The organism is Aquabacterium humicola (assembly GCF_030167915.1).
GTDB lineage: Bacteria > Pseudomonadota > Gammaproteobacteria > Burkholderiales > Burkholderiaceae_C > Pseudaquabacterium > Pseudaquabacterium humicola.
Genome location: NZ_JARGNB010000005.1, coordinates 281865 through 453674, shown reverse-complemented (window position 1 = coordinate 453674; position 171810 = coordinate 281865). Strand labels below are relative to the sequence as shown.

Here is a 171810-nt window from a genome sequence, read left to right as displayed (position 1 = left end):
TCGACAACTGACTCGCCGGCGCTGTGCGCAGTGAGCGAAGCGAACGAAGCTAAATGGACGGCGCGGCCCCGGGCTGAGGACCGCAACGGAGTCGGCCCCCCAGGGGCCGACCGCCGGACTCGGCCCGACGTGCCCGCAGCCCAAGCCGCTCGGACGCTCTTTGCCACGAACGCCGGTCTTGAATCGGGAAACAAGCGAACGACCGCAACGGGCCGCCAGCCGGCCTAGAGTTCTCTCAGCCGTCGTTGCGCCAGCGCAGCTTGCGGTAGATGGTGTTGCGGCTGATGCCCAGGCGCTTCGAGGCCACCGAGATGTTGCCGCCGCACTCGTCGAGGATGCGGCGGATGGTCTGCAGCTCGAGCGCCTCGAGCGTCGAAGCGCCGTCGGGTGGCGCGGCTTCGGGCGTGGCCGTCGCCGCCGGCGCGGCAACGCCCGCCGCTGTCGCGGCCGCCACCGGCGCAGCGCTGGCCGCGGCCAGCGTCGCGTCCTCGATGAAGTCGTCCGACAGGTGCGCGCGGGTGATCACCGCGTCCGGCCCCGCCATCACCGCGGCCGTGCGCAGCACGTTGGCCAGCTGGCGGATGTTGCCCGGCCAGTGGTAGCCGCGCAGCAACGCCATCACGTCCTCCGACAGCGCGGGCAGCCGGCCGCCGCATTCGGCGCGCAGCAGCTTCTGCACGATGGCGTCGAGGTCGCTGCGGTCGCGCAGCGGCGGCAGCTTCACGACCAGGCCGTTGATGCGGTAGTAGAGGTCCTCGCGGAAGGTCTGCGCGGCGATCATCTCGCGCAGCGGCCGGTGCGTCGCGGCGACCAGCATGATGTCCACCGGCACCGCCTTGCCGCCGCCCAGAGGCGTGACCTGGCGCTCCTGCAGCACGCGCAGCAGCCGCGCCTGCAGCGACAGCGGCATGTCGCCGATCTCGTCGAGGAACAGCGTGCCGCCATGGGCCTGCACGATCTTGCCGACCGCGCCCTTGCGCCGCGCGCCGGTGAAGGCGCCTTCTTCATAGCCGAAGAGCTCGCTCTCGATCAGCGTCTCGGGGATCGACGCGCAGTTGACCGCGACGAAGGGCTGGCGTGCGCGCGCCGAGTCCTGGTGGATCGCGCGCGCGAGCAGTTCCTTGCCGGTGCCGGTCTCGCCGAGCACGAGGATCGGGATGTCGCGGTCCAGCACGCGCCGCACCTTGGCCGTCACCGCCTCCATCTGCGGATCGCCGTTGTGCAGGTAGCGCAGGCCGGTGACGGGCGCCGCGGCCTGGCCGATGGTGGGCGCCGTCGTCGGCTGCGGGCGCGGTGTCTCGACCAGCGCGGTGGCCGGCACGTCCTCGGCGTCGTCGGTCGTGCCCAGCGCATGCCAGGTCGGCCAGTTGAAGCGCGCATGCACGTGCACCTGACGGCCATCCGGCAGGTGCAGCGCCAGCGGCGCGGCCAGCGGCTGGCGGAAGTGGTCGATCAGCACGGCCAGCGGCACGCCGAGCAGGCTGGTGACGCTGGTCATGCGCAGCGCCGCGCCGCTGATGCCGAGCTGATCGAGCGCGCAGCGGTTCGCGCCGAGGAAGCGGCCGTCGCGGCCGAGCGCGAGGATGCCTTCCATCAGCGTGCCGATGAACTCGGGCCGGGCGTGGAAGTGCAGGCGCAGCGCGTGGCGGAAATGATCGCTCAGCCAGTGGTTCTCGATCATGCGCGCCGACATCTTCACCAGCCCCATCGTGTGGTGGTGGTAGGAGCGCTGGTCCCCCGAGACGTCGAGCACGCCCAGCATGTTGCCGCGCGGGTCGAAGATCGGCGATGCGGAACAGGTCAGGAAGCCGTTCTCGCGCATGAAGTGTTCGTCGGCATGCACGAGCGTCGGCTGTTCGGTGACCAGCGCGGTGCCGATCGCGTTGGTGCCCTTGCTGGCCTCGGCCCAGTTCGCGCCGGGCGCCAGCGCCACCTTCGAGGCGCGGCGCAGGAAGTCGTCGTGGCCGACCGAATGCAGCACCGTTCCCTGCGTATCGGTCAGCACGATCATGCTTTCGGTGGCGATGATCTGCTCCAGCAGCATCTCCATCACCGGCGCGGCATGTTCGTAGAGGCGGCGGTTGCGCTCGCGCGCGACGCCGAGGTCGGCGCGGATCACGCGGGCATGGTCGGCGCGGTCGATGCGCGACAGGCCGAAGGCCGTGCAGCGCTCGTGCGACTGCACGATGGCCTCGAGGTGGCTGCCGCCGGCGGGCGACACGATGGCGGCGGCAAGAGGCTGGGCAGAGGCCATCGCGAGACTTCCTTTCGCGGAACTGACAGTAGCACGTCGTTCGGGCAGGCCGGACGACGCGATCGAATGCTATGCGCGACGACGGAACACGACCATTGCGGATTACCTGCGCGAGTTGACCATTCGCAAGCGCGGCGTGTCACGTTCTGGAGCAACGGCTCCAGCCCAACCCTCGGAAGCGCGCATCGAACGGCGTCGGCACAGCCTCCACCGGCCGCTGGCACATCGATTGCGCGAGGCAGCGGGCCCCTTCCCCCCTTCCGATGGAGACACCCATGGCCCGACCTCACTCCCCCACCGCGGCACGCGCCGCCATGTTGAGCGCGCTGCTCGCCGCCGCCCTCGGCTTCAGCAGTGCCGTCCGCGCTCACGGCGACGTCACGCCGCAGGCCGTCGACACCAAGGAGCTGCCGACGCTGGGCGATGCCTGGCGCCCGGAGAACCCGTACCGCAACCATGCGGTCGCGGCGCGCATCGGCGGCTCGGCCTACAACCAGAACTGCGCGCGCTGCCACGGGCTCGAGGCGATCTCCGGCGGCATCGCGCCCGACCTGCGCAAGCTGGACAACGAGTGCGCGACCCTGAAGGACGCGGTGAAGAAGAGCCGCTGCGTGAAGGAGGTCGATGACTACTTCAGCGGCACGGTGCGCAAGGGCCGCGTGCGCAACGGCGCGGTCTACATGCCGCCCTTCGACGGCACCTTGAACCAGGAGGCGGTATGGGCCATCAAGAGCTACCTCGAAACCCGGCGCGAGAAGCCGCTGTGATGCGGCGCCGCCGGTTCTGCTCGGGCCTGCTGGCCACGCTCGCCGGTCCGGTCCTCGCGGCCGCGCTCGCCGACCCGGCACTGGCGGCCGACGAGACGCCGCTCGAGCGCATCCGCCGCCGCGGCAGCCTGGTGGTCGGCGTCTACCAGGACATGCCGCCCTTCCATGTCGGCGGCGCCGGCATCGACGTGGAGCTCGCCCGCGCGCTCGCGGCGGCGCTGGGCGTGCAGCTGTCGCTGCTGCCCTTCCATGCCGGCGAGAACATGGATGACGACCTGCGCAGCGTCGTCTGGCGCGGCCACTACCTCGGCTGGGGGCCGGCCGACGTGCTGCTGCACGTGCCGGTGGAGCCGGCACTGATGGCCGCGAACCCGCGCGTGCAGGTGCTGGCGCCCTACTACCGCGAGCGCGTCGCGATCGCCCGGCGGCGCGATGCGCTGCCGGCGCTGGACGACCTGTCGATGCTGCGCGGCCGACCCGTCGCAGTGGCCGGCCAGTCCTTGCCCGGCTGGCTGCTGATCGGTGCCGATGGCGGCGCGCTGCGCGAGACCTTGCAGACGCGCTGGCCCGACGGCTCCGCCGCCGCGGTCGCGTTGCGCGACGGCCTGGTCGTTGCCGCCGCGGGGCTGCAGTCCGAGCTCGAATCGACCTTGCGCGACGACCCGCGCTTCGCGATCACCCCACTGCCCGCGCCTCGTGCGCCGCGCGATGGCTGGGCGATCGGTTGCGCGGTGCGCAAGGAGGCGTCGGACCTCGGGCAGGCCTTGCAGCAGGCGATGCGCGTGCTGCAGGGCGACGGTTCGCTCGGCCGCTTCTTCGCCGCCGCCGGCGTGACCTGGCGGCTGTAGTTCCTCGGGTGGCCACAGCAGCAAGGCCGCGCCCCTGACGGGACGCGGCCTTCGCATTTGCAGGCGCAGGAACCGGCGCGGCCGCGGCCGCGCCTCCTGGACGTCAGAAGAAGCCGAGCGGCGCCTCGCTGTAGCTGACCAGCAGGTTCTTGGTCTGCTGGTAGTGCTCGAGCATCATCTTGTGCGTCTCGCGCCCGATGCCCGACTGCTTGTAGCCGCCGAAGGCCGCGTGCGCCGGGTAGGCGTGGTAGCAGTTGGTCCACACGCGGCCGGCCTGGATGCCGCGTCCCATGCGGAAGGCGGTGTTCATGTCGCGGCTCCACACGCCGGCGCCCAGGCCGTACAGCGTGTCGTTGGCGATGGCCAGCGCTTCTTCCTCGTCCTTGAACGTCGTCACGGAGACGACGGGGCCGAAGATCTCCTCCTGGAAGATGCGCATCTTGTTGTGGCCCTTGAACACGGTCGGCTTCACGTAGTAGCCGCCGGCCAGGTCACCCGCCAGCACGTTGCGCTCGCCGCCGATCAGGCACTCGGCGCCTTCCTGCCGGCCGATCTGCAGGTAGCCGAGGATCTTCTCGAGCTGCTCGTTCGAGGCCTGCGCACCCAGCATCGTCGACTTGTCGAGCGGGTTGCCCTGCTTGATGGCGGCCACGCGCTTGAGCGCCCGCTCGATGAAACGGTCGTAGATCTTCTCGTGCACCAGCGCGCGCGACGGGCAGGTGCAGACCTCGCCCTGGTTCAGCGCGAACAGCACGAAGCCCTCGATCGCCTTGTCGAGGAAGCCGTCGTCCTTGGCCATCACGTCTTCGAAGAAGATGTTCGGGCTCTTGCCGCCGAGCTCCAGCGTCACCGGGATCAGGTTCTGGCTGGCGTACTGCATGATCAGGCGGCCGGTGCCGGTCTCGCCGGTGAAGGCGATCTTCGCGATGCGCGGGCTCGACGCCAGCGGCTTGCCGGCCTCGATGCCGAAGCCGTTGACCACGTTGATCACGCCCGGCGGCAGCAGGTCGCCGATCAGTTCCATCAGCACCAGGATCGACACCGGCGTCTGCTCGGCGGGCTTCAGCACCACGCAGTTGCCGGCGGCCAGCGCCGGCGCCAGCTTCCACACCGCCATCAGCAGCGGGAAGTTCCACGGGATGATCTGGCCGACGACGCCCAGCGGCTCGTGCAGGTGGTAGGCGAAGGTGTCGTGGTCGACCTCGCCGATCGAGCCCTCCTGCGCCCGCACGCAGCCGGCGAAATAACGGAAATGGTCGATGGCCAGCGGCAGGTCGGCGGCCAGCGTCTCGCGGATCGGCTTGCCGTTGTCCCAGGTCTCGGCGGTGGCCAGCATCTCGAGGTTGGCTTCCATGCGGTCGGCGATGCGGTTCAGCACCGCGGCGCGCGCGGCCGGCGAGGTCCTGCCCCAGGCCGCCTTCGCGGCGTGCGCGGCATCGAGCGCACGCTCGACGTCCTCGGCGGTCGACCGCGGGATCTCGCAGAACGGCTTGCCGGTGACCGGCGTCACGTTCTCGAAGTAGGCGCCGTTCGCCGGCGCGACCCACTGGCCGCCGATGTAGTTGCCGTAGCGCTTCTTGAAGTCCACCGCGAAACCGAAGCGGCCGGGCTCGAGCATGTCCATGCGTATCTCCTGACGTGTGCCCCGCAGCGAAGGCGAATGAAGGGCTGCTGGACAGGCCAGGGTGCGAGCGCCGTGCCAGGCATGCGGGCCGTGGCGGGGAGCGTCGAATGGCGCGTCGGAGCGCGGGCTATCCCGCGGCAGCGGGTGGCGGCGGCTGTGCCATCGAACGCTCCACCGCGCCGCGGCTGTTGCGTTGTGGAGCAGTGCGCCGCGTCCGCCTCACGACGCGGGAAGGCTTGTGCCGTCTCAGGAAGGCTTGTGCCGTCTCAGGAAGGCTTGTGCCAGAAGCGGCTGCCCTCGCGGTAGTTGACGATCACGCGGTCGACGCGGCCGTAGACCTCGCGCTCGGGCACGAAGCCCCAGGCGCGCGAGTCTTCGGAGTTGTCGCGGTTGTCGCCCAGGGCCAGCAGGTGCCCGGCCGGCACCATGCAGTCCCACGCGCCGGACCGCTCGCTGCGGCAGTGCGGCGCGCCGATGTTCATCGGCAGGCGGCCGAGCACGAAGGGGTTGAGCTTGATCGTGCGCTCGCGCCCGTCGCTGGCCTCGCGCACCAGGCGCTGGCCGACATCGGCCGGATGGTCGCTCCAGCCCAGGTCCGTCAGGCGCAGCGGTTCCCCGTTGACGGCGACGCCTCCATCGCGGAACTGCACGCGATCGCCGCCCAGCGCGACGATGCGCTTGACGTAGAACTGCGATACGTCCGGCGGGTAGCGGAAGACGACGATGTCGCCGCGCCGCGGCTCGCCCATCGGCAACGCGGTGTTGGTGAACGGCAGCCGCGGCCCGTAGGCCAGGTGGTTGATCAGCAGCAGGTCGCCGACGCGCAGGTTCGGCTCCATCGAACCGGTGGGCACGCGCTGCCAGTCGGCCAGCGCGACCCGGCACCCGAAGATCAGCGCGATCACCGCGAAGAAATCGGCACCCCAGTGCACCCACCACGGCTTGTCGCGGCGGCCGCGGCGGCGCAGGCGCCACCACGCCAGGCTCAGCAGCCCGGTCGCCAGCGCCAGCAGCGCAAGCACTTCGTTGAGGGCGAATCCGATCTTCATCCTGGAGAACCTCTGGGGCGGCAAGGGGCGATGCAGTGCATTCTCGGCGCGCTGCGTGGCCGTTCATGTCGGCCGATCGGCCATTCGACGCGTGTTTCCGCCGGGACAGCCAGAGTAGACTGACTGCAAGCTTCGAATCGTTTCGAGACGAAGCCGGCATGTCGCGTCGCGGCATGCGCGCCGGGGAGGACCAGGGTGATCGTCGCGTCCGTTGTCCGCAGTCGGAGGGCCGGCACTGCCGTCTCGTTCGCCCTCGCCTGCGTGGGTGCCGCCTGGGGCGCGCCACCGGCCGCCCGAGCCGTCGCCACGTTGCCTGCGGCGTCGCCGAATGACCTGCAGTTGCAGGTCGCGCGCGGCGACACGCTGATCGGCCTGGCCCATCGCCACCTCGCCCCGGGCACCGGCTGGCGCGCCCTGCAGCGCCTGAACCGCGTCGCCGAGCCGCGCCGGCTGCCGGAGGGCAGTACGCTGCGCGTGCCGGCCGCGTGGCTGAAGGCGCAGGAGGTCGTGGCCGAGGTGGTGCACGTGCGCGGCGAGGTGAACGTGCAGCGCGACGGCGCCAGCGAGGCCGCGCAGCTCGGCGCGCCGCTGCGCCGCGGTGACCGCCTGCGCGTGGGGCCCGAGTCTTCGCTGACCCTGCGTTTTGCCGACGGTTCGCGCCTCCTGCTGCGGCCCGACAGCGAGCTGCTGCTGACGCGCCTGCTGCAGCGCACCGGCGGCACCGCCACCGACACCGGCCTGCGGCTCGAGCGCGGCAGCGCCGATTCGCGGGTGATGCCGCTGCAGCCGGCCGGGCGCTACGAGCTGGTCACGCCGGCGGTGCATGTCGGCGTGCGCGGCACGGAGTTCCGCACGCAGGTCGAGGCCGGCTCCGCGGTGACCCGGGTCGAGGTGCTCGAAGGCAGCGTCGCCGCCGGCCGCACCGAGACCCGCCGGGAAGCGCCGAACGCACGCGCGTCGCAGCGCGTGGACGCCGGTGAAGCGGTGCTGGCCACGCCCTCCGCCGCACCGCTGAGCACCGCGCGCCTGGCTTCGCCGCCCGACCTGTCCGCGCTGGCGCCGCGGGTCGAACGTGTGCCGCTGCGGCTGGCCTGGGCTGCGCAGCCGGGCATCGGCGCCTGGCGCGCGCAGGTGACCGCCGAGAACAACCCCGACGCGCTGTTGCTCGACGGGCGCTTCACCGAACCGTCCGCGCGCTGGGTCGACCTGCCCGACGGCCGCTACGAGCTGCGCGTGCGCGCGATCGACGGCCGCGGCTTCGAAGGCTTCGACGCGCGGCGAAGCTTCGTGCTGAAGGCGCGCCCGCTGCCGCCCTTCACCAGCCAGCCGCGCGCCGACGCACAGCTCAGCGGCGAACGCGTGCAGTTCGGCTGGACCCAGGCCGAGCAGGCGGCGAGTTATCGCTTCCAGTTGGCCGCCGACGCCGACTTCGCCGCGCCGCTGGTCGACGTGCCCGGCCTGGCCCGGCCGGCCCACGAGCTCACGCTGCCGCCGGGCCGCTACTTCTGGCGCCTGGCCAGCGTGCGCGCCGACGGCGACGCCGGCCCCTTTGGCGATGCGCAGGCCTTCACCCTGAAGCCGCCGCCGCCGGCCCCGCCGCTGGCACCACCGCAGGTCGACGGCGAGCAACTCGTGCTGCGCTGGCCGGCCGGCGATCCCAGCCTCGGCGCCCTGCGCTACGAGCTGCAGCTGGCACGCGACCGCGAGTTCCGCGAGGTGGTGCACGGCGTGCAGACCGCCGAGCCCGAGGCCGTGCTGCCGCGGCCCGACGCCGGCCTGTACTACGCGCGCGTGCGCGCCGTCGATGCCCAGGGCACGACGGGCCCGTACGGCGGCGTGCAGCAGATCGAGATTCCGCGCTCGCGCTGGTGGCTGCTGATTCCCGCGGGCCTGCTGTTGCTGCTGGCGCTGTAGCCCTCGCGGCGGCGGGTCCAGCCTGACGAACGCATGCAAGACCGCCGATGGCGACGGATGCAGGCCCGGCTGGGCCGCCTGGCGGTGCCGCTGGGCGCGTTGCTGCTCGCGCTGCTGCTGCAGGCCGGCCCCTGGCAGGCGCGCTGGCAGACCGCGCTCGATGACGCGCTGCTGCAGCAGGCGGGCCGGCCGGTGGCGCTGGACGAGGTGCTGGTGCTCGACATCGACGAGGACGCGGTGCGGCGCCTGCAGCCGCAGCTCGGCGACTGGCCCTATCGGCGCGATGCCTACGCGCTGCTGATCGGTTATCTGCGCGAGGCCGGCGTGCGCGCGGTGGCGATCGACCTGGTGCTGGCCGATGCCCGAGACGGCGACGATGCGCTGCGCCGCAGCCTGCACGAGCCCGGCGCGCCGGTGGTGCTGGCCGCGGCGGCCTGGCAGCGGCCGGCGGAGGTCGATCGCGGCGGGGCCGCGCCGACGCCGTCGCCCCCGACGCCGTCGCCCCTGCCGGCCGACGCACCCGCCACCGTGTGGCCCGCGCTGCTGTCGCCGGCGGCCACGCTGCAGGCGCGCCACGTCGGCCTGGTGACGCTGCCGCTCGACGCCGACGGCCGCCTGCGCCGGCTGCCGCTGCTGCACGACGCCGCCGGCATCCGCCTGCCCGCGCTGCCGGTGGTGCTGCTGCAGGCGCGCGCCGGCGGCGCCGCGCTGGGCTACGACAACCAGGCGCGGCAGTTCCGGCTGCAGGCGCCGGAGGCCCCGGCCTGGCTGGTCGATCGCACCGGGCGCGCGCGCCTGCCGCCGGTGCCGACCGACGTGCCGCACCTGCCCTTCCATGCGGTGGCCGCCGCCGCGCTCGGCCTGGGCGAAGCGCCGGGCCTGCGCCAGCGCCTCGCCGGCCGCACGGTCTTCATCGGCGGCAGCGTGGCGCTGGGCAACCCGGTGCCGACGCCCGCCGGCCCGCGCGCCGGCACCGACTGGCTGGCCGCCAGCCATGCCGCGCTGGCCCAGGGCCGGGTGCTGGCCGCCACGCCGCCGGCCAGCCTGCTGCCGATGCTGCTGCTGGCGATGGTGCCCGGCCTGCTCGCCGCGCGCGGCCGCAAGCCGCCGTGGCGCGAAGCGCTGCTGGGCGGCGCGCTTGCGGCCGCGCTGCTCGGCGCCGCGGCTTGGGGCCTGCACGCACACGACCGGCTGCTGCCCGTGCTGCTGCCGCTCGAAGTGCTCGTGCTCGGCCTGCTGCTCGGGCTGCTGGCGCAGCAGGCACGGCTGCGCAAGGCGAATCGACGGCTGCAGCTGCAGCGGGCCGTGGCCGAAGCAGCCAGCGCGGCGAAGGGCGAGTTCCTCGCCAGCATGAGCCACGAGCTGCGCACGCCGCTGAACGGCGTGATCGGCGCCGCGCAGCTGATGCGCGACCACGGCGACGACCCGCAGCGCCGCGAGGAGCTGGCCGAGATCATCCGGTCCAGCGGCAGCCACCTGCTGAGCCTGGTCGACGGCGTGCTGCAGCTCGCCCGCATCGAGGCCGGTGCCCTGGAGCTGGTGCGCGAGTCCTTCAACCTGGTCGACTGCGTCGACGCCGTGATGGCCACCGCCGCGGTGCCGGCGCGCAGCAAGGGGCTGCAGATCGCTGCGGTGATCGAACCATCGCTCGCGGCGTGGCGCATCGGCGACCCGATGCGGCTGCGCCAGGTGCTGGTGAACCTGATCGGCAACGCCGTGAAGTTCACGCACCGCGGCGAGGTGGTGCTGCGCATCGAGCCGGGCGCGGGCGACGAGCTGGCGCTGCGCGTGATCGACACCGGCATCGGCCTCGACGCCGCGGCGCAGGCGCGCATCTTCGAGCCCTTCCGCCAGGCCGACCGCTCGACGCCGCAGCGCTTCGGCGGCAGCGGCCTCGGGCTGACGATCTGCCGCCGCCTGGTCGACGCGATGCACGGCACGATCGCCGTCGACAGCACGCCGGGCCGCGGCACGTGCTTCACGGTGTGCCTGCCGCTGCCCGCGGCCGCCGAGCAGCCGTCGGCCGCCGCGCTCGGCTGGCGCGTCGGCTTCGTCGAGCCGCACGAGGCCAGCGCCGAAGGCCTGGCCGCGCTGCTCGGGCGCATGGGCTGCGAGGCGCTGCGCTGCCGCAGCGCGGACGATCTGCAGGCGCTGTTCGCGCGGCCCGATGCCCTGGGCCGAGCACCGTGGCTGCTGGTGGCCACCGACAGCGACGACGCGCTCACGCTGCTCGAATCAGCCGCCGACTGGGTGGCGGCCGACCGCGTGATCGGGATGACGCACCTGCCGTGGTACGCCGCGGAGCAGGCCCGCGAGCGCGGCCGCCTTCCGCGCAGCGTGCTGAAGCCGGTGCTGCGCTCGGCGCTGGTCAGCCGCTTCGGCGCCGGCTCGCGCCGGGTCCGGCCGCCAGCGGCCGGGCAGGACGCCGGTGCCGCCCCGATCGCCGTGCCGCCGGCCATCACCACGCGCGTGCTGATCGTCGAGGACGATCCGGTCAACCAGGCGATCGTCGCGGCGATGCTGGATCAGGCGGGCTTCGAGACCCGCATCGCCGGCGACGGCCGCACCGCATTGCAGCTGTTCGAGCGCCATGCCTTCGACGTGCTGCTGATGGACTGGCAGATGCCGGACATGGATGGCATCGAGGTCACGCGCCGGCTGCGCGCCGGCGAGGCGGGCCCGCTCGGGCGGCGGGTGCCGGTGGTCGCGCTGACGGCCAATGCCTTCGCCGAGGACCGCGCCGCGTGCCTGGCGGCGGGCATGAACGACTTCCTCACCAAGCCGGTGGTGGCCGAGGACCTGGTGACCGCGATCGCGCGCTGGGCGCCGGGCCGGCACTGAGCAGCGGGCGCCGGCTCGGCGTTGACTACCGGACGCCGGCTCGGCGTCGCGGGGCGGGCCTCAGGCCCTCAGGCCCTCAGGCCCTCAGGCCCTCAGGCCGTCAGCTGGCGCCGTGGCACTTCTTGTACTTCTTGCCGCTGCCGCAGGGACAGGGGTCGTTGCGGCCGGGCGTCGCTTCGACGCGCCGCGTCTCGGGCTTGGCGGCATGGTCGAGCCAGTACACGCGCAGGTCCTGCACGCCGAAGCACGCGTCGTCGATCAGCTCGTCGCGGCTGATCGTCTCGCCGGGATAGTGCTCGGCGGTGTAGGCCGCGAGGTCGGCCGGCGCGAGCATCAGCGCCATCACGCGCATCAGGCAGTCGTCGAACCAGGCGTCCTCGGCCTCGTCGTCGCTCGACTCGGGCCAGTCGGCGGCGAAGGCCTCCATCGCGGAACGGAAGCCCTCGGCCCACAGCGCGCCGGTCTGCAGCAGCACCTCGGCGTCCTCGGCCGTCATGTGGCCGGCCTCGACCAGCTCCTTGCGCGCCGCATCGTCGTAGGTGAGCATCAGCGGCGCCAGGCGCAAGGTGTCCGGCTCGTCGAGCAGCCCCTCGGGATCGAGCTGGCCGCGCAGCACGTCGTAGCGGCCCTGCACGGTGGCGGTGGCCTGCGCGGCATCGGCGGGGTCGGCAAAGGCGCGCTCGAAGGCATCGTCGAACATCGCCGGCAGCGCTTCGTCGAGCGGAACGGCGCGGCGGCTGGCGGCCAGCGCCGTCAGGAAGCCGTCGACCCATTCCAGCGACACGTCGGCGCCGAACGCCGCCAGGCGTTCGCACAGCGTCTCCAGCTGCTCGATGGCCGATTCGTCGCTCTGCGGCACCACGGCGCTCATTCCACGCCCTCCCGATTCATCTTGTTCACTGCGGCACTCCGTTGATTGCAGCGCGGATTGTCACCGCGACGCCGCGACGCGTTCACGCAGGAAGCGCAACAGGCGCTCGCGCGAGGCCTCGCGCGCCGCCGGGTCGCCGCCGACGTGAACGCCCTGGCCCGGGTTGACGCCGTTGGGCACGTCGCGCCGCAGGCGCACGGGGGCGTCGCCGTCGAAGCCGTGGTAGGCGCCGGGGTAGGTTTCGTGCTGCACGGCGGCGCCGACGCGCGCGGCCAGCGCCTCGCACGGGGCGCTGGGCGTCCAGTCGTCGGCACCGCCGAGCAGCATCAGCAGCGGCGCGACCGGCTGCCAGCCGCGCCGCTGCGGATCGATGCAACCCGGGTAGAACGCGACGCCGAAGGCCGGCCTGACCGCGGCCGCGTCGACCTCGCGATGGCCGCGCTGCAACGCCGCCAGCACCGTCGAGCCGCCGTTGGACCAGCCGATCAGGCCGAGCCGCGCGCCGTCGACGTCCGGTCGCGCGGCCAGCCACTGCAGCGCGCCCAGCGCATCGCGGCGGCGCTGCGTCATCGTCACCGCGCGCTCGCCGGTGCGCTGCGTGCACAGCTCGGTCTCGCCGCGCGCGCCCAGTGAATCGATCACCAGCACGTGCCAGCCCTCGCGGTTGAGCAGCGCGGCGTAGTCCTGCATGCGTTGCGACAGCCGGCCGCGGCGGTCGTACGGCCCGCCGCAGCCGTGCAGCAGCACCAGCGCCGGTGCCGGCTTCGTCTCACCCTCGCGGGCGAACCAGAAGCCGCGCAGCTTCAGCGGCGCGTCGCCGCGGCGGTCGAGGCTGCTCACCTCGACGTCCTGCGGCTCGGCCACGGCAGGCGGCCCGATCAACGCGGCCAGCAGGCCCAGCGCGCACAGGGCGGCGCGCATCACGCACGCTCCGCCGCGGCCTCGATGCGTGGCGGCGACGGATGCAGGCGCGCCATCGACCAGGTGTCGACATAACACCCGTCGCGCAGTGCGTAACCCCGGTGCACGCCCTCGCGCACGAAGCCGAAGCGCTGGTACAGCCCGATCGCCCGCGCGTTGTCGGCGAACACGCTCAGCTCCAGCCGCAGCACATGGCCCCAGCCATCGGCCCAGTCGCACAAGGCCTTCATCAGCGCGGTGCCGACCCCCTGCCCCTGCGCGTCGCCGCCGACGGCGATGCCGACGCTCATCGCATGGCGCCGCCGCACCGACGGGCCGCACGGGTGCAGCCCGGCATTGCCGACCACCACCGGCGACCCGTCCGGCCCCGGCCGCTCGGCCGCCAGCACGAGGTCCGGCTTGCCCGGCGCCAGCGACTCGGTGAGCTTGGCCTTCCACAGCTCCTCGCTGGTGTAGGGCACCTGCAGCAGCCCGGGCAGCACCTGCAGGTCGCCCATGATGCGGGCGAAGGCGGCGGCGTCGGCCAGCGTAGCGCGGCGCACGGTGATCGGCGGGGCGTCGGTGTTCATCGTCGGTCTCCCTGGTTGCGCGAGTGTGATGGTGGCCTCGAAAAGAAGAAAGGCCCGCTCGGTGGAGCGGGCCTTCTGCGGAGTCTGCCGGCGGTGGTGGATCAGACCCGCTCGGCGACCCATCCCTGAACCGAGGCCAGCGCCTGCGGTAGCTGCGCGGCATTGGTGCCGCCGGCCATCGCCATGTCCGGCTTGCCGCCGCCCTTGCCGCCGACCTGCTGCGCGACGAAGTTGACCAGCTCGCCGGCCTTGACCCTGCCCGTCGCGTCGGCGGTCACGCCGGCGGCCAGCTGCACCTTGTCGCCGTCGACCGCTGCCAGCACGATGGCCGCGCTCTTGAGCTTGTCCTTCAGCTTGTCCATGGTCTCGCGCAGCGTCTTCGCGTCGGCGCCTTCGAGCCGCGCGGCCAGCACCCTGATTTGTGCGCCATCCTTGCACTTGACGTCGACGGCCTGCGCCATCAGCTCGTCGCCCTGCGCGGACGCCAGCTTGCCCTTCAGCGCGGCGATCTCCTTCTCGAGCGCGCGCACCTGGTCGAGCACGCTGCCGATGCGCGCCGGCACCTCGGCCGGCGTGACCTTCAGCGCGCCGGCGACCTCGTCGACGGTGTGTTCCAGCGATTGCAGGTAGTGCAGCGCGTTGGCGCCGGTCACCGCCTCGACGCGGCGGATGCCGGCGGCGATGCCGCCCTCGGCGACGATCTTGAAGAGGCCGATGTCGCCGGTGCGCTGCACGTGCGTGCCGCCGCAGAGTTCCTTGCTGCTGCCGATCGACAGCACGCGCACCTTGTCGCCGTACTTCTCGCCGAACAGCATCATCGCGCCGGACTTCTGCGCGTCCTCCAGCGCCATCACCGACGCGTCGGTGGCCGCGTTGGCCAGGATCTCGGCATTGACGATCTCCTCGACGCGGCGGATCTGCTCGTCGCTCATCGGCGCGTTGTGCGCGAAGTCGAAGCGCGTGCGCTCGGCGTTGACCAGCGAGCCCTTCTGCTGCACGTGCGCGCCCAGCACCTCGCGCAGCGCCTTGTGCATCAGGTGCGTCGCGCTGTGGTTGCGCACGGTCATCGCGCGCTTGTCGGCATCGACACGCGACGCGAACACGTCGCCGATCGCGACCGCGCCCTCGACGATGCGGCCATGGTGGCCGAACACGTCGGCCTGGATCTTCACCGTGTCCTCGACCAGCACGCGGGTCGTGGCATTGCGCAGCTCGCCGGTGTCGCCGACCTGGCCGCCGCTCTCGGCATAGAACGGCGTGTGGTCGAGCACGATCACCACGTCGTCGCCGGCATTGGCACCGGCCACCGGCGTACCGTCGACGTAGATCGCGGTGACCTTCGAGCCTTCGTGCGCCAGGTGCTCGTAGCCGTGGAAGGTGGTCGACTCGCCGCTGTACTCCAGGCCCTGCGCCATCTTGAACTTGCCGGCCTCGCGGGCGCGCTGCTTCTGCTCTTCCAGCAGCACGTTGAAGCGGGCTTCGTCCACCGTCACGCCGCGCTCGCGGCAGACGTCGGCCGTCAGGTCGACCGGGAAGCCGAAGGTGTCGTGCAGCTTGAAGGCCGTGTCGCCGTCGATCTGCTTCGCACCCGAGGCCAGCGCGGTCTCCAGGATCTCCATGCCGTTGGCGATGGTCTTGAAGAAGCGCTCTTCCTCCTGCTGCAGCACCTCGGTGACGCGGCCCTGGGCCTGGCGCAGCTCGGGATAGGCGTCGCCCATCTGCGCCGCGAGCGCCGCGACCAGCTTGTGGAAGAACGGCGTGCGCGCGCCCAGCTTGTAGCCGTGGCGGATCGCGCGGCGCGCGATCCGGCGCAGCACGTAGCCGCGGCCGGCGTTGCCCGGGATCACGCCGTCGACGACGGTGAACGCGCAGGCGCGGATGTGGTCGGCGATGACCTTCAGCGACGGCGAGTCCTTGTCGCAGTCACCACCGCCCGCCGCGTCTACCGCCTGCTTCGCGGCCTTCAGCAGCGCGTCGAACAGGTCGATCTGGTAGTTCGAATGCACGTGCTGCAGCACCGCGGCCAGGCGCTCCAGGCCCATGCCGGTGTCGACGCTGGGCTTGGGCAGCTTGTGCATCGTGCCGTCTTCGGTGCGGTTGAACTGCATGAAGACGTTGTTCCAGATCTCGATGTAGCGGTCGCCGTCCTGCTCGGGCGAGCCCGGCGGGCCGCCGGCCACCTCGGGACCGTGGTCGTAGAAGATCTCGGAGCACGGGCCGCAGGGGCCGGTGTCGCCCATCATCCAGAAGTTGTCGCTCATGTAGCGACCGCCCTTGTTGTCCCCGATGCGCACGATGCGCTCCGCGGGCAGGCCGATCACGTTCTTCCAGATGTCGTAGGCCTCGTCGTCCTCGGCATAGACGGTGGCCCAGAGCTTGTCCTTCGGCAGCTTGAAGTGCACCGTCAGCAGCTCCCACGCGTAGACCAGCGCGTCGTGCTTGAAGTAGTCGCCGAAGCTGAAGTTGCCCAGCATCTCGAAGAAGGTGTGGTGCCGCGCGGTGTAGCCGACGTTGTCCAGGTCGTTGTGCTTGCCGCCGGCGCGGATGCACTTCTGCGAGGTGGCGGCGCGGCTGTAGGGCCGCTTGTCGAAGCCGAGGAAGACGTCCTTGAACTGGTTCATCCCGGCGTTGGTGAACAGCAGCGTCGGGTCGTCCCCGGGCACCACCGGCGACGAGGCGACGATCTGGTGGCCCTTCGATTCGAAGAATTTGAGGAACGTGGAGCGGATGTCGGCGGCTTTCATAGGGCCGCGATTCTATCGGCGAGGGCCCCGGCCACCCGGTCGCGCGGGCCGGGTGCCGGCGCCTGTGCGGCGCCGTGCGCCGCTGCGCGGGCCTATCCGGCGCTGCGCTGGTGGTCGAGGAACTCGAAGACCCGCTCGTCGCCGCAGTAGGCGACGTTGAAACGCATCCACGGCGACGGCCGCATGTCGGCCGAGAACAGGTGCCCGGGCCCGAGCAGGATGTCGGCCTCGGCGGCCTGGTTCGAGGCGAGCGCGGCATCGGCGATCGCCGGGTGCTTCGCCCACAGGAACATGCCGGCCTTCGGTTCGGCGAAGAGCTCGAAGCCCAGGCCATCGAGCCGGCGCGCGACACGTTCGTGCGCGCCGCCGAGCCGCTCGCGCAGCGCCTTCAGGTGCTTGCGCCAGCGGCCTTCGGTCAGCGCGCCGTAGGCCAGGCGCTCGCCGAACTCGCTCGAGGTGAGCCCGGCGATCATCTTCAGCTGCGCGAGGTCCTCCACCAGGTCCGGATGGGCGACGAGGTGGCCGACGCGGATGTTCGGCGACACCGTCTTGGAGTAGCTGCCGACCTGCACGACGCGGTTCAGCTGGTCCAGGCTGGCAAGCGAGGGCCGCGGATCGGGGTCGAGGTCGGCATAGAGGTCGTTCTCGACGATCAGCAGGTCGTGCTTCTCGGCCAGCTGCAGCACGCGGTGCAGGTGCGACAGCTGCGCGACCGAGCCGGTGGGGCTCTGCAGCCGCGGATGGGTGAAGAACACGCGCGGGCGGTTCATCTCGATCGCCCGTTCGAGCGCCGCGAGGTCGTAGCCCTCGGGCTTGCGCGGCACGCCGATCAGCGTCGCGCCGAGAAAGCGCAGGCCGAACAGCAGGTTCGCGTAGCCCGGGTCGTCGACCAGCACCGCGTCGCCCGGCCGCACGAGGCGGCGCGCGGCCAGGTCCAGCGCCTGGCTGCTGCCCTGCGTCAGCAGCACCTGGTCGGGCGTGACCGCGATCTCGTGCTCGGCCAGCGTGTCGCGGATCAGCTGGCGCAGCGGCAGGTAGCCCTTCGGGTCACCGTAACCCGCGAGGTCCAGGTCCTCGCCGGCCAGGTTGCGCAGGCTGCGCTTGAGGCCCTCCTCGAACAGCCAGTCGCGCGGGAACCAGCCGCAGCCCGGCTTCATCGTCAGGTGCCGGTTCTCGAAGATCTTGCGCAGGTACCACATCGCGTCGAAGGCGTTGCCGCCGGTCGCGCTGTTGGCGGCCACGGCCGCCAGCGGCACCGTGCGGCCGGTGCGGCGGCGCACGAAGAAGCCGGAGTTCGGCCGCGACTGCAGCCAGCCCTGCGCGACCAGCCGGTCGTAGGCCTCGACGACCGTGAACACGCTGACGCCGTGGGTCTGCGCGAACTGGCGGATCGACGGCAGCTTGGTGCCCGCGCGCAGGCTGCCGTCGTCGATCATCCGGCTGACGCCATCGACGATCTGGCTGACCAGCGGCACCGGCGACTGCGGTTGGAGCGTGAACATGCGAAAGGGGGACGGCGGAGGTTCGGGCGACGGCGATCTGTACCGGTCCCGGCGCCTGCACAGTGCATCGCGCAAAGACCACGAGGTGTACATGGTACCGACCGGCCCCCGAGGCCTAGAGTCGGCACCCAAGTCATCTCGGGAGACTTTGATGCAACGCGAACAGCACCTGAACAATGCCGCGCTGATGGCGCGCCGCCGCGCCGCGCTGCCGGCCGGCCTGGGCCAGGCCCACGAGATCTTCGTCGACCGCGCCGAGAACGCCGAGATCTGGGATGTCGAGGGCCGCCGCTACATCGACTTCGCCGGCGGCATCGCCGTGCTGAACACCGGCCACCGCCATCCGGGCGTCACGGCCGCGGTCCAGCGCCAGCTCGAACGGGTGACCCACACCTGCTTCCAGGTGCTGGCCTACGAGCCCTATGTCGAGCTCTGCGAGCGCCTCAACGCGATGGCGCCCGGCGCCTTCGCGAAGAAGAGCTTCCTGATGACCACCGGCGCCGAAGCGGTCGAGAACGCGATCAAGATCGCCCGCGCCTACACGAAGCGCTCGGCGGTGATCGCCTTCGGCGGCGGTTTCCACGGCCGCACGATGATGGGCCTGGCGCTGACCGGCAAGGTGCAGCCGTACAAGGCCGGCTTCGGGCCCTTCCCGGCCGAGGTGTTCCACGCGCGCTTTCCGAATGCGCTGCAGGGCGTGAGCGTCGACGATGCGCTGGACTCGGTCGAGGCGATCTTCGCCAACGACGTCGAGCCGTCGCGCGTCGCCGCGATCATCCTCGAGCCGGTGCAGGGCGAAGGCGGCTTCCATGTCGCGCCGCTGGACTTCGTCAGGCGCCTGCGCGCGCTGTGCGACCGCCACGGCATCCTGCTGGTCGCCGACGAGGTACAGACCGGTGCCGGCCGCACCGGCACCTGGCTGGCCTGTGAGCACTGGGACGGCGTGGCGCCGGACATCATCACGATGGCCAAGTCGCTGGCCGGGGGCTATCCGCTGTCGGCCATCATCGGCCGCGCCGAGGTGATGGACGCACCGAGCCCCGGCGGGCTGGGCGGCACCTACGCCGGCAACCCGGTGGCCTGCGCCGCCGCGCTGGCGGTGATCGAGGCCTTCGCGGCCGAACGCCTGCTCGAACGCAGCCGTGCGCTCGGCGAACGCCTGATGGGCGGCCTTCAGGCCATCGCCGCGAAGCACCGCGAGGTCGGCGACGTGCGCGGCATCGGCGCGATGGTGGCCATCGAGCTCTTCGACGACGGCGACCTGCAGCGGCCCGCCGGTGCGCTGACGAAACGCATCGTTCAGGCCGCTGCCCGGGCCGGGCTGATCTTGTTATCGTGCGGCCCCAGCGGCAACGTGATCCGCGTGCTGGTGCCGCTGACGGCCTCGGACGCCCTGGTCGACGAAGGCCTCGGCATCCTGGCGCGCACCATCGAGACCGCACTGGCTTGAGCAAGGCGAGGACCGACGCGATGAGCCTGCCGATGATGACCAAGCGTTCCTCGAGTCCCTTGCGCGTCGTCGCCGAGGGCGGCACGCCGGCCCCGGCCGTCTCGCGCGACACGCTGGTGCAGTTCCGCGGCGTGCAGAAGACCTACGACGGCCAGTCGCTGGTCGTGCGTTCGCTGGACCTGGACATCCGGCGCGGCGAGTTCCTGTCGCTGCTCGGGCCTTCCGGCTCGGGCAAGACCACGTGCCTGATGATGCTGGCCGGCTTCGAGTCGCCCACCGCCGGCGACATCCTGCTGGACGGCCAGCCGATCACCCGCACGCCGCCGCACAAGCGCCACTTCGGCATGGTGTTCCAGAACTACGCGCTGTTCCCGCACATGACGGTGGCCGAGAACGTCGCCTACCCGCTGACGGTGCGCAAGGTGCCGAAGGCCGAGATCGCCACGCGCGTCGCGAAGGCGCTGGCGATGGTGCAGCTGACGGGGCGTGACCAGCGGCACCCGGCGCAGCTGTCCGGCGGCCAGCAGCAGCGCGTCGCGCTGGCGCGGGCGCTGGTCTTCGAGCCGCAGCTGGTGCTGATGGACGAGCCGCTCGGCGCGCTCGACAAGCAGCTGCGCGAGCACATGCAGATCGAGCTGAAGGAGCTGCACCGGCAGCTCGGCGTCACCTTCGTCTACGTCACCCACGACCAGGGCGAGGCGCTGACGATGAGCGACCGTGTCGCGGTGTTCAACGACGGCGAGATCCAGCAGATCGACGTGGTCGACCGGCTGTACGAGACACCTTCGAACCGCTTCGTCGCCGGCTTCGTCGGCGACAGCACGCAGCTGACCGGCACGCTGGGCGCGGCCGAGGGCGGCGCCGGCGGCCCCTGCGAGCTGGTGCTGCCCACCGGCGAACGGCTGTCGGGCCTCAACGTCAACGGCGCACTGCCCGGCGCGTCGGTGCTGGCCTCGGTGCGGCCCGAGCGCATCGCCGCGCACCTCGTCGCGCCGCCGGACAGCACCAACCTGCTGAAGGCCGCGGTCAACGACGTCATCTATTTCGGCGACCACCTGCGGCTGCGCTGCGCGCTGGCCGGCCAGGCGCAGGCCACCGTCAAGCTGCCGCTGTCGGCCGGCGAGCCGCCGGTGCCGGGCCAGACCGTGTGGCTGCAGATCGCGCCGCCGTTCCTGCGCATCTACGCGTGACCCGCCCGAAGGTCGCGTCCTTCCCTCGCTTTCTTTCACCCACCTAGGAGACGTCGATGAGCCCCGTCCGCCCTGCCCTTCGAATGCTTGCCAGCCTCGCTGCCCTCACCGCGCTGCCCGTGCTCGCTCAGTCGCAGCTCACCGTCGTCAACTTCGGCGGCGCCAACGGCGCCGCGCAGAAGAAGGCCTTCGTCGAACCGTTCGAGAAGAGCGCCGGCATGAAGGTCGTGCCGGTCGAGTACAACGGCGAGCAGGCCAAGATCAAGGCGATGGTCGAGTCCAAGAAGGTGACCTGGGACGTCGTCGAGGTCGAGTCGCCCGATGTCGCGCGCGGGTGCGACGAAGGCCTGTTCGAGAAGCTCGACTACACGAAGATCGGCAACCGCGCCGACTTCCTGCGCGCCGGCGTCACCGAGTGCGGCATCGGCGTCTTCGTGTGGTCCACCGTGATGGCCTACAACGGCGACAAGCTCAAGGACGGCCCCAAGACCTGGGCCGATTTCTGGGACACGAAGAAATTCCCCGGCAAGCGCGGCATGCGCAAGGGGGCGCGCTACAACCTGGAATTCGCGCTGATGGCCGACGGCGTGCCGGTGGCCGACGTCTACACCCAGCTGCGCACCAAGGAAGGCGCCGACCGCGCGTTCAAGAAGCTCACCGAGCTGAAGCCGCACATCCAGTGGTGGGAAGCCGGCGCGCAGCCGCCGCAGTACCTGGTGGCCGGCGACGTGGTGATGAGCACGGTCTACAACGGCCGCATCGACGCCGCGAACCGCGAAGGCAAGAACCTGAAGATCAGCTGGACCGGCGGCATCTACGACCTCGACTACTGGGTGATCGTCAAGGGCACGCCGAACAAGGACGCGGCCTACAAGTTCATCGCCTACGCCAGCACCGCCGACGCGCAGGCCGAGTACGCGAAGAACATCGCCTACGGCCCGACCAACCAGAAGGCGCTGGCCAAGCTGGACGCGAAGGTGCTGGCGAACCTGCCGACCTCGCCCGCCAACGTCAAGGACGCGATGCAGTTCGGCATCAAATTCTGGGCCGACCAGGGCGAGGAGCTGGAGAAGCGCTTCGCGTCGTGGGCGGCGCAGTGAGCCGTCTCTAGCATCTTAAGTACGCAGCAGCCGCCAGGTTCGTCGCATGACCACCGCCACCCTCGTCCTCGGCACACCGGAGCTCAGGCGCTCGCTCGCGCGTGTCGAGCAGCGCAAGCGCTGGCTGGCGATCGCGCTGACCTTGCCGCTGCTGCTGTTCCTGCTGGCCACCCTGCTGGTCCCGATCGCCGCGCTGCTGCAGCGTGCCGTCGAGAACCCGGAGATCGCGAAGTCCCTGACCCGCACCGGCGACGCGCTGGCAGGCTGGGACCGCAGGAGCCCGCCGCCCGCTGCCGCGTTCGCCGCGCTGGCGGCGGACCTGGGCGCCATCACCGAAGGCTCCGACGCCGGCGCGGTGGCGCGGCGCCTGAACACCGAAGCATCCGGTGCGCGTTCGCTGATCATGGGCACCTACCGCGCGCTGCCGCTGGGCGAGAACCTGTCGCCCGACCAGGCGCGCGCGAAGATGCTCGAGGTCGACGAACGCTGGAGCGACTTGCGCTACTGGCAGGCGATCGCGAAGAACAGCTCGCGCTGGACGCCCGACTACCTGCTGACCGCAGTGGATCTCAAGCGCCGCGCCGAGGGCGGCATCACCGTCGTCGAACCCGAGCAGCGGGTGTTCTCGCGCATCCTGCTGCGCACCTTCGAGATCAGCCTGGTCGTCACGCTGTGGTGCCTGGTGCTGGCCTACCCGCTGGCCTACTGGCTGTCGACGCTGCCGGCGCGCAAGGCCAACGTGCTGATGATCCTGGTGCTGGTGCCGTTCTGGACCTCGATCCTGGTGCGCGTGGCCGCGTGGATCGTGCTGCTGCAGCGAGAGGGGCTCGTCAACAAGAGCCTGATGGGCCTGTCGATCCTCAACGAGCCGGCGACCTTGCTGTTCAACCGCACCGGCGTCGTCATCGCGATGGTGCACATCCTGCTGCCCTTCATGATCCTGCCGCTGTACAGCGTGATGAAGTCGGTGCCGCCCACCTACCTGCGTGCCGCGATCTCGCTCGGCAGCCCGCCGCTGGCCGCGTTCTTCCGGGTCTATGTGCCCCAGACCTGGCCCGGCATCGGCGCCGGCGGCCTGCTGGTCTTCATCCTGAGCATCGGCTACTACGTGACGCCGGCGCTGCTGGGCGGCGCGGACGACCAGATGCTGAGCTACTACATCGCGCAGTACACCAACGTCGACATCAACTGGGGCATGGCCTGCGCGCTCGGCACGGTGTTGCTGGTGGCCACCTTGCTGCTGTACGGCGTCTACCGGCGCGTCGTGAAGTCCGAACTGAGCCTGGGCTGAGGTGGTGATGAACGCACTGCTGCCGACCTTCCCCGCCTACTACACGCTGTTCGACAAGCTCGGCTGGTGGGCGCTGCGCATCGCCGCGATCGGGCTGCTGGCCTTCCTGCTGCTGCCGATCCTGGTGATCGTGCCGCTGTCGTTCTCGGCCAGCTCCTTCCTCGCCTACCCGATGCCGGGCTGGTCGCTGCAGTGGTACGACAACCTCTTCAGCTCCGGCGAATGGGCGCGCGCGGCGAAGAACAGCTTCATCGTCGCGCCCTCGGCGACGCTGATCGCCACCGTGCTCGGCACGCTGACGGCGGTGGGCCTGGCTCGCGTGCAGTTCCCCGGCAAGGGCCTCTTGATGAGCCTGCTGATCGCGCCGATGGTGGTGCCGATCGTCGTCGTCGGCGTCGCCTGCTACCTGTTCTTCGCGCGCATCGGCCTGGCCGACACCTACCTCGGGCTGATCCTGGTGCATGCCGCGCTCGGCGCGCCCTTCGTCGTCACCACGGTGCTGGCGACCTTGCAGGGCTTCAACCACAACCTGGTGCGCGCGTCGCTGAGCCTGGGCGCGTCGCCGGTGTCCACCTTCTTCCGGGTCACGCTGCCGGTGATCGCGCCGGGCGTGATCTCGGGCGCGCTGTTCGCGTTCGCGACCTCGTTCGATGAAGTGGTGGTGACGCTCTTCATCGCCGGCCCCGATCAGGTCACGCTGCCGCGCCAGATGTTCACCGGCATCCGCGAGAACATCAACCCGACGATCGCCGCCGTCGCCACCTTGCTGACGATTTTCACCACCGGGCTGATGCTGGCGCTGGAATGGATCCGCGGCCGGCGTGCCTGACGCGGGTCACCGGCGCAGCGTTCCCATCACGCAGCGGCGTCGCGCCGGAACAGCGCTCCACCCCCTCGAAGGAGTCCCCGATGCCCGCACAACCCCTGAGCGGCAATGCGATGCCGCGCTTCGGCGGCCCGGCGACGATGATGCGGCTGCCCGCCGCCGAGAAACCCGACGGCCTTCACGCCGCCTTCATCGGCGTTCCGCTGGACATCGGCGCCAGCCACCGCTCCGGCGCGCGCTTCGGTCCGCGCCAGATTCGCGCCGAATCGGCGTTATTGCGGCCCTACAACATGGCCACCGGCGCCGCGCCCTTCGACACGCTGGAGGTTGCCGACCTCGGCGACGTGCCGATCAACACCTACTCGCTCACCAAATCGCTGGACATCATCACCGGCTTCTACACGCGCGTGCTGGCCGCCGGCTGCATCCCGTTGACCATGGGCGGCGACCACACCATCGCGCTGCCGATCCTGCGCGCGGTGGCCGCGAAACACGGACCGGTGGCGCTGGTGCATGTCGACGCCCATGAGGACGTCAACGACGAGATGTTCGGTGAACCGGTGGCGCACGGCACGCCGTTCCGCCGCGCGGTCGAGGAAGGCCTGCTGGTCAACGAGCGCGTCTTCCAGATCGGCCTGCGCGGCACCGGCTACGCGGCCGACGACTTCGACTGGCCGCGCCGCCAGGGCTTCACGATCGTGCCGGCGCACGAGGTCTGGTACCGCTCGCTCGCACCCTTGATGCAGCAGGTGCGCGAGCGCATCGGCGATGCGCCGTGTTATCTCAGTTTCGACATCGACGGCATCGACCCGTCGTACGCCGGCGGCACCGGCACGCCTGAGATCGGCGGCCTGACCGTGCCGCAGGCGCTGGAGATCATCCGCGGCTGCCGCGGCCTGCAGCTGGTGGGCGCCGACCTCGTCGAGGTATCGCCGCCCTACGACCCGAGCGGCAATACCGCGCTGCTCGGCGCGAACCTGCTGTACGAGATGCTTTGTGTTCTGCCGAAAGTGAGCTACCGATGAGCGAAGTAGAGTTGCAGCCAGGCCCCCTGGAGATTGCTGCGATGGACATGAAGACCACGCCACTGGCGACCCTGAACGATCCGAGCCTGCTGAAGACCGATGCGCTGATCGGTGGCGACTGGCTGGCCGGCAATGCCCGCTTCGACGTGCTCGACCCGGCCACCGGCGAGAAGCTCGCGGATGTCGCGAATTGCGGCCCGGTCGACTGCCACAACGCGATCGTTGCCGCTGAACGCGCGTGGCCGACGTGGCGCGCGAAGACCGCGAAGGAACGCGCCGCGATCATGATGAAGTGGTTCGGCCTGCTGCACCAGCATGCCGACGACCTGGCCCGCATCATGACCGCCGAGCAGGGCAAGCCGCTGGCCGAGGCGCGTGGCGAGGTGGGCTACGGCGCGAGCTTCATCGAGTGGTTCGCCGAGGAAGCGCGCCGCATCTACGGCGAGACGATCCCGACCACCGACAACAACAAGCGCTACCTCGTCATCAAGCAGCCGATCGGCGTCTGCGCGGCGATCACGCCGTGGAACTTCCCGATCGCGATGATCACCCGCAAGGTCGCGCCGGCACTCGCCGCGGGCTGCCCGGTGATCATCAAGCCCGCCGAGGCGACGCCGCTGTCGGCACTGGCGGTGGCCGAGCTCGCGCAGCGCGCCGGCATGCCCGCGGGCGTGCTGAACATCGTCACCGCCGATGCCGAGCAGTCGATCGAGGTCGGCAAGGTGCTGTGCTCGAGCGACGTGATCCGCCACCTGTCCTTCACCGGCAGCACGGAAGTCGGCCGCATCCTGATGCGCCAGTGCGCCGGGTCGATCAAGAAGCTGTCGCTCGAGCTCGGCGGCAATGCGCCCTTCATCGTCTTCGACGACGCCGACCTCGAGGCGGCGGTCGACGGCGCGATGGCCAGCAAGTACCGCAATGCGGGCCAGACCTGCGTCTGCGCGAACCGCCTCTACGCGCAGGCGGGCATCTACGACCGCTTCGTCGCTCGCCTGTCGGAGAAGACGCAGACGCTGAAGGTCGGCAACGGCTTCGAGCCCGGCGTCACCACCGGGCCGCTGATCGACGGCGCGGCGATCGAGAAGGTCGAGGCCCACGTCGCCGATGCGGTCGCCAAGGGCGCGCGCATCGTCGTCGGCGGGCAGAAGATCGGCGAGCGCTTCTATGCGCCGACCGTGCTGGCCAACGTCACCGCCGAGATGCTGTGCGCGAAGGAGGAAACCTTCGGCCCGGTGGCGCCGGTGTTCCGCTTCGAGACCGAGGACGAGGCCGTCGCCGCGGCCAACGCCACCGAGTTCGGCCTCGCCAGCTACTTCTACAGCCGCGACATCGGCCGCATCTTCCGCGTCGGCGAGGCGCTGGAGTACGGCATGGTGGGCATCAACACCGGCATCATCTCGACCGCCGAGGTGCCCTTCGGCGGCGTCAAGCAGTCGGGCCTCGGCCGCGAAGGCGGGCGCCAGGGCATCGACGACTATGTCGAGGTCAAGTACCTCTGCCTCGGCGACATCCTGAAGTAGCGCGCCGGCCACTGCCGGCGGCGATCGGCACGCCGGGCGCGGATCAGTCGTCGTTGGCCGCCGGATCGCGGTGCCCGCTGCTGCGCAGGCCGTGCACCGAAGCGCCGACCGCCGCGGCGCCGGACGCCTGTGCCAGCGCACGCCGCAGCAGGCCATCGGCGTCCTTGCCGTGCGACGGGTACTGGCCGATGCCGACGCTGATGCCCAGGGTCAGCTCCTGCCCGGCGACGCTGAAGGGCCGGCGCAGCGCGGTGCCAAGCTTGGCGGCGACGCCGTCCGCGGCGGCCTCGTCGTCGATCCACGCCAGGAGCACGGCGAAGGTGTCGCTGCCGACCGACGCGACGACGTCGCTGGCACGCAGGCCAGAGCGCAGGCGCACGGCGGCCTTTCGGCGCAGCACGTTGGCGGCTTCGGCGCCGAGCCGCGCTTCGGTCGCCCCCAACCCTTCGAGCCGCACCGCCAGCAGCGCCATTGCCGCCGGTTCCCGCTCGCGCAGCGCGAGCAGATGCGTCATGTGCTCCATCAGCTGGGCATGGTTGGGCAGGCCGGTGGCCAGGTCGGTCGCGTAGGCCTTGCGCGCGATGCGTTCGACGCGCTTGCGCTCGACCGCCAGCCGGACGGTGCGGGCCAGCGACTCGGCCGTCGCCTCGCGCGAGGGCAGCACGTCCTGGACCCCGAGGCGCAGCAGGCGCATCGCTTCGGCTGCGTCGGGCTCCGGCGCCACGACCACCACCGCGGCATCGAGCACCGCGCGCGACAACGCGCCCCAGGCCGCCAGTGCCGCCAGCGGGGCATCGCCCTGCAGCACGATCGCGTCGCTGGACTGCTGGCCGAGCGCCTCGCTCAGTGCCTCCAGCGTGGCCACCGGATGCAGCACGAAGGGTCCGTAGGCCGAGGTCCCGAGGTCGGGCGCAGCGGCGCCGAGGTACAGCAACTGGATCGGCTCGTTCATCGCGCGCCGGATCATGCCCCAGCGTTCCGCTTGCCGCCACGCTGGTTATTCCCGCCCTGCACCAAGCTACACTAGCCGGGCGCTGCGGGTGTAGTTCAATGGTAGAACGGCAGCTTCCCAAGCTTCATACGTGGGTTCGATTCCCATCACCCGCTCCACGAATGCACAAGGGCCCCGAGGGGCCCTTTGTCATTGAAGGGCCTGTGGTGGCCCTTGTCGCTGATGAGGCCGGCCACGCCCCTTGCCCGGCGGGTCAGCCGTTGCGCGCGACCCACTCGACCATCGCGTCCAGCGATGGTGTCGCCCGCTGTGCTTCCGGATGGTTCACCAGCGCGGCCAGCGCATAGGTCCGGCCGCTGACAGCCTTCACGTAGCCCGCCAGCGCACGCGTATCGAGCAGCGTGCCGGTCTTCAGGAACGCGGCGCCCGTGGCCTTGCCGCTGGTCATGCGGTGGGCCAGCGTGCCGTCGACGCCGGCGATCGGCAACGAGTCGATGAAGGCCTGGGCCTGGTTCGAGACCCAGGCCTTGCGCAGCAGCTGCACCAGCGCGCGCGGCTTGCCGCGCTCCGCGCGTGACAACCCCGAGCCGTTTTCCAGCGCGATGTCACCGGGCTGCAGGCCCTGGCGCAGCAGCCAGTCGTCGACGCGTTGGCGCGCTTCGGCCAGCGTCGCCGCCCGCATCGGGAAGCCGCGCACCAGCGACAGCATCAGGTTGCGGGCGCCGAGGTTGTCGCTGTTCTTGTTGATCTCGCGGATCACCAGCGGCAGCGGCTCGGACAGGTGCACCGAATGCGGCAGCACGGCTTCGCCGTCCTTGCCCGTCGGCAGCAGCGATGCGCGGTCGGGCAGGCGCTTGTCGATCACACGGCCGCGCAGGCCGCCCCCGGCCTGGCGCCACAGCCCTTCGACGGCGCGCACGGTGAACTCCTCGTGCGGCAGCGGCGCGAGCGTCAGCGCGCGCGCGCCGCAGCCGGCCGACCAGCGGCCGCGCAGCGCCAGCGTCGGCGCCGTGCCGGGTGCCGAGGCGGCCTGGGCCCAGACGCTGCAACCAGCTTCGCCACTCAGTTCGTTGACCAGCTTCAGGCCGGCCAGCGGCGGCGTCAGCTGCACCAGCGGCTTGCCCCGGGCCGCCGCCTGCACGCTGACCTGCAGCACGCCTTCGTCCAGCGTCAGGGCATCGGGCCGCACATGGTGCGGACGGTCGGCCGCCGGCGGCGGGGTGTTCGAGTGGTCGTCCTCGCGCAGCCGGAAGGCGAAGCGATCGAGCACGACATTGCCCCAGACTTCGCGCAGGCCCTCGCGCTGCATGCGTTCGAACCAGGCCAGCAGGTCGGTCGAACGCAGCCGCGAATCGCCGCCGCCGACGATCAGCAGGTCCCCGAGCAGCCGTCCCTGGGTCAGCGGGCCGCCGAGAAAGGCATAGGTGCGCCAGCGGTAGTTCGGACCGAGCAGGTCCAGCGCGGCGAGCGCGGTGACGACCTTCGCGGTCGACGCCAGCTGGTACGGCTCTTCGGAATTCAACGACGCGAGCGGTGCGCCGCGGGTCGTGACCTCCTCGATCTGCACGCCGAAGCTGCCCAGCGGCAGGCCGGCGGCGCCGACGATGGCGCGCAACGCGGGCGGCAAGCCGGCATCGGGTGCGACAGGCTTCTTCGCCGGTGCGGGGGCCGCGTCCGCCAGCAGCGGCACGCCGGCCGTCGCGCAGGCGGCGGCCGCGCGCAGCCAGCGGCGGCGCTCAGGATCGGAAGGGGGGCTCGCGGGACGGAATGACACCCCGCGAGCCTAGGGGCACGGCGCGCGAGCGCTCAATGGAACAAGGCCACGGCGCACCCGCTATTCGCCGCGGCTCCCTAGAACGGGAGCGGCGGCGAAGCCGTTGCGGACGTCAGGCCTGCTTGCGGCGGCGTGCGCCGAGCAGCGCTGCGGCGGCGATGCCGACCAGCGCCATCGAGCCCGGCTCGGGGATGATCTGGATGCGTCCCTCGGTGACCTCTTCGAGGTAGTCGCTGTACGACGCCAGGATGATGCCGCCGCTGAACGAGCCGAAGCCGCCCGGATTGGCGTTGGTGAAGTCGCCGCCGAAGGTGTTCGTGCCGAACAGGTAGTACTCGCCATCCATGAAGACGAAGCTCGGGCCGCCGGAGTCGCCGCCGCCCAGGCCGGCTTCCTTGCCGTTCGGCAGCACCGGCGTGCAGGTGCCGAAGAAGTCGCAGAAGATGTCCTGGCCGTCGCCGTCGAAGTCCGAGTACCAGACTTCCTGCGGGCCGTTCGCGAAGTTCTGCTCGTCATCGAGGTCGAACAGGTCCATCACGTTCTGGCCCAGGCGCTTGACGCGGAAGTTGGGGCCCTGCGTGAAGCCGTCGGGGCCGGTGCCCGTGGTGCCGTAGCCGACGAACTGAACGATGGTGCCGGTGGACACCGTGTCCGGGTTCATCATGCGGTAGATCTTCGCGGTGTCCGGCGCGTCGGTGTTCATGTGGATCACCGCGACGTCGTCGTTGACGCAGAAGCTGTTGACCCCGGGCGGGCAGTTGCCGAAACCCTGGTAGTTCGGGTTCATCGACACCTTGTCGGCGGTGATCACGGCCCGGCCGGGATCGCCCGGATTGGGCTGCGAATTGAACACCACGCGCACGTCGTTGCCCGGCGCGTTGATGTCGATCACCTGGCCATTGCCGTTGCTGTCGACGCAGTGGCCGGCGGTCACGACATCCCGCTTGGACACGAGCGTGCCGGTGCAAATGAACGAGTCGCCGTTGGCATATCGGATGTTGATGCTGACGACACCGGAGAACGGCGAGGTCGGCACGTTCGCATCGACACGCGCGCCCGGAGAGTCCGGCGGCGCACCGGCGACGATCAGCGGCGTATAGGACGCGCCCGGCAGCAGGCCAGCGTGAGCGGTACCGGCGAAGCCGGCTCCGATGGCCAGCGGCAGCAGAGCGGCGGTCAGACGGGTGAAGCGAGTCAGCAGTTTCATGAAGGGATGACCTCAGGAAGGTGTGAACGAGTGCATCTCGTGGCCGCTCACACGCAAATTTCGTTCCCGTGACGCAAGCCATTGATTCTTCAGGCCAATTCTGCTAACCCCGGATGCGGCTGGAGCCCTGGTGTATGCCCGGCCGACATCGGGTTCACACGATATTGACGGAACCTTTTCGCCGTGCGGGCAGAATTGCCGCCCGATGAGTTCAGAGCACAGTCCGCCGCCGCCAGCCGAGCGCCTGCAGCGCCCCATTCGCAGCTTCGTTCTGCGCGGTGGCCGCATGGGCACCGGCCAGCAGCGGGCGCTGCAGGAACTGGGGCCGCGCTTCGTCCTGCCGTTCGAGGCGCGCCCGCTCGACCCCGGCGCCGTGTTCGGGCGCGTTGCGCCGCTGGTGCTGGAAATCGGCTTCGGCATGGGCCAGGCCACCGCGGCGATCGCGGCCGCGCGGCCGGACACCGACTTCCTCGGCGTGGAGGTGCACGAAGCGGGCGTCGGCGCGCTGCTGAAGCTGATCGGCGACCAGGCGCTGGAGAACCTGCGCATCGTGCGGCACGACGCGGTGGAGGTGCTGCAGCAGATGCTCGCCCCCGAATCGCTGGCCGGCGTGCACATCTACTTCCCCGACCCGTGGCACAAGAAGCGCCACCACAAGCGCCGGCTGATCCAGCCGGCCTTCGTCGAACTGCTCGCGTCGCGGCTGGTACCGGGCGGCTACCTGCACTGCGCGACCGACTGGCAGGACTACGCCGAGCAGATGCTCGCCGTGCTGGGCGCGTCGCCTGCGCTGCGAAATACCGCGGCGGGTTACGCGCCTCGCCCCGACTGGCGGCCGCTGACGAAGTTCGAGTCGCGCGGCCAGCGCCTGGGCCACGGCGTCTGGGACCTGGTGTTCACGCGCCGCTGAAGCGCCACCGCCGGCGCGCGGCGGCGCGTCAGTCCGCCCAGTGCACCCAGCCGGCCCACCAGGTCAGCAGCACGATCGCGCCGAAGGCGATTCGGTACCAGGCGAAGGGCACGAAGGTGTGGCTGGAGATGTAGCGCAGCAGCCACCGCACGCAAGCCCAGGCCGACAGGAACGAGACGACGAAGCCGACCGCGAACATCGGCAGGTCGGTCATCGCCAGCGCGTGGCGCTCCTTGTAGAGGCTGTACAGGCCGGCGCCGATCAGCGTCGGGATGGCCAGGAAGAAGCTGAAGTCGGTGGCGGCCTTGCGCGACAGGCCGAGCAGCATGCCGCCGATGATGGTGGCGCCGGAGCGGCTGGTGCCCGGGATCATCGCCAGGCACTGGACCAGCCCCACCTTCAGCGCATCGAGCGGCCGCATGTGATCGGCTTCGGCCAGCCGCGGTGCCGCGGCCGCCGGACGGCGCTCGGCCCACAGGATGACGAAGCCGCCGAGGATGAAGGTGCTGGCGACCACCGGCGCATTGAACAGGTGCGTCTTGATCAGCTTGCCGAACAGCAGCCCCAGCACCACCGCCGGCAGGAAGCCGATCACGACGTTGGCGACGAGGTGGCGCGCCGCTTCGCTCTGCCCCAGTCCGGCCAGCGCGTCGCGCAGGCGCTGCCAGTAGACGATGATGACCGCGACGATCGCACCGGTCTGGATCGCGATGTCGAAGACCTTGGCCTTGGCATCGGCGAAGTCCAGCAGAGACCCGGCGAGGATCAGGTGGCCGGTGGACGAGATCGGCAGGAACTCGGTCAGCCCCTCGACCAGGCCCATGATCGCGGCCTTCAGCAGCAGAACGAGGTCCACCCGGCCCTCCCGGTAGTCGAAAGGCGCGGATGATACCGAGGGCCCGCGACTGATCCAGCGCAAGCGCAGCGGGATTCCCAGGTTGACCGCCCGGGGTCGGTCGAGCTATATTACTGACCAGTCAGTCAGTAATTCATGGACGCCAGCGACATCATCACCCGCCGTCGCCGCAAGGACGCGCGGCCCCAGGAGCTGCTCGATGCAGCGCTCGAGCTCTTCGTCGAGAAGGGCTTCGCCGCCACGAAGGCCGAAGAGGTGGCCACGCGCGCAGGCGTCTCCAAGGGCACGCTGTACCTCTACTACCCCAGCAAGGAAGACCTGCTGAAGGCGGCGATCGCGCAGAACCTGTCCGACCGCATTGCGGCCGGCGCCGCCGAAGCGGCGGCCTTTCCGGGCACGCCCGGCCAGTTGCTGCGCCACATCCTCGTGCGCTGGTGGACGCACGTGTACGAGAGCGCCGCCTCGGCAGTCTTCAAGCTCGTGATCACCGAGGTCCGCAACTTCCCGGACATTGCGCAGCACTACATCGCCGAAGTGGTCGAGCCGGCCGAGGCCCTGCTCGGCGGCATCATCCAGCGCGGCATCGACAGCGGCGAGTTCCGGCCAGTCGACATCGGCGTCGCGGTGCACTCGCTCGTGCTGCCGATGATCATGATCTGCCTGCACAAGCACTCGCTCGGCGCCTGCACGGCGCACCGGCACCAGATCGACGGCCCGGACTTCATCCGCCAGCACGTCGACCTCGTGCTCAACGGCCTGGCGAGGGAACCCGTGCCCGAGATGCCGCTGATGACGCTCAATGACAGCGGCGCCGGCGCACCCGCCATTGCGAAGGCCGCGAAATAGAATCGTCGTCTTTCGTCCCCGCACCCATCGCAAACGCCATGAACGTCGAACAGGCCCGCTTCAACATGATCGAGCAGCAGATCCGTCCGTGGGACGTGCTGGACGCCTCGGTGCTGCAGCTGCTGGCGACGCTCAAGCGCGAGGAATTCGTGCCCGCCGCCTACCGCGCGCTGGCCTTCGTCGACGCCGAGGTGCCGCTGCCCGAGGGCCAGTGCATGCTGGCGCCGAAGATCGAGGCGCGGCTGCTGCAGGAGGCGCACGTACAGCGCCACGAACGCGTGCTCGAGGTCGGTGCAGGGTCCGGCTTCATGGCCGCGCTGCTGGGCCACCGCGCGCAGTCGGTGGTGTCGCTCGAGATCCGGCCGGCGCTGGTGCAGCTGGCGCAGGACAACCTGCGCCGAGCGGCGATCAGCAACGTCAGCGTGCGCCAGGCCGACGGTGCACAGGGACTGGCGGCCGAGGCGCCGTTCGACGTGATCGTGCTGTCCGGCTCGGTGGCCCTGCTGCCGCAGGTGCTGCTGGACCAGCTGCGGATCGGCGGCCGCCTGATCGCGATCGTCGGCAGCGAGCCGGTGATGCAGGCGGTACGTGTCACGCGCGTGTCCGACGCCACGTTCCAGACCGTCGAGCTGTTCGACACCGTCGCACAGCGCCTGCAAGGCTTCGACGCGCCCACGCGCTTCACGTTCTGACCCCGCGCATGGCCTGCGCGGTCCGCCGTTCATGCCGTTCATCCCGCGCCGGGCGCAGCCCGTCGCATCGGCGTTGGCGGCCTGCCCGCCGCTGACCTACAAACGCGCCTCTTCCGAACAACACATTCCCTCCGAGGACTATCGATGCCCAGCCAGCTCCTGCGCCTTTCGCCCCCGCGCCTGCGGACCATCGTCCTGGCCCTCGGCATGCTGGCGGGCGCCGGCGCCCAGGCGCAGAGCCTGAAGGAGCTGTACGACGCGGCGCGCGGTTATGACGCCTCCTACCTGGCCGCCCGCGCGCTGGCCGAATCCGCCGAGTACAAGGCCGCTCAGGCCGAAGCGCTGCGACGCCCCTCGGTCGGTCTCGCGGGCAGTGCCTTCCACAACGAGATCGACCCGGTCACCGGCTCGACCTTCGGCGGCAATACGCAGAAGGTCGAGCTCAGCGCCAAGCATCCGTTGTTCAACCGCGCCAACAGCGCGACGATCGACCAGGCCTACCGCTCGCTGGAGATCGCCAAGGCCGACCTGGAGGTGGCGGAGCAGGACTTGATCGTGCGCGTCGCCCAGCAGTATTTCGACGTGCTGGCGGCGCAGGACGCGCTGGCCACCGCCCGCGCCAACCGCACCGGCATCAGCGAGCAGCTGGCATCGGCCAAGCGCAACTTCGAGGTCGGGACCGCGACGATCACCGACACCCGCGAAGCGCAGGCGCGCTTCGACATCGCCTCGGCACAGGAAATTGCCGCCGAGAACGACCTGCGCACCAAGCGCATCGCGCTGGACCAGTTGGTCGGGCGGCCGGGCGTGCAGCCCAAGCCGCTGGCCGTGCCGGTCGCGCTGCCGTCGGTGGGCACGAACGATCCCGACGAATGGGTGCTTCGCGCCGACGCGCAGCATCCGCAGGTGCGCAAGGCGCGCCTGGGCTACGACATCGCCAAGCTCGAGACCGAGAAGGCCCGTGCGGGCAACCTGCCGACCGTCGACCTGGTCGGCTCGGTCGCCAACACGCATGCCAACGGCCGTGCCGCAACCCTGGCCGGCAACAACGGTCGTTCCGGCTCGGCGTCGATCGGCCTGCAGCTGAACTACACGCTCTACGCCGGCAACTCGATCCAGAACCGCATCAAGGAAACGACGGTGCTGGAGGAGAAGTCGCGCAACGACCTCGAGAACGCGCGCCGCAGCGTCGCGCAGGCCACGCGCCAGGCCTTCTTCGGCGTGCAGTCGCTGCAGGCCCAGGCCAAGGCGCTGGAAGCCGCCGAGTCGTCGAGCAAGCTGGCGCTCGAGGCGACCCAGCTCGGCTATCGCGTCGGCGTGCGCGTGAACCTCGACGTGCTGAACGCACAGACGCAGCTCTTCACGACGCAGCGCGACCTGTCGAAAGCGCGCTACGACACCATCGTCAACAGCCTGAAGCTGCGCCAGGCCGCGGGCCAGCTGAACCCGTCGGACGTGCAGAACGTCGACACGCTGCTCGCGCGCTGACGCGATGAGGCCCGCCGCGTGCGGGCCGGCGTAGCGCTCGCCGCCTGAGGCTCAGCCGGCGGCCTTCGGCTCCGCGGACGTCAGCCGCAGCGCCGGCGTCAGCGGCTCGCCGGTGAGGCCCAGCACCTGCTGCGCCATCCACTGCGCGGCGCCGCGATGCGACGCGGCGAAGGCGAAGGCGCGCTCGACCCACTCGCGCCGCTGCGGGTCGGCGGCCAGCTTCAGCGCCGCGTCGACGCCGGCGGCCAGGTCCGCCACGCGCAGGGCGGCACCGGCGGCGATCGACAGCTCGGCCGCATGCGCGAAGTTGAAGGTATGCGGCCCCATGACCAGCGGGCAGCCGCAGGCCGCCGCCTCGATCAGGTTCTGTCCGCCCAGCGGCGCGAAGCTGCCGCCGAGCAGCGCGACGTCGGCGGCCGCGTAGTACAGCGGCATCTCGCCCAGACTGTCGCCGAGCCACACGTCGGCAGCGGCCGCGTCGGCCGGTGGCGTCTCGGCCCAGGCCGAGCGCCGCGCCAGGCCGAGCCCGGCCGCCTGCACCAGCGCCGCGACCTCGTCGAAGCGCTGCGGGTGGCGCGGCACGATGACCAGCAAGGGACGCGGCAGCGGAACCTCGCGCCAGAGGTCCAGCAGCGGCTGCTCTTCGCCCTCGCGCGTGACGGCCGCCAGCACGACCGGCCGCTCCAGCGCCTGGCGCCACTGCAGGCCCTGCGCCAGCAGCCGCGGCGCCGGCGTCATGTCGTACTTCAGGTTGCCGCCGACCAGCACCTGCGGCGCGCCGGCTGCGGCCAGCCGGCCGCCGTCGTCCGGCGTCTGCGCCAGCACCAGCGTCAGCCGGCGCGCGGCCGGATGCATCAGCGCCGCGAGCCGCCGGCCGCGGCGTGCGCTGCGCTCGGACAGGCGCGCATTGGCCAGCACCATCGGCACGTCGAAACGTTCGGCCTCGCGCATCAGGCTCGGCCACAGCTCGGTTTCCATCAGCACGCCGACGCTGGGCCGGAAGTGGCGCAGGAAGCGCCGCGCGGCGCCCGGCATGTCGTACGGTAGCCAGGCCTGCAGGTCGCCGTCGCGCAGCAGCGCGCGGCCGGCGTTGCGGCCGGTGGCCGTGCCATGCGTCAGCAGCAGGCGCAGTCCCGGCCGCTGCTCGCGCAGCGCTTCGATCAGCGGCATCGCGGCCCGGGTCTCGCCGAGCGACACCGCATGCAGCCACAGCGCGCCCGGTTCGACGCGCCCGCGGTACAGCCCGAGCCGCTCGCCCCAGGCGCGCCGGTACCACGGCTCGCGCGCACCGCGCCGCCACAGCCGCCACAGGTACAGCGGCAGGCCCAGCCGCAGCAGCAGCGCATAGAGCGCCCGGGCCAGCCGGTGCACGAGCGGCGTCATGCCGAGCGCCGGGCGCGCGGTGCCAGCGGTCAATGCGCCGCCGCGGCGACCTGCGCGTCGGGCTTCACCGCGCGCAGCGCGTTCATGAAGTCGTGCTCGATGCGGTTCAGCGCCTCGGGGGTGTGGCCCTCGAAGCGCAGCACCAGCACCGGCGTGGTGTTCGACGCGCGGACCAGCCCGAAGCCGTCGTCGTATTCGACCCGCAGGCCGTCGATCGTGATGATCTCCTTCGCGCCCGGGAACTTCGCGTTGGCCTTCAGCGCCTCGACGACCTTCGGCGGCTCGCCCTCGGCGCAGGGCACGTTGAGCTCCGGCGTATTGAAGGCGGTCGGCAGCGCGTTGAGCATCGCGCTCGGGTCGTCGGTGCGCGACAGGATCTCGAGCACGCGCGCCGCGGTGTACATCGCATCGTCGAAACCGTACCAGCGGTCCTTGATGAACACGTGGCCGCTCATTTCGCCGCCCAGCGGTGCGCCGATCTCGGCCAGCTTGGCCTTCATCAGCGAATGGCCGGTCTTGTACATCAGCGGCACGCCGCCGGCCTCGCGCACCATCGGCGCGACCCGCTGGCTGCACTTCACGTCGTAGAGGATGGTCGCGCCCGGGTGGCGCGACAGCACCTCCTTGGCCAGCAGCATCAGCTGGCGGTCCGGGAAGATGATGTGGCCCTCCTTCGTCACCAGCCCCAAGCGGTCGCCGTCGCCGTCGAAGGCCATGCCGAGCTCGGCATCGGTGGCGTGCACGACCTTGATCAGGTCGGCCAGGTTCTCCGGCTTGCTCGGGTCGGGATGGTGGTTCGGGAAGTCTCCATCGACGCGCGAATAGAGGTCGATCACCTCGCAGCCGAGCGCGCGCAGGATCTTCGGCGCCGACGCGCCCGGGATGCCGTTGCCCGAATCGACAACGATCTTCATCGGCCGCGCCAGCTTGCAGTCGCTGGTGATGCGGTGGCTGTACTCGGCGAAGATGTCCATCGTCGCGCTGCGGCCGCGGCCCTGCACGTAGTCCTCGGCTTCGATGCGGCGCTTCAGCGCCTGGATCGCTTCGCCGTAGATCGCCTGGCCGGCGAGCACCATCTTGAAGCCGTTGTAGTCCTTCGGGTTGTGGCTGCCGGTGACCTGGATGCCGCTGTGGCAGCCGTGCTTCGCGCGCGTGGCAGCGACGTAGTACAGCATCGGCGTCGTCACCGGACCGAGGTCGACCACATCGAGTCCGGTGGACTGCAGCCCGCGGATCAACGCGGCGACGAGCCCGGGCCCGGACAACCGGCCGTCGCGGCCGACGACGACGGCCTTTTCCCCGGCGGCGACCGCCTCGCTGCCGAAGGCGCGGCCGAGGTGCTCGGCGAAGGTCTCGTCGATGCCCTGCCCGACGATGCCGCGGATGTCGTAGGCCTTGAAGGCCGAGGCTTGTACCTGCATGGAAGGCGATCCCTGGATCTGGAGTGGGCGCGATTCTAAGGACGGGGCGCCCCCTCCCGGCGACCCCGCGCCTGCGGCAGGGACAGGTCCGAAAACGGCGAGTCCGATCGTGGCGGGCGCCTACCATCCCTGCATGACCCTGCAAGCCGACGCCGCCTACCGTGCGCTGACGACCCGCGATGCCCGCTTCGACGGCCGGCTCTTCGTCGGCGTGACGTCGACCGGCATCTACTGCCGCCCGGTGTGCCGGGTGCGCACGCCGCGGCGCGAGAACTGCCGCTTCTTCGCCAATGCCGCGCAGGCCGAGGCTGGCGGCTTCCGGCCCTGCCTGCGCTGCCGGCCGGAACTGGCGCCGGGCCTGAGCCTGACCGATTCGTCGCAGGTGCTCGCGCAGCAGGCGGCGCTGATGCTGGAAAACGCGGCGCACGAGGGCCGCGACCCGGCCTTGCCGGAGGTCGCCGCGCGCCTGGGCGTGACCGACCGCCACCTGCGCCGCATCTTCGCGACGGCCCACGGCGTGACGCCGATCGACTACCTGACGACGCAGCGCCTGCTGCTGGCCAAGCGGCTGCTGACCGACACGGCGCTGCCGGTGACGCAGGTGGCGCTGGCCAGCGGCTTCGGCAGCCTGCGGCGCTTCAATGCCGCCTTCGTCGAGCGCTACCGCCTCAGCCCGAGCGCGTTGCGGCGCGACGGCGGCGCGGCGGCCCCGGCCCCGGCGGCCTCCGCCGGGACGACGAGCCTGCGCCTGGCCTACCGGCCGCCGTACGACGTGCCGGGCGTCGTGACCTTCTTCGCCAACCGTGCGCTCGCCGGCGTCGAGGCGGTGGACGGCCTCGCGCTGCGGCGCACGCTGGCTGTCGAGCACCGCGGCGAGGGACTCGCCGGCTGGATCGAGGCCCGCTTCGAGCCGCTGCGGCACGAGGTCCGCTTGTCGCTGGCCCCGTCTCTGCTGCCGGCGCTGGGCACCGTCGTGCAGCGCGTCCGCCAGAGCCTGGACCTCGATGCCGATCCGGCGCAGATCGACCCGGTGCTCGCGCTGGTGCCGGGCGCGCAGCGCGAGGGCGTGCGCCTGCCCGGCGCGATCGACGGCTTCGAGAGCGCGGCGCGCGTGATCCTCGGCCAGCAGGTGACGGTGGCGGCGGCGCGCACGCTGACGCGGCGGCTCGTCGAGCGCTTCGGCGAACCGGTCGAGACGCCGTTCGCCGGCCTAGACCGTTTGTTCCCGTCGGCGCGCACCATCGCCACGGCCGACCCCGAGGTCATCGGCAAGCTCGGCATCGTGCGGCAGCGCGTGCGCGCGCTTCAGGCGCTGGCGCAGGCGATGGCCGAAGGCCGGCTGGCGCTGCATCGCGCGGCGCCGCTGCAGTCGACCCTCGAAGCGCTGCACGAACTGCCGGGCATCGGCGACTGGAGCGCGCAGCTGATCGCGATGCGCGCCCTCGCCTGGCCCGATGCCTGGCCGGCGACCGACATTGGCATCCTCAACGCGCTGGGCACGCGCGACGTGAAGCTGGCCGCGCAGCAGTCCGAGGCCTGGCGGCCCTGGCGGGCCTATGCGGTGATGAAGCTGTGGCTGAACCTGGAGTGAAGCGATGAAGATCCATGCGACGGCGCAGGCGCGGTTGGATACGCCGCTCGGCCCGATGACGGCCGCCGCCAGCGAGCAAGGGCTGGTCGGCCTGTGGTTCGACGGCCAGCGCCACCATCCCGGTCCGCTGGACGCACCGGTGAACGCCCGTCATGCGTGGCTGCGCGCCGCACAACGTGCACTGGACGCGTACTTCGCGGGTCAGGACGTCGATGGCCGGGAACTGCCCTTCGATCTGCAGGGCACCCCGTTCCAGCAGTCGGTGTGGCGCCAGCTGCTGCTGGTCGGGCGCGGCGAGACCTGCAGCTACTCGACGCTCGCGCAGCGCGCCGCCGCCGCGCATGCAGTACGCGCGGTCGGTGCCGCGGTCGGCCGCAATCCGGTGTCGATCCTGGTGCCCTGCCACCGCGTGCTGGGCGCCTCGGGCGCGCTGACCGGCTATGCCGGCGGGCTCGATCGCAAGCGGGCGCTGCTGGCCCTTGAGCGCAACCCGACTGCGCTGGCGATCGCGGAATGAACCGATGCGACGGGCTGCGAGCGGCTTGTTGGGGTGTGCCCGTTCTATGGCCGTTGCAGTCATGCATGCGGGCACCGAGCGCGCCAAGGCCACTGGGTGCCCGGCTCCGCTCATGTCCCCCGGGCCGTGCGCGGCTGATACGCCCCAGGCTGGATCCCGGCCGGCCCTCCTCCTTGACTTCGCTACGCCGGGCACCCAGCGCCCTTGGCTGTGGCGACACCGTGGCGTGCGCTCCCCTGCCAGGGCGGTGCGGATCAGGACGGCGGGGCGCTCTGTGGAGCGAAGTCAAGGAGGAGGGCCGGCCGAGCGCCACCCCGAGCGTCACAGCGCAGCCCGGCCCGGGGGACATGAGCGGAACAGAGCGCCCCGCTGGCCTGATCCTGTGCAGACATAGGCACACCACGTCGACCGTCCGCAACGGGGCCGCAAGCAGGCACTGCGGCTCTTGACCCGCCCGCGTCGGCAACGGTAGGCCGGCGATAATCCGCGGTTGCTTCTTGTCCACCGCGGAGATCCGAGCCTTGGCCGCCACCATCCTTCAGCAGCTTCCCGTCGGCGAACGTGTCGGCATCGCGTTTTCCGGGGGCCTCGACACCAGCGCCGCGGTGCACTGGATCCGCGCCAAGGGCGCCATTCCCTGCGCCTACACGGCCAACCTGGGCCAACCCGACGAGAGCGATTACGACGACATCCCGCGCAAGGCCAAAGCGTACGGCGCGGAGATCGCGCGACTCGTCGACTGCCGCCCGCAGCTGGTCGCCGAAGGCATCGCCGCGATCCAGTCCGGCGCCTTCCACATCTCCACCGGCGGCGCGACCTACTTCAACACCACGCCGCTGGGCCGCGCGGTGACCGGCACCGCGCTGGTGATCGCGATGCGCGACGACGGCGTCAACATCTGGGGCGACGGCAGCACCTACAAGGGCAACGACATCGAGCGCTTCTACCGCTACGGCCTGCTCGCCAACCCGGCGCTGCGCATCTACAAGCCGTGGCTGGACCAGCGCTTCATCGACGAGCTCGGCGGCCGCAAGGAGATGAGCGAATACCTCATCGCCAACGGCTTCGACTACAAGATGAGCGTCGAGAAGGCGTACTCGACCGACTCGAACATGCTGGGCGCGACGCACGAGGCCAAGGACCTCGAGTTCCTGAACAAGGGCATGTCGATCGTCAACCCGATCATGGGCGTCGCCTTCTGGCGCGAGGACGTGGCCGTCAAACCCGAGACCGTCAGCGTGCGCTTCGAGGAAGGCCAGCCGGTCGCGCTGAACGGCCTGACCTTCGCGAATGCGGTGGCGCTGTTCGAGGAAGCCAACCGCATCGGCGGCCGCCACGGCCTGGGCATGTGCGACCAGATCGAGAACCGCATCATCGAGGCCAAGAGCCGCGGCATCTACGAGGCCCCGGGCATGGCGCTGCTGCACATCGCCTACGAGCGCCTGGTCACCGGCATCCACAACGAGGACACGATCGAGCAGTACCGCATCAACGGCCGCCGCCTCGGCCGCCTGCTGTACCAGGGCCGCTGGTTCGACCCGCAATGCATGATGCTGCGCGAGACGGCGCAGCGCTGGGTGGCGCGCGCGATCACCGGCGAGGTGACGCTGGAGCTGCGACGCGGCAACGACTACACGATCGTCGACACGACGAGCCCGAACCTGACCTACGCGCCCGAGCGCCTGTCGATGGAGAAGGTGGAAGGTGCGTTCACACCGGCCGACCGCGTCGGCCAGCTGACGATGCGCAACCTCGACATCGCCGATACCCGCCAGAAGCTCGGCATCTACTCCAAGGTCGGCCTGCTCGGCTCGTCGTCCGACGGCAGCTTCCCGCTGCTGTCGTCGTCGCCCGGGTCCGACGAGTAATCAGGCCGGCGGCGCCAGCTCGAACGCCGCCTGCACGACCGGCCGCGCCCACGCCGGCGTCGCGCGCAGCACCGCCGCGTCGCCAGGCGCCGGGAAGCGCACGCGGCCGCCGACCATCTCGAGCACCAGTTGCGGATCGGGGATGTCCTCGCCCGGCGCGACATCGGTGCTGTTGTCGAAGACCTGCAGCCGCGCCAAGCTAGGCAGCAGTCGCACCAGGTTCGCGCGCGAGCTGAGCCAGCGCTCGCGGATCTTTGCCTCGGGGATGTCGTGCCCGCCCTGCGCGACGCGCTGGCGCACCCGCTGCAAGTGCTGCTCCAGCGAGCCGAGGCCGCAGTACAGCATCACGACATTGTGGCTGCGCGCCGCGCGCTCGAGCATCTCGGGGATCGTGGTGGCGCCGAGCGTGGTCTCGAACGCGTGGTTCAGGCCGCGGGCAATCGCGCCCTCGAGCCGGTCGCGGCCGAACGCCCAGGCGCGCGCGTTGGCCTCCTCGATGTCCAGCCCGTGCGAAGCGACCAGCGTGCGCGCGAAGGTGTCGGGATTGAACCAGGTCAGTCCGTGCTCGGCGAGCAGCGCGCCGCCCAGCGAACTCTTGCCGGCGCCATTGACGCCGGCGAGCACCAGGATGAAGGGCCGCCCGCCGGGCACGCGTCGGACGTGCAGGGGTCAGAAGGTGGCGCCGGCCTTCGGTCGCCGGGTCAGCTGTCCACGCGCGTCGAGCAGCGCATCGAGCTGCTGCGGCGCGGCCGCATCCTGCAGCGTCGCCAGCCGGGCTTCGAAACGCTGCGCCAGCTCGTCCAGCTGCGTCTGCTTCTGCGCCTTCAGCGCCTGCAGGTCGCGCGTGACCTGCTCATAGGTGGCCGCCGGCAGCAGCACCATCTCGACGTTGGCATGGTGGGTGATCGCCACGCTGCCGCTCTGCCGCACCAGGCGCACCACGTCGCCCCAGCGGTTCTTGACCTGCGTGGCGTTCTGGCGCGGCAGGTCGTCCAGGGACCGAAGTTCGATCGTCATCGTCGCCACCACCAGCGCAAGTGCAGAAGAGGCGATTGTAAGAGGCTGTCGCGAATTTTGGCCAGAATGGCCATATTGACCGCATCAGCGGCGCGCAACGGTGTGCGCGTGGCTGCTGCAGGTCGGCAGCGTCAGCAGCTGAGGCGGTTGCGGCCGCCGCGCTTCGCGCGGTAGAGCGCATGGTCGGCGGCATCCAGCAGTTCGCGCGACTCCTGCATCTCGTCGCTCAGCTGGGCGACGCCGAGCGAGACGGTCTGCTTGTGCGTCACCGTGCGCTTGCCGAGCGGGGTCTGGAAGGACAGCACGAAGGCGTGTGCCTCGATCGCCGCGCGCATGCGCTCGGCCAGCTCGGTGGCCGCCTGCAGCGGCGTGTTCGGCAGCACGACGACGAATTCCTCGCCGCCCAGCCGGCCCAGCAGGTCGTCCTTGCGCACGACGGTCTTCACCACCGCGGCGCTCTCCTTGAGCACCTGGTCGCCCGCCGAGTGGCCGTAGTTGTCGTTGACACTCTTGAAGTAGTCGAGGTCGTAGTAGACGAGCGACAGCGGCCGGTTGGTCAGCTTCGCGAGCCGGAACTCGCCCTTCAGGAAATCGACGAGGTACTGGCGGTTGAAGATGTCGGTGCCGGCATCGACCGTCGCCATGCGGTAGATGCGGTCGTGCAGCAGCACGTCGAGGTTTTCCTGCTCGTAGTACTTCAGGAACACCTTGCCCAGCCGGATCAGGTCGCCGTCCTTCAGCGGGCGCGGCGCTTCCAGGCGCACATCGTTGACGTAGGTGCCGTTCGACGAACCGAGGTCGCTGATCAGCATCGCGCCCGCCACCACCTCCAGCTCGGCATGGCGGCGGCTGACGCTGGGATGGTCGATGAACACGCCGACATCGGCCAGCCGCCCGATCACCGTCGCCAGGCCATCGAGCACGAAGCGCTTGCCGGTCTCGGTGCCGCTGTAGACGATCAGGCACGAGCGCCGCTGCTGCGACGGCGCGACGTTCATCACCAGCGAGTGGTCGCCGGTCTTCATGATGACGGTGGTCTCGGAACCCATCGTGCGTCGTGTGGTGGAAGGCGTCCGGTGCGAAGGAAACTGATCAGTCCAGCTGGCGCAGCGCCTGCGCCAGGTCGGCCTGCAGGTCCGCGACGGCTTCGAGCCCGACCGAGAAGCGCACCAGGGTGCCCTGGCGCGCCGCGTCGGCGCCGCGGATCAGGCCGAGATCGTAGGGCACGACGAGGCTGACGGGGCCCGCCCAGGAGTAACCGATGCGAAAGAGCCGCAGCGCGTCGACGAAGGCATCGATGCGCTCCGCCGGCAGCACGGGGTCGAACAGCACCGAGAACAGCCCGGCCGCGGCGCTGCAGGTGGAACGCCAGTGCGCATGGCCCGGCGAACCTTCGAAGGCCGGATGCAGGAGTTGCTTCACCGCCGGCTGCTGCTGCAGGAAGGCGGCCAGCGTGCGCGCCGCCGCGTCCTGCGCGTGGTAGCGCAGCGCGATCGTCGGCAGCGAGCGCAGAACCATTTCCGCATCGTTCGCCGCCACGCCGATGCCCAGCCGCATGTGCGCTTGAAGGATGCGCTGGTGCAGCGCCTCGTCCCGGCTCGTGACCGAGCCCATCAACACGTCGGCGCCGCCGGACGGGTATTTCGTCAGCGCCTGCATCACCAGATCGACGCCCAGCTCGAACGGCCGGAACGCGAGGCCGGCGCCCCAGGTGTTGTCCAGCGCCGTCAGCACGCCGCGCGCCTTCGCCGCGGCGACCAGGCCACGCAGGTCCGGGAACTCCATCGTCACCGAGCCCGGGGCCTCCAGCCACACCAGCTTCGTGCGCTCGCTGATCGCGGCGGCCAGCGACGACGCGTCCAGCGGGTCGTACAGCCGGTGCGTGATGCCCCAGTCGGCCAGCAGCGTGCGCGCCATCTCGCGCGACGGGCCGTAGACATTGGCGGGCAGCAGCAGCTCGTCGCCCTGCTTCAGCAGCGCGATGTTGGTCATCACGATGGCGCCCAGGCCGCTGGGCGCCAGCGCGCAGAAGCGGCCGCCTTCGAGCGCGGCGATGCGCTCTTCCAGCGTGAAGGTGGTCGGCGTGCCGTGAAGCCCGTACGTATAGCCCTGCTTGCTCTTCCAGCTGCGCGCGCGCATCGCCGCGGTGTTCGGGAAGGTCACCGTCGACGCCTTGTGCACCGCCGGCATCACGGCGCCGAAGCCCGCGGGCGGTTCGTACGGATGGTGAACCAGGCCGGTGATCAGGTCTTGCATAGCAGCCATGTTACGCAGCATCGGGAGGCCGGGGAGCCCCGGGCGGAATCGTTCACACCGGCATGCCGATCAGGTCGTGGCCCTCGGTGGCGACGATGCGGGCGCGGGTGAATTCGCCCACCTTCAGGGTCTTCGACGCCTTCTCCGGCGGCAGCAGGCGCACCGTTCCGTCGATCTCCGGCGCGTCGGCATAACTGCGGCCGACGCCGCCCTTGCGGCCCATCGCCGGCGCGCGGTCGACCAGCACCTGCATCGTCGCACCGACGCGGCGCTTCAGGCGTTCGATCGACACGGCTTCGGCCACCGCCATGAAGCGCGCGCGGCGCTCCTCGCGCAGTTCGGCCGGCACCGGGTCGGGCAGCGCGTTGGCCGCCGCGCCATCGACCGGCGAATAGGCGAAGCAGCCGGCGCGGTCGATCTGGGCCTCGCGCACGAAGTCGAGCAGGGTCTGGAACTCCTGTTCCGTCTCGCCGGGGAAGCCGGCGATGAAGGTCGAGCGGATCACCAGCTCCGGGCAGGCCTCGCGCCACTTCAGCAGGCGCTCGAGATTGCGCTCGCCGCTGGCCGGGCGCTTCATGCGCTTGAGCACGTCGGGGTGCGCATGCTGGAACGGCACGTCCAGGTAAGGCAGCACATGGCCAGCGGCCATCAGCGGCAGCACCTCGTCGACATGCGGGTACGGGTAGACGTAGTGCAGCCGCACCCACGCGCCGTGCGCCGCGGCCAGCTCGCCCAGCTGCTGGCACAGCTCGACCATGCGGGTCTTGACCGGCTTGCCGTCGAAGAAGCCGGTGCGGTACTTGACGTCGACGCCGTAGGCGCTGGTGTCCTGGCTGACGACCAGCAGCTCCTTGACGCCGGACTCGAACAGCGCGCGCGCTTCCTTCAGCACGTCGCCGATCGGCCGCGACACCAGGTCGCCGCGCATGCTCGGGATGATGCAGAAGGTGCAGCGGTGGTTGCAGCCTTCGCTGATCTTGAGGTAGGCGTAGTGCTTGGGCGTGAGCTTGATGCCGGCGGCCGGAATGAGGTCGACGAACGGATCGTGCGGCTTCGGCACGTGCAGGTGCACGGCGTCCATCACTTCCTGCGTCGCATGCGGCCCGGTGACGGCGAGCACCTTGGGGTGCACGCTCCTGACCATGTTGCCGCCATCGGCCGCGGCGCGTGCGCCCAGGCAGCCGGTGACGATCACCTTGCCGTTCTCGGCCAGGGCCTCGCCGATGGTGTCCAGGCTCTCCTTGACGGCATCGTCGATGAAGCCGCAGGTATTGACGATCACCAGGTCGGCGCCGGCGAAGGACTTGCTGGTCTCGTAGCCCTCGGCGGAGAGCTGGGTCAGGATCAGTTCGGAATCGGTGAGCGCCTTCGGACAGCCGAGGGAGACGAATCCGACCTTGGGCGGCTTGGCTGCACCGGCCAGCGCCGCGGTCGTGGGGGAGAGGTCTTGCATAGGCCGCGATTGTCTCGCGACCAGGCCGCCGCCGGTGCGCCGGCGGGAATTCGGCGCCGCGGGTTCAGCGCCGCGCGCGGATCAGCGCTTCGGCCCGCCCGGGAAGCCCGGCAGGCCCGGGAAGGCCTTCATCTGCTCCTGCATCTGCTCGAACAGGCTCTTGCTCTGCTCGAGGTAGTTGCCCATCAGCCCCTGCATCATCGGCGCCTGGCCGGTGATGAACTGGGCCCAGGCCTCGGGCGTGAAGTTCTTGCCTTCGTACAGGCCCTTGGTCTGCTCGGCGAAGCGGCCCTGCATGTCGACGAAGGATTGCAGGTTCTTCTCCAGCATCGTGCCCATCAGGCCCTGCATCGCGTGGCCGTAGAAGCGGATGATCTGCGCCAGCATCTGCGTGCTGAACATCGGCACGCCGCCGGTTTCTTCCTCGAGGATGATCTGCAGCAGGATGCTGCGCGTGAGGTCGTCGCCGGTCTTGGCATCGCGCACCTCGAAGGTCTCGCCGTCGAGCACCATGCGCTTGACATCCGCCAAGGTGATGTAGCTGCTGGTGCGGGTGTCGTAGAGGCGACGGTTCGGGTACTTCTTCAGGACACGTGATCCGCTGGGCGCGGCCGCGGCGGCGCCACTGTCGTCGGCACCGCGTCGATGGGCTGGCATCGAGGGGAACTCCTTGCAGGCAATGAAAAAGATTCTAAGGAGCCCCGCCGGGGCGCCCGGCAGGGGCTTACCCGCCCAATTGCCTAGGCAGGCCTAGATCGGTTCCTGAGCGGGGGGCGCCCTCGCACGGGGCCGCCGCGCGCAGACACCCCATCAGCTGCTGCGTTCCGGCGTCGGCGGGGCCGTTTGGCGGGGTGAAGGAATCAGGCTATGGTCGCGAGGGCTCGCGCCACGGGCTCGACGACCCCATGCACTCGAAACAGCTCTGCGAAGGATGCCTCGCGTGACGACGAATGTTTTCAAGGCCGCGCTCGCGCGCGGCGAGCGCCAGATCGGCCTGTGGCTGTCGCTGGCCGATGCCTACCCGGCCGAGGTCTGCGCCAGCGCCGGCTTCCAGTGGCTGCTGATCGACGGCGAGCACGCGCCGAACGACGTGCGCAGCACGCTCGCGCAGCTGCAGGCCGTCGCCGGCTACCCCGGCGTGCAGCCGGTGGTGCGCGCGGTCACCGGCGACACCGCGCTGATCAAGCAACTGCTGGACATCGGCGCGCAGAACCTGCTGGTGCCGATGGTCGACACCGCCGAGCAGGCCGCCGCGCTGGTTGCCGCCACGCGCTACCCGCCGCGCGGTATCCGCGGCGTCGGCGCCGGCGGCGCGCGCGCCTCGCGCTGGGGCGCGCGGCGGGACTACACCGACGTCGCCGACGACGAGGTCTGCCTGATCGTGCAGGCCGAGACGGTGACCTCGCTGAAGAACCTGGAGGCCATCTGCGCCGTCGACGGCGTGCATGGCGTGTTCATCGGCCCGTCCGACCTCGCGGCGTCGATGGGCCACCGCGGCAACCCGGGCCATCCGGACGTGCAGGCGGCGATCGAGGGCGCGGTGAAGACCATCGTCGCCAGCGGCAAGGCGGCCGGCACGATGTCGATCGATGCCGCGCAGTGCCGGCGCTACCTGGACTACGGCGCGCAGTTCGTCGCGGTCGGCATCGACATCACGTTGCTCGCGCAGGGCGCGCGCAAGCTGGCCGGCGACTTCGGCCTTGCGGCGGACAGCCGCGGCCCGTCGGCCTACTGAACTCCACAGGACACACGATGAGCACCCCGTTCAAGATCGCCGCCATCGCCGGCGACGGCATCGGCAAGGAAGTGATGCCCGAGGGCCTGCGCGTGCTCGAGGCCGCCGCGCGCCGCTTCGACATCCCGCTGGCCATCAAGCCCATCGACTGGGCCAGCTGCGACTACTACCAGGCCCACGGCCAGATGATGCCGGACGACTGGAAGGCGCAGCTGTCGGGCATGGACGCGATCTACTTCGGCGCCGTCGGCTGGCCGGCCACGGTGCCGGACCACGTCTCGCTGTGGGGATCGCTCTTGAAGTTCCGCCGCGAGTTCGATCAGTACATCAACCTGCGGCCCGCGCGCCTGTTCGACGGCGTGCCCTGCCCCCTGGCGAACCGAAAGCCCGGCGACATCGATTTCATGATCGTGCGCGAGAACACCGAGGGCGAGTACACCAACCTCGGCGGCGTGATGTACGAGGGCACCGAGCGCGAGCTGGTGATCCAGGAATCGGTGTTCAGCCGCCACGGTGCCGACCGGGTGCTGAAGTACGCCTTCGAGCTGGCGCAGTCGCGCCCGCGCAAGCAACTGACGGTGGCGACGAAGTCCAACGGCATCGCGATCAGCATGCCGTGGTGGGACAAGCGGGCCGACGCGGTCGGCGCCGGGTATCCCGCCGTCAAGGTCGACAAGCAGCACATCGACATCCTGACCGCGCGCTTCGTGCTGCAGCCGCAGCGCTTCGACGTCGTCGTCGCGACCAACCTGTTCGGCGACATCCTGTCGGACCTGGGGCCCGCCTGCACCGGCACGATCGGCCTGGCGCCGTCGGCCAACCTGAACCCCGAGCGCCGGTTCCCGTCGCTGTTCGAGCCGGTGCACGGCTCGGCGCCGGACATCTACGGCAGGAACATCGCGAACCCGGTGGCGATGATCTGGTCGGGCGCGCTGATGCTCGACTTCCTCGGCCGGCGCGACGCCCACGACGCGATCGTGAAGGCCATCGAACGTGTGCTGGTCGAGGGGCCGCGCACGGCCGACCTGGGCGGCCAGGCCTCGACCACGGACATGGGTCGGGCCATCGCCGCATTGGTCTAAGGTCACATCGCGGCCGGGCCGGAGCACGCCGGCGCGACGCCACAATCGCCGGGACTCATCGCCCGGCGCCGTGCCCCACGATTTCGCTCCCTCCGCCCTCGCGCGCGGCATCGCCGCGCTCGTGTCGCTGCTGGCCTTGCTGCCCGTCAAGCCGGCTCTTGCCCAGGCCTTGCCCGAGCCCGAACGCCTGGCGCTGCCGCCGGTGCGCGACGAGGCGGCCGTCGGGCCGGTCGAGGCCATCACCTTCGACGGCGCGACCGTTCTGACCGACGACGAACTGCAGGCGATCGCCCGTCCGTGGCTGCGCCGCCCGCTGACGGCGGCCGACCTCGAGGAACTGCGGCTGGCGGTCACGCGGCGCCTCGTCGAGCGCGGCTACGTCAACTCCGGCGCGCTGATCCCCGATGGCGCCTGGCGCGACGGGCGCCTGCGGCTGGTGATCGTCGAAGGCCGCCTGACCGGCGTGCAGGTCAAGGGCCAGGGCCGGCTGCGCGAGGGCTACATCGCCGAGCGCCTCGGTGCCGGCAGCGGCGATCCGTTCAACGTCCAGGCGCTGCAGGACCGCTTCCAGCGCCTGCTCGCCGATCCGCTGATCGCGCGCATGAATGCGCGCATCGTGCCCGGCGCCGCGCTGGGTGAAGCGACGCTGGACGTCGACGTCACGCGCGCGCAGCCCTACAAGCTGGCGCTGCTGGCCAACAACCACCGCACACCCTCGGTCGGCGAGGCCGGCGGCGGCCTCACCGGCACGGTGTGGAACCTGAGCGGCCTCGGCGACGCGCTGGACGCGACCGTGATCGGCAGCGAAGGCTCCGAGCGCCTGAACATCGGCTGGAGCGTGCCGCTGCCCGCGATCGGCCCGTTCGTCGGCACCGTGTTCACCCTGCGCCACGACCGCGGCGATACCAGCGTGGTCGAGGAGCCGATCGCGAGCATCGACATCGTCAGCCGCGTCAAGAGCCTCGACATCGGCCTCGGCCATGCGCTGATCGACACGCTCGCGCAGCGCGTCGCGCTCGGCCTCACCTGGTCGCAGCGCGAAAGCCGCACCACGCTGCTCGGGGAGCCGTTCTCGTTCACGCCGGGCGAACCCGACGGCCTGTCGCGCCTGCATGCCTGGCGCTTCATGCAGGAGTTCGTGCAGCGCGACGCCACGCAGACGCTGGCGCTGCGCTCGACCTTCAGCTGGGGCCGCAACAACATCATGGACGGGCTCGATCCCGCGCTGGCCGCGCCTTCGAAGCGTTATGCCTTCTGGCTAGGCCAGGCCCAGTTCGCGCGCCGCCTCGCCGACGTGCCGGGCGCCCAGTTGGTGCTGAAGGCCAGCCTGCAGAAGAGTCGCGACCGCCTGCTGCCGCTGGAGCGGCTGGCGGTCGGCGGTGTCGCGACGGTGCGCGGCTACCGCGAGAACCAGCTGGTGCGCGACGAAGGCATCACCGCGTCGGTCGAGCTGCACTGGCCGCTGCTCGACGCGGCCGAATCCGATCGGCGGGTCACGCTGATTCCCTTCGTCGATGCGGGGCGCGCGCGCAACCGCGGCGAGGCATCGGACGACCTCGGCTCGATCGGCCTGGCGCTGGACGCCCGCTTCGGCCCGCTGGGCGTCGAACTGGCCGCGGCGAAGCGCCTGAAGACGCCGGCCGTCGCGACGCGCGGCGCGCTGCAGGACCGCGGCGTGCACCTGCAGCTGCGCTACGAGCTGTTCTGAGGAGCCGACGATGCGCCGCCGCCCTCTCTCCACGATGCTCGCCGTGATGTTCGCCGGTCTGCTCGTCGCGCCGCCCGCCGTGGCGCAGCAGGCCGATGTGAACGCCCAGATCGCGCACGGCACGCAGCTGTGCCACCGGGGCGCGCTGCAGCAGGCCGTCGACCAGCTGCGCGAGGCGCAGGCCCGCGCGAGCACGCCGGCCGAGAAGGCCGACGCCGCCGCGGCGCTGGGCCTGGCGCTGCACCGCATGCGCCGCTTCGCCGACGCCGAGCCGCTGCTGCGCGAGGGCTACACCCACGCGCCGGACGCTGTCACCCGGGCGCTGCGCGCCAACGACCTGGCCAATGCGCTGCTCGGCCTGCGCCGCGACGACGAGGCGCGCGCGCTGTACGTCGAGGCGCAGCGCCTCGCACCCGACGATGCTTCGCTGCAGTCGACGCTGCGGCTGAACCTCGCGCGCCTGACGCCGCCGGCCGAACGCCTCGCCGCCTTGCGCGACGCGGCGACGCGGCTGCCGTCGATCGGGGACACGCGCGACCGCGCGCACCAGGCCGCGAACCTCGGCACGCAGGCGCTGGCACTCGGCGCCGACGGCCGCCGCCTGGCGTTCGACGCGCTCGACCAGGCCCGCGGCCTCGCCACCGCGTCGGCCGATGTCCGCCTGCAGGCCGAGGTGCTGGACGCGCTGGCCCAGCTCTACGAGGCCGAGCGCCGCGCCGACGACGCGCTGCGGCTGACGGACAGCGCCGCGCTGCAGGCCCAGGCCGCGAACGCGCGCGAGCTGCTGTTTCGCATCGAATGGCGCCGCGGCCGGCTGCTGAAGGCCGCCGGCGACAGCGACCGGGCGCTGGCCGCCTACCGGCGTTCGGTCGAGCACATCGAGGCGGTGCGCCAGGACATCCCGATCGAGTACGAGGACGGCCGCTCGTCCTTCCGCGAGACGCTGGAACCGATCTACCTGGCGCTGGCCGAGTTGCTGCTCGCGAAGGCCGACGGCGCCGCGCCCGAGGCGGCCCAGCAGCATATGCGCGAGGCGCGCAACGTCGTCGAACTCGTCAAGCGCAGCGAGCTCGACGACTTCCTCGGCGAGCGTTGCACCGTCGAATCAGCGCGTGCGCAGGAGGCCCGGGCGCTGCCCGCCGGCACCGCGGTGCTGTACCCGATCATCTTCCCGGACCGGCTCGAGCTGCTGGTCGAGACGCCGCAGGGCCTGCAGCGCCGCACGCAGCCGATCGAGTCCGACGACCTGCAGAAGCTGGTGCACGGCTTCGCCGACAGCCTGCGCCGCCAGCGCCCCTTCGAAGGCGCGGCCGCGGTGCTGTACGGCTTGCTGATGCGGCCGCTCGAGCCGACCCTGGACAGCCAGCGCATCCACACGCTGGTGGTGGTGCCCGATGGCGTGCTGCGCCTGCTGCCCTTCGGCGCGCTGCACGACGGCGACCGTTTCGCGATCGAGAAGGTCGCGGTGGTCACCGCGCCGGCGCTGAGCCTGACGCGCGCCGCGGCCGAGCGCCGCGGCCCGGCGCGCCTGCTGCTGGCCGGGCTGTCCGAACCGGGGCCGGTGGTCGAGCGCCTGCCGAAGTGGGTCGTCGATACGCTGGCCGGCTCGCCGACGCGAACGCTGACGCGCGAGCAGACCCGCGAGGCCCTCGCCCTGCCCGGCGTAAAGCAGGAGATCGACCAGCTGCGCACGCGGCTGCCGAGCGACGTGCTGCTGGACGAGGGCTTCACGCTCGAACGCTTCGGCGAGCGTTTCTCGACCGGCCAGTACTCCGTCGTGCACATCGCGTCGCACGGCCTGTTCAGCAGCTCGGCGGCCGAGAGTTTCCTGATGACCTACGACGGCCTGCTGACGATCGACGGCCTGCAGCAGCTGCTGCGTTCGGAGCGCCTGCGCCAGCGGCCGATCGAGCTGCTCGCGCTGTCGGCCTGCCAGACGGCCGAGGGCGACGACCGCGCGCCGCTGGGGCTGTCGGGCGCCGCGCTGAAGGCCCGCGCCGGCGCCGCGCTGGGCACGCTGTGGCCGGTGTCGGACGACGCGGCGATGCAGCTGATGTCGCGCTTCTACGCACGGCTGGCGGCGAGCAACGGCACGCCCGAGACCAAGGCCCGCGCGCTGCAGCAGGTGCAGCGTGCGATGCTGGCCGAACCGTCCTTCCGCCACCCGTTCCACTGGGCGGCCTTCATCCTCGTCGGGAGCTGGCAATGAGCGCCCTGTGCAAGTCCACCTGCCGCCGCCATGCCATCGCCGCCGCCGCGCTGTGCCTGCTGGCCGCCGGCGCGATGCTCGACAGCCGCGCGGCCGCCGTCACGGACACCAGCTGGGGCCGCACGGCGCAGAGTTTCAGCGGCCAGTTCACGATTCCCGAAAGCGTCGGCCGCCGCGCCGGCAACAACCTCTTCCACAGCTTCCAGCTGTTCAGCGTGCAGGCCGGCGAATCGGCCACCTTCACGACCACCACGCCGACGCTGGCCAACGTCATCGCCCGCGTGACGGGCAACGAGGCCTCGCTGATCGACGGTCCGCTGCGCCTGTCGGCCGCGTCGGGCAGCCGGCCCGACTTCTTCCTGATCAACCCCAACGGCGTGACCTTCGGCGCCGGTGCCCGGGTCGACGTGCCGGCGGCCTTCCACGTCAGCACCGCGCACGAGCTGCGCTTCGCCGACGGCAGCACGCTGGCTGCGGGCCGGGGCCCGGACAGCAGCCTGACGGTGGCCGCGCCGGCAGCCTTCGGCTTCCTCGGCGGCCAGGCCGCGGCGCCGGTGATGCTGACGCCCAATGCACGCGTCAATGCCTTCGTCGACGGCCGCGACCTCGACGTCACGGCCGGCTCGATCACGATGGACCGCGCGGCGATGCACACCGAGACCGGCACGCTGCGCCTGGTCGCCACCGGCGCGGAAGCGGTGGCGGTGCCGGTGAACGTGCGGCAGGCGCCGGAGGCCACGCGCCTCGGCGGCGCGATCACGCTGGCCACGTCGCACGCCAGCACCGGCGAAGGCACGGTGGCCGTGCATGCCGGCACGCTGGCGCTGTCGGCCGGCGCCTCGATCAACGCGGTGCCGAGCCTGTTCGCGCCGGGCGCCGTCGACATCACCGTGCGCGACGGCCTGCGCATCAGCGACGCCTTCATCTACTCGCACATGGCCTCCGAAGCCGCGCCGGCCGGCCCGTCGCTGCGCATCCGCAGCCTCGGCACGATCGATCTCTTCGGCGACGGCGGCGGCTTCCAGACGACGACACAGACACGATCCGCCGCCGGCGACATCAGCGTCAGCGCGGCGACGCTCACGATCCGCGGCCAGTCCAACATCGCCAGCTACACCAACGCGCCGGGCAACGCCGGCAACGTGGCGATCGACGTGGCCGGGCCGATGCAGATCCTCGAGAGCGGGGGCGTCTACGCGCAGGCCGTCGCCAGCTTCGATGCGAGCAACGTGGCGACCGTCGGCGCCGGCGGCTCGGTGCGGGTGAACGCCGGCGCGCTGACGATCGACGGCACGAACGCGATCCTCAATCCGCCAGGCATCGCCAGCGACTCGAACTTCGTCGCCACCGCGGCCGGCAGCGTGACGGTGAACGTCGCCGGCGCGCTGGTGCTGCGCAACGGCGGCAACATCACCAGCTCGGCGACCGCGCACCCCGGCTTCGCGCCCTTCGCGACCCAGCGCGCGGGCTCGGTCAGCGTCAAGGCCCAGACGATCCTGATGGAGGCCACGCCCGACGCCTTCTTCAGCACCGGCATCTTCAGCGACTCGCTCGGTTCGCAGGAACCCGGTTCGCTGGCTTTCGGACCGGGCGGTGCGGCCGGCCGGGTCGATGTCGAGGCCCGCGACATCACGATGCGCGGCGGCCCGACCGGCATTTCCGCCGACACCACCGGCCCTGGCGCGGGCGGCACCGTGTCGGTGAAGGCGGAGCGCCTGACGCTGGACGGCCTCGACCAGTACGCGTCGTCGATCTCCAGCACGTCGATCGGCGCCGGCGCCGGCGGCACGGTGCAGGTGCAGGTGTCGGACGTGCTCACGCTGAAGAACGGCGGGCTGATCCAGGCCTTGGCCGGCGGCAGCGGCCGCGGCGGTTCGGTCACCGTGCAGACCCGCGCGTTCATCGCCGAAGGCAGCGGCGATGGCGGCCTCACGACCGGCATCCTCGGCACGTCGGTGGGTTCCGGCGCGGCCGGCGACCTCACCGTCCAGGCCAGCGAGCAGGTCACGCTGCGGCACGGCGCGGTGATCAGTGCCAACGCGAATGCCGAAGGCCGCTCGGGCGCGATCCGCGTCGAGACGCGCGACCTGCTGATCGACGGCCAGGGCGATGCCCGCACCGGCATCCGCAGCCGCGCGGCATTTCCGTCGAGCGGCCAGGTCGGCCGTATCGACGTGGTGGCGACAGGCGACGTGCAGCTGCGCGACGCGCCCGAGGCGCTGACGATCAAGAACGACGCGCTCGAGCCCGACCTGCCGGCGCTGACGCCGCAGGCCATCACGCTGCGCGCACGCAACCTGTCGATGGACGGCGCCGGCCTGGTGGCCTCGTCCAGCGGCGCCGCGCCGGGCAATGCGATCGACGTGCGCGTGGCCGGCGCGCTGACGATGCGCAACGACGCCCGCATCCTGACCTCGGCCCAGGACGGCAACGGCGGCCCGATCCAGGTGGCCGCCGGCCGCTACCTGCGCCTGGTCGACGCGCAGATCGAGAGTTCGGTGCTCGGCGTGCACAACGGCAACGGCGGCAACATCCGCATCGAGGCGCCGGTGCTGGTGCTCGACAATGGCGCGGTGCAGGCGAATACCGCGGCCGTCCGGGCCAGCGGCGGCGACATCGCGATCGATGTGCGTGCGCTGGTGCCCGCCGGCAATGCGCTGCTGGCCGGCGGCAGCGAGCCGATCCCGTTCGAGCCCGGCGTGCGACCCGGCCTCAACGTGATCCAGGCGGCGGCGCCGGAGGGCCTGTCGGGCAACGTGCAGATCACCAGCCCGGCCCTGGACCTCGCCGGCAGCCTGCGTGCGCTCGACGCGCAGGTGCTCGACGTCGGCATCATCGGCCGCGATTTCTGCAACATCGGCGCCGGCAGCTCGCTGGTGCGCGCGGGCCGCGGCGGGCTGCCGCCGACGATCGCCGACGCCTTGCGGCCGCTCCCCGGGCGCTGAGCGGCAGCGCCCGGCCGGGCGGCCAGGCGCCATGCTGGCGGGCGGCCTCTCGCCGCCCAGGCCGGCGCCGAGCCCCTTGACGGCCACCCGGTCGGCCCCAGATGGGGGTCATCGCCGACTCCGTTTCGCGGAAATCTCCCCATGACCCCGACCGGTACCGACTTCACCCAGGAACGCATCGCCGCCGTGATCCGGCTGGCGGCATTGCTCGATCGCTTCGAGAGCGGCCGGCTGCCGCTCAACGCCGACCAGTTCCGGGCCATCGCCCAGCAGCTGGGCGCGGCCATGAAGCGCGACATCGATCCGACCGCGCTGGCCGCCGTGCTCGACACCCACCCGGCCGCCGCCGCGCTGTACGAGAACCAGCATTACGACCGCGCCGGCCTGGCGCGTTCGCCGATCGACCAGTCGGTGGCCGCCGAGCGGCTCGCCGCCCAGGTCATCGCGCGCGCGGCGCGCCGCTGATCGGCTGATCGCCTGCCCGATCGCCCGACGACCGGGCGGGCCCGCGTTCAGTCGAGCTCGAGGCGTTCGCCGTCCTCGGCGACGCGCGCGCGCCAGCCGAAACGCTCCTCGATCGCCAGCCGCAGCGCATCGGCCGCGGTGGCTTCGCCGTGGCCGACCAGCACCTCGCGCGGCGGCGACGGCAGGCGCGCCAGCCAGCGCAGCAGGCCGTCGCGGTCCGCGTGCGCCGAGAGCGACGCCATCGCGACCACCTCGGCGCGCACCGGCACGTACTCGCCGTGGATCTTCAGCGACGTGGCGCCGCCCAGCAGCGCCGCGCCGCGGGTGCCCGGCGCCTGGTAGCCCGGCAGCACGATGGTGTTGCGCGAAGCGCCGGCATAGGCGACGAGGTGATGCAGCACGCGGCCGCCGGTGAGCATGCCGCTGGCCGACACGATGACCGAGGGCCACTTCAGCTGGTTCAGCCGCTTCGAGTCCTCCACCGTCTCGACGATGCGCGTGCCGGCCTCGATGCGCTCGCAATCGGCGTCGGACAGCCGGTGCAGCTCGTTCCAGTGCATGTACAGCCGGGTCGCGCCGGCGGCCATCGGGCTGTTCAGGTAGATGGGCAGGTCGGGGATGCGTTGCGTCGCCTTCAGCTGCTGCAGCATGTGCAGCAGCGTTTGCGCGCGGCCGACGGCGAAGGCCGGGATCACGACGATGCCGCCGCGCGCCGCCGTGCGGCCGATCGCGCTGGCCAGCTCGTCCAACGCATCGACGGCCGGATGCAGCCGGTCGCCGTAGGTCGACTCGATCAGCACCAGGTCGGCGGCCGACGGCGCCGCGGGGGGCTTCATCACCAGGTCGTCATCGCGGCCGAGATCGCCCGAAAAGAGCACGGAACGCCCGCTGGCCTGCAGCCGGGCGCTGGCTGCGCCGAGGATGTGGCCGGCCGGGCGCAGCGTGACCTGCAAGCCCGGCACCGGCTCGAAGGTCTCGTCGAAGTCCTGCGGCTCGAAACGCGCCAGCGTGCGCAAGGCATCGTCACGGGTGAACAGCGGCAGCGCCGGCTGATGGCGTGAGAAGCCGTGCCGGTTCGCGAAGGCCGCCTCTTCCTCGAACAGATGGCCGGCGTCGACCAGCAGCAGCTTGCACAGGTCGAAGCTCGCGCGTGTCGCATGCACGCGCCCGCGGAAACCCAGGTTCACCAGCCGCGGCAGGAAGCCGCTGTGGTCCAGGTGCGCATGCGTCAGCACCACCGCGTCGATCGACGAGGCGGGCACCGGCAGCTCGCGCCAGTTGCGCAGCCGCAGCTGCTTGACGCCCTGGAACAGGCCGCAGTCGACCAGCACACGCCGGCCGGCGTGTTCGACGAGGGTCTTGGAGCCGGTGACGGTGCCGGCCGCACCGAGGAAGTGCAATTGCATGGGGAGCACGCTAAGGCGCCGATCGTGCGGCGGCCTTGCGCTCGCGCAAGTCCGGTGGTGCCCCGGACGGGACCGACGCGGACTGCGGCGCCGGCCGTCAGCGCGCCGTGCTGTCGTGCACCTGCACGCGCACGCCCGGCTGCAGTGCCGGTGGCGGGTAGACGACCACCTGCGCGCCGGCATCGATGCCGCGCTTGATCCAGGCCTCGCCGCCGTTGCGCGCGGCCACCTCGACGCGCTGCAGCTGCGCGCGGCCATCGCGCACGACGAACACCGCCATGCCGCCGCCGCCGTCGTCGGCGACCGGGAACACCGCGCTCACCGGTACCTTCAGCGCGCGCTCCTCGGCCAGCGTGACGATGCGCACGGTCACGCGGAAGCCGTCGCCGAGCGCACGCGCGGGTGCCGGTGCCCGGTCGAGGCCGACCAGGTCGATCAGCACCTTCACCCGCTGCTCCTCGACCCCCAGCGCCGACACCTTGGTGAAGGCCGCCGGCTCGACGCGGCGCACGCGCCCTTCCAGCACGCCGGGTCCGCCCCAGCGCTCGATCACCACGCGGCTGCCGGGCAACGCGCGCAGCGCATCGCCGGTCAGCAGTTCGGCGACGATCTCCAGCGCGCCGAGGTCACCCAGCTCGAGCAGCGGCGTGCCGAGCGCAACGCTGGTCTCGCTGGCCTGCAGCACCCGCAGCACGGTGCCGGCCACCGGCGCCTGCAGCGTGAAGGCGCGGCCCGGCGCCGGCTGCCGCACCGCCTCCAGCGCCGCGCGGGCCTGCGCGACACCATGCGCGGCGACACGCCGATCACTCTCGGCCGCGTCCAGCTCCTTGGTCGCCGCGGCCAGCGCCAGGCGATCGGTGTCCAGCCGCGTCGGTGCGAGGAAGCCCTGCTGCGCCAGCTGCTCGCTGCGCAGCGCCTCGTTGGCCGCCTGCTGCCGCTGCACGCGCGCCTGCTCCCATCGGGCGGCGGCGCGCTGCACCGTCGCCTGCGCGATCTGCAGCTGGGCCTGCTGCTCGCGCAGCGTGCGCTCGTCGACCAGCGGCGACAGCACCGGCTCCAGCGTCGCGACCACCGCGCCGGCTTCGATGCGGTCCCCCTCGCGCAGCACGATGCGCTGCACCCGGCCGGCCAGCGGCGCCGAGACCACGTAGCGATCGCGCAGCCGCGTGCGGCCGTCTTCCTCGATCGACGCCTCGAATCGGCCCTGGGTCGCCACCGCGGTCTCCACCACCAGCGGCCGCGGCGCGAAGGCCCAGGCCAGCAGCAGCGCGGCGGCCAGCGCCGCGCCGATCGAGCCGGCCAACGTCGTCTTCTTCATCATCATTCCCTCGTCTTCAGCACCGCCACCAGGTCGAGGCGGTCGATGCGCCGGCGCACGACCAGCGCGCTGGCGATGCCCGCGGCCAGCACGCACAGTGCGGCCCAGGCGTAGGTGCGCGGCCGGATGGTGGCCGGGAACAGGAACTGGTCGGAGGCCAGCAGCTCGTTGATGCCGTTGACCAGCGCCCAACCCGCGGCCATGCCGAGCGGCAGCGCGATCAGGATCGCCAGCGCCAGCTCGCCCAGCAGCAGCGCCGACACCTCCGCGCGCGTGAAGCCCAGCACGCGCAGCGACGCCAGCTCCCAGCCGCGCTCGGCCAGCGCGATGCGCGCGTTGTTGTAGACGACGCCGATCGAGATCACCGCGGCGAAGGCGGTCAGCACCGTGCTCATGATGCGCACGTTGCGCGCGCTGATCTCCTGCATGTTGCGCAGCATCGTCGCCTTGCTGAAGGCGCCGGCCGCACGCGGCAGCGCCTTCGTCGCCTCGAGCAGCGCCGTCTCGCGACCGGGCTCGACGCCCAGCACCCAGCCGGTGGCGACGTCGCCTTCGCCGAGCGCGCGGTTCAGCGCCGTGCGGTCCATGTAGGCGTTCAGCCCCATCATCTCGCGCACCGTGCCGCCCACGGTCAACTCGAGCGTGCGCGGCGCGCCGATCAGCACCTCGGCCTGCACCGTGTCGCCCACGCGCAAGCCGAGCTTGTGCGCCAGTCGGTCGGTCAGCACCAGCGCGCCGCCGTCGAGCAGGGTGTCGCGCCCGGCCACGTCGATCACGCGGTAGAGGTCGGGCCGCGCTGCATAACCGCGGATCATGCTGCGCTCGCGCCGGTGGCCGTTCACCAGCGTGATCGGCACGAAGCGGGTCGACTCCACCGCCCGCACGCCGGGCAGGCGCGCCAGCTGCAGCCGGGCGGCGTCGTCCAGCGGCTCGGCGGTCCAGACGGTGACATCGCCCCGCAGCCCGAGCTGGAACTGCGTGTGCACGATGGTGTCGATCGCGTCGCGGAAGAAGTTGCCCATGATGGTGATGGCCACCGCCGCGGCGATGCCGCCGATACCGATGGCGGTGCGCAACGGCCGCCGCTCCATGTTGCGCACGATCATGCGCAGCGCCGGCGCCATGCGGTGCACGCCCAGGCGTTCGAGCAGGGTGCGGCGGAAGTGGCCCGGCGCCGGCGGGCGCATCGCCTCGGCCGGCGGCAGGCGCACGGTCGACAGCACCGCGTTCAGCGTGCCCAGCACCGTGGTCGCCAGCGCCACGCCGGCACTGGTGGCGACCAGCCAGGGCGCCATCCGGTGCTCGAAGCGCGGAAACTGGAAGAACTCGGCGTACAGCCCGGTGAACATCTCGCCCAGCTGGCGCCCGAGCAGCAGCCCGATCGCCAGCCCGACGGCGACGATCAGCAGCACGAGCTTGAGGTAGTGCAGCCCGATCGCGGCGTCGGGGTAGCCCAGCGCCTTCAGCGCCGCGATCTGCTCGCGCTGCGTTCCGACCAGGCGCGAGATCACCACGTGCAGCAGGAAGGCCGCGACGCCGAGGAAGATCGCCGGCAGCACGGTGCCGATGACGCGCTGCTCCTTGATCTCGTTGTCCAGCATCTGGTGCGACGGCTGCTCGGCGCGGCCATGCACGTCGCGGCCGCCGTACGGCGCCAGCAGGCGCGACAGCGCATCGATGGTGGCCTGCGCATCGGCCGCGGGCGCCAGCCGGACGGCGACCCGGTTGAACGCGCCCTGCATGTCGTAGGCCGCCGCGAGCACGCGCCGGTCGAGCCAGAACACGCCGTAGCCGCGCATGTCCGGCATGCCCCACAGGCCGGCGAAGACGAACTCCGGCGACAGCGCATGGCCGCTGACGCGCAAGGTGCGCAGCCGCCCGTTGATCTGCGCCTGCAGCTCGTCGCCGGGCTTCAGCCCGCGCGCCTGCGCGAAGCCGCGCGACACCAGCACGGGAATCGCCTGCGTGCCGCTGCCCGCCTCGTCCGGCTGCAGCATGCGGCCCGCCGACACGGCGACCACGTTCAGCCGCTGCGCCCGCTGCAGGTCCAGCCCGATCAGCTGGCCGATGATCGGATCGGCCACGCCGGACAGCGTCACCCGCACCATCGCGTCGAGGCCGGTCTGCACGTCGGCAACGCCGGTCAGCTCGCGCAGGTTCGCTTCCAGCGACGCCGGTGCGCGCTTGAGCGCCGCGAAGACATCGCCGAAGCGCCCGCTGGCGTAGTAGGCGTCGCGTGCGGTGGCCAGCGAGTCGACCGCCGACAGGCTGGTGACGAAGCCGGCGATGCCCGCGCCGACGACCAGCGCGATCGTCAGCGCCTGGCTCCACAGCAGGCGCAAGTCGCGCAGCAGCTTGCGGTCGAGGGCTTTCATCGGCGTCCGATGCAGGCGACGGGGGTGGGCCTGTTCACCATGCCAGCTCGCTGGGCGTGAGTTTGCGCGCCGGCACCTCGATGCGCTGGATGCGGCCGTCGCCGAGGTGGATCACGCGATCGGCCATGCCGGCGATCGCCGCGTTGTGGGTGATGACGATCGCCGTGGTGCCGAGCTCGCGGTTGACGCGCGCGATCACCTCCAGCACCAGCTTGCCGGTCTGGTAGTCGAGCGCGCCGGTCGGCTCGTCGCACAGCAGCACCTCGGGCCGCTTGGCGATCGCGCGCGCAATGGCCACGCGCTGCTGCTCGCCACCGGACAGCTGCGCCGGAAAGTGGTCGCGCCGCGGTGCCAGGCCGACCTGCGCCACCGCCTCGTCCACCGGCATCGGGTCGCGCGCGATGTCGGTCACCAGCGCGACGTTCTCGCGCACGGTCAGGCTGGGGATCAGGTTGTAGAACTGGAAGACGAAGCCGACGTGCTCGCGGCGGAACGATGTCAGCGCGGCCTCGCCGGCGCCGTCGAGCCGCCGGCCGTCGAACTCCAGCGTGCCCTCGCTCGGCACGTCGAGCCCACCGAGGATGTTCAGCAGCGTCGACTTGCCGCTGCCCGAAGGCCCGAGCAGCACGATGAACTCGCCGCGCGCGATGTCCAGGTCCACCTCGCGCAGCGCGCGCACCTCGACCTCCCCGGTCCGGTAGGTCTTCGCGAGGCCGCGAGCGCGGAACAGCGGTGCATCGGCGTCGGGCGTCGGCATGCCCTGTTTGTCCGTCAACGCCCCCCTGCCGCCGTTGACGCGGATCAATTCACGCGGCCGCGGCGCGCACACGCAGCGCCGCGCGCACCGACATCAGCCGCGCAGCGGCCCAGGCCGTCGGCAGCGCCGGCACCAGCGCCCAGGGCGCCAGGCCGGGCGGCAGGCCGAACGGACCGGCGGCCCAGGGCAGCGCGAGCAGCGCGCTGCACACGCCACCCAGCACGACGAGCAGCGAAAGATAAACCGGATTCGACGCGTCATGGTCGCGGGCCGAGCCGCGGAACCAGCGCAGCAGCAGCAGGTTGCCGATCACGATGGCGACCAGCACGGCCAGCCGGAGGTACTCGGCCGTTGCGCCGGCCAGGCTGCCGATTGCATAGACGACGGCGACTCCTCCGAACGCGACGGCGCCGGCGGCCAGTGCACGCAGCGCCGCGTCGAGCGCGAACAGCCGCGCCGAGGCGGGCCGCGGCGGCTGGCGCATCAGGTCGTCCGGCGGCTCCTCGGCCTCGAAGACGAGCGAGCAGGCCGGATCGATGATCAGCTCCAGCAGCACGACGTGCAGCGGCAGCAGCAGCACCGGCCCGCCCGCCAGCAGCGGGATCAGCGACACGCCGACGATCGGCACGTGCACCGCGAACAGGTAGCCCAGCGACTTGCGCAGGTTCTCGAAGATGCGCCGCCCGCCGGCCACGCCCTTCACCATCGCGCTGAAGTCGTCGTCCAGCAGCACCAGCGAGGCCGCCTCGCGCGCGACATCGGTGCCGCGCCGGCCCATCGCGACGCCGACGTCGGCCGCGCGCAGCGCCGGCGCGTCGTTGACGCCGTCGCCGGTCATCGCCACGACGGCGCCCTGCGCCTGCAGCGCGCGCACCAGCCGCAGCTTCTGGGCCGGCGCGATGCGTGCGAAGACGCCGGCATGGCGCAGCCGCGCTGCGAGCGCCGCATCGTCGAGCCGGTCGAGCTCGGCGCCGGTCATCACGGCGCCGGCGTCGCCGTCGACGAGGCCGGCCTGGCGCGCGATCGCCAGCGCCGTGGCCGGCGCATCGCCGGTGATCATCACCACCCGCATGCCGGCGGCGCGGCAGGCGGCGATGGCCGCGGGCACCTCGTCGCGCAGCGGGTCCTCGAAGACCAGCAGGCCAAGCGCCTGCAGTCCGCCCGCCGGCACCTGCAGCGACACATGCGGCACCGCGGCCGCCTCGCGCGAGGCCACCGCCAGCACGCGCTGCCCGGCGGCGCTGAAGGTCTCGGCGGCGGCGCGCAGCGCGGCCAGGCGCGCGGGGTCGTCGTCGCACAGCGCCAGCACCGCTTCCGGCGCCCCTTTCAGCACCACGCGCGCGGACGCCGCCGCGCGCCACCAGTGCACGACGAAGGGCCGGTCGTCGCCGGTGCCGACGTGCGCCGCCATCACCGCGCCATCGCCCACCGCGCGCGCGGTGCCGTGCGCGGCCAGCACCGCGCGGTCCATCGGCTCGATCGGCTGCGGGCTGCAGGCCATCGCGGCCGCATCGAGCAATGCGCGCAACGACGGCGCGAGCGCGGGATCGTCCGGCGGCGCGAACGCCGGATCGTCCGGCGGCGCCTGCGCGGGGGCGCCCGGCGGCGCCGACAGCACGCCGTCGTGCAGGCGGGCGAGCGTCATGCGGTTGTGGGTCAGCGTGCCGGTCTTGTCGACGCACAGCACGCTGACGGTGCCGAGGGCCTCGATCGCCTGAGGCTGGCGCGTCAGCACCCGCACCTGGGCCAGCCGCCACGCGCCCAGCGCCAGCATCACGCTCCAGACCACCGCGAACTCCTCGGGAATCAGCGACATCGCCAGCGTCAGCCCGACCAGCAGGCCGCTGGTCCACGAGCCCTCGCGCCAGGCGTACAGCACGCCGGCGCCGAGGCAGGTGAAGACCGCCAGCACCGCAACGATGCGCACCAGCCGCTTCAGCTCCTGCTGCAGCCGGCTCGGTCGCGGCGCGATCTGGCGCAGCGAGCCGCCGATGCGGCCGAGCGCGGTCTGCGCGCCGATCGCCTGCACCACGGCCACGCCGTCGCCCTGCACCACCAGGCTGCCGGCATGCAGCAGCGCGGCGTCGCCGTCCGCACCCGCAGGCCCGGCGCGCTTGTCCACCGGCACCGACTCGCCGGTCAGCAGCGACTCGTCGACGCGCAGCCCGCTTGCCTCGACGAGCCGCGCGTCCGCCGCCAGCCGGTCGCCCTCGGCGACGATCAACCGGTCGCCCCGCACCAGGTCTTCGCTGGCGATGCCCTGCACGCCACCGTCGCGCACGACGCGGCAGCGCGGGCTGGACAGGTCGGCCAGCGAACGCAGCACCCGTTCGCTGCGCTGTTCCTGCCAGATCGCAAGCGCCGCCACCGCCAGCACCGAGACACCGAGCAGCAGCGCGTCGTCGAGCTCGCCGACCGCGGCATAGACGCTGCCCGCGGCCAGCAGCAGCAGCAGCATCGGCTGCGTGAGCGCCTGCCAGGCAATGCGCAGCAGGCCGCGACGGTCGGGCTGCGGCAGGCGGTTCGCGCCGTCGCGGCGCCGCCGCGCGGACACGGTGGCGGCGTCCAGGCCGCGCGGTCCGGGGTCGTCCGACGCGTCCATCACTCGGCCAGCACCAGCTGCCGGTAGTGCCCGTCACGCCAGACGGTGAAGCGGGTGCCGGGCACGCGGCGCCACGACAGCAGCGCCAGCGCGAGGTCGGCGCTGCCGACGATCGGCCGTCCTTCGAAGCCGACGACAAGGTCGCCGGAGCGCAAGCCCGCGCGCTCGGCCGGGCTGCGCACCGCGACCAGCTCGATCAGCGCGCCGTGCGCGTAGGCGCGGCCGAGCGCCAGCGCCTCGACCGGGCTGAGGTCATGGAACTCGGCGCCCAGCTTCGGCCGCACGATCGAGCCCTCTTGCAGCTCGCGCGCGATCTGCAGCACCACCTCGATCGGGATCGACAGGCTGACGCCCGGCGAACCCGCGGCGGCGACCACGGTGCGCACGTTCATGCCGACGATCGCGCCGTCGGCATCGAGCAGCGGGCCACCCGAGTTGCCCGGGTTGAGGGCCGCGTCGGTCTGGATGTAGGTCATGCCCGGCTCTTCCGCGAAGTGCCGGCGCTTGCCGCCGACGATGCCGGCGGCGACCGAACTGGCCAGGCCATACGGCTCGCCGACCGCCAGCACCCAGTCGCCGGCGCGCAAGGCCGCGGTGCGGCCGAATACCGGCGCCGAAGCCAGGGTGACCGGCAGGCGCACGAGCGCGATGTCGGCCTCTTCGTCGGCGCCGATCACCTCTGCTTCCAGCACCCGTTCGTCGGCCATCTTGACCGCCACCCGCCGGCTGCCGACGACCACGTGCGCGGCGGTGACGGCCAGGCCCTTCGCGTCGATCAGGAAGCCGGCTCCCACGCGGGCCGGTCCGGCCAGCGACCGCGCCGGCTCGTCGCCGGCCTGCAGCGGCTCCGCCTCGATGCCGTAGACGCCAAAGGCGAGCGGCAGGCTGCGTTGCAGCGCCGCGGCGAAGCCCGGCGGCCCGGCCCCTGCGGCCGGCACACCCGCGAACAGCAGCGCCGTGAGCAGCAGCAGGGGCGCCGCCCTCGCGGCGCGGCGACGGGCCGGCAGGCGGGGGATGTGGGCGGATTCGGTGGCGTCGTTCAAGCGAAGGCAGTCTACGAACGGCCCGCGGCGCCCGCTTGCGCTCCGTCAAGACCGTGCCGGGCCGGCGCTGCCACTTCTTTGGGCAAACGGCGTCATCGTGTTGTCGCACAAAGGGGATATGGCACGCATGCCCCGGATACCCACAGCGTTGTCCACCGCGCCTGTGGGCAATCGCGCAGCGGCGTGGACGGCCGCCGCTTCGTGGACGCCGTTAGACTGGCCGCGGGTGCTGGATCGGCGTGATGCAGCAGGTTTGCGCGAAGGTCGGGCCGCCTCGCGGGTGTCCTGCCGCCTGTCGACCATGCTCCCACCCTCCATCGACCTGGTCGCCGCCGGCCTTTTTGCCGCGGCGCTGATCCACACCTTCTCCACCAAGCATTTCGAGCGGCTGGCCCACCGGCTGCCCGGGCATGCCGGCCTGTTCCATCTGCTGGGCGAGGTCGAGATCGTCTTCGGCTTCTGGGCGATCGTGCTGATCGCCGCGATGGCCTTGCTCTCGGGCGCGGGCGAGGCCTTGCAGTACGCCGAGTCCCGCAACTACACCGAGCCGATGTTCGTGTTCGTCGTGATGGTCATCGCCGGATCGCGGCCGGTGCTGCAGGCCGTGCGCTCGCTCGTGGAACTGTGCGCGAAGCTGATGCCGGTGCCTGCGCGGGTGGCCACGGCGTGGCTGGGCCTGGCGGTGGTGCCGCTGCTCGGATCGCTGGTCACCGAGCCCGCGGCGATGACGATCGCGGCGCTGATGCTGGCGCCCATCGTGTTCCGGTCCACGCTGCCCGAGCCGCCGAAGTACCTGGCCATCGGCGTGCTCTTCGTCAACGTGTCGATCGGCGGCACGCTGACGTCGTACGCGGCGCCGCCGGTGCTGATGGTGGCATCGACCTGGAACTGGGACAGCGCCTTCATGCTGTCGACCTTCGGCTGGAAGGCGGCGCTGGCCGTGCTGCTGAATGCGACGGTGGCGGCCTTCGTGCTGCGCAAGCACCTCGTCGGGCAGGACCCGGCGGCGGATGCCGACGTGGCGCTGGCGCCGCCGGTGCCCAGTGCGGTGATCGCCGTGCACCTCGCGCTGCTGGCCGGGGTGGTGCTGACGGCGCACCACCCGGTCGCTTTCCTCGGCCTCTTCCTGCTGTTCCTCGGCTTCGCGCAGGCCTATGACCGCCACCAGGACCCGCTGCTGATCAAGGAAGCGCTGCTGGTGGCCTTCTTCCTCGCCGGCCTGGTCGTGCTCGGCGGGCTGCAGCGCTGGTGGCTGCAGCCGATCGTCTCGGCGCTCGAGCCGCTGGCGCTCTTCTTCGGCGCGCTGGGCTTGACCGCGGTCACGGACAACGCGGCGCTGACCTACCTGGGGTCCCAGATCCAGGGCATGCCGGACCCCGCGAAGTACATGCTGGTGGCCGGCGCGGTCGCAGGCGGAGGCCTGACCGTGATCGCCAACGCGCCCAATCCGGCCGGGCTGGCGCTGCTGCGGCGAGGTTTCGCCGATGGGTCCGTCGGCGCGGGTGCGCTCTTCCTCGGCGCGCTGGGCCCCACGGTCGTCGCGGCGGCGGCGTTCCTGCTGCTCTGAGGAGGACCGCGCAGCGACGCCGGGCACATGCGTTGCCGAGGGCTCCGACGAACATCACGGAGTCCATGCCATGCCCAAGAAGCTCCCGCCCTCCAGCCCCGCCACCCGGCCCGGCAAGGCTGCTCCCCCGGCGCGCACCGACAGCGGCCCTGCCACGACGGCGACGCCGCCCGGCATCGATCCGGACAGCCCCACCGCCCGCCAGGCGCGCGAGGTCGAGGTGCTGGCCGGCGCGATGCCCTTCAACCCCACGAAGCCCGACGAACACGGCTTCGACAACGGCATCGATCCGCCGATGGGCGCGGTGGTCGATCCGCCGTCCCGCCTGGTCACCGGCAGCACGCTGTCCGAAGCGCAGGGCAGCGACAAGACCGGCAGCATCGCGGTCGACGGGCTGAACGCGACGATCGAATCGCTGGACCGCGTGCGCGTCGACTCGTCCGGTCAGGCGCTGACGACGAACCAGGGCGTGCGCATCGCCGACAACCAGAACTCGCTGAAGGACGGCCCGCGCGGCCCGGTGCTGCTGGAGGACTTCATCCTGCGCGAGAAGGTCACGCACTTCGACCACGAGCGCATTCCCGAACGCATCGTGCACGCGCGCGGCTCGGCGGCCCACGGTTACTTCGAGTGCTATGAACCGCTGACCGAGCTCACCCGTGCCGCGCCGTTCCAGGCCGCCGGCAAGCGCACGCCGGTGTTCGTGCGCTTCTCGACCGTCGCCGGCGAACGCGGCTCGAAGGACACCGCGCGCGACGTGCGCGGCTTCGCCGTCAAGTTCTACACCGACGAAGGCAACTGGGACCTGGTGGGCAACAACATGCCGGTGTTCTTCATCCAGGACGCGATGAAGTTCCCGGACCTCGTGCATGCGGTCAAGCCCGAGCCGCACCACCAGATGCCGCAGGCCGCCAGCGCGCACGACACCTTCTGGGACTTCGTCTCGCTGATGCCCGAGTCGACGCACATGCTGATGTGGGTGATGAGCGACCGCGCGATCCCGCGCAGCTACGCGACGATGCAGGGCTTCGGCGTGCACACCTTCCGGCTGGTGAACGCCGAGGGCGAGTCGGTGTTCTGCAAGTTCCACTGGCTGCCGCGCGCCGGCACGCATTCGCTGGTCTGGGACGAGGCGGTCAAGATCTCGGGCGCCGACCCGGACTTCCACCGCCGCGACCTGTGGGAGCGCATCGAGAACGGCGCGTTCCCGGAGTACGAGCTGAACGTTCAGGTCTTCACCGAAGAGCAGGCCGAGGCCTTCAGCTTCGACATCCTCGACGCCACCAAGATCGTGCCGGAGGAACTGGTGCCGCTGCGGCCGGTGGGCCGCATGGTGCTCGACCGCAATCCGGACAACTTCTTCGCCGAGACCGAGCAGGTCGCCTTCTGCACCGCGAACATCGTTCCCGGCATCGACTTCAGCAACGACCCGCTGCTGGCCGGCCGCATCCATTCGTACCACGACACGCAGATCTCGCGGCTGGGCGGCCCGAATTTCCACGAGATCCCGATCAATGCGCCGATCGCGCAGGTGCACAACAACCAGCGCGACGGCATGCACCGGCAGGCGATCCATCGCGGCCGCGTGTCCTACGAGCCGAACTCGCTGGCCGGCGGGTGCCCGTTCCAGGCCGGGGCCGAGCAGGGCTTCGTCTCGGTACCCGCGCGCCAGCGCGCCGAGGAGCAGCAGGCCAAGGTGCGGGCCAAGCCCGAGAAGTTCGCCGACCACTACACGCAGGCGCGGCTGTTCTACGAGAGCCAGACGCCGGTGGAGCAGGCGCACATCGCGGCCGCCTTCCGTTTCGAGCTCAGCAAGGTCACCGTGGCTGCCGTGCGCCGGCGCATGGTCGCCTCGCTGCGCAACGCATCGGAGGATCTGGCGCGGCAGGTCGGCGAAGGCATCGGCCTCGACGCGCTGCCCGAGCCGCTGCCGCGCGCGCTGCAGACGCCACCGCGCGCCGAGATCGACCGGTCGCCGGCGCTGTCGCTGATGGCGCGTCCGGGGGACGGCTCGATCCGCGGCCGCAAGGTGGCGGTCTTCGTCGCGCCGGGTGTTGACGTGGCGATGGTCGATGCGCTGCGGGCGCAACTGGCCGAGGGCGGCGCCGCGGTGCGCGTGCTCGGCCCCCGCATCGGCCCGGTGCACGTCGGACGCGCCGGGACGCTGGAGGCCGACGCCTCGTTCGAGAACGAGCCGGCGTTCCTGTTCGACGCCGTGGCACTGCTCGACGGCCCGGCCGCGGCCGATGCGATCGCCGCGGACGCCAACGCCCTGGACGGCGTGCGCTGCACCTACCGCCACTGCAAGCCCTTGCTGGCGATCGGTGCCGGCGCGACCGTGCTGCAGCGTGCCGGCGTGCCGGTCGACCAGGGCGACCCCGCGCTGATTGCCGTCGGCGCGGACGAAGCGGCCAGCGGCATCGCGGCCTTCGCCGCCGCCATCGGCTCACCTCGCCGCTTCGACCGCGAATCGGATCCGCCTCGGGTCTGACCGGCGATGAAGCGTGAGGCGGCAAGGGCACCTCGGTGCGGGCCTTGTCGCGAGGGCGATGGCGGAGGTGATCGCGGTCAAGGCCGGGTCGCGACTTCGGCGCATAGTCGACGCCATGGATCGCCCCCTGCATGTCAACGAAGCGGCGCAGGACTGCTTCGAACCCGCCCGCGTCGGCTTCATCGACCATCCCACGCGGCATCTCTTCTTCACCGGCAAGGGCGGCGTGGGCAAGACCTCGTTGTCCACCGCCGCGGCGCTGGCGCTGGCCGACGCCGGCAGGAAGGTGCTGCTCGTCAGCACCGACGCCGCTTCCAACCTCGACGAGATGCTCGGCATCGAACTGCGCAACACGCCCGTCCCGGTGCCCGGCGCGCCCGGCCTGTCGGTGCTCAACATCGACCCCGACAACGCCGCGGAGTCCTACCGCCAGCGCGTGCTGGCGCAGATGGGCGCCAGCGCGGGCGAAGAAGCGCTGTCCACGGTGCGCGAGCAGCTGTCCGGTGCCTGCACGACCGAGATCGCGTCCTTCGACGAGTTCTCCTCCCTGCTGGCCGACGGCACGCAAGCCTGGGACCACATCGTCTTCGACACGGCGCCCACCGGTCACACGCTGCGCCTGCTGAGCCTGCCGAAGGCCTGGACCGGATTCCTCGAAGGCAATGACCGCGGTGCGTCCTGCCTCGGCCCGCACTCCGGCCTGAAGATGCAGGAGGTCCGCTTCAAGGCCGCGCTCGATGCGCTGAGCGACCCCGCGAAGACCACGGTCGTCCTGGTGAGCCGGCCCGAGCGCGGCGCCATCGCGGAAGCCGCGCGCACCTCGGTCGAGTTGCGCGCGCTGGGGCTGAACAACCAGCGCCTGGCGATCAACGGACTGTTCCACGCCATCGACCGCGGCGATGCCGTGGCCCGAGCGATCGAGGACCTCGGGCAGCAGGCGCTGGACGGCATGCCGGCATCGCTGCGGGAACTGCCGCAGGACCGCGTGCCGCTGCGCCCGTTCGACACCGTCGGCCTGCAGGCGCTTCGTGCCTTGCTGGCACCGGGCGCCGCCGCGGTGGCCCCGCCCGCGACCGCTTCAGGCCATGACGCCAACCCGCTGCCCGATCTGGCCGCGCTGGCCGACGACCTGGCCGCGGCCGGTCATGGCCTGGTCATGGTGATGGGCAAGGGCGGCGTCGGCAAGACCACCATCGCCGCGGCCCTGGCCATCGGCCTCGTGCAGCGCGGCAGGACCGTGCACCTCACCACCACCGATCCGGCCGCGCACCTCGCCGGTACGCTGGAGGGCGAACTGCCGGGCTTGAGGGTGAGCCGCATCGATCCGAAGGTCGAGACCCAGCGCTACATCGACAAGATCATGGCCGCGAAGTCCCCCGCGCTCGACCCGCAGGAGCAGGCCCTGCTGCTGGAGGACCTGCAGTCACCCTGCACCGAGGAAGTGGCGGTGTTCCATGCCTTCTCCCGCATCGTCGGCGAGGGCCGCAGTGCCTTCGTGGTGCTGGACACCGCACCCACCGGGCACTCGATGCTGCTGATGGACGCGACCGGCGCCTACCACCGGCAGATGACGCGCGAGTTCGAAGGCCATGGCGCGGCGCGCGTCGTGACGCCGCTGATGCGGCTGCAGGATGCCGCGTACACGAAGATCATCCTGGTGACCCTGCCCGAGGTGACCTCGGTGTCCCAGGCGGCCGCGCTGCAGGACGACCTGCGCCGCGCCCGCATCGAACCCTACGCCTGGGTGCTCAACAAGAGCGTGCTCGCGGCGGGAACGCACGACCCCCTGCTGCAGGCCCGGCTCACGGGTGAACGCCGGCAGATCGAGCGCCTGTCCGCGGGTCTCGCGCAGCGGCTCTATGCATTGCCCTGGCTGACGGTGCCGCCGGTCGGCCTCGGTGAACTGTCCAGGCTGGTCTGCACGCCGGCGACGACGGCCGACGTCGCGGACTGAGTCACCACCCGACGCGGAGGTCGACTCCGCTTCCCGGTACCGCCAAGAAAAAAGCACCTGGCGTCGCCGCCAGGTGCTTGTTCTCTCTACCGAATTTGGTAGGCGCGATTGGACTCGAACCAACGACCCCCACCATGTCAAGGTGGTGCTCTAACCAGCTGAGCTACGCGCCTGCGAAGCCATGGACTATAGCATGGGATTTTGGCGGCTCCTGATGCGACGCGTGATGCCGGATCAAAAAGTCGCGTGCACGCCGCCGTGTCTCAGCGCCGGCGCGCACGGCGCACGCCCGGGATCTGCGCGACCACGCGCAGCACCGACGCCAGCCGGTGCGCGTCGGCAACCTCGGCGGTGAAGGTCATGAACGCAGTGCCGCCGGTGACGTCCTTGACCGTCTGCGTGTGCACGCCGATCACGTTGAGCTTGTCCTTCGTGAAGACCTCCGAGATGTCGCGCAGCAGGCCCGGCCGGTCGGCCGCCTCGACGACCACGTCGACCGGGTACGCCGCCTCGCGGCCGGCGGGGGTCTCGCCCCAGGTCACCGGGATCACGCGGTCGGGCTGCTGCTCGGCCATGTGGCGGAAGTTGCTGCAGTTGGCGCGATGGATCGCGACGCCCTTGCCGCGCGTGACATAACCCGCGATCGCATCGGGCGGTGCCGGACGGCAGCAGCGCGCCAGCTGCGTCAGCAGCGACTCGACGCCGACCACCAGCACGCCGCCCTCGGTGCCGCGCGCGCGCTTGAGCGGAATGATCTCTTCCTGCGGCGCCGGCGGCTCGGCCGGCTTCAGCAGGTTCTCGATGTGGCGCAGCGAGTACTCGTCCTTGCCGACGACCTCGAACAACGCGTCGGCGCCCTTGAAGCCGAGCTGGGCGGCGAGGTCGTCGAGCTTCAGCGCTGTTCGCCCTTCGCGCTGCAGGAGCTTCTCGACCAGTTCGCGGCCGCGCGCGACGGTGCCCGACAGCGCCTGCGCGTTGAACCACGCGCGCACCTTCGCGCGCGACCGGTGGCTCTTCAGGTACCCGAGCTCGCTGTTGAGCCAGTCGAGCGACGGACCGCCCTCCTTTGCCGCGATCACCTCCACCGTCTGCCCGTTGGCCAACGGCGTGTTCAGCGGCAGCATCGCGCCGTCGACGCGCGCGCCGCGGCAGCGGTGGCCGAGATCGGTGTGCACGCTGTAGGCGAAGTCGATCGGCGTGGCCCCGGCCGGCAGCTCGATGACGGTGGCCTGCGGCGTGAAGACGTAGATGCGGTCCTCGAAGGAAGGGCCCGACGGGCCTGCGCCGCCCGAGGGGCCCGCCCCGCCGGCCGCCTGGTCGACGAAGTCGCGCTCCCAGGCGAGCAGTTGCCGCAGCACCGCCTTGCGGGCCTCGGCGACGCGCTCCTCGAAGTCCCCCGCGGCGCTGACACCCGCGTAGCCCTTGGTGCCCGCCTCCTTGTAGGCCCAGTGCGCCGCGACACCGTGCTCGGCATGTTCGTGCATCGCCTGCGTGCGGATCTGCACCTCCACCGGTCGGCCGTCGTCGCCGAGCACGACGGTATGCAGCGACTGGTAGCCGTTGGGCTTGGGGCGGGCGATGTAGTCGTCGTACTCGCCGGCCACCGCGCGGTAGCGCTCGTGCACACGCGACAGCGCGGCATAACACGCATGCACATCGGCCACGATCACGCGCAGCGCGCGCACGTCGAAGACCTGGCCGAGCGCGAGCTGCTTGCCCTGCATCTTCTTCCAGATGCTGTACAGGTGCTTCGGCCGGCCCTGCACTTCCGCGGCGATGCCGACGGCGGCCAGCTCCTGCAGCATCTGCCGGCGCACGCCTTCGACGCTGCGCTCGCGCTCGATGCGCGACTCGGCGAGCTGCCGGGCGAGCTGGCGATAGTCGTCGGGCCGCAGGACGCGGAATGCCAGGTCCTCGAGCTCCCACTTGATCTGCCAGATGCCCAGCCGGCTGGCGAGCGGCGCGAAGACCTGCTGCGTCTCTTCCGCCAGCGGCTTCGGGCAGGTCTGCTTGGTGCTCGCGTACCAGCGCAGGGTCTGCAGGCGCGACGCCAGCCGCAGCAGCACCACGCGCAGGTCGCGCGAGAAGGCCAGCAGCATCTTGCGCACGCGCTCGGTCTGCAGTGCGCGCTGCTCGGCCTCGACCTGCGCCTCGCGCGCGGCGCGCTGGATCTGCACCAGCTTGCGGGTGTGCGCAACCAGGCTCGCGTAGCTCTCGCCGAAGGCCTTGGCGACCATTTCCTCCGGCCGCTGCAGGAAGTCGCCGGCATACACCAGGTAGGCGGCCGCCCGCATCGACGGCGCGGCCCCGATCGCCTGCAGGATCGCGGCCACCCCGTCGGCGTGGCCGAGCGCGTCCTCCCCGGTGTCCAGGCGCTGGCCCGTGAGCAGCGGTTCGGAGAAGGCCCGCGCGCGCAGCAGCGCCGCGGCGCCGTGGTCATCGGCCGGGCCTGCGGCGCCGAACCCTGCATCGAGCTCGGCGTCCGACAGCCGCACGATCGGTGCGGCGTCCGCTTCCGCCGTGGCGACGGCGCGCGTCTTCATGGCGAGCGCAGGAAGTCGGCCACCACCTGCACCTGGTCGGGCTGCTGCAGCAGCGGCGCGTGGCCGACGCCGGGGAACTCGACCAGCTGCGCACGCGGGCCGCGCTGTGTCATCTGCTGCGCGGTTGCGTGCGACAGCAGGTCCGAATCGGCACCGCGCAGCAGCAGCACCGGCGGCGACAGCCGCTCCCAGGCCGCCCACAACATCGCCTCGCCGGCCTGCGCGGCCTCGGGGGTGATCATGCGGAAGGGCACGGCGATCGCCGGGTCGTAGTGCGGCTTGTAGCCGTCGCCGTCGGGCTTGAGCATCGGCTTCGTCAGCTCCAGCCATTGCTCGCGCGTGTGCGGGCCGAAGCCCTGCGAGATCGCCCACAGCGCGTCCGCCGCTTCGTCCAGCGTCGCCCAGTGCGCCGGCTGCCCCAGGTAGGTGCCGATACGCTGCAGCGACGCCGGCTCGATCGACGGGCCGACGTCGTTGAGCACGAGGCGCCGCACCGGCGAGCCCTTCAGCGCGGCGATGCCCAGCCCGATCAGGCCGCCCATGGACGTGCCGATCCAGTCGACTGTCGCCGCGTTCAGGCGCGCCAGCACGGTGACCATGTCGGCCACGTAGGCGGGAATCGTGTAGCCCATCGGGTCGACGAGCCAGTCGGACTGGCCGCGGCCGACCACATCCACCGCCACGACGCGGTACTCATCCATGAGCGCCTGCGCCAGCGTGTCGAAGTCGCGCCCCTGGCGCGACAGGCCGTGCACGCAGACCAGGACCTTGTCGTTCGCCGGATCGCCCCACTCCCAGTAGGCGACGCGGTGCAGCGACAGGCTGCTGTCGAGGCAGGGGACGTGGTGCAGGCGGGGTTCAGTCACGATTCAGACTCCTTGCCGATAATCATCGCAGGCCCGGACGCCCGTGGTGGTCGCCCGGGCCATCTCATTCGCGCAAGACGCATCTGCATCAACGGAGATTTGCATGTTGAACGGAAAGACCGCCCTCGTCACCGGATCGACCAGCGGCATCGGCCTGGGTGTCGCGCTCGCGCTCGCGCGCCAGGGTGCCAACGTGATGCTCAACGGATTCGGCGACGTCGACGGCGCGAAGGCCGAGGTCGCCGCGCTCGGCGGCCGGGTGTCGTACCACGGGGCCGACATGAGCAAGCCGGCCGAGATCGAGGCGATGGTGCGCGCCTGCGAGGCCGAGTTCGGTGCCGTCGACATCCTGGTCAACAACGCCGGCATCCAGCATGTCGCGCCGGTCGAGGACTTCCCGGTCGAGCGCTGGGACGCGATCATCGCGATCAACCTGAGCTCGGCCTTCCACACCACGCGCTGCGCGCTGCCCGGCATGAAGGCGCGCAACTGGGGCCGCGTGCTGAACATCGCGTCGGTGCACGGGCTCGTCGCATCGGCGCAGAAGTCGGCCTATGTCGCGGCCAAGCACGGCATCGTCGGCTTCACGAAGTCGGTGGCGCTGGAGAACGCGACCACCGGCGTCACGGTGAACGCGATCTGCCCGGGCTGGGTGTTGACGCCGCTGGTGCAGAAGCAGGTCGATGCGCGCGCCGCGCAGGCCGGCATCTCGGACGAGGAAGCCAAGCGCCAGCTGCTGGCCGAGAAGCAGCCGTCGCTGCAATTCACGACGCCGGAACAGCTGGCCGAGCTGGCGCTGTTCCTCTGCTCGCCGGCCGCCGACAACATCCGCGGCGTGGCCTGGAACGTCGACGGCGGCTGGGTGGCTCAATAACCAAAGGACTCAGCGCGCCGACATCTGCACGCTGCCGTTCACCGTCACGGTGACGGTGGCCTTGCCGGCCTCGACCGGCACCGATTCGTCCACGGCGCCGGCCTGCGCGGCCATCGCGCGGCGGAACATCGGTTGCGGCGGCGGCATGCCATCGGCCTGGCCGACGTTGACCTCGCGGATGCTGTAGCCGGCAAAGCCGAACTGGCGCGCGTACTCCTCGGCGCGTTGCCTGAAGCGCGCGATGGCCTGCGCGGCCACGTCACCTTCGGCTTTCTCGCGCGCCTCGCGCGACAGGCCGTGCATCACATGCGCCACCGGCATGGCGCCGCTCAGGCGGCCCGCCAGCTGGCTGATCGCCCCGCTGTCGCGGCCTTCGAGCACCAGCTCCGCGCGGCCGGTCCATCCTGCGATCTGGCCCTTGTTCGAATAGCGCGGCGACAGCGCGAACTGCCCCGTGCGCACGTCCAGCTGACCGGGTCGCTGGGCCTTGCGCGCCTCGTTGAGCGCGTTGTCGAGCACCTGGCGCAGCTGCGATTGCACGGCGGCCGCATCGGCGCCGTCGCGCTGCGCGGCCAGCGTGATCGTCAGCAGGTCCTGGGGCACTTCAGTGCTGGCCTGCGCGGCGAGCGACAGCACGTTCTGGGGCGCCGGCAGCGCCACGGCAGCGGTTTGCGCGGCGGCCGAGGTCGCCGCGGCAGCGAGGGCCACGGCGCTGAAGAAGCGTCGATTCATGGGTCGGAAGCCTTCCATCCGGAGTGGCGGGCACTCTAGCGCCGGCAACGTCCGACAAGGGTCGGATAGCTCCTACGAAGCAGCCGCAAGAGTTGTAACAACGGGTCGGATTGGGGTAAAACGCGATGTCCGGCCCCGCACAATGCCTCTGTTACATATTCGGAGTTACGCATGAATGCGCCTGCAAACGCTCGAGCCGATCGGATCGTCGTCGTCGACGACGACGCCCGCATCCGCGACCTGCTGCGCCGCTACCTGACGCAGGAAGGCTTCGAGGTCCTGCTGGCCGAGGACGCCAAGGCGCTGAACCGGCTGATGACCCGCGAGACGATCGACCTGATCGTGCTCGACCTGATGCTGCCGGGGGAAGACGGCCTGTCGATCTGCCGCCGCCTGCGCGCGGCCAACGACATGACGCCGATCATCATGCTGACGGCCAAGGTCGAGGACGTCGACCGCATCGTCGGCCTGGAGGTCGGCGCCGACGACTACCTGCCCAAGCCCTTCAACCCGCGCGAGCTGCTGGCACGCATCCATGCCGTGCTGCGCCGCCGCCCGGCGCCGGAAGCCCCGGGCGCGCCCTCGAAGGAAGCCCAGGTCGTCAGCTTCGGCCCGTTCGAGTTCGACCTGTCGCTGCGCCGCCTGACCAAGAGCGGCGAGCAGATCGCGCTGACCACCGGCGAGTTCTCGATGCTGAAGGCCCTGGTGCGCCACCCGCGCCAGCCGCTGTCGCGCGACAAGCTGGCCCAGCTGGCACGCGGCCGCGAGTTCGAGCCCTTCGACCGCAGCCTCGACGTGCAGGTGTCGCGCCTGCGCAAGATGATCGAGCCCGATCCTTCGCAGCCCCGCTACATCCAGACCGTCTGGGGTGTCGGCTATGTGTTCGTGCCGGACGGCGCGACCTGATGGCCTGAACGCCCTAATGAGACCCCCAAGCTCGCTTCGCTCACGGCCCCCCGAGGGGGCGCGTCAGTGGCTTCGGACGGCCGGGCGCCACTGACATGGCGGACAAGAAACGGGTCGGCCTGAGCCTCTTCTGGCGCACCTTCTTCCTGCTGGGGCTGCTGCTGGGCGGCGGCATCTTCGCGTGGGTGCAGACCTTGCGCGCGCTCGAGTCCGAGCCGCGCGTGGTGCTGGCCGCGCAGCAGATCGCCAGCCTCGTGAACCTCTCGCGCGAGGGCCTGCGCTACGCGGACCGCATCAACCGCGTCGCGCTGGTCAAGGCGATGAAGACCAGCGAGGAGATCCGTGTAACGCCGCGGGAGCCGGGCGACAAATGGGAACCCTTTGAAGAGGACCGTTTCACCCGCAAGATCGGTGGGGAGATCCGCTCGCGCCTCGGGCCGGACACCGTCGTCGCGCGCAGCGTCAACGGCCAGCCCGGGCTGTGGGTCGGCTTCTCGATCGAGAACGATCCCTGGTGGCTGCAGGCCGAGGCCGCGCGCATCCATCCGCTGACACGCGACACCTGGATCGTCTGGGTCAGCATCGCGGTGCTGGCCACCGTGATCGGCTCGGTGGCCATCGCACGACTGATCAACCGGCCGCTGCGCGACCTGTCCTTCGCGGCCAGCCGCATCCGCGGCGGCGAGTACGACTCGCGCCTCGACGAGAACACGCTGACCAGCGAGATCCGCGAGGTCAACATGGGCTTCAACCGCATGGCGCGCGAGCTCGCGAAGGTGGAGGAAGACCGCGCGGTGATGCTGGCCGGCATCAGCCACGACCTGCGCACGCCGCTGGCGCGGTTGCGGCTCGAAGCCGAGATGAGCGTCAGCGACGAGGAGGCGCGCCGCAACATGGCCTCCGACATCGACCAGCTCGACGCGATCATCGACAAGTTCATGGACTACGCGCGGCCCGGCGAGACGCATCTGCGGCCGGTGCACCTGTCGAAGCTGATCGACAAGGAAGCCTCGGCCTTCCGCGATCCGTCGGAGATCCAGATCACCTCGAAGGTGGCGATCGACCTCGTGGTGATGGCCGACGAGATCGAGCTCGGCCGCGTCTTCCAGAACCTGTTCGAGAACGCGCGCCGCTACGGCCGCACCACCGAGACCGGCATCGCCGTCGTCACCGTGAGCTACGTGCGCTCGGGGCCGTGGGTGATCGTCACCGTGCGCGACCGCGGGCCGGGCGTCGCGCAGGAAAAGCTGTCGCAGCTGACGACGCCTTTCTTCCGCGGCGATGCCGCGCGCACCGCGGCCACCGGCGCGGGCCTGGGGCTGGCGATCGTCGACAAGGCGATGCAGCGCATGGGCGGCTCGGTGGAGGTGGCCAATGCGCCGGACGGCGGGCTGATGCTGCACATCCGGCTCAAGCGCGCGCCCGCGCCCTGACCTCGCCGGCCCACCCCGCCGCCGCCCCTTTGCGGCAGCACAAGGACGCATCACGCGGCCCTTGAAAAGCGCTCCGGCGGTCCCTAGATCGGATGCATCGGGCCGGCAACAGCCGGGCCGACTTTCACCAACCGACGAAGGACCACGCCATGTATCGAAGCCTGTTTCCGCGCGACCTGTTCGCAGAAATGGACCGCCTGCAGCGCGAGATGCAGCAGGTGTTTGACCAATCGCCCGGCATCCGCGGCGTCGGCCGCGGCGGCTACCCGGCGCTGAACGTCGGCGGCACGCCGCAGAGCGTCGAGGTCTATGCCTTCGCGCCGGGGCTCGACCCGGCGAGCATCGACGTCAACCTCGACCGCGGCGTGCTGACGCTGGCCGGCGAGCGCAAGGAAGCGCTGCCGAAGAGCGACGAGAAGGTGACCGTGCACGCCAACGAGCGCTTCAACGGCCGCTTCCGCCGCGTCGTCAGCCTGCCCGACGACATCGACCCGAACGCCGTGAGCGCGAAGTACACCGATGGCGTGCTGCACATCAGCATCCAGCGCCGCGCCGCCGCGCAGCCGCGCCGCATCCAAGTGCAATGAATCCAGGAGCGAAGACCATGAGCAACGCCGTGACCAAGACCGCTGACAACAGCGTCGCGCAACGCGATTCGTCGCGCCAGGACCTGGCGCTGTGGCCGCCGGTGGACGTGATCGAGGATTCGACCGGCATCACGCTGTACGCCGACCTGCCGGGCGTGCCGCGCGACAAGCTGAACCTGCGCGTCGAAGGCGACACGCTGGCCATCGAGGCCGAGGTGGCGCTGACCGTGCCCCAGGGCATGGAAGCGCACCATGCCGAGGTGCAGCTGTCCCGCTACCGCCGCGGGTTCGCGTTGAGCAAGGAGCTCGATGCCGACAAGGTCAGCGCCGAGCTGAACCAGGGCGTGCTGCGCGTGCGCATCCCGAAGGCGCCGCACGCCCAGCCGCGCAAGATCGCGGTCAACGTCGGCTGAACTTGCGTCGCGCCGCGGTCCGGATCGCCCCGGGGGGCGCCGGACCGCCTCGACGCCACACGAATGGAGGATCCGATGAAGATGCACGACATCAAGCACGGCCTCGGTTCGCTGAAGGACACCGTGACCGAAGGCTTCCATCGGCTGCGCGAGTCGGCCGGCGGCGCGTTGACGCGCTTCCGGGCCGGTGAGTCGGCCAATCTCCCGGCGCGTGGCGACATCGACGACGCCGGCTTCCTGCCGTCGCAGTCCTGGGCGATGCTCGGCGGCGACGTGTTCGAGGACGACCGGCGCCTCGTCGTCCGGCTCGAGGTTCCGGGCATGGACAAGAAGAACTTCGACGTCGAGGTGATCGGCGACACGCTGCACGTGCGTGGCGAGAAGCGCTTCGAGCGCGAGTCGACCGAAGGCCGCTGGCGCACGCTGCAGTGCGCGTACGGCAGCTTCCAGCGTCGCGTCAGCTTGCCCGTGCCGGTCAAGAGCGACCAGGCCCGCGCCATCTACCGGGACGGCGTGCTGAAGATCGAGCTGCCGAAGGCCGCGGAGGCCAAGCCGCGCAACGTCACGATCCACGTCGGCTGAGACGCGGCCGCGAAGCCCGCGCGGGTCACGAGGGGCTGGGCTCGCCGGGCGTGCGCCACAGCAGGCAGACCGCGCGGGCTTCGATGGCCCGGCCCTCGCCGACCGGGCCCATCTGCTCGGCGGTCTTCGCCTTGACGTTGACCGCCGACTCCTCGATGCCGAGCGCCACCGCGATGCGCGCGCGCATCGCCGGGATGTGCGGCGCCATCTTCGGCGCCTGCGCGACGATGGTCGAGTCGATGTTGCCGACGCGCCATCCGGCTTCGCGCACGCGGCGCCCGGCTTCGGTCAGCAGCTGGAACGAATCCGCGCCGCGGAAGGCCGGGTCGGTGTCCGGGAAGTGGCGGCCGATGTCGCCCAGGCCGGCGCCGCCGAACAGCGCGTCCGTGATCGCATGCAGCAGCGCATCGGCATCCGAATGGCCGAGCAGCCCATGGCTGTGCGGAATCGTGATGCCGCCCAGGATGAGCGGCCGTCCGGTGACCAGCTGGTGGGTGTCCCAGCCTTCGCCGACACGCCAGTGGAAATGAGTCATCGGGTCCTCAGCAGTCGTTCGGCCAGCGCGAAGTCGCCGGGCCAGGTGAGCTTGAAGTTCTCGGCCTCGCCCCGCACCAGCTTCGGCGCGTGGCCCAGCGCTTCGATCGCGCTGGCTTCGTCGGTGACCTCGCCGCCCGCGTGCGCCAGCGCCGGGCGCAGCAAGCCGAGCCGGAACATCTGCGGCGTCTGCGCGGCCCACTTGCCGCTGCGGGAGACGGTGCTGTCGATGCGGTCGCCACGGTCGCTGCCGGCCTGCTTCAAGGTGTCGGCCACCGGCAGCGCGAGCAGGCCGCCGACCTCGTCGTCGGCGCAGGCGTCGATCAGCCGGTCGACCCACTCGGCCCGGAGCAAACCGCGGGCCGCGTCGTGCACCAGCACCCAGTCGTGCGGCCGGGCGCCGCGCGCCAGCAACTCGTCGAGGCCGTTGGCGACCGTCTCTGCGCGCGTGGCCCCGCCGCAGCGGGCCAACCACTGACCGTCGGCGACACCGAAGCCGGGCACGGCGGATTCGAACAGCGCATCGTTGGGCGCCAGCACGACCAGCGTCGCCGCGATCCGCGAGACCGCGGCCAATGCGGCCAGCGTGTGCGCCACCAGTGCCTGGCCGTGCAGGAGCGCGTATTGCTTCGGGCCGCCGGTGGCCGCGCGTTCGCCGATGCCCGCACAGGGCACCAGTGCGAAGCAGCGCGGCTCCAGGCCGACAGCGTATGAACTCATTCGCAGGATTCTAGAATTCACCCGTTGAGCCGCCCCGGCACCCGAGCGCCGGGGCGTCTTGCTTTTGCCCCGCCGCATGCAACTGCCCTCGATCGCGCCCGGAAAGCGCTTCACCCTGCCCCGTCCGATCGGTTCGGCCGATGCGCTGCTGCTCGCGCGCGTCGCGCAGGCGCGCGCGGGCGAGAAACGGCTGCTGGCGATCGTCACCGCCGAGCCGGCCGACGCGCAGCGCCTCGCCGACGAGCTGCCGTTCTTCGTGCCCGGCCTGCGCACCACCGTCTTCCCCGACTGGGAGACGCTGCCCTACGACACCTTCAGCCCGCACCAGGACCTGATCAGCGAGCGCCTGGCCACGCTGTGGCGCATCCATACGCGGGAAGCCGACGTCGTGCTGCTGCCGGCGACGACGGCGCTGACGCGCCTTGCCCCGCCATCGTTCCTCGCCGGCACGACCTTCCAGTTCAAGCAGAAGACCAGGCTCGACGAAGCGGCGCTGCGCGCGCAACTGACGCTGGCCGGCTACAACCACGTCAGCCAGGTCGTGTCGCCGGGCGAGTACGCGGTGCGCGGCGGGCTGATCGACCTGTTTCCGATGGGCTCGCTGGTGCCCTACCGCGTCGACCTGTTCGACAACGAGGTCGACTCGATCCGCACCTTCGACCCCGACAGCCAGCGCAGCCTGTTCCCGGTGCCCGAAGTGCGCCTGCTGCCCGGCCGCGAGTTCCCGATGGACGAGGCGGCACGCACCACCTTCCGTCAACGCTGGCGCGAGAAGCTCGACGGCGACCCGACCAAGAGCCGCATCTACAAGGACATCGCCCAGGGCATCGCGACTGCCGGCATCGAGTACTTCCTGCCGCTGTTCTTCGAGCAGACCGCGACCATCTTCGACTACCTGGGCAGCGAGGCGATGCTGGTGCTGCACGGCGAGGTCGACGCGGCGCTCGAGCGCTTCTGGACCGATACCCGCGAGCGCCACCGCTTCCTCGCGGCCGACCCCGACCGGCCGATCCTGCCGCCGGAGGAGATCTTCCAGCGCAGCGACGAGTTCTTCGCCAACGCCAACCGGCAGGCGACGCTCGCATTGCGCGGCAACGAACCGGTGGACTGGGCGCGGCCGCTGCCCGACATCGCGGTCGACCGCGGCGCGACCGAGCCGCTGGCGCTGCTGGGCAAGCACCTCGATGCCACGCCGCACCGCGTGCTGATCGTCGCCGAGAGCGAGGGCCGCCGCGAGAGCCTGCTGGAGCTGCTGCGCGACCACAGGATCGATCCGCCGAGCGTCGGGACGCTGGCCGAGTTCGAGGCCAGCGACGAGAAGGTGGCGATCACCGCCGCCCCGCTGGCCGCCGGCTTCTTCTGGCACGAACCGGCGGAAAAGCGGGCGATCCAGTTCATCACCGAGACCGAGCTCTTCGCCTCGACGCCGCAAGCCCGGCGCCGCCGCAAGCAGGAACAGACCAGCAGCGTCGACGCGCTGATCAAGGACCTGTCCGAGCTGAAGATCGGCGACCCGGTGGTGCATGCGAACCACGGCATCGGGCGCTACCAGGGGCTGATCAACATCGACCTCGGCGAGGGGGCGTCGGAGTTCCTGCACCTCGAGTACGCCGACAAGGCGACGCTGTACGTGCCGGTGTCGCAGCTGCACCTGATCAGCCGCTACACCGGCGTCAGCGCCGACGAGGCACCGCTGCACAAGCTGGGCTCGGCGGCGTGGGAGAAGGCCAAGCGCAAGGCGGCCGAGCAGGTGCGCGACACCGCCGCGGAGCTGCTGAACCTCTACGCCCGCCGCGCTGCGCGCGAGGGCCATGCGCACCGCTTCACGCCGCACGACTACGAAGCCTTCGCCGCCAGCTTCGGCTTCGAGGAGACGCCCGACCAGCGCGCCGCGATCCACGCGGTGATCCAGGACCTGATCTCGCCGCAGCCGATGGACCGCCTGGTCTGCGGCGACGTCGGCTTCGGCAAGACCGAGGTCGCGCTGCGCGCGGCTTTCGTCGCGGTGCACGGCGGCAAGCAGGTGGCGCTGCTGGCGCCGACCACGCTGCTGGCCGAGCAGCACTACCAGACGCTGGTCGACCGCTTCGGCAAATGGCCGGTGAAGGTGGCCGAGCTCTCGCGCTTCCGCTCGCCGAAGGAAGTGAAGATTGCGCTCGAAGGGCTGGAGAACGGCACGGTCGACATCGTCGTCGGCACGCACAAGCTGCTGTCCAGCGAGGTCAAGTACAAGCGCCTGGGCCTGCTGATCATCGACGAGGAGCACCGCTTCGGCGTGCGCCACAAGGAGGCGATCAAGGCGATGCGCAGCGAGGTCGACGTGCTGACGCTGACCGCGACGCCGATCCCGCGCACGCTGGGCATGGCGCTCGAGGGCCTGCGCGACCTCTCGGTCATCGCCACCGCGCCGCAGCGCCGCCTGGCGATCAAGACCTTCGTGCGCAACGAAGGCAACAGCATCATCCGCGAGGCCGTGCTGCGCGAGTTGAAGCGCGGCGGCCAGGTCTACTTCCTGCACAACGAGGTCGAGACCATCGCCGCCCGCCGCGACCGCCTGGCCGAGCTGCTGCCGGAAGCGCGCATCGCGGTCGCGCACGGCCAGATGCCCGAGCGCGAGCTGGAAAGCGTGATGCGCGACTTCGTCGCGCAGCGCTACAACGTGCTGCTGTGCTCGACCATCATCGAAACCGGCATCGACGTACCGAGCGCGAACACCATCGTCATCAGCCGCGCCGACAAGTTCGGCCTGGCGCAGCTGCACCAGCTGCGCGGGCGCGTCGGCCGCAGCCACCACCAGGCCTACGCCTACCTGCTGGTGCCCGACACCGAGACGCTGACCAAGCAGGCCTCGCTGCGCCTGGAAGCGATCCAGAGCATGGAGGAGCTCGGGTCGGGCTTCTACCTCGCGATGCACGACCTGGAGATCCGTGGTGCCGGCGAGGTGCTCGGCGAGCACCAGAGCGGCAACATGCAGGAGGTCGGCTTCCAGCTCTACAACGACATGCTGGCCGAGGCCGTGCGTTCGTTGAAGGCCGGTCGGGAGCCGGACTTGCTGTCCCCCACCGGGGTGTTCGGCGGCTCGACCGAGATCAACCTGCACGCGCCCGCGCTGCTGCCCGACGCCTACTGCGGCGACGTGCACACGCGGCTGAACCTGTACAAGCGCCTGGCCACCGCCGAGCGACCGGAGCAGCTCGACACGATGCTCGAGGAGATCACCGACCGTTTCGGCAAGCTGCCGGCGCAAGCGCAGACGCTGTTCGACACGCACCGGCTGCGCGTGCTGGCCAGGCCCTACGGCGTGATGAAGATCGATGCGAATCCGAAGCTGATGTCGATCACCTTCAAGCCGAATCCGCCGGTGGACGCGATGCGCATCATCGAGCTGGTGCAGAAGCACCGGCACATCAAGCTGGCGGGCAACGACAAGCTGCGCATCGAGCGTGAGATCGCCGATCCGAAGGACCGCGCGCAGTTCATCCGCGACGTGCTGCGCGGCCTCGGGCAGCCGAAGCCGGTCGTCGCCTGACATCGCCGCCCGGACCGCGGCCCGAATTTCCCAGGAACCCCATGAACGACGACCTCACACCCGCCGCGGTGCCCGCCCCCGCGCCTTCCCCGGTGCCCGCGCCGTCCAGCCCGCCGCCGGCCGCGCCGCGGCGCCCCGGCCTGCTGCGCCGCATCTTCGGCGGCCTGTGGTGGCTGGTCGACGGCAGCCGCCGGCTGGTGCTGAACTTCCTGTTCCTGCTGATCGTCGGCGCGATCTTCGTCGCCTGGTTGCGCAGCGGCCCGCCGCCGATCCTCGACAAGACCATGCTGGTGCTGAACCTGAGCGGCCCGCTGGTCGACCAGCGCTCCGGCAATGCACGCGACCGCGCGATGAAGCAGCTGCGCGGCGAGCCCGACGACCAGGTGCAGCTGCGCGACGTGCTGCGCGCGCTGGAACTCGCGGCGAAGGACCCGAAGATCGCCGGCGTCGTGCTGGTGCTCGACGACTTCGCCGGCGGCGGCCTGCCGAACCTGCGCGAAGTGGCGCAGGCGCTGGTCCGCTACAAGAAGGAGTCCGGCGGCAGGAAGGTCGTCGCCTGGGGCTCGGGCTACGACCAGCGCCAGTACTTCCTCGCCGCGCATGCCGACGAGGTCTACGTGCACCCGATGGGCCTGGTCTACATGGAAGGCTTCGGCCGGCTGCGCAACTACTACAAGGAGGCCTTCGACCGCCTGGGCGTCAGCGCCAACGTCATCCGCGCCGGCAAGTACAAGAACTTCGGCGAGCCCTACTTCGCGAAGGCGCCGTCGAAGGAGACGCTGGAATCCGACGCGCAGCTGTACGACGGCCTGTGGGCCGACTACACGGCCAGCGTGGAGGCCGCGCGCAAGCTGCCCGCGGGCCACATCGCCAAGGGCATCGAGGAACTGCCGCAGCGCCTGCCGGCCGCCGGCGGCGACATCGCCAGGCTGGCGCTGGAGACCAAGCTGGTCGACGGCCTGAAGACCCGCGACGAGCTGCGCGCGATGATCATCGAGCGCGGCGCGAAGGACGCCGACGGCAAGACCTTCCGCCAGATCGGCTTCGGTGAATACCTGGCCCGCCAGGGCCCGCAGCTGCCCACCGGCGACGCGATCGGCGTCATCGTCGCCGAGGGCGAGATCAGCGACGGCGATGCCCCTCCGGGGGCCGTCGGCGGCCGCTCGACCGCCGAGCTGGTGCGCCAGGCGCGCGACGACAAGCACGTCAAGGCCATCGTGCTGCGCGTGCGCTCGCCGGGCGGCAGTGCCTTCGGCTCCGAGCTGGTGCGCCGTGAGCTGGAACTGACGCGGGCGGCCGGCAAGCCGGTGGTCGTGTCGATGGGCGATGTCGCCGCGTCGGGCGGCTACTGGATCTCGATGGCCGCCGACGAGGTGATCGCCGATCCGGCGACCCTGACCGGCTCGATCGGTGTCTTCGCGATGCTGCCCACGGCCGAGGGCCTGATGTCCAAGCTGTCGGTCAATACCGCCGGCTACGGCACCACCTGGCTGACCCACGCCTACGACCCGCGCAAGCCGATGGACCCGCGCTTCGCGGCGCTGGTGCAGTCGACCGTCGGCCGCATCTACACGGACTTCACCGCCAAGGCCGCCGCCGCGCGCAAGACGACGCCGGAGAAGCTGGACGACGTGGCGCAGGGCCGCGTCTGGACCGGCGCCCAGGCGAAGGAACGCGGCCTGGTCGACCGGCTCGGCAGCTTCCGCGATGCGCTCGACGCCGCGGCCTCGCGCGCAAAGGTGTCGCCCGGCTACCGCATCGTCTATGTCGAACGCGAGCCGGGGCGACTGGCCCGCATGCTCAGCTTCTTCGGCGCCGGCGCGGTGCAGGCGGCGATGCCCTACCTGGCCGAAGCGGCGCAGCAGGCCGGCGGCCCGCTCGCGGTGCTGCCGCCCGAAGTACGCGACATCGGCCGCGAGCTGTCGTGGCTTTCGGAGCTGACCGACCGCCGCCAGCCCTTCTCGACCGTCGTGCACTGCTTCTGCAGCGCGCCGTGATCCGCCGGCAGATGAGCGCGATCGAATTCGCCCCCGGCCTCTTCGTGCGCGGCGTCACGCCGCCGCTGCCGCTGGCCGACTACCGCCTCGTCGCGTTCGACATGGACTCGACGCTGATCAACATCGAGTGCGTCGACGAAATCGCCGCCGCGGCCGGCCGCAAGGCGGAAGTCGCGGCGATCACCGAGGCGGCGATGCGCGGCGAGATCGCCGACTACAAGGAAAGCCTGCGCCGGCGCGTGCAGCTGCTGCGCGGCGTGCCATCGTCGGCGCTGGAGTCGGTCTACAACGACAAGCTGCGCCTGAACCCGGGCGTCGAGCAGTTCGTGCAGGCGCTGCAGGCAGCGGGGCTGAAGACGCTGCTGGTCTCCGGCGGCTTCACCTTCTTCAGCGAGCGTGTGCGGCACCGGCTGAAGCTGGACTTCGCGCGCGCCAACATGCTGGAGATCGAGCACGACCGGCTCACCGGCCGCATGGTCGACCGCCCGTGGGGCGACATCTGCGACGGCGCCGAGAAGCGCCGCGTGCTGCTGGAAGTGTGCGAGCTGATGGGCATCGAGAGCGCCCAGGCCATCGCCGTCGGCGACGGGGCGAACGACCTGCCGATGATGTCGGTGGCCGGGCTGTCGATCTGCTTCCACGGCAAGCCCGCGGTGCGCGAGCAGGCGATGATCTCGATCGAAGAGGGCGGCATGGACCGCGCCCTCGCGCTGTTCAGCCGTTAGGCGGCGTGGGTCGGTCCGGCGTTGCCGGCAGGGTCACTCGCTGAGGTTGAACACCAGCTGCACCGCGTGCTCGCGCGGCTCGGGAACCGGGTCGTAGCGCCACTGCTTGACCGCGTCGAGCACCACCGCGTCGAGCGCTCGGCTGGTGGTCTGGCGGATGTCGGCGCCGGCGACGCTGCCGTCCGGGTTCACCTTCAGCAGCACGGTCACTTCGTTGCTCGCCTTCAGGCGCGAGCGGATGCGCGACGGGATCTCGGGCTCGACGTAGCGCACCAGCTTCAGCGGCGCGATCGCATCGGCGGGCGGGGCCGGCGGCGCGGCGCGTGGCGTGGTCGCGGCCAGCTGGGTCGGTGCGGCCATGGCGGCCGAGGCTTCGGGCGCGGGCGCCGGCACCGCGCTGGCGGGGGCGGCCGCGACGGTCGGCTCCGGCGTGGGGATCGGCTCGGCGACGGCGGCCGGTGCGGGCGACGCCGACCGGGTCGATGGCGTGGCGCCGGCGGTGGCCGTTTCGCTGCGGCTCGGTCGCGGGCTGGCCGCAACCGTCGGTGCCGGGGCGGCTGCGGGCGTCGGACGCGCGACCGCGGCGGGTGCCGGCGCGGGCGCGGGCGCCGGCGTGGCCGTCTCCGTCGCCTTCGTGCGCTTGACCTGGGCGGCCTCGATGATGATGCGCAGCGGGTTCGCGGCATCGCGCTTGGCGCGTTCCATGCGCTCGGCGATCTCGGCGGCGGTCTGGGCCGAAGCCAGGTTGATGCAGCAGAGGCCGGCGGCGGCCAGTATGTACGTCCTCAAGGGAACCTCCCAACGCGACGCTTTTGGCGCCGTCAACGGGGCTGAAATGGCCCCTGGGCGTATCGGTGCGGGCCGGATTGTAGGGAGGCCTCGATCGGGCTCCATCCGCGTCAGCCCCTATTAAGTTTCGAAACCGGGCGGTAACCGTCGAGTCGTTCCGTGCGGTATTTCGCACCCCGGGCACGCCGGCGCAAGACCGGCTTTGCCTCAGCTGCTGAGCTGTTGCCAGGCCTTGTCCAGGCGCTTGACGCTCACAGGCTGCGGCGTGCGCAGCTCCTGCGCGAAGAAACTCACCCGCAACTCCTCGAGCAGCCAGCGGTACTCGTCGAGCCGCGCGTCGGCCGTTCCCTTGAGCTCGGCGACGCGGCGCTGCCAGCGCTGTTCCAGCGGGCGCAGCTCGGCCAGGCGCTGCGCATCGCGCACCGGGTCGGCCCGCAGCTTGTCCAGGCGCAGCGTGATCGCCTTGAGGTAGCGCACCAGGTGCTGCAGCTGCGACCACGGCGTGCTGGCGACGAATCGCTTGGGCACCAGGCGCTGCAGCTGCGCCGCGATGTCATCGGCCACCTCCTTGGGCGGCCGGCTGTCCTTCAGCTTGCGCTGCGCGACGGCGAACTCGGCCAGCACCGCGCCGGCGGCGCGCGCGACTTCCTGCGCGATCAGGTTCAGGCGGCCGCGGCCTTCGTCGATGCGCGCCTTGAAGCCGGCCTGATCGGTCGGCAGCGGGTCGCCGAGGAACGCGCGGTCGAGCGCGACGTCGATGATCTGCTGGCGCAGCTCCTCCAGCGTGCCGAGCGCCATATACGGCACCGCCATCTTCTGCAGGTCCGGCAAGTTCTTCTCGAGGTACTTCAGCGGCTCCTTGATCTGCAGCGCGATGAGCCGGCGCAGGCCGGCGCGGTGCTTCGCCGCGGCGACCTCGGGCTCGTCGAAGACCTCGATCTCGACTTGCGCGCCCTTGTCGATCAGCGCCGGGAAACCGACCAGCGTCTGGCCGCCCTTCTTCAGCTCCATCAGCTCGGGCAGCTCGCCGAAGGTCCAGGCGGTGTAGGCGGCCGGCGCGGCCGGCGCCGGCGCCGGCGGCGTCGCGGCCGCGCCGGCCGGGCGGGCTGCGCCACGGTGAGCCGCCGCGGGTGCCGGTGCGGGCGCGTCGGTTGAGGCCGTACCCAGCTTCAGGGCCGCCAGGGCCTGGAACGCCGAGCGGGCCTGGCTGCCGAGCTCCGCCTTCAGCGTCGCGAGGTGGCGACCCATGCCCAGCTGCCGCCCGTGTTCGTCCACGACGCGGAAGTTCATGAACAGGTGGGGCGCAAGCATTTCCAGCTTGAAGTCGTTCCGTTGCACGGCCAGCTGCGTGCGCTCGCGCACCGCCTTCAGCAGCACGTCCATCAGCGCGCCGTCGCCGAAGGGCGTCAGCTCCACGAACTCGGCGACGAACTCGGCCAGCGGCTGCAGCCGCGCCCGCGGCTTCTGGTGCAGGCTCTTGATCAGCGCCGTCACCTTGCCGGCCAGCATGCCGGGCACCAGCCACTCGCAACGCTCTTCGCTGACCTGGTTCAGCGCATAGATCGGCACCGTCACCGTGACGCCGTCCTTGGCGTCGCCCGGCTCGTGCAGGTAGCTCGCGCTGCAGTCGATGCCGCCGAGGCGGATCGTCTTCGGATAGCTCGCGGTCGTGATGCCGGCGGCCTCGTGCCGCATCAGCTCGTCGCGCGACATCTGCAGCAGACGCGGCTGGCGCTTCGACTCCTCGCGGTACCAGCGCTCCAGCGATGCGCCCGACGCGACGTCGGCGGGCAGCTGCTGGTCGTAGAAGGCGTAGATCAGCTCGTCGTCGACCAGCACGTCCTGGCGGCGCGACTTGTGCTCGAGCTCCTCGACCTGGGCGACCAGCTTGCGGTTGTGCGCGAGGAAGGGCAGCTTCGTGTCCCAGTCGCCGTCGACCAGCGCGGCGCGGATGAAGAGCTCCCGCGCGGCCTTCGCATCGACCTTCGCGAAGTTCACGCGCCGGTTGTTGTAGACGACGAGGCCATACAACGTGGCGCGTTCGAGCGCGATCACCTCGGCCGCCTTCTTCTCCCAGTGCGGCTCGAGCAGCTGGCGCTTGAGCAGGTGGCCGGCGATGGCCGGGATCCACTGCACGTCGATGTTCGCGAGCCCGCGGCCGAACAGCCGCGTGGTCTCGACCAGTTCGGCGGCGATCAGCCAGCGGCCCGGCTTCTTCGACAGGTGCGCGCCCGGATGGCGCCAGAACTTGATGCCGCGCGCGCCGAGGTACCAGTCCTCCTCGTCGTGCTTGACGCCGACGTTGCCGAGCAGGCCGGCGAGCATCGCCAGGTGCACCTGCTCGTAGGTGGCCGGCGAGCCGTTCAGGCGCCAGCCGTGTTCGGCCACCACCGTGTGCAGCTGAGAGTGGATGTCGCGCCATTCGCGCACGCGGCGCGGGCTGATGAAGTGCTCGCGCAGCAGCTGTTCCTGCTTGCGGTGGCTGAGCTTGTGGACCGGCTTGTTCGCGGCGGCGGTGGCGCCAGCGCCCTCGCCCGGCGCGGCCTGGACCGGCGCGCCGCGCACTTCCTCGAGCCAGTTCCACAGCTTCAGGTAGCCGCTGAACTCGCTCTTCTCGTCGTCGAACTTCTTGTGCTTCTCGTCCGCCGCCTGCTGCTGTTCGAGCGGGCGGTCGCGCACGTCCTGCACGCTGAGCGCCGAGGCGATCACCAGCACTTCCGCCAGGGAATGGCGTTCGCGCGCCTCGATGATCATGCGGCCGATGCGCGGGTCGAGCGGCAGCTTCGCGAGCTCGTGGCCCATCGGCGTGAGCTCGTTGTCGTCGTCGACGGCGTTGAGTTCGCCGAGCAGCGCGTAGCCGTCGGCGATCGCCTTCGCCCGCGGCGGCTCGAGGAACGGGAACTGCTCGACCGAGCCCAGGTGCAGGCTCTTCATGCGCAGGATCACGCCGGCCAGCGACGAGCGCAGGATCTCCGGATCGGTGAAGCGCGGGCGGCCGGCGAAGTCGGCCTCGTCGTAGAGGCGGATGCAGGTGCCGTTCGACACCCGGCCGCAACGGCCGGCGCGCTGATTCGCCGCGGCCTGGCTGATCGGCTCGACCTGCAGCTGCTCGACCTTGTTGCGGAAGCTGTAGCGCTTCACCCGCGCCTGGCCCGAGTCGATCACGTAGCGGATGCCGGGCACCGTCAGCGAGGTCTCGGCGACGTTGGTGGCCAGCACGATGCGGCGGCCGTTGCCGGCTTCGAAGACGCGATCCTGTTCCTGCTGCGACAGGCGCGCGAACAGCGGCAGGATCTCGGGCTGCGGGCCGCCGCGATGCTGCTGGGCCAGGTGCTTGTGCAGGTGGTCGGCGGCTTCGCGGATCTCGCGCTCGCCGGGCAGGAAGACGAGGATGTCGCCGGGACCGCCGCGCCACAGCTCGTCGACCGCGTCGGCGATCGCGTCGTTGAGGTCGTGCTCTTTCGACTCCTCGAAGGGACGCCAGCGCTGCTCGACGGGGTACAAGCGGCCCGACACCTGGATCACTGGCGCTGGCCCACGGATCGAGGCGAAATGCTGCGCGAAACGATCGGCGTCGATCGTCGCCGAGGTCACGATGATCTTCAGGTCGGGCCGGCGCGGCAGCAGCTGGCGCAGGTAGCCGAGCAGGAAGTCGATGTTGAGGCTGCGCTCGTGCGCCTCGTCGATGATCAGCGTGTCGTAGGCGCGCAGGTCGGGATCGTTCTGCGTCTCGGCGAGCAGGATGCCGTCGGTCATCAGCTTGACCGACGCGCCCGCCTGCAGCCGGTCCTGGAAGCGCACCTTGTAGCCGACGACCTCGCCGAGCGGCGACTGCAGCTCGTCGGCGATGCGCTTGGCGACGCTGGACGCGGCGATGCGGCGTGGCTGCGTGTGGCCGATGATCCCGCGGCCGCCGGCACCGATGCCCCGCCCGAGCTCGAGTGCGATCTTCGGCAGCTGCGTGGTCTTGCCAGAGCCGGTTTCGCCGCAGACGATGACCACCGGATGCTCGCGGATGGCGCGCGCGATCTCCTCGCGCCGGCTGGAGACCGGCAGCGATTCGGGATAGGTGATGGGCGGGACCGGGTTGGCCGGGCGCGGTGCGCCGCGGCGCGCTTCCGGTCCGGGGGCCCGGGGCGTGCGCGGCGGTCGCGGCGAACGCGCTTCGGGCGCCGCCTTCTGGGGGGCGTTCGGATTCACGGGAGCGCGGATTATCCGCGTTCGGCAGTGGCGTTCAGTGGATCAGGGCTTCGACCGTCAGCGCCGCGAAGCCGGCGCGGTTGCGGAAGGCTCCGGTGGCCTGCTTGTCGGCCAGCAGCAGCTTGTCGATCAGCGGCGCCGCCGGGGTCTGCGTGGGGTCGATCAGCAGCACCACGCGCTGGGCGCCCTCTTCGTCGAGCCGGCCGCACCAGTCCAGCGCGACCAGCGCCTCGGTGACCGGCTCGACCTGCAGCGGATCGATGCGCAGCGCTCCGGCCAACGCCTCTGGGCTGAAGCCGCGTTGCGCCTCGCCGCGGGCATTGGCCAGCAGGCGCAGGATGGACACCGCGAGCGCGAAGCGCTGGCCGGGCCGGTCGGGCAGCCGCACCACGCGCATCGCGAGGCTCGGCGCATAGGCCGCGATCACCGCGCCGAGCAGCACGATGACCCAGCCGAGGTAGATCCACAGCAGGAAGATCGGCAAGGTGGCGAAGGTGCCGTAGACCACCGAATAGGTCGGCACCGCGGCGACGTACCAGGCCAGCAGGCGTTTGGCGATCTCGAAGCCGACGGCGACGAACAGCCCGCCGGCCCAGGCATGCGCCCACTGCACGTGCGTGTTGGGCACGAAGCGGAACAGCCCGGCCATGCCGGTGGCCAGCAGGCCGAACTCGACCAGGCCCAGCAGCAGGCTGACGCCGCCGGGCAGTTCGCCGACGATGCCCTTCGATGCCGAGATAGCGTAGGAAGTGAGCGTCAGGCTGGCGCCGAGCAGCAGCGGGCCCAGCGTCATCGCCGCCCAGTAGACGAGCACGCGCTGCGCCAGCGGCCGCGGCTTGTTGACCCGCCAGATGCCGTTGAGCGTGCGGTCGATCGTGAACACCAGCGCCAGCGCGGTGAGCCCGAGCACGATCAGGCCGACGCTGCCAAGCCGGCTGGCCTTGGCGGCGAACTGCGTCAGCGCCTGCAGCACCGGCCGCGCGATGGTGTCCGGCACCAGGCTCTGGATCAGGTACTGCTGCAGCGCGAGCTGGAAGCGGCCGAACATCGGGAAGGCCGAGAACAGCGCCAGCGTGACGGTGGCCAGCGGCACGAGGCCGATCAGGGTGGTGAAGGTCAGGCTGCTGGCGGTGAGGCCGAGGTGGTCCTCGCGGAAGCGGTGGCGCAGCATCTTGACCGTCTCGAACCAGGGCCAGGTGCGCAGCACGTCGAGCAGGCGGCGCAGCTGCGTGCGCAGGCGGCGGCGCACGGCGTCCTGCGTGAAGGCGCCCGGTTGCGCGCCGCTCGGCGCAGCGACCTGCATGCCGGTTCCTGCACCGGTCGGCGCTGCGTTCGCGGCGGGGTCGTCGAGGGTCATCCGGCTATCATGCCAGCCGTGCCCGCGCTGACGATGACCGACCTGCCGTCCCCTGCCCCATCACCAGACGGCTTCGTGCGACGCACGCGCTTCGTCGCGGTGGCGAGCCTGCTCTCGCTGATCGTGCTGGGCCTGGCGTGGGAACTGTGGCTCGCGCCCACGGGCCAGCGCACCTGGGCGCTGAAGGTCGTGCCGCTGGCCATTCCGCTCGCCGGACTGCTGAAGCACCGGCTCTACACCTACCGCTGGCTGAGCCTGCTGGTGTGGCTGTACTTCACCGAAGGCATCGTGCGCGCGACCAGCAGCAGCGGCCTGGTGGTGCCCCTGGCCTGGACGCAGGTGCTGCTGTGCGTGCTGCTGTTCGGCGCCTGCGCGGCCCAGGTGCGGCACCGCCTGGCGCTGGCGAAGGCCAAGGCGGGATCGAACGCATGACCATGGACGCCGCTGCGCTGATCGATGCGCTGCGCGCCGCCGTCGGGGCGCCGCAGGTCCTGGTCGACGGCGACCTGTCGGCCTGGGAGCTCGACTGGCGCAAGCGCTGGCGCGGCAAGGCGCTGGCCGTCGTGCGGCCGGGCAGCACGGCCGAGGTGGCCGCGGTCGTGAAGGCCTGCGCCGCGCACGGCGCAAGCGTCGTGCCGCAGGGGGGCAATACCGGCCTCGTCGGCGGCGGCGTGCCGGACGACAGCGGCACGCAGGTGCTGCTGAGCCTGTCGCGGATGAACCGCGTGCGGGCCATCGATGCCGCGAACCTGACGATGACCGTCGACGCCGGCTGCGTGTTGCAGGTGCTGCAGCAACAGGCCGACGACGCCGGTCTGCTGCTGCCGCTGAGCCTGGCGGCCGAGGGCAGCTGCACGATCGGCGGCAACCTCGCGACCAACGCCGGCGGCACGCAGGTGCTGCGCTACGGCAACGCGCGCGAGCTCTGCCTGGGCCTGGAGGTGGTCACCGCCGATGGCGAGGTCTGGGACGGCCTGGCCGGCCTGCGCAAGGACAACACCGGCTACGACCTGCGCGACCTCTTCATCGGCAGCGAGGGCACGCTGGGCATCATCACCGCGGCCACCCTGAAGCTGCATCCGAAACCCGCGGCCAGCCTGACCGCGCTGGCGGCCTGCGCGAACCTGGCCCAGTGCGTCGCGCTGCTGGCGCTCGCGCAGTCGCGGCTCGGCCCGGGGCTCACCGGCTTCGAGGTGATGGGCGACTTCGCGCTGGCGCTGGTGCACCGGCATTTCCCGCAGCTGCCGCGGCCGCTGGCCCCCGCGCCGTGGACCGTGCTGCTGGAGTACGCCGATACCGAGGGCCTCGACACGGCGCGCACCCGCTTCGAGTCGCTGCTGGAGGCGGCGCTGGAGCAGGCGCTGATCGGCGATGCCGCGGTCGCCGAGAGCCTCGCGCAGTCGGCTGCGCTGTGGCATCTGCGCGAATCGATCCCGCTGGCGCAGGCCGAAGAGGGTCTCAACGTCAAGCACGACATCGCGCTGCCGGTGTCGGCGATTCCCGCCTTCTGCGAGCGCACCGATGCCGCGCTGCGCGAAGCCTATCCCGGCGTGCGGCTCGTCAACTTCGGCCACCTCGGCGACGGCAACCTGCACTACAACGTGCAGGCGCCGGAAGGCACGCCGGCCGGCGCGTTCCTGGCGGCGCACGAGCACGGCATCAACCGCATCGTCTACGACGCGGTGCAGGCCTTCGACGGTTCGTTCTCGGCCGAGCACGGCATCGGCGCCTTGAAGCGCGACGAGCTGGCCGAGCGCAAGTCGCCCGTGGCCCTGAAGCTGATGCGCGCGATCAAGCAGGCGCTGGATCCGCAGAACCGGATGAATCCCGGCCGCGTGCTCTGAGGGCCTGCGCCGTCGCCTGCGCACGTGGCGGCGTTCAGTGCACCTTGCCGCCGCCGCCTTCGAGCGCCTTGGGCATCGGCATCTGCATCACCTCGATGCCCTCCTCGGCCAGCGCCTCGCGCTGCTGCGGCGTCGCCTCGCCGCGAATGCCGCGGCGTTCGACCTCGCCGTAGTGGATGCGGCGGGCTTCCTCGGAAAAGCGCGCGCCGACGTCCTCGGTGTTCTGCAGCACGTGCTGCACCGCCTTCATCCACATCGCTTCCAGCGAGGGGGCATCCGGCGACTGCACCACCGGCCCCGGCTTCTCCTCACGCGCACCGGACAGGTTCAGGCGCGGCGCGGACGGCAGGCGCACGACCTCGTGGTCGCCGCACAGCGGGCATTCGACGAGTGCACGCGCGCGCTGCTCGCTGTACGCCTCTTCCGAAGCGAACCAGCCCTCGAAGACATGATCGCGCGCGCAGCGCAGGTTGAAGACCTTCATCCGGCCGTCATTATCGGACGGCGATCTTCATTGGGGCCGGTGACGCCGCAGATGCCGCCAGACGAAGCCCGGGAATGCGAAGGTCGCGAACAAGCACAGCGCGATGGCATAGAACTGCCAGCCCTGCGGGTGGCGCTGGCCGATGCGCGCCTCGATCGCCGTGCCGATGGCGATCGTCAGCCCGGCCAGCAGCAGCAGCTCGAGCAGCCGCCACCAGAAGGACTTGTGCGCCGGCCGCGGTCCGACCAGTAGCACGCGCTCGCTGAGGAACGGCAGGTTGGCCGCGACGAAACCGAAGCCGAGCAGCAGCCAGATCGAGGCCGTCACCGCGAATGCACGCCGCGGCTCAGGTCGCCAGCGCCTTCAGGATCGCGTCGCGGCACATCGCCATCAGGCTGCCCGGCATCACGCCGAAGGCCAGCACCGCGAAGCCATTGACGGCCAGCAGCGCGTTGATGCCGGTGGTGCTGCCCGCGGTGGCCGGCAGCCCCGCGTGCGGTCCCGACGGCTCCTCGAAGTACATGACCTTGACGATGCGCAGGTAGTAGAAGGCGCCGACCAGCGACAGCATCACGGCGATGACCGCCAGCCACACGTAGAGCGCGACGTCGGTGGCCACCAGCGCCTGCAGCACCGCGAACTTCGCGGTGAAGCCGACCATCGGCGGCACGCCGGCGAGCGAGAACATGAACACCGTCATCACGCCGGCGAGCCACGGCGCGCGCTTGTTGAGGCCGGCGAGGTCGTTGATCTCCTCGTTCTCGAAGCCTTGGCGCGACAGCACCATGATCAGGCCGAAGGTGCCCAGCGTCGTCAGCACGTAGGTGACGACGTAGAACATCGCCGAGCTGTAGGCATTGCCCGCGGTCTTGGTCTCGGTGCCCAGCACGCCGGCCGTCAGCGCCAGCAGCATGAAGCCCATCTGCGAGATGGTCGAGTAGGCCAGCATGCGCTTGAGGTTGCTCTGCGCGATGGCCGCGAGGTTGCCGATGATCAGCGAGCCCACCGCCAGCACGATCAGCATCTGCTGCCAGTGCGCCGCGAGCGTCAGCATGCCCTCGACCAGCAGGCGGATCGTGATCGCGAAGGCGGCCAGCTTCGGCGCGCCGCCGATCAGCAGCGTGACCGCCGTCGGCGCGCCCTGGTAGACGTCGGGCACCCACATGTGGAAGGGCACGACGCCGAGCTTGAACGCCAGGCCGGCGACGACGAAGACGATGCCGAAGACCAGCACCTGCTGGTTCACCTTGCCCTTGGCGATGACCTCGTAGACCTTCGGGATCTCGAGCGAGCCGGTGGCGCCGTACATCATCGACAGGCCGTAGAGCAGGAAGCCCGAGGCCAGCGCGCCGAGCACGAAGTACTTCATCGCCGCCTCGGTCGACACGCCGTGGTCGCGCCGCAGCGCGACCAGCGCGTACAGCGACAGGCTCATCAGCTCGAGGCCGAGGTAGATCACGAGGAAGTTGTTCGCCGCGATCATCACCATGATGCCCAGCAGCACGAACATCGACAGCACGAAGTACTCGCCCTTGAGCATCTCCCGCGCGGCGATATAGGGCTGCGCATAGGCCACGGTGACCATCATCGCGACGCACGCGAAGAAGGCCAGCAGATGGCCCATCGGGTCGCTGACGACCATGCCCTGCATGCCGTACAGCGACAGGCCGGCGTCGTACTGCCACAGGTGCAGCGCGGCCACCACCGCGAAGCTCAGTTGCGTCAGCCAGAAGGTCGGCCGTCGCTGCGGGTCGGTGACGAAGAGGTCCACCAGGGCCACCGCGCAGGCTGCGATCAACAGCACCGCCTCGGGGCAGCTCACCATCCAGTTCATGTCGGTCATCGAAGTCATCCCGGTGTCCTCACTTGACGAGCTTGGACGCCGACACGTGCGTGATCAGCTGGTTCACCGAGTGGTGCATCACGTCGGTGAAGGGTTTCGGATAGACGCCCATCCACAGCGTCGCGATCGCCAGCGCGGCCATCACGCCGAACTCGCGCGCATCGAGGTCCTTCAGGGCCTTGACGTCATCGTTCGCGACATCGCCGAAGTACACGCGCTTGTACATCCACAGCGTGTACGCGGCGCCGAAGATCAGCGCGGTCGCGGCCAGCGCGGCGATCCAGAAGCTCGTCTTCACGGTGCCGAGGATCACCATCCACTCGCCGACGAAGCCGCCGGTGCCCGGCAGGCCGCAGTTGGCCATCGCGAAGAACAGCGCGAAGGCCGCGAACTTCGGCATGGTATTGACGACGCCGCCGTAGGACGAGATCTCGCGTGAATGCACCCGGTCGTACAGCACGCCGATCGCCAGGAACATCGCGCCCGAGACGAAGCCGTGCGAGATCATCTGCACCAGGCCGCCCGAGATGCCGAGCTCGCTGAAGATGAAGAAGCCCAGCGTCACGAAGCCCATGTGCGCGATCGACGAGTACGCGACCAGCTTCTTCATGTCCTGCTGCACGAGCGCGACGAGGCCGATGTAGATCACCGCGATCAGGCTCAGCGCGATGATGAACCAGTCGTACTCGCGGCTGGCGTCGGGAGCGATCGGCATCGAGAAGCGCAGGAAGCCGTAGGCGCCGAGCTTCAGCATGATCGCCGCCAGCACCACCGAACCGCCGGTGGGCGCCTCGACGTGGGCATCCGGCAGCCAGGTGTGCACCGGCCACATCGGCACCTTCACCGAGAAGGCCGCGAAGAACGCGAAGAACAAGAGTGTCTGCGCCGGCATCGACAGCGGCAGCTTGTGCCAGGTGGCGATGTCGAAGCTGCCGCCCGACTTGAAGTACAGGTAGCACAGTGCGACCAGCATCAGCAGCGAGCCGGCCAGCGTGTACAGGAAGAACTTGAACGCCGCGTAGACACGCCGCGGGCCGCCCCAGACGCCGATGATGATGTACATCGGGATCAGCGTCGCCTCGAAGAAGACGTAGAACAGCAGGCCGTCGGCCGCCGAGAACACGCCGACCATCAGGCCCGACAGGATCAGGAAGGCGCCCATGTACTGCGCGACCTTCTCGGTGATGACCTCCCAGCCGGCGACGACGACGATCACCGTGATGAACGCCGTCAGCAGCACGAACCACACCGAGATGCCGTCGACGCCGAGGTGGTAGCGCACGTTGAAGCGCTCGATCCACGGCAGGTTCTCTACGAACTGCAGCGCGGCGCTGCCGGTGTTGAAGCCGGTGACCAGCGGAATCGTGACCAGGAAACTCGCCAGCGCGCCGACGAACGCGACACGCCGCACCAGCGGCGCGTTGTCGTCCTTCCCCAGCGCGAGCAGCAAGGCGCCGAAGGCGATCGGCAGCCAGATCGAAACACTCAACAGACCCATTTGTTGTTCTCCGCCCGCGTGTCTTTAGCGCCCGAACATGCCGGACACGGTGGGCCACAGCTGCCAGGTCAGCAGTCCGAAGACGCCGAGCAGCATCACCAGCGCATACCAGTACAGGTAGCCGGTCTGGATCAGGCGCGTCAGCGCGGCCAGACCGCCGACGGCGCGCGCCGAACCATTGATGATCGCCCCGTCGATCAGGCCCTGGTCACCGCCCTTCCACAGGCCGACGCCGATGCCGCGCGCGAGCGGCGCGATCAGGTGCTCGTTGATCCAGTCCATGTAGTACTTGTTCTCGAGCACCACGACGATCGGGCGGAAGATGCGCGCGATCGTGGCCGGGATCGACGGCATCACCATGTAGAACACATAAGCCGCGACCACGCCGCCGAGCGCCAGCCAGAACGGCAGGGTCTTGAGCCCGTGCACGGCCATGGCGAACGGACCATGGAACAGCTTCGCGAGCTCGGCCATCGCCGGGTGGCGGGCCGCGTCGACGACGATCGAGTCCTTGAAGAAGTCGCCGAACAGCATCGGCCCGATCGTCATGAAGCCGATCACCACCGAGGGGATGGCCAGCAGCACCAGCGGTGCGGTGACGACCCACGGGCTCTCGTGCGGCGTGTGGTCATGGCCGTGGCCATGGTCGTCGTGGTGGTCGTGCTCGCCGGGGAAGGGCTTGTGGTGGAAGCGCTCCTTGCCGTGGAAGACGAGGAAGTACATCCGGAACGAATAGAACGCGGTGACGAAGACGCCGAGCGTGACGGCGAACATCGCGAAGCCGGCGCCGGGCAGCTTGCTGAAGTGCACCGCCTCGATGATCGAGTCCTTCGAGTAGAAGCCGGCGAAGAACGGCGTGCCGATCAGCGCCAGCGAGCCCAGCAGCGACGTGAACCAGGTGATGGGCATGTACTTGCGCAGCCCGCCCATGTTGCGGATGTCCTGGTCATGGTGCATGCCGATGATCACCGAGCCGGCGCCCAGGAACAGCAGCGCCTTGAAGAACGCGTGCGTCATCAGGTGGAACACCGCGACCGAGTAGGCCGAGACGCCCAGCGCGACCGTCATGTAGCCGAGCTGGCTCAGCGTGGAGTACGCGACGACGCGCTTGATGTCGTTCTGGATGATGCCGAGGAAGCCCATGAACAGCGCGGTGATCGCGCCGATCACCAGCACGAAGTTCAGCGCCGTGTCCGACAGCTCGAACAGCGGCGACATGCGGGCGACCATGAAGATGCCGGCGGTCACCATCGTCGCCGCGTGGATCAGCGCGGAGATCGGCGTCGGGCCTTCCATCGAGTCGGGCAGCCAGACATGCAGCGGGAACTGCGCGCTCTTGCCCATCGCGCCGATGAACAGGCAGATGCAGGTCACCGTGATCAGCATCCATTCGGTGCCGGGGAACATCAGCTTCGCGAGCTCGGGGCCCTTCGCGAAGACCTCGGCGTAGCTCAGCGAGCCGGCGTAGGTGACCAGCAGGCCGATGCCGAGGATGAAGCCGAAGTCGCCCACCCGGTTGACCAGGAAGGCCTTCAGGTTCGCGAAGATCGCGGTCGGCTTCTTGAACCAGAAGCCGATCAGCAGATAGGACACCAGGCCCACCGCCTCCCAGCCGAAGAACAGCTGCAGGAAGTTGTTGCTCATCACGAGCATCAACATCGAGAAGGTGAACAGCGAGATGTACGAGAAGAAGCGCTGGTAGCCCGGGTCTTCTTCCATGTAGCCGATGGTGTAGACGTGCACCATCAGCGACACGAAGGTCACCACGCACATCATCATGGCCGTCAGGCCGTCGACCAGGAAGCCGACTTCCATCTTCAGCGGCCCGAGCACCATCCACTCGTAGACGGTGGCATTGAAGCGCGCACCGTCGACGGCCACCGACTTCAGCACCATCGCCGAGACGATGAAGGAGATCAGCACGCCGAGGATGGTCACCATGTGCGCGCCGCGGCGGCCGATGGCACGCCCGAAGAAACCGGCGATCACGGCGCCCGCCAGCGGTGCCAGCGGCACCGTCAGCAGCAGGTTCTGGGAAAGTTGGGAGGCCATGCGCGGTCAGCCTTTCAGCGCGTCGAGCTCTTCGACGTTGATGGTCGCGCGGTTGCGGAACAGCACCACGAGGATCGCGAGGCCGATCGCCGATTCGGCGGCCGCCACCGTGAGGATGAAGAACACGAACACCTGGCCGGCCATGTCGCCCAGGTAGTGCGAGAAGGCCACGAAGTTGAGGTTCACCGCCAGCAGCATCAGCTCGATCGCCATCAGCAGCACGATCAGGTTGCGGCGGTTCAGGTAGATGCCGATCACCGACAGCGCGAACAGCAGGCCGCCGAGCGACAGGTAGTGACCGAGCGTGATCGGACCCAATGTCATTTCTTCTCTCCTGCGGCAGGCGCGGCGGGGGCCGCCGGCGGCGCGGCCGGCGCGTCGATCACCGGCGACATCTTCACGATGCGCAGGCGGTCGGCCTTCTTCGCCTTCACCTGCTGCCCCGGGTCGAGGTAGCGGCTGTCCTTGCGGCGGCGCAGCGTCAGCGCGATCGCGGCGACGATGGCCACCAGCAGCAGCACGGCGGCGACCTGCAGCGGGTACAGGTACTTCGTATAGACCTCGATGCCCAGCAGCCGGGTATTGCCCAGCTTCGCGAGCGCGGGGTCGAGCGCCGGCGCTTCGGTCAGGCGGAAGCCGCCCATCAGCACCAGCGCCATCTCGAGCGCGATGACCGCGCCGATCAGGCCGGCCAGCGGCAGGTGCTTCCAGAAGCCGTCGCGGAACTCGTCCCCTTTCAGGTCGAGCATCATCACGACGAACAGGAACAGCACCATCACCGCGCCGACGTAGACGAGCACCAGCGCAATCGCGAGGAACTCGGCTTTCAGCAGCATCCAGATGACGGCGGCGTTGGCAAAGGCCAGCACCAGGTAGAGCGCGGCGTGCACGGTGCTCTTCGCCGTGATGACACGGAACGAAGCGAACAGCAGCACGGCGGAGAACAGGTAGAACAGTGCGCCGGTGGTATTCATGGTGTGAGCGGCTTGAGCGCCCGCGCTCCTCCTGGCCCGGTCCCGGCTTCTGATTGCACGGGTGTGGGCCGAAGGCGTCAGCGGTACCTCGCGTCGGCCTCCTTGTTGGCGGCGATTTCTTTCTCGTAGCGGTCACCGACGGCCAGCAGCATGTCCTTCGTGAAGTACAGGTCGCCGCGCTTTTCGCCGTGGTACTCGAAGATGTGCGTCTCGACGATCGAGTCGACCGGGCAGCTTTCCTCGCAGAAGCCGCAGAAGATGCACTTGGTCAGGTCGATGTCGTAGCGCGTCGTGCGGCGGGAGCCGTCGTCGCGCACATCGGATTCGATGGTGATGGCCAGCGCCGGGCACACCGCCTCGCACAGCTTGCAGGCGATGCAGCGCTCCTCGCCGTTCTCGTAGCGGCGCAGCGCGTGCAGGCCGCGGAAGCGCGGCGACAGCGGCGTCTTCTCCTCCGGGAACTGCACGGTGATCTTCTTCTGGAAGAAATGCCGGCCGGTGAGCTTCATGCCCTTCAGCAGTTCCAGCAGCATGAAGCTGCTGACGAAGTCTTTCAGTGCGGAAGCCATTGGGATTTCACTTCCAGATGTTGAAGGGCGTCTGCATCCAGGCACCGACCACGACCAGCCAGACCAGCGTGACCGGGATGAAGATCTTCCAGCCCAGGCGCATGATCTGGTCGTAGCGGTAGCGCGGGAAGGTCGCGCGCACCCACAGGAACATCGTCACGATGACGAAGGTCTTGCCGAAGAACCACAGCCAGTCCCAGAACCACGCGGTCTGCGCGATGAAGGCCGGCGTGTCCATGCCGAGCGCGCCGAAGCTGATGGGCGCGGTCCAGCCGCCGAGGAACATCGTCACCGCCAGCGCGGAGACGAGCCACATGTTGGCGTACTCGGCCAGGAAGAACATCGCGAAGGCCATGCCCGAGTACTCGATCATGTGGCCGGCGACGATCTCGGATTCGCCTTCGACGACGTCGAACGGATGGCGGTTGGTCTCGGCCAGGCCGGAGATGAAGTAGACGACGAAGATCGGCAGCAGCGGCAGCCAGTTCCACGACAGGAAGGTCAGGCCGCGTTCGGCGAACCAGCCCTTGCCCTGGCCGAGCACGATCTCGGTCATGTTCAGGCTGCCCGAGACCATCAGCACCACGACCAGCGCAAAGCCCATCGCGATCTCGTAGCTGACCATCTGCGCCGACGCGCGCAGCGCGCCGAGGAAGGCGTACTTCGAGTTCGAGGCCCAGCCGGCGATGATCACGCCGTAAACCTCGAGCGAGGTGATCGCCATCAGGAACAGCAGGCCGGCGTTGATGTTCGACACCGCGACTTCCGGGCCGAAAGGTATGACTGCCCACGCGACCAGCGCCGGCATGATGGTCATCACCGGGCCGAGGAAGAACAGGCCCTTGTTCGCCGCGGTCGGACGGATGATCTCCTTGAAGATCAGCTTGACCGCGTCGGCGATCGGCGTCAGCAGGCCGTAGGGCCCGACGCGGTTCGGGCCCGGCCGGATCTGCGTCCAGCCGATGGCCTTGCGCTCCCACAGCGTGAGGTAGGCGACGCAGATCATCAGCGGCGCGACCAGCGCGACGATCTTGATGACCGACCAGACCACCGGCCAGAGCGTGCCGCCGAGATAGTGCACGCCGAGTTGGTTGATTTGCTCGAACATGTCAGGCCTTGTCGATGCTGATCGGGCCGAACATCGCGCCCAAGGTCGCGGTCAGCGGGTGACCAGCCGGCACGCGCACGGCGTTGTCGGCGGTCGCGCTGTCGATGCGCACCGGCAGCACCGCGCTGGCGCTGCCCTGCGATACCCGCACCTCGGCGCCGGCGACGACGCCCAGCCGCGACGCGAGCGCCGGGGCGATCGTGACCACCGGCGGCGCCGCATCGGCGGTGCGCTGCAGCGACACCGCGCGACGCACCAGCACGTCGGTGCTGTAGATCGGCACGTCGGCGATGCGCTCGAGCCCGCCGGCAGCGGGCGCGCCGACGTCGATCGCGGCATTGCTGCGGTTGTCGAGGCGGTCCGCGACCGTCGCGAGGTCGCCCAAGGCCTCGGCGAGCACTTCGTCCGAAGTCTCGTGGCCGAAGCCGGCGAGGCCCAGCAGGTTGCCCAGCACGCGCAGCACCTTCCACGCCGGCCGCGTCTCGCCGACCGGCTTGGCGACGCCGTGGAAGCGCTGCACCCGGCCTTCGGCATTCACGAAGGTGCCGGCGGTTTCTGTGAACGGCGCGATCGGCAGCAGCACGTCGGCGTTGTCGACCGCGGCGTCCTCGAACGAGGTCAGCGCGACGACGAGGCCGGCGCCATTCATCGCGGCGCGCGCGGCGGCGGCGTTCGCCGCATCGAGCGCCGGCTCGACGTCGAGCAGCAGCAGCGCCTTCATCGGCTCGGTCAGCATGCGGGCCGCGTTCAGCCCGCCGTCGCCAGGCAGCGCCTGCACCAACTGGGCGCCGACCGAGTTCGCGGCCTCGCCGAAGTGGCCGAGCTTCGCGCCGGTGTGCTCGGCGATCCACTGCGCCAGCGCCAGCAACTGGCCTGCTTGCGGATGCTGCGTGGCCGCATTGCCCAGCAGGATGGCCTTGCGCTCGCCGGACAACAGGGCGTCGGCGACCGCCTTGGCGTCGTCGTTGACCAGCGCATTGGCCGGTGCGGCGAGACCCTTGGCCGTTGCCACATAACCCGCGATGTCAGCGAGTGCCTGGGCCCAGGCGGCGGGTGCTGCCGTGAGCCGGCCGGCGACCGGCATCGCCCAGTCGTCGTGTGCCGCGTTCAGGCTGTACACCAGCCCGCCGCGGCGCGCCGCCTGGCGGATGCGCTGCGCGAACAGCGGATGGTCCTTGCGCAGGAACGAGCCGATCATGAAGACGCGGTCCAGCGTCGACAGGCTGGCGATGGGCATGCCCAGCCAGCGGGCCCGGCCCGCGGGCGCCGCATTGCCGAAGTCGGCATGGCGCAGGCGCGTGTCGATGTTCTGGCTGCCCAGACCACGCACCAGCTTGGCCAGCAGGTGCAGTTCCTCGACCGTGCGGTGCGGCGTGGCCAGCGCGCCGATCGCGGTGCTGCCGTGCTCGGTCTGGATGCGCTTCAAGCCGTCGGCGACGTAGCCGAGTGCGGTGTTCCAGTCGACGGCCTTCCATTGGCCGCCCTGCTTGATCATCGGCGTCGTCAGGCGGCGCTCGCTGTTGAGCGCCTCGTAGCTGAAACGATCGCGGTCGGCGATCCAGCACTCGTTGACGTCCTCGTTCTCCAGCGGCACGACGCGCATCACCTTGCCGCCCTTGACCTGCACGATCAGGTTGGCGCCGGTGGAGTCGTGCGGGCTGATGCTCTTGCGCCGCGACAGCTCCCAGGTGCGGGCGGAGTAGCGGAAGGGCTTGCTGGTCAGCGCACCGACCGGGCAGATGTCGATCATGTTGCCCGACAGCTCGGAATCCACCGTGCCGCCGGTCATCGTCGTGATCTCGCTGTGCTCGCCGCGATGGATCATGCCTAGCTCCATCACGCCGGCCACTTCCTGGCCGAAGCGCACGCAGCGGGTGCAGTGGATGCAGCGCGTCATCTCTTCCATCGAGATCAGCGGGCCGACGTTCTTGTGGAAGACGACGCGCTTCTCTTCCTCGTAGCGCGAGCCGCTGCCGCCGTAGCCGACGGCCAGGTCCTGCAGCTGGCATTCACCGCCCTGGTCGCAGATCGGGCAGTCGAGCGGGTGGTTGATGAGCAGGAACTCCATCACCGACTTCTGCGCCTTCAGCGCCTTCTCGCTCTTCGTGCGCACGATCATGCCCTGCGTCACCGGCGTGGCGCACGCCGGCATCGGCTTCGGCGCCTTCTCGATGTCGACCAGGCACATGCGGCAGTTGGCCGCGATGCTGAGCTTCTTGTGGTAGCAGAAGTGCGGGATCGTCGTGCCGGCGGCGTCGGCCGCATGCATCACCATGCTGCCTTCGGCGACCGCGACCTTCTTGCCGTCGAGTTCGATTTCGATCATGTGCGGCTTCTTCGGGATCAGGCGTGCGAGTGACCGACGGACGGGCCGCCGGAGTGGCCGCCGACCTGGCAGCGCTTGTGTTCGACGTGGTAGGCGAACTCGTCGCGGAAGTGCTTCAGCATGCCGCGCACCGGCATCGCGGCGGCATCGCCCAACGCACAAATGGTGCGGCCCATGATGCTTTCGGCCACCGAGTCCAGCAGCGCCAGGTCATCATGGCGGCCTTCGCCGTGCTCGATGCGGTTCACCAGCCGCCACAACCAGCCGGTGCCCTCGCGGCACGGCGTGCACTGGCCGCAGCTTTCGTGCGTGTAGAAGTACGACAGGCGCAACAGGCTCTTCACCATACAACGGGTGTCGTCCATCACGATGACCGCGCCCGAGCCGAGCATCGAGCCGGCCTTGGCGATGGAGTCGTAGTCCATCGTGCAGTCCATCATCACCTGCGCCGGCAGCACCGGTGCCGACGAGCCGCCGGGGATCACGGCCTTCAGCTTGCGCCCGCCCTTCACGCCGCCGGCGAGCTCGAGGATGGTGGCGAACGGCGTGCCGAGCGGGACCTCGTAGTTGCCGGGGCGCTCGACGTCGCCGACCATCGAGAAGATCTTCGTTCCCCCGTTGTTCGGCTTGCCGCACTCCAGGTAGGCCTGGCCGCCGTGACGGATGATCCACGGCACCGCGGCGAAGGTCTCGGTGTTGTTGATCGTCGTCGGCTTGCCGTACAGGCCGTAGCTCGCCGGGAACGGCGGCTTGAAGCGCGGCTGGCCCTTCTTGCCTTCGAGCGACTCCAGCAGGGCCGTCTCCTCGCCGCAGATGTAGGCGCCGAAGCCGTGGTGCGCGTGCAGCTGGAAGCTGTAGCCGGAGCCGAGGATGTTGGCGCCGAGGTAACCGGCCGCACGGGCCTCTTCCAGCGCTTCCTCGAAGCGCTCGTAGATCTCGAAGATCTCGCCGTGGATGTAGTTGTAGCCGACCGAGATGCCCATCGCGTAGGCCGCGATGATCATGCCCTCGATGACGATGTGCGGGTTGTAGGCGAGGATGTCGCGGTCCTTGCAGGTGCCGGGTTCGCCCTCGTCGGAGTTGCACACCAGGTACTTCTGCACCGGCAGCGCGCGCGGCATGAAGCTCCACTTCAGGCCGGTCGGGAAACCCGCGCCGCCGCGGCCGCGCAGGCCGGAGTTCTTCACCTCGGCGACGACCTGGTCGGGCGTCATGCCCTCGCCACCGTCCTTGCCGAGGATCTTGCGCAGCGCCTGGTAGCCGCCGCGCGCTTCGTAGTCCTTCAGGCGCCAGTTGCCGCCGTCCAGGCCGGCAACGATCTGCGGGTTGATGTGGCGGTCGTGGAAGCAGGTCTCCACGCCCTTGGCCTGGAACTTCGAGAGATCGAGCATCTGCATGGTGATGACGCTCACTTCGCCTGCGACTTGAGCGTCGCGATCAGGTCGTCGAGGCGGTCGTTGCTCATGTAGCTGACCATCTGGCGGTCGTTGACCAGCATCACCGGCGCGTCGGCACAGGCGCCGAGGCACTCGCACTTCTGCACGGTGAAGAGGCCGTCGGCCGTCGTGCCGCCCTCTTCCACGCCGAGCTTCTCGCACAGGTGTTGCAGGGCATGCTCGCCGTTGCGCAGCTGGCACGGCAGGTTGGTGCAGACGTTCAGCTTGAACTGCCCCACCGGCCGCTGGTTGTACATGTTGTAGAAGGTCGTGACCTCGCGCACCGCGATCGGCGCCATGCCGAGGTAGGCGGCGATCGCCTCCTCGGCATCGCCGGAGATCCAGCCCTGCTCCTGCTGCACGATGGCCAGGCAGGCCATCACGGCCGATTGCCGCTGTTCTGCGGGGTACTTGGCGACTTCCTTCGCGAAGCGTTCGACCGTCGCGGGCGGAAGCGTCGCGATGCGCGCTTGTTGGGCGTCTGAGAGATTCAATTAGCCCCCTTGGCGCTGCGCGCCTTCCCCCCGAGGGGGAGCAGATTTCTTGGGAACGGCCCGGCGAAATTTCATCGATCGATCTCGCCAAACACGATGTCCATGGTGCCGATGATCGCGACCGCGTCGGCAATCATGTGGCCGCGCGCCATCTCGTCGAGCGCGGCAAGGTGCGAAAAGCCCGGCGCGCGGATCTTCAGGCGGTAGGGCTTGTTGGCGCCGTCGGACACCAGGTAGATGCCGAACTCGCCCTTCGGATGCTCCACCGCCGAGTAGACCTCGCCTTCGGGCACGCGGAAGCCTTCGGTGAAGAGCTTGAAGTGGTGGATCAGCTCCTCCATGTTGGACTTCATGTCCACGCGCGGAGGGGGCGCCACCTTGTGGTTGTCGATGATCACCGGCCCGGGGTTCGCACGCAGCCAGGCCACGCACTGCTGGATGATGCGGTTCGACTGGCGCATCTCCTCGACGCGCACGAGGTAGCGGTCGTAGGTGTCGCCGTTGACGCCGACCGGCACGTCGAAGTCCATGCGATCGTAGACCTCGTAGGGCTGCGTCTTGCGCAGGTCCCAGGCGATGCCCGAGCCGCGCAGCATCGGGCCGGTCAGGCCGAGGTTCATCGCGCGCTCGGGCGACACGACGCCGATTCCCACGGTGCGCTGCTTCCAGATGCGGTTGTCGGTCAGCAGCGTCTCGTAGTCGTCGACGTTCTTCGGGAAGCGGCGGCAGAAGTCGTCGATGAAGTCGAGCAGCGAGCCCTGGCGGTTCTCATTGAGCTGCGCCATCGCGCGCGCGTTGCGCAGCTTCGACGGCTGGTACTGCGGCATCGAGTCCGGCAGGTCGCGGTAGACGCCGCCCGGGCGGTAGTAGGCCGCGTGCATGCGCGCGCCCGAGACCGCCTCGTACATGTCGAAGATGTCCTCGCGCTCGCGGAAGCAGTAGATGAGGATGTTCATCGCGCCGCAGTCGAGGCCGTGCGCGCCGAGCCACAGCAGGTGGTTCAGCAGGCGCGTCAGCTCGTCGAACATCACGCGGATGTACTGCGCCCGCAGCGGCACCTCGATGCCCAGCAGCTTCTCGATCGCCAGGCAGTACGCGTGCTCGTTGCTCATCATCGACACGTAGTCGAGACGATCCATGTACGGCAGCGACTGGATGTAGGTCTTGCTCTCGGCGAGCTTCTCGGTCGCGCGGTGCAGCAGGCCGATGTGCGGATCGGCGCGCTGGATCACCTCGCCGTCGAGCTCGAGCACGAGGCGCAGCACGCCGTGGGCCGCCGGATGCTGCGGTCCGAAGTTCAGCGTGTAGTTCTTGATTTCAGCCATGGATGACGTCCGAACTCAGTGGAGACCGCCGTAGTTGTCCTCGCGGATGATGCGCGGCGTGATCTCGCGCGGCTCGATCGTCACCGGCTGGTAGATCACGCGGCGCTGCTCGGGGTCGTAGCGCATCTCGACGTGGCCCGACACCGGGAAGTCCTTGCGCAGCGGGTGGCCGATGAAGCCGTAGTCGGTGAGGATGCGTCGCAGGTCGATATGGCCGTCGAAGATCACGCCGATCATGTCGAAGGCCTCGCGCTCGTACCAGTTCGCGGCGGCCCAGACCTCGGTCAGGCTCGGCAGCACCGGCACGTCGTCGTCGGTGGCGAAGACCTTCAGGCGCAGGCGCCAGTTCTTGCTGATCGACAGCAGGTGCGTGACGACGCAGTAGCGTGAACCGTCCCACGCCTGGTCCTTGTACGTCGAGTAGTCGACGCCGCAGAGGTCGGTGAGTTGCTCGAACTTCAGCGACGGAGCGTCGCGCAACTGCTGCGCGACGCCGAGGTAGTCGGCGGCGGCGACGGTGATCGTGATCTCGCCGCGCTCGCGCTTGAAGTGCTGGATCTTCGGGCCGAGCACACTCTCGAGCGCGGCCTGCAGGTTGTCTAGACGGGCTGTCATGAGGACCTTGTCGTCATGCGCGCGCGATGGTGTTCTCGCGCCGGATCTTGGCCTGCAGCTGCAGGATGCCGTACAGCAGCGCCTCGGCCGTCGGCGGGCAGCCGGGCACGTAGACGTCGACCGGCACGATGCGGTCGCAGCCGCGCACGACCGAGTAGCTGTAGTGGTAGTAGCCGCCGCCGTTGGCGCAGGAGCCCATGCTGAGCACCCAGCGCGGCTCGGCCATCTGGTCGTACACCTTGCGCAACGCGGGGCCCATCTTGTTGCACAGCGTGCCGGCGACGATCATCAGGTCGCTCTGGCGCGGGCTGGGACGGAACAGCATGCCGAAGCGGTCGATGTCGTAGCGGGCTGCACCCGCGTGCATCATCTCGACGGCGCAGCACGCCAGACCGAAGGTCATCGGCCACAGCGAACCGGTCTTGGACCAGTTCACCAGCGTGTCGACCGACGTGGTGACGAAGCCTTCTTTCAGAACACCTTCAATGCCCATGGCGATTCCTTGCTATTCCCAATCCAGGGCGCCCTTCTTCCACTCGTAGACGAAGCCGACCACGAGGATGCCGAGGAAGATCATCATGGCCCAGAAGCCGGTGGCGCCAACATCCTTCAGCGCGACCGCCCAGGGGAAGAGGAAGGCGATCTCGAGGTCGAACAGGATGAAGAGGATGGCCACGAGGTAGTAGCGCACGTCGAACTTCATGCGCGCGTCCTCGAAGGCCTCGAAGCCGCATTCGTACGGGCTGTTCTTCTGCGCATCGGGCCGGTTGGGGCCGAAGACGAAGCCGAGGACCTGGGGCGCGACACCCACTGCCACTCCGACCAGGATGAACAGGATGACAGGCAGGTACTGTTGCAGGTCCATGTGCGTCGGCGTCGTGGCGTGTGAAGCGATCCGGCGAAAAAAAGGCGCTCCGGTGACAACACGTTCAGTGCCGCAACGGTGCGCCCCCTTGTGCTCCCTGCTGGCAGGGCGCGCAACCCAGGTACCGGATGAGAACCTGGATTGCCTGGAATCCTTGTGGTGCCGACGGCGAGACTCGAACTCGCACAGCTTTCGCCACTACCCCCTCAAGATAGCGTGTCTACCAATTTCACCACGTCGGCACGGGTCCGGACCTGAGGTCCGCTCAACGTTCGGTTGGCATGAGGATGGCGCCCCGAACAGCCGCGCATTCTAAGCCGAAAACACCTCGAAACCGCCGCCCGGAACACGCTTGTCGCACGCCTGTTGCGCCACGGTCTCGCACGGCCTTGGACCTGCATCAAACGATCGCGTTCGTGATGCCGATCCGTCGCGTTCCGGCACGGCCTCCCGGGCCCTCTTACTTGGTCGGGATCTCGCCGGCGGATGCGGCCGGCGCTGGAGGCGCCACGGGCACGGCCTGCGGCGCGGGTGCTGCGCCCGGGATCTGCGCCTGCGCGGGTGCCGACGGCGCACTCGCCGAGATGGCCGCGCGGTCCAGCACGCTCTCGCGGCCCGTCGGCGCCTGCCCCCCGCTTCGGGTGTTGGCCATGTAGGCCAGCACCAGCGTGCAGATGAAGAAGATCGTCGCGCAGACGGCCGTCGAGCGCGACAGGAAGTTCGCGCTGCCGGTGGCGCCGAACAGGCTGCCCGAGGCGCCGCTGCCGAAGGACGCGCCCATGTCCGCACCCTTGCCGTGCTGCACCAGCACGAGGCCGATCATCGCCAGCGCCGCGACCAGCTGCAGCACGAGCACGAGGTTCATCCACACTTGCATGTTCTGTTCTCTCCAGGATTCTTCGAAGGGACGCGCGCGGGCTTCAGCCGGCCGCGCGGCAGATGGCGACGAAGTCGGCGGCCTTCAGGCTCGCGCCGCCGATCAGGCCGCCATCGATGTCGGGTTGCGCGAACAGGGTTGCCGCGTTGTCCGGCTTGACGCTGCCGCCGTACAGGATCTTCATCGTCGCGGCATGCGCCGTCGCGGCCTGCAGCTGCGCGCGCAGCACCGCGTGCACGGCCTGCGCCTGCTCCGGCGTGGCGGTGCGGCCGGTGCCGATCGCCCACACCGGCTCGTAGGCCACCACCATCTCGCCGGCGCAGTGGCCCAGCGTATGGATGACCGCCGACAGCTGCCGCTTGACCACGACCTCGGTCTGGCCGGTGTCGCGCTCGGCCAGCGTCTCGCCGACGCAGACGATCGGCGTCACGCCGCGCGCCAGTGCGGCCTTGGCCTTGTCGGCGACGAGCTGGTCACTTTCGTGGTGGTACTGGCGGCGCTCGGAGTGGCCGACGATGACGTAGCGGCAACCGAACTCGGCCAGCATGCCGACCGACACTTCGCCGGTGTAGGCGCCCTGCTCGTGCGCGGAGCAATCCTGCGCGCCCCAGCGCAGGTCGGTGCCGGCCAGCGCGACCGCCGTCTCCGACAGGTACGGGAACGGCACGCAGACCGCGACGTCGCAGCCGAACGGCCGCGCCGCGGCGATGCCGGCCAGCAGCTCTGCGTTGGCCTTGTGGTTGCCGTGCATCTTCCAGTTGCCGGCCACGAGCTTGCGTCGCATAGGTCTTCCTTCAGCCTTTCCAGTCCAGCACGATCTTGCCGACGTGCTGGCTCGATTCCATCAGCGCATGCGCCTCGGCCGCCTGCGCCGCCGGGAACACGCGGTTGATCACCGGCTTGACCTTCCCGGCCTCGATCCACGGCCACGCGTGCTGCTTCAGCGACGCCGCGATCGCACCCTTGAAGGCCACCGGCCGCGGCCGCAAGGTCGAGCCGCTGATCGTCAGCCGCCGGCGCAGGATCTCGCCGGCATTGACTTCGCTCTTGATGCCGCCCTGCACCGCGATGATCACGAGGCGGCCGTCGTCGGCCAGGCACTGCAGCTCGCGGCCGACATAGTCGCCGGCCACCATGTCGAGGATCACGTCGGCGCCGCGACCGCCGGTCGCTGCCTTGACCTCGGCGACGAAGTCCTGCGTGCGGTAGTTGATGCCGACGTCGGCGCCCAGTGCCTTGCAGGCCTCGAGCTTGTCATCGCTGCCGGCGGTGACGATCACCGTCGCGCCATGCGCCTTCGCCAGCTGGATCGCGGTGACGCCGATGCCGCTCGAGCCGCCCTGCACCAGCAGCGTCTCGCCGGGCTGCAGCCGCGCGCGATCGAAGACGTTGGACCAGACGGTGAAGCAGGTCTCTGGAAGGCTCGCTGCCTCGACGTCGGACAGGCCTTTCGGCACCGGCAGGCATTGCGGGATCGGCACGACGCACAGCTCGGCATAACCCCCGCCGGCCACCAGCGCACAGACACGATCGCCGAGCGCGAAGCCCGCCGCTGCCAGTTCGCCGGCGTCGCCGCCGACGATGCTGCCCGCGATCTCCAGCCCCGGCAGGTCCGACGCACCGGGCGGCGGCGCATAGGCGCCCTTGCGCTGCAGCACGTCGGGACGGTTGATGCCGGACGCGCTGACGCGCACCAGCAACTCGCCAGTCCCCGGCACCGGATCGGGACGGGTCGTCTCGACCAGCACCTCGGGGCCACCGAAGCCGTTCAGTCCGATCGCACGCATCGCCGCGCAGCCGGTTTACTGCTGGTCCTGCTGCTGTTGCTCGACGCCACGCGTCTCGGCAGCTGCGTCGCCCTCGGGCGTGCCCTCGCCGCCTTCGCGCGGCTGCTCGGCACGGTCCGGACGATCGCTGCGCTCGCGGCGCGGCGGACGATCGCCGCGGTCGCCGCGATCGCCACGCGGGCCCCGGTCGCCACGATCACCGCGGTCACCCCGGTCACCCCGCGGGCCGCGCTCGAAGCGTTCTTCCTCGTAGCCCTCGGGCTTGTCGAGCAGCGCCTTCATCGACAGCTTGATGCGGCCCTTCTCGTCGGTCTCCAGCACCTTGACCTTGACGACCTGGCCTTCCTGCAGGAAGTCGGTGACCTTCTCGACGCGCTGGTGCGCGATCTGGCTGATGTGCAGCAGGCCGTCCTTGCCCGGCAGGATGTTCACGAGCGCGCCGAAGTCCAGGATCTTGGTGATCGGGCCCTCGTACACCTTGCCGATCTCCGCCTCGGCGGTGATCTCGGTGATGCGCTTCTTCGCGAACTCCGCCTTGTCGGCATCCGTGGAGGCGATGGTGATGGTGCCGTCCTCGCCGATGTCGATCGTGCAGCCGGTTTCCTCGGTCAGCGCGCGGATCGTCGCACCGCCCTTGCCGATCACGTCGCGGATCTTCTCCGGGTTGATCTTCATCGTGTACAGGCGCGGCGCGAACTGCGAGACCTCGGTCTTCGCCTCGCCGACGGCTTCCTGCATCTTGCCCAGGATGTGCATGCGCGCTTCCTTGGCCTGCGCCAGCGCGACCTGCATGATCTCCTTCGTGATGCCCTGGATCTTGATGTCCATCTGCAGGGCCGTCACGCCGGCGGTGGTGCCGGCCACCTTGAAGTCCATGTCGCCGAGGTGGTCCTCGTCACCCAGGATGTCGGTGAGCACCGCGAAGCGGTTGCCTTCCTTGATCAGGCCCATCGCGATGCCGGCGACGTGCGCCTTCATCGGCACGCCGGCGTCCATCAGCGCCAGACAGCCGCCGCAGACCGAGGCCATCGACGACGAACCGTTCGACTCGGTGATCTCCGAGACGACGCGGATCGAGTACGGGAAGTCTTCCTTGCTCGGCAGCGCGGCGATCAGCGCGCGCTTGGCGAGGCGGCCGTGGCCGATCTCGCGCCGCTTCGGGCTGCCCACGCGCCCGGTTTCGCCGGTGGCGAACGGGGGCATGTTGTAGTGGAGCATGAAGCGGTCTTCGAACTCGCCGGCCAGCGCGTCGATGCGCTGCGCGTCGCGGTCGGTGCCCAGCGTCGAGATCACCAGCGCCTGCGTCTCGCCGCGCGTGAACAGCGCCGAGCCGTGGGTGCGCGGCAGCACGCCGGTGCGGATCTCGATCGGGCGCACCGTGCGGGTGTCGCGGCCGTCGATGCGCGGCTCGCCGGCGAGGATCTGGCCGCGCACGATGCGGGCCTCGATGTCGAACAGCAGGCCTTCGACCTTCACGCTGTCGAACTCGGCGCCTTCGGCCTTCAGCGCGGCCAGCGTGTTCGCGTACGCCTCGCGCGTGGCCTGGGTGCGGGCCTGCTTGCTGCGGATCTGGTAGGCAGCGCGCAGCGGCTCTTCGGCCAGCTGCGTGACCTTGGCGATGAAGGCTTCGTCCTTCGCCGGGGCCTGCCACTGCCATTCGGCCTTGCCGGCCTCGCGCACGAGCTCGTGGATGGCGTTGATCGCGACGTTGCCCTGCTCATGGCCGAAGACCACGGCGCCGAGCATCACTTCTTCGCTCAGCTGGTCGGCCTCGGACTCGACCATCAGCACCGCGGCTTCGGTGCCGGCGACGACGAGGTCCATCTTCGACTCGGCGAGCTGGGTCTTGCCCGGGTTCAGCACATATTCGCCGTTGACGTAGCCGACACGCGCGGCGCCGATCGGTCCGTTGAACGGGATGCCGGAGACGCTCAGCGCGGCGCTGGTGGCGATCATCGCGGCGACGTCGGCCTGCACCTCGGGGTTCAGGCTCAGCACATGGATGACGACCTGCACCTCGTTGAAGAAGCCCTCGGGGAACAGCGGGCGGATCGGGCGGTCGATCAGGCGGCTGGTCAGCGTCTCCAGCTCGCTCGGGCGGCCTTCACGCTTGAAGAAGCTGCCCGGGATCTTGCCGGCGGCGTAGGTCTTCTCGATGTAGTCGACCGTCAGCGGGAAGAAGTCCTGGCCGGCCTTGGCTTCGGTGCGTGCGACGACGGTGGCCAGCACCACGGTGCCTTCGATGTCGACAACGACGGCGCCGCTGGACTGGCGGGCGATCTCCCCGGTTTCCATCGTGACCTGATGGGGGCCCCACTGGAAGGTCTTGGTGATCTTGTTGAACATGCTCATGGGTGTCTCCGGTTCTTGGAGGGCGCACTCTGGCGGTGGCGCCGGTCGACCGGGAGCGTCTGTTGAGCCGGGTTCAGCGGCATGCCATTCCAACGAGGCCCCGGACTGCTCGGGCGGCGGTGGAATGACACAGCTGCGACTGAATCGGCACGCTCCAAAGTCAAAAGAGCCTGTGCTGGAGGAGGTCCAGACAGGCTCTTTCGATGGTGGGCTGCTTACTTGCGCAGGCCGAGCTTGTGGATCAGCGCGGTGTAGCGGTCAGCGTCCTTGCCCTTCAGGTAGTCCAGCAGCTTGCGACGGCGGCTGACCATCTTCAGCAGGCCGCGACGGCCGTGGTGATCCTTCAGATGGGTCTTGAAGTGCGGGGTCAGTTCGTTGATGCGGGCGGTCAGCAGGGCCACCTGCACTTCGGGAGAGCCGGTGTCGTTGGCAGCGCGGGCGTTGCTCTTGACGATTTCGGCGCGGTTGATATCGGCGACGGACATGGGTACGTTTCCTGAGTATTGGAAGCCGCCCGACGGACCCCTTCTGGTGGGATCTCAGCCGTCGCGGTTTCCGGTTGCCACTTGCGGCCGCGGGTGAAACCGACCCGCGCCGTGCTTGCTTCGTCCTGCGTGCCGGCCCGAATTCAACCCGGGCAGGCGCACAAAACTCGCGGATTATAGGCGAAGTGCCGACCGCAGGCGCTCGACACCCTGCAAGAGCCGCGCCGGGTCACGCGAGGCCAAGCACCAGCGCAGCCAGCCTTCGCCTTCGTCGCCGAAGGCCGCGCCGGGCGCCAGCCCCAGGCCGTGCTCGGCGACGAGGCGCTTCGCGAAGGCCAGCGAATCGCGCGCCTCGGGGAGCTCCGGCACCTGCAGGAAGGCATACATGCCGCCATCGGGGGTCGCCAGGCGCACGCCGGGCAAGGCGCCGAGCGCAGCGCACAGCGTGTCGCGGCAGGTCTTCAGGTGGCCGATCAGCGCCGGCACCGAGGCCTCGGCATCGGCCAGCGCGGCGAGCCCGCCGCGTTGCACGAACACGGGTGCGCAGGAGCTGTTGAACTCGATGAGCTTGCCCATCGCATCGAGGTGACCGCGCGGCAGCACCATCCAGCCCAGACGCCAGCCGGTCATCAGGAAGCTCTTCGAGAAGCTGTGCACGACGATCAGCCGGTCGTCGGGCGTCGTGACGTCGAGGAAGCTCGGCGCGCAGATGCTGCCCGAGCCGAACCACAGCCGCTCGTAGACCTCGTCGGCGACGATCCACGTGCCGGTGCGCCGGCAATGCTCGACGATCGCCTGCTGTTCGGCGCGCGACAGCGTCCAGCCGCTGGGGTTGTTCGGCGCGTTCAGCAGCAGCACGCGCGTGGCCGGCGTCACCGTCGCGAGCAACTGGTCCAGGTCCAGTCGCCATGCGCCGGCGGCGTCCGGCCGCAACGCCACGCGCCGGACCCGGGCCCCGAGGATCGCCGGCTGCGCCGGCAGGTTGGGCCACACCGGCGTGACGACGACCACCTCGTCGCCGGACTGCGCCAGCAACTGCATCGCGAGCATCAGCGCGGTGACACCGGACGAGGTGACGGCGATGCGGTCGTCCCCCGGATCGCCGTGCAGCGCGCTGGTGTAGCCGCGCAGTGCCGCGCGCAGTTCGACCAGGCCGAGGTTGTGGGAATAGAAGGTCTCGCCGCGCGCCAGCGACTCGGCCGCCGCCTGGCGCACCGGTTCCGGCGTCACCTGGTCGCTCTCGCCGAACCAGAAGGCCAGCACGTCGTCTCGGCCGAGGCCGGCATTGGCCACCTCGCGGATCTTCGACCCCGGCAGGTTGGCAATCGTCTCGCGCATCTTGCAGTCCTTCGCGGCTTCAGTCGGGCCGCTTCATGCGGCAGGTGTGCGATGCCTCGACCTGCTTCGCATCGAAGCGGCGCACGGTGCGGAAGCCGTAGCCAGAGCCCTCGACATCGTGCTTGACGCCCGGCGCGCCCAGCTTGTCCATCTGGCTCACCACCAGTGGTTGCTGGAACTGGTGGTCGTCGGCGCGCATCCAGCCGGCATGCACGCCGCCGAGCGGCGCCGCATCGAGCTCCAGCCCTTCCATCGCACGGGCCACCGCCACCGGGTCGGCGCTCTTCGCGCGCTCCATCGCCTGCGCCAGCAGCTCGATCATCGCCTGCATGCGCGCATGCAGGTAGTCGTCCTTCGGATCGGGATAACGCTTGCGGAACGCGGCCACCAGCGCATCCGACGGCGCATTGCCCAGGTTCGGATGCCACTCGGCGACCGCCAGCACCGAGCCGACGCCCGCTTCACCCAGCGTCGCCGGCACGCCCAGCGCGTTGCCGTAGAAGGTGTAGAACTTGACCGGCACGCCGAGGTCGCGCACCGCCTTGACCAGCAGGGTCAGGTCGTTGCCCCAGTTGCCGGTGACCACCGCCTGCGCACCGCTGGCGCGGATCTTGGTGGCGTAGGGCAGGAAGTCCTTCACCCGGCCCATCGGGTGCAGTTCCTCGCCGACGATCTGCACATCGGGCCGCCGCGCCTCGATCATCGTGCGGGCCTGCTTCACGACGTACTGGCCGAAGCTGTAGTCCTGGCCGATGAGATACGCCTTCTGCACGCCGCGGTCGTCCTTCAGCACGTCCATCAGCGCCGCCAGGCGCATGTCGGCATGCGCATCGAAGCGGAAGTGCCAGAAGCTGCAGCGCTCGTTGGTCAGCGCCGGCTCGACGGCCGAGTAGTTCAGGAACAGCGCGCGGCGCGAGGGCTCGCGCTCGTTGTGCTTGTTCAGCGCGTCGATCAGCGCGGCGGCCACCGCAGAGCTGTTGCCCTGCAGCACATAGCCGATGCGCTGGTCGAGCGCGCCGCGCAGCACCGACAGCGCTTCCTCGGCGTTGCCCTTGCTGTCCATGCGCACCAGTTCGAGCTTGCGCGCGCCGCCCGGCAGCTTCACGCCCCCGCGCTGGTTCACCCGCTCGACGGCCCAGTGCAGGTTGCGGAACACCGCCTCGCCGGCGTTGGCGAATGGGCCCGACAGGCCCTCGATCATCGCCAGCCGGATCGGTTCGGGTGCGGGTTGCTGCGCGAGCGAGACACCAGCGAGACCGGCGGAAAGGAACGCCGCGGCGAACGCGGCAGCAATGCGCCGGCGGCGCAGGAAAGCTGTAGTCATCGGGGGATCAGATCTGGTCCAGCGGCCAGCGCGGCCGCACATCGAAGGCATAGTCGCGGGCCGCGTTCGCGGCGCCCGCATCGAGCCGCATCGCCGCGGCCAGCGCGATCATCGCGCCGTTGTCGGTGCACAGCGCGAGCTCGGGGTAGTGCACGCGCAAGCCGCGCCGCAGCGCCGCGGCATCGAGCTGCTGACGCAGCATCGCATTGGCGCCGACGCCGCCGGAGACGACGAGGCGCTGCAGCCCGGTCGCCTTCAGCGCGCGCAGCGATTTCTTCACCAGCACCTCGACGATCGCCGCCTGCGTCGACGCGGCGAGGTCGGCGAGCTGCTGCGCCGTCGGCTCGGAGCCCAGCTTGCGGTGCTGGGTCATCACCGCGGTCTTGAGTCCGGCAAACGAGAAATCGAGGTCGCCGCTGTGCAGCAGGGGCCGCGGCAGCGCGTAGGCGTCGGGCCGACCGCCTTCGGCCAGCCGCGCCAGCGCCGGACCGCCGGGGTAGCCCAGGCCCAGCAGCTTCGCGGACTTGTCGAAGGCTTCGCCGGCGGCATCGTCGATGGTCTCGCCGAGCAGCTCGTACTGCCCGACCGCGTCGACCCGCATCAGCTGCGTGTGCCCGCCCGAGACCAGCAGCGCGACGAAGGGGAAGCTCGGCGCATCGGCCGACAGGAAGGGCGACAGCAGGTGGCCCTCGAGGTGGTGCACGCCGAGCGTCGGCTTGTCCAGCGCCGCGGCCAGTGCGCAGGCGACCCCGGCGCCGACCAGCAGCGCGCCGGCCAGCCCCGGGCCCTTGGTGTACGCCACCACGTCGATGTCGGCCAGCGTCGCGCCGGCCTCGGCCAGCACGCTGCGCGTCAGCGGCAGCACGCGGCGGATGTGGTCGCGCGAGGCCAGCTCGGGCACCACGCCGCCGTAGGCCTCGTGCATCTGCACCTGGCTGTGCAGCGCGTGGGCACGCAATCGGGGCAGCGCACCACCGGGCGACGTCGACACCAGCGCCACGCCGGTCTCGTCGCAGGAGGATTCGATGCCCAGCACGTTCATCGGCGGAATTCTAGGTGGCGCGAAAGTTGCACGAGCCCAGGCATGGCAGAACCCGCGCCATCGCTGCGCATCGTGATCATCGCGCCCGAGTCGCTGACGCCGGGCCCGGACGCCGACGACGAGGACCTCGGCGCCGCGGAGCGCTCGCGCAGCCTGCGCATCGGGCTGCTGGAGAGCGGCTACAACATCGTCGCGGTGCTGCCCTCGGACATCTTCCTGCCCGAGCGCCTAGCGCAGATCCAGCCGGATCTCATCATCGTCGACGCCGAGAGTCAGGCCCGCGACACGCTGGAGCACGTGGTGATGGCCACGCGCGATGCGCGGCGGCCCATCGTGCTGTTCACCGACGACGGCGACACCACGCACATGCGCGACGCGATCGCCAACGGCGTCAGCGCCTATGTGGTCGCGGGCCTCGCGCCGGCACGCGTGAAGCCGGTGCTCGACGTCGCGATGGCGCGTTTCCAGGTCGAGGAATCGATGCGTCGCGAGCTGGCCGACGCGCGCAGCCAGCTCGAGGAGCGCAAGGTCGTCGAGCGCGCGAAAGGCCTGCTGATGCACCGCCATGCGCTGAGCGAGCCGGAAGCCTATGCCCGGCTGCGCAAGGCGGCGATGGACAAGGGGCTGAAGCTCGCGGACCTCGCGCAGCGCATGCTCGACGCGGCGGACCTGCTGGCCTGATCGCGGTGCGTCCGCAGGCCGCGGCAGGCACAGCCGGCATGCATCAGAACACCGAGTTGGTGCACCAGCAGCCCGGAACACCCCTCACGGACCTGGCACGGCGATTGCGATAGTCCCTGCGGGCCGGTCAACGGCGACGGGCCCGCACATTGAACTGCACGGACCAGTCAACGACGACCGGTCACGGCCAGGACGACGGCGTCCCCACCCAAGGCTCCATCAGTGAGCCCGACGGTGCGGACGCCTTTTGTTTTTCCAGCTCGAAAGACTCACATGCCATCCAGCCCGAAGGACCCGATCGACATGGGACGCCGTACCGTCATCAAGGCCGCAGCGGCGACCGCTGCCACCGCCGGTGCCAGCGGCATGATCCCCGGCCTGCAGGCCGCGGTGTATGCGCAGGGCTCCGACAAGCCCGAGAAGGAAGAGGTGCGCATCGGCTTCATCCCGCTGACCGACTGCGCGAGCGTCGTGATGGCCTCGATGCTGGGCTTCGACAAGAAATACGGCGTCAAGATCATCCCGACCAAGGAGGCCTCCTGGGCCGGCGTGCGCGACAAGCTGGTCAACGGCGAGCTGGATATGGCCCACGTGCTGTGGGGCCTGGTCTACGGCGTGCACCTGGGCATCGGCGGGCCGAAGAAGGACATGGCCGTGCTGATGAACCTGAACCACAACGGCCAGGCCATCACGCTGTCGAAGAAGCTCGCCGACAAGGGCGCGGTCGACGGCCCGTCGCTGGCCAAGCTGATGGCCACCGACAAGCGCGAGTACACCTTCGCGCAGACCTTCCCGACCGGCACGCACGCGATGTGGCTGTACTACTGGCTCGCCAGCGTCGGCATCAATCCGATGAAGGACGCCAAGGTCATCACCGTGCCGCCGCCGCAGATGGTGGCCAACATGCGTGTCGGCAACATGGACGGCTACTGCGTCGGCGAGCCCTGGGGCCACCGCGCCATCATGGACGGCATCGGCATCACGGGCGTGACGACGCAGGACATCTGGAAGGACCATCCGGAAAAGGCGCTCGGCACGACGGCGGACTTCGTCAAGAAGTACCCGAACACCGCGCGCGCGGTGACGATGGCCATCATCGAGGCCGGCCGCTGGATCGATGCCGGCCTGCAGAACAAGATGAAGATGGCCGAGGTCGTGGCCGACAAGAGCTACGTCAATACCAGCGTCGACGCGATCAACCAGCGCATCCTCGGCCGCTACCAGAACGGCCTGGGCAAGACCTGGGACGATCCGAACCACATGAAGTTCTTCAACGACGGCACGGTGACCTTCCCGTACCTGAGCGACGGCATGTGGTTCCTGACGCAGCACAAGCGCTGGGGCCTGCTGAAGGACCACCCTGACTACCTCGCCGTCGCGAAGCAGATCAACCAGATCGAGCTGTACAAGCAGGCCGCGTCGGCGCTGAAGATCAACGTGCCGAAGGACCCGATGCGCGCGTCGAAGCTGCTCGACGGCGTCGTCTGGGATGGCAAGGACCCGGCGAAGTACGCCGACTCGTTCAAGGTCAAGGCCCTGGGAGCCGCATGATGGTCAGCGCCGTTTTCCATTCCCCGCTCGACGCCGTCGCCGACGAACGCGCCGCGGCGCGCACGGCGACACCCGCCGCGAAGGAAGCGCCGGCGGTGCCAGCGCCCAAGGTGAGCGTCCCGAAGGCCACGACCGCGCGGGCGCCGTTCGACTGGCGCGGCCTCGCGCTGAAGGTGCTGCCGCCGATCATCGGCCTGGCGCTGCTGATCGGCATCTGGGCGCTGCTGACGATCAAGAGCACGAGCTTCCCGACCCCGGCGATGACCTTCGACGCCGCGGTGAAGCTTTTCGCCGATCCCTTCTACCGCAAGGGACCCAACGACCAGGGCATCGGCTGGAACATCCTCAGCTCGCTGCAGCGCGTGGGCATCGGCTTCGGCCTCGCGGCGCTGGTCGGCATTCCGATGGGCTTCATGCTCGGCCGCTTCGAGTTCCTGAACCGCATGGTCTCGCCGCTGGTGAGCCTGCTGCGGCCGGTGTCGCCGCTGGCCTGGCTGCCGATCGGCCTGCTGGTGTTCAAGTCCGCCAACCCGGCGGCGATCTGGACCATCTTCATCTGCTCGATCTGGCCGATGATCATCAACACCGCGGTCGGCGTGCAGCGCGTGCCCAGCGACTACCTCAACGTCGCCAAGGTGCTGAACCTGTCGGAGTGGAAGGTCATCACGCGCATCCTGTTCCCGGCGGTGCTGCCCTACATGCTGACCGGCGTGCGCCTGTCGGTGGGCACCGCGTGGCTGGTGATCGTCGCGGCGGAAATGCTCACCGGCGGCGTAGGCATCGGCTTCTGGGTCTGGGACGAGTGGAACAACCTGAACGTGCAGCACATCATCATCGCGATCTTCGTGATCGGCATCGTCGGCCTCGCGCTCGAGCAGTTGCTGATGGCCGTGGCCAAGCGCTTCTCGTTCGACGGCTGACGCGCCAGGAGGCACCGACATGAAGAACTTCATCCAGGTCCAGAACGCCGAGATGGTGTTCAACACCAAGCAGGGCCGTTTCCACGCGCTGCGCGAGATCGACCTGACGGTCGCCAAGGGCGAGTTCGTCACGCTGATCGGCCACTCGGGCTGCGGCAAGTCGACCTTGCTGAACCTGATCGCCGGCCTGCTGCAGCCGACGTCCGGCGTGCTGCTGTGCGACAACCGCGAGATCAACGCGCCCGGTCCCGAGCGCGCGGTGGTGTTCCAGAACCACTCGCTGCTGCCGTGGCTGACCTGCTTCGAGAACGTCTACCTGGCGGTCGAGCGTGTCTTCGGCGAGCGCGAATCGAAGGCGCAGCTGAAGGCGCGCGCCAAGGCGGCGCTGGAGCTCGTCGGCATGGGCCATGCGCTGAACAAGCGGCCGCACGAGGTCTCCGGCGGCATGAAGCAGCGCGTGGGCATCGCGCGCGCGCTGGCGATGGAGCCGAAGGTGCTGCTGATGGACGAACCCTTCGGCGCGCTCGACGCACTCACGCGCGCGCACCTGCAGGACGAGCTGCTGAAGATCGTCGCGCGCACGCAGAGCACGGTGGTGATGGTCACGCACGACGTCGACGAGGCCGTGCTGCTGTCGGACCGCATCGTGATGATGACCAACGGGCCGGCGGCGACGATCGGCGAGATCCTCACCGTCGAGCTGCCGCGGCCGCGCAACCGCGTCGCGCTGGCCGAGGATGCCACCTACGTGCACTGCCGCAAGGAAGTGCTGGACTTCCTGTACACGCGGCACGGCCATGTTGAGAAGGCGGCCTGAGCCGCCGGCCCCATTGGCATAGGCATTGCTAAAGATCGATCGGCGCTCGCAACGGCGTCTGTCTATCTCCTCAGCAGGGCACGTGCCCTTTCGTCCACACCCTCCGTCGCGCAGCGCGCCGGAGGGTGTTTTTTCGACCGGGTCGCGGTCGTGACAAGCGACGGTCGAATGCCATTCGACAATCCCGCCCATGGGACGACTCTTGTTGGTGCGCCACGGCCAGGCCTCGTTCGGTGCCGCGAACTACGACCAGTTGAGCGAGCTCGGCCACCGGCAATGCCGCCGCCTGGGCGAGTACCTGCGCGAGCGCGGCGCGCGTTTCGAGGCGGTGGTCACCGGTACGCTGAACCGCCACCTGCAGTCGTGGCAGTCGATCGCCGAGGGCCTCGGCGTGACGCAGGACGCCCTGCCCTGGGCCGGCCTGAACGAGTACGACAGCGAAGCGGTGATCGCCACGGTGCATCCGCACAAGCTGCAGAAGCCCGAAACCCCCGAAATGGTGCGCCACCACTTCCGCCTGCTGCGCGACGGACTGCGCGCATGGATGGCGGCCGAGGTGCAGCCCGCCGGCATGCCCAGCTACCGCGAGTTCGTCGCCGGCATCGAAGGCGCGCTGGACCACGTGCGCACGAAGCACGAAGGCGACGTGCTGATGGTCTCCAGCGGCGGGCCGATCTCGACCGCGATGGGTCTGGTGCTGCAGACGCCGCCCGAGACGACGATCGAGCTGAACCTGCGCATCCGCAACAGCTCGGTCACCGAGTTCGCGTTCACGCCGAAGCGGCACATGCTGGTGACCTACAACACGCTGCCGCACCTGGACACGGACGAGCACCGCGCCTGGGAAACGTACACCTGAGCCTCGAGCGCCCCGGCCGGCACGAAGCGCCGGTCCCGCCCGGCGTCTGTCCGATCAGTGGTTCTCTTTGGCGTGATTGATCGAGTACTTCGGAATCTCGATCGTCACGTCGGTGTCCGCCAGGATCGCCTGGCAGCTCAGACGTGACTGCGGCTCCAGGCCCCACGCGCGGTCGAGCATGTCCTCTTCCTCTTCCTCCTGCTCGTTCAGCGACGCCAGGCCCTCGCGCACGATGACGTGGCAGGTGGTGCAGGCGCAGCTCATCTCACAGGCATGCTCGATCGCGATGCCGTTCTCGAGCAGAGCCTCGCAGATGGACGTGCCGCGCGGCGCCTCGATGCGATCGCCCTCGGGGCAGTACTCGGGATGCGGCAGGATCTTGATGACGGGCATGGCCGGGGCTTCAGTCTTCAGATGTCGTCGACCTTGCGGCCGGTCAGCGCGGCCTGGATGCCGCGGTTCATGCGGGCGGCGGCGAACGCCTCGGTGCCGTCGGCCAGCGCCGCGACCGCCGCATCGATCGCCGCGGCATCGTCGGCTGCCGCCGTGCGCGCGATGTCGGCCAGCAGCGCGTCGATCGCCGCGCGCTCGCCATCGTCGAGCAGGTCGCCGTCCGCGGCCAGCGCCGAGCGCGTCGCCAAGGTCATGCGTTCGGCCTCGACGCGCGCTTCGTTGAGCTTGCGTGCGGCCATGTCGCTCTCGGCGCTGGCGAAGCCGTCGCGCAGCATCTGTGCGATCTGATCGTCGGCAAGGCCGTAGCTCGGCTTGACCACCACCGCGGCCTCGACACCCGAGCCGAGCTCGCGCGCGCCGACGCTCAGGAGCCCGTCGGCGTCGACCTGGAAGCTGACGCGGATGCGCGCGGCGCCGGCAGCCATCGGCGGGATGCCGCGCAGCTCGAAACGCGCGAGCGATCGGCAGTCCGACACCAGCTCGCGTTCCCCCTGCACGACGTGGATGGCCATCGCCGTCTGGCCGTCCTTGAAGGTCGTGAAGTCCTGCGCCTTGGCGACGGGAATCGTCGTATTGCGCTCGATCACGCGCTCGACCAGCCCGCCCATGGTCTCCAGGCCCAGCGACAGCGGGATCACGTCCAGCAGCAGCAGCTCGCCGTCGCGCGCATTGCCGGCCAGCGCGTTGGCCTGGATCGCGGCGCCGAGCGCGACGACCTCGTCCGGGTTCAGGTTGATCAGCGGCTCGCGGTCGAACAGCGCGCCGACCGCCTCGCGCACCGCGGGCATGCGGGTCGAGCCGCCGACCATCACGACGCCCTGCACCTCGTCCTTGCGCAGGCGCGCATCGCGCAGCACGCGGCGCACGGCGCCCAGCGTGCGGTCGATCAGCGGGCGCACCAGTGTCTCCAGCTGTTCCCGGCTGACGCGAAGGTCGAGCGTCGTGTCGGCGACCTTGCAGCGCAGCGTCGTAGCCGGCGCGTCGCTCAGCGCTTCCTTCGCGGCCCGCGCGGCCACCAGCACGCTGCGCTTGTCCTGCGCGCTCGTCGCTTGCACGCCCGCCTGCTGCAGCGCCCAGTCGGCCAGCGCGTGGTCGAAGTCGTCGCCGCCGAGCGCGGCGTCGCCGCCGGTCGCGACGACTTCGAACACCCCCCGCGACAGCCGCAGCAGCGAGATGTCGAAGGTGCCGCCGCCGAGGTCGTAGACGGCGTAGAGGCCCTCGCTGCCGTTGTCGAGGCCGTAGGCCACCGCGGCCGCGGTGGGCTCGTTGATCAGCCGCAGCACGTTCAGGCCGGCGAGCTGGGCCGCGTCCTTCGTCGCCTGGCGCTGCGCGTCGTCGAAGTAGGCCGGCACGGTGATCACCGCGCCGTAGAGCTCGTCGTTGAAGCTGTCCTCGGCGCGGTAGCGCAAGGTCGCGAGGATCTCGGCGGACACCTCGACCGGCGTCTTCAGCCCGGCGCGCGTCTCGATCGCCACCATGCCCGGCTGGTCGACGAAGCGGTACGGCAGCTTCGCGGCGCCGGTGACGTCGGCGAGCTTGCGGCCCATCAGCCGCTTGACCGAGACGATGGTGTTCTCCGGGTCGGTGGCCTGCACCGCCTGCGCATCGAAGCCGATCTGGCGGCCGCCTTCGGGCGCGTAGCGGACGATCGACGGCAGGATCACGCGGCCCGACGCATCGGGCAGGCATTCGGGCATGCCATGGCGCATCGCGGCGACCAGCGAGTGCGTGGTGCCCAGGTCGATGCCCACCGCGATGCGACGCGCGTGCGGGTCGGGCGACTGGCCGGGTTCGGAGATCTGCAGCAAGGCCATGGCGGCGGCGTTCTTCGTTGTCGGGTGTCGTCGGTCAGGCGTCGAGCGCCTCGAGCCGGCGGTGGATGTCTTCGCGGAAGCGGGCGACGAACATCAGCGCCCTCACCTGCTGCGCGGCGGCCGCGGTGTCGGGCGTGTCGTCCAGCGCGTGGCGCAGCCGTTCGAGCAGCGCCGCTTCGTGCGCGGCGACGTCGGCATCGATCTGCTCGACCGCCGGTGCGTCGTGCGCGTCGTCGAGCGCCTCGCGCCAGTCCATCTGCTGGTGCAGGAACGCCGCAGGCATCGCGGTGTTGTTCTCGGCATCGATCGGGGCGCCGCGCAACTCGCACAGGTAGGCTGCGCGCGTCAGCGGGTCCTTCAGGCGCCGGTAGGCCTCGTTGACCCGCACGGCCCACTGCATCGCGACCCGCTGTGCGGCGGTGCCCTCGGCGACGAAGCGGTCCGGGTGCACCGTCGCCTGCAGTTGCCGCCAGTGCTCGTCGAGCTCACGGCGATCGAGCGCCATGCGCTGCGGCAGGCCGAACAGCGTGAAGTCGTCGTCGCTGAGCTTCATCGGGGAGAGCGCAAGGTCAGTTGAGGTCGGGTCGGACAAGACAACGGCGCGGTCGAACCACACCGCGCCGTCGTCGCATCGGGGGCGCTGCAGGCGTCAGACGCGGAAGGATTCCCCGCAGCCACAACGATCCTTCTCGCGCGGGTTGTGGAACTTGAAGCCTTCGTTCAAGCCCTCGCGCACGAAGTCGAGCTCGGTGCCGTCGATGTACGGCAGGCTCTTCGGATCGACCAGCACCTTGACGCCGTGGCCTTCGAACACGTGGTCTTCCGGGGCCACCTCGTCGGCGTACTCGAGCTTGTAGGCCAGGCCCGAGCAGCCGGTGGTCTTGATGCCCAGCCGCACACCGACGCCCTTGCCGCGGCGGGCGATGTAGCGGGCGACGTGACGGGCGGCGGCCTCTGAGAGCGTGACGGCCATGGGATCAGCGGGCTGCTGCGCCGGCGGCCTCGGCAGCCGCCGGCTGGGCCGCGGCATCGCCGTGCTTGGCCTGGTAGTCCTTGACGGCCGCCTTGATCGCGTCCTCGGCGAGGATCGAGCAGTGGATCTTCACCGGCGGCAGCGCCAGCTCCTCGGCGATCGTCGTGTTCTTGATCGTCATCGCCTCGTCGAGCGTCTTGCCCTTGACCCATTCGGTGACCAGCGACGACGACGCGATCGCCGAGCCGCAGCCATAGGTCTTGAAGCGCGCGTCCTCGATCAGGCCGGTGGCCGGGTTGACCTTGATCTGCAGCTTCATCACGTCGCCGCAGGCCGGGGCGCCGACCATGCCGGTGCCGACCGTCTCATCGCCCTTCTCGAACGAGCCGACGTTGCGCGGGTTTTCGTAGTGGTCGATGACCTTGCTGCTGTATGCCATGTCCGTGCTCCAACGATTTCCGAATATTCAGTGCGCGCTCGCTGCGTCAGTGCGCGCTCCACTCGATCGTGCTCAGGTCGACGCCGTCGCGGTACATCTCCCACAACGGCGACAGCTCGCGCAGCTTTGCGACGCGGTCCTTCAGGATGTGCACCGCGTAGTCGATCTCCGCTTCGGTGGTGAAGCGGCCGATCGTCATGCGCAGGCTCGAGTGCGCCAGCTCGTCGCTGCGGCCAAGCGCGCGCAGCACGTAGCTCGGCTCCAGGCTCGCGGACGTGCAGGCCGAGCCCGACGACACCGCGATGCCCTTGACGCCCATGATCAGCGACTCGCCCTCGACGAAGTTGAACGACATGTTGAGGTTGTGCGGCACGCGCCGCTCGAGGTCGCCGTTGACGAAGACCTGCTCGATGTCCTGCAGCCCGGTCAGCAGCCGGTTGTGCAGCATGCGGATGCGCTCGCTTTCGGTGCCCATCTCCTCGCGGGCGATGCGGAAGGCTTCGCCCATGCCGACGATCTGGTGCGTCGGCAGCGTGCCCGAGCGCATTCCGCGCTCGTGGCCGCCGCCGTGCATCTGGGCCTCGATGCGGACGCGCGGCTTGCGGCGCACGTACAGCGCGCCGATGCCCTTCGGGCCGTAGGTCTTGTGCGAGGCCAGGCTCATCAGGTCGACCGGCAGCTTCGCGAGGTCGATCGCCACCTTCCCGGTGGCCTGCGCGGCATCGACGTGGAAGATGATCCCGCGCTCGCGGCACAGCGCGCCGATCGTCGGGATGTCCTGGATCACGCCGATCTCGTTGTTGACGAACATCACCGAGACCAGGATGGTGTCCGGCCGCAGCGCGGCCCTGAACTGGTCGAGGTCGATCAGGCCGTCTTCCTGCACCGGCAGGTAGGTCACCTCGAAACCCTGGCGCTCCAGCTCGCGCGTCGTGTCGAGCACCGCCTTGTGCTCGGTCTTCACGGTGATCAGGTGCTTGCCGCGCGTCTTGTAGAACTGCGCAGCGCCCTTGATCGCGAGGTTGTTCGACTCGGTCGCGCCCGAGGTCCAGACGATCTCGCGCGGGTCAGCTCCCACCAGCTCGGCCACCTGCACGCGCGCCTTTTCCACCGCCTCTTCCGCTTCCCAGCCCCACGCGTGGCTGCGCGATGCCGGGTTGCCGAAGTGTTCGCGCAGCCACGGGATCATCGCGTCGACGACACGCGGGTCCACCGGCGTCGTTGCGCCGTAGTCCAGGTAGATCGGGAAATGCGGGGTCATGGATTGGCGGTTGGCTGGGTCTGGGACTGCGTCGCGTGCGTCTTGTCGACAGCGCGCGCGGCGCGCTGCTACGACAGGGCGCCGCCTACTTCGACATGGCGCTTCCGAGTGCGAACACCGAATTCGGCGCCGTCACCTTGATCGGCTTGACGACCGGCACGGTCGAGATCGCGCGCTTGATCGGCGCTTCCTCGATCGACACGCCCTTGGCGAGTTGGTCGTCGACGAGCTTCTTCAGCGAGATGGAATCGAGGTACTCGATCATCTTCTGGTTCAGGCTGGCCCACAGGTCGTGGGTCATGCAGCGGCCGGCATCGTCGCCCATGCAGTTTTCCTTGCCGGCGCAGCCGGTGGCGTCGATCGGCTCGTCGACCGCCACGATGATGTCGGCGACGGTGATCTCCTCGGCCTTGCGACCCAGCGAATAACCGCCGCCGGGGCCGCGCGTGCTCTCGACGAGCTCATGGCGGCGCAGCTTGCCGAACAGCTGCTCCAGGTAGGACAGCGAGATCTGTTGCCGCTGGCTGATCGCCGCGAGCGCGACCGGCCCGTTGTTCGAGCGCAGGGCCAGATCGATCATCGCGGTCACGGCGAAGCGGCCTTTGGTGGTCAGACGCATGGGGTTTCTCCTGAGTGCCCTGCGGCAGAATGCCGCAGCTTGACGACCGTTGTGGGTGAGCGGCTGTCAGGCCGGCAGTGTGCCGACGGGTTTACCCGAATGGCGGTCGAATTCCGACTGCCGTAGTCAAGTATATCTGAAGCCGACTAATTCGGTCGAGATTGCCTCAGGAAGTTCCCAGCCGCTTGCGAAGCGTCAAGACAAGGCCGTCACACGCCGGCTCGATGAGGTCGAGCACGTGCTCGAAGCCGGCCGGCCCGCCGTAGTAGGGGTCCGGCACGTCCTGCAGCCCCAGCGCCGGGGCGTGGCGCAACAGCAGCCCGAGGCGATCGTGCAGCGGCGCCGGGCAGAGTCGCTGCAGATGCTCGAGGTTCTCCCCGTCCATCGCCAGCACCCATTGGTGGCGGTCGAAATCCTCGCTGGACACGCGCCGCGAGCGGATGCTCGACAAGTCGTAACCGCGTTTTGCAGCGGCGGCGACCGCCCGCACATCGGGCGCACCACCGCGCTCGCCATGCGTGCCCGCTGACGCCACGCCAACGCGGCCATCCAGTCCCGCGCGGGCCAACTTCGTGCGCAACACCCCTTCCGCCGTTGGTGAGCGGCAGATGTTGCCCAGGCACACCATCAGGACGTTGATCTCGGGCAAAGGTTTGCGGCGGAAGAAGAGCACGGCCGGCATCGTAGCCGACCGCGGGCCTCGCCGAGCGCGTCAGCGCGCCGGCAGCGCGCTGGCGTCGTGCGCGCCACCGGCGCCGAAGGCCTGTTCCCGCAGCGCGGCCAGCTGGTCGCGCACCCGCGCCGCCTTCTCGAACTCCAGGTTCTTGGCATGCTCGAGCATCTGCTTCTCGAGCAGCTTGATGCGCTTGGCGAGGTCCTTCTCGCTCAGGCCTTCGCCGGCGGCTGCATCGACGAAGCCCTTCAGCTTGGTCTTGTCGTCCTGCGCTGCGACGATGCCGTCGATCATCTCGCGCACCTGCTTGCTGACCGTGCGTGGCACGATGCCCATCGCCTCGTTGTGCGCGATCTGCTTCTGGCGCCGGCGATCGGTCTCGCCGATGGCCTTGCGCATCGACTCGGTCATCTTGTCCGCGTAGAGGATCGCGTGGCCGTTGACGTTGCGCGCCGCGCGGCCGATGGTCTGGATCAGGCTGCGCTCGGCCCGCAGGAAACCTTCCTTGTCGGCATCCAGGATCGCCACCAGCGAGACCTCCGGGATGTCCAGGCCTTCGCGCAGCAGGTTGATGCCCACCAGCACGTCGAACACCCCCAGCCGCAGGTCGCGGATGATCTCGACACGCTCCACGGTGTCGACATCGGAGTGCAGGTAGCGCACCTTGACGCCGTTGTCCGTCAGGTAGTCGGTCAGCTGCTCGGCCATGCGCTTGGTGAGCGTGGTGATCAGCACCCGCTCGCGCACCTCGACGCGGTCGCGGATCTCCTGCAGCACGTCGTCGACCTGGGTCGCCGCGGGCCGCACCTCGACGATCGGGTCGACGAGGCCGGTCGGCCGCACCAGCTGCTCGACGACCTGGCCGGCATGCTGCTGCTCGTAGGTCTGCGGCGTCGCCGAGACGAAGATCGCCTGCCGCATCTTGCCCTCGAACTCCTGGAACTTCAGCGGCCGGTTGTCGAGCGCGCTGGGCAGACGGAAGCCGTACTCCACCAGCACTTCCTTGCGCGCCCGGTCGCCGTTGAACATGCCGCCGAGCTGGCCGATCAGCACGTGGCTTTCGTCGAGGAACATGATCGAGTCCTTCGGCAGGTAGTCCACCAGCGTCGGCGGCGGATCACCCGGGCGCGCGCCGGACAGGTGGCGCGTGTAGTTCTCGATGCCCTTGCAGTGGCCGACCTCCTGCATCATCTCGAGGTCGAAGCGCGTGCGTTGTTCCAGCCGCTGGGCCTCGACCAGCTTGCCGGCGGCGACCAGCTCGGCCAGGCGCTCGCGCAGCTCGACCTTGATGGTCTCGATCGCCGCCAGCACGCGGTCGCGCGGCGTCACGTAGTGGCTCGACGGATAGATCACGAAGCGCGGCACCTTCTGACGGATGCGCCCGGTCAGCGGGTCCAGCAGCGACAGCGACTCGATCTCGTCGTCGAAGAGCTCGATGCGGATCGCCAGCTCCGAATGCTCGGCCGGGAAGACGTCGATCGTGTCGCCCCGCACACGGAAGGTGCCGCGCGCGAAGTCCGCCTCGTTGCGCGTGTACTGCATGCGGATCAGCTGCGCGATGACGTCGCGCTGGCCGATCTTGTCGCCCGAGCGCACGATGAAGCGCATCTCGCTGTAGTCCTCGGGCTTGCCGATGCCGTAGATCGCGCTGACGGTGGCGACGATGACCGTGTCGCGGCGCTCCAGCACACTTTTCGTCGCCGACAGCCGCATCTGCTCGATGTGCTCGTTGATCGACGAGTCCTTCTCGATGAACAGGTCGCGCTGCGGCACGTAGGCCTCGGGCTGGTAGTAGTCGTAGTAGCTGACGAAGTACTCGACCGCGTTCTTCGGGAAGAACTCGCGAAACTCGCTGTACAGCTGCGCGGCCAGCGTCTTGTTCGGCGCGAAGACGATCGCCGGCCGCCCCAGCCGGGCGATCACGTTGGCCATCGTGAAGGTCTTGCCCGAGCCGGTGACGCCCAGCAGCGTCTGGTAGGCCAGCCCGTCATGGACGCCTTCGACGAGCTGTTCGATCGCCGTCGGCTGGTCGCCGGCGGGTGGGTACGGCTGGAACAGCTGGAACGGGGAATCGGGGAAGGTCACGAACTCGCCCTGCGGCGCGGCCAGTGTGTCGGCAGTGACGGTCTCGGTCATCGGGTAATCCCTGAACTAAAATCGCGCGGCTCACGGGGTTGGTCCCGCTGCCTCAGTCAGCCAGACAGGGTAGCGCAGCAACCGCGGGGCCTGCAGCCCTTCCCTCCGCCAACCCCTGCCGGCTGCTGCCACCCTTCTGACAGGATGCTTCCGAGATGACGCTGTTTGCCGCCGTCGACATGGCCCCGCGCGACCCGATCCTGGGCCTGAACGAACAATTCAACGCCGACACGAACCCCGCCAAGGTGAACCTCGGCGTCGGCGTGTATTTCGACGACAACGGCAAACTGCCGCTGCTGAACTGCGTGCAGGCCGCCGAGCACCAGCTGGTCGAGGCGCACAAGCCGCGCGGCTACCTGCCGATCGACGGCATCGCCGCCTACGACAAGGCCGTGCAGGGCCTCGTGTTCGGCGCCGACAGCGCGATCCTGAAGGCCGGCCGCGTGGCCACCGTGCAGGCCCTCGGCGGCACCGGCGGCCTGAAGATCGGCGCCGACTTCCTGAAGAAGCTGCAGCCGGGCGCCAAGGTGCTGATCAGCGACCCGAGCTGGGAGAACCACCGCGCGCTGTTCACCAACGCCGGCTTCCCGGTCGAGACCTATCCGTACTACGACGCCGAGAACCGTGGCGTGCGCTTCGACGCGATGCTCGCGGCGCTGGACGCGGCGCCGGCCGGCACCGTCGTCGTGCTGCATGCCTGCTGCCACAACCCCACCGGCTACGACATCACGCCGGCTCAGTGGACGAAGGTCGTCGCGGTGCTCAAGCAGCGCAACCTGATTGCCTTCCTGGACATGGCCTACCAGGGCTTCGGCGAGGGCATTGCCGAGGACGGCGCGGTGATCCAGCAGTTCGTCGACTCGGGCATGGACTTCTTCGTGTCGACCTCGTTCTCGAAGAGCTTTTCGCTCTACGGCGAGCGCGTCGGCGCCTTGAGCGTCGTCTGCGCCAGCAAGGAAGAGGCGAGCAAGGTGCTGTCGCAGCTGAAGATCGTGATCCGCACGAACTACTCGAACCCGCCGACCCACGGTGCCCAGGTCGTCGCCACCGTGCTGGACACGCCGGCGCTGCGCAAGATGTGGGAGGAAGAGCTCGCCGGCATGCGCCAGCGCATCAAGCAGATGCGCTCGCTGCTGGTCGAGAAGCTGGCGGCCGCCGGCGTGAAGCAGGACTTCGGCTTCATCCAGTCGCAGGTCGGCATGTTCAGCTACTCCGGCCTGTCGGTAGCGCAAATGCAGCGTTTGCGCAGCGAATTCGGTGTCTATGGCGTCGATTCGGGCCGCATCTGCGTCGCGGCGCTGAACTCGAACAACATCGACTACGTCGCGTCGTCGATCGCCAAGGTGCTCTGAACCAGGGTTACACACGCCCGGAGGCCCGGCTTGACCGGGCCTTTTTCTTTGCAGGCCACCCGCCGGGAGGAGGTCGAAGCCAACGATTGCCCTGATAGTTACGTGTTTTTCCGCACGTGCAATTGCGCCATGCGCCGTCACCATGTTCAGGGTAGTATTCCTTCATGCTGCGCCGCAGCATGCCTGACCTGATTCCGGAGTCGCTTCGAATGCTGTACCAGTGGTATGAAACCCAGCGCGCTCTGATGGCGCCGTTCGCCGAGTTCGCTAGCGCCTCGTCGAAGCTCTACAACCATCCCTTGTCGCCGTTCACGCACACGCCGCTGGCCCAGCGCGTGTCCGCGGGCTTCGACCTGATGCACCGGCTGGCCAAGGAGTACGAGAAGCCGCAGTTCGACATCCGCACCGCCACGGTCGCTGGCGTCGAGGTCGCCGTGCAGGAGCAGGTGCCGATCACCAAGCCCTTCTGCCGGCTGCTTCGCTTCAAGCGCTTCACCGACGTCGCGCCGGTGCTCGAGAAGATGAAGTCGCAGCCGGCCGTGCTGGTGGTCGCCCCGCTGTCGGGCCACCACTCCACGCTGCTGCGCGACACCGTCAAGATGCTGCTGCACGACCACAAGGTGTTCATCACCGACTGGACCGACGCGCGCAACGTCCCGACCGACCAGGGCCCCTTCCACCTCGACGACTACATCGCCTACGTGCAGGAGTTCATCCGCCACATCGGCCCCGAGGTCAACGTCATCTCGGTCTGCCAGCCCACGGTGCCGGTGCTGGCCGCGGTGTCGCTGCTGGCCACCAAGGGCGAGTTCACGCCGCGCACGCTGACGATGATGGGCGGCCCGATCGATGCCCGCCGATCGCCGACCGCGGTGAACAACCTGGCGATGAACAAGAGCTTCGAGTGGTTCGAGAACAACGTGATCTACCGCGTGCCGCCGAACTTCCCCGGGGCCGGTCGCCGCGTCTACCCGGGCTTCCTGCAGCACACCGGCTTCGTCGCGATGAACCCGGACCGCCACCTGTCGTCGCACTACGACTACTTCCTGGATCTCGTGCGCGGCGATGACGACAGCGCCGAGTCGCACCGGCAGTTCTACGACGAGTACAACGCCGTGCTCGACATGCCGGCCGAGTACTACCTGGACACCATCAAGACCGTGTTCCAGGACTTCGCGCTGGTCAACGGCACCTGGGACGTCCAGGGCACGCTGGTGCGGCCGCAGGACATCACCACCAGCGCGCTGCTGACGGTCGAGGGTGAGCTCGACGACATCTCCGGCGCCGGCCAGACCAAGGCCGCGCACGAGCTGTGCACCGGCATCCCGAAGACGCGCCAGTTCCACTACGACGTCGAAGGCGCCGGCCACTACGGCATCTTCTCGGGCCGCCGCTGGCGCGAGAAGGTCTACCCGGAGATCAAGCGCTTCATCGAGCGCTTCAACCGAGACGAGGAACGCCTGGACATCGCGCCGGCGCCGCGCAAGCGCAACGGCAAGCGCGCCTGACGGACCTCGCGCCACGCCGGCCCCTTCGGCGGCTGGCCGGTCACCCCTGGGGATAATCCGGCGGTGACCGCCACCGCTGCCCGATCCGCCACCGATTCCATCGCGATCGCCGCGCTCGCCGAGCGCATCGACGCCGCGCTGCCGCAGACGCAATGCACGCGCTGCGGCTACCCCGACTGCCGCCACTACGCCGAGGCCATCGCCACCGGCGAGGCCGACATCAACCGCTGCCCGCCGGGCGGCGCCGAAGGCATCGTGCGCCTCGCCGAGATCACCGGCCGCGCTCCGCGGCCGCTGGACACCGAGCGCGGCCACGAAGGCCCGCTGAAGCTCGCCATCATCGACGAGGCCTGGTGCATCGGCTGCACGCTGTGCATCAAGGCCTGCCCTGTCGACTGCATCGTCGGCGCGCCGAAGCTGATGCACACGGTGATCGACCACCTGTGCACCGGCTGCGAGCTGTGCATCCCGGTCTGCCCGGTCGACTGCATCGCGCTGGCCGACGTCAGCGGCCAGCGCACCGGCTGGGACGCGTGGTCGCCCGAACAGGCGGCCACCGCGCGCGACCGCTACGCCTTCCACCAGTTCCGCGTCGAGCGCGACAAGCGCGAGAACGACGAGCGCCTGGCCGCCAAGGCCGCCGCGAAGCTGGCGGACCTGGAGAACCAGACCCGCCTGGAGGATCCCGACGCGATCGCCGCCAAGCGCGCGGTGATCGAAGTGGCGCTGGCCCGCGCGCGCTCTCGCAGTGGTGGCGGCGGCGGCAGCGGCAGCGGCGGCAGCGGCAGCAGCAGCGACCCTTCCGGCGGAACGGCCCGATGAGCGCCACGCTGCCACGCGGGCCGATCGCCTCCGGCCCGGCGCCGCTGTCGCGCCTGCAATCGGGCGGGCTGCTGCTGCTGGCCGCGCTGATCTGGGGCTCGGCCTTCGTCGGCCAGGCGCTGGGCATGGCCGGCGTCGGCCCGTTGACCTTCACCGGCGTGCGCTTCCTGCTCGGCGCGCTGGTCGTGCTGCCGCTGGCGCTGCGCGAACAGCAGCAGCTGCGCCGCGACGGCCACCGCACCGGCGGGCGCGACCTCGCGTGGGTCGGATTGCTGGGCGCGCTGCTGTGCATCGGCGTCGTGCTGCAGCAGATCGGGCTGATCAGCACCAGCGTCACCAACGCCGGTTTCCTGACCGCGCTGTACGTGCCGCTGGTGCCGCTGCTGGCGTGGTTGCTGCTGCGCCAGCTGCCGCACTGGAGCATCTGGCCGGCCTCGATCGGCTGCCTCGCCGGCACCTGGCTGATGACCGGCGCGTCCCTGTCCGCGCTGTCGCCGGGCGACTTGTGGGTGCTGTCCAGCACGATCCCCTGGGCCTTCCACGTGCTGCTGGTCGGCCGCATCGCCAACCGGCTGCGCGGCGCCTACACGCTGGCCTGCGGCCAGTTCCTGGTCTGCGCGCTGCTCAGCGGGGTGCTGGGCCTGGCCACCGAGCCGATCAGCACCGAGGGCCTGCGCACCGCCGCGGGCGCCATCCTCTACACCGGCATCGTCTCGGTGGGCATCGGCTTCACGCTGCAGGTGGTCGGCCAGCGCCATGCGCACCCGGCCGATGCGGCGATCATCTTGTCGTCCGAGACCGTCTTCGCGGCGTTCTTCGGCGCGCTGTTCATGGGCGACCGGCTGAGCGCCAGCGGCTTCGCCGGCGCCGCGCTGATCCTGGCCTGCATCGTCGCGATCCAGATCCAGCCCTTGCTGAAATCCCGCTTCCAGCGCTGAAACCGCCGATGAAGACCGCCGACATCGAACCCTTCTTCGCGACGCTTGCCGCCGCCAACCCGCAGCCGGCGAGCGAGCTCGAATACACCACCGTCTTCGAGTTGCTGGCCGCCGTGCTGCTGTCGGCGCAGGCCACCGACGTGGGCGTCAACAAGGCGACGCGGCGCCTGTTCCCGGTCGCCAATACGCCGCAGAAGATCCTCGCGCTCGGCGTCGAGGGCCTGACCGAGTACATCCGCACGATCGGCCTGTACCGCATGAAGGCCAAGCACCTTGTAGAGACCTGCCGCATCCTCGTCGAGCAGCACGGCGGCCAGGTGCCGCGTGCGCGCGAGGCCCTGCAGGCGCTGCCGGGCGTCGGCCGCAAGACCGCCAACGTGGTGCTGAACGTGGCGTTCGGCGAACCGACGATGGCGGTCGACACGCACATTTTTCGCGTCAGCAACCGCACCGGCCTGGCGCCCGGCAAGAACGTCATCGACGTCGAGCTGCGCCTCGAAGAGCGCGTGCCCGAGCCTTACCGGATCGAGGCCCACCACTGGCTGATCCTGCATGGCCGCTATGTCTGCGTCGCGCGCACGCCGCACTGCAGCGCCTGCGCGGTCAGCCGCTGGTGCGACTACTTCCGCCTCGGCGCTACGCCCCGGGCGTGAAGCGGCCCGCGCCGCAAGCGACGGTATGATGCACGCCGTTGGTGCTCGCGCCGAAGCAGTCTTGCGGCGGCGCAGTTCAACGGGAATCAGGACAGGCGACGCCACCGGCGAAACCTCAACCTGAGCTGCCCCCGCAACGGTAAGCGGACGAAGGTTTCCACCTTCAGCTCCTGTCGACATCCCACTGGCCGCGATGAAGCGTCCGGGAAGGGCACAGGGGCCGTCTCCGCCAGCCCGGATACCGGCCAACGAGGTGGTGTGCCGTCCGTCCAGGACGATGCGCCGTACGGTGTCCGCCTGCGGGGAAGCAGGACGGCACGTCCAAGCGTCCCCAGCAGTCCCGATGTCCTTCCGCTCCTCCCCGCGCCGCGCCGTTGCGCCGCGCACGTCCCTGCCCGTCGTTGCCCTCGCCGCCATCGCGGCCACCGCGCTGCCCGCCGGCGCACAGTCCTCCAAGCCCCCGGCCGAACCGATCGTCGTGGTCGGTGCCCGCGAACCGCTGCCGGCCAGCAAGGTCGCCGCCGATGTCGTGGTGATCGATGCCGAGCGCATCAACCGCTCGACCGCCGATTCGATCGAAGACCTGCTGCGCCGCGAAGCCGGCGTGCAGGTCTCGCGCAACGGCGGCCCCGGCGCCAATGCCAGCCTCTTCATCCGTGGCGCCGGCTCCGGCAATACGCTGGTGCTGGTCGACGGCGTGCGCATCGGCTCGGCGACGCTCGGCTACGCCGAGATGGAATCGCTGCCGCTGGCCGCGATCGAGCGCATCGAGGTGCTGCGCGGCCCCGCGTCCAGCCTCTACGGTGCCGATGGTTCCGGCGGCGTCGTGCAGATCTTCACCCGCCGCGGCGACGGCGTGCCGTACGCGTCGGCGCGCGTGGCCGCCGGCGGCTACGGTGCGCGCGAGGGCTCGCTGCACGCCGGCGCCTCCTTCGGCGCGGTCGACCTCGCCGGCGGCGTCTCGCACGAGCGACTCGAAGGCGAATCGACGCTGCGACCCAACGACCGCTTCGGCAACCACAATCCCGATGCCGACGGCTTCCGGCGCACGAGCGCGCAGGCCCGGCTCGGCTGGCAGCCCACGAAGGACCACCGCGTCGAAGCGATGTGGCTCGAGACGCGCCTGAACAGCCAGTACGACGCCAGCGAGTTCCTGCCGCCGACCTATGCCCAGGACCCCTCTCCCGACTTCCGCAACCGGCTCGAGACCCAGGTCGGCGCGCTGTCCTGGCACGGCCGCTGGGGCAGCGACTGGACCTCGCTGCTGCGTTTCGCGACGCAGGAAGGCGACTCGCACACCGGCGGCCGCCAGATCGACCGCTTCCGCACGCAGCGCCGCCAGCTCGACGCGCAGGCGACGTGGCGCATCGCCGCCGAGCAGCGCCTGACCGTGGCCTACGAAGGGCTGCGCGAAGAGGCGCTGTCGACGAGCTACCTCGGCGACGTCGCGCGCGACAACGACGCGCTGGTGCTGGCCTACGCCGGCAGCTTCAACGGACTGTCCATGCAGGCCGACCTGCGCCGCGACGACAACTCGGTCTATGGTGGTGTGAACACCGGCCGCCTCGGCGCGTCCTACGCCCTCGCCGCCGGCTGGCGCGTGCGGGCGCTGGCCGGCCAGTCGTTCAAGGCGCCGAGCTTCAACGACCTCTACTACCCCGGCTACGGCGTCGCGACGATCCGCCCCGAGCGCTCGAAGAGTTTCGAGTTCGGCATCGACGGCCGCTGGTCCGGCGCACACGTCTCGGCCACCGCGTGGCGCACCCGCGCGCGCGACCTCGTGGCCTACGAGGCCGACAATGCGCGCTGCCCGAACGATCCCGGCTACAGCTACGGCTGCGCCGCGAACATCGGGCGCGCGCGGCTGGAAGGCCTCAGCCTCAACGGCGGGCTGCAGGCGGGACCCTGGCAGGGCCGCGCGGCGATCGACTTCCTCGACGCCAAGGACGCCGACACGAACCAGCGCCTGCAGCGCCGCGCCGCGCACCAGGCGAGTGTGTCGCTGGACTACGACGCCGGCCCGTGGCTGATCGGCGTCGCCGCGCTGAACGTCGGCGACCGGCCCGACGGCGGCAAGACGATGGCCGCCTACACGACGATCGACCTGCGCGCCCGCTGGCGCTTCGCGCCGCAATGGCAGCTCGAAGCCAAGGTGTTGAACGCCACCGACCGCGACATCGAACCGGTGCGCGACTACCAGGCACTCGGCCGGCAAGGCTGGATCGGCGTGCGCTGGGATTTCGCCGGGCGCTGAACAAACGGCAAAGTGCAAAGGGCGGCGATGCACGAGCTGATCCTCGGCGGGCAGAAGAGCGGCAAGTCGCGCGCGGCCGAGGCCCGCGCGGCCGCCTGGCTGGCCACAGCCGGCCGCGACGCGCTGTTGATCGCCACCGCGCTCGCCGGCGATGCCGAGATGGCCGCTCGCATCGCGCGTCATCAGCTCGATCGCGCGGCGCGTGTGCCGGCGCTGCGCACGCTGGAAGAACCGCGCGCGCTGGCCGAGGCTCTGCGCCTGCATGCGGCGCCGCAGCGGCTGCTGGTGATCGACTGCCTGACGCTGTGGACGACCAACCTGCTGATGCCGATGCAAGGGCCGCGGCTCGACGCCGCCGCCTGGCAGGCGACGGTCGACGCGCTGCTCGGCGCGCTGCAGGCCGCCGCCGGTCCGGTGGTGCTGGTGTCCAACGAGATCGGCCTCGGCCTGTCGCCGATGTCGCCCGAAGCGCGCCACGTCGTCGATGCGCTCGGCGCGCTGCACCAGCGCATCGCCGGGGCGTGCGAGCGCGTGACCCTGATGGTCGCCGGCCGCGCGTTGAACCTGCCGCGGGAGAATCCGTGATGCCCCTGCGCCGCCTTCGCTTCGTCTGCGCCGCACTGCTCGCAGGCGTGACGCTGTCGAGCGGCGCCGCGGGTCCGCAGCGCATCGTCTCGCTGCTGCCGTCGCTGACCGAGAGCGTCTGCGCGCTCGGTGCCTGCGAACGCCTGGTCGGCGTCGACCGCTTCTCGAACTGGCCCGAGCAGGTGTCCACGCTGCCGAAGCTCGGTGGGCTCGACGATGCGCAGGTCGAGCGCATCGTCGCGCTGAAGCCCGAGCTCGTGCTCGCGGCGCCGTCGGCACGCGTCGTCGAACGGCTGCAGGCGCTGGGCCTGAACGTGCAGGTGCTGCGTTCGGACACCCACGAGGACGTGCGCCGCTCGCTGGTCGAGCTCGAGCGCCTGCTGCAGCTGCCGGGCCGCGCCGAGCCGCTGTGGCGCGGCATCCAGGCGCGCATCGACGCCGCGGCCGCGCGCGTGCCGCGAAGTTATCGCGGCGCGCGCGTCTACTTCGAGATCGACAGCGCCGGTTATGCAGCCGGCGAAGCCTCGTTCATCGGCGAGACGCTGACCCGCCTGGGCCTCGCGAACGCGGTGCCGGCCGCGCTGGGCGCCTTCCCCAAGCTCAACCCCGAGTGGGTGCCGCGGCATCCGCCCGACCTCGTGATGGCGGTGGACCGCGATGTCGCCACGATGCCGCAGCGCCCCGGCTGGCAGCAGCTGCCCGCGCTGCGCCAGGGCCGCCACTGCGGCTTCCCGCATGCCCGCTACGAGCTGCTGATCCGCCCCGGCCCGCGCCTGGGCGAAGCCGCCGAGCTGCTGGCCGACTGCCTGCAGCGGCTGCCGCCGCCCGGCGCGACGACACCATGACCCCTCTGCGCACGGCCCTGCTGCTGGGCGGCCTGACGGTGCTGCTGCTGCTCGCCGGGCTCGCCGCCGGCAGCGACGGCTGGGCGCTGCCGGACGCGGCGCAGTCGGAGCTCGTGCTGTGGCAGATCCGCGCGCCACGCACCGTCGGCGCCTGGCTGGTCGGTGCGCTGCTCGGCCTGGGTGGTGCGCTGGCGCAGGGCCTGTTCCGCAATCCACTGGCCGAGCCCTTCCTGCTCGGCGCCGCGCCCGGCGCCACGCTGGCGGTCGTGCTGGTGCTCGCCGCCAGCGCGTTCGCCGGCAGCGTGCTGAGTCCCGTCACCGCGGGCCAGCTCGCACGGGTCGGCCTCGTCGGCGCGGCCTTCGGCGGTGCGCTGGTCGGTGTCACCCTGACGCTGACGCTCGCGCGCGGCGCGGTGCAGCCCACCACGCTGCTGCTGGCCGGCATCGTCGTCGGCTTCCTGCTTGGCGCCCTGAGCGACCTCGTCACGCTCGCCGCGCCCGAAGCGCTTCGCGGCAAGCAGGCCTTCCTGCTCGGCAGCACCGGCTACCTCGGCTGGCCGGCCTGCGTGCTGCTCGCCGGCGGGCTGGTGCTGACGCTGGCGGCGGCGTGGCCGGCCGCCCGCGCGCTCGATGCGCTGACGCTCGGCGACGAGACCGCCGCGAGCCTGGGCATCGGCGTCGGCCGCATGCGGCTGATGCTGGTCGCGACGATGGCGCTGGCCACCGCGGTCGCGGTCGCGCAGGCCGGCATGGTCGGCTTCGTCGGTCTGGCGGCGCCGCACCTCGCGCGGCGCAGCGTCGCCGCGCGCCACGCGCTGCTGGTGCCGGCCTCGGCCGCGCTGGGCGGCCTGCTGCTGCTGGCCGCCGACCTTGCCGCGCGCACGCTGGTCGCGCCGCAGGAACTGCCGGTCGGCGTGCTGACCGCCGTGCTCGGCGGCGGCTACCTGATGCTGCTGCTGCGGCAGCGGCGGCGCGCCTGAACGACCGCCGATGAACGACCGCGCGAACACCGCCATGCTGCACGCCCCCCGCGCCGCCCTGCCCGCCGGGCCGGCGCTGAGCGCGCGCGGACTGCGCGTGCGGCTCGGCGATGCGCTCGTGCTGCACGACGTCTCGGTCGACTTCGCGCCGGCCCGCTGGACCGCCATCGTCGGCCCGAACGGCGCCGGCAAGTCGACGCTGCTGCGCGCGCTGGCCGGGCTGCTGGCGGCCGACGGCGAACGCCGCCTGCACGGCGTGCCCGTGCTCGAGCTGCCGCTGCAGCAGCGTGCGCGCCGCCTGGCCTGGCTGGCCCAGCAGGGCGAAGCGCCGTCGGAGCTGTCGGCGATCGACATCGTGCGCCTCGGCCGCCTGCCGCGCCACGGCCTGCTCGGTGCGCCGGACGATGACGACGAAGCCGCCGTGCAGCGCGCGATGCAGCGCTGCGAATGCGAGGCCTTCGCGGACCGGCGCCTGTCGACCCTCTCCGGCGGCGAACGCCAGCGCGTGCTGCTCGCGCGCGCGCTCGCCGTGCAGGCGCCCGTGCTGCTGCTCGACGAGCCCACCACGCACCTCGACCCGCCGCACCAGGCCGCGCTGGTGCGCCTGATGCGCGAAGAGGCCGACGCAGGTGCGGCCGTGGTCTCGGTGCTGCACGAATTGACGCTGGCACTGGCCGCCGACTGGCTGGTCGTGCTCGCGCGCGGCCGCCTCGTCGCGCAAGGCCCGGCCGACGACGCCGCGGTGCGCGACGCACTGGCCGAGGTCTTCGACCACGCACTGCGGATCGAACGTGTGCCGACCGAGGACGGCGGCGCGATGTGGGCCGCGCTGCCGCGGCTGGGGGGGCGCCTGTGAATCGCCCGGGCCGCGCGGTGATGGTGCTCGGCACCACCAGCCATGCCGGCAAGAGCTGGCTGGCGACCGCGCTGTGCCGCTGGTATGCGCGCCAGGGCCTCACCGTCGCGCCGTTCAAGGCCCAGAACATGTCGAACAACGCGCGCGTCGTGCCCGGCCCCGACGGCGACGGCGCCGAGATCGGCAGCGCGCAGTACTTCCAGGCGCTGGCCGCGCGCGCCGCGCCCGACGTGCGCATGAACCCGGTGCTGCTGAAGCCCGAGCGCGACACCGCGAGCCAGGTGGTCGTGCTCGGCCGCGTGCGGCCGGACCTGGCCGAGGTGCCGTGGCACCGGCGCAGCGCGCTGCTCGCGCCGCTGGCGGCCGACGCGTTGCGGCAGCTGCAGGCCACGCACGAGCTCGTCGTGATCGAGGGCGCGGGCTCGCCGGCCGAGATCAACCTGCAGGCCAGCGACTACGTCAACCTCGGCACGCTGCGTGGTTCGCAGGCCGCGGCACTGATCGTCGCCGACATCGACCGCGGCGGCGCGTTCGCGCACCTCTTCGGCACCCACCGGCTGCTACCCGACGATGTACGCGGCCAGGTCCGCGGCTTCGTGCTGAACCGCTTCCGCGGCGACGCCTCGCTGCTGGCGCCGGGACCGCAACAGCTGCAGGCGCTGACCGGCGTGCCGACGCTCGCGGTGCTTCCGATGTGGCGCGGCCACGGGCTGCCGGAAGAGGACGGCGTCGCGGTCGAGGTGCCCGGCGAGGCCACCGCGCCGCCCGCCGACCGCCCGGCGTGCCGCATCGCCATCGTCGCCTGGCCGCGCATCAGCAACCTCGACGAGTTCCAGCCGCTGCGCCAGATGCGCGGCGTGCAGGTGAGCTGGGCGCGCCGTCCGCAGGACCTCGTCGGCGCGGACCTGGTGATCCTGCCCGGCTCGAAGCACACCAGCAGCGACCTCGCGTGGCTGCATGCGCAGGGCCTGGCCGCAGCGATCGCCGCGCACGCCGCCGCGGCCCGGCCGCTGCTCGGCGTCTGCGGCGGGCTGCAGATGCTGGGCGCCGCGCTGCACGATCCGCTCGGCATCGACGGTGCGGCCGCGGGCCTGGGCCTGCTGCCGGTCGAGACCACTTTCGCCCCGGACAAGCGGCTGGTCGACGGCGACGCCCGCTTCTCGGCGCTGCACGGCTTCTGGCAGCCCTGGTCCGGCCTCGCGCTGCGCGGCTACCAGATCCGCCACGGCCGCACCCGCGCGCTGCCCGGCGCGTGCGACCACGCCGCGCTGCACGATGCCGACGGTACGCCGATCGGCTGGCAGCACGGCAACGTGCTCGGCGCGTACGTGCACGGCCTCTTCGAGCAGCCCGCGCTGCTGCAGGCCCTCTTCGGCGAAACCGTGCGCCCGCTCGACGCGGTGTTCGACGGCCTCGCCGATTTCATCGACCCGCATTTCCCACCCGGCGCACTGATGCGCCTGATCGACCGCTGATGAACGACGCCCCGCCGCCATCGATGACCGACGGCCTGCCGGCCGTGCATGACCTGAACGACCCGGCGCTGGCCGCGCGGCTGCAGCACCTGCTCGACCACAAGACCAAGCCGCTCGGTGCGCTCGGCCGGCTCGAGACGTTGGGCCGGCGCATCGGCCTGATCCTCGGCACCGAGCAGCCGCGGCTGCGCGATCCGCAGCTGATCGTCTTCGCGGCTGACCACGGGCTCACGGCGCACGGCGTCTCGGCCTACCCGAGCGACGTCACCTGGCAGATGGTCGAGAACTTCCTCGCCGGCGGCGCGGCGGTCAGCGTGCTGGCCCGCCAGCACGGCCTGGCACTGACGGTGGTCGACGTCGGCGTGAGGCATGACTTCGCGCCGCGCGCGGGCCTCGTCGGCGCCAAGGTCGCGTCCGGCAGCGCGGACATGAGCTTCGGCCCCGCGATGTCGCCGGCACAGTGCGCCGCGGCGATCGACGTCGGCCGGCGCGTCGTGGCCGAACGGCCGGGCAACGTGCTGCTGCCGGGCGAGATGGGCATCGGCAATACCTCCGCCGCAGCGCTGCTGACCGCGCGCTTGCTGCACGCGCCGATCGACCGCTGCGCCGGACGGGGCACCGGCCTGGACGATGCAGGCCTGCAGCGAAAGCTCGCGGTGCTGCGCGACACGCTGGCGCAGCACGCCACCGTGCACGAGCCGCTGGACGTGCTGGCGCGCCTGGGCGGGCTGGAGATCGCCGCGCTGGTCGGCGCGATGCTGCAGGCGGCGGCGGAGCGCCGCGTGATCGTCATCGACGGCTTCATCTGCGGCGCTGCGCTGCTGGTGGCCTCGCGGCTCGCGCCGGCCGTGCTTCAGCGCTGCGTCTTCGCGCACTGCTCGGCCGAGCCGGGCCACCGGCTGCTGCTGTCGCACTTCGACGCGCAGCCGCTGCTGGACCTGGGCCTGCGCCTCGGCGAAGGGTCCGGCGCCGCGCTGGCCTGGCCGCTGCTGGAATCGGCCTGCCGCATCGTCTGCGAGATGGCCAGCTTCGACAGCGCCGGCGTCAGCCGCGCGGAACCGCCTGCCCCCGGCGCGCTGCGTTCGCCGCCCCTGTCGGGCGCCGTCGGCGCGGGGCGGCCCGGCGCCGACTGATCCATGCTGCGGCAGGAGCTCGGCCGGCTTGCACTCGCGCTGCAGTTCCTGACGCGCGTGCCGGTGCGCATCGCATCGTTCGAGCCGGCCGAGCTCAACCGCTGCGCGCGCTGGTTCCCGCTCGTCGGCACGCTGGTCGGCGCCTTCGGCGCGGGCATCTTTCTGTTCGCCACGGCCTGGTGGCCGCTGCCGGTCGCGGTGCTGCTGTCGATGGCGGCGACCGTGTGGCTGACCGGCGGCTTTCACGAAGACGGCCTCGCCGACACCTGCGACGGCCTCGGCGGCGCGGTCGCGCGCGAGCGGGCGCTGGAGATCATGAAGGACTCGCGGCTCGGCAGCTACGGTGCGCTGGGCCTGGTGCTGACGCTGGCGCTGAAGACCGCGCTGCTGCTCGCGCTGGCGCAGGACGCGCCGCTGCGCGCAGCGCTGGCGATGGTGCTCGCGCATGCCGTGTCGCGCGCCGCGGCAGTGGGCCTGATGGCGACGCTGCCCTACGCCGGCGACATCGAGCACGCCAAGGCGAAGCCGCTGGCGCAGCGGGTGACGACGGCCGAGTTGCTCGTCGGATACGGCACCACCGCCGTGCTGTCCGCTGCATCGGGGCCGCTGCTCGGCTGGCCCTCGCTCGCGCTCGCGCTGGTCCTCGCCGCGTTCGTGGCGGCCTGGATCAATCGCTGGCTGCGGCGCCGCCTCGGCGGCTTCACCGGCGATGCGCTGGGCGCTACGCAGCAGTGGTGCGAAGCGGCCGTTCTGCTCGGCCTGGCCGCTGCGCACTGAATCGACGCCCGAAGCCCGCGCCTACAATCCGACACTTCCCCCGGCCGACCTCCCGCGAAAGGCGTGCTGCCCCATGTCGAAGCTCGATGAACTCGCCGAACGCGTCGAACGGCTGGTGCTGCGGCACGAGGAACTGAAGCGCACCAACGCGCTGCTCGAACAGCAGCTGCACGCGGTCGGCCAGGAACGCGACAGCCTGCGCGCCCGCCTCGCCGCCGCCCGCTCGCGCATCGACGCGCTGCTCGAGCGCATCCCGGCCGACGGCCCGGCGACCATCGGCGGCGACAAGGCATGAAGCAGATCGAAGCGACCATCCTCGGCCAGAGCTACGTGCTCGCCTGCCCGCCCGGCGGCGAAGCGCTGCTGCTGGAGGCGATCAACATCGTCGACCGCGAGATGAGCGCGATCCGCGACGCGGGCAAGGTCAAGGCGCGTGAACGCATGGCGGTGCTCGCGGCGCTGAACCTCGCGTACCAGCGCGCGGAGCAGTCGCGCGCGCCGGCGCCGGCGCAGGTGCCAGCCGCACGCGCGGTCCCCCTGAACGGCCGCGACGGCCGCGAGCCGGGCGACGCGCTCGCACCAGCCGATGCAGACATCGACAGCCTCATCCGACGCATCGATGCCGCCCTCGGCGACGATGGCCTGTTGCTGTGATGGATTGAGTGCCCCACGCCGCCCCGGCGTGTTTAGAATGGGCCCGTCCGGTGTGCTCTGCAGGTTTTTAATTTCTCTGAACCGATGCTCATCGAGCAAGGGCTTGGAACATCGCGAAGCTGGTGCGATCGTCTCGCGTCAGATGAACCCGAAGCCTCGCTGACCTCGCCCACCTGAACTTGGAACACCAGGGTTCAGGAATGCGGCTTGTGGGGCATGCCGGACACCCCCGCTTCTCCTTCCTCGTTTCCTTCCTCCCCGTTCGTCCTGCCCTCGAATGGCCAACTATTGGCTGATGAAGAGCGAGCCCGACGAGGTCTCGATCGACGACCTGGCGCGCGCGCCGAAGCAGACCGTGCCGTGGACCGGCGTCCGCAACTACCAGGCGCGCAACTTCATGCGCGACGCGATGGCGGTCGGTGACGGCGTGCTCTTCTACCACTCGTCCTGCGCCGAGCCCGGCATCGCCGGCCTCGCCACCGTCGCCAGCGGCGCCTACCCCGATCCGACGCAGTTCGACACCGCGAGCAAGTACCACGACCCGGCATCGAAGCCCGACGCGCCGCGCTGGCTGCATGTCGACGTGAAGCTGCAGCGCAAGACGCGCCTGCTGCCGCTGCGCGAGATGCGCACGCTGCCGCAGCTGCAGTCGATGCGCGTGCTGCAGCCCGGCAACCGGCTGTCGATCACCCCGGTGACACCCGAGGAGTGGCAGGCCGTGCTGGCGCTGCTGGACTGAAGCCGGCGCGAGCGCCGGTGCCGCTTCAGTCGCCGAAGCGGATGCTGGCCAGCGCCACCGCGTTGCCGCCGCGCTGACGCGCCTGCGCCAGCGCCGCTTCGCAGGCAGCGACCACGCCTTCCTGCGCCTGCGCGGTGTGCGGGTAACTGGCAACGCCCACCGACACGGTGAAGCCCAGCTCCTGGCCGTCGAGCGCGACGATCTGCGTCGCGCACTGGCGGCGCAGGCCTTCCATGCGCGAATGCGCCGTCGCCAGGCCGACGCCCGACAGCAGCACCGCGAAGCGGCGCTCGTCGATGCGGCAGGAGGCGTCCATCGCGCGGGTATTGCCGCGCAGCAGGCGGCCCATCGCCTCGTGGATGCGTTCGAGCGCGCGGTCGCCGAAGGCGCGCACCTTGTCGCTCGGCGGATCGAGCTCCATGTAGACCAGCGCGAACTCGCGGTGCTCGCGGCTCGACAGATCGAGCTCGCGGCGCATCTGGTCGTCGAAATGCGCACTGGTCGACAGGCCGGTGGCCTGGTCGCGCAGGCCGTGGTCGCCGAGCTCGCGGCGCAGCGCGACGTTGGCCTTCTGCTGCTGTTCCAGCTGCTCGATCGCGGCCTTCAGCTGCGCCTCGCGCTGGCGCTGCGGCGACTGGTCCTGCCACAGCGCGCACAGCAGGCGGCGTTCGCCGGAGGGCACCACCAGCCGCAGCACCGACCAGTCGCGGCGTTCGCCGCGCCAGTCGAAGCGGTGCTCGCCGGCCAGCGTGCCGGTGGCCGAGGCGAGCGCGGTCTGGTCGGCGCTGCGCACGAGGGTCGCCAGCGCCGGCTCCAGCAGCTCGGCATCGCTGCGCCCGACGACCTGGTCGGCGGGGCGGCCGAAGAACTCGGCCAGCGCGGCATTGACCTGCAGGTAGCGGCCGTCGGCCGCGTCCTTCACGCTGACGAACCAGCCCTGAAGGGCCGCGTGGCTTTCGAGCAGGCGGGCCAGGGCGCCATCCAGCGCCACACCGCTAGGCGGTTGGTCGGGTCCAGCAGCAAGCTCGGACAGGGCATTCATCACGGCGATCGGCAACGCAGCTATGTCATTCACAGGCTGGCTTGATGGTTCGGCGGGAACGATGCCGTCCATTCTGAGGACCGATTTCCCCGGAGGGCAATCGGGCACCTGAGGTGTCTCCCTAGCTTGCCGATGATACCCAGCGCCACCTGCGCGACATCCCGCAGACAGGCGTCGGGAGGTCCCGCTGCCCGGCTTCAGCCCAGCAGCACCTGGATGCTGTTCTCGTACAGCGTCGTCAGGCGCTCGAAGCTCTGCAGCAGCGCCTCGCTCTCGCGCGCCAGCGCGAGGCGGCCGTCGCGCGCCGGCCGGCCCTGGCCGGCCCCGGCCCCGCGCATGCCTTCGAGCAGGCGCTGCCATTGGCCGCGGGCGACCGCCAGCGTGGAGCGGATCTCCTCGCCGGACAGCGGCGAGCGCTCCAGCTGCTGCAGCGCCGCATCGAATTCGGTGGCCGAGGCCAGCGCGGCCGCGGCCGCCGCCTGGGCAACCTCGTCCGGCAGGCAGCCGGCCAGCAGGGCCTCCTTGGCGATGCGCTGCGACAGCATGCGCTGCCGGCCGCTCAGGTTCACGACCTGCAGGCTGCGGCGGCCGCTCAGGTGCTCCAGCGCATCGGTCAGCGCCTGCGCGTCCTCGAGCAGCCGCTGAGCGCAGCGGTCGACCTCGAGCAGGTCCGTGGCGACCGGATCGGCCGCCCGCTGCAGCTGCTGCCAGGCCTCGGCGGCCGCGGCGCGCAAGGGCTGCAGCGCCTCCGGCAGGTCCAGCGTCGCAAGGTGATCGATGCTGGCCTGCGCGCGCGCCAGCGAGTCCTGGTGCAGCACCTCGGCCGCCGCGCGCTCGATGCCCAGGCGCAGCAGCGCCAGCGCCTTGACGATGCGCTGCGACAGCATGCGCAGCTGCCCGGCGCGGTTGACCGCCTCGGCGCTGGACGCCGCCTCGATCACCGCGCGCGAGACCTCGCCGACGCGCAGGTTGGTCTGCATCGAGGCCGTGCGCAGCAGCGCGAAGGCATCCGGCTCGCTGAGCTGCTGCGCGCTCATCAGCACGCCCTTCGCGCGGTCGACCCATTTGCGTTCGTCGAGCCGCGCCTGGGCATCGCCCAGCTCGCGCTGCACGGCCTGCAGGCGCCTGAACCAACGCCCGGCCAGGGGCAGCGCCCGCGCCAGTTCGGCCGGATCGCAAGGCGTTCCGACCCAGTGCAACACGCCGGCGTCGAACGCCGCGCCGGCCCGGGCCGGGTCGCCCGGGCCGTGCAGCAGCACCGGCAGCGGCAGCGCGGACTGCAGCGGCGCCAGCGTCGCCAGCAGCTCGGCATCCACCGCGGGCACCTCGATGACGACCGCTTGCGGTGCAAGCCGCACCGCTTCACGCACCAGATTGCAGCATTCGGTCGCGCCGATCACGGTGCAGCCGGCGTCGCGCAGACGCCTCGCCAGGGCGTCGGCTGCGTCGGCATCGGCGGCGGCGGCCAGCAGGCGCTCGGGGAAGTCGTCGGCGTCGGCATCGGGTTTCATTGGTCAGCAGCATAGGGCAGCCGGCTGCCGAGCCGGCCGGCGCGATGCGCGGCACGCTTGTTGCGTAGCAGCATGCGCCGGGTGTGACGATGCACCCGGGTCGGCCGCCCGGCCGACCATGGCGCTGCGCCATGCCGCGATCACGGTCCGGGCCCTGCAAGGCCCTTCACAGGCCGCCTCGGCGCAGGTTGCACCCGCGCCCACGGCGACACCGGCATCCCGCCCGGCCGCCCCTTCACCTCTCGAACCACCATGTCGGCATTCAAGACCTTCGTGCGCTCCGGCCATTGGCCAACGCTGTTCGCCTCGTTCCTGTACTTCGACTTCTGTTTCGCAGTCTGGGTGCTCAACGGCGCGATGGGCCCGTTCATCAGCGAGGCGTTCTCGCTGTCGCCGGCGCAGAAGGGCTTCATGATCTCGGTGCCGATCCTGGCCGGCGCGCTGATGCGCTTCCCGCTCGGCGTGCTGGCGCAGTACATCGGCCGCAAGAACGCGGCGATGGTCGAGATGAGCCTGATCGTCGCCGCGCTCGGCTTCGGTTATGTCTTCGTCGACAGCTACGACAGCGTGCTGGCGATGGGCGTGCTGCTGGGCATCGCGGGCGCCAGCTTCGGCGTCGCGCTGAGCCTGGGCTCCGGCTGGTACCCGCCGCGCTACAAGGGCCTGGCGATGGGCATCGCCGGCGCCGGCAACTCGGGCACGGTGCTCGCGGTGCTGTTCGCGCCGCCGCTGGCCATGAAGTTCGGCTGGCAGTCGGTGTACGGCCTGGCCGCGCTGACGATGCTGCTGCCGATGCTGGTGATGTGGTTCTCCGCCAAGGAGCCGCCCGATCGCGAGCACCAGACCTTCCGCCAGCACATCAGCTGCCTGTTCGAGAAGGACGGCTGGGCGTTCAGCCTGATCTACATCGTCACCTTCGGCGGCTTCATCGGCCTGGCGAGCTTCCTGCCGACCTACTTCCACGACCAGTTCAAGGTCAGCAAGGTCGAAGCCGGCCAGCTGACGATGCTGGCGACGCTGATGGGCTCCGGCGTGCGCGTGCTGGGCGGCTACATCTCCGACCGCATCGGCGGCATCCACACGCTGACCGGCGTGCTGCTGCTGGTGGCCGCCACGCTGACGCTGTGCGGCTTCGCCGGCGGCTCGCTGGTGGTGACGACGCTGCTGTTCATGCTGTGCTTCGCCGCGCTCGGCGCCGGCAACGGCGCGCTGTTCCAGCTGGTGCCGCTGCGCTGGCCGCTGACCACCGCCGTCGCCGGCTCGATGATCGGCGAGGTCGGCGCGCTGGGCGGTGGCTTCCTGCCCAATGCGATGGGCCTGTCCAAGCAGTACAGCGGCAGCTACCTCGGCGGCTTCCTCGCCTTCACCGCGCTGGCGCTGGTGATGCTCGCGATGCTGCGCATCGTGCAGATCCGCTGGACGCGCACCTGGGCCGAGAAGGGTGGCCGCGCCCGCCACGCCGAATCGCACGACGCCCACTTCACGCCGGTCTCGACCACCCGAGCGGAGGCCAAGGCGGCCCGATGAAATGCCCTCCCCCGTCAGCGCGGCAAGAAGAGCAGCCAGAAGACCAGCAGCGCATTGAACGCCACGGAGATCACCAGCGCGATCTTCCACAGCGCGGCCGGGTCGCGGCGCACCAGCGGCGTCGCGGAGGGCGCAGCGAGCGGGCGCGAGGCGCCGCGCTCGAGCGCCAGCAGCAGCTCCTCGGCGGTCTCGAAGCGCTGTCGGCGGTCGCGTGCGACGGCCTTCAGCACCACGTGGTCGAGCCAGATCGGCACGTCGGGTCGGATGCGCGACGGCGCGACCGGATCGCGGCGGAAACGCGCGGTCTGGTAGGGCTCGATCTCGCCGTAGGGCAGGCGGCCGGTCAACCAGCGGTAGAGCGTGACGCCCAGCGCGTAGAGGTCGCTCATCGCATCGGCGTTCGCGAACTCGCCGTCGCCCCACTGCTCGGGGTTCATGTAGCTGGGCGTGCCCGCATGCAGGCTGCGCACCGCGGCCGGTTCGTTGCCGGACACCGCGGCGCCGAGGTCGAGCAGCCGCCATTGCCCGTCGTCGCCGAGGTGCAGGTTGCCAGGCTTGACGTCGCGGTGGATCACGCGCTGGCGGTGCAGCCGGCCGAGCGCGCGCACCGCGGCGATCGCGCCCTGCAGCACCTCGTCGATGCCGAAGCGGCGCTGCTGCTCGAGCAACTGCTCCAGCGTGGTGCCGGCATGCCAGTCGAAGACGACGTAGAAGGCGCTCGGCGTGTTCGGCGCAGTCGGCGTGCGCACGCGCACGAAGCCCTGCGCGTCGCGCTCGCCGACCACCTGGCCGAGCCAGGCCTCGTGCGCCAGCATCGCGCGCTCCTCGGCATCGCCGGCGCGCGATTCATGCAGCGTCTTGATCGCCACGAGCTCGCGCGTGGCCGCGTCACGTGCCTGGTAGAGCCGGTGCACGCCGGTGTCGGCCACCAGCGCGGTGATGGTGTAGCCGTCGAGCACGTCGCCGACCTTCAGCCGCGGCGCCGCCGGCAACTGCCGGCCCTGCAGCAACGCGTCGTCGAGGCGCTGGCTGGCCAGGCCCTGCACCTGCAGCACCAGCGCGGTGGCGTTGTCGGCGCTGCCGGCTTCGAGGGCCGCGGTGACGATGGTCTCGGCGACGGCCTGCGCGTCCTGGCCCGCGGCCAGCAGTTGCGCGAGACGGCGCGCCTTCAGCGTGCCGTGCACGCCGTCGCTGCTCAGCAGCAGCCGGTCGCCGACCTGCAGCGCGCCCTGGTGGAAGTCGACGCGCACGGTGTCCTCGAGGCCCAGCGCGCGCGTCAGCTGGCTGCGCAGGTCCGGGTGGTCGAGCGCATGATCCTGCGTCAGGCGGCTCAGCTCGCCGTCGCGCAGCAGCCAGGCGCGCGTATCGCCGACATGGGCGACCGTCCAGGTCTGGCCCTGCAGCACCAGCGCGGTGAGCGTGGTCAGGCCCGACGCATCGTCGCTGCGGCGGCGGTTGTGATCGGCCAGCCAGGCGTTGTGCGCGCCGATCAGGCGGTCGAGCGCGACGGTGGTCTCCCAGGTCGCCGGCACCGCATGGAAGTCGTTGACCAGCGAGATCACCGCCGTCTGCGCCGCGGCGCGGCCGTGGCCGCCCGCCGACACGCCGTCGGCAATGGCGCAGATCAGGCCGCGGCTCGCTTCGTCGGCGGCCAGCGCCGCCGCGAAGTCCTCGTTCTTCTCGCGAATGCCACGTTCGCTGCAACGGCCGACGTCGACTTGAAAGCTCATGGGGCGCGCATTCTGCCCATCGCAGATCCGTTTGCGCCCGTTTGCTGGCATTCGTATTGCTAATTCCTGACTGTGTCTCTGCTGGAGATTCGATGATGAAGAAGATGAAGCTCGTGATGGTCGGCAACGGCATGGCCGGCGTGCGCACGATCGAAGAGCTGCTGAAGATCGCGCCCGATCTGTACGACATCACCGTCTTCGGCGCCGAGCCGCATCCGAACTACAACCGCATCCTGCTGTCGCCGGTACTCGCCGGCGAACAGACGGTCGACGAGATCATCCTCAACCCGCTGTCGTGGTACGAGGACAACGGCATCACGCTGCACCTGGGCAAGAAGGTCGTGAAGGTCGACCGCACGCGCCGCCTGGTGATCGCCGAGGACGGCACGACCGCCGAGTACGACCGCCTGCTGCTGGCCACCGGCTCGAACCCCTTCATGCTGCCGGTGCCGGGCAAGGACCTCGACGGCGTGATTGCCTACCGCGACATCGCCGACACCAACACGATGATCGAGGCGGCGCAGAAGTACCAGCACGCGGTGGTCATCGGCGGCGGCCTGCTGGGCCTGGAAGCGGCCAACGGGCTGATGCTGCGCGGCATGCAGGTCAGCGTGGTGCACATCATGCCGTGGCTGATGGAGCGCCAGCTCGACAACACCTCGGGCCAGCTGCTGCAGCGTTCGCTCGAGGCGCGCGGGCTGAAGTTCCTGATCGGCGCGCAGACCCAGGCGCTGGTCGGCGACAAGTCCGGCCGGGTGATGGCGGTGCAGTTCAAGGACGGTCAGGAGATTCCGGCCGACCTCGTCGTGATGGCCGCCGGCATCCGCCCGAACACCGAGCTCGCGGAGTCGATGGGCCTGCACTGCCACCGCGGCATCGTCGTCAACGACACGCTGCAGACCACCACCGACCCGCGCATCTACGCGGTCGGCGAATGCGCGGCACACCGCGGCATCGCCTACGGCCTGGTGGCGCCGCTGTTCGAGCAGGGCAAGGTCTGCGCGACGCACCTGGCCGAGTTCGGCATCGGCCGCTACACCGGCAGCCAGACCTCGACCAAGCTCAAGGTCACCGGCATCGACCTGTTCTCCGCCGGCGACTTCATGGGCGGCGACAACACCGAGGAGATCGTGATGAGCGATCCCAAGGGCGGTGTCTACAAGAAGCTGGTGATCAAGGACGACAAGCTGGTCGGCGCCTGCCTGTACGGCGACACCGTCGACGGCAGCTGGTACTTCAAGCTGCTACGCGAAGGCCGCAAGATCGGCGACATCCGCGACAAGCTGCTGTTCGGCGAATCGAACATCGGCGATGTCGGCCACGAGGGCCACAACAAGGCCGCGGCGATGGCCGACTCCGACGAGGTCTGCGGCTGCAACGGCGTCAACAAGGGCACGATCTGCAAGGCCATCAAGGACAAGGGCCTGTTCACGCTCGACGAGGTGCGCAAGCAGACCAAGGCCAGCGCGTCCTGCGGCTCGTGCACCGGCCTGGTCGAGCAGCTGCTGATGTTCACCGCCGGCGGCGACTACTCGGCCGCGCCGAAGAAGAAGCCGATGTGCGGCTGCACCGAGGTCAGCCATGCCGAAGCGCGCGAGGCGATCCGCAAGCCGCTGCCTGACGGCTCGAAGCTGCTGACGACGCAGGCGGTCTTCAGGACGCTGGGCTGGCGCACGCCGAACGGCTGCTCCTCGTGCCGGCCGGCGATCAACTACTACCTGATCAGCACCTGGCCGAAGGAGGCTCAGGACGATCCGCAATCGCGCTTCATCAACGAACGCTCGCACGCCAACATCCAGAAGGACGGCACCTACAGCGTGATCCCGCGCATGTGGGGCGGCGAGACCACCGCCGACGAGCTGCGCCGCATCGCCGACGTCGTCGACAAGTACAAGATCCCCACCGTCAAGGTCACCGGCGGCCAGCGCATCGACCTGCTGGGCGTGAAGAAGGAAGACCTGGTCAACGTCTGGAAGGACATCGGCATGCCCTCGGGCCATGCCTATGCGAAGGCGCTGCGCACGGTGAAGACCTGCGTCGGCAGCGAGTGGTGCCGCTTCGGCACGCAGGATTCCACCCAGATGGGCAAGGACCTGGAGCGGGCGCTGTGGCGCATGTACGCGCCGCACAAGGTCAAGCTGGCGGTGTCCGGCTGCCCGCGCAACTGCGCGGAGGCCGGCATCAAGGACGTCGGCGTGATCGGCGTCGACTCGGGCTGGGAGATCTACGTCGCCGGCAACGGCGGCATCAAGACCGAGGTGGCCGAGTTCTTCGTCAAGGTGAAGACCGCGGAAGAAGTGCTGGAGTACTCGGGCGCCTTCCTGCAGCTGTACCGCGAGGAAGGCTGGTACCTCGAGCGCACCTGCCACTGGATCAGCCGCGTCGGCCTCGACACCGTGAAGGCCCGCATCCTCGACGACGCGGCGAACCGCAAGGCGCTGTGGGAGCGGCTGAAGTTCTCGCTCGAGGGCGAGCCCGATCCGTGGTTCGAGTTCGACAAGGCCAAGGTCGACGTGCGCCAGTTCGAGCCGGTCGGCAGCGTCTGAGGCCGCACATGAATCGACGCGATGCGCTCCTCCTCGCCGGCAGCGCGCTGACGCTGCCGCTGATCGCACGCGCGCAGGTTCTCGACCTGAACGACGCGATCAACAAGGCCGGCCGCCAGCGCATGCTGAGCCAGCGCATGGCCAAGGCCTATGCGTCGCTCGGCCAGGGCGTGGTGACGGACCTCGCGGGCGAGGTGCTCGCCACGTCGATGGCGCTGTTCGACCGCCAGCTGGTCGAGCTGAAGGCGTTTGCGCCGACGGCCGAGATCAAGCGCTGCTATGCCGAGCTCGAAGCCGCGTGGGGCGGCTACAAGACGGCGCTGGTCGGCGCCAAGCCGGCGCGTGAACGGGCGCCCGAAGTCTTCGGCGCCGCCGGCGGCGTGCTGAAGCTCGCGCACCAGGGCACCGCGCTGCTCGAGCAGCACTCGGGCAAGCCGCTGGGGCGACTCGTCAACATCGCCGGGCGCCAACGCATGCTGAGCCAGCGCATGGCGGCCTTCTACCTCGGCGCCAGCTGGGGTGTCGACGCCGCCGAGTCGACGAAGGAGCTCGCGAAGGCGCGCAACGAGTTCGTCGATGCACACCGGCTGCTCGCGTCGGCCGCCGAAGCCACCGCGCCGATCCGCGAACAGCTGGTGCAGGCCGACCAGCAGTTCGTCTTCTTCGACACCGCGCTGCGCAACCTGCGGCCGGGCCAGTCGGACACGCGGCTGATGGCCAATGTCTTCACCACCAGCGAACGCATCCTGCAGGTGATGGATGGCGTCACCGGCCTGTTCTCCAAGCAAGGGCACTACGCATCATGAATCAGTGGAAATCCATCTGCCGCATCGACGACATCCCGGTGCTCGGTGCGCGCCGCGTCGCGCGTGAGAACGCCTGCGCCGTCGCGATCTTCCGCAATGCCGAGGACCACGTCTTCGCGCTGCTCGACCGCTGCCCGCACAAGGGCGGCCCGCTGAGCCAGGGCATCGTGATGGGCGACAGCGTCGCCTGCCCGCTGCACAACTGGACCATCGGCCTGGCCGACGGCTGCGCGAAGGCGCCCGACGTCGGCTGCACCACGCCCTTCGCCGTGAAGGTCGACGAACAGGGCGTCGTGCACCTCGACCTCGAAGAGCTCAACAGCCGCGCGCTGGAGCCCTTCGTCGCGGTCGTTGCCTGACGACCCGCCCTCGCCCGAACCGAACCCGCACCGCCATGCTCTTCGGCCGCAAGCACCGCAAACCGATCACCATTCCGGTCAAGGACGTGGCCGAATGGAAGTACACGACCTGCAACTACTGCTCCACCGGCTGCGCGATCGAGATCGGCCTGAACGACAAGGGCCGCATCGTCACCAGCCGCGGCCATGCCGGCGCCGACGTCAACCGCGGCAAGCTGTGCATCAAGGGCCTGCTGGAGCATGAGCTCTTCGAGTCGCCCGGCCGTGGCCGCATGCCGCTGATGCGCGACAAGGCGCACCTGCCCTTCCAGCCGGCGAACTGGGATGCCGCGCTCGACAAGACCGCCGCGAAGATCAAGGAGATCCAGGCGAAGTACGGCCGCGATGCGTTCGCGATCGTCTCGACCGGCCAGCTGCTGACGGAGGAGTTCTACACGCTCGGCAAGCTGGTGCGCGGCCAGATCGGCACCAACAACTACGACGGCAATACCACGCTGTGCATGGCCTCGGCGGTGTCGGGCTACAAGCGTTCGTTCGGCGCCGACGGCCCGCCCGGCTGCTACGGCGACTTCGAGCACACGCACTGCCTGATGGCCTTCGGCTCGAACCTGCCGGAGCAGCACCCGATCATCTACTGGCGCCTGAAGGAAGCGCTGGAGAAGCGCAAGTTCCCGCTGATCGTCGTCGATCCGCGGGTGACGATGCTGGCGCAGTTCGCCGACATCCATCTGCCGATCACGCCCGGCACCGACACGGTGCTGATCAACGCGATGCTGCACGTGATCTTCAAGGAAGGCCTCGAGGACACGGAGTACCTCGCGAAGCACACCAAGGGCCTCGACGAGCTGCGCACGCTGGTGCTGGAGCACTACGACCCGAAGACCGCGCAGCATGTCTGCGGCATCGACGAGGACCGCATCCGCCAGGTCGCGCGCCTGTACGCGAAGGCGCCGGCGGCGATGAGCATCTGGACCATGGGCATCAACCAGTCCACGCACGGCTCGGACGGCGTGGTCAACATCAACAACCTCAACCTCGTCACCGGCAACATCGGCAAGCCGGGCGGCACCAGCCTGTCGATCACCGGCCAGTGCAACGCGATGGGCACGCGCGAATGGTCGTCGTGCTCGGGCCTGCCGGGCTACCGCGCGCTCGAGAAGGAGAAGGACCGCAAGGCGGTCGCCGACTTCTGGAACATCGACGAGAGCTTCTTCCCCCCGAAGCGCGGGCTGACGCAGACCGACATCTTCCCGGCCATCGAGGCCGGCGAGATCAAGGGCCTGTGGTTGATCGCGACGAACCCGATGACCTCGATGCCCAACCAGCCGCGCATCCGCAAGGCCATGGAGAACCTCGAGTTCCTGGTGGTGCAGGACGTCTACGAGGACGTCGAGACGAACCAGTATTCCCATGTCTACCTGCCGGCCGCGGTGTGGGCCGAGAAGGAAGGCTGCCATACCAATACCGAGCGCCGCGTCAACCTGACGCGCAACGTGCTGCCGGCCTTCGCCGATTCGAAGCCCGACTTCTGGATCTTCAACCGCATGGCCGAGCGCTTCCAGGACCGCAATGCGATCCACTTCCCGCCGACGCCCGAAGGTGCCTTCGAGGAGATGAAGCAGCTGTCGGTCGGCGCCGGCCGCACGCTGGACATCTCGGGCATGAGCTACGACCGCATCGAGGCCGCGCGCGGCATCCAGTGGCCGTACAGCGCCGAGCAGGCCGCGGCCGACGAAGCCCGCTTCGGGCCGGCGCACGAGGTCGACATGAAGCAGCGCATGGACTTCCTGGGCCACTCGCGCCTGTACACCGACGGCGTGTTCCAGACCCCCGATGGCCGCGCGAACCTGATCCCGGTGCGCTTCGTCAACAACAACGAGTGCCCGGACGACGAATACCCGTTCTGGCTCAACTCGGGACGCGTCGTCGAGCATTTCCACACCCGCACCCGCACCGGCAAGATCGGCAACCTCAACAAGTTCAGCCCGACGCCCTACATGGAGCTGAACCCCGATGCCGCGCGCGAGCTCGGCATCGAGCACCAGAGCTACGTGCGGCTCGTCAGCCGCCGCGGCGATGCGGTGGTGATGGCGCAGCTCACGCACCGTGTCGGCCGCGACATGGTGTTCATCCCCTTCCATTTCCACGACTGCGTCAACCGCCTGACGCTGGGCCTGCTCGATCCGCATTCGCGCCAGCCGGCGTTCAAGCAGAACGCAGTGCGCATCGAGAAGATCGACCAGGCGCTGGCCGCACGGCTGAACGCCGAGCGCCGCGCGTTCTGATGAGGAGCCCCAGCCGATGAAGCCGACGACGATGGACCTGGACCGGTTGCTCGCGAATGCGCAAGCCGCCGTCGCGCCGCCGCCCGCGCCCCGAAAGATCTGGGAGATCCGCACCGAGGAGCAGGCCTACGCGAAGCTGCGCGACAAGACGCACCAGCCGACCAACCGCTACGGCCAGAAGATCGACCTGATCGAGCACACCGAGGGCCTGTTCCCGGTAGGCCGCTCGATGTTCATCAACGAGAACCCGGCCGTCGGCACCAACCCGAACCGCAACAAGCAGCACGGCTTCTTCTTCACCGCCGACAACTGCATCGGCTGCCATGCCTGCGAAGCGGCCTGCAGCGAGAAGAACGAGAACCCGCCGCACCTGGCGTTCCGCTCGGTGGGCTACGTGGAAGGCGGCAGCTTCCCCGACTACAAGCGCATGAACATCTCGATGGCCTGCAACCATTGCGATGACCCGGTGTGCCTGCGCGGCTGCCCGACCAAGGCCTACACCAAGCACACCGAGTACGGCGCAGTGCTGCAGGACCCCGAGACCTGCTTCGGCTGCGGCTACTGCACCTGGGTGTGCCCGTACAACGCGCCGCAGCTCGACCCGGTGAAGGGCCAGGTCTCGAAGTGCAACATGTGCGTGGACCGCCTCGAAGTCGGCCTGAAGCCGGCCTGCGTCTCGGCCTGCGTCGGCAATGCGCTGGACTTCGGCGTCATCGAGAACATCCCGGAGAACCGCGAGCAGGCCAAGGTCGAGATCCCCGGCTTCCCGTCGCCGGAGATCACGCACCCGAACATCCGCTTCCAGCAGATCAAGCAGCTGCCGGACGTGATGAAGCGCACCGACTCGATGCCGGTGAAGTACCACCGCGACGAAGACGGCCGCTACCGCACCGCGATCGACCAGAAGCGCGGCCAGGAACCGCACTGGAACTTCACGCGGCTGTCCTCGCGCGAGAATCCGCTGGTGCTGTTCACGCTGGCGGCGCAGGCCGCCGCCGGGGCCTTCGCGCTGCAGTTCGTCGGTGCGCTCGCGGGCGTGCCGGGCTTCTCGGCCTTCGCGCAGTCGGCGCTGTACGCGCCGCTGGTGATCGTCGAGTTCCTGCTGGTCGCCTTCGGCCTCTTCATGTCGACGATGCACCTGGGCAAGCCCAAGCGCTTCTACCGCGGCTTCAACAACCTGCGTCATTCGCCGGTCTCGCGCGAAGGCCTGGGGATCGCGGTCTTCGTCGGCGGCCTCGGGCTGCACACGCTGGCCAGCCTGCCGGGCAATGCCTGGTTCCAGGCGCTGCTGCAGGCAGTGATCGGGGTCGACGTCTCGGCCGCCGCGCAGTGGCCCGCCGTGCGAGCCGCGTCGACCGTCTCGGGCGGGCTGGCGCTGGCCGGCGCCACGGGCGGCCTCTACTACATGGTCAAGTGCTACCGCATCAAGGCGCGGCCGTTCTGGAACCACTGGCAGACCGCCACCGCCTTCGGCGGCAGCGTGCTGTCGCTGGGTTCGCTGCTCGCCGGGGCCGTGGTGCTGTCGACGCTGGCCGCGCTGGACCAGCCGCGCGACATCGCCGCGCTGGTCTTCGGCAGCCTGCTGACCCTGGGCCTGGCCATCGAATCGATCGGCCATGTCGCGCATGCCAAGGCGATGGGCACGGCCGAGCACGAAGGGGGCGCCGCGTACTACATCCAGTCGACGACCTTCGGCAAGACCTACCACCTGCGCAACGCGCTGCTCGGCGTGAACCTGCTGCTGGCCGCCACGCTGCTGACCGTGCTGGCCGCCGAAGGCGCCAGCGCCTACACGCTGGCCGGCTGGGCGCTGGTCGGCGTGGTCACGGTCTTCACCAGCCTCGTCAGCCGCGCGCTCTTCTACGTGCTGGTGATCCCGACGACGATGCCCGGCGCCTTCTTCTGGAAGAACAAGGCCTTCGAGGAGCATGCACGCGACATCGGCCTGGCCAACATGCCGCAGGTTGGCGTGGCGCCGCTGCGTCACTAAGCTTGAGCCGCTGAAGCCGCTGAGATCAAGAAGGGGCCTGCCACGAGACAGGCCCGGCGGCGCACGAAGGGGGTCCATTGAGCATCAGCCAGTACATCAAGGAGATCGGCCGCGGCGCCGCCGGTGCGCGCTCGCTGGACCGCACGCAATCCCAGGACCTGATGGCCCAGGTGCTCGACGGCCAGGTCACCGACCTGGAGATCGGCGCCTTCGCGCTGGCGATGCGGGTGAAGGGCGAGACCGTCGACGAGCTGATCGGCTTCGCCGACGCGATGCAGGCGCGCACGCTGATGATCGACAGCGACCGGCCCGTGGTGGTGATCCCCAGCTACAACGGCGCGCGCAAGCTGCCCAACCTGACGCCGCTGCTGGCGATGTGCCTGGCGCAGGAGGGTGTGCGCGTGCTGGTGCATGGGCAGCGGCACGACAAGGCGCGCGTGACCTCGTGCGAAGTCTTCGCGGCGCTGGGCATGCCCCCGCTGGAATCGGCCGCCGCGGTGCACGAGTGCTGGCGGCGCCACGAGCCCGCTTTCGTGCTCACGGAGACCCTCTGCCCACCGCTGCAGCGCCTGCTCGACGTGCGTTGGGTGGTTGGCCTGCGCAACGCCGGCCACACGATCGCGAAGCTGATGCAGCCCATCGCCGGTGCACCGGCACTGCGCCTGGCCAGCCACACGCATCCCGAATTTGGTGCATTGATGGGCGAGTTCGCCCGCCGCACCGCGGCCGACCTGATGCTGCTGCGCGGCACCGAGGGCGAAGCGGTGGCCGACCCGCGGCGCTGCCCGAAGATCGAGACCTGGCTCGGCGGCGCCTCCGCGGCCGAGCTCGGCTGCCCGGCGCAGGAAGGCACGCTCGCCGAGCTGCCGCTGCTGCCGCGCGCGATCGACGCGGCCACTGTCGCGGTCTACATCCAGGCCGTGCTGTCGGGCGAGAAGCCGACCCCCGCGCCGCTGGAGCGCCAGGTGGCACTGCTCTTGCAGGGCATTGCGCGTCTGCAATCTGCTCCTGCGAAGGAACGCCGCGCGTGAAGTCTGCTGGTCCCGCCACCCGCCCTCCGGTCCGTTCGCCCGCTGGCTCGCCGGCGCAGTCCCCCTGGTGCGCCCTCGTCGGCGCCGGCCCCGGCGATCCCGAGCTGCTGACGCTGCGTGCGATCCGCCTGGTGCGCCGCGCGACGGTGCTGCTGGTCGACGACCTGGTGTCCGACGCGGTGCTCGAACGCGCGCTGAAGGGCGCGAAGCGCCGGCCGCGCATCGTGCACGTCGGCAAGCGCGGCGGCTGCCGCTCGACGCCGCAGGCCTTCATCACGAAGCTGATGGTCAGCGAGGCGCTGGCCGGCGAGCGCGTCGTGCGCTTCAAGGGTGGCGATCCGTTCGTCTTCGGCCGTGGCGGCGAAGAAGCCGAGGCGCTGCGCGCCCACGGCATCACGGTGGAGATCGGCAGCGGCATCACCGCCGCGGTGGCCGCCAGCGCCGGCCTGGGCGTGCCGCTGACGCACCGCGCCCACGCGCACGGCGTGATGCTGGTCACCGGCCACGCGAAGCCCGGCGGTGCCCCGCTGCATTGGCCGACCCTGGCCGCGGCGGCCGCGCAAGGCCTGACGCTGGTGATCTACATGGGCGTCGCCGAATGGCCGCAACTGCAGGCCGGGCTGCTGCAGGGGCTGCCGGCCGGCACACCGGCCGCGGTCGTGCAGCACGCCAGCCTGCCGCAGCAACGCCAGGTCGTCACCGTGCTCGGCGACCTGGCCGAGACCATAACGCGCGAACAGCTCGGCAGCCCGGCGATCATCATCGTCGGCGACGTGCTGCAGGGTGCGCTGGCCCTGGCCGGCCAGCCCGCCGGCCTTGAAACGCCGCTGCAACAAACCGTCCGCCAGGCCCGCGCCGCCTGAAACACACGCGACGCGATCCGAAACGCCGCTGAGTGGCGGCGGCGGAAGAATGCCGGCCACCTCGATGGCCCGGACCGCGTCCATGGAAACGTTCGACAAGCTGAACCGCCTGAGCGAATCGCACGGCGAGATCCGTGCGGGGCGCGGCCTCACCACCGGCGTGATCGCGCTGATGCTGGCCGTGCTGTGCTTCCTCGGCGTGCTGGCCTTCCACTTCCCGCAGTACCTGACGACGCCCGAGCTGCGCAAGAGCTACGACGTCGAATGGATGCGCCGCCTGCTGATGGCGGCGATGGTGATCGCCGGCGGGCTGGCCACCGTCAACATCGTCTTCGGCCGCGTGCGCTGGCTGTCGGCGTCGGCCCTGGCGCTGATCATGTTGACGCTGCTGCTCGGCGGCCACCGCGTGCCGGTCGGCGACTTCCCCGACCACACGCCCTACATCGGCCTCGACTGGTTCATCCTCGACCTGCTGGGCTCGTCGCTGATCTTCATCGGCATCGAGAAGCTGTTCGCGCTCCGCAAGGACCAGCCGGTCTTCCGCGCCGAATGGCAGACCGACTTCACCCACTTCATCGTCAACCACATGATCGTCGGCTTCGTGCTGCTGGCGACCAATCTGATGGTGCACCGGCTCTTCGGCTGGGCGGTGACCGACGGCGTGCAGGGCTGGATCCGCCACCTGCCGTTCTGGCCGGCGCTGTTCCTGATCGTGCTGGTCGCCGACCTGGTGCAGTACTGGACGCACCGCGCGTACCACGAGGTGCCCGCGCTGTGGCGCCTGCATGCCGTTCACCACAGCGTGAAGAGCATGGACTGGATAGCCGGCTCGCGCCAGCACTTCGGCGAGCTGCTGATCACCCGCACCCTGGTGCTGGCGCCGATCTACGTGCTCGGCTTCAGCAAGGAAGTCATCGACGCCTACATCGTCATCGTCGGCTTCCAGGCCGTCTTCAACCACGCCAACGTCGACGTGCGCTTAGGGCCGCTGCGCTACCTGATCGTCACGCCCAACTTCCACCACTGGCACCACTCGCAGGACGACGAGGCGATCGACCGCAACTACGCCGCGCACTTCGCCTTCCTCGACCACCTGTTCGGCACTGCGGTGCAGGCCGAGCGCACCTGGCCGAAGCAGTACGGCGTCGTCGGCGACTACGTGCCGAACGGCTTCTGGCACCAGCTGAAGTTCCCGTTCGTCTGGAAAGGCTGAAGCCGATCGATTAGCACCGTCGCTGCGGCATGATGGCGCCCTCGCCCCGAGGAGTCGCCGCCGTGCACGCGCTGTTGAAGGTCCTGGTCCCGTTCCTGCTCGCCCTGGTTTCGTTCGCGACGAGCGCCCAGACACCGCCGACGACGCCCACGCCGACACCACCCAAGCTGCAGCAGTTCGTGTATGTGCTGAAGGTCAGCCCCGCGTTCCACGACGCCACCAGGTGGACGGCCAGGGAGAACGAGGCCGTCGGCCGCCACTTCGCGCGCCTGAAGGACGCCACCGCCGCCGGCCGCGTGATCTTCGCCGGCCGCTCCAACGAAGCGCTGTCCGCCACCTTCGGACTGGTGGTCTTCGAGGCCGAGAGCGAGCCCGCCGCACGCCAGTTCATGGAGACCGATCCCGCCGTCGAAGCCGGCGTGATGACCGCGACGCTGCATCCGTACGTGCTGGCGTTGCAGCGACGGCCGTGAGCGAGGGCCCGGCTGCGACCGCCGGCCGAAACCGCAGCGCCGACCGCTTCGATGCGGTCGTGATCGGCGCCGGCGCAGCCGGCCTGCATTGCGCGGCGGTGGCCGGCCAACGCGGGCTGCGGGTGCTGTTGCTCGATCATGCCGAGAAGTTCGCCGAAAAAGTCCGCATTTCGGGGGGCGGCCGCTGCAACTTCACGAACCGCGACGCGGGCCCGGCGAACTTTCTCTCCGCCAACCCCGACTTCTGCCGTTCGGCGCTCGCCCGCTACACGCCGGCGGACTTCATCGCGCTGGTGAAAAGCCACGGCATCGGCTTCCACGAGAAGCACAAGGGCCAGCTGTTCTGCGACGAGTCGAGCGAGCAGATCATCCAGATGCTCGTCAGCGAATGCAACGCCGGCAAGGTGGTGCGACGGCAGCCCTGCGCGGTGCAGGCCGTGCGCGCGACCGGCGATGGCTTCGAGCTCGACACCGATGGCGGCGTCGTGCGCAGCCGGCAGTTGGTGATCGCCACCGGCGGACTGTCGATCCCGAAGATCGGCGCAAGCGACTTCGGCTATCGGCTGGCGAAGCAGTTCGGCCACAAGCTGGTCGAGACGCGGCCGGCACTGGTGCCGCTGACCTTCGATGCGGCGTCCTGGGCGCCTTTCGTGCCGCTGGCCGGCGTGTCGCTCGAAGTGGCGATCGAGACCGGGCAAGGCAAGCAGCGCGGCCGCTTCGTCGAGGACCTGCTGTTCACCCACCGCGGCCTGAGCGGCCCGGCGGTGCTGCAGATCTCGAGCTTCTGGCGGCCCGGGGACGCGCTGCGCATCGATCTCGGCGCCGGGGCGGACCTGCTGGAGCGACTGCGCGAGGCCAAGGCCGTGTCGCGCCGCCAGCTGGGCAACGAGCTCGCCACCTGGCTGCCGCAGCGGCTGGCGTCCGCGTGGCTCGAAACACACGGCCTGCCCGCCGAGCGGCCGATGCCAGAGTTGCGCGATCGGGATCTGGAACGGCTGGCGCAGGCGCTGTCGCGCTGGACGATCACGCCCAATGGCACCGAGGGCTACCGCAAGGCCGAGGTCACGCTGGGCGGTATCGACACCCGCGAGCTCGACTCGCGCACCATGGCCAGCAAGCGCCAGCCGGGCCTGTTCTTCATCGGCGAGGTGGTCGACGTCACCGGCTGGCTGGGCGGCTACAACTTCCAGTGGGCCTGGGCGTCGGCGGTGGCCTGCGCGAACGGCCTGAGCGCCGCCTGAGCGCTGCCTCGAGAAAACTCGGGTCGATCCCGCCCGTGAACCCCTCCCCGCGGCGCGCCGGTGGGGGCCTTGATGACGCGCCTCAATTTCGCAGTAGAATCGCCGTCTTTGCTAGCAAACCGCGTGTCGATTCCCCGGCCCCCGGCAAATCCGGAATGCCGACGACAGCTGAACGAAGCCGAAAGGCGGAGATTCAGGTCCGGGTCGAGACAGGAACACCGAGCGCACTTTTTTTAGGATCCATGCACTAAATGACCACGATTCGCGTCAAGGAAAACGAGCCGTTCGACGTCGCCCTGCGCCGCTTCAAGCGCACGATCGAGAAGCTGGGGCTGCTGACCGAACTGCGCGCACGCGAGTTCTACGAAAAGCCGACCGCCGAGCGCAAGCGCAAGAAGGCGGCCGCCGTGAAGCGCCACTACAAGCGCGTGCGCAGCATGCAGTTGCCGAAGAAGCTGTACTGAGCTTCACCAGCGTCACGAAGAGCGCGAGCGCTTTTCCTGCCGTAGACGAGTCTGAAGACGCCCGCGCGGGACGCCGCAGCGGGCGTTTGCATTTCCGGAGCCCTGAACCATGACCCTGAAAGACCAGATCACCGAAGACATGAAGACGGCGATGCGCGCCAAGGAAGCCGACCGGCTGCTGACGATCCGCCTGCTGCTGGCCGCGATCAAGCAGCGCGAGGTCGACGAGCGCATCACGCTGGACGACGCCGCGATCGTCGGCGTCGTCGACAAGCTGATCAAGCAGCGCAAGGACTCGATCGCCGCGTTCCAGAGCGCCGGCCGCGACGACCTGGTGGCCAAGGAAAGCGCCGAGCTCGCGGTGCTCGAGAAGTACCTGCCCGCGCGCCTGTCGGCCGAGCAAGTGCAGGCTGCGGTGAATGCGCTGGTGGCCGAGCTGGGCGCCGCCGGGCCCGGCGACATGGGCAAGGTGATGGGCGCCGCGAAGGCCCGCTTCGCCGGCACGGCGGACATGGGCGTGGTTTCCGCGGCCGTGAAGTCCGCGCTCAACAAGTAAGCTCACGGCCCACCATGCTGAAAACCTCCGACCTGATCCGCCAGGTGGCGCCCGCCTTCTGCGTCGCGCCGCAGCTGACGCCCGAGGCGATGGCCGACCTGGCGCAACTCGGCTTCAAGAGCGTCATCAACAACCGGCCCGACTACGAAGAGGGGCCGCACCAGCCGACCAACGCCAGCGTCGAGGCCGCCGCGAAGGCGGCCGGGCTCGAGTACCGCTACCTGCCGGTCAGCGGCGGCTACCAGTCGCCCGACGAGATCGCGCGCATGGCGCAGCTGCTGCAGGAACTGCCGCAGCCGGTGCTGGCGTTCTGCCGCTCCGGTGCACGCTCGACCCGCCTGTTCATGCTCGCCACGCAGGGCTGATCCGGCCACTGCTGTGAATGCGGCTAGGGCTTACCCTAGGCCGTTGACATTTTCAGATGCCATTCAGGGGCGTCTCCTTACAGTACGCGCGGTTCGCACGCCCGGCCCGGGCGCTGCGTGATCGGTTTGCCAATCTGACGGAGACAGCGTGTCCGCCCTACTGCAACTCTCACGGTGGATCGACCGGCTCAATGAGCTGGTCGGTCGCTACGCCGCCTGGCTGGTCCTCGCAGCGGTCTTGATCAGCGCGATCAATGCCGCGGTACGCAAGGCATTCAACACCAGCTCGAACGCCTTCCTCGAGATCCAGTGGTACCTGTTCGCAGCCGTGTTCCTGCTCGCCGCGGGCTACACGATGCTGCGGCAGGAACACGTGAAGATCGACGTGGTGCTGCACCGCTTCTCCAAGCGCACGCAGATCAAGATCGAGATCTTCGGCATCGTCGCCTTCCTGCTGCCGTTCGTCGTCACGGTGATCGCGCTGGTGTGGCCGCTGGTGACCAAGGCCTACATCTCGGGCGAAATGTCCTCCAACGCCGGTGGCCTGATCCGCTGGCCGGTGTACGCGCTGGTGCCGCTGGGCTTCGCGCTGCTGGGCCTGCAGGGACTCTCCGAGCTCGTGAAGCGCATCGGCTTCCTGATGGGCCTGTGCGAGGACCCGACGAAGAAGAAGCAGCAGAAGACGGCCGAGGAAGAACTGGCCGAAGCGATCCTCGCGGCAGCTCAAGGAGCGAAGAAGTGATCGAGTTCCTCACCGCCTACATGGCGCCGATCATGTTCGTCGGCCTGATCATCTTCCTGCTGATGGGGTTCTCGGTGGCCTTCTCGCTGGCCGCCTGCGGCCTGGCGTTCGGCTTCATCGGCATCGAGCTCGGCATGCTGCCGGCCTCGCTGATGCAGGCGCTGCCGCTGCGCATCTTCGGGATCATGCAGAACGACACGCTGCTGGCGATCCCGTTCTTCACCTTCATGGGCCTGATCCTCGAACGCTCCGGCATGGCCGAGGACCTGCTCGACACGATCGGCCAGCTGTTCGGACCGATCCGCGGCGGCCTGGCCTTCGCGGTGATCCTGGTCGGGGCGATGCTCGCCGCGACCACGGGCGTGGTGGCCGCCTCGGTGATCTCGATGGGCCTGATCTCGCTGCCGATCATGCTGCGCTACGGCTACGACCGCCGCGTCGCGTCCGGCGTGATCGCGGCGTCTGGAACGCTGGCGCAGATCATCCCGCCCTCGCTGGTGCTGATCATCCTGGCCGACCAGCTCGGCAAGAGCGTCGGCGACCTCTACAAGGGTGCGTTCATCCCGGGCTTCGTGCTGACCGGCCTCTACATCGGCTTCATCGTGCTCGTGGCGATGTTCCGCCCGTCCTACGTGCCGGCCCTGCCGGCGGAAGCGCGCACGATCCGCGAGGACAACGGC

General features: G+C 70.3%; 145 protein-coding genes, 3 tRNA genes, 1 pseudogene and 1 riboswitch (1 of these 150 cut by a window edge). Of the genes and pseudogenes, 77 read left to right on the top strand and 72 right to left on the bottom strand.

Annotation, left to right across the window (positions count from 1 at the left end; all coding sequences use genetic code 11):
• Nucleotides 1-235: 235 nt before the first annotated feature.
• The gene (locus tag P1K89_RS23215; protein ID WP_284618896.1) at nt 236-2254 is read right to left on the bottom strand and encodes a sigma-54-dependent Fis family transcriptional regulator; all 2019 of its coding nucleotides are present in this window, start codon (nt 2252-2254) and stop codon (nt 236-238) included.
• A 275-nt stretch (nt 2255-2529) separates the two neighbouring features.
• Between P1K89_RS23215 and pedF the strand changes: the two genes are divergently transcribed.
• Both pedF and P1K89_RS23205 read left to right on the top strand, forming a co-directional pair.
• On the top strand, nt 2530-3021 hold the full coding sequence (gene pedF, locus P1K89_RS23210; RefSeq protein WP_439898023.1) for a cytochrome c-550 PedF: 492 nt from the start codon (nt 2530-2532) through the stop codon (nt 3019-3021).
• Nucleotides 3021-3869, top strand: a complete 849-nt coding sequence (locus tag P1K89_RS23205) for a substrate-binding periplasmic protein (protein WP_284618895.1) — start codon at nt 3021-3023, stop codon at nt 3867-3869. Before pedF ends, P1K89_RS23205 begins: the two co-directional genes overlap by 1 nt.
• A 103-nt stretch (nt 3870-3972) precedes the next feature.
• Here P1K89_RS23205 and adh read toward each other — a convergent pair whose 3' ends face one another.
• On the bottom strand, nt 3973-5493 hold the full coding sequence (gene adh / locus P1K89_RS23200) for an aldehyde dehydrogenase (RefSeq protein WP_284618894.1): 1521 nt from the start codon (nt 5491-5493) through the stop codon (nt 3973-3975).
• A gap of 266 nt (nt 5494-5759) precedes the next feature.
• Nucleotides 5760-6542, bottom strand: a complete 783-nt coding sequence (lepB, locus tag P1K89_RS23195) for a signal peptidase I (RefSeq protein ID WP_284618893.1) — start codon at nt 6540-6542, stop codon at nt 5760-5762.
• A gap of 309 nt (nt 6543-6851) precedes the next feature.
• On the opposite strand from lepB, the gene P1K89_RS23190 reads away from it, so the two are divergent.
• Together P1K89_RS23190 and P1K89_RS23185 are read left to right on the top strand one after the other, a co-directional pair.
• A complete protein-coding gene (locus tag P1K89_RS23190) occupies nt 6852-8456 on the top strand; it encodes a FecR family protein (protein ID WP_284618892.1) in 1605 nt (534 codons plus the stop codon).
• Nucleotides 8457-8489: 33 nt separating this feature from the next.
• On the top strand, nt 8490-11297 hold the full coding sequence (locus P1K89_RS23185) for a hybrid sensor histidine kinase/response regulator (protein ID WP_284618891.1): 2808 nt from the start codon (nt 8490-8492) through the stop codon (nt 11295-11297).
• A gap of 100 nt (nt 11298-11397) precedes the next feature.
• Here P1K89_RS23185 and P1K89_RS23180 read toward each other — a convergent pair whose 3' ends face one another.
• From P1K89_RS23180 to P1K89_RS23160, 5 genes are all read right to left on the bottom strand, one after another.
• Nucleotides 11398-12168, bottom strand: coding sequence for a UPF0149 family protein (locus tag P1K89_RS23180; RefSeq protein WP_284618890.1), 771 nt, complete (start codon nt 12166-12168; stop codon nt 11398-11400).
• A gap of 60 nt (nt 12169-12228) precedes the next feature.
• Nucleotides 12229-13089: a dienelactone hydrolase family protein gene (locus P1K89_RS23175; RefSeq protein WP_284618889.1), complete on the bottom strand. Its 861-nt coding sequence runs from the start codon at nt 13087-13089 to the stop codon at nt 12229-12231.
• Nucleotides 13089-13658, bottom strand: coding sequence for a GNAT family N-acetyltransferase (locus tag P1K89_RS23170; protein ID WP_284618888.1), 570 nt, complete (start codon nt 13656-13658; stop codon nt 13089-13091). The genes P1K89_RS23175 and P1K89_RS23170 overlap by 1 nt, the downstream gene beginning before the upstream one ends.
• A 101-nt stretch (nt 13659-13759) precedes the next feature.
• Entirely contained in the window at nt 13760-16402 is a 2643-nt protein-coding gene (gene alaS / locus P1K89_RS23165) for an alanine--tRNA ligase (RefSeq protein WP_284618887.1), read from the bottom strand.
• A 92-nt stretch (nt 16403-16494) separates the two neighbouring features.
• Nucleotides 16495-17904 carry an aminotransferase-like domain-containing protein gene (locus P1K89_RS23160; protein WP_284618886.1) on the bottom strand — a complete coding sequence of 470 codons (1410 nt, stop codon included), beginning with the start codon at nt 17902-17904 and terminating at the stop codon, nt 16495-16497.
• Nucleotides 17905-18055: 151 nt separating this feature from the next.
• Here P1K89_RS23160 and gabT point away from each other — a divergent pair, with 151 nt between their 5' ends.
• From gabT to P1K89_RS23125, 7 genes are all read left to right on the top strand, one after another.
• Complete coding sequence (gabT, locus tag P1K89_RS23155; RefSeq protein WP_284618885.1) at nt 18056-19354, top strand: 4-aminobutyrate--2-oxoglutarate transaminase; 1299 nt, start codon at nt 18056-18058, stop codon at nt 19352-19354.
• A 20-nt stretch (nt 19355-19374) separates the two neighbouring features.
• On the top strand, nt 19375-20544 hold the full coding sequence (locus tag P1K89_RS23150; protein ID WP_284618884.1) for an ABC transporter ATP-binding protein: 1170 nt from the start codon (nt 19375-19377) through the stop codon (nt 20542-20544).
• Nucleotides 20545-20600: 56 nt separating this feature from the next.
• Nucleotides 20601-21644: an ABC transporter substrate-binding protein gene (locus P1K89_RS23145; RefSeq protein WP_284618883.1), complete on the top strand. Its 1044-nt coding sequence runs from the start codon at nt 20601-20603 to the stop codon at nt 21642-21644.
• Between the two features lie 46 nt (nt 21645-21690).
• A complete protein-coding gene (locus P1K89_RS23140) occupies nt 21691-22935 on the top strand; it encodes an ABC transporter permease (RefSeq protein ID WP_284618882.1) in 1245 nt (414 codons plus the stop codon).
• A 7-nt stretch (nt 22936-22942) separates the two neighbouring features.
• A complete protein-coding gene (locus P1K89_RS23135; protein WP_284618881.1) occupies nt 22943-23764 on the top strand; it encodes an ABC transporter permease in 822 nt (273 codons plus the stop codon).
• An 80-nt stretch (nt 23765-23844) separates the two neighbouring features.
• Nucleotides 23845-24786 carry an agmatinase gene (gene speB, locus P1K89_RS23130; protein WP_284618880.1) on the top strand — a complete coding sequence of 314 codons (942 nt, stop codon included), beginning with the start codon at nt 23845-23847 and terminating at the stop codon, nt 24784-24786.
• Nucleotides 24787-24827: 41 nt separating this feature from the next.
• Nucleotides 24828-26306 (top strand): NAD-dependent succinate-semialdehyde dehydrogenase, encoded by a 1479-nt coding sequence (locus P1K89_RS23125; protein ID WP_284618879.1) that lies wholly within the window; start codon nt 24828-24830, stop codon nt 26304-26306.
• 43 nt (nt 26307-26349) lie between these two features.
• On the opposite strand, the gene P1K89_RS23120 is transcribed toward P1K89_RS23125, so the two are convergent.
• Entirely contained in the window at nt 26350-27258 is a 909-nt protein-coding gene (locus tag P1K89_RS23120) for a GGDEF domain-containing protein (RefSeq protein WP_284618878.1), read from the bottom strand.
• 84 nt (nt 27259-27342) lie between these two features.
• Here P1K89_RS23120 and P1K89_RS23115 point away from each other — a divergent pair.
• Nucleotides 27343-27416 (top strand) — tRNA-Gly (locus tag P1K89_RS23115).
• 95 nt (nt 27417-27511) lie between these two features.
• Here the strand turns inward: P1K89_RS23115 and dacB are convergent.
• Together dacB and P1K89_RS23105 are read right to left on the bottom strand one after the other, a co-directional pair.
• Nucleotides 27512-29032: a D-alanyl-D-alanine carboxypeptidase/D-alanyl-D-alanine endopeptidase gene (gene dacB / locus P1K89_RS23110; protein WP_284618877.1), complete on the bottom strand. Its 1521-nt coding sequence runs from the start codon at nt 29030-29032 to the stop codon at nt 27512-27514.
• Nucleotides 29033-29144: 112 nt separating this feature from the next.
• Nucleotides 29145-30239 carry a trypsin-like serine protease gene (locus P1K89_RS23105; protein WP_284618876.1) on the bottom strand — a complete coding sequence of 365 codons (1095 nt, stop codon included), beginning with the start codon at nt 30237-30239 and terminating at the stop codon, nt 29145-29147.
• A 205-nt stretch (nt 30240-30444) separates the two neighbouring features.
• On the opposite strand from P1K89_RS23105, the gene trmB reads away from it, so the two are divergent.
• Nucleotides 30445-31149, top strand: a complete 705-nt coding sequence (gene trmB / locus P1K89_RS23100; protein WP_284618875.1) for a tRNA (guanosine(46)-N7)-methyltransferase TrmB — start codon at nt 30445-30447, stop codon at nt 31147-31149.
• Between the two features lie 28 nt (nt 31150-31177).
• On the opposite strand, the gene P1K89_RS23095 is transcribed toward trmB, so the two are convergent.
• Nucleotides 31178-32005, bottom strand: a complete 828-nt coding sequence (locus P1K89_RS23095) for an undecaprenyl-diphosphate phosphatase (RefSeq protein ID WP_284618874.1) — start codon at nt 32003-32005, stop codon at nt 31178-31180.
• A 135-nt stretch (nt 32006-32140) separates the two neighbouring features.
• On the opposite strand from P1K89_RS23095, the gene P1K89_RS23090 reads away from it, so the two are divergent.
• The 3 genes from P1K89_RS23090 to P1K89_RS23080 all read left to right on the top strand — a co-directional run bounded on the left by P1K89_RS23090 (nt 32141) and on the right by P1K89_RS23080 (nt 35031).
• Entirely contained in the window at nt 32141-32851 is a 711-nt protein-coding gene (locus P1K89_RS23090) for a TetR/AcrR family transcriptional regulator (RefSeq protein ID WP_284618873.1), read from the top strand.
• Nucleotides 32852-32889: 38 nt separating this feature from the next.
• Nucleotides 32890-33543 carry a protein-L-isoaspartate O-methyltransferase family protein gene (locus tag P1K89_RS23085; RefSeq protein ID WP_284618872.1) on the top strand — a complete coding sequence of 218 codons (654 nt, stop codon included), beginning with the start codon at nt 32890-32892 and terminating at the stop codon, nt 33541-33543.
• 144 nt (nt 33544-33687) lie between these two features.
• Nucleotides 33688-35031 carry a TolC family outer membrane protein gene (locus P1K89_RS23080; RefSeq protein WP_284618871.1) on the top strand — a complete coding sequence of 448 codons (1344 nt, stop codon included), beginning with the start codon at nt 33688-33690 and terminating at the stop codon, nt 35029-35031.
• A 51-nt stretch (nt 35032-35082) separates the two neighbouring features.
• On the opposite strand, the gene P1K89_RS23075 is transcribed toward P1K89_RS23080, so the two are convergent.
• Complete coding sequence (locus P1K89_RS23075) at nt 35083-36414, bottom strand: 3-deoxy-D-manno-octulosonic acid transferase (RefSeq protein ID WP_284618870.1); 1332 nt, start codon at nt 36412-36414, stop codon at nt 35083-35085.
• A gap of 29 nt (nt 36415-36443) precedes the next feature.
• Complete coding sequence (locus tag P1K89_RS23070; RefSeq protein WP_284618869.1) at nt 36444-37835, bottom strand: phosphomannomutase/phosphoglucomutase; 1392 nt, start codon at nt 37833-37835, stop codon at nt 36444-36446.
• Nucleotides 37836-37968: 133 nt separating this feature from the next.
• Here P1K89_RS23070 and P1K89_RS23065 point away from each other — a divergent pair, with 133 nt between their 5' ends.
• From P1K89_RS23065 to argG, 3 genes are all read left to right on the top strand, one after another.
• Nucleotides 37969-39426, top strand: a complete 1458-nt coding sequence (locus P1K89_RS23065; RefSeq protein ID WP_284618868.1) for an AlkA N-terminal domain-containing protein — start codon at nt 37969-37971, stop codon at nt 39424-39426.
• A 4-nt stretch (nt 39427-39430) separates the two neighbouring features.
• Nucleotides 39431-39943, top strand: a complete 513-nt coding sequence (locus P1K89_RS23060) for a methylated-DNA--[protein]-cysteine S-methyltransferase (RefSeq protein ID WP_284618867.1) — start codon at nt 39431-39433, stop codon at nt 39941-39943.
• A 521-nt stretch (nt 39944-40464) separates the two neighbouring features.
• Nucleotides 40465-41811, top strand: a complete 1347-nt coding sequence (gene argG, locus P1K89_RS23055; RefSeq protein WP_284618866.1) for an argininosuccinate synthase — start codon at nt 40465-40467, stop codon at nt 41809-41811.
• On the opposite strand, the gene P1K89_RS23050 is transcribed toward argG, so the two are convergent.
• The 6 genes from P1K89_RS23050 to phaR form a co-directional block, all read right to left on the bottom strand.
• On the bottom strand, nt 41812-42462 hold the full coding sequence (locus tag P1K89_RS23050; protein WP_284618865.1) for an ATPase: 651 nt from the start codon (nt 42460-42462) through the stop codon (nt 41812-41814).
• A gap of 18 nt (nt 42463-42480) precedes the next feature.
• The gene (locus P1K89_RS23045) at nt 42481-42828 is read right to left on the bottom strand and encodes a type II toxin-antitoxin system Phd/YefM family antitoxin (RefSeq protein WP_284618864.1); all 348 of its coding nucleotides are present in this window, start codon (nt 42826-42828) and stop codon (nt 42481-42483) included.
• A gap of 131 nt (nt 42829-42959) precedes the next feature.
• Nucleotides 42960-43877, bottom strand: coding sequence for a GGDEF domain-containing protein (locus P1K89_RS23040; RefSeq protein WP_284618863.1), 918 nt, complete (start codon nt 43875-43877; stop codon nt 42960-42962).
• Nucleotides 43878-43920: 43 nt separating this feature from the next.
• A complete protein-coding gene (locus P1K89_RS23035; protein ID WP_284618862.1) occupies nt 43921-45084 on the bottom strand; it encodes a PLP-dependent transferase in 1164 nt (387 codons plus the stop codon).
• 52 nt (nt 45085-45136) lie between these two features.
• Nucleotides 45137-46537, bottom strand: coding sequence for a 30S ribosomal protein S12 methylthiotransferase RimO (gene rimO, locus P1K89_RS23030; RefSeq protein WP_284618861.1), 1401 nt, complete (start codon nt 46535-46537; stop codon nt 45137-45139).
• Nucleotides 46538-46618: 81 nt separating this feature from the next.
• Nucleotides 46619-47194 carry a polyhydroxyalkanoate synthesis repressor PhaR gene (gene phaR, locus P1K89_RS23025; RefSeq protein ID WP_284618860.1) on the bottom strand — a complete coding sequence of 192 codons (576 nt, stop codon included), beginning with the start codon at nt 47192-47194 and terminating at the stop codon, nt 46619-46621.
• A 170-nt stretch (nt 47195-47364) separates the two neighbouring features.
• Between phaR and P1K89_RS23020 the strand changes: the two are divergent.
• The 7 genes and pseudogenes from P1K89_RS23020 to P1K89_RS22990 all read left to right on the top strand — a co-directional run.
• Nucleotides 47365-47481, top strand: a pseudogene (locus tag P1K89_RS23020) (aldehyde dehydrogenase family protein); the annotation flags it as partial.
• Nucleotides 47478-48272 carry an aldolase/citrate lyase family protein gene (locus P1K89_RS23015; protein WP_439898022.1) on the top strand — a complete coding sequence of 265 codons (795 nt, stop codon included), beginning with the start codon at nt 47478-47480 and terminating at the stop codon, nt 48270-48272. The pseudogene P1K89_RS23020 and the gene P1K89_RS23015, both read left to right, overlap by 4 nt.
• Before the next feature lie 17 nt (nt 48273-48289).
• The gene (locus tag P1K89_RS23010) at nt 48290-49354 is read left to right on the top strand and encodes a tartrate dehydrogenase (protein WP_284618858.1); all 1065 of its coding nucleotides are present in this window, start codon (nt 48290-48292) and stop codon (nt 49352-49354) included.
• Nucleotides 49355-49424: 70 nt separating this feature from the next.
• A complete protein-coding gene (locus P1K89_RS23005; RefSeq protein ID WP_284618857.1) occupies nt 49425-51062 on the top strand; it encodes a ShlB/FhaC/HecB family hemolysin secretion/activation protein in 1638 nt (545 codons plus the stop codon).
• A gap of 10 nt (nt 51063-51072) precedes the next feature.
• Entirely contained in the window at nt 51073-53271 is a 2199-nt protein-coding gene (locus tag P1K89_RS23000; protein ID WP_284618856.1) for a CHAT domain-containing protein, read from the top strand.
• Entirely contained in the window at nt 53268-56216 is a 2949-nt protein-coding gene (locus P1K89_RS22995; RefSeq protein WP_284618855.1) for a two-partner secretion domain-containing protein, read from the top strand. Before P1K89_RS23000 ends, P1K89_RS22995 begins: the two co-directional genes overlap by 4 nt.
• 141 nt (nt 56217-56357) lie before the next feature.
• Nucleotides 56358-56681 carry a hypothetical protein gene (locus P1K89_RS22990; RefSeq protein WP_284618854.1) on the top strand — a complete coding sequence of 108 codons (324 nt, stop codon included), beginning with the start codon at nt 56358-56360 and terminating at the stop codon, nt 56679-56681.
• 47 nt (nt 56682-56728) lie between these two features.
• On the opposite strand, the gene P1K89_RS22985 is transcribed toward P1K89_RS22990, so the two are convergent.
• The 6 genes from P1K89_RS22985 to P1K89_RS22960 form a co-directional block, all read right to left on the bottom strand.
• Nucleotides 56729-58087, bottom strand: coding sequence for an MBL fold metallo-hydrolase RNA specificity domain-containing protein (locus tag P1K89_RS22985; protein WP_284618853.1), 1359 nt, complete (start codon nt 58085-58087; stop codon nt 56729-56731).
• A gap of 97 nt (nt 58088-58184) precedes the next feature.
• A complete protein-coding gene (locus P1K89_RS22980; RefSeq protein ID WP_350081949.1) occupies nt 58185-59405 on the bottom strand; it encodes an efflux RND transporter periplasmic adaptor subunit in 1221 nt (406 codons plus the stop codon).
• Nucleotides 59406-59407: 2 nt separating this feature from the next.
• A complete protein-coding gene (locus P1K89_RS22975; protein ID WP_284618851.1) occupies nt 59408-61780 on the bottom strand; it encodes an ABC transporter permease in 2373 nt (790 codons plus the stop codon).
• Between the two features lie 34 nt (nt 61781-61814).
• Nucleotides 61815-62537, bottom strand: coding sequence for an ABC transporter ATP-binding protein (locus P1K89_RS22970; RefSeq protein ID WP_284618850.1), 723 nt, complete (start codon nt 62535-62537; stop codon nt 61815-61817).
• Between the two features lie 49 nt (nt 62538-62586).
• A complete protein-coding gene (locus P1K89_RS22965) occupies nt 62587-65139 on the bottom strand; it encodes a cation-translocating P-type ATPase (RefSeq protein WP_284618849.1) in 2553 nt (850 codons plus the stop codon).
• Complete coding sequence (locus tag P1K89_RS22960) at nt 65139-66182, bottom strand: S1C family serine protease (protein ID WP_284618848.1); 1044 nt, start codon at nt 66180-66182, stop codon at nt 65139-65141. Before P1K89_RS22960 ends, P1K89_RS22965 begins: the two co-directional genes overlap by 1 nt.
• Nucleotides 66183-66483: 301 nt before the next feature.
• On the opposite strand from P1K89_RS22960, the gene P1K89_RS22955 reads away from it, so the two are divergent.
• The 3 genes from P1K89_RS22955 to arsA all read left to right on the top strand — a co-directional run bounded on the left by P1K89_RS22955 (nt 66484) and on the right by arsA (nt 72194).
• On the top strand, nt 66484-67749 hold the full coding sequence (locus tag P1K89_RS22955) for a putative Na+/H+ antiporter (RefSeq protein WP_284618847.1): 1266 nt from the start codon (nt 66484-66486) through the stop codon (nt 67747-67749).
• 70 nt (nt 67750-67819) lie between these two features.
• Nucleotides 67820-70240, top strand: a complete 2421-nt coding sequence (locus P1K89_RS22950; RefSeq protein WP_284618846.1) for a catalase — start codon at nt 67820-67822, stop codon at nt 70238-70240.
• Nucleotides 70241-70355: 115 nt separating this feature from the next.
• A complete protein-coding gene (gene arsA / locus P1K89_RS22945; RefSeq protein ID WP_284618845.1) occupies nt 70356-72194 on the top strand; it encodes an arsenical pump-driving ATPase in 1839 nt (612 codons plus the stop codon).
• 96 nt (nt 72195-72290) lie between these two features.
• Here arsA and P1K89_RS22940 read toward each other — a convergent pair.
• From P1K89_RS22940 to P1K89_RS22930, 3 genes are all read right to left on the bottom strand, one after another.
• Nucleotides 72291-72367: transfer RNA gene (locus P1K89_RS22940), tRNA-Val, on the bottom strand.
• Between the two features lie 90 nt (nt 72368-72457).
• Nucleotides 72458-74737 carry a RelA/SpoT family protein gene (locus P1K89_RS22935; protein ID WP_284618844.1) on the bottom strand — a complete coding sequence of 760 codons (2280 nt, stop codon included), beginning with the start codon at nt 74735-74737 and terminating at the stop codon, nt 72458-72460.
• Entirely contained in the window at nt 74734-75603 is an 870-nt protein-coding gene (locus tag P1K89_RS22930) for an alpha/beta fold hydrolase (protein WP_284618843.1), read from the bottom strand. The genes P1K89_RS22935 and P1K89_RS22930 overlap by 4 nt, the downstream gene beginning before the upstream one ends.
• A gap of 103 nt (nt 75604-75706) precedes the next feature.
• On the opposite strand from P1K89_RS22930, the gene P1K89_RS22925 reads away from it, so the two are divergent.
• Nucleotides 75707-76477 carry a 3-hydroxybutyrate dehydrogenase gene (locus P1K89_RS22925; protein ID WP_284618842.1) on the top strand — a complete coding sequence of 257 codons (771 nt, stop codon included), beginning with the start codon at nt 75707-75709 and terminating at the stop codon, nt 76475-76477.
• 9 nt (nt 76478-76486) lie between these two features.
• Here P1K89_RS22925 and P1K89_RS22920 read toward each other — a convergent pair whose 3' ends face one another.
• Nucleotides 76487-77209 carry an SIMPL domain-containing protein gene (locus tag P1K89_RS22920; protein ID WP_284618841.1) on the bottom strand — a complete coding sequence of 241 codons (723 nt, stop codon included), beginning with the start codon at nt 77207-77209 and terminating at the stop codon, nt 76487-76489.
• Between the two features lie 171 nt (nt 77210-77380).
• On the opposite strand from P1K89_RS22920, the gene ompR reads away from it, so the two are divergent.
• The 5 genes from ompR to P1K89_RS22895 all read left to right on the top strand — a co-directional run bounded on the left by ompR (nt 77381) and on the right by P1K89_RS22895 (nt 81130).
• Nucleotides 77381-78115 carry an osmolarity response regulator transcription factor OmpR gene (gene ompR / locus P1K89_RS22915; RefSeq protein ID WP_284618840.1) on the top strand — a complete coding sequence of 245 codons (735 nt, stop codon included), beginning with the start codon at nt 77381-77383 and terminating at the stop codon, nt 78113-78115.
• A gap of 95 nt (nt 78116-78210) precedes the next feature.
• Entirely contained in the window at nt 78211-79548 is a 1338-nt protein-coding gene (locus tag P1K89_RS22910) for a sensor histidine kinase family protein (protein WP_284618839.1), read from the top strand.
• 149 nt (nt 79549-79697) lie between these two features.
• Nucleotides 79698-80135 (top strand): Hsp20 family protein, encoded by a 438-nt coding sequence (locus P1K89_RS22905; RefSeq protein WP_284618838.1) that lies wholly within the window; start codon nt 79698-79700, stop codon nt 80133-80135.
• A gap of 17 nt (nt 80136-80152) precedes the next feature.
• Complete coding sequence (locus P1K89_RS22900; RefSeq protein WP_284618837.1) at nt 80153-80548, top strand: Hsp20/alpha crystallin family protein; 396 nt, start codon at nt 80153-80155, stop codon at nt 80546-80548.
• Nucleotides 80549-80623: 75 nt separating this feature from the next.
• The gene (locus tag P1K89_RS22895; protein WP_284618836.1) at nt 80624-81130 is read left to right on the top strand and encodes an Hsp20/alpha crystallin family protein; all 507 of its coding nucleotides are present in this window, start codon (nt 80624-80626) and stop codon (nt 81128-81130) included.
• Between the two features lie 25 nt (nt 81131-81155).
• On the opposite strand, the gene ispF is transcribed toward P1K89_RS22895, so the two are convergent.
• Together ispF and ispD are read right to left on the bottom strand one after the other, a co-directional pair.
• Nucleotides 81156-81665 (bottom strand): 2-C-methyl-D-erythritol 2,4-cyclodiphosphate synthase, encoded by a 510-nt coding sequence (ispF, locus tag P1K89_RS22890; protein WP_284618835.1) that lies wholly within the window; start codon nt 81663-81665, stop codon nt 81156-81158.
• Entirely contained in the window at nt 81662-82384 is a 723-nt protein-coding gene (ispD, locus tag P1K89_RS22885; protein ID WP_284618834.1) for a 2-C-methyl-D-erythritol 4-phosphate cytidylyltransferase, read from the bottom strand. Before ispD ends, ispF begins: the two co-directional genes overlap by 4 nt.
• A gap of 76 nt (nt 82385-82460) precedes the next feature.
• On the opposite strand from ispD, the gene mfd reads away from it, so the two are divergent.
• Genes mfd through serB form a run of 3 tightly spaced genes read left to right on the top strand, consistent with a single transcriptional unit; the run spans nt 82461 to nt 88635 of the window.
• Entirely contained in the window at nt 82461-85913 is a 3453-nt protein-coding gene (gene mfd, locus P1K89_RS22880; RefSeq protein WP_284618833.1) for a transcription-repair coupling factor, read from the top strand.
• A 41-nt stretch (nt 85914-85954) separates the two neighbouring features.
• Entirely contained in the window at nt 85955-87910 is a 1956-nt protein-coding gene (gene sppA / locus P1K89_RS22875) for a signal peptide peptidase SppA (RefSeq protein ID WP_284618832.1), read from the top strand.
• Between the two features lie 11 nt (nt 87911-87921).
• Complete coding sequence (gene serB, locus P1K89_RS22870) at nt 87922-88635, top strand: phosphoserine phosphatase SerB (protein ID WP_284618831.1); 714 nt, start codon at nt 87922-87924, stop codon at nt 88633-88635.
• Between the two features lie 33 nt (nt 88636-88668).
• Here serB and P1K89_RS22865 read toward each other — a convergent pair whose 3' ends face one another.
• The 3 genes from P1K89_RS22865 to P1K89_RS22855 form a co-directional block, all read right to left on the bottom strand.
• Nucleotides 88669-89424, bottom strand: coding sequence for an energy transducer TonB family protein (locus tag P1K89_RS22865; protein WP_284618830.1), 756 nt, complete (start codon nt 89422-89424; stop codon nt 88669-88671).
• Nucleotides 89425-89631: 207 nt separating this feature from the next.
• The gene (gene hrpA / locus P1K89_RS22860; protein ID WP_284618909.1) at nt 89632-93639 is read right to left on the bottom strand and encodes an ATP-dependent RNA helicase HrpA; all 4008 of its coding nucleotides are present in this window, start codon (nt 93637-93639) and stop codon (nt 89632-89634) included.
• 19 nt (nt 93640-93658) lie between these two features.
• The gene (locus tag P1K89_RS22855) at nt 93659-94981 is read right to left on the bottom strand and encodes a YihY family inner membrane protein (RefSeq protein WP_439898021.1); all 1323 of its coding nucleotides are present in this window, start codon (nt 94979-94981) and stop codon (nt 93659-93661) included.
• A gap of 9 nt (nt 94982-94990) precedes the next feature.
• On the opposite strand from P1K89_RS22855, the gene P1K89_RS22850 reads away from it, so the two are divergent.
• The gene (locus tag P1K89_RS22850) at nt 94991-95413 is read left to right on the top strand and encodes a DUF2069 domain-containing protein (RefSeq protein WP_439898020.1); all 423 of its coding nucleotides are present in this window, start codon (nt 94991-94993) and stop codon (nt 95411-95413) included.
• Nucleotides 95410-96825 (top strand): FAD-binding oxidoreductase, encoded by a 1416-nt coding sequence (locus P1K89_RS22845; RefSeq protein ID WP_439898019.1) that lies wholly within the window; start codon nt 95410-95412, stop codon nt 96823-96825. Before P1K89_RS22850 ends, P1K89_RS22845 begins: the two co-directional genes overlap by 4 nt.
• Before the next feature lie 34 nt (nt 96826-96859).
• Here the strand turns inward: P1K89_RS22845 and P1K89_RS22840 are convergent, their stop codons facing one another.
• From P1K89_RS22840 to tsaD, 25 genes are all read right to left on the bottom strand, one after another.
• Complete coding sequence (locus P1K89_RS22840) at nt 96860-97309, bottom strand: DUF1178 family protein (protein WP_284618829.1); 450 nt, start codon at nt 97307-97309, stop codon at nt 96860-96862.
• 27 nt (nt 97310-97336) lie between these two features.
• Nucleotides 97337-97636, bottom strand: a complete 300-nt coding sequence (locus P1K89_RS22835) for a DUF2818 family protein (protein ID WP_284618828.1) — start codon at nt 97634-97636, stop codon at nt 97337-97339.
• 19 nt (nt 97637-97655) lie between these two features.
• A complete protein-coding gene (nuoN, locus tag P1K89_RS22830) occupies nt 97656-99152 on the bottom strand; it encodes an NADH-quinone oxidoreductase subunit NuoN (protein ID WP_284618905.1) in 1497 nt (498 codons plus the stop codon).
• Nucleotides 99153-99171: 19 nt separating this feature from the next.
• Nucleotides 99172-100650 (bottom strand): NADH-quinone oxidoreductase subunit M, encoded by a 1479-nt coding sequence (locus P1K89_RS22825; RefSeq protein ID WP_284618827.1) that lies wholly within the window; start codon nt 100648-100650, stop codon nt 99172-99174.
• A gap of 24 nt (nt 100651-100674) precedes the next feature.
• Entirely contained in the window at nt 100675-102702 is a 2028-nt protein-coding gene (nuoL, locus tag P1K89_RS22820; RefSeq protein WP_284618825.1) for an NADH-quinone oxidoreductase subunit L, read from the bottom strand.
• A 6-nt stretch (nt 102703-102708) separates the two neighbouring features.
• A complete protein-coding gene (nuoK, locus tag P1K89_RS22815; RefSeq protein WP_284618824.1) occupies nt 102709-103026 on the bottom strand; it encodes an NADH-quinone oxidoreductase subunit NuoK in 318 nt (105 codons plus the stop codon).
• Nucleotides 103023-103676, bottom strand: coding sequence for an NADH-quinone oxidoreductase subunit J (locus tag P1K89_RS22810; protein WP_284618823.1), 654 nt, complete (start codon nt 103674-103676; stop codon nt 103023-103025). The genes nuoK and P1K89_RS22810 overlap by 4 nt, the downstream gene beginning before the upstream one ends.
• Nucleotides 103677-103753: 77 nt before the next feature.
• A complete protein-coding gene (gene nuoI, locus P1K89_RS22805; protein ID WP_284618822.1) occupies nt 103754-104245 on the bottom strand; it encodes an NADH-quinone oxidoreductase subunit NuoI in 492 nt (163 codons plus the stop codon).
• A 7-nt stretch (nt 104246-104252) separates the two neighbouring features.
• The gene (gene nuoH, locus P1K89_RS22800) at nt 104253-105353 is read right to left on the bottom strand and encodes an NADH-quinone oxidoreductase subunit NuoH (RefSeq protein ID WP_284618821.1); all 1101 of its coding nucleotides are present in this window, start codon (nt 105351-105353) and stop codon (nt 104253-104255) included.
• 1 nt (nt 105354) lies between these two features.
• Nucleotides 105355-107679 (bottom strand): NADH-quinone oxidoreductase subunit NuoG, encoded by a 2325-nt coding sequence (nuoG, locus tag P1K89_RS22795; protein WP_284618820.1) that lies wholly within the window; start codon nt 107677-107679, stop codon nt 105355-105357.
• Nucleotides 107680-107696: 17 nt separating this feature from the next.
• Nucleotides 107697-109076, bottom strand: coding sequence for an NADH-quinone oxidoreductase subunit NuoF (gene nuoF / locus P1K89_RS22790; RefSeq protein WP_284618904.1), 1380 nt, complete (start codon nt 109074-109076; stop codon nt 107697-107699).
• 11 nt (nt 109077-109087) lie between these two features.
• Nucleotides 109088-109609, bottom strand: coding sequence for an NADH-quinone oxidoreductase subunit NuoE family protein (locus tag P1K89_RS22785; protein WP_284618819.1), 522 nt, complete (start codon nt 109607-109609; stop codon nt 109088-109090).
• A gap of 71 nt (nt 109610-109680) precedes the next feature.
• On the bottom strand, nt 109681-110934 hold the full coding sequence (locus P1K89_RS22780; protein ID WP_284618818.1) for an NADH-quinone oxidoreductase subunit D: 1254 nt from the start codon (nt 110932-110934) through the stop codon (nt 109681-109683).
• Nucleotides 110935-110949: 15 nt separating this feature from the next.
• Nucleotides 110950-111549, bottom strand: coding sequence for an NADH-quinone oxidoreductase subunit C (locus P1K89_RS22775; RefSeq protein ID WP_284618817.1), 600 nt, complete (start codon nt 111547-111549; stop codon nt 110950-110952).
• Between the two features lie 13 nt (nt 111550-111562).
• Nucleotides 111563-112042 (bottom strand): NuoB/complex I 20 kDa subunit family protein, encoded by a 480-nt coding sequence (locus P1K89_RS22770; RefSeq protein ID WP_284618816.1) that lies wholly within the window; start codon nt 112040-112042, stop codon nt 111563-111565.
• 12 nt (nt 112043-112054) lie between these two features.
• Nucleotides 112055-112414, bottom strand: a complete 360-nt coding sequence (locus tag P1K89_RS22765) for an NADH-quinone oxidoreductase subunit A (protein ID WP_284618815.1) — start codon at nt 112412-112414, stop codon at nt 112055-112057.
• Between the two features lie 157 nt (nt 112415-112571).
• Nucleotides 112572-112656 (bottom strand) — tRNA-Leu (locus tag P1K89_RS22760).
• A gap of 218 nt (nt 112657-112874) precedes the next feature.
• Nucleotides 112875-113291, bottom strand: a complete 417-nt coding sequence (gene secG, locus P1K89_RS22755; RefSeq protein ID WP_284618814.1) for a preprotein translocase subunit SecG — start codon at nt 113289-113291, stop codon at nt 112875-112877.
• Nucleotides 113292-113334: 43 nt separating this feature from the next.
• Complete coding sequence (gene tpiA, locus P1K89_RS22750; protein ID WP_284618813.1) at nt 113335-114075, bottom strand: triose-phosphate isomerase; 741 nt, start codon at nt 114073-114075, stop codon at nt 113335-113337.
• 10 nt (nt 114076-114085) lie between these two features.
• On the bottom strand, nt 114086-115078 hold the full coding sequence (locus tag P1K89_RS22745) for an NAD(P)H-quinone oxidoreductase (RefSeq protein WP_284618812.1): 993 nt from the start codon (nt 115076-115078) through the stop codon (nt 114086-114088).
• 15 nt (nt 115079-115093) lie between these two features.
• On the bottom strand, nt 115094-117430 hold the full coding sequence (pnp, locus tag P1K89_RS22740) for a polyribonucleotide nucleotidyltransferase (RefSeq protein ID WP_284618811.1): 2337 nt from the start codon (nt 117428-117430) through the stop codon (nt 115094-115096).
• A gap of 215 nt (nt 117431-117645) precedes the next feature.
• Nucleotides 117646-117915 carry a 30S ribosomal protein S15 gene (rpsO, locus tag P1K89_RS22735; protein WP_284618810.1) on the bottom strand — a complete coding sequence of 90 codons (270 nt, stop codon included), beginning with the start codon at nt 117913-117915 and terminating at the stop codon, nt 117646-117648.
• A gap of 174 nt (nt 117916-118089) precedes the next feature.
• Complete coding sequence (locus P1K89_RS22730) at nt 118090-119253, bottom strand: pyridoxal phosphate-dependent aminotransferase (protein ID WP_284618809.1); 1164 nt, start codon at nt 119251-119253, stop codon at nt 118090-118092.
• A gap of 19 nt (nt 119254-119272) precedes the next feature.
• Nucleotides 119273-120577 carry a branched-chain amino acid ABC transporter substrate-binding protein gene (locus P1K89_RS22725; protein ID WP_284618808.1) on the bottom strand — a complete coding sequence of 435 codons (1305 nt, stop codon included), beginning with the start codon at nt 120575-120577 and terminating at the stop codon, nt 119273-119275.
• 7 nt (nt 120578-120584) lie between these two features.
• On the bottom strand, nt 120585-121619 hold the full coding sequence (gene tsaD, locus P1K89_RS22720; RefSeq protein ID WP_284618807.1) for a tRNA (adenosine(37)-N6)-threonylcarbamoyltransferase complex transferase subunit TsaD: 1035 nt from the start codon (nt 121617-121619) through the stop codon (nt 120585-120587).
• Between the two features lie 42 nt (nt 121620-121661).
• On the opposite strand from tsaD, the gene P1K89_RS22715 reads away from it, so the two are divergent.
• The 5 genes from P1K89_RS22715 to P1K89_RS22695 all read left to right on the top strand — a co-directional run bounded on the left by P1K89_RS22715 (nt 121662) and on the right by P1K89_RS22695 (nt 126447).
• On the top strand, nt 121662-122300 hold the full coding sequence (locus tag P1K89_RS22715; protein ID WP_284618806.1) for an ANTAR domain-containing response regulator: 639 nt from the start codon (nt 121662-121664) through the stop codon (nt 122298-122300).
• Between the two features lie 303 nt (nt 122301-122603).
• A complete protein-coding gene (locus tag P1K89_RS22710; RefSeq protein ID WP_284618805.1) occupies nt 122604-123851 on the top strand; it encodes a CmpA/NrtA family ABC transporter substrate-binding protein in 1248 nt (415 codons plus the stop codon).
• Nucleotides 123851-124771, top strand: coding sequence for a nitrate ABC transporter permease (ntrB, locus tag P1K89_RS22705; RefSeq protein WP_284618804.1), 921 nt, complete (start codon nt 123851-123853; stop codon nt 124769-124771). The genes P1K89_RS22710 and ntrB overlap by 1 nt, the downstream gene beginning before the upstream one ends.
• 19 nt (nt 124772-124790) lie before the next feature.
• Nucleotides 124791-125588: an ABC transporter ATP-binding protein gene (locus tag P1K89_RS22700; protein ID WP_284618803.1), complete on the top strand. Its 798-nt coding sequence runs from the start codon at nt 124791-124793 to the stop codon at nt 125586-125588.
• Nucleotides 125589-125778: 190 nt separating this feature from the next.
• Nucleotides 125779-126447: a histidine phosphatase family protein gene (locus P1K89_RS22695; RefSeq protein WP_284618802.1), complete on the top strand. Its 669-nt coding sequence runs from the start codon at nt 125779-125781 to the stop codon at nt 126445-126447.
• A 54-nt stretch (nt 126448-126501) separates the two neighbouring features.
• Here P1K89_RS22695 and fdx read toward each other — a convergent pair whose 3' ends face one another.
• The 9 genes from fdx to uvrB form a co-directional block, all read right to left on the bottom strand.
• The gene (gene fdx / locus P1K89_RS22690) at nt 126502-126840 is read right to left on the bottom strand and encodes an ISC system 2Fe-2S type ferredoxin (RefSeq protein ID WP_284618801.1); all 339 of its coding nucleotides are present in this window, start codon (nt 126838-126840) and stop codon (nt 126502-126504) included.
• 17 nt (nt 126841-126857) lie between these two features.
• A complete protein-coding gene (gene hscA, locus P1K89_RS22685; protein WP_284618800.1) occupies nt 126858-128714 on the bottom strand; it encodes a Fe-S protein assembly chaperone HscA in 1857 nt (618 codons plus the stop codon).
• Nucleotides 128715-128748: 34 nt separating this feature from the next.
• Nucleotides 128749-129267 (bottom strand): Fe-S protein assembly co-chaperone HscB, encoded by a 519-nt coding sequence (gene hscB, locus P1K89_RS22680; RefSeq protein WP_284618799.1) that lies wholly within the window; start codon nt 129265-129267, stop codon nt 128749-128751.
• Nucleotides 129268-129363: 96 nt separating this feature from the next.
• Entirely contained in the window at nt 129364-129687 is a 324-nt protein-coding gene (gene iscA / locus P1K89_RS22675) for an iron-sulfur cluster assembly protein IscA (RefSeq protein WP_284618798.1), read from the bottom strand.
• 4 nt (nt 129688-129691) lie between these two features.
• The gene (iscU, locus tag P1K89_RS22670; protein ID WP_284618797.1) at nt 129692-130126 is read right to left on the bottom strand and encodes a Fe-S cluster assembly scaffold IscU; all 435 of its coding nucleotides are present in this window, start codon (nt 130124-130126) and stop codon (nt 129692-129694) included.
• Between the two features lie 46 nt (nt 130127-130172).
• Nucleotides 130173-131387, bottom strand: a complete 1215-nt coding sequence (locus tag P1K89_RS22665; protein WP_284618796.1) for an IscS subfamily cysteine desulfurase — start codon at nt 131385-131387, stop codon at nt 130173-130175.
• An 85-nt stretch (nt 131388-131472) separates the two neighbouring features.
• Nucleotides 131473-132006, bottom strand: a complete 534-nt coding sequence (iscR, locus tag P1K89_RS22660) for a Fe-S cluster assembly transcriptional regulator IscR (RefSeq protein WP_173129564.1) — start codon at nt 132004-132006, stop codon at nt 131473-131475.
• Nucleotides 132007-132172: 166 nt separating this feature from the next.
• Nucleotides 132173-132679 (bottom strand): low molecular weight protein-tyrosine-phosphatase, encoded by a 507-nt coding sequence (locus tag P1K89_RS22655; protein ID WP_284618795.1) that lies wholly within the window; start codon nt 132677-132679, stop codon nt 132173-132175.
• 39 nt (nt 132680-132718) lie between these two features.
• Nucleotides 132719-134815, bottom strand: coding sequence for an excinuclease ABC subunit UvrB (gene uvrB / locus P1K89_RS22650; RefSeq protein WP_284618794.1), 2097 nt, complete (start codon nt 134813-134815; stop codon nt 132719-132721).
• Between the two features lie 155 nt (nt 134816-134970).
• On the opposite strand from uvrB, the gene P1K89_RS22645 reads away from it, so the two are divergent.
• From P1K89_RS22645 to P1K89_RS22570, 16 genes are all read left to right on the top strand, one after another.
• Nucleotides 134971-136167: an amino acid aminotransferase gene (locus tag P1K89_RS22645; RefSeq protein WP_284618793.1), complete on the top strand. Its 1197-nt coding sequence runs from the start codon at nt 134971-134973 to the stop codon at nt 136165-136167.
• Nucleotides 136168-136376: 209 nt separating this feature from the next.
• Nucleotides 136377-137675: a polyhydroxyalkanoate depolymerase gene (locus P1K89_RS22640; RefSeq protein WP_284618792.1), complete on the top strand. Its 1299-nt coding sequence runs from the start codon at nt 136377-136379 to the stop codon at nt 137673-137675.
• Nucleotides 137676-137738: 63 nt separating this feature from the next.
• A complete protein-coding gene (rsxB, locus tag P1K89_RS22635) occupies nt 137739-138497 on the top strand; it encodes an electron transport complex subunit RsxB (protein ID WP_284618791.1) in 759 nt (252 codons plus the stop codon).
• The gene (locus tag P1K89_RS22630) at nt 138494-139435 is read left to right on the top strand and encodes a DMT family transporter (RefSeq protein ID WP_284618790.1); all 942 of its coding nucleotides are present in this window, start codon (nt 138494-138496) and stop codon (nt 139433-139435) included. Before rsxB ends, P1K89_RS22630 begins: the two co-directional genes overlap by 4 nt.
• A gap of 8 nt (nt 139436-139443) precedes the next feature.
• Entirely contained in the window at nt 139444-140088 is a 645-nt protein-coding gene (nth, locus tag P1K89_RS22625) for an endonuclease III (RefSeq protein WP_284618789.1), read from the top strand.
• Between the two features lie 22 nt (nt 140089-140110).
• A riboswitch (cobalamin riboswitch) is annotated at nt 140111-140352 on the top strand.
• 79 nt (nt 140353-140431) lie between these two features.
• Nucleotides 140432-142342, top strand: coding sequence for a TonB-dependent receptor domain-containing protein (locus P1K89_RS22620; protein ID WP_284618788.1), 1911 nt, complete (start codon nt 140432-140434; stop codon nt 142340-142342).
• Nucleotides 142343-142369: 27 nt separating this feature from the next.
• Nucleotides 142370-142927, top strand: a complete 558-nt coding sequence (locus P1K89_RS22615) for a bifunctional adenosylcobinamide kinase/adenosylcobinamide-phosphate guanylyltransferase (RefSeq protein WP_284618787.1) — start codon at nt 142370-142372, stop codon at nt 142925-142927.
• The gene (locus P1K89_RS22610) at nt 142927-143772 is read left to right on the top strand and encodes an ABC transporter substrate-binding protein (RefSeq protein ID WP_284618786.1); all 846 of its coding nucleotides are present in this window, start codon (nt 142927-142929) and stop codon (nt 143770-143772) included. The genes P1K89_RS22615 and P1K89_RS22610 overlap by 1 nt, the downstream gene beginning before the upstream one ends.
• The gene (locus tag P1K89_RS22605) at nt 143769-144752 is read left to right on the top strand and encodes a FecCD family ABC transporter permease (RefSeq protein ID WP_284618785.1); all 984 of its coding nucleotides are present in this window, start codon (nt 143769-143771) and stop codon (nt 144750-144752) included. Before P1K89_RS22610 ends, P1K89_RS22605 begins: the two co-directional genes overlap by 4 nt.
• 10 nt (nt 144753-144762) lie before the next feature.
• On the top strand, nt 144763-145608 hold the full coding sequence (locus tag P1K89_RS22600) for an ABC transporter ATP-binding protein (RefSeq protein ID WP_284618784.1): 846 nt from the start codon (nt 144763-144765) through the stop codon (nt 145606-145608).
• A 20-nt stretch (nt 145609-145628) separates the two neighbouring features.
• Nucleotides 145629-147083 (top strand): cobyric acid synthase, encoded by a 1455-nt coding sequence (locus tag P1K89_RS22595; RefSeq protein WP_284618903.1) that lies wholly within the window; start codon nt 145629-145631, stop codon nt 147081-147083.
• A gap of 23 nt (nt 147084-147106) precedes the next feature.
• Nucleotides 147107-148216, top strand: a complete 1110-nt coding sequence (gene cobT / locus P1K89_RS22590) for a nicotinate-nucleotide--dimethylbenzimidazole phosphoribosyltransferase (RefSeq protein ID WP_284618902.1) — start codon at nt 147107-147109, stop codon at nt 148214-148216.
• A gap of 3 nt (nt 148217-148219) precedes the next feature.
• Nucleotides 148220-148993 carry an adenosylcobinamide-GDP ribazoletransferase gene (locus P1K89_RS22585; RefSeq protein WP_284618783.1) on the top strand — a complete coding sequence of 258 codons (774 nt, stop codon included), beginning with the start codon at nt 148220-148222 and terminating at the stop codon, nt 148991-148993.
• 73 nt (nt 148994-149066) lie between these two features.
• The gene (locus P1K89_RS22580; protein WP_284618782.1) at nt 149067-149288 is read left to right on the top strand and encodes a coiled-coil domain-containing protein; all 222 of its coding nucleotides are present in this window, start codon (nt 149067-149069) and stop codon (nt 149286-149288) included.
• Entirely contained in the window at nt 149285-149647 is a 363-nt protein-coding gene (locus tag P1K89_RS22575; RefSeq protein ID WP_284618781.1) for a cell division protein ZapA, read from the top strand. Before P1K89_RS22580 ends, P1K89_RS22575 begins: the two co-directional genes overlap by 4 nt.
• Nucleotides 149648-149924: 277 nt before the next feature.
• Entirely contained in the window at nt 149925-150386 is a 462-nt protein-coding gene (locus P1K89_RS22570) for an EVE domain-containing protein (RefSeq protein WP_284618780.1), read from the top strand.
• A 25-nt stretch (nt 150387-150411) separates the two neighbouring features.
• On the opposite strand, the gene P1K89_RS22565 is transcribed toward P1K89_RS22570, so the two are convergent.
• A complete protein-coding gene (locus P1K89_RS22565) occupies nt 150412-151428 on the bottom strand; it encodes a GGDEF domain-containing protein (protein WP_284618779.1) in 1017 nt (338 codons plus the stop codon).
• Between the two features lie 197 nt (nt 151429-151625).
• Nucleotides 151626-152939, bottom strand: a complete 1314-nt coding sequence (locus P1K89_RS22560) for a type IV pili methyl-accepting chemotaxis transducer N-terminal domain-containing protein (protein ID WP_284618778.1) — start codon at nt 152937-152939, stop codon at nt 151626-151628.
• Between the two features lie 252 nt (nt 152940-153191).
• Here P1K89_RS22560 and P1K89_RS22555 point away from each other — a divergent pair, with 252 nt between their 5' ends.
• On the top strand, nt 153192-154466 hold the full coding sequence (locus tag P1K89_RS22555) for an MFS transporter (RefSeq protein WP_284618777.1): 1275 nt from the start codon (nt 153192-153194) through the stop codon (nt 154464-154466).
• A gap of 14 nt (nt 154467-154480) precedes the next feature.
• Here P1K89_RS22555 and P1K89_RS22550 read toward each other — a convergent pair whose 3' ends face one another.
• A complete protein-coding gene (locus tag P1K89_RS22550) occupies nt 154481-156196 on the bottom strand; it encodes a bifunctional protein-serine/threonine kinase/phosphatase (RefSeq protein ID WP_284618776.1) in 1716 nt (571 codons plus the stop codon).
• A 95-nt stretch (nt 156197-156291) separates the two neighbouring features.
• On the opposite strand from P1K89_RS22550, the gene nirB reads away from it, so the two are divergent.
• The 15 genes from nirB to P1K89_RS22475 form a co-directional block, all read left to right on the top strand.
• On the top strand, nt 156292-158742 hold the full coding sequence (gene nirB, locus P1K89_RS22545) for a nitrite reductase large subunit NirB (RefSeq protein WP_284618775.1): 2451 nt from the start codon (nt 156292-156294) through the stop codon (nt 158740-158742).
• 8 nt (nt 158743-158750) lie between these two features.
• A complete protein-coding gene (locus P1K89_RS22540) occupies nt 158751-159548 on the top strand; it encodes a type IV pili methyl-accepting chemotaxis transducer N-terminal domain-containing protein (RefSeq protein ID WP_284618774.1) in 798 nt (265 codons plus the stop codon).
• Entirely contained in the window at nt 159545-159907 is a 363-nt protein-coding gene (gene nirD / locus P1K89_RS22535; RefSeq protein ID WP_284618773.1) for a nitrite reductase small subunit NirD, read from the top strand. Before P1K89_RS22540 ends, nirD begins: the two co-directional genes overlap by 4 nt.
• A gap of 35 nt (nt 159908-159942) precedes the next feature.
• Nucleotides 159943-162192: a molybdopterin oxidoreductase family protein gene (locus P1K89_RS22530; RefSeq protein WP_284618772.1), complete on the top strand. Its 2250-nt coding sequence runs from the start codon at nt 159943-159945 to the stop codon at nt 162190-162192.
• Nucleotides 162193-162208: 16 nt separating this feature from the next.
• Nucleotides 162209-164182: a DmsC/YnfH family molybdoenzyme membrane anchor subunit gene (locus P1K89_RS22525; RefSeq protein WP_284618771.1), complete on the top strand. Its 1974-nt coding sequence runs from the start codon at nt 162209-162211 to the stop codon at nt 164180-164182.
• 77 nt (nt 164183-164259) lie between these two features.
• Nucleotides 164260-165213: a DNA-binding protein YbiB gene (ybiB, locus tag P1K89_RS22520; RefSeq protein ID WP_284618770.1), complete on the top strand. Its 954-nt coding sequence runs from the start codon at nt 164260-164262 to the stop codon at nt 165211-165213.
• Nucleotides 165210-166076, top strand: coding sequence for a uroporphyrinogen-III C-methyltransferase (gene cobA, locus P1K89_RS22515; protein WP_284618769.1), 867 nt, complete (start codon nt 165210-165212; stop codon nt 166074-166076). The genes ybiB and cobA overlap by 4 nt, the downstream gene beginning before the upstream one ends.
• Before the next feature lie 82 nt (nt 166077-166158).
• Complete coding sequence (locus P1K89_RS22510) at nt 166159-167289, top strand: sterol desaturase family protein (RefSeq protein ID WP_284618768.1); 1131 nt, start codon at nt 166159-166161, stop codon at nt 167287-167289.
• A gap of 62 nt (nt 167290-167351) precedes the next feature.
• Entirely contained in the window at nt 167352-167762 is a 411-nt protein-coding gene (locus tag P1K89_RS22505; RefSeq protein ID WP_284618767.1) for a YciI family protein, read from the top strand.
• Nucleotides 167759-169003, top strand: coding sequence for a BaiN/RdsA family NAD(P)/FAD-dependent oxidoreductase (locus tag P1K89_RS22500; RefSeq protein ID WP_284618766.1), 1245 nt, complete (start codon nt 167759-167761; stop codon nt 169001-169003). Before P1K89_RS22505 ends, P1K89_RS22500 begins: the two co-directional genes overlap by 4 nt.
• A gap of 251 nt (nt 169004-169254) precedes the next feature.
• Nucleotides 169255-169467: a 30S ribosomal protein S21 gene (gene rpsU, locus P1K89_RS22495; protein WP_012346814.1), complete on the top strand. Its 213-nt coding sequence runs from the start codon at nt 169255-169257 to the stop codon at nt 169465-169467.
• Nucleotides 169468-169576: 109 nt separating this feature from the next.
• The gene (locus tag P1K89_RS22490; protein ID WP_284618765.1) at nt 169577-170023 is read left to right on the top strand and encodes a GatB/YqeY domain-containing protein; all 447 of its coding nucleotides are present in this window, start codon (nt 169577-169579) and stop codon (nt 170021-170023) included.
• A 14-nt stretch (nt 170024-170037) separates the two neighbouring features.
• Nucleotides 170038-170388: a protein tyrosine phosphatase family protein gene (locus P1K89_RS22485; RefSeq protein WP_284618764.1), complete on the top strand. Its 351-nt coding sequence runs from the start codon at nt 170038-170040 to the stop codon at nt 170386-170388.
• Nucleotides 170389-170536: 148 nt separating this feature from the next.
• A complete protein-coding gene (locus tag P1K89_RS22480; protein WP_284618763.1) occupies nt 170537-171130 on the top strand; it encodes a TRAP transporter small permease subunit in 594 nt (197 codons plus the stop codon).
• Nucleotides 171127-171810, top strand: partial view of a TRAP transporter large permease gene (locus P1K89_RS22475; RefSeq protein WP_284618762.1) — the beginning only. The gene runs 1020 nt beyond the window's last position; 684 of the gene's 1704 nt are visible here — the first part of the coding sequence; the start codon lies at nt 171127-171129; the stop codon falls past the right edge of the window. Before P1K89_RS22480 ends, P1K89_RS22475 begins: the two co-directional genes overlap by 4 nt.

Excerpts from the sequence above, each read along its gene's own strand:
- P1K89_RS23215 (WP_284618896.1), bottom strand. The coding sequence starts at position 2,254 with ATGGCCTCTGCCCAGCCTCTTGCCGCCGCCATCGTGTCGCCCGCCGGC.
- pedF (WP_439898023.1), top strand. The coding sequence starts at position 2,530 with ATGGCCCGACCTCACTCCCCCACCGCGGCACGCGCCGCCATGTTGAGC.
- P1K89_RS23205 (WP_284618895.1), top strand. The coding sequence starts at position 3,021 with ATGCGGCGCCGCCGGTTCTGCTCGGGCCTGCTGGCCACGCTCGCCGGT.
- adh (WP_284618894.1), bottom strand. The coding sequence starts at position 5,493 with ATGGACATGCTCGAGCCCGGCCGCTTCGGTTTCGCGGTGGACTTCAAG.
- lepB (WP_284618893.1), bottom strand. The coding sequence starts at position 6,542 with ATGAAGATCGGATTCGCCCTCAACGAAGTGCTTGCGCTGCTGGCGCTG.
- P1K89_RS23185 (WP_284618891.1), top strand. The coding sequence starts at position 8,490 with ATGCAAGACCGCCGATGGCGACGGATGCAGGCCCGGCTGGGCCGCCTG.
- P1K89_RS23180 (WP_284618890.1), bottom strand. The coding sequence starts at position 12,168 with ATGAGCGCCGTGGTGCCGCAGAGCGACGAATCGGCCATCGAGCAGCTG.
- P1K89_RS23175 (WP_284618889.1), bottom strand. The coding sequence starts at position 13,089 with ATGCGCGCCGCCCTGTGCGCGCTGGGCCTGCTGGCCGCGTTGATCGGG.
- P1K89_RS23170 (WP_284618888.1), bottom strand. The coding sequence starts at position 13,658 with ATGAACACCGACGCCCCGCCGATCACCGTGCGCCGCGCTACGCTGGCC.
- alaS (WP_284618887.1), bottom strand. The coding sequence starts at position 16,402 with ATGAAAGCCGCCGACATCCGCTCCACGTTCCTCAAATTCTTCGAATCG.
- P1K89_RS23160 (WP_284618886.1), bottom strand. The coding sequence starts at position 17,904 with ATGTTCACGCTCCAACCGCAGTCGCCGGTGCCGCTGGTCAGCCAGATC.
- gabT (WP_284618885.1), top strand. The coding sequence starts at position 18,056 with ATGCAACGCGAACAGCACCTGAACAATGCCGCGCTGATGGCGCGCCGC.
- P1K89_RS23150 (WP_284618884.1), top strand. The coding sequence starts at position 19,375 with ATGAGCCTGCCGATGATGACCAAGCGTTCCTCGAGTCCCTTGCGCGTC.
- P1K89_RS23145 (WP_284618883.1), top strand. The coding sequence starts at position 20,601 with ATGAGCCCCGTCCGCCCTGCCCTTCGAATGCTTGCCAGCCTCGCTGCC.
- P1K89_RS23140 (WP_284618882.1), top strand. The coding sequence starts at position 21,691 with ATGACCACCGCCACCCTCGTCCTCGGCACACCGGAGCTCAGGCGCTCG.
- P1K89_RS23135 (WP_284618881.1), top strand. The coding sequence starts at position 22,943 with ATGAACGCACTGCTGCCGACCTTCCCCGCCTACTACACGCTGTTCGAC.
- speB (WP_284618880.1), top strand. The coding sequence starts at position 23,845 with ATGCCCGCACAACCCCTGAGCGGCAATGCGATGCCGCGCTTCGGCGGC.
- P1K89_RS23125 (WP_284618879.1), top strand. The coding sequence starts at position 24,828 with ATGGACATGAAGACCACGCCACTGGCGACCCTGAACGATCCGAGCCTG.
- P1K89_RS23120 (WP_284618878.1), bottom strand. The coding sequence starts at position 27,258 with ATGAACGAGCCGATCCAGTTGCTGTACCTCGGCGCCGCTGCGCCCGAC.
- P1K89_RS23105 (WP_284618876.1), bottom strand. The coding sequence starts at position 30,239 with ATGAAACTGCTGACTCGCTTCACCCGTCTGACCGCCGCTCTGCTGCCG.
- trmB (WP_284618875.1), top strand. The coding sequence starts at position 30,445 with ATGAGTTCAGAGCACAGTCCGCCGCCGCCAGCCGAGCGCCTGCAGCGC.
- P1K89_RS23090 (WP_284618873.1), top strand. The coding sequence starts at position 32,141 with ATGGACGCCAGCGACATCATCACCCGCCGTCGCCGCAAGGACGCGCGG.
- P1K89_RS23085 (WP_284618872.1), top strand. The coding sequence starts at position 32,890 with ATGAACGTCGAACAGGCCCGCTTCAACATGATCGAGCAGCAGATCCGT.
- P1K89_RS23080 (WP_284618871.1), top strand. The coding sequence starts at position 33,688 with ATGCCCAGCCAGCTCCTGCGCCTTTCGCCCCCGCGCCTGCGGACCATC.
- P1K89_RS23075 (WP_284618870.1), bottom strand. The coding sequence starts at position 36,414 with ATGACGCCGCTCGTGCACCGGCTGGCCCGGGCGCTCTATGCGCTGCTG.
- P1K89_RS23070 (WP_284618869.1), bottom strand. The coding sequence starts at position 37,835 with ATGCAGGTACAAGCCTCGGCCTTCAAGGCCTACGACATCCGCGGCATC.
- P1K89_RS23065 (WP_284618868.1), top strand. The coding sequence starts at position 37,969 with ATGACCCTGCAAGCCGACGCCGCCTACCGTGCGCTGACGACCCGCGAT.
- P1K89_RS23060 (WP_284618867.1), top strand. The coding sequence starts at position 39,431 with ATGAAGATCCATGCGACGGCGCAGGCGCGGTTGGATACGCCGCTCGGC.
- P1K89_RS23045 (WP_284618864.1), bottom strand. The coding sequence starts at position 42,828 with ATGACGATCGAACTTCGGTCCCTGGACGACCTGCCGCGCCAGAACGCC.
- P1K89_RS23040 (WP_284618863.1), bottom strand. The coding sequence starts at position 43,877 with ATGGGTTCCGAGACCACCGTCATCATGAAGACCGGCGACCACTCGCTG.
- P1K89_RS23035 (WP_284618862.1), bottom strand. The coding sequence starts at position 45,084 with ATGCAAGACCTGATCACCGGCCTGGTTCACCATCCGTACGAACCGCCC.
- rimO (WP_284618861.1), bottom strand. The coding sequence starts at position 46,537 with ATGCAAGACCTCTCCCCCACGACCGCGGCGCTGGCCGGTGCAGCCAAG.
- phaR (WP_284618860.1), bottom strand. The coding sequence starts at position 47,194 with ATGCCAGCCCATCGACGCGGTGCCGACGACAGTGGCGCCGCCGCGGCC.
- P1K89_RS23010 (WP_284618858.1), top strand. The coding sequence starts at position 48,290 with ATGAGCACCCCGTTCAAGATCGCCGCCATCGCCGGCGACGGCATCGGC.
- P1K89_RS23000 (WP_284618856.1), top strand. The coding sequence starts at position 51,073 with ATGCGCCGCCGCCCTCTCTCCACGATGCTCGCCGTGATGTTCGCCGGT.
- P1K89_RS22995 (WP_284618855.1), top strand. The coding sequence starts at position 53,268 with ATGAGCGCCCTGTGCAAGTCCACCTGCCGCCGCCATGCCATCGCCGCC.
- P1K89_RS22990 (WP_284618854.1), top strand. The coding sequence starts at position 56,358 with ATGACCCCGACCGGTACCGACTTCACCCAGGAACGCATCGCCGCCGTG.
- P1K89_RS22985 (WP_284618853.1), bottom strand. The coding sequence starts at position 58,087 with ATGCAATTGCACTTCCTCGGTGCGGCCGGCACCGTCACCGGCTCCAAG.
- P1K89_RS22980 (WP_350081949.1), bottom strand. The coding sequence starts at position 59,405 with ATGAAGAAGACGACGTTGGCCGGCTCGATCGGCGCGGCGCTGGCCGCC.
- P1K89_RS22975 (WP_284618851.1), bottom strand. The coding sequence starts at position 61,780 with ATGAAAGCCCTCGACCGCAAGCTGCTGCGCGACTTGCGCCTGCTGTGG.
- P1K89_RS22970 (WP_284618850.1), bottom strand. The coding sequence starts at position 62,537 with ATGCCGACGCCCGACGCCGATGCACCGCTGTTCCGCGCTCGCGGCCTC.
- P1K89_RS22965 (WP_284618849.1), bottom strand. The coding sequence starts at position 65,139 with ATGGACGCGTCGGACGACCCCGGACCGCGCGGCCTGGACGCCGCCACC.
- P1K89_RS22955 (WP_284618847.1), top strand. The coding sequence starts at position 66,484 with ATGCTCCCACCCTCCATCGACCTGGTCGCCGCCGGCCTTTTTGCCGCG.
- P1K89_RS22950 (WP_284618846.1), top strand. The coding sequence starts at position 67,820 with ATGCCCAAGAAGCTCCCGCCCTCCAGCCCCGCCACCCGGCCCGGCAAG.
- arsA (WP_284618845.1), top strand. The coding sequence starts at position 70,356 with ATGGATCGCCCCCTGCATGTCAACGAAGCGGCGCAGGACTGCTTCGAA.
- P1K89_RS22935 (WP_284618844.1), bottom strand. The coding sequence starts at position 74,737 with ATGAAGACGCGCGCCGTCGCCACGGCGGAAGCGGACGCCGCACCGATC.
- P1K89_RS22925 (WP_284618842.1), top strand. The coding sequence starts at position 75,707 with ATGTTGAACGGAAAGACCGCCCTCGTCACCGGATCGACCAGCGGCATC.
- P1K89_RS22920 (WP_284618841.1), bottom strand. The coding sequence starts at position 77,209 with ATGAATCGACGCTTCTTCAGCGCCGTGGCCCTCGCTGCCGCGGCGACC.
- ompR (WP_284618840.1), top strand. The coding sequence starts at position 77,381 with ATGAATGCGCCTGCAAACGCTCGAGCCGATCGGATCGTCGTCGTCGAC.
- P1K89_RS22910 (WP_284618839.1), top strand. The coding sequence starts at position 78,211 with ATGGCGGACAAGAAACGGGTCGGCCTGAGCCTCTTCTGGCGCACCTTC.
- P1K89_RS22905 (WP_284618838.1), top strand. The coding sequence starts at position 79,698 with ATGTATCGAAGCCTGTTTCCGCGCGACCTGTTCGCAGAAATGGACCGC.
- P1K89_RS22900 (WP_284618837.1), top strand. The coding sequence starts at position 80,153 with ATGAGCAACGCCGTGACCAAGACCGCTGACAACAGCGTCGCGCAACGC.
- P1K89_RS22895 (WP_284618836.1), top strand. The coding sequence starts at position 80,624 with ATGAAGATGCACGACATCAAGCACGGCCTCGGTTCGCTGAAGGACACC.
- ispF (WP_284618835.1), bottom strand. The coding sequence starts at position 81,665 with ATGACTCATTTCCACTGGCGTGTCGGCGAAGGCTGGGACACCCACCAG.
- ispD (WP_284618834.1), bottom strand. The coding sequence starts at position 82,384 with ATGAGTTCATACGCTGTCGGCCTGGAGCCGCGCTGCTTCGCACTGGTG.
- mfd (WP_284618833.1), top strand. The coding sequence starts at position 82,461 with ATGCAACTGCCCTCGATCGCGCCCGGAAAGCGCTTCACCCTGCCCCGT.
- sppA (WP_284618832.1), top strand. The coding sequence starts at position 85,955 with ATGAACGACGACCTCACACCCGCCGCGGTGCCCGCCCCCGCGCCTTCC.
- serB (WP_284618831.1), top strand. The coding sequence starts at position 87,922 with ATGAGCGCGATCGAATTCGCCCCCGGCCTCTTCGTGCGCGGCGTCACG.
- P1K89_RS22855 (WP_439898021.1), bottom strand. The coding sequence starts at position 94,981 with ATGACCCTCGACGACCCCGCCGCGAACGCAGCGCCGACCGGTGCAGGA.
- P1K89_RS22850 (WP_439898020.1), top strand. The coding sequence starts at position 94,991 with ATGCCAGCCGTGCCCGCGCTGACGATGACCGACCTGCCGTCCCCTGCC.
- P1K89_RS22845 (WP_439898019.1), top strand. The coding sequence starts at position 95,410 with ATGACCATGGACGCCGCTGCGCTGATCGATGCGCTGCGCGCCGCCGTC.
- P1K89_RS22840 (WP_284618829.1), bottom strand. The coding sequence starts at position 97,309 with ATGAAGGTCTTCAACCTGCGCTGCGCGCGCGATCATGTCTTCGAGGGC.
- nuoN (WP_284618905.1), bottom strand. The coding sequence starts at position 99,152 with ATGACCGACATGAACTGGATGGTGAGCTGCCCCGAGGCGGTGCTGTTG.
- P1K89_RS22825 (WP_284618827.1), bottom strand. The coding sequence starts at position 100,650 with ATGGGTCTGTTGAGTGTTTCGATCTGGCTGCCGATCGCCTTCGGCGCC.
- nuoL (WP_284618825.1), bottom strand. The coding sequence starts at position 102,702 with ATGGCCTCCCAACTTTCCCAGAACCTGCTGCTGACGGTGCCGCTGGCA.
- nuoK (WP_284618824.1), bottom strand. The coding sequence starts at position 103,026 with ATGACATTGGGTCCGATCACGCTCGGTCACTACCTGTCGCTCGGCGGC.
- P1K89_RS22810 (WP_284618823.1), bottom strand. The coding sequence starts at position 103,676 with ATGAATACCACCGGCGCACTGTTCTACCTGTTCTCCGCCGTGCTGCTG.
- nuoI (WP_284618822.1), bottom strand. The coding sequence starts at position 104,245 with ATGGCTTCCGCACTGAAAGACTTCGTCAGCAGCTTCATGCTGCTGGAA.
- nuoH (WP_284618821.1), bottom strand. The coding sequence starts at position 105,353 with ATGTTCGAGCAAATCAACCAACTCGGCGTGCACTATCTCGGCGGCACG.
- nuoG (WP_284618820.1), bottom strand. The coding sequence starts at position 107,679 with ATGATCGAAATCGAACTCGACGGCAAGAAGGTCGCGGTCGCCGAAGGC.
- nuoF (WP_284618904.1), bottom strand. The coding sequence starts at position 109,076 with ATGCAGATGCTCGATCTCTCGAAGTTCCAGGCCAAGGGCGTGGAGACC.
- P1K89_RS22780 (WP_284618818.1), bottom strand. The coding sequence starts at position 110,934 with ATGGCTGAAATCAAGAACTACACGCTGAACTTCGGACCGCAGCATCCG.
- P1K89_RS22775 (WP_284618817.1), bottom strand. The coding sequence starts at position 111,549 with ATGACAGCCCGTCTAGACAACCTGCAGGCCGCGCTCGAGAGTGTGCTC.
- P1K89_RS22770 (WP_284618816.1), bottom strand. The coding sequence starts at position 112,042 with ATGGGCATTGAAGGTGTTCTGAAAGAAGGCTTCGTCACCACGTCGGTC.
- P1K89_RS22765 (WP_284618815.1), bottom strand. The coding sequence starts at position 112,414 with ATGGACCTGCAACAGTACCTGCCTGTCATCCTGTTCATCCTGGTCGGA.
- secG (WP_284618814.1), bottom strand. The coding sequence starts at position 113,291 with ATGCAAGTGTGGATGAACCTCGTGCTCGTGCTGCAGCTGGTCGCGGCG.
- tpiA (WP_284618813.1), bottom strand. The coding sequence starts at position 114,075 with ATGCGACGCAAGCTCGTGGCCGGCAACTGGAAGATGCACGGCAACCAC.
- P1K89_RS22745 (WP_284618812.1), bottom strand. The coding sequence starts at position 115,078 with ATGCGTGCGATCGGACTGAACGGCTTCGGTGGCCCCGAGGTGCTGGTC.
- pnp (WP_284618811.1), bottom strand. The coding sequence starts at position 117,430 with ATGAGCATGTTCAACAAGATCACCAAGACCTTCCAGTGGGGCCCCCAT.
- rpsO (WP_284618810.1), bottom strand. The coding sequence starts at position 117,915 with ATGTCCGTCGCCGATATCAACCGCGCCGAAATCGTCAAGAGCAACGCC.
- P1K89_RS22730 (WP_284618809.1), bottom strand. The coding sequence starts at position 119,253 with ATGCGCGAGACGATTGCCAACCTGCCGGGGTCGAAGATCCGCGAGGTG.
- P1K89_RS22725 (WP_284618808.1), bottom strand. The coding sequence starts at position 120,577 with ATGACTACAGCTTTCCTGCGCCGCCGGCGCATTGCTGCCGCGTTCGCC.
- tsaD (WP_284618807.1), bottom strand. The coding sequence starts at position 121,619 with ATGAACGTGCTGGGCATCGAATCCTCCTGCGACGAGACCGGCGTGGCG.
- P1K89_RS22715 (WP_284618806.1), top strand. The coding sequence starts at position 121,662 with ATGGCAGAACCCGCGCCATCGCTGCGCATCGTGATCATCGCGCCCGAG.
- P1K89_RS22710 (WP_284618805.1), top strand. The coding sequence starts at position 122,604 with ATGGGACGCCGTACCGTCATCAAGGCCGCAGCGGCGACCGCTGCCACC.
- ntrB (WP_284618804.1), top strand. The coding sequence starts at position 123,851 with ATGGTCAGCGCCGTTTTCCATTCCCCGCTCGACGCCGTCGCCGACGAA.
- P1K89_RS22700 (WP_284618803.1), top strand. The coding sequence starts at position 124,791 with ATGAAGAACTTCATCCAGGTCCAGAACGCCGAGATGGTGTTCAACACC.
- P1K89_RS22695 (WP_284618802.1), top strand. The coding sequence starts at position 125,779 with ATGGGACGACTCTTGTTGGTGCGCCACGGCCAGGCCTCGTTCGGTGCC.
- fdx (WP_284618801.1), bottom strand. The coding sequence starts at position 126,840 with ATGCCCGTCATCAAGATCCTGCCGCATCCCGAGTACTGCCCCGAGGGC.
- hscA (WP_284618800.1), bottom strand. The coding sequence starts at position 128,714 with ATGGCCTTGCTGCAGATCTCCGAACCCGGCCAGTCGCCCGACCCGCAC.
- hscB (WP_284618799.1), bottom strand. The coding sequence starts at position 129,267 with ATGAAGCTCAGCGACGACGACTTCACGCTGTTCGGCCTGCCGCAGCGC.
- iscA (WP_284618798.1), bottom strand. The coding sequence starts at position 129,687 with ATGGCCGTCACGCTCTCAGAGGCCGCCGCCCGTCACGTCGCCCGCTAC.
- iscU (WP_284618797.1), bottom strand. The coding sequence starts at position 130,126 with ATGGCATACAGCAGCAAGGTCATCGACCACTACGAAAACCCGCGCAAC.
- P1K89_RS22665 (WP_284618796.1), bottom strand. The coding sequence starts at position 131,387 with ATGACCCCGCATTTCCCGATCTACCTGGACTACGGCGCAACGACGCCG.
- iscR (WP_173129564.1), bottom strand. The coding sequence starts at position 132,006 with ATGCGTCTGACCACCAAAGGCCGCTTCGCCGTGACCGCGATGATCGAT.
- uvrB (WP_284618794.1), bottom strand. The coding sequence starts at position 134,815 with ATGACCGAGACCGTCACTGCCGACACACTGGCCGCGCCGCAGGGCGAG.
- P1K89_RS22645 (WP_284618793.1), top strand. The coding sequence starts at position 134,971 with ATGACGCTGTTTGCCGCCGTCGACATGGCCCCGCGCGACCCGATCCTG.
- P1K89_RS22640 (WP_284618792.1), top strand. The coding sequence starts at position 136,377 with ATGCTGTACCAGTGGTATGAAACCCAGCGCGCTCTGATGGCGCCGTTC.
- P1K89_RS22630 (WP_284618790.1), top strand. The coding sequence starts at position 138,494 with ATGAGCGCCACGCTGCCACGCGGGCCGATCGCCTCCGGCCCGGCGCCG.
- nth (WP_284618789.1), top strand. The coding sequence starts at position 139,444 with ATGAAGACCGCCGACATCGAACCCTTCTTCGCGACGCTTGCCGCCGCC.
- P1K89_RS22620 (WP_284618788.1), top strand. The coding sequence starts at position 140,432 with ATGTCCTTCCGCTCCTCCCCGCGCCGCGCCGTTGCGCCGCGCACGTCC.
- P1K89_RS22615 (WP_284618787.1), top strand. The coding sequence starts at position 142,370 with ATGCACGAGCTGATCCTCGGCGGGCAGAAGAGCGGCAAGTCGCGCGCG.
- P1K89_RS22610 (WP_284618786.1), top strand. The coding sequence starts at position 142,927 with ATGCCCCTGCGCCGCCTTCGCTTCGTCTGCGCCGCACTGCTCGCAGGC.
- P1K89_RS22605 (WP_284618785.1), top strand. The coding sequence starts at position 143,769 with ATGACCCCTCTGCGCACGGCCCTGCTGCTGGGCGGCCTGACGGTGCTG.
- P1K89_RS22600 (WP_284618784.1), top strand. The coding sequence starts at position 144,763 with ATGAACGACCGCGCGAACACCGCCATGCTGCACGCCCCCCGCGCCGCC.
- P1K89_RS22595 (WP_284618903.1), top strand. The coding sequence starts at position 145,629 with ATGGTGCTCGGCACCACCAGCCATGCCGGCAAGAGCTGGCTGGCGACC.
- cobT (WP_284618902.1), top strand. The coding sequence starts at position 147,107 with ATGACCGACGGCCTGCCGGCCGTGCATGACCTGAACGACCCGGCGCTG.
- P1K89_RS22585 (WP_284618783.1), top strand. The coding sequence starts at position 148,220 with ATGCTGCGGCAGGAGCTCGGCCGGCTTGCACTCGCGCTGCAGTTCCTG.
- P1K89_RS22580 (WP_284618782.1), top strand. The coding sequence starts at position 149,067 with ATGTCGAAGCTCGATGAACTCGCCGAACGCGTCGAACGGCTGGTGCTG.
- P1K89_RS22575 (WP_284618781.1), top strand. The coding sequence starts at position 149,285 with ATGAAGCAGATCGAAGCGACCATCCTCGGCCAGAGCTACGTGCTCGCC.
- P1K89_RS22570 (WP_284618780.1), top strand. The coding sequence starts at position 149,925 with ATGGCCAACTATTGGCTGATGAAGAGCGAGCCCGACGAGGTCTCGATC.
- P1K89_RS22565 (WP_284618779.1), bottom strand. The coding sequence starts at position 151,428 with ATGAATGCCCTGTCCGAGCTTGCTGCTGGACCCGACCAACCGCCTAGC.
- P1K89_RS22560 (WP_284618778.1), bottom strand. The coding sequence starts at position 152,939 with ATGAAACCCGATGCCGACGCCGACGACTTCCCCGAGCGCCTGCTGGCC.
- P1K89_RS22555 (WP_284618777.1), top strand. The coding sequence starts at position 153,192 with ATGTCGGCATTCAAGACCTTCGTGCGCTCCGGCCATTGGCCAACGCTG.
- P1K89_RS22550 (WP_284618776.1), bottom strand. The coding sequence starts at position 156,196 with ATGAGCTTTCAAGTCGACGTCGGCCGTTGCAGCGAACGTGGCATTCGC.
- nirB (WP_284618775.1), top strand. The coding sequence starts at position 156,292 with ATGAAGAAGATGAAGCTCGTGATGGTCGGCAACGGCATGGCCGGCGTG.
- P1K89_RS22540 (WP_284618774.1), top strand. The coding sequence starts at position 158,751 with ATGAATCGACGCGATGCGCTCCTCCTCGCCGGCAGCGCGCTGACGCTG.
- nirD (WP_284618773.1), top strand. The coding sequence starts at position 159,545 with ATGAATCAGTGGAAATCCATCTGCCGCATCGACGACATCCCGGTGCTC.
- P1K89_RS22530 (WP_284618772.1), top strand. The coding sequence starts at position 159,943 with ATGCTCTTCGGCCGCAAGCACCGCAAACCGATCACCATTCCGGTCAAG.
- P1K89_RS22525 (WP_284618771.1), top strand. The coding sequence starts at position 162,209 with ATGAAGCCGACGACGATGGACCTGGACCGGTTGCTCGCGAATGCGCAA.
- P1K89_RS22510 (WP_284618768.1), top strand. The coding sequence starts at position 166,159 with ATGGAAACGTTCGACAAGCTGAACCGCCTGAGCGAATCGCACGGCGAG.
- rpsU (WP_012346814.1), top strand. The coding sequence starts at position 169,255 with ATGACCACGATTCGCGTCAAGGAAAACGAGCCGTTCGACGTCGCCCTG.
- P1K89_RS22490 (WP_284618765.1), top strand. The coding sequence starts at position 169,577 with ATGACCCTGAAAGACCAGATCACCGAAGACATGAAGACGGCGATGCGC.
- P1K89_RS22485 (WP_284618764.1), top strand. The coding sequence starts at position 170,038 with ATGCTGAAAACCTCCGACCTGATCCGCCAGGTGGCGCCCGCCTTCTGC.